The following is a 174,226-nucleotide window of genomic DNA, read 5'->3' on the forward strand; positions in this document are numbered from 1 at the left end:
CCAGAACCGCCGCTGGGACAACGACTTCCTGACCCTGCGCACACTGCTCGCCCAGGGCGCGCTGGGCGACGTGTGGCGCTTCGAGTCCCGCTTCGAGCGGTGGCGCCCCCAGCCCAAGGGCGGCTGGCGCGAGTCGGGCGACCCCGAAGAGATCGGAGGTCTCCTCTACGACCTCGGCAGCCACGTGGTGGACCAGGCCCTGGTCCTCTTCGGTCCCGCGACCCAGGTCTACGCCGAGTCGGACATCCGCCGCCCGGGCGCGCAGGCGGACGACGACACGTTCATCGCCCTCACGCACGCCGGCGGCGTCCGCTCCCACCTGTACGTCTCCGCGACGACCGCCCAACTCGGCCCGCGCTTCCGGGTGCTGGGCTCCCGGGCGGGCTACGTCAAGTACGGCCTCGATCCTCAGGAGGCGGCCCTGCGGGAGGGCCGGCGGCCCGGCACGGCGGCCCGGTGGGGCGCGGAGGCCGAGGAGTTGTGGGGCCGGGTCGGCGCCGGGGAGTCCCCGCTCACCGGCGGCGGCCGCCGCGAACCGACGCTCCCCGGGGACTACCCCGCGTACTATGCGGCCGTGGCCAGGGCTCTCGTCGACGGCGGCGCCAACCCGGTGACCGCCCTCGACGCGGCCGCCGCCCTCGACGTCCTGGAGGCGGCCCGCCGCTCGGCCCGCGACGGAGTGGCGGTGACGCTGTGACGCACCAGGAGATCACACCCAAGTTCCAGCCGGAGATCACCCCCTCCGTGGAGGAACTGGAGGCGCAGGAACGCCGTCTGGTCTTCAGCCGCTTCACCTTCGAGGACGCCTGGGCCCTCGGCTCGCTCCTGGTGGAGCTGGCCCTGGAGCGGCAGGCGCCGCTCGCCATCGACATCCACCGCGCCGGACAGCAGCTCTTCCACGCCGCGCTGCCGGGCTCGACGCCCGACAACGACGCCTGGATCGCCCGCAAGCGCCGGGTCGTCGAGCGCTACGGCTCGGCCTCCTACCTGGTCGGCGCCCGCTTCCGCGCCAAGGGCACCACCTTCGAGGACTCCTCCCGCCTGGACCCCGACACCTACGCGGCCCACGGCGGCTCGTTCCCGATCAGCGTGGAGGGCGTGGGCGTCGTCGGCGCGGTGACGGTCAGCGGCCTGCCCCAACTCCAGGACCACCGCTTCGTGGTGGAGGCCCTTGAGGAGTTCCTGAACAAGCGGTAGTACGGCGTCCCGAAGGGGCGTGGGGAACCGCGCGACGCGCCACCACGAACACGCGGCCGCCACCGAGGCGCAGTCCCCCACCCCCTCAGGCGTCCTTCAGTTCCTGCCGCTGCCGCCCGAGCCCCTCGATCTCCAGCTCGACGACGTCCCCGGCCCGCAGATACGGCTTCGGCTCGGGCTGCCCCATCGCCACGCCCGCGGGCGTACCGGTGTTGATGACGTCCCCGGGGTACAGCGTCATGAACCGGCTGACGTAGCGCACCACTTCCGCCACCGGGAAGATCTGCTCCGCGGTCGTGCCGTTCTGCTTGAGCTCGCCGTTGACCCACAGCCTCAGGGGCAGGTTCTGCGGATCGGCGACCTCGTCCGCCGTCACCAGCCACGGGCCGAGCGGGTTGAACGTCTCGCAGTTCTTGCCCTTGTCCCAGGTGCCGCCGCGCTCGATCTGGAACTCGCGCTCGGACACGTCGTGCGCCACCGCGTACCCGGCGACATGCGCGAGCGCCTCCTCGGCCGACTCCACGTACCGCGCCGTACGCCCGATCACGACCGCCAGCTCGACCTCCCAGTCGGTCTTCGACGATCCCCGGGGCACCAGCACCGTGTCGTTCGGCCCGACCACGGTGTCCGCGGCCTTGAAGAAGATCACCGGCTCGGCGGGCGGCTCGGCGCCGGTCTCGCGCGCGTGGTCGTGGTAGTTCAGCCCGATGCACACGACCTTGCCGATCCGCCCGAGCGGCGGCCCGACGCGCAGCCCGGCCGCGTCCAGCGCGGGCAGCTCACCGCTCTCGGCGGCCGTACGGACGCGCTGGAGCGCCGCGGTGTCGGCGAGCAGCGCTCCGTCGATGTCCGGGACGACACCGGAGAGGTCCCGCAGCACCCCTTCCGCGTCGAGCAGCGCGGGCTTCTCCGCTCCCGCCGTACCGACTCGCAGCAGCTTCATGATCACAGTCTCCCTCGATCGCGGGCGCCCGACCGATGGGTGCAGCCATCGGAGGACTGGTCGATCCTCCAAGCTGGGAGTCCAGTCCGCAATACCCGGTTCACGGACTGGACCGTAACCGCGCGTCCTAGCGGTGGAGGACGGCCCGTTCGGCCGCGCTCCACGTCGTGCTCGTCACCACGTACAGTGCGGCCGCCAGCGGTACGACGGCCACCGTGACGAGCGTGAAGAAGGACAGGTAGGGCGCGATCTTCCCGATGGCCGCGGCGCCGGGGACCTGCTCCGGGAGGGCGACGCCGTCGGCGGTCGCGGGGGCCGCCGTGGTCCTCCTCACCCGCAGGAAGGTGAACGCCGCGACCGCCGCGACGACCGCGAACAGCCCGAGGTACACGAGCCCGGCCGGCCCGAACGGCCCGCCGCCCGCCAGCGCGTCCGCCCAGCGCCCGCCGAGGGGCGCGGCGAACAGCCGGTGGTCGAGGAGGCCGTTGCGCTCCCCGCCGACCGTGGTGTTCGAGAACAGGTGGTACAGCAGGAAGAACGCGGGCAGCTGGAGCAGCCCGGGCAGGCACCCGGACAGCGGCGACACCTTCTCCTCGGCGTGCAGGGCGAGCAGGGCCTGCTGGAACTTCTGCGGATCGTTCTTGTGCCGGGCGCGCAGCTCGGCGATCTGCGGCTGCAGCGCGGTGCGGGCCTTCTGCCCGCGGGCGGCCGCCCGGGACAGGGGATGGACGAGGAGCCGTACGAGAGCGGTGAACAGGACGATCGCGGCGGCCGCCGCGGTGGCGCCGAACAGCGGCTGGATGAGATCGGCGAGTTGCTCGACGAGATGCGCGAAAGCCGGGAAAACGGACATGGATGAGCCCTCCGAGGGTCATGCCGGAACGGGTGACGGCGGCATGACGACCACGCGAAGGCACCGGGCCGGGGGATACGAGCCGGGCCGTGTGCCCTACGCGACGGTCGCCGGAAGGGCGCGTCCAGGGGCTCGGGGGCGGGTGCGGCCCCGCGCGTCGGGGTCGCGTTGCGGCAGGAAGGCCGTACGGCGATCGCGGTCGCGCAGGGCGGTACGCACGCGTGTGGGCGGCACCACGGGAACGCAGCGCGCGGCGAGCAGGGCGCAGACGGCGAGCGCGGACCCGGCCGCGGCCGTCGCGGCGAGCGCGACGGTGGCCGTGAGGCTGCCGGTGTCGGCGAGCAGGACGGCCTGGAGGACGAGGAGCAGCAGCACGACGGCGGGACGCGGGAAAATCCGGGCCGACTGCGGCATCCGGCTGCGGATCACGGCCGCTCCCCCTTTCCCCCGCGCACGGGTCCTGCTCCCGGTTATACAGGATCCGTCGCGGCCGGCCGCTCGACGGGGGCCTTCGCGGGGGCCTCCACGGGGGCCTCGATGAGGGCCTCGATGGGGTCCAGCAGGCGCTTGGGCCTGAGCAGCGCCCGGCTGACCGGATCCGCCGGGTCCGCTTCGAGTCCGGGTCCCGGTTCCATGAGGACGTCCTCGACGGGTACGACGGCTGCGCACAGGGGGCATTCGCCGTACGACCCCAGTTCGGTGCCGCAGTCCGCGTGCCGGAAGGTGCGCAGCTTGGTCTCGCCGAAGTGCTCGCGGCCCCACAGGCCGAGCGAACGCAGCGTGGGCCACAGGGCGATGCCGCGCTCGGTGATCACGTACTCGTCCCGCGGCGGCGCCTCCTGGTAGCGCCGCTTCTCCAGGATGCCCTCCGTGGTCAGCGTCTGGAGGCGGGCGGCGAGGACCGCCCGCGGGATGCCGAGGTGGACGAGGAAGTCGTTGTAGCGCCGCACGCCGTAGAGGGCGTCGCGGATGACCAGCAGCGTCCAGCGCTCGCCGACGACCTCCAGCGCGCGGGCGATCGAGCACTGCTGTGTCGCGTAGTCCTTGCCCAATGCCATGCCGTCCACTGTAACCATTTTCCCCGGCCTTGGTTCAATGACTGAACCGAGCGTGTATCGTGGCGGGCATGGCTAGGTTCAATGAACGAACCCTCACTGAGGGCGAGGCGTCCACCGCACCCGCGGCACCCCGTGCACAGACCGCGCAGGCGTCCGCGCACCCCCGGGCGACCCTCGCCCTGACCAGCGCGGCCACCGCCGTCACGCTGATGACGTACACCGCGCCGATGGTGACGCTCCCCGACACGGCGGCCGCCCTGCACACCCCGGTCTCCGCCCAGGCCTGGCTCCTCAACGGCACTCCGCTCGGCCTGGCCGCGCTCCTCCTGGTCGCCGGCAGCCTCGCCGACGACTACGGCCGCCGCCGCATCTTCCTGGCCGGCACGCTCACCCTCGGCATCACCACGGCCCTCGGCGCCCTGGCCTCCTCCACCTGGCTGTTCACGCTGGCCCGTATCGCGCAGGGCGCGGCGAGCGCGGCGATCCTGGCCAGCAGTCTGGGCCTGATCGTGCACGCCTTCCCCACACCACGCGGCCGGCTGCAGGCGACCGGCGTGTGGGGAGCGTTCGTCAGCGGCGGCATCGCGGTGGGCCCGCTCGTGGCCGGCGCGTTCTCCGACTGGCGGGCGGCCTACGGCGTGCTGGGCGCGGCGGCGCTGCTCGTGGCCGCCCTCGGCACCCGCAGGCTCACGGAGTCCCGTTCGCCGCGGGGCGGGCGCCCCGACGCGGTGGGCGCCGTCACCTTCGGCCTGGCCCTGGTCGCGCTGGTCGCCGCCCTGACCCTGGGCCGGGACGGCTGGCTGCGCCCGCAGGTGGGCCTGCTGCTCCTGGCGACGGTGGTCCTCCTGGCGGTCTTCGCCCTCGTGGAGCGCCGCACGGCCACGCCGATGATCGACCTCGGCCTGCTCCGCCACTCCCGCTTCCTGGCCTCGTCCGCGGGCGGCCTGTTCACGGGCCTCGCGGTGATCGGCATGTTCAGCTTCCTGCCGGCCCTGCTCCAGCAGACGCTCGGCCTGTCCGCGATGGACACCGCCTGGCTGTTCCTCCTCTGGTCCGGCCTGTCCTTCACGGTCGCCCTGCAGGCCAAGCGCCTGGCCGGGCGCGTCCCGCCCCGCCACCAGCTGGCCGTCGGCTTCGCCCTCCACGCGGCCGGTGTCCTCACCATGCTCGGCGCCCTGGACGCCCACTCCTGGCCCCGTCTCCTGCCCGGCCTCCTCATCGCCGGAACCGGCAGCGGCCTCCTCAACGCCGCGCTCCCGCTCCTCGCGGTCGAGTCGGTGCCCGCGGCCCGTGCCGCCATGGGCTCGGGCGCCCAGCAGACCTTCCGCTACATCGGCTCCTGCGCGGGCGTGGCCCTGACGATCGCGATCGCGACGTCGTCGGGTGGCGGCCTGGCGCACGGCGCGGACATCGCGATGACGGTGTCGGCGGGCCTGGCGGCCGTGGCGGCGGGTGCTGTGCTGGTGCTGCGGGAACGGGGCTGAGCGGCCGGGCGAGCGGGCGTCCGGCCCGAACGGCCACCGCGGCACGCACGGAGTCGCGGAGGCCGGAGGCGCGGAGGCCGGCCGGCCTCCGTACGCTCACGACCGAGGCCGCATCGACACCAGCTTGCCCCACACCACCAGCCGGTAGCGCGAGGTGTACTCCGGCGTGCACGTCGTCAGCGTGATGTAGTGGCCCGGCTCGTCGTACCCGTAGCGCGGGTCGACGAGCGAGCGCGGAATCGGGCGTACGACGCCGACGTCGCGGGACGAGGTCTGCGGCAGGGTCGTGTCGACGGCGTACGTGTACGTCGCGCTCCTGGTCTCCACCCGCACGACGTCCTTCGGCCGCAGCCGGTTGATGTGGCGGAAGGGCTCGCCGTGGGTGTTGCGGTGGCCCGCGAGGGCGAAGTTGCCCGCCTGACCCGGCTGCTGGGTGCCGCGGTAGTGGCCGACGTACCCCTTGTTCAGGACGTTCGGCTTGCTGACGCCCTCGGCGACGGGGACGCGGAGGCCGAGGCGGGGGATGGTGAGGACCGCGTACGCCTGCGACCGGGCGGGGCGGGACTGCCGTGCCGCCGCGGGCCGCCGAGAGCCGGAGCCGGTGCCCGTCTGCCGCTCGGACGAGGACGAGGACGCGGGCGACGAGGACGGCGCCGGCGCGGCGGACGCGTCACCCCCGGACCCACCCGAACCCCACTGCCGCTCCAGCGACTCCACCTTCCGCTCGGCGCCCTGCCGCGCCTCCCGGTTCGTCCACCACAGCTGCTGCACGACCAGGAGCAGGAGGACGACGCCCGCGGTGACGAGGAGCTCGCCCCCCGTCCACCACACCCGCCGGCGCCGGGCCAGCCGCCGCCTGCTGCTGTGCTGCACGACCGGAACGCGCATCCGTACGCCTCCTCCACCAGGCCGCCCGCACGATAAGGGCAGCGCCTCAAAGTCACCAGGCAAGTCACCAGGGCCGTACCCGTCGCGGCCGGCGCGGCCCGCGTGTCCGAGACTTCGTACATAGGTTTTAGAAAGCCCTGTCGGAACCCTCGACAACCCACGCGCCACACCCGATGCTTCCTCGTGGCACGAGCGGCGCGACCGACGCAACCGGCACGACCGGCACGACTGTCATGAACGGCACGACTGTCATGAACACGACCATTGTCATGAACGGGACCTGCAGCGAAGCGGAGAAGCCATGATCCGACGCAGAACCCTGCTCACCGCGGCGGGCGGCACCCTCCTCGGCAGCGCCCTGGCCACCGGAACCGCACGCGCGGACGCCACGATCTCGGTCGACCCCGGCACGTCGTACGGCACGTGGGAGGGCTGGGGCACCTCCCTCGCCTGGTGGGCCAACGTCTTCGGCGCCCGGGACGACTTCGCCGACATCTTCTTCACCACCAAGTCGACGACGTACAACGGCACTTCGCTGCCGGGCCTCGGCCTGAACATCGCCCGCTACAACCTCGGCGCGTGCAGCTCGAACAGCGTGAACGGCGAGAGCATGGTCGCCTCCCCCAACATCCCCGCCTTCAAGCAGATCGAGGGCTACTGGCAGGACTGGAACAACGAGGACCCCACCTCCTCGGCCTGGAAGTGGACGGCGGACGCCACCCAGCGCGCGATGCTGACGAAGGTGGTGGCCCGCGGCGCCACCACCGAGCTCTTCGCCAACTCCCCCATGTGGTGGATGTGCCTGAACCACAACCCGTCCGGCGCCGCCGGCGGCGGCAACAACCTCCAGTCCTGGAACTACCGCCAGCACGCCTCCCACCTCGCCGCGGTGGCCCTCTACGCCAGGAACAACTGGGGCGTGGACTTCGCGACGGTGGAGGCGTTCAACGAGCCCTCGTCCTCGTGGTGGACGGCGACCGGCACCCAGGAGGGCTGCCACATGGACGCCACCGTCCAGTCGGCCGTACTCCCCCATCTGCGCAGCGAGTTGGACAAGCGCGGCCTGACGGGCACGGAGATCTCGGCCTCCGACGAGACCAGCTACGACCTGGCCCGCACGACGTGGGGCTCCTTCTCCTCCACCACCAAGGGCTACGTCGACCGCGTCAACGTCCACGGCTACCAGGGCTCGGGCGGCCGTAGGGACCTGCTCTACACCGACGTCGTCACAACAGCCGGCAAGGCCCTGTGGAACTCCGAGACCGGCGACAACGACGGCACGGGCATCACGCTCGCCGGCAACCTCCTCTACGACTTCCGCTGGCTGCACCCCACCGCATGGGTCTACTGGCAGGTGATGGACCCGTCCTCGAACTGGGCGATGATCGCCTACGACGCGAACACGCTGCAGCCGGGCGCCATCACGACGAAGTACTACGTCATGGCCCAGTTCAGCCGCCACATCCGCCCCGGTATGAAGATCCTCGACACGGGCGTGAGCTACGCGGTGGCGGCCCACGACGCGAGCGCGAAGCGGCTGGTGATCGTGGCGGCCAACACCTCGTCCTCCGCGCAGACGTTCACCTTCGACCTCGGCGGCTTCGCCACGGTGAACGGCGGTTCGGGCGGGCTGGTGCCGCGCTGGACCACGGTGACGACGGGCGGGGACCGGTACAAGGCGTACTCGGACACCCGCCTGAGCGGGAGGACGGTCGCGGTGCCGTTCGCGGCGAAGTCGGTGCAGACCCTCCAGATCGACGGGGTCGTGATCTGACATCGGCACCGCAGCGGAGTCCGTGCGCGGCACCGGTGCGCCCGGTGGCGCACGGACACCCGCCGGGCTGGTCGCCCTCGCCCTCGGCGGGTTCGGGATCGGCCTCACCGAGTTCGTGATCGCCGGGCTGCTCCGCTCCACGTGGGAGCGGCCCTCGTCCTGGCGGGCCTGGTCACGATGGGCCTCACGGCGAGGGACGCGAGACGAACGGGAGCTCATGAAAGGCGACGCACGGGGGCCGGGTGGCGGGCGGACTGGTGACCAGCACCTGCCTCTTCTTTGTCACTGATCGGCAGTACGGTTTCCCTCATGCGCCCCGACACGCCAGCCGAGAACGCTGACCACACCGCCGAAGCGGCCCGCCTGGAGCGGACCGCGGGCCTGTACCCCGAGGACGCCGAGGCCCTGCTGCTCCAGGCCGCGGCCCACCTGGAGCTGGCCGGCGACCGCCCGGCCGCGACCACGCTCTACGACCGCCTGCTGTCCTCCACGGACGGCCTGGACAAGCCCTCCCTGGTACGGGCCCTGAAGGCCTCGAACCTGTGGGAGTACGGCCACGAGGCCGAGGCCCGCGCCATCATCGACGGCGTCCGCGCGGCGGCCCCGAGGGACCCGGCGCCCTGGGTGATCGTGGCGGAGGCGCTGGAGTCGCACGACGAGCTGGAGGCGGCGCAGGAGACGTTCACGCAGGGGGCGACCCTCCTGCTCTCGGACGTGCCCGAGCCGCCGTACGCCACCCACCCGCTCCTCTTCGGCCGCCATCGCGTACGGCGCATGCTGGGCGCGGAGCACGACGACTGGGACATCCTGGCCGACACCCTCCACACGGCCCCGGTCCCCCTGGACGAACTCCACGACCCCAAACGGGTCTGGTCCCTGGGCTCCGACAACCCCCAGGAACTGGCAGCGGAGATCTCCCGCCTGCAGGCCGAACTCGGCGCCTACCGCGAGGCGTTGTCCCGCCCGTTCCCGGTGGCGGTGCTCCACTGGCCGGCGCCGGAACTGGCCGAACTGGTGGAGGCGTACCCGTCCCTGTCGGCCGAGTACCCCTCCCACGAGGAACACCTCGCGACGATAGAAGCGTCCCTCCGGGAACTGGCGGCCTCCGGCACCCCCAACCTGGGCATCGTCACGGGCACGGTCCCGTCGTACGAGGCCTTCGCGGCCTCGGAGGCGACTTCCCCGGCGAACATGGACCTCCTCCCCCAGTACGCGACGACACTGGCGGCACGAGGACGCGCCGAGGAATGGCCGCCGCAGCGGGGAGCGGAGTGCTGGTGCGGGTCGGGACGGGCGTATGAGGGATGCCACGGGTCATAGCCACCACACCGGAACGGGCACCCCACTCACCACGCGGCCACCGCCCCACTCGGCGAAGGCCGCTGAGCCGTCCCGGCGTGCCCCGAGCCGCCGACGCGCCCCTGACTCCGGCCACCGGCTGAACCGAGGTACTCCCCCACCAACCTGGCTCCGCCTCCCCGGGCCGCCCGCTCGCCTCTCCCTCGTGCCGGAGCGGCCCGGATCAGGGGTCGGCCACAGGCTGATCACCGAAGGCGACGCGCAGCGCCGTTGACGCGGGCCACGGAGACACGACACGGCGAAAGAGGGGGCGGCCGACGGTCGCCACAGCGGGCGACGGCGCCGGAAGGACGCCGGCACAATGCCCATGTGCCAGACGCAGTCCCCTCCTCCGCAGCCGTTTCCGCCCGGATGAGCCGTCAAGGTAGACGTGACACGGCTCCCGAGATCGCGGTCCGACGACTCCTGCATGCCTCAGGGCTGCGTTACAGGGTCAACGTGCCGGTACCCGACGCACGTCGCCGTACGATCGACATCGTTTTCGGCAAGATCAAGCTTGCAGTCTTCATGGACGGCTGCTTCTGGCACGGCTGCCCCGAGCACGCGACCCAGCCGAAGGCGAATGCGGAATGGTGGCGAGCAAAGCTGGACAAGAACATGGCCCGTGACCGCGAGACGACCGACAAGTTGCGCGCCGCCGGCTGGACGGTGCTGAGGTTCTGGGAGCACGAATCCCCCGAGGAGGTGGCCCGCCAGATCACCGACGCGGTGACGGAACGGCGATCACCGCACCAAGAGCGCTGATGCGGGACGCAACACCCGACCCCGATCGCCCGAGCAGCCCGCACCTTGCCGGCCGAAGCGTATCTTCCGTACAAAATTCGCAACCTGATCGAAGTCGCGTATGATCGTTGCTCACGATCCCTGTATCTACACCGATCCCGCCCAATAGTGTGTAGACGTCATAGGCAATGGCGTGCCAGCTCTCGCCCGGGCCCTGTGCCGTTCACGGATCCATCCACGGAGTCGGCAAGCCCTGCGCGTCGGCCGGCCCGGCGAGCGGGAACGGGGAACGGGCGAATCTCATGTCCGACGCATTCGACGGTATGTACGAAACGTTCAAGGCGCTCTTGGAGGGGTTCCCCCCGTCGGAAGCGGTCAAGCGCCTGGAACAGCTCGGCGTCAGTCCTGACATCGTCGAACGCATTCGTGAACGGCACGAGCAGCAGACCATACGCATCAAGGAGATGGACGAACCGCACGCGGTGGTCCTGGACAACCGCGACACCTGGTACACGGGACCGCAACCCAAGGACAAATGCTGGCCGGCAGTCGTCGACCTGCTACGTATGGACGGCTGGCCCCAGGACCCCGCGATCAGCAGCCTCGACGACTCCTCCACTCGCGTCGTGTCGCTGCTGAACCATCCAAAAGAGAAGGCATTCTCCACCCGAGGCCTGGTCGTCGGCCATGTCCAGTCCGGCAAGACGACCAACTTCACCTCGGTCATCGCCAAGGCCGCCGACCGCGGATACAAGCTGTTCATCGTGCTCGCGGGCATTCACAACGGCCTGCGACGCCAGACTCAGGCACGCCTGGTGCAGCAGCTCATTGAGCCGAACCCCTCCATGTGGTCCCAACTGACCGGCCTGGAAAAGGACTTCACCCCGCAGGAAAACCCGGCCTCGTACTTCGGGAAGAGCAACAAGACGCGTGTGCTGTGTGTGGTGAAGAAGAACGCGACAGTGCTGCGCAAACTCGCCCGGTGGCTGGAGAAGGCGTCCGACTACCTGGAGGACTGTCCCACTCTGATCATCGACGACGAGGCCGACCAGGCCACCGTGGCAACGAAGTCGATCAACCCGCTGATCCTCGACATCATGGGCTCGCTGCCGAAGTGCGCCTATGTCGGTTACACAGCCTCGCCGTTCGCGAACCTGCTGATAGATCCGAGCGCCAAGGACCTCTATCCCGAGCACTTCGTGGTCAACCTTCCCAAGCCGCAGGGACACTTCGGCACCGAGGTTCTCTTCGGGCGCTACGCGCTCGACGGCGAAGATCCCGAGCAGGTGGACGACGGCTACGACATGATCAGGTCGGTGCCGGACGAGGACGTACCGCTCGTACGCCCCGCAACACGAGCCGACGTGGAGGGGTTCGAACCCGTCATCACCGACACCCTTCGTCAAGCCATCGAGTATTTCTGGCTGGTCACGGCGGCAAGGCGCGTCCGCGGCACGGGCAACCCGCACAGCACGATGCTGATACACACGAGTGTCAACACGGCCGTGCACAACAGCTTCGGAAGGCCCCTGAGGCACCTGCGCGACAAGGCGATACAGTCCCTGGCCGATCCCCAGTTCCTCTCCCGCCTGCACAACTTGTGGGAGCAGGAAACCGCGCGGGTCCCGGCCCAGGACTTCGGTGAGACGAAGGTGCCGTTCGATGAGCTGCTGTCCGAGCTGCGGGGAGTTCTGCACAGCTGCCGCGTCATCATGGACAACTCCAGCAGCGAGGACCGTCTCGACTACGAGAACGGTCCGGTCGTGGCAATCGCCGTGGGCGGCAACACCCTTTCGCGAGGTCTGACCCTCGAAGGGTTGTCGGTCAGCTACTTCGTCCGAGCTGTCTCTGCCTACGACACGCTCTTGCAGATGGGGCGCTGGTTCGGTTTCCGAGGAGGCTACGCCGACCTGCCTCGTATCTGGATGACCGACGAGTTGGCCGAGTGGTTCCGTCATCTCGCCACGGTCGAGACCGAGATGCGTCGGGACGTCGACATCTACATGACCGAGGACGAGACGCCGCTCACCTTCGCAGTGCGCCTGCGCACCCATCCGGCACTCCGAGTGACCGCGGCCGCAAAGATGCGCGGTGCTGTCAAAGCAGCGGCTTCCTACGGTGGCAAGCGGATCCAGACTCGCTACTTCCACACCAACGCCGGCTGGCTGCGCGACAACATGGACGCGGCGCGCACTCTGGTGAACGCGTCCGTCGCGAGCACGGCAAGGGTGGAGGAACGACCCGCAGACGGCCGGTACGTCTTCCGAGACGTACCGCATGACGTGGTCATCACCTTCCTCGAAACGTACAGGTTCCATGAGAAGTCTCCGGAGAACGACGCCGCACTGATCGTCGGATACATTCGAAAGCGCGTTGCAGCGGCAAGGTCCCTGAAGCGATGGAACATTGCGATCGTCGGTAATCCCCGCGGCAGCGGGAAGGACTTCGCATTTGCTTCCAACGTGGCCGTGGGACTCAATGCGCGTGCCCGTCTCGCGGTGACCAATCCCGACCCGGACTTCGCGGACATCAAGACCCTGATGAGCCGCCGCGACGCCGCGGTGGATCTGGACGGTGACACGGCGAAGCTGAATGAACAAGGCATCAAGGATCTGCGTCGCGACAAGCTTCCCGACACAGGCCTCCTCGTCCTGTATCCCATCGACAAGGTGTCCGAGCCGAGCCCGGCGAAGAAGCTGCGTGCACCGCTGAACGCCGATGATCACGTGATCGGCGTCGGTCTCGTCTTCCCAGAACCATGGGATGTCGACAGCACGGTCGACTACGTCTCCGCCGACCTGTCCAACGTACGAATCGAGGACGAGGACTACAGCCTCCTCGACAGCGAGGACGTATGAGCAAGGAAGCGCTTCGTAAGCTCGTCGAGGAGCGATGGACCGCGCTCGCTGCCGAGGAGGTCTCAGGCGAACGACGGCTGAGAATTTCGGAGTTGTCCGCCTCTGGCGGAGGCGAACCGTTGGCCTTGGCCGCCGACCACGAAGGACACCGCCATCTGCTGGTGCCGATTGATCCTCATCGCAAGGTCCGTCGCGGCACGGACGGGCCCGTGCTGCGTCTGTACAAGCGGGCTCTGGAGGACGACGAGACCTACCAGACGTACGCCGATCTCGCCTGCCTTCACTCCGATTTCGCTGATCTGTTCGCGGAGCTGTGCGTGGACGTGTTGTCCGCGGCGGCAGCCCTCCCTCACAACCCTGTCAAGGCGTTGTACCAAGTTCTCGATCGGTGGAAGGCTCTTTTCCGAATACAAGGAGCCCCACTGGGGCCTGAACAACTTGCCGGTCTCTTCGGCGAGTTGTCGGTGCTCCACCGGCTGCTCGGACTGGATTCCAGTGCACACCGCCTATGGCGGGGTCCTGAGGGTTACCGCCATGACTTCACGGCCGGCACCATCGCCGTCGAAGTCAAAGCGGCCACCGTCGACGAAGGGCGGAGACCGCGGATCCACGGACTCGACCAGCTGGAGGCGCCCGAGGGCGGAACTCTCTGCCTGGCCTGGTTCCGCCTGCAACGGGCGACAGGGAACAATGCCGGTACCTCCGTCGTGGATTTGGTCAAGCAGGCTTCTCGACTTTGCGACGACGAAGCTGCGCTGCTCGATCTCCTCGCAGCCGTCGGCTATCGCTCGCAGGACTCCGAGTTCTACAGGGACGCGCGCTTCACGGTCGGTGAGGAGCGGTGGTATCGCGTCGGCCCGAGTTTCCCCCGACTCACGGGCCAGGCACTCACCGAGGCCGGCGTTGCCGTCTCGGTTCTGGACGTCGAGTACACCATCGACCTCTCCGGTGAGACGCCCGCTCCTCTGCCGTCCGGCCAGGTGCCGCAATTGATCGAGCGCATGATCCGGGAGTCTGCATGACCGAGCCACGGTGGTTCTCCCAGCCCTATCCGCCGGAGGGTGCGAGCGCGGCCGAAGGTATTCGAAACCAACTCGGGCGTCCGGAACTCGACCTGCTCACCATCCTGGTACGCGAATCCGCTCAGAACAGCTGGGACGCCCGCCTCTCGGGGGCCTCCTCCCCGGTGGACTACCGCATCGACATGTGGACGGTCGGTCCGGCCCACACAGGCGCATGGCGAGAGCTTCTGCTCGGCGGCGCACCTGCGGGCGCGGAGAACTTCCCTTTGCGTGACACCCTGCGGAACGGCCCGGTCCGGGTCCTGGCCGTGACCGATCGCGGCACCCGAGGGCTCGGGGGCCCCACGCGTGCCGACGACGCGGTAGGGCCGGAGCGAGACTTCGTTTCCTTCATCCGCAACATAGGCGAGCCTCGGGACACCGAACTCGGCGGAGGCACCTACGGCTTCGGCAAGGGCATCTTCTATCTGCTGTCCAAGGCCGGAACCGTCCTTGTCCACTCCCGCTGCCGTACCTCGGTGGGAGGGCACGAGACGCGACTCATCGGTTGCACCCTGTGGAAGAGCTACGTTGCCGATGAAACAGGAGTAGATCGCCGCTACACCGGCCGGCACTGGTGGGGTGACACATCGGGCGAGGTCGTCGAGCCCCTGGTCGGACGTGAGGCGGAGACCGCCGCTCAGCGTCTGGGGCTCAGGCCCTTCGGCCCGAACGAAACCGGCACAACCGTAGTCGTCATTGATCCGGACCTCGATGAACTCCCGCCGTCCGAGGCGGCCCACTACCTGGCGGAGACCATCGCCTGGCATCTCTGGCCGAAGATGATTTCGGACGACGGCGAACAACCCGCCATGCGATTCCGCGTGGTCTGTGACGGTGTCGAGCACCCCGTGCCCAATCCTCGGGAGACCCGTCCTCTCAACATGTTCGTCGCGGCCTACGAGTCGATGAACAGCCCGGATGGCAACGACCTGCACTGCCTGAGACCCAAGCGCCTTCTCGGGCGTCTCGGGCTCGTGAAGCGAATCATGCCATCGTTGGATCCGACACACGCCTCGCGCATGCTCGACATCGAGGACATCGTGCATCACGTGTGTCTGATGCGACCGGCAGAACTTGTCGTCACATACCATCCCGGACCGAAGCCCCCCAGTGTGAACCAGGGCTACGCCGGCGTGTTCCGGGCCGACGAATCGATGGACGAGGTCTACGCGAAGGCCGAGCCGCCCACGCACGACGCGTGGAACCCTCAATCCCTCGTGAGGCCTGAGAGCACCTTCGTCCTGACAACGTTCCGCCGCATCCACGACGCGCTGGACGATCTGCTCTCTCTCGGGGGTGGTGCCCGCCCCGGAGCCCGCAACATCGCTCTGGGAGCGGCCAGTTCGCTCTTCTCCGGGTTGGTCGGCGGCGCGTGGGGAATCGGTGGAGCCACGGACTATGCCAAGCCCGGCAGCACTGCCACGCGCGCGAACAGGGGCGACGCCGAGGGTGTCGCAACACGCTCGGTGCGTGGTCGTCCGCTTCCGACGCCCGTATCGTCCGCCTCGGAACAATCAACCGTAGGCGGATCGGCCGGCTGGAATGGCATCGGTTCCGGCGTCGAGTCGCTCCCCGACGCGTCCGGAGCGGGTGCACCACGTCGACGTCCTCGGGTGCAGTACATCGGCGAGCCCTATTACGACGATCGTGGCAACGACTCCGTGCTCGTCCAGGACTTCCGACTGCCCGTGCCAGGTCCGCAGCGGGTCCACATCGATCTGGCAGTCACTCTTCCCGGTACCGGTGGACGGGAGACCGATCCACCCATCGGGGCAAGCATGCCCGTACTGATCGGATGGGAGGACGACGCCGGTCGCCTGCATGGGTCCGAGCCGTGGGTGATCGAGGGCGGTGAAGCCGTCTGGAGAGCCCTGGTCAGGCCGGCCCCGGACACCATGACCGAGATCGGTATCAAGGTGGAGGCGGTGAAGGCATCGTGACGCGGCGTGTACTGCCCTACCGGATACCCTCCGAGGACGTCGTCACCACCGAGTCCTGGTTGCTGGTGACCCCGGACGGCAATGTCGACCTGCCCGAAGCCCTGCCGGACTGGGACTACCAGATGGACCTGCATCTCCGTAGAACCGTCCGTGTCGACCTGGACCGAGCAAGAACGCAAAGCGGTCTGCCGCCCGACACGGCCCTCGTACTCGCAGCAGTGTGGACCGCCACAGGATCCAACCTGAGCGGACCGGCTGAGCACGTCCGTCTGACCGCGAGCGGCACGTGCGCCGTGGAACTCGAGGTTCGCCTGCGGGGCGCTGATCTGGGTGGTCTGCTCATGCTCGACACGGCCCTCGTCCTGGCCGAGCGCAGGAGCGACGCACGCCCATCGTCTCCACGCCGAGCAGGCTCTGTGCTGTGGAGCGACCGGGAGCTTCTGCGCCTCCAAGGCGACGCACCACAGTTCCCGATGGCTGTGATCGATTTCGCGCTGACCTCGTTTCCCGATCACGCGGCCTGGCACCTGCAGATCAGCGGCAGCCTGGAGAGTGCGACGATGGGGTCCCTCCTCCTTCTTGTCAACGAGAAGAACACGGTCACCGCCACCGCGTTCGAGAACGCGGGCAAACCGCGGCCCGTCGACCGGATCGTGCTCTCCGCGGTGTACGCGGACGCCGCTCGGCTCATGGTCGAACACGCCTTGAGCAACGACGACTTCGACGAGGACTCCGACTACCCCGAGGGCTCGCTGGGTGCAACCATGCTGAGCCTGTTCACCCAGCTCTTTCCAGGACAGCCGATCGCCGACGTCCGCCTCCGGCAACGACAGTCACCAGCCTTGTTCGGCTCGGATCTGCAGGCGGCGGTCAAGATCTTCGAGGTGTCCTGATGAGCTTCCTCTACCCCCGGTTGTTGGCCGAACAGGCAAGACCACTCTTCGAGGAGTACGGGGGACTCTACGTCGCAGATTTGACGAGTCGTGTGGCCACGTCCCACGCCTCCGCGGTGTACGTGGCCACCGGAGGTGATCGCATCTCCTCGGCCCAACTCCAAGAACTGCGCGCGGGAGTCGTCGACCTCGCCAAACAGGCCGGCTTCCCTGACGACTCCGATCGCGTTCGCAATGCCGACTTCGATCTTCGGCTCGCAGCTCTGTTGCACGCCGAGACGGGCATGGTGCCCGCCGAGGCCGCCTCACGGGACGTCTGGGCCTTCCTCGCACTGGTCCTGCTGCCCGATGTCGCCTACTGGCGGTACCCCAAGCCGCCCAAGGACCGCGTCCTCGCAACGGACCTCACCCGGCACGTCTTCGGCCGGTTGTGGTGGCGAGCCCAACTGATCCATTCCTCCGACGCCCCGGAACCGTACGGTGCCCTCACGATCTTGGGCGAAGCCGCGTTCGATCAGATCTATGCCCGCCGGGCAGCGTTGGGCGGAAGCCCGCACATGGTCCGTGCCATCCTCCGTGTCTGGAAGGACCTCGATCTCTCCGGCCTGAACGAGCGCGAGACACTGCGTGACTTCCTCAAGAGACTGTTGCGACTCGCCCCCTTCGTGCTGTTCGACGGCATCGAGGAACACGCCCTGGATCAAGAATTGCGCGCGGTGGCCGAGGAGTCCGTCGACGCACAGCGATCGACGTCCAAATCGACGTCACTCGCGGGGCAGAAGTCGACGTCCAAGCCGCTTCCCGTGGACACGCCCGAATCGCCTCGATTCCGATCGGTGGAGATCTGCGCCGGGGCCGGGGCACAGGCGCTCGGACTGGAGAAGGCGGGTTTCGACCCGGTTCTCCTCATCGACAGCAAGGCCGATGCCTGCTTCACCATCGACCTGAACCGACCCGAGTGGGACGTGATCTGCATGGATGTAGCTCAGTTCCGTCCCAGTGAGCGCCCGGAAATTCTTGGCGTCGACCTGGTCAGCGGTGGGCTGCCCCGCGTGAAGTCACCTGCAAGCGCGGGGCGCACGGAGGACAGGGAGGAACGCGGCGTACTCAGAGCCGCGATTGCGTTGGTGCGCGCCGTCGGCCCGAGAGCCGTGCTCCTGGAGAACGTACCGGATCTGGTCGAGAGCCCGGACTTCGCGTCCGACCGCGCGTGGATAGAGACCGAGCTCAGGGATTCCGGTTACAACTGGAGCTGGCGCGTCCTGAACGCCGCGAACTACGGCGTGCCGCAGAACCGCAGCAGTGGCTTCCTTGTCGCCCTGCAAGAGCCCTACTTCTCTCGATTCTCCTGGCCCGAGCCACACGTGTTGCCGCCTCCGACGGTCGGCAAGGTGCTTGGCCCCTCCATGTCGGCGCTCGGGTGGCCCGGCGTCGAGCGTTGGATCAAGGGCGCGGACCGGATCGCTCCTGCGCTAGTCGGCGGCTCCGACCGTCGCGGAGGTGCTGATCTAGGTCCCACAGGCACCAAGAATGCGTGGGCCACGCTCGGTGTCAACGGCAACAGCCTCGGTGACGCTCCCCCTGGGCCAGACTTCCCCGCGGACGGGCAACCCAAGCTGACGGTGGAGCAGGCTGCTCTGGTCCAGGCGATCCCTCAAGAATGGAGCTTCTTCGGTGGCAAGACGTCCAGGTACCGTCAGATCGGTCACGCCATGCCCCCGCCCCTGGCCACTGCTGTCGGTCGAGCCGTCGCGGCCGCTCTGCGCGGCTAAGATCTCTTCATGAGCACGCCCCGCCCCCTCACCCCCGAGCCCATCACGGTCCTTGATCTTTTTTCTGGATGCGGTGGCTTCACCCAGGGGTTCCACGAGTTTCGCCCGAAGGGGGCGGAGGACGGCGGCCCTGTCTTCCGCAGCGTCGCGGCCGTCGAGCACGATCGCGCCGCCGCAGCCACGTACGCGGTTAATTTCGGAGGCAAATCGGAGAACGGGCTTCCACCGGCACGTGTCCACCTCGAAGACATCGAGGACTGGAAGCCCACGGAAGAAGCCCTCCACGCGGACGTGGTGGTCGGGGGACCTCCCTGCCAGGGTTTTTCGGCTCTCAACCGACACAAAAAGGGCGCTGAACGCAATCGCCTCTGGGAAGAGTACGTTCGCATCGTCGGGAAGATCCGACCCAAAGTATTCGTCATCGAAAACGTTGATCGCTTCCTCAAGTCGGACGAGTTCATCAACCTTCTGAGCGAAGTGAAAGAGGGTGGTGGACTTTCCGAGTACCGGTTGATCGATCCTCCTGGCCACCGACCCGGCGAAGCAGACGAGGAAAAGCACAGGCGCTACCTCCTCAACGCGGCCAACTACGGCGCAGTTCAGGCGCGTCGGCGAGCGATCGTCATCGGCGTCCGCAAGGACATCGACACCGATCGCACGATGGCGTACCCGGATACAACGCATCGCCGGCGCCCCAAAGCCGGCGCCGCATTCCCACTCGAACCGCTCGACGGATTCACCGGCCCGGACGTGGGGTCGCCGTACTGGCGAGCCGTCGACGCCATATTCGACGAATCCGCACAGCTCCAACTTCGAGGAACTGAACTCCCCGACACCAAAGAATACGTCCCGGACGTGGATGCCCTGATTCCCGGTATTTTCACGACCGCCGATCTCCACTTCGGCAGGAACCCCGAGTCACTCTCGATCGCCCGATACAAGGCAATCCCCAAGGGTGGCAACCGCAAGGATCTGAGCGGTAAGTGGTACACGGTGGACAAGGACGGCGAGATTCGAATCTTCGAGACCTCACAGCCTTCCGGAGTGAAGACACCCGTCAGGTACCTCTCGACGGAGAGCTGGGACAACCACAACACGGGCACCGGCGACGTCATGGGTCGACTCCGGCTGGGCGAGCCGTCTGTCACGATCCGAACCGAGTTCTTCAAACCGGAGAAGGGTCGATACCTCCACCCCACGGCGGCTCGTCCGATCACGCATTACGAGGCTGCGCGTATCCAGGGCTTCCCGATCGACTTCCGCTGGTGCGGCTCGAAGACCGACATCGCCCGACAGATCGGCAACGCGGTCCCCATCCCCCTCGGGACTGCCATTGCCTCCGCGATCCATGCCTACTTGCGCGACTGACCCGGCTCCCGTTCGACGCTCGGGGGACCCCGTAGTCTTCCCGAAGTGATTGAGACCATCGTCCTCGACGTCGGCGAGACCATCACCCGCGACGACCGCTACTGGCACTCGTGGGCGGACTGGCTCGGCATCCCCCGCCATACCCTCTCCGCCCTGGTGGGTGCTGTGGTCGCTCTGGGGCGCGACAATGCCGACGCCGTACGCCTCGCTCGGCCGGGAATCGACCTCGCCGCCGAATACCATGCCCGCGAGGCAGCCGGTCGGGGGGAATTCCTCGACGAGACGGATCTGTACGAAGACGTCCGTCCGGCTCTGTCCGGACTGCGCAAACTCGGCATCCGGGTCATCGTCGCCGGAAACCAGACATCGCGTGCAGGCGAGCTGTTGAGAGGGCTCGACCTCCCGGTCGATCTCGTCGTCACATCCGGCGACTGGGGCGTGGCCAAGCCGCACGCGGAATTCTTCGAGCGTGTTCTTGAGGTGGCACAGGCCGCGCCTCGGGAGACGGTGTACGTCGGCGACCACCCTGCCAACGACGTCTTCCCGGCTAAGGCCGCCGGCCTACGTACCGCGCACATCCGACGCGGACCGTGGGGTCATCTGTGGGCGAACGACCTGGAGTTGGAGGCGGCGACCGACTGGCGGATCGACAGCCTCACTCAGCTCACCACGATCGTCGCGACCTGACAGCAGCCGGCAGGACCGACGGCCCTCAGGTCGAGCAGACCTAGCCCCGCACGAACACTCCACGTACCGACTCGGGTACGTTTCGGAGTGGACGCCTGGAACGGGAGTCGGTATGCCTGCAGAAGCACACGGTGGAGTCGGAAAGCGGATCGCCTACTACCGCAGCGTCATGCGCCCGAAGCTGACGCAGCGGCAATTCGCCGACGCCGCCAATGTCGCACTCGGCACGGTCCGGAAGATCGAACGAGGTGAGCGCGGCGTCACCGATGCGACGCTCGATGTGTTCGCCGCCGTGCTCGGCGTCGACCCGAGCCGCCTCTGTGCAGACCGCGGCCCCGCGCACACCCGAGTGAGGGAGGCGATGCCCGCGCTCTCCGCGGCGATCGCCCTGTACGACGTCCCTTGTGATGGTCCGACACGCCCCCTCGACCAGCTACGAGCTGCCGTCTCCGAGGTCGCACGTCGGCGGCTTGCCGCTCAATACACACGGATCGTCCACCAGCTTCCCGACCTGCTGCTTGAGCTGGCGCGCGCCTATCACGGAGCCTCTGCGGAAAACAAGCGTGAACTGGCCGCGCTCCTGGCCACGGCCTACCGCGCAGCGGACGCGGTCGCCTTCAAGTTCGGGGCCCTCGACCTCTCCGCCCGCTTGGTGGAACTGATGCGTTGGGCCGCACGTGATGCGGACGATCCGCTGCTCGACGCGTCCGTCGCCTACGTACGGACAGAGACATTCTTCGCGGCGTGCGCCCACGACGCCGGACTACGCGCCCTTGAGCATGCCATCGACTCGGCACCCGTCCCCGATACGGAATCCGCCGTAGCGGCGAGAGGAACCCTGCACATGAGAGCTGCCGTCATCGCCGGCCGCGCGCGGAATGCGGCGGTTTCCGAGACGCATCTCGACGAAGCTCGAAGGCTCGCGGACCAAGTGCCCGAAGCCGTCTATCACGGCACGGCGTTCGGGCCCGACTCGGTACGTATCCACGAGGTGTCCGTCGCCGTGAGCTTGGGCAACGACCACGTGGGCCGTGCTCTCACTGCGGCACGCGGTTGGACGCCACCGTCCGATCTACCGGCAGAACGGCGCTCCGGGTTCCATATCGAACTGGCCAGGGCCCAGCTGTGGTCCGGACTCGCGGGCCATGCCTTCGAATCCCTTGAAGTCGCCCGTCACATCGCCCCGCAGCACACGCGGGAGCACCCGTGGGTCCGTGAAGACGCAGCCACGTTGAGGCGGTTGAAGCGTTCCGACTCGGAAGCACTGACGAACTTCGCGGAGTGGTGCGCCGCCACCTGACAGACAGCGCTCGGGGTACCCCTGACCGGGGTACTTGTGCCTCTTGCGCAGCCTCACCATCTCTCTCACGCGTTGGGACCAGTAGATGGGAACGGGGATGTCTGAAGCAATCCCGCTCGCGTTCGTCCTCATCGAGGATTGCGTGAGCATCGCTCGGCAGCACGACATGACCTCCGAACACCGATTCCAGGCGGTCGCATGAACGCCGTGTCACGGGCCCAACTGCTATGGGTGCCCCCCGAGGGCACCATCTGGCACGTCGAGGCAGGGACCCACTTCGACGCCGTACGCGTCGGCCGAATCATGGCTGTCGCGGCGCTCGCCCTGCTCGAAGGCAAGTCAGGGGCCGTGATCTGCGACCCGTGGAGCCGTATCCACTACTTCCTGGCCGAGCCGTCCTCGACGTCCGGTTGGAACGTGCCCGGGACAACCCCCTGCGGGCTCTCGACCTATGTGGTCGTTCCGCCGCTCAACACCCCTGAATCGGCACTGCATTGGGCTGTACGGCCCTCCCAGGATCGTCCGTTCACTCCGGTGTACCGGCTACGCGAAGCCCTCTCGGCGGCTGTGGACGCGCAGCACGGCAACCGAGCGGAGGACTCCTGATGAGTGCCGAGGCGGCCGCCGCAACCGTCGATGCTTTCGACGTCCTTGCCGATCACTGTCTCGCCTGCCACGGCTGCCGAGCCACGCCCGACCGGAAGTGCGGCGAAGCGCAGCAGCTGTACCGGGTCTGGAAAACGCTGTGGAAGGAGCACCACCACGGTGATCTGCGGGAAGTGTGACCGGGAGATTCAGGTCGGTGAAGAGTACGACCTGCACGACAAGGTGTCGGCGTCGGGCGGCGGCATCACGATCCACCTGCACAAGCAATGCCCGTCGAAGACCCTCGGCGTATGCGTCGGGGCACCGTCCGGATCTCACCAAGAAGGCTCCGGCCGGCGGGCACCGACCCGAATTCCATGTGCTGATGACGGCGAGATTGCGCTGCCGAACCCCTGCGCGGGGGCTGAGGCCAAGGTGGACAGCGGTGGGAGCCCTTCCAAAGTCCTGGCAGCTGAGAGTGGCTGAGCGCGCCTTCGCCACTGCCGGCCCATGAGGCCGCTTCTGGTCCCGTTGTCGGCAACGCACCGAAGGCCGCCCGGCGTGGCCGACGATGGCGGTTGCGGGGCTGGGCGGCCCGGGGGTGGGGACGGTGGGACGGGGTGTGCGGTGGTCGGCCGGGGGACGGATGTCGGGCCGTGGACTGCCGGTGCACGTGCGGGGTCCTCAGGCGTGCTGCCCCCACTGCCCCCGGTGGATGACCTCCCCCGCGCTTCGTCGGCGTTCCGCGACTCGCGCGCCCTGCGGGGGTGCGTCGTCGGCGCGGTGGCCGACCGTGATCCCGCCGATGGGGGCGTACTCGTCCGGCACCCCGAACTCCTCGCGGAACGGCTGGAGATGCTCCGGCATGATGCCGAAGAAGCAGGCGCCGAGGCCCTCGTCGACGGCGGTCAGGAGCATCAGCAGGGCCGCCATGCCGGTGTCGATGTGCCAGTACGGGGCCGGCCAGCGGGCCTCGGCGCGGTCCTCCCAGCCCTTGTCCGGTTCGGCGTAGCGCTCCAGGTAGGCGGCCTTGTGGGCGAGGGGGACGACGACCAGTGGAGCGTCCTGCATGGTCGGGGTCTTCTCGACCCGGGTGGGGACGAACGGCCAGAAGCGGGCACGGTCGGCGGGGTCGGTCAGGGCGAGGAACGCCCAGCCCTGGGAGAAGCCGGCCGAGGGCGCCCGGAGCGCCGAGGCGAGGACGCGCTCGATCACCTCGGGGGCGAGGGGCTTGTCGGAGTAGTGCCGGATCATGCGGCGTCGACGTACGACCTCGGAGAATTCCATGTCGGCCGATCTTGCCACTGGCTCCTGTGCCCGCAACGGCAGTTGCGTCGTTTTTCGTTGCTCCGCAGCCTCTCCGCCGAGCCGTCTGCCTGCCCGGCGCAACATCCATCGTGGGACTTGCGCGTGTTCAGTACGGCTGCCTGGACTTCCGCGTGAGGGCACATTCGTCCTGCCGTTTGCTACGGCGTCTCGTTCAGGCGTTGCAGGAGGTCCAGGAGGGTTGCTCGGTCCCGTTCGGGGAGGGGGGCGAAGTGCTCCGCCAGGACCTCGTACGCCACCTTGTGGCCCGCCTCCAGGGTGCGTTCGCCCGCCGGGGTCAGGTGGTGTTCGATGCGGCGGCCGTGGCCGGGGCGGCGTTCGATCAGGCCCTGGGCGGTGAGGCGGCCCGCCAGGGTGCCGAAGGCCTGTTCCGTCTGGAAGGTGGCCGCGGCCAGGTCGCGCGCCGACGCCCCCGGGGTGCGGCCGATCGCGCGCAGGGCGTCCCACTGGGCGAGGGTCGTGCCGATCGCCGTCAACGCACTGTCCAGGGCGCGATGTTGGCGGTACTGGGTCTGCTTGACCGCGCGGCCGAGGAGTTGCAGGTCGGCGGTGGCGTCAGGGTGCATGGGGTCAGCTTAGCCTGAAACTAAGCTAGCTTATATAAGCATGTTTAGTTAGAGTGGCCGGCATGCCTACAGATCACACCTCGCAGGTGTACGCCGACCTGCCCCTCACCCTGTCCGAGGCCGGTTCCGGGACCGGCCGCCGACCCGTACTCGTGCTGCACGGCGGTGGCGGGGCCGCCACCGTCGCGGGAATCGCCCGGCATCTGGCCCCCGCCGCCCACACGTTGGTGCCGGTCCATCCCGGTTGGGACGGCACGCCACGGCCCGAGTGGCTCACCGGTGTCGACGACCTCGCCCTCGCGTATCTGCATCTGCTCCAGGACCGGGGGCTGGAGGACGTCCTCGTCGTCGGGTCCTCGCTCGGGGGGTGGATCGCCGCCGAGATGGCCGTACGGGACGGTGGGCGGCGGATCAGCGGGCTGGTGCTCGTCGACGCCGTCGGTGTGCGGGTGGCGGGCGAGCCGATCGCGGACTACTTCGCGCTGGAGCCCCGTGCGGCGTTCGAGTTGTCGTGGCACGAGCCGGATCGGTACTACGTCGATCCCGCCACGCTGCCCGCCGATCAACTCGCCGTGCGGCAGGCCAACATGGCGACCATGCGGGTTCTCGCCGGGGAGCCGTACATGCACGATCCGAAGTTGCTGCGGCGGCTGGGGCGGGTGCGGGTGCCCGCGCTGTTGATCTGGGGGGAGAGCGATCGGATCGTGACTCCCGCGTACGGGGCCGGCTACGCCGGGGCGTTCGCGGACGGACGGCTGGAGGTGGTGCCCAAGGCCGGGCATCTTCCGCAGATCGAGCAGCCGGAGGTCACGTTCGGGCTCATCGACGAGCACCTGCGGTGGACCGGTGGGGGCGGCGGTGTCGGTTGACGGCCGTGGCGCCGGTGGGGGCGGGCCGGCGTGAGGGCCACCCCTGCCTCCGGGGCGGTGCGAGGGGGGATTAGCCTCGGAGCGGATCCGTCGTATCGGTAGGAGGCAGGCATGGCCAGGATTCCCAGTGCGGCGGTGGCCGCGGGTGGGCTTGTCGGTGGGTACGGCGTTGCTCGCTGGACCAGGAAGCGGGAGCTGGGTGGCTTCGTGCTGGCCGTGGCCGGGGCCACGGCGGCTTCACAGTGGCGGGAGCGGGCCGGTGGGGTGGCTGCGGGGGCGTTGAGCGCGGGGTATGTGGCCGCGTTCGGGGCGTCGCATCCTCTGGCCAAGAAGGTGGGGGCGTGGCCTGCGGTGTTCGGGGTGGCCGGGGCGATGGCGCTGGCCGCTTGGGCGGTGGCTGACCGGCACGCGTGAGGTTTTTTGGGGGGGCCGCCGCTCGCTGCGGTGTGCGGACGGGGCGCCGGGTGAGATACCGCCCGCTGCCGTGCACAGGCCGGGTGCCCGACCCGGCGCCCGGCGAGATGCCGCCCGCTGCCATGCACAGGCAAGCTGCCCGTCCCGGCGCGGGTGAGGTGCCCCCCCCACCACCACCGCAGTGCACAGGCAAGGTGCTGAGCCCGGCGCCGACGTTGGTGCCGCCCGCGCCCACCCGTGCCGCCCCAGGCGGCCTGAAGGCCCGCAGACCCGCAGACCCGCAGACCCGCAGACCCGCAGACCCGCAGACCCGCAGGCCCGCAGGCCCGCAGGCCCGCAGGCCCGCCCACAGGATCGCAGGCCCGCAAGCCCGCAGGCTGTGCAAGCAAGCTCCCGCCGCCGCCCCCCTACGCCGTAGCCGGCCTGGAGCCCGGCTCGCTGCGCCCCTTCCCCCGGAGGGAACTCGCGGCCGCCGTCAGCGGCCTGGCGATGTCCTCCAGGGAGCGGCGTTCGGCCTTCACGGCGAGGAACGCCGCCACCAGGCCCGCCGCGCACATCAGGGACGCGCCGATCTCGAAGGCCAGGACCGTGTCGCCCACCTTGCCCGTGCCGGTCAGGTCCGCGAAGAGCAGGGGGCCGCTGATGCCGCCGGCCGCCGTGCCGAGGGCGTAGAAGAAGGCGATGGACATCGCCCGGGTCTCCATGGGGAAGACCTCGGAGACCGTCAGGTAGGCGCTGGACGCGCCGGCCGACGCGAAGAACAGGACCGCGCACCAGCAGGCCGTCATCGTCGTGGCGGTCAGCGATCCCCGGTCGAACAGCCAGGCCGTGCCGAACAGCAGCAGGCCCGAGAGCAGATACGTACCGGAGATCATCACCCGTCGCCCGACCGTGTCGAACAGCTTGCCCAGCAGCAGCGGGCCGCAGAAGTTGCCGACCGCGATGACCGCGAAGTAGTAGCCGGTGTTGCCGCTCGGCACGTCGAAGAAGGTGGTCAGGATCGCGCCGAAGCCGAAGGTGATCGCGTTGTAGAGGAACGCCTGGCCGATGAAGAGCGAGAAGCCGAGGACCGAGCGCCTGCGGTAGTCGGCGAACAGCGTGCGGGCGATCTCCAGGAAGCTGACGCTGCGCCGCTGGTGGATGGTGATCTCGCCCTCGGGCCGTGTCAGCGGCTCGTCCGCGTCCGCCGCCACCCGTTCCTCGATCGAGGTGACGATCTCCTCGGCCTCCCGGTCCCTGCCGTGGATCAGCAGCCAGCGCGGGCTCTCCGGGACGTGCCGCCGCACCAGGAGGATGACCGCCGCGAGGACGGCGCCCAGGGCGAACGTCAGCCGCCAGCCCACGTCCTTCGGGAAGACGCCGGTGTTCAGCGCCACGATCGACAGCAGCGAACCGCCGACCGCGCCCAGCCAGAAGCTGCCGTTGATGATCAGGTCGACGCGGCCGCGGTACTTGGCGGGGATCAGCTCGTCGATCGCGGAGTTGATCGCCGCGTACTCACCGCCGATGCCGAAGCCGGTCAGGAAGCGGAAGGTGAAGAACCACCAGGGCGAGAAGGAGATCGCGGTGAGCGCGGTGGCGGCCAGATAGACCGCCAGCGTGATCATGAACAGCCTCTTGCGGCCCCATTTGTCGGTCAGCCGGCCCCAGAACAGCGCGCCCACGCAGGCGCCGGCCACATACAGCGCGGCCGCGATCCCGGTGATCTGGCCCGAGCTGATCGGCAGACCGCTGCCGGCCTCCGAGAGGCGGCCGGCGATGTTGCCGACGACCGTGACCTCCAGGCCGTCGAGGATCCACACGGTGCCGAGACCGATGACGATCGTCCAGTGCCAGCCCGACCACGGCAGGCGGTCCAGACGGGCGGGAATGTTCGTGGTGATGGTACGGCCGCCGGCGGCCTCGGCTGTTGTCATGGGCTCCCTCCTCGGCGAGTGGAACCCGGGTCGGGTGCCCGCGGAAGGCGGGATTACGCCCCCAGTGCCCGCGACACCGTGTAGATGAGCAGGCCCGCCAGCGAACCGACCACCGTGCCGTTGATCCGGATGAACTGCAGATCGCGGCCGATGTGCGCCTCGATCTTCTTCGTCGTGTGCTCCGCGTCCCAGCCCGCCACGGTGTCCGTGATGAGGGAGGTGATCTCCGTGCGGTAGGTGGTGACGACGTACACCGCGGCGCCCTCCACCCAGTGGTCCACCTTCTCCTGGAGCCTGGGATCGACGGCCATCCGCGCCCCCAGCGACAGCAGCGAGGCCCGCACGCGCAGCCGCAGCTCACTGCGCTCGTCCTCGGCCGCCGAGACGATCATCGAGCGTACGGAGGTCCACGCGGAGGCGATCAGGTCCTGGACCTCGCCACGGCCCAGCACCTCGCCCTTCAGCCGCTCCACCCGCGTCCGCGTGTCCGTGTCGGACTGGAGGTCGGAGGCGAAGTCCCCGAGGAAGCGGTCCAGGGCGCCCCGGGCCGGGTGGGAGGGCATGTCGCGCATCTCGGTGACGAAGCGCAGCAGCTCTCGGTAGACCCGCTCGCCGACCTTCTTGTCGACGAAACGCGGGGTCCAGCCGGGGGCGCCGCCCTGAACGGCGTTCATGATCTCGGTGTCGTGCCAGACCAGCCAGTCGTGGGCCCGCGTGACGACCAGGTCGACGACCCGCCGGTGGCCGCCGTCGGCGACGATCTTCTCCAGCATCTTCCCGATGCCGGGCGCGATCTCCTGGGCGTCGGCGCGCCGGGTGATCGCCTCGCCGACCACCGCCTGGACGTCCGAGTCGCGCAGCACGGTCAGCGCGCCCCGCAGGGCGGCCGACAGCTCGGCCGTGACCCGGTCCGCGTGCTCGGGTTCCGCGAGCCAGGCGCCGAGCCGGCTGCCGATGCCGACGGCACGCAGCCGGCGACGTACGACGTCCTCGGAGAGGAAGTTCTCGCCGACGAACTCGCCCAGGGAGACGCCCAGCTGGTCCTTCTTGGTCGGGATGATCGCCGTGTGCGGGATGGGCAGGCCGAGGGGACGGCGGAAGAGCGCGGTGACGGCGAACCAGTCGGCGAGCGCGCCGACCATGCCTGCCTCGGCGGCCGCGGCGACATAGCCCGCCCAGGCGCCGGCGCCGGAGTTCTCCGCCCACTTGGCGAGGACGTACACCAGCGCCACGAACAGCAGCAGCCCGATCGCGGTGAGCTTCATCCGGCGCACCCCGCGCTGCTTCTCCTGGTCGGCGGCGCTGAAGGTCGTCATCGCGCGTGCGGCCGCGGCGGGGACCTTCTGCTGGCCCGCCGCGGCCGGGCGGGCACCCTCGCCGAGGGCACGCTCACCCGCTTCTTCACGATCCGTACGTTCCATTCGCTCCACCCGTTCGTGATCCCCTGCACACATTGTCCCTTCCTGACCGACTCCCGGAACGGAACGAGAGTTCCCGGCGTCTGTCCGGGCGGGGAGGTGCGACCTCAACTCCGGTGGCCCACAGGGGGTCCGGTGCGCCTCGCCCTCACCCCATGACGCATCATGGGGTGATCACACCGGAGCCTCGGGCTCCCACTCGTCCGAGGAGACCCGCACCGCATGACCAGGCGTCACGGTTATGCCCTGCTGTCCGCGATCGTCGCCGTGATCGTGGGCCTTTCGGCCGCCATCTACCTCGGTGCCGCGGCCGACGGCACAAGCAACGGCAGCACCCTCGCCGGGGGCCGCTCCCCGCGCAACTCCGCCGCCCCCGCCTCCACCGGCATCTGGGTCGGCGCCTGGTCGGCGTCCCCGGCGGGGGCCGAGCCCGGCACCGAGACCGGCGGCATGGCGGGACGCTCGGTGCGCAACGTCGTGCACGCGAGCGTGGGAGGTACGAGTGCCCGCGTCACGCTGTCCAATCTCTACGGCCAGTCGCCGCTGACCGTCACCCACGCCTCGATCGCGCTGGCCGCCACCTCCGGCACCGCGGCGGCGAACGCCGGCACCATGCGGCGGCTGACGTTCGGCGGCAGCACCGCGGTCGTCATACCGCCCGGCCGGCAGATGCTGAGCGACGCGGTCCGCATCGCCCTCCCGCAGGGCAGCGACGTGCTGGTCACCACCTACTCCCCCAGCTCGTCGGGCCCGGTCACCTACCACCCGCACGCCCGCCAGATCTCCTACCTCGCGGCCGGCGACCGGACCGAGGACGTGACCGGCGGCGGGTACACCGAGCAGACGCCGTTCTGGCGCTACCTCACCGCGCTGGACGTGCTGAGCAACGAGTCGGACGGCACCGTGGTCGCCTTCGGCGACTCCCTCACCGACGGCATAACCTCCGGCCTCGGCGCCAACCACCGCTGGCCGGACTTCCTTTCGCGGCGGCTGCGCTCCGCGATCGGCTCCGGCCAGGACCTGCCGCGCTACAGCGTCGTCAACCAGGGCATCAGCGGCAACCAGGTCCTCGCCGACGGGCTGGGCCGCCCCGCCGACAACCCCAGCGGCCTGCTGCGCTTCTCCCGCGACGCGCTCTCCCGGACGAACGTCAAGGTGGTCGTCGTGGACCTCGGCGTCAACGACATCCTGCGCAACCCGCGGCTCGCCGACCCCGGCAAGATCGTCGGCGGTCTGCGCACCCTGGTCCGCGAGGCCCACGCCCGCGGCGTCAAGGTCGTCGGCGCGACCCTGATGCCCTTCCGGGGGCACCGCGGCTACACCCCGGCCCGCGAGGCGGTACGCCGGCAGATCAACGCGGAGATCCGCTCGGGCCGGGTCTACGACGCCGTGGTCGACTTCGACAAGGCGCTGCGCGACCCGTACGACCCGCGCAGGCTCCGCTCCGACTACGACTCGGGCGACCACCTCCACCCGAGCGACCGGGGCTACGCGAAGATGGCCGACGTCTTCGACCTGGACGACCTCAAGGGCGCGGCGCCGGCCGAACTCTAGGGCGTGCGGGGCGGTCGATCAGTCGCCGAAGTGGCGCCGGTGGCGCTCCTCGCGGCGTTCCCGGTGCCGCTCGCGCCGCTCATCGAGCCGCTCCCGGCGCTCCTCGTGCCGGTCGCGCCGCAGATCCCGGTGGCCCTCCAGCATCCTGCGGTGCGCGTCGTGCCCGTCCTCGCCGTGGTCCTCCTCCAGCTCCCGCGGGGAGGCCTTGCGATCCAGCTTCTGCTGGCGGCGCTCCTCCTTCAGGCGGCGCCGCTCCTCCCTGGTCACCTTGCGCTCCACGCCGACGCCGCCCCAGAAGGCGAAGCCGTTCACGATCACCCGCGGCGCGCCGGGCTCCCCGGGCACGCCGGACTCCCGGTGGTCGAACCCGCCCATGATCCCGATGCCGCGGACGACGACCTCGACGCCGGGCGGCACGATGACGTTCACCCCGCCCATGATCGCGACGCAGGTGATCTCGACCTCGCCGTCGGCGAAGTTCGCCTCGCGCAGGTCGAGCTCGCCGCCGCCCATGAAGGTGAAGCAGGTGAACCGCTTGGGCACGGTCCAGCGACCCCTGCGCTCGAACCCGGACATCACGGCGACCGCCCAGGTCGAGGACCCCTCGCCGCCGACGATCCGCCCGGCCCAACTTCCGCTCGCCACCGGCTCCTTGGTGAGCGAGGTGGGCGGCGGCGCGACCTCGCCGACGGGCAGGTCGCGGGTGATCGGCGCCAGCTCGCCGTACGTCCGGGCCTGGTAGGTGGCCTCCAGCCGCTCCTCGAACTCCGCCATGTCGAGACGGCCCTCCGCCAAGGCGTCCCGCAGGACCTCGGCGACTCGCTCACGGTCGGCGTCGGATGCCCGGATTTCGGGGACTGCGGCGTCATCGGTCATGGACAGCAGCCTACGAGTTCACCCGGCCGGAGGCTACGAGACCGCTCTCTCCGTCCGCCCCGGATCGGCCTTCTCCGCCCGCCCCGGATCCGTGCCCGCGTACATCCTGGCGATCACGTCCTCGATGTCCGGTTCCCGCACCGAGAGGTCCGCCAGCGGATACTCCGCCGCGATCCGGGCGACCAGCGCGGCCGCCGACTGCCCGGCCGGGAAGGCCAGCCACTGCCGCGGCCCCTCCGCCTTCACCACCCGCGCGGGCGCCGCGTCGATCGGCGCCAGCTCCCGCTCCAGGTCCACCACCAGGATCCGCTCGCTCTCCCCCACCTCGTGCAGGCCGGCGAGCGGGCCGTCGTACATCAGCCGTCCGTGGTCGATGACCATCACGCGCGAGCACAGCTGCTCGATGTCCTGGAGATCGTGGGTGGTGAGCAGGACGGTCGTGCCCTGCTCGGCGTTCAACTGCCGCAGGAATCCCCGCACCTTGGCCTTCGAGATCACGTCCAGGCCGATCGTCGGCTCGTCGAGGTAGAGCACCTCCGGGTCGTGCAGCAGCGCCGCCGCGATGTCCCCGCGCATCCGCTGCCCGAGGGAGAGCTGCCTGACCGGGACGTCCAGCAGATCGGCCAGTTCGAGGAGTTCGACGCAGCGGTCGAGGTTCTCCCGGTAACGGGCGTCCGGGATGCGGTACATGCGGTGCATCAGCCGGTAGGAGTCGATCATCGGCAGGTCCCACCACAGCGTCGTACGCTGCCCGAACACCACCCCGATGCGGTGCGCGAGCCGCAACCGCTCGCGCGAGGGGTCGATGCCCGCCACCCGCAGCCGGCCGCCGCTCGGCGTGAGGATGCCGGTGAGCATCTTGATCGTCGTCGACTTGCCGGCGCCGTTCGGCCCGATGTAGCCGACCATCTCACCGCGCGCGACGGTGAAGGACAGGGAGTCGACGGCCCGCACCTCGCGCCGCTCCCGTTTCATGAATCCGGTCCTGCGGCGCACGTCGAAGACCTTCTCGACGCGGTCGAGTTCGATCAGCGCCCGCTCTGTCACGCTCAACTCCCCGTACTCCGATACGACCCCAGGCCGGCCCGCCATGCCAGGCCGGCCGCCGCACAGCACGACAGCGCCACCAGGGGCGGCGCGAAGGCCGCCCACGAGGGCAGCTCCAGCGGGTACGGCCGCCCCAGCACGAAGCAGGCCGGCACCCAGTTCACGAAGGCGAGGGGCAGCAGATACGTCACCCCGCGCACGAAGTCCTTGCCGAACACCGCCGGCGGGTACTGCAGCAGCGTGGTGCCGCCGTAGGTGAAGGCGTTCTGCACCTCGGCCGCGTCCTGCGCGAGGATCTGGAAGGCCGCGCCCGCCACGAACACCGCGCAGAAGATCAGCGCGCCCGCGGCCAGCGTCACCGGCACCAGCAGCACCTTCGCCACGCTCCAGCCGACGTCGACCGACGCCAGCGCCCAGCCCAGCACCAGCGTGCCCTGGACGATCCGGCCCAGGCGGCGCAGCGCGAAGCGGTCCGCGCCGATCTGGGCGAGGACCGGCGCGGGCCGCACCAGCAGGGTGTCGAAGGAGCCGTCGCGGATCCGGGCGCCCAGCACGTCCATCGAGCCGAGCACCAGGTCCGCGATGCCGAACGACGTCACCGAGAGTCCGTACAGGAAGGCGATCTCGGGCAGCGTCCAGCCGCCGAGCGAGTGGACCTGCGAGAACATCAGCAGGATGCCGATGAAGTCCAGGCCCGTCACCAGCAGGTTGCCGCACACCGTGACCAGGAAGGACGTGCGGTAGGTCATGGAGGAGCGCACCCACATCCCGGCGATCAGCCGGTAGGCCCGCACCCCCTCCGTCAGGCGCTTCGCCTCAGCCACCCTGCACCACCACCCGCCGTGTCGCCGCCGACTGCATCAGCCGCCCCGCGGCCAGCAGCACCACCGCCCACACCGCCTGGAAGGCGTACGCCCGCACGGGGTCGGTCTCGCCCATCAGCACATCGGCCGGCATCTGGAGCTGCGCCGCCCACGGCAGCGCGCGGACGATCTCGCCGAGGGCTCCGGGGAAGGCGTTCAGCGGCAGCACCATGCCCGAGAAGAAGACGCCGGTGATCATCAGGACCTGGCTCACGCCCATGCCGTCCAGCAGCCAGAAGACGCTCAGAGCGGCCAGATAGCGGATGCCGAAGCTGACCACCATCGCCAGGACGAGGGTCACCAGGAACGCCGCCCAGGTGGTGACGTCACGCGGCAGGGCCATCGGGAAGAACAGCGCGCCGAACGTGAAAGGGATCACGCCGCGCCCCAGCATCTGGAACACCGAGCGCCCCAGGTCCCCTGCCAGCCACCACAGTTGGAGGTCGGCGGGCCGGTACAGGTCGACCGCGATCTCCCCGGTGCGGATGCGGTCCATCAGGTCCTTCTCGAACCCGCCGCCCTGCAGGGCGAGCGTCGCGTACAGGCACTGGCCGAGCCACACGTAGGTGACCGCCTGCGCCTGGTCGTACCCTCCGAGGTGCGGCTTCTCCTGCCACAGCGCCAGATACGTGTAGACGAGGATGAGTCCGAAGACGGTGTTGGTGAACACCCCCGCGGCCGTGGCCGCCCGATACGTCGCATACCGCCTGAAGCCGCCTGCCGCGACGGCCACGTACAACCGTCCCGAGCCCACGTCGGTCAACCTCCCGGACCTCTCGACACCGAAGCGCAGGAGCCTAGTCCGCCCGCAGTGACGCACGCCACGCATTTTCGGGGGCGGACGCGTGCCGCGATCCGGGAACGGAACGCATGGTGCGAGAGTCTTCAAGAGGGGGCGCAGAAGGCGTACGAGGGCGTACAGGAACGTACGACGCGAAACAGGAGTTCGGTACACGACATGAGCGACGAGCCGCAGCCGCAACAGCCTGTCCAGGGCTGGGCACCGAGAGAGCCGCAGGCGGCCGAGGCCGCCGGCCCGGGGGGCGGGGACGGCAGGCCGAAGCGCCCGAGGAGGACGGGCTGGCGGCGGCTGATCCCGACCTGGCGCATGGTGCTCGGCACCTTCGTCATCGGCGTCCTGTTGCTGATCGGCCTGTTCTACCTCGGCTACTCGCTGGTCAAGATCCCCCCGGCCAACGCCCTCGCCATGAAGCAGGCCAACGTCTACCTCTACGCGGACGGCTCACAGATCGCCCGCGACGGAGACGTCAACCGGGAGAACGTCTCGCTCGCACAGGTCTCCAAATCCGCCCAGCACGCCGTGCTGGCCGCCGAGGACCGCGACTTCTACACCGAGTCCGCGGTCGACCCCAAGGCGATGGTGCGCGCCGCCTGGAACACCGCCACCGGCAAGGGCAGGCAGTCCGGCTCGACGATCACCCAGCAGTACGTCAAGAACTACTACCTCGGCCAGGAACAGACCGTCACCCGCAAGGTGAAGGAGTTCTTCATCTCGATCAAGCTGGACCGGGAGAAGTCCAAGGACGAGATCCTCCAGGGCTACCTCAACACCAGCTACTTCGGCCGCAACGCGTACGGCATCCAGGCCGCCGCCCAGGCCTACTACGGCCAGGACGCCACCGATCTCGACCCGGCCCACGCGGCCTACCTCGCCGCGCTGGTCAACGCGCCCAGCGAGTACGACGTCGTCGCGCACCCCGAGAACAAGGCCTCGGCGGTGGCCCGCTGGAACTACGTCCTGGACGGCATGGTCAAGAAGGGCTGGCTGACCGGGACGGAGCGGGCCGGCCTGACGTTCCCGACGCCGAAGCAGCAGACCGCCTCCACCGGCATGTCCGGGCAGCGCGGCTACATCGTCAACGCCGTCAAGGACTACCTCGCCAAGAACAAGGTCGTCACCGCCGACGAACTCGACCGCGGCGGCTACCGCATCACCACCACCCTGCAGCGGAGCAAGCAGAACGCCTTCGTGAAGGCGGTCGACGACAAGGTGATGTCGAAGCTCGACAAGAAGAACAACAAGGTCGACACCTACGTCCGCGCGGGCGGCGCCTCCGTCGACCCGAAGACCGGCAAGATCGTCGCGATCTACGGCGGCATCGACTACGTCAAGCAGTACACCAACGGCGCGACCCGCGAGGACTTCCAGGTCGGCTCCACCTTCAAGCCGTTCGTGTTCGCCTCGGCCGTCCAGAACCACTCCGAGACCCAGGACGGCGAGACCATCACGCCGAACACCTACTACGACGGCACCGACAAGCGCCCCGTCGAGGGCTGGAGCGGCAGCTACGCACCCGCCAACGAGGACGACCACTCCTACGGCGACATCACCGTGCGCACCGCCACCGACAAGTCCGTCAACGCGGTGTACGCGCAGATGGCCGTGGACGTCGGCTCCGAGAAGGTGAAGCAGACGGCGATCGCCCTCGGCATCCCCTCCGACACCCCGGAGCTGACCCCCACCCCGTCGATCGCGCTCGGTGTCTCCCGGGCCAGCGTGCTGGACATGGCGGAGGCGTACGCGACGCTCGCCAACCACGGTGAGCGCGGCACGTACACGATGATCGACTCGATCACCAAGGACGGCAAGGACGTCGTCGACCTGCCCACGCCGCAGACCGGCCGGGCCGTCAGCCGCGAGGCCGCCGACACCACCACCTCGATCCTGCAGAGCGTCGTCGACAACGGCACCGCGACCGCCGCCCAGGCCGCCGACCGCCCCGCCGCCGGCAAGACCGGCACCGCGGAGGAGGACACGGCCGCCCTGTTCGCCGGCTACACCCCCGACCTCGCGACCGTCGTCTCGGTGATGGGCCAGGACCCGGTGACGGCCCATCACAAGTCGCTGTACGGCGCGATGGGCCTGGACCGCGTCAACGGCGGCGGCCCGCCCGCCGAGATCTGGGCGCAGTACACCCGCGACGCCCTGAAGGGGAAGCCGACGACGGACTTCGACCTCCAGCTCCAGGCGGGCGCCGAGGAGACCGCACCGCCCGCCGCCACCACCGAGCCGCCGCAGCAGCCGGACACGGGCGGCCAGGACAACGGCGGCACGACCGTCAGCCCGACGCCCACCACGGGCGGCACCACCGACGGTGCCACCACCGGCGGCCGGACGCCCGCCACGGGCGGCGCCGTCGCCGGCACCGACACCGGCGGCACGACGAACGGCGGCACCACGGGCGACGGCGGGACGACCACCACCGGCGGCACGGCCGACGGCGGCACCACGGACGGCGGGACGACGGGCGACACCACCGGCAACACGACGGACGGCGGCGGCACCACGACCGGCACCGACACCGGCACCACGACGGCGGGCCCGGGCACGCAGGCGGCCCGCACACGGACGCGTCAGTGACCCGAGGCCGCCTTCAGCCCCACGCCGGCGGCCGGCAGCAGGAGGGTCCTTGCGGCGTACGGCAGGAGCAGCATGCCGGCGGCGATCTCAGCGCCGGTGAACACGACGAAAAGGGCTGGTGACGACGGTCACCAGCCCTTCGGCCGCTTCCTCCCGGACGCGCTACAGGTACAGGCCCGTCGTGTCCTCGGAGCCCTCGAACCGGTCGGCGGCCACGGCGTGCAGATCGCGCTCGCGCATGAGCACGTACGCCACGCCCCGGACCTCCACCTCGGCCCGGTCCTCCGGGTCGAACAGGACCCGGTCGCCGGGCTCCACGGTCCGTACGTTCTGCCCGACGGCGACGACCTCGGCCCAGGCCAGGCGGCGCCCGACCGCGGCGGTGGCGGGAATCAGGATGCCCCCGCCGGACCGGCGCTCCCCCTCACCCGTCTCCTGCCGCACGAGAACCCGGTCGTGCAGCATCCGGATGGGCAGCTTGTCGTGCTGCGGGGTGCTGTGCTCGTTTCTGTTGGCGCTCACACCCTGAACCTACCTGTCCGCGCTCACTTCCGGCGCCGCCGGGTGCCGAGAGCGAGCAGACCCACGAGTCCGACGGCGACGACGGCGACCGGCACGATCCGCTCCAGCCGGGGCGCGCCCTCCTCGTCGACGAACTGGGCCCTGACGTCGCTCACGACCTTGTTGACCCCGACGTAGGCGCGACCCAGCGTGTGATCGATGTTGGAGACGACCTTGGCCTTGGCGTCCCCGACGATCGTCTTCGGGTGCACCCGCACCCCGATCTCGTCGAGGGTCTCGGCCAGCACTGCGCGGCGGCTCTTGATGTCCGCCTCGATCTGCGCCGGGGTTCTGGTGTCCGACGTGTCCGCCACCGTAGGGCCTCCGAAGTCAGCTGGTACGTGGTGCCGCTTGTTCTGGACAGTCTGTCAGTTCCGCCCGCGCCTGCACTGTCAGGACCCCCGGTTACGCTAGCCCGATGAGCGAGCGACTCCAGCCCGGGGACGTGGCCCCCGACTTCACCCTCCCCGACGCCGACGGCACCGAGGTGTCCCTGGCGGCCCACAAGGGCCGCAAGGTCATCGTCTACTTCTACCCCGCGGCCCTGACGCCGGGCTGCACCAAGCAGGCCTGCGACTTCACGGACAACCTGCAGCTGCTGGCGGGCGCCGGCTACGACGTCATCGGCATCTCGCCCGACAAGCCGGAGAAGCTGGCCAAGTTCCGCGAGAAGGAGTCCCTGAAGGTCACACTCCTGGCCGACCCGGAGAAGACCGTCACCGAGGCCTACGGCGCCTACGGCGAGAAGAAGAACTACGGCAAGACGTACATGGGCGTCATCCGCTCCACGGTGATCGTGGACGAGGAGGGCAAGGTCGAACGGGCCCTCTACAACGTCCGGGCGACCGGCCACGTGGCGAAGATCATCAAGGATCTGGGGATCTGAGCACCCCTTTGCCCCTGGCGAGCGGCCCGTACCGAGGTGATGGTACGGGCCGTTCTGCGTTTCCGGCATGACCGTCCGATGAGCGGTTCGTTCCTTCGCAGGAGACACCTGCGCGGGAAGATGGCTGAGGCCGGCGTGGAGTGCCCCGGCCGGACGGACACCTGCGCGAATCGATCTCGCCTCAAACCGGCTTCCCGCTGACCGGTAGAGTGGGCGGCGCTGCGGGCCCGTACCCCAGCTGGCCAGAGGGCGCCGGTTTAGGTCCGGTGTGTCGTGGGTTCGAGTCCCACCGGGCCCACCCCGTGAAGGGCGCCGTGCCACCCGGCGGGGCGCCCTTCGGTAGTCAGCCCAGCAGCTCCCGCACCGCCGGTACGAGCGCGCGGAACGCCTTGCCACGGTGGCTGATCGCGTTCTTCTCCTGGGGGGTCAGCTGCGCGCAGGTGCGGCTGTCGCCGTCCGGCTGGAGGACGGGGTCGTAGCCGAACCCGCCCGTGCCCTCGGGGCTGTGGCGCAGCACGCCGCGCAGCCGGCCCTCCACCACCCGCTCGGTGCCGTCCGGGAGTGCGAGTGCGGCCGCGCACGCGAAGTGCGCCGCGCGGTGCTCGTCCGCGATGTCCGACAGCTGGGCCAGCAGCAGATCGAGGTTGGCCTGGTCGTCGCCGTGCCGGCCGGCCCAGCGGGCGGAGAAGATGCCGGGCGCGCCGTTCAGCACGTCGACGCAGAGGCCGGAGTCGTCGGAGACGGCGGGCAGGCCCGTCGCCTGTGCCAGGGCGTGCGCCTTCAGCAGCGCGTTCTCCGCGAAGGTGACGCCGGTTTCCTTGACGTCGGGGATGTCGGGGTAGGCGTCCGCCCCCACCAGCTCGTGGTTCAGGCCTGCGTCGGCGAGGATCGCCCTGAGTTCGGTGATTTTTCCGGCGTTGCGGGTGGCGAGGATCAAGCGCGTCATGAGGGCCAGTATTCCGGTTGGGCCGGCCCGCCTCCCGCGCGCCCGTCGCCTACGAGGTGCACACCTTCGTCAGTTCGCCGGCCGCGTCCGTGACCGGGCTGATGTCCGGCGTGTTGTCGCCGTTCCGGACCGCCGTACGGACGTCGGCGACGGCCTTGTCCAGGTCGTCGACCGCCTTGTTGACGTCGGCGTTGTCGGTCCTGTCGCCGATCTTGCCGAGGTTCTTGTCGATGGAGGCGAGGGAGTCGTCGAGCCGGCTCGGGTCGTTGGAGGCGTTCTCCACGGCCTGCTGGAGTTCGGTGACGCTGTCGGCGATGGTGTCGGCGGTCTGGACGCAGTCCAGCGCCTTGTCGACGGCGTCGCAGCCGGTGGCGAGCGACACGGTCAGCCCGGCGGCGGCCAGTGCCGCGACGGCGATACGGCGGCCTCGGCTCACGGCCATGACTGCGGTCCCTCCTGTCTCCAGGCCCCGGTGAGGCCCCCCGTTACCGGTCGGGCGCACGGTGGTGTGCCGTGCGCCCGCATCCGTAGGGACGCGGGGGCGGGCGGCGGGGTTGCCCCCGGCCGCCGCTCGCCTTGGCGCGCCCTTTACCTTTCCAGGACGGTACCAAGTGCCTTCTGCTGAAGGGCAGCGAGTTCCGCGCAGCCGGAAACCGCCAGATCCAGCAGGGAGTTGAGCTCGTCGCGGGCGAACGGCTCGGCCTCCGCGGTGCCCTGCACCTCGACGAAGCGTCCGTCGCCGGTGCAGACGACGTTCATGTCGGTCTCGGCGCGGACGTCCTCCTCGTAGCAGAGGTCCAGCAGCGGGACGGTGCCGACGATGCCGACCGAGACCGCCGAGACGGTGCCGGTGAGGGGCTGGCGGCCGGCCTTGACCAGCTTCCTGCCCTGGGCCCAGGCGACGGCGTCGGCGAGGGCCACGTAGGCGCCGGTGATGGCGGCCGTGCGGGTGCCGCCGTCCGCCTGGAGCACGTCGCAGTCGAGGACGACGGTGTTCTCGCCGAGCGCCTTGTAGTCGACGACGGCGCGCAGGGAGCGGCCGATGAGGCGGCTGATCTCGTGGGTGCGGCCGCCGATCCTGCCCCTGACGGACTCGCGGTCGCCGCGGGTGTTGGTGGCGCGGGGCAGCATGGCGTACTCGGCGGTGACCCAGCCTTCGCCGCTGCCCTTGCGCCAGCGGGGGACGCCCTCCGTGACGGAGGCCGTGCAGAGGACCTTGGTGTCGCCGAAGGAGACGAGGACCGAGCCCTCGGCGTGCTTGCTCCAGCCGCGCTCGATGCTGACCGGGCGGAGTTGTCGGGGGGTGCGACCGTCGATTCGAGACATGACGACGAGCCTAGTCGCAGAAAGGGGAAGGGCTTCCACCGACGGAGAGGGCCCCTCCCGCCGGGAGGGGCCCTCTCCGTGCGCCGGTCCTGGCGGACCGGCGGCTCACATCATGTCCTCGATCTCCCCGGCGATGGGGTCCGCGTCGGTGCCGATGACGACCTGGATCGCGGTGCCCATCTTGACGACACCGTGCGCGCCCGCGGCCTTCAGGGCGGCCTCGTCCACCTTGGAGGCGTCGAGGACCTCGGTCCGCAGGCGCGTGATGCAGCCCTCCACCTCTTCGATGTTCTCGATGCCGCCGAGCCCGGCAACGATCTTCTCAGCCTTGCTGGCCATGACGTCTCCTCACGCACAGTTGGCCCAACTTCACGAGCGACGGCGCCGTGCGTACCCAAAGATGGCGTCACAGCATCCCAATCGTCGTAACTGGTCTACACCACCTCGCAGGCGGTCGCCAACTCATGAGTGCCGACACCGAGATTCCCCCAGCCCGTCGCCGGTGGCAATCGGCCTTCCAGGGCCTGCAGAAGATGGGCCGCAGCCTCCAGCTCCCGATCGCGGTACTGCCGGCGGCGGGCATCCTCAACCGGCTCGGCCAGCCCGACGTGTTCGGGGACGACGGGCTGGGCTGGACGAACGTCTCCAAGGTCATGGCGGGCGCGGGCGGGGCGCTGCTCGACGGCCAGCTCGGGCTGCCGCTGCTGTTCTGCGTGGGCGTGGCCATCGGCATGGCGAAGAAGTCCGACGGCTCGACCGCGCTGGCGGCGGTGGCGGGATTCCTCGTCTACTTCAACGTGCTGCGCCAGTTCCCCGAGGACTGCCCGAGCGGCACGAAGGCGGTGCCCGGGGTGGGCTGCCAGGCGGCCGACGCGACGGTCAGCGCCTTCACCTATCAGAACCCGGGCGTCTTCGGCGGCATCGTGATGGGCCTGCTGGCCGCGTTCTTCTGGGCCCGCTACCACCGTACGAAGCTGGTGGACTGGCTCGGCTTCTTCAACGGCCGCCGGCTGGTGCCGATCATCATGGCGTTCGTGGCGATCGCCTTCGCGGCGCTGTGCCTGTGGGTGTGGCCGCCGATCGGTGACGGGCTGGAGAGCTTCAGCAACTGGATGAGCGACCTGGGCGCCCGGGGCGCGGGCGTGTTCGGCGTCGCCAACCGGGCACTGCTGGTGGTGGGTCTGCACCAGTTCCTCAACGTGCCCATCTGGTTCCAGTTCGGCAGCTTCACCAAGCCGGACGGGACCGTGGTGCACGGTGACATCAACATGTTCCTGGCGGGCGACCCGAACGCGGGCCAGTTCACCTCGGGCTTCTTCCCGATCATGATGTTCGCCCTGCCGGCGGCCGCGCTCGCCATCACCCACTGCGCCCGGCCGCACCGCCGCAAGGAGATCGGCGGCCTGATGCTGTCGGTGGCCCTGACGTCCTTCGTCACCGGCATCACGGAACCGATCGAGTACTCCTTCCTGTTCGTCGCCCCGGTCCTCTACGCGATCCACGCCCTGCTGACCGGTGTCTCGATGGCGGTCACCTGGGGCCTCGGCGTCCACGACGGCTTCAGCTTCTCGGCCGGCCTCATCGACTACGTCATCAACTGGAACCTGGCGACGAAACCGTGGGGGATCATCCCGATCGGGCTGTGCTTCGCCGCCGTCTACTACGCGATCTTCCGTTTCGCCATCACGGCGTTCGACCTGAAGACGCCCGGCCGGGAGCCGGACGAGGAGCGCGAGGACGTGACGAAAGCCTGACGGCCCCGACCCAGTCGGCCCCCGGACCCGCCGGTCCGGGGGCTTCGTCCTGCGACAGCGCGTAGCGCTCCGGTAACAGGAATCGCGGGTTCCTTTATGCGGACCTCATCTGCTACAACAGGTCTACACCACTGAGTGGTGTAGACCACCACCCCGGAGGAAGTATATGAGCACCGCCACCGCGCCAACGGCGGCCCCCACGAAGAAGTGGGGATCGGGCCTGTTCCAGGGCCTGCAGAAGGTTGGCCGCAGCCTCCAGCTCCCGATCGCCGTGCTGCCGGCGGCGGGCATCCTGCTGCGACTCGGCCAGCAGGACATCCACGACAAGCTGAACCTGCCCGACAAGGTCACGGCGGTGTTCGCCACGGCTGGTGGCGCGATCTTCGACAACCTGCCGATGCTGTTCTGCATCGGCGTCGCGATCGGCTTCGCCAAGAAGTCGGACGGCTCGACGGCGCTCGCGGCGCTCGTCGGCTTCCTGGTCTACAGCAACGTCCTCAAGGCGTTCCCGGTCACCGAGGCCAAGGTCATGAAGGGCGCGGACATAGCCGCGACCTACAACAACCCCGGTGTGCTCGGCGGCATCCTGATGGGCCTGCTGTCCGCGGTGCTGTGGCAGCGCTACCACCGCAAGAAGCTGGTGGACTGGCTCGGCTTCTTCAACGGCCGCCGGCTGGTGCCGATCATCATGGCGTTCGTCGGCACGGCCATGGGTGTCTTCTTCGGCCTGGTCTGGAAGCCGATCGGTGAGGGCATCTCGCACTTCGGCGAGTGGATCACCGGCCTCGGGGCGCTCGGCGCCGGCCTGTTCGGCCTGATCAACCGCGCGCTGATCCCGGTCGGCATGCACCAGTTCGTGAACTCGGTCTCCTGGTTCCAGATCGGCGACTTCAAGAACTCGGCCGGCCAGGTCGTGCACGGCGACCTCACCCGGTTCTTCGCCGGTGACCCGACCGCCGGACAGTTCATGTCGGGCTTCTTCCCGATCATGATGTTCGGTCTGCCGGCCGCCGCGCTCGCCATCGCCCACTCCGCCCGCCCCGAGCGCCGCAAGGCCGTGATGGGCATGATGATCTCGCTCGCGCTGACCTCCTTCGTCACCGGTGTCACCGAGCCGATCGAGTTCTCGTTCATGTTCATCGCCCCGCTGCTGTACGCGATCCACGCGGTGCTGACGGCCCTGTCGATGGCGATCACCTGGGCGCTGGGCGTGCACGCGGGCTTCACCTTCTCGGCGGGCTTCATCGACTACGCGCTGAACTGGAACCTCGCCACCAAGCCCTGGCTGATCATCCCGATCGGTCTCGTCTTCGGCGCGGTCTACTACGGCCTGTTCCGCTTCGCCATCACCCGGTTCAACCTCCCCACCCCGGGCCGCGAGCCCGACGAGGAGGTCGAGGACCTCACCAAGGCGTGAGTCCCCCTCGCAGGTCATGACGTAGGCCCCGGCACCGAGAAGGTGCCGGGGCCTTCGGGCGCGGAGCGTCAGATCTCGTACGCGCGCCGCGGCGCCGCCAGTTCCACCGGCCCGGTGAAGACGTCGCGGGCGTCCCGGAGGTTGGCCTGGGGGTCGGTCCACGGGGGGATGTGGGTGAGGACCAGGCGGCGCGCGCCGGCGCGGGCCGCCGTCTCACCCGCCTCGCGGCCGTTGAGGTGCAGGTCCGGGATGTTCTCCTTGCCGTGCGTGAAGGCCGCCTCGCACAGGAACAGGTCGGCGTCGCGGGCGAGTTCCTCCAGTGCGGGGCTGATCCCGGTGTCGCCGGAGTACGTCAGGGTCGACCCGCCGTGCTCGATCCGGATGCCGTACGCCTCCACCGGATGGGCCACGCGCTCCGTGTGCACGGTGAACGGGCCGATCTCGAAGGTGGACGGCTTGACCGTGTGGAAGTCGAAGACCTCGCTCATGGAGGAGGCGGTGGGGGTGTCGGCGTACGCCGTGGTCAGGCGGTGCTCGGTGCCCTCGGGACCGTAGACCGGGATCGGGTCGCAGCGGCCGCCGTCGTGGCGGTAGTAGCGCGCCACGAAGTAGGCGCACATGTCGATGCAGTGGTCGGCGTGCAGATGGCTGAGGAAGATCGCGTCGAGGTCGTAAAGACCGCAGTGGCGCTGCAGCTCGCCAAGGGCACCGTTGCCCATGTCGAGGAGCAGCCGGAAGCCGTCGGCCTCTACGAGGTAGCTCGAGCAGGCCGATTCCGCGGACGGGAACGACCCCGAGCAACCGACGACGGTGAGCTTCATGGAGCAGAAACCTCCGCGGGCGGGAACTTTTTCTGGCGGGAGACGGGGGTCGTGCGGTCCGTCGAGCGTAAGGCGCAAAACGCCCGGTCGCTCCTCCGGCAAGGGCTGTTGTGGGCGAACTCACCTGTGGTGTCACCGGTTCGGCTGGAACCGGGGCCGGGCGGGCGCCGGGGAGCGAGCACGGGTTCGACAGAGGGCGCGCGGCGCTCATCGCGCGCCGGTACCGTCTCCGTATGGACACGTCATGGTGGCTCGCGCTCGCCGCGGTGGTGCTGCTCGCGCTGGTCGCCACGCTCGTCGACGGCTGGGGACGGGGACGGCGGCCCGCGGGACGCCGGACACGGCCGCCGGGCCGGCCCGGCGGGCGGCCGCGTTCACGGCCGCGGCCCGCGGAGATCTGGTGGGCGAACGTGCCCTACGAGGACGGACCCGGCGCGAAGGACCGGCCCTGTCTGGTGCTGGTGGTGCACGGGGAACGGGCGACCGTCGCGAAGATCACCAGCAGGTACCACGACGAACGGTCCGGGGTGATCCCGCTGCCCCCGGGCGCGGTGGGCGACGCGCAGGGGCGTGCCAGTTTCCTGGAGACCGACGAGCTGCGTGAGGTGCCGGTGTGGGAGTTCCGCCGGCGGGTGGGTGTGGTGGACCCGGTCCTGTGGGACCAGGTCCGTCACCTGGCGACGTAGGACGGCGGGGGCGCGGGAGGGCCTACGCCCAGAGCTGGCCGTGCAGCGTCTCGATCGCTTCCTCCGTGGTCGCCGCCGTGTAGACGCCCGTCGACAGGTACTTCCAGCCGCCGTCGGCCACGAGGAACACGATGTCCGCGCTCTCGCCCGCCTTCAGCGCCTTGTTGCCGACGCCGATCGCCGCGTGCAGGGCCGCGCCGGTGGAGACGCCCGCGAAGATGCCCTCCTGCTGCAGCAGTTCACGGGTGCGGGTGACCGCGTCCGCGGAGCCGACCGAGAAGCGGGTGGTGAGGACGGAGGCGTCGTAGAGCTCGGGGACGAAGCCCTCGTCGAGGTTGCGCAGGCCGTAGACCAGGTCGTCGTAGCGCGGTTCGGCGGCGACGATCCTGACGTCCGGCTTGTGCTCGCGCAGGTAGCGGCCGACGCCCATGAGGGTGCCGGTGGTGCCGAGGCCCGCGACGAAGTGGGTGATGGAGGGGAGGTCGGCGAGGATCTCCGGGCCGGTGCTCGCGTAGTGCGCGCCCGCGTTGTCGAGGTTGCCGTACTGGTAGAGCATCACCCAGTCCGGGTGCTCCGCGGAGAGCTCCTTGGCGACCCGCACGGCGGTGTTGGAACCGCCCGCGGCCGGGCTGGAGATGATCTCGGCGCCCCACATGCCGAGCAGGTCCCGGCGCTCCTGCGAGGTGTTCTCGGGCATCACGCACACCATGCGGTAGGCCTTGAGCTTCGCGGCCATGGCGAGGGAGATGCCGGTGTTGCCGGAGGTCGGCTCCAGGATGGTGCAGCCCGGGGTCAGCCGGCCGTCCTTCTCGGCCTGCTCGATCATGTGCAGGGCGGGACGGTCCTTGACCGAGCCGGTGGGGTTGCGGTCCTCCAGCTTGGCCCAGATCCGGACGTCGGCGGACGGCGACAGCCGCGGCAGGCGCACCAGAGGGGTGTTGCCCACCGCGGCCAGCGGGGAGTCGTAACGCATCCGGGATCAGGCCATGCCGCCGGCCACGGCCGGCAGGATCGTGACGTTGTCGCCGTCGGCGACCTTGGTGTTGATGCCGTCGAGGAAGCGGACGTCCTCGTCGTTCAGGTAGACGTTGACGAAGCGGCGCAGCTCGCCGTTGTCCACGATGCGGGCCTGGATGCCCGTGTGCCGGGACTCGAGGTCGGTGAAGAGCGCGGCGAGGGTGTCCCCGTTGCCCTCCACCGCCTTCCGGCCCTCGGTGTAGGTGCGGAGGATGGTCGGGATACGGACCTCGATGGCCATGACTGCGGGCTCCTGTCGGTGATTACGTCGGGTCTGTGGGCGCGCGGCGGCGCAGTGTGCGGGGTGGTACGTCGGTGCCGCGGCTCACGGCCGTACGGCGGCAGGGCAGCGTCAACAGATGGCGCTGGCAAGCCTGCACAGGTCGACGTGCAGCCGCGCCACGAGCAGCATGCCCGGCGTCTTCTCGCTCACGTCGTTCAGAACCATGGGGTCATCGTATCGATTCCCGGTCGGCCGCCCGGAGTGTGATCTCAGATGGCGGACGATTTTCATCCAGTGTTCGAGATCAGTATGCCTCCACCACCGTGACCTCCTCCTCCGTGACCTCGCCCTCCATGATCCGGAACGAGCGGAACTGGAAGTCGCCCAGGCCGTCGGTGTCGGCGGTGGAGACCAGCACGTAGTGGGCGCCCGGCTCGTTGGCGTAGGAGATGTCCGTGCGCGAGGGGTAGGCCTCGGTCGCGGTGTGCGAGTGGTAGACGATCACCGGCTCCTCGTCGCGGTCGTCCATCTCGCGGTAGAGCTTGAGCAGGTCGCCGGAGTCGAACTCGTAGAACGTGGGCGACATCGCGGCGTTCAGCATCGGGATGAAGCGCTCGGGGCGGTCGGAGCCCGCCGGGCCCGCGACGACGCCGCACGCCTCGTCGGGGTGGTCCTTGCGCGCGTGCGCGACGATCTGGTCGACGAGGGCCTGGGTGATGGTCAGCATGTGCGCCAGGATATGCAGAAGGGCCGTCCCGTACCGAGGCGTGGTACGGGACGGCCCGAATGCCGGACGCCGTGAGCGGTGCCGCGGCGGACGCCACGAGTGTCCGCCGTGGCCGGCGTCCCGCGGTGGAGGCACGGGGGCGGGTGTCAGCCCACCTTCTCCAGCGCCGGCTCGCGCCGCTGTGTCACTTCCGGGTTGCGGCCCTTCAGCACCGCCCAGCCGATGCCGAGGGCGGCCGCCCAGCCGGCCATCACGTACAGGCAGACACGGGAGTCGGCGTCGTAGGCGATCAGGCCGGTGACGAAGAGCAGGAACACGATGGCGATGTACGAGCACACCGCGCCGCCCGGGGCCGGGAAGGACGAGGCGGGCAGCCGGCCCGCCTCGACCGCGCGGCGGTAGCGGACATGGCTGACCAGGATCATCAGCCAGGTCCAGATGCCGGCCGCGGTGGCCACCGAGGTGACGTAGCCGAAGGCCTTCTCCGGGACCACGTAGTTCAGGACCACGCCGATGCCCATGAAGAGCACCGACACGGTGATGCCGAGCGCCGGGGTCCTGGAGGCCGACAGCTTCCGGAAGGCCCTCGGGGCCTCGCCGTTGTCGGCCAGCGTGCGCAGCATGCGGCCCGTGGAGTACATCCCGGAGTTGCAGGAGGACAGGGCCGCGGTCAGCACGACGAAGTTGACGAGGCCCGCGCCGGCCGGGATGCCGATCACCGCGAACGCCTTCACGAAGGGGCTGACGCCCGCCGCGAACTCGGTCCACTTCACCACGCACAGGATGACGGTGAGGGCGCCGACGTAGAACAGCGCGATGCGCCAGGGAAGGGTGTTGATCGCCTTGGGGAGGGTCTTCTCCGGGTTCTCGGACTCACCGGCCGTGACACCGACCAGCTCGACGGCGAGGTAGGCGAACATGACGCCCTGGAGCGTCATCAGGGACGATCCGACGCCCTTGGGGAAGAAGCCGTCGAACTGCCAGAGGTTGGCGACGGAGGCGGTGCCACCGGCGGCGCTGAAGCCGAAGGTGAGCACGCCCAGGCCGATGACGATCATGCCGATCAGCGCCGTGACCTTGACCATCGAGAACCAGAACTCCAGCTCGCCGAAGAGCTTCACGGAGATCAGGTTGACGCCGAAGAGCACCACCAGGAAGACCAGGGCGGTGACCCACTGCGGGACGGACGGGAACCAGTAGTTGACGTAGATGGCGGCGGCCGTCAGCTCGGCCATGCCCGTCACCACCCACATCAGCCAGTACGTCCAGGCGGTGAAGTAGCCGAAGAACGGGCCGAGGAACTCGCGGGAGTACTCCGCGAAGGAGCCCGACACCGGGCGGTACAGGAGCAGCTCGCCGAGCGCCCGCATGATGAAGAAGATGATCACGCCCGCGAGGGCGTACATGAAGATGAGGCTGGGACCGGCCTTGGCGATGTTCGCCCCGGCTCCCAGGAAGAGGCCGACGCCGACGGCGCCGCCGATGGCGATCATCTGGACCTGGCGGCTGCCGAGTCCGCGCTCGTATCCCTCTTCGGCCCGCTGCGGGGCCTCCTCGTGCTCGACCTGGGCGGAGGTCATGTGTGGTGCGCCTTTCTCCATGCCGACCCGGGCCTCTCGTCGGCCTCGGATCGGGTCTCGATCCCCCCGGATTGCTGGAGCTGGGCGGGTTTCGCGGACCCGCCCGTGCCTGGCCGGCGATCCGCCGGCTCGGTGGCGCACCCGGCCGAACATGGGTGGTGTTCGCCGGGCGGTCGTGAAGATCTATCACGGCCGCACCGAGGATCACCGCTGTGACATGTGGCGCAGGGCACAGGAAGAAGCGGACAAAGGCCGCCGGGCGGAGCATAGGAGGCCGCCGCGGTGACGTGATCGTTATCCGGATTTGAGCGTCCTCTGAGCGAACGCCGGACCGCCGCGAATGAGGGATCGCGGCAGGTCAGGGCGGTGCGAGGGAGCGCGAGCAGCGCGGCGGGTCAGGACATCAGCGTCGAGACGAGCGTCTCCTGGAGGCCGCCCAGCCACAGGTACGCCATCACCATCGGCTTGCGCGGGTCCTCGTCGGGGAGCCGGTAGAGGAGGTCGGTGTCGTCCTCGTCGGTGATCTCCAGCCGGGAGCCGATCGCCAGGCGCAGGTCGTTGAGGGAGCTCAGCCACTGCCGGGACTCCTCGGCCGAGAGCGTGAGGACCGCCCCGCCGTCGGCCGCCGGGGTCAGCGCGTCCAGGGAGCGGACGACCGCGAGCGCGTTCTCGCGCTTGCCGGCCCGCAGGTCGTTCTCGGTGTAGCGGCGGAACTCGGCGGAGTACGCCCGCTGTTCCTCCGCGTCCTGCGGACGGGCGGGCGGGCCCTCCGGATCGGTGTAGGCGTCCGGGAACAGGCGCCGCAGCACCGGGTCGGCGGGAGGCTCGCTGGGGCCCTCGGCGAAGAGCTCGGCCAGCGGGTCGTCGGGCGCGTCCTCACCGGGGCCCGGCCCGACGAGCTCCAGGAGCTGCACGGCCAGCGACCGGATGATGGAGATCTCGACGTCGTCGAGGGCGACGGCCGCGCCGCCGCCGGGGAGCGGTTCGAAGTGTCCTGGCATGGAGTGGGTTCGCTACTTCCGGTCCTGCTGGAGGGTGGCCCACAGACCGTAACCGTGCATGGCCTGCACGTCGCGTTCCATCTCCTCGCGAGAGCCGCTGGAGACGACCGCCCGGCCCTTGTGGTGGACGTCGAGCATGAGCTTGGTGGCCTTGTCCTTGGAGTAGCCGAAGTACGTCTGGAAGACGTACGTCACGTAGCTCATGAGGTTGACCGGGTCGTTGTGGACGATCGTGACCCAGGGGACGTCCGGCTCGGGTACGGCGGAGACCTCCTCCGCCGATTCGGTCCGTTCGATCTCAAGGGGAGCGGGTGACGTCACACTGCCCATGCTGCCATGGCCCCCACAAATCGTCACACTGACGCGAAGTGCGGTAGCATCTGTTGCCATGAACACAGCGGACCTAGGGCTGCCGGTGGACGTTCCCTCGACGGCGCTCTTCACGGATCAGTACGAGCTCACGATGCTGCAGGCCGCCCTCAGGGCCGGGACCGCCGAGCGGCGCAGCGTCTTCGAGGTCTTCACCCGGCGGCTGCCCGACGGGCGGCGCTACGGCGTGGTGGCGGGCACCGGACGCGTCCTGGACGCCGTGGAGAACTTCCGCTTCGACGCGGGCGTCCTCGGCTTCCTCCAGGAGCGGCACATCGTCGACGAGGCGACGCTCGAATGGCTGGCCGGCTACCGGTTCGGCGGCGACGTGTGGGGATACCCCGAGGGCGAGGTGTACTTCCCCGGGTCGCCGATCATGCGCGTCGAGGGCTCGTTCGCCGAGTGCGTGCTGCTGGAGACCGTGATCCTGTCGATCCTCAACCACGACTCCGCGATCGCCGCGGCCGCCTCCCGGATGTCCTCGGCCGCGGGCGCCCGCCCGCTGATCGAGATGGGCGCCCGCCGCACCCACGAGCTGGCCGCCGTCGCCGCCTCGCGTGCCGCCTACATCGGCGGGTTCGCCTCCACCTCCGACCTGGCGGCCGGCTTCCGGTACGGCATCCCGACCGTCGGCACCTCCGCGCACGCCTTCACGCTGCTGCACGACCACGAGCGGGACGCCTTCCAGGCCCAGGTCGACTCGCTCGGCCGGGGCACCACCCTGCTCGTGGACACCTACGACGTGGCCGAGGCCGTCCGCACGGCCGTGGAGGTCGCGGGGCCCGAGCTGGGCGCCGTACGCATCGACTCCGGCGATCTGCTGCTGGTCGCGCACCGGGTGCGCCAGCAGCTGGACGAGCTGGGCGCCACCGAGACGAAGATCATCGTCACCTCGGACCTGGACGAGTACGCCATCGCCTCGCTGGCGGCGGCGCCGGTGGACGCGTACGGCGTCGGCACCCAGCTGGTGACCGGTTCCGGGCACCCGACGGCCTCGATGGTCTACAAGCTGGTGGCCCGCGCGGAGTCCGACGCCCCGCAGGCACCGCTGGTGCCGGTGGCCAAGAAGTCCAGCGGGGGCAAGACCTCCGTCGGCGGCCGCAAGTGGGCCGCGCGGCGACTGGACGCGGAGGGGGTCGCGCAGGCCGAGGTCGTGGGCACGGGCGGCGTGCCGGCCGAGCTCGCCGAGCGGCAGCTGCTGATCGAGCTGATCAAGGGCGGTGACGTGGTCTTCCGCGAGCCGCTGGATGTCGTACGCGAGCGGCACGTGACCGCGCTGGCCGGCCTGCCGCTCTCCGCGACCCAGCTCTCCCGGGGGGAAGCCGTGATCCCGACGGAGTACGTGACCCGCGGCTCGGGTAGCTGACAGCCAGTGACCGAAGGGGGGTGGCCGGGCGGGCAACCCCCCGCGCCCTCTCCCGCACCGCCCACGAAGTCTCTAGGCTCGAACCTCACACACAGTCGAAGGACACCCGCATGCGCCGCGCCTTGATCGTCGTCGACGTCCAGAACGACTTCTGCGAGGGGGGCAGCCTCGCCGTGGCCGGCGGTGCCGACGTGGCCGCCGCCGTGACCGAGCTGATCGGGCAGGCGGCCGGCTCCGGCTACCAGCACGTGGTGGCCACCCGCGACCACCACATCGCCCCCGGCGGCCACTTCGCCGACAACCCCGACTTCGTCCGCTCCTGGCCCGCGCACTGCGTCGCGGGCACCGAGGGGGTCGGCTTCCACCCGAACTTCGCGCCCGCCGTCGTCTCCGGGGCGATCGACGCCGTCTTCGACAAGGGGGCGTACGCGGCGGCCTACAGCGGCTTCGAGGGGGCCGACGAGAACGGCGTCAAGCTGGCCGACTGGCTGCGCGCCCGGGACGTCACCGAGGTGGACGTCGTCGGGATCGCCACCGACCACTGCGTGCGCGCCACCGCGCTGGACGGGGTGCGGGAGGGCTTCCGTACCCAGGTCCTGCTGGAGCTGACCGCCGGGGTGGCCGCGGAGACCACCGAGCGGGCGCTGGAGGAGATGCGCGAGGCGGGCGTGGAGCTCACCGGGAAGCCCGTCGTCGCCTAGGGCGTGTGGCGAAAGTGGCGTCGTCCGCCCGCCGGGCGGGACTTTCGCAACACGCCCCAGGGGGTGTCCGACCCTTCCCGCCCTGGCGTCACCTGGCGCCTGTCGCGTCCCAGGAACGGGCCGGGGCCCCCTGGAGGCCGGCCGCCCGGGCGGGGGCCGTGGGGCGGCGCAGGAGGGCTCTGATGGGGTGCCACAGCTCCTGGGGGAGCTCGGGTCCGGGCCCGACACCGTTGTCAGGGGCCGTTCGCCATATCAGGCCGTCGGGATGGTGCAGGACCGCGGTGATCTCGTCCGGGGTGGGCGGGGCGGCGTTGCCGCGCAGATAGACCGCCCGCATGCCGAGGTTGCGCAGCCTGGTCAGGGCGCGCGCCCGGTTGCGGGCGTGGACGAGGACACGGACGCTGTCCGTGCCGTCGGCGGTGGGTCTGGGCAGGTTCAGAGCCACCACGACGCTGCCGGTCGGCAGCTTGCAGAAACCTCCTGCGGCCATGCAGGTCACTCCCCCGTGCGAGTCGGTGTCAATAAGCGAAGCACAGGACGCACCTAAACACGATCGGCGGCAACCCGCCAGGGGGTTGCCGCCGATACGCCTCTGACCTGCGGAGATACCGATTACCTCACCGCGGGGCCGACCTCGACCTTGATCGTCGAGCCGTTCCAGGCCTCGTGGACGATCTTGATCTTCGTGTTGGTGTCAGTGACCTTGACGCCGCCGGTCGGGTTCGACGCGTCGTAGTAGGTGCTGGCGTGGTCGTTGAAGACCGGCACCCCGAACGACCACTTGATCTTGGTGGCCACGTCCGCCTTGTGCAGCGTCATGCCCTCGGTCGGGTACCAGCTGAACGGCGAGTCGTAGGCCTGGATGCGGTTGCGCATCACCGTGCCGTCGGACCACTTGAGCGCCTTCGGGTGCGAGTCGACCGGCAGGATCAGGCCCGTGCCCGCGTGCTGGCTGGTGTTGTTGTCCTGCTGGGAGGTGTCCCACTTCCAGATCAACAGGCCGTTCTGGTACGGGAAGTGCTCCACCCAGTCCGGACGGGTCGTCGAGAAGCCGAAGTTGTACGGGCCGGTCTTCAGGGTCTTGTCGTACGACACGTACTGGCGGTTCTCGGCGATGTAGTACTGCTTGTAGTCCTTGGTGAAGGACGCGCCGACCCGGGAGAAGCCGTTCGCGGTCCAAGCGGCGTCCGCGGCCTCGGCGTTGTCGGAGAAGACCGTCGCGCCGTCCGCGGTCACGGTGATCTCGTCGGCCGCGAAGCCCTTCTGCGCCACGCCGCCGTCGGTCTGGTAGCGGAAGCGCAGCTGGACCTTCTGGCCCGCGTAGGCGTCCAGCGGGTACGACAGCTTCTTGTACGCGTCCACCGTGCCGGTCAGGGCGGGCTTGTCGCTGCCGTCGCGCGGGATGGCCTGGCCGTCCACCGTGCCGTCCAGAGCGGTCCAGTTGGCGCCGCCGTCCGTGGACACCTCGGTGTAGAGGTAGTCGTAGCCCGCCTCGATGTCGTACCAGCCGTCCAGCGTGAGGGTGGCCGACGCCCTGCCGGTCAGGTCGACCTCACGGGTCAGCGTGTTCTTCAGGTCGTCGCCGCTGCCGCTCCACCACTGGGTCGAGCCCTGCGCGGGGGTGACGACCTCCGTGGTGACCGCCTTGTCGGGCAGCGAGACGACCAGGCCCTGCTTGTTCTTCGTGTTGTACTCGGCCACGCCCAGCGTCTGCTTCGACTTCTTGCCGGCCGTCGCCGTGCCGTAGTTGAGCCAGCCGAGCTGGAGCTTGTCCCAGGCGTTCATGTCGCCCGGCAGGTCGCCGATGGCCTGCTTGCCGGTGCCGAGCCAGGAGCCGGAGGACATCAGGGTCCAGAAACCGGTGGAGTTGTCCCCGCCGCTGGTGTCGTACTCGTCCGGCAGGCCGAGGTCGTGGCCGTACTCGTGGGCGTAGACGCCGAGTCCGCCGTTCTCCGGCTGCATCGTGTAGTCGCCGACCCAGATGCCGGTGTCGCCGACCTGGGTGCCGCCGAGCTTGTTGTCCTCGGGGCCGGTGGAGCCGGCGTCGGTGCCGAAGGCGTACCAGCGGTGGGCCCAGATCGCGTCGGTGCCCTGGGCGCCGCCGCCGGCGGACTCGTCCTCGCCGGCGTGCACGATCTGGAAGTGGTCGACGTAGCCGTCCGGCTCGTTGAAGTTGCCGTCGCCGTCGTAGTCGTAGCGGTCCCACTGGTCGTACTGGGCGAGGTCCGCCTTGATGGCGGCGTCCGACTTGCCGGCCGCCTTCTGGTCGGCGACCCACGCGGTCAGGCCGTCGCGCACCAGGTTCCAGACGCTGGAGCAGGTGGTGGCGCCGCAGGCGTTGTTGCCGTAACGGGCCTCGTTGTAGGGGACCTTGACCCAGTCGGTGACCTCGCCGTCGACCGAGTAGCGGCCCGAGGACTGCTTCTCGTAGTACTTCTTCAGCGACTCGGTGTTCTTGCCGGTGCCGAAGTAGAGGTCCTGGAAGTGCTTCTGGTTGTAGTCGGCCTGCCAGGCCGTGGAGTTGTCCTCGGTCCGGTCGGGCTCGGCTATCTCGTTGTGCGCGGGGCCGGCCGTGCCGCCGTACTTCGGGTCCGTCTGGTCGCCGAACTCCACCAGGATGGTGAAGATCTTGTCGGTCTTCTCCCGGCCCAGTTCGACGTACTTGCTGTCGCCCTTCCTGCTCTTGAGCTGGACGACCTGCGAACCGTGCCGGTCCTTGACCTGGGTCCGGCCGGATATGACCTCGTTCAGCGCCTCCTGACGCTGTGCCTGCTGCGTCTTGGAGAGCGGGCCGTCGAGGTTGTGTTCCTGCATCTTCCCGACCGCCGCCGGGTCGTGGCGGTCGACTGAGGCGGTCTTGGCCGGTTCGGCGGCCTGCGCCATGGAGAACGTCGAGAAGGTGGCGGTCGCCGCCGCGAGCGCGACCCCGATCGCGGTCGCTCTGAACGTCCAAGGTCTATGGGTCACTTGAGTTCCTCTTGGTCAAGGTGGCCAGTCAAGTGACGCAATTTGACTAGAGTTCGGTAAGAAAAGACAGACCTTGACTTGAACAGGACAACTGCACTATGCGGAAGGGTGGTCCGCTTTACGGACGCCCCGACCGGCGCGTTCAGCCGTCCACGTGGTGGACGCCATGACTCCGTGCGCCCCCTGTGCACCGGCACTGTTGGTTAGGTCACGCTTACTGTTCGTTCCGCTCGGGCACACACGCGATTAGAGTCGGTTGGCGGACAGCCTTGAAAACGGCGGAAAGCCAGGCCGACACCCCCGTGGACCCCCACTTCCGAGGACACGATTGCCATGCCTCGTCCGACGCCCGCCCAGCTCGTCTACGGTTTGTGCACCGTGATCTTCTCGACGCTCGCCATGCTGCTGCTGTCGCAGACGAGTTCGGGCGTGGGGATCGCCGTCATCGCCGTCGCCGCACTCGCCCTCGGCCTCCTGGTCGCCATGACCGTGCCCCTGCCCAGGTCCAGGGTCGTCGCGGTGGAGCAGCCGGCCGAGCAGGAGACGCCCGTACCGGCCGCGGTCGGCACGGCGGCGTCCCGGCCGGTCCACGAACGCGCCGCGTCCTGAGGCCGCCCCGGCCGGAGTTGCCGCGCGCCCGCGTCAACGGGTGCTGACCACCACCGTCTTGGCGGCCTTGTCGTGCAGGCCCTGCTTGTAGGGCCGGTCGAAGAAGCTCCAGCCGCCCGAGATCGCGGTCCAGATGCAGGCGCAGCAGAAGGCGAAGGGGAGCCACAGCACGGCCGCGCGGGCCATCGAGGTCTGCACGGACGGCGTGGAGCCGTCGTTGAGGTTGGCCACCCGCATGTTCAGCCACTTCTTGCCGAGCGTCTGCCCCGTCCTGCTGATCAGGTACGTGTCGTAGGCCATGTAGAGGACGGCGGCGACGACGGACTGCGCGAAGGACTTGCCGTACTCGATCTTGTTGCCGTTCACGGTGTACTCGTGCACGCCCATCGGCCAGGTGAGCAGCCAGACGACGACGCCGACCAGGATCAGGTCGACGATCCGGGCCAGCGTGCGCCTGCCGCTGTCGGCGAGCGGGGGCATGCCGGCGAGCGGGTCGTTGGGGTAGGCGCCGCCGCCGTGGGGGTCACCGGCGGCGTAGGGACCGCCGTAGGGCGGCGGCTGGCCGCCCGGTGGCGGCTGCCCGCCGCCTCCCGGGGCGTCGTACGGTGAACCCGGCCCCTGGCCTGGCGGGGGCTGCTTCCTGAACGGATCGTCGTCCGGCGGCTGTCCGGAGCCCGGGGGCGGTTCGGTGCTCATGGCCCGAGTGCACCGCGAACCTCCGCCCCCCGCATCCGGCAAACGGCCGTCCGGAGTACCGAATCAGCTGATGCGTACGCCGTACGCGGTCATCCCGCGACGAACGTACCCGCCGCCTTGTCGTGCCAGCACTGATGCCAGGGGCGGTCGACGAGGCACCAGGCGACGCCCACGACACCCACCACCAGCAGCCCCGGCACGCTGTACACCAGCCAGCGGCGCAGCGCCGCGCCGAACGACGGGGGCTCGTGTCCCTCGATGTCGCGCACCTGGAGCCCGAGCAGCTTCTTGCCGAGGGTGCGGCCCCATCGGGCGGTCGGCAGCGCCTCGTAGAGGACGCCGAAGAGGAGCAGCACGGCGAGCACGGCGCCCAGGTACACCGAGGTCGTGCCGTCCACCAGCCAGACCGTCACGGTCCGGCCGGAGAGCTTGGCCGCGTCGATCTTCCCGTCGACGTGGTCGAGCGCCCTGGTGCCCAGCGGAACCGCGGCCACGGCGGTGACGCCGGCGAGGACGGCGGTGTCCAGCAGCCGGGCGGCCAGCCGCCTGCCGAGGGACGCGGGACGGGCCGCCGACTGCCGGCGGGCGGCGGCCGTGAAGACGTCCTCGACGGGCGGCTTCCAGGGGGCGACCGGCTGCTCCTCCTCGGCGCCCGCGAGCCGGTGCACCTGCTGCGCCCAGGAGGACTGACCGCCGCCGGGACCGCTGGTCAGGGGAGCCGGGGCCGGCTGCCCCGAGGGCGCCGGAGCGGCCGGCGGCCGGCCGGCCGCGGCGGGCCGGGCACCGCCGGGCTGCGGCGGAACGGTCGGGGAGGCCTGCTGGGAGCCGGGGAATGCGGGCTGCGCGGGCGGGGCGGCGGGGGCCTGCGCACCGGCGGCCCGCTCGGCCGCCGCCCTGCCCGCGCCGAAACCGGGCTTCTGCGCGTCCGCCGTCTGCGCCCCGCCCTGCGCTCCCGTGCGCGGGGCCACCGCGCGGAAGGTCATGGTGCCCTCGTCGCCCGCGGGGCCGCCGGGGCCGGGGATGCCGGGGGCGTCCGTGCCCCTGGTTCCCGCGGCCCCCGTCCCCGCGGACGGCGCGGCCGGCCGGCGGAAGACGAACGTGCCGCCCGAGTCCACGTCACCGGCGTCCTGCCCGGCCGGCGGGATGGTGGCCGTGCCGTCCGTGCGCGCGGCCTGGCCGTCCGGCCGGGACGGAGGCGCGGCGGGCACGCGCGGGTCGGCGGCCGGCGGGGAGCCCCACGACACCCGGCGGTCCTGGTCACCGCCGAAGCCGGACTGGCGGGCGGCGTCGGCGCCCCAGGCGGAGGCGGGTTCGGGACGGGCGCCGTGCTGGGCCTCGGCCGGGGTGGGTCCGGGCTCGGGGTCCTCGTCGAAGAAGTGCGGTCCCGTCTCCTCCACCGGAGCCGGGTGCGCACCGGGCGGCGGCGCGAGCGACTCGCCGTCGGCCGGCGCCGGACGGCTGGTGCCCGGTACCCAGGCCGCGCCGTTCCAGTACCGGACATATCCAGGAATGGACGGATCGGGGTAGTACCCCTCGCGGGGCCTGTGGTCACCGGGGGCCGGGGTTGGGGCACTCATGTCCGTCGTCCCGTATCTGCTCGGGGGTGAATATGGGGGGTCCACATCTACCAGACCCGCTGCTCCCCCACCGCCGGTCCCGCCGGACCCGCCCCTTTCCGGGCAAGCCCGTGCAGGGCCTTCACAGACCCGGAGAAAAAAGTTCCCGCGACCCGCGTAATGATCCGGCGGCCTCCCGCTCTCTCCTCGTACGGGCCCACCGCGCGGCCCGTACACCTGCCCGAGAGAGGAACCGCACGCCATGCACTACACCGTGGTGGAACGCGAGCTGGAACTCAGACTGATCCTGTCCCCGGGGCGCAGCGTCCCGGTCCCGGCCCGGCTGAGCTACCGCACCGACGACCCGTACGCCGTCCATGTCGCCTTCCACGTCAACTCCGAGAGCCCCGTGTTCTGGACGTTCTCCCGCGACCTGCTGGTGGAGGGGGTGTTCCGGCCGTGCGGGCACGGGGACGTGCGGGTGTGGCCGGCCAAGTCGGACGGCCGCAGCGTCGTCCTGATGGCGCTGAGTTCACCCGACGGTGACGCCCTGCTGGAGGCACCCGCCGCCCAGGTCTCGGCCTGGCTGGAGCGGACGCTGCGGGTGGTGCCCCCGGGGACTGAGGGCGAGCAGCTGGGGATCGACGACGCGCTCGATCAGCTGCTCGCCCAGTGACCCCGGCGGGGCCGGATCAGAACAGCTTGCCCGGGTTCAGGATGTCCAGCGGATCGAAGACCCGCTTGATCTGCCGCTGCATCTCCACCCCCACCGGGCCGATCTCGCGCGCCAGCCACTCCTTCTTCAGGACGCCCACGCCGTGCTCGCCGGTGATCGTGCCGCCGAGCTCCAGACCGAGGGCCATGATCTCGTCGAAGGACTCGCGGGCGCGCCGGGACTCGTCGGGGTCGGCCGCGTCGAAGCAGACGGTCGGGTGCGTGTTGCCGTCGCCCGCGTGCGCGACGACCCCGATGGTCAGCTGGTACTTCTCGGCGATCCGCTCGGTGCCCTCGAGCATGTCGCCGAGCCTGGACCGGGGCACGCACACGTCGTCGATCATCGTGGTGCCGCTGACGGCCTCCAGCGCGGTGAGCGACAACCGCCGTGCCTGCAGCAGCAGTTCGGACTCGGCGAAGTCGTCGGCGGGGACGACCTGGGTGGCGCCCGCCGCTCGGCACAGCTCGCCGACGGCGGCGAGGTCGGCGCCCGGGTCGGGGGTGTCGAAGGCGGCCAGCAGCAGGGCCTCGGTGGTCTCCGGCAGGCCCATCTGCGCCATGTCGTTGACCGCCTTGACCGTCGTACGGTCCATCAGCTCCAGCAGGGACGGCACATGGCCGCCCGCCATGATCCGGCACACCGCGTCGCAAGCGGCCGCCCCCGAGGCGAACTCGGCCGCCAGCACCAGCTGCTGCGGCGGCTGCGGCCTGAGCGCCAGGACCGCCCGTACGACGATGCCGAGCGAGCCCTCGGAACCGACGAAGAGGCGGGTGAGGTCGTAGCCGGCGACGCCCTTGGCCGTACGGCGTCCGGTGGACATCAGCCGCCCGTCGGCCAGCACCACCTCCAGGCCGAGCACGTACTCGGCGGTGACCCCGTACTTCACGCAGCACAGGCCGCCCGAGGCCGTTCCGATGTTGCCGCCGATGGTGCACATCTCCCAGCTGGAGGGGTCCGGCGGGTAGTACAGGCCGTGCTCTCCGACCGCGCGGGAGAGGGCGGCGTTGACGACGCCCGGCTCGACCACGGCGATGCGGTCGACCGGGTTGATCTCGAGGATCCTGTCCATCTTCGTCAGCGACAGCACGATGCAGCCGTCGGAGGCGTTGGCGCCGCCCGACAGGCCGGTCCGGGCGCCCTGCGGCACGACCGGCACCCGCAGTGCGGTGGCGACGCGCATGACGTGCTGCACCTGCTCGGCCGTGCGCGGCAGCACGACCACGGCCGGAGCGCCGGCCGGGCAGAAGCTGGCCATGTCGTTGGCGTAGGAGACCGTGACGTCCGGGTCGGTCAGGACGGCCTCGGCGGGCAGACCGGCCAGGAGCCGGTCGACGAGGTTTCCGTTCACTGCTGTGTCCTCATCGCGACGCGCTTGGATACGGCTCATGATCACAGGTTCGCACCCGGGGCCATCGGTGTGAACCCCGTCTACGGCACTGGACGTATGCCGGGATGTGCTCGTCGTACTGACGCACAGTGATCGCCATGGAGAAGCAAGCGGAGACCGCCGGGCGGGCGCGGGGCGGAAGAGGCCGGCGGGCGCTGGTCGCCGCGGTCATGGGGTGTGCCGTGCTGGGCGGCGCGCTGGCGCTGTGGCCCTGGCAGCGGTCCGCCGTGCGCCCGCCGCTCGCCCCGGCGCCGGGCGCACAGGCGCTGACGGCGGTCACCGCGGGCGTGCCGGCCGCGCTGCCCGGGCTGGCGACGCTGATCGGCGAGCGCGAGGCCCTGCTGCGCACGCATCCCGGGGACGCGCGGTCGTGGGCGGTGCTCGGGGCGGCCTACGTCGAGCAGGGGCGGCGCACGGCGGACGCCGGGAACTACCCCCGGGCCGAGAAGGCCCTGCGCACCTCGCTGAACGTGCGGCCGCAGAAGAACGCGGCCGCGCTGGACGGCCTGGCGGCCCTGGCGAACGCCCGAAGGGACTTCCGCACGGCGCGGGCCTGGGGCGAGGCGTCGCTGAAACTCGACGCCGGGCGCTGGACGGCTTATCCGCCGCTGATCGACGCCTACACCGGGCTCGGCGACTACAAGGCGGCCAAGCGGACGCTGGACCGGCTGCTGGAGCTGCAGGGCGGGGCGGCCGTGCAGGGGGTCGCCGCGGCCGTCTACCGCGACCGGGGCTACCGCGAGGACGCGGCGGCCGCCCTCTCGGACGCGGCGGCGGCCGCGGCCCAGCCCGCCGAGCAGGCGGCGTATCTGGAGCGGGCCGGACAGCTGGCCTGGGAGCGCGGTGATCCGGCCGAGGCCCTCAGGCTCTTCCAGGCGGCGGTGCGTCTCGACCCGGACCAGCGGGCGGCACAGGCCGGGCAGGGGCGGACACTGGCCGCGCTGGGCCGCACCACGGAGGCGCTGAACGCCTACCGGGTGGCGCTCGACAAGCAGCCGTGTCCCCGGTACGCGCTGGAACTGGGCGAGCTGTACGAGTCGCTCGGGCTGGCGCAGGCGGCCCGGGTGGAGTACGACCTGCTGCGCACCCGGGCGGCGCACGACGCCGCGGGCGGGATGGACGACGAGCTGGTGCTCGGGATCTTCGAGGCCGACCACGGCGACGCGCGGACCGCCGTGCGCCGGCTGCGCGCGGAGTGGCAGCGGCAGCCGGGGATCGAGGTGGCCGACGCGCTGGGGTGGGCGCTGCACCGGGCCGGTGACGACAAGCAGGCGCTGAAGTACGCCACGATCGCGACGGACCGGGCGCATGGGGGCGGTGTCCGCAGCGCCCCGTACTCCTACCACCGGGGCATGATCGAGCGGGGGCTGGATCTGACCGCGCCCGCACGGCGCCACCTTCAGGAGGCGCTGCGGATCAACCCGTACTTCTCGCCGCTCGCCGTGCCGCCGGCCAGGCGGGCGCTCGCGGCGCTCGGCGAACCGCCCGACGAGCCGGTTCCCACGGGCACGCCGGGCCGGGACGACGAGGACGGCAAGGCCCACCGGCAGCCCCGTTGAGTCAGAGCGCGGCGGTGCCGATCAGGGCGTTGCGGGTGACGAGGGCGGCCAGTTGCTCCTCCGCCAGGCCGTCCGTGCCCCCGGGGCGGCGCGGCAGGACCATGTAGCGGGTCTCGGCGCTGGAGTCCCACACCGTGATCTCCGTGCCCGCGGGCAGCTCGACGCCGAACTCGGCCAGCACGGCCCGGGGTTCGCGCACCACGCGGGAGCGGTAGGCCTCGGACTTGTACCAGCTCGGGGACGGGCCGAGCAGCCGCAGCGGATAGCAGGAGCAGAGGGTGCAGACGATGACGTTGTGCGTCGTCTCCGTGTTCTCGACCACCCTCAGGCGCTGGTAGGAGCCCTCCATGAAGCCGAGTTCGCGCACGGCCGCGGTGCCGTCCGCCAGCAGCCGCGCCCTGAACCGCGCGTCGGTCCACGCCCGGGCGACGACCCGCGCGCCGTTCGCGGGCGACGCCCCGGACAGCGAGGCGTCGATGATCTCGTCCAGCCGGGCGCCGGAGAGCACCCCCTTCTCCTCCAGGAGCGTCTCCAGCCGCCGCACCCGCCGCGCGATCGTCGCGTCCCCGTGGTCACCGCTCATCGGCCGCATCCTCTTCGTACGCTTCGAGATAGCTTTCCCACAGATCCAGTACGACGTGGTGGTCGCCCTCGCCCCACAGGTCGCGGGCCGCGAACCGGACCGCGTAGATCTGCTCGACCGGCGCGTCCCCGCGGCCCTGTGCGCTGACGTCGGCGAGTTCGGCCGGGCCCTCCGGCTCGACGACGACGCCCCGCTTGCCGCGGGCGTAGCGCGGCAGACGGGTGTGGTGCGGCGGGTCGTGGCGGTAGGTGCGCACGGGCGTGCCCGGCGCGAAGCGGTCAGTCATCGAGCTCACCCGGCTCGATCACGCCCTTGCGCTCCAGCAGGGTGCGCACCGCGAGGAACCAGCGCTCGTAGTAGGACGTCGACAGATACCGGGCCGGCGGCATCGACTCGATCGCGTCCCGGAACTCGTCGGTGTTGAAGATCCCCTGGGCGCGCAGGGCGTTGACGAGGCCGACCACGCGCGCCTCCCAGTCCGCGTGGAAGGGTTCCGCGTCGTCCCGGATGTCGATCGCGCCGAAGCCCTGGAAGCCGCCCACGTCGTTGATCCTGGCCATGCGGCAAGCCTACGGCCGGGCCGCCGCCACGTCGTCCTTGACGAGGATCGAGAAACGGCGCGCCCCCACCGCCCCCGACGCCAGGCCGAAGTACACCTTCGCGTCCGCGCCGCCGCGCACCGCCACGCCCTCCGGTTCGCGGTGGCTGAGCTGGTACCCGGCCACGGTGCGCTCCTGCTGGAGGAGTTCGCCGCCGGGCAGCGAGATGCTGGAGAGGTAGGCGTTGCCGCGCCCCGCCGCCGGATTGGTCCGCGCGTCGTAGGCCGAGCCCGCGATCTGGTAGATGACGTCGCCGTGCAGGGCGTATCCCTGGAACGGGACCGCCGGGTCGGGGTGCGCGCCCACCTGGGCGACGTCCGCGACCGGGTCGCCGTAGTGGCCGGCCACGAAGGCGTCCAGGTCCCAGACGCGGTAGCGCGGAGTGTTGGCCCGGTCCCGGTAGCGGACGGCGATGCGCTGCGACGTCGTGCACACCGACGGCTGGTTGTTGATCGAGTCGGGCACCGGGTGGCGGACGGCGACCTGCGAACGGGTGCGCACGGCGCCGTTCTTGAAGTGGAAGCGGGCGACGCCCTGGCCGAAGCCGTTCGCGGCGTCGGCCTCGGTCCAGATCCAGGTGCCGGCGTCCTTGGCGTCGTGCTGGACGCCGATGCTGACGCCGTGGCCGAACCGCCTGAGATACATGTGGCCGAGCAGCCTGCCCTCGTGGTCCAGCTGGTTGAGGCACAGGTCGCCGGCGGCGTGACCGGTGGCCGTGACCTGAAGGACGTAGAGGCGCTTGGCCGGCTCGTCGAAGGCGAACGACTGGAGCACCGTGGGCTCCTTGAGCGTGGCCTTCCGCCAGAGCCAGCGCTCGGACGGTACGGCGAGGTCGATAGCAGCGGACACCGCTCCCCCACGGTCCTGTGGAGGCCCTCGCGGCATCCACAGGACATGACGTTGTCAAGGTCCCTTCACCGCCCGCAAGCTCTGCGGGCTCACGGGTTCCGCACCGGCCTCACAGGTTGCCGCGCTTCTCCTGCTCCCGCTCGATCGCCTCGAACAGGGCCTTGAAGTTGCCCTTGCCGAAGCCCATCGAGCCGTGCCGCTCGATGATCTCGAAGAAGACCGTCGGCCGGTCCTGGACCGGCTTGGTGAAGATCTGCAGCAGGTAGCCGTCCTCGTCGCGGTCGGCCAGGATCTTCAGCTCGCGCAGCGTCTCGACGGGCACACGGGTGTCGCCGACCCACTCGCCGAGGGTGTCGTAGTAGGAGTCGGGGGTGTTGAGGAACTCCACGCCGGCCGCGCGCATCGTGCGGACCGTCTGCACGATGTCGCCGGTGTTGAGCGCGATGTGCTGCACGCCCGCGCCGCCGTAGAACTCCAGGTACTCGTCGATCTGGGACTTCTTCTTGGCGACGGCGGGCTCGTTGATCGGGAACTTCACCTTGAGCGTGCCGTCGGCGACCACCTTCGACATCAGCGCGCTGTACTCGGTGGCGATGTCGTCCCCCACGAACTCCTTCATGTTCGTGAAGCCCATGACCTTGTTGTAGAAGCCGACCCACTCGTTCATCCTCCCGAGCTCGACGTTGCCGACGCAGTGGTCGACCGCCTGGAAGGTGCGCTGGGCGGGCGGCTCGACGATCGGCCGCGCGGCGACGAAGCCCGGGAGGTAGGGGCCGTCGTAGCCGGAGCGCTCGACGAGGGTGTGGCGGGTCTCGCCGTAGGTGGCGATCGCGGCGAGGACGACCGTGCCGTGCTCGTCCTTCATCTCGTACGGCTCGGCCACCGAGCGGGCGCCGTGCTCGATCGCGTAGGTGTAGGCGGCCCGGGCGTCCGGGACCTCGATGGCGAGGTCGACGACGCCGTCGCCGTGCTCGGCCACGTGCTGCGCCAGGAAGTGGCCCCAGGTGGTGGCGGGCTTGATCACCGAGGTGAACACGAAACGGGCGGAGCCGTTCTCCAGGACGTAGCTCGCGGTCTCGCGGCTGCCGTTCTCCGGTCCGGAGTAGGCGACCAGCTGCATGCCGAAGGCGCTGGAGTAGTAGTGCGCCGCCTGCTTGGCGTTGCCCACGGCGAAGACGACCGCGTCCATTCCCTTGACCGGGAAGGGGTCGGCCTGCCGGGCGGTGTCGGGAGTGTGGTGTGTGGTCTGCGTCATGACGGCAGCCTGGCCTCCGTACGCAAGGTGCGCAATAGTTTGCGAAATCGCTGGGCAATCTGCTCAGGCAAAGGCGCGTATTCGCGGCCTTTCTGTACAGGATGACCACTCGATCGGGAGGCTGATGTGGCGATCGACCAGCTGGACGGCCGGATCATCGTGCTGCTGGCACGGGAGCCGCGGATCGGGGTGCTGGAGATGTCCCGGCGGCTCGGAGTGGCGCGCGGGACGGTGCAGGCCCGGCTGGACCGGCTTCAGTCGAATGGCGTCATCCGCGGCTTCGGCCCCCAGGTGGATCCGGCCGCTCTCGGATACCCGGTCACGGCCTTCGCCACCCTGCAGATCCGGCAGGGCCAAGGGCCGGACGTACGCGCCCACTTGGCGACCGTGCCCGAGGTGCTGGAACTGCACACCACCACCGGCAGCGGGGACATGCTGTGCCGCCTGGTGGCCCGCTCCAACGCCGATCTCCAGCGGGTCATCGACCGGGTTGTCGGTTTTGATGGCATTGTTCGGGCAGCCACCGCCATCGTCATGGAAAATCCCGTGCCGCTGCGGATCATCCCGCTGGTGGAGCAGGCGGCGGAGGAACCGGAGCGGACCTAGCCGATCCTGGGGTGAGCGCACGTGAGCTTCTGGGAGTACCTGAGCAGCCGTCACCAGCAGTTGCTCGCGGACGCCTACCAGCACGCCAGCGCCGTCTTCCAGTGCATGGTCGTGGCGACCGTCCTCGGCGTGCTGATCGGGATCGTCACCTACCGCACCGAGTGGGCCGCGAGCCTCGCGACCGTGACCACCTCGACCCTGCTGACCATCCCGTCGCTCGCCATGATCGGCCTGCTCATCCCGCTCGTGGGCCTGGGTGTCGCGCCCACGGTCATCGCGCTGACCCTGTACGGGCTGCTGCCCATCGTGCGCAACGCGATCGTCGGGCTGCGCGGGGTCGACGCCTCCCTGGTGGACGCGGCGCGGGGCATCGGGATGTCGCGGCCGGCGCGGCTGGTGCGCATCGAGCTGCCGCTGGCCTGGCCGCCGATCCTGACCGGCATCCGGATCTCCACGCAGATGCTGATGGGCATCGCCGCGATCGCCGCCTACGCCTCCGGGCCCGGCCTCGGCAACGAGATCTTCCGCGGCATCGGCTCCCTGGGCAGCAAGAACGCTCTCAACCAGGTCCTCGCGGGCACGCTGGGGATCGTCATCCTCGCGCTGCTGTTCGACGCCGCCTACGTCCTGATCGGACGGCTGACCATCTCTAGGGGGATCCGTGCCTGACACCTCTGCCGGCCAGACCGCCACCGGGGCGACGATCGAGCTCGACAACCTCTCCAAGCAGTACCCGGGCAACCCCGCGCCCGCGGTCGACAACGTCTCCATGGAGATCAAGGCGGGCGAGATCGTCATCCTCGTCGGCCCGTCCGGCTGCGGGAAGTCGACGACCCTGAAGATGATCAACCGGCTGATCGAGCCGACCGGCGGCCGCATCCGCATCGGCGGCGAGGACGTCACCGACATGGACCCGGTGAAGCTGCGCCGCAAGATCGGCTACGCCATCCAGTCGGCCGGGTTGTTCCCGCACATGACCGTCGCCCAGAACATCGCCCTGGTGCCGAAGATGATCGGCTGGCCGAAGGCCCGTACCAAGGCGCGGGTGGAGGAGCTGCTGGACCTCGTCGGCCTCGACCCGGGCGAGTTCCACGGGCGCTACCCGCGCCAGCTGTCGGGCGGCCAGCAGCAGCGCGTGGGCGTGGCGCGGGCGCTGTCCGCCGATCCGCCGGTACTGCTGATGGACGAGCCCTTCGGCGCGGTCGACCCGATCACCCGCGACCACCTCCAGGACGAGCTGATCCGGCTCCAGCACGAGCTGCACAAGACGATCGTGTTCGTCACGCACGACTTCGACGAGGCCATCAAGCTCGGCGACCGGATCGCCGTCCTGCGCGAGCGCTCGCACATCGCCCAGTTCGACACCCCGGAGGCCATCCTCACCAACCCGGCCGACGACTTCGTGTCCGGGTTCGTGGGCGCGGGAGCGGCCCTCAAGCGGCTGAACCTCACCCGCGTACGGGACGTCGAGATCACCGACTACCCGACCGTCACCCTCGACGACCCGCTCCAGGAGATCTTCAACCGGCTCCGCGGCAGCGGCACCAACGAGATCCTGCTCCTCGACAAGCGCCGCCGCCCCTACAAGTGGCTCAGGCGCGGCGACCTGATGCGCGCCCGCGGCTCGCTCGCCCGGGCGGGCACGCTGGTCAGCGACACGGTGACCCGGGACGCGACCCTGCGCGACGCGCTGGAGGCCGTGCTGACCGACAACGCCGGACGCGTCGCGGTCACCGGACGGCGCGGCGCCTACGAGGGCGTCGTCGACATGGAGACCCTGATGAACTCCGTGCACGAACTGCTGGAGGCCGACCGGCTCGAGGCACTGGAGCACCAGCACGAGCTGGAGGAGACGCGCTCCGCCCAGACCCACGCCGAGCAGGAGGGCCCCGGAGGGGTGGTGAAGGCGTGACCACCCCCGAGCTGGACGAACCGGAGGCGCGGGAGGAGGCCGGCACACAGGCGCCGCCTCCCCCGGAGCGACCGAAGGCGCGCATCAGCCTGCGGAAGCTGACCTTCCTGCCCACGGTGATCGTCGCCGTCCTGCTCGCCACCTGGTTGTGGTTCCGGCAGGCCGACCTCGACCCGATCTCCGAGAACGCCCTCTCCAACGGCCAGGTCTCCAAGGCCCTGTGGCAGTCCGTCAAGCTGACCGTGGTCTCCACGTTCTTCGTGCTGATCATCGCGATCCCGCTGGGCATCCTGCTCACCCGCAAGGCCTTCCGGAAGGCGACCCCGGTGGCCATGACGATCGCCAACATGGGCCAGGCGACCCCGGCGCTCGGCCTGCTGGCGCTGCTGGTGATCTGGCTCGGCACCGGCACGAAGGCGGCATTGATCGGCATCATCGTCTACGCGATCCTGCCCGTGCTGTCCAACACCATCACCGGCCTCAAGGCCAACGACCCGACGCTGCTGGAGGCGGCCCGCGGCATCGGCATGTCCGCGCTCGACGTGCTGAACAGGGTCGAACTCCCGCTGGCCGTACCGCTGATCCTCGCCGGTGTCCGTACGGCCCTGGTGCTGAACGTCGGCACCTCGACCCTGGCCACCTTCGGCGGGGGCGGCGGCCTCGGGGTGCTGATCACCACCGGCATCACCAACCAGCGCATGCCGGTGCTGATGCTGGGCTCCATCCTCACCGTCGCCCTGGCGCTGCTGGTCGACTGGCTGGCCTCACTGGCCGAACTCCTGCTGCGGCCGCGCGGGCTGGAGGTGGAGGCATGAGACGCTCCACGGGCCGCCTGCTGCTGGCCGGGGTGCTGGTGGCCGCGTCCGGCTGCGGGCTGCAGAGCGGCTCCCCCATGACCGACTCGGTGCGGCCCGGCACGATCGGCAGGGGCGAGCCCCTCAAGGGCGCCCATCTGACCGTCACCTCCAAGGAGTTCACCGAGCAGCTGATCCTCGGCGCGATCATGGGCATCGCCTTCCAGGCGGCCGGCGCCGACGTCCTGGACCGCACCGGCATCCAGGGGTCCATCGGCTCCCGGGAGGCGGTCAAGTCCGGGGACGCGGACGCCGACTACGAGTACACGGGCACGGCCTGGATCACCTACCTCGGCAACAGCAGGCCCATCCCCGACCCGCAGAAGCAGTGGGAGGCCGTCCGCGCCGCCGACCTGAAGAACGGCGTGACCTGGCTGCCGCCGTCCAAGCTCGACAACACCTACGCGCTGGCCATGAACCGGGCCAACTACCAGAAGTACCGCACGAAGACGCTGTCCGACGTGGCCGCGCTGGCCAAGAAGGACCCCGGTGCCGTGACCCTCTGCGTGGAGGGCGAGTTCGCCAACCGCGCGGACGGGCTGCCGGGCATGGAGAAGGCGTACGGGATGAGCATCCCGGCGAAGAACATCACGCAGATGGACACCGGGATCATCTACACCCAGGTGGCGAAGGGGAAGTGCACCTACGGCGAGGTGTTCACCACCGACGGGCGCATCAAGTCGATGAACCTCGTGGTGATGGAGGACGACAAGAGCTTCTTCCCCAACTACAACGTCGCGCCGATGATCAACACGAAGACGCTGAAGAAGTGGCCGGCGATCGCCCAGGTCCTCGACCCCGTCACGAAGAAGCTCGACAACGACGTCGCGCAGACGCTCAACGCGAAGGTCGACGTCGACGGGCAGGACCCGCACCAGGTGGCCCTGGACTGGATGGAGCAGGAAGGGCTGGTGAAGTCCGGCTGAGCCGGCCGTTCGGCAGGGCCGGCCGTTCGGCAGGAGGGCCGTTCGACAGGAGGGCCGTTCGACAGGAGGGCCGTTCAGCAGGAGGGGACGGAGCCCTTGCCCGTCTCCAGGGAGACGAGGGCGTTCACCGCGCCGTCCAGCGTCTTCACCGGGATCAGGCGCAGCCCCTTCGGCAGCTCGGACTTGGCGTCGGAGCACTCCGCCTTCGGCACCAGGAACACCGTCGCCCCGTCCCGGCGCGCCGCCTGCGTCTTCAGCGCCACCCCGCCGACGGCGCCCACCGTCCCGTCGTCGCTGATGGTGCCCGTACCGGCGACGGTACGGCCGCCGGTGAGGTCGCCGCCGCTGCCGTTGCCGTCCAGCTTGTCGACGATGCCGAGCGTGAACAGCAGCCCGGCGCTCGGACCGCCCACGTCCGCCAGTTTCAGCGTGACCTTGATCTTGTCGGAGCCGAGGTGCAGATAGTCCAGCGCGGCCTGCGTCGCCGCGTCCTGCGACTCCTTCATCTGGGCGCGGTTGTGCTCCTCGATCTGCTGGGTGGTGTCACCGCTCGGATAGACCGAGTCGCGCGGCAGGACGGCCCGGTCGGTGGCGAACCAGGCGCTGACCACGTCCCCCAGCGACACATGTGTGTCCGGGCTGGTCGCCTCGATCGTCGTCATCCGCAGCTGCCCGCTGGTCGCGCGGGTCTTCGCGCCCGAGATCGTGATCACCGGGGTGCCCGCGTTCTTCCCGAGCACGTTCGCCGTCATACCGGGCTGCGCCAGCGAGAACGGCAGCGGCGCGAACACCGCCGTGGCGATCAGGGCCACGACGGGCAGCGCGTATACGGCGAGGGCCTGGGGGCGTGTGAGGCGTGAGAGCACGGGATCAATCTAACGTGACGGCGACATCCGGCCAGGTGCCGGTCTACTCCCGTACAGTCTCGCCGCCGGACGGCCCTTCGGGGGAGCTGCCGGACCGGCCCGAGCCCCTCCCCCGGAACGCGGGGCCGCGACCGGCCGCGGGACACCCGCAGACGGCGTGCGGCCGAGCGCGGCCGGCTGACGGCCGAACCGCGCCGGCCCCGCGGCCGAACCGCCGGCAGGGTGCTAGCGCAGGGCCTCCGCGACTTCCTTCGCGGCGTCGACCACCCGGGGGCCCACCCGTTCGGGCACCGCGTCGGCGAGCATCACCACGCCGACGCTGCCCTCGACCCCCGTGACGCCCAAGAGCGGCGCGGCCGCCCCGCTGGCGCCCGCCTCCAGCTCCCCGTGCGTGAGGGTGTAGCCCGGCTCCTCCACCGGCCTGGCCCGCGCGGCGAGGATCGCCTTGCCCGCGGCCCCCCGATCGAGTGGATGCCGGAACCCGGCCCGGTAGGCCACGTGGTAGTCGGTCCAGGTCGGCTCGACGACGGCCACGGCCAGTGCTTCCGCGCCGTCGACGAGCGTGAGATGCGCGGTCGCCCCGATGTCCTCGGCCAGCGACCGAAGCGCCGGCAGAGCGGCCTCCCGCACCAGTGGATGCACCTGGCGGCCCAGTCGCAGCACGCCGAGTCCCACCCGGGCACGGCCGCCCAAGTCCCTTCGTACAAGGGCATGTTGTTCGAGCGTGGCGAGCAACCGGTACACCACGGTCCGGTTCACGCCCAGTCGATGGGAAAGCTCGGTGACGGTCAACCCGTGGTCCGTGTCGGCCAGCAGCTTGAGGACACGCAGTCCCCGGTCGAGCGTCTGAGAGGTCTCCGCGGTCACGACGCCCACTCCTCCAAGTGGTGAGGTCGGCGGACCTCCACGCGGCGGTGCGTCACCGAGTCCCGTCAGTGACGCGCACAGAGGCCGCCGATCGGCCGGCGGCCCGGCCTGTACCGAGCCGCGTCGCTTCACGGCTGCGCTCCGCGGCGGCTCTGCCACGGGGCGTTTGCGTAGCGGGACAGTAGCGAAATGAGTTCGCTCAGCGGAAGGCTCCGTCCAGAATCCGGGCACCGGTAGGGACGGACTACGTCCGTATGTCGTGATTCGTACAGGGCGCAACAAGCGGCTGCACCAGGATCCTGCGCCCCCCTGACCAGGCGTGCGCCGGGTCAGCGCATCCGCGTCGCCCACTCCTGCACCTTGGCGATCCGCTGCCTCAGCTGCCCCGCCGTGGCCTCGGCGCTCGGCGGTCCGCCGCAGGTGCGCCGCAGCTCGGTGTGGATGACCCCGTGCGGCTTGCCGCTCTGGTGGACGTACGCGCCGACCATCGTGTTGAGCTGCTTGCGGAGCTCCATCATCTCCCTGTGCGAGACGACGGGCCGGCGCTCGGCGGGCAGTTCGAGCAGGTCGGCCTCCGCGTCCGGCTTCTTGCGGCTGTGCGCGATCTGCCGCGCCTGCCGCTTCTGCAGCAGCAACTGCACCTGGTCGGGTTCCAGCAGCCCGGGAATCCCGAGGTAGTCCTGTTCCTCCTCGCTCCCCGGGTGGGCCTGCATGCCGAACTCGGCGCCGTCGTAGAGCACCCGGTCGAAGACGGCCTCGGACTCCAGCGCCTCGAAGGCGAACTGCTCCTGCTCGCCGGTGTCCTCGTCCTGCTCCTTGTTCGCCTCCTCCATCTCCTGCTCGGACTCGGCGTACGGGTCCTCCTCGCCCTCCTTCTTCGGCCTGTCGAGGGCGTGGTCGCGCTCGACCTCCATCTCGTTGGCGAAGGTGAGCAGGTCGGGGACGGTGGGGAGGAAGACCGAGGCGGTCTCGCCGCGGCGCCTGGAGCGTACGAAGCGGCCGACGGCCTGGGCGAAGAAGAGGGGCGTGGAGATGGTGGTGGCGTAGACGCCGACCGCGAGCCGGGGCACGTCGACGCCCTCCGACACCATCCGGACCGCGACCATCCACCGGTCGTGACTGCCGCTGAAGTCGTCGATCCGCTTGGACGCGCCGGCGTCGTCGGACAGGACGAGGGTCGCCCTGTCGCCGGTGATCTCGCGGATGAGCTTGGCGTAGGCGCGGGCGGAGTCCTGGTCGGAGGCGATGACCAGGGCACCGGCGTCCGGGATGCCCTTGCGGACCTCGGTCAGCCGCTGGTCGGCGGCGCGCAGCACGCTGGGCATCCACTCGCCGCGCGGGTCGAGCGCGGTGCGCCAGGCCTGGCTGACGGCGTCCTTGGTCATCGGCTCGCCCAGCCGGGCGGCGATCTCGTCGCCGGCCTTGGTGCGCCAGCGCATGTTGCCGCTGTAGGAGAGGAAGATGACGGGGCGCACGACCCCGTCGGTCAGCGCGCTGCCGTAGCCGTACGTGTAGTCGGCGGCGGAGCGCCGGATGCCGTCGTTGCCCTCCTCGTACGCGACGAAGGGGATGGGGTTCGTGTCGGAGCGGAACGGCGTGCCGGTGAGCGCGAGCCGCCGCGTGGCCGGCTCGAACGCTTCGAGGCAGGCCTCGCCCCAGGACTTGCTGTCACCGGCGTGGTGGATCTCGTCGAGGATGACGAGGGTCTTGCGCTGTTCCACGCGGTTGCGGTGCAGCATGGGCCGCACGCCGACGCCGGCGTAGGTGACGGCGACGCCCTGGTAGTCCTTGCCGAGGGGCCCGGCGCTGTACTCGGGGTCGAGCTTGATCCCTATCCGCGCCGCCGCGTCCGCCCACTGCTTCTTCAGGTGCTCGGTCGGCGCGACCACGGTCACCTGCTGCACGACATGGTGGTGCAGCAGCCAGGAGGCGAGGGTCAGCGCGAAGGTCGTCTTCCCGGCGCCGGGGGTCGCGACCGCGAGGAAGTCACGCGGCTGCTCCTGGATGTACGTGTCCATCGCCCCCTGCTGCCAGGCACGCAGCTTGCCGGCGGTGCCCCAGGGGGCGCGGCCGGGGAAGGCGGGAGAGAGATGGTGGGAGTGCGAGGCAGAGCTGGCAGACATAGGCGTGGGCCCGGAGGGCCCTCCGTTGAGGGTGGTGGCGGGCGACGGGCGGGCAGTAGTCACGGTCTCCGGGGATATGGGGTCGGGCGGCTCGTTACGACGAGAGTTCTCCCGGCCACGGGGGCTCTCGCTCACGGGGTCTGTCGGCTACGTATGACAACCGGGCCACCCTACCGGCGGCTCCCACCGCCCACGCCCGGACGGGGCCGGACCGGACCGGGGTGCGACATACTTCACACCACGACGCCCCGTCATCGACGGTGTACGGCCGACCCGTTGCGGCCCTGCGCGGGTCTTGAGCCCCGCACCTTGCCCAACCTATCGATATTCGATAGATTTCCATCGCAACTCGATGGAATGGAGAGTCATGGGGACGCTGGCTGTGCGTGCGCTGCGCGCCGTGCTCGTGGTGGTGTTCGCCGGCACCGTGTTCGTGCAGGCGGGAATGGTCTGGGCGCTGGCCGGCGGGAAGGACCCGGAGGACGGGTCGCTGCCGCTGACCTCGCTGCGGGTGATCACGATCCTGGGCATGGCCTGCGCCCAGGTCGCGCTGGTCTGTGTCTGGCGGCTGGTGACGATGGTGCGGCGCGCAACCGTGTTCTCCCACGACGCCTTCCGCTACGTGAACGGGGTGATCGGCGCGATCGTGGGCGCCGCCCTGGTCTGGTTCGCGGTCACGGCCGTCAACGCGCCGGGCCAGCGGGACGATCCGGGCGTCACCGTCATCATGGCCGGGATCGGCGTGGCCGTCCTGGGGGTCGCGCTCATCGTGCTCGTGCTGCGGATGCTGCTCGCCCAGGCCGTCGCGCGCGATGTCGAGGCGGCGCGGATGCAGGCCGAGTTGGACGAGGTGATCTGATGCCGATCGCCGTCGACATCGACGTGATGCTGGCCAAGCGGAAGATGTCCGTGGGCGAGCTCGCGGACCGCGTCGGGATCACGCCCGCCAACCTGGCGGTCCTCAAGAACGGCCGCGCCAAGGCCGTGCGCTTCGCCACGCTCGCCGCCCTCTGCGAGGTGCTCGAGTGCCAGCCCGGCGATCTGCTGCGCTGGGAGGCCGACGGCACCGCGGCCGGATGACGCGCTCCGGGGCGTGAGCCGCCCCCGTCACCGCACCCCGCACCCCTCGTCCACGAGCGCCCTCGTCCAGGAGCGGGGGGCCGGGGGCGCCGCCATGGCGGTCGGGCCGGCCGACGACCGCGTGCGGATCACCGTCAGGGCCGGCTGGTCGTGGGCGTCGGTGCTCCGCCCGCCCGGCAGGTTCGTGTCCACGGCCTCCTCGCGGTGCAGGAGCCAGAGGGTGCAGGCCAGCGTGGAGACGTCCCTGTTGACCGGGAACAGGGCGGCATCGGGCTCGCTCCAGTTGAGGACCTCGCCCGTCTCGCCGTCGACGACCAGGCTGTCGCCCTCGGCGACACGGCCGAGCCGGATCAGGTGCGAGGCCCGGCGCGGCAGCCGGGTGGGGTCGAGGCCGTCGGGGTCCTGGTGGGCGTAGTGCTCGGCCAGCGTCGGCAGGGGTGCGTCCGTGTCGAGGCCGAGGAGGGTGGCGTCCTCGGGCAGCCCCGTCTCGCGCAGGAAGCGGCGGGTCGGCTCGTGGGTGAGGGTCGCGGGGAAGTCGACGTCCTCGAAGCGCCACATCCTGCCGGGGCCGAACTCCCGGTCCAGCAACCGGGCGGGAAGGTCCAGGGCGAGCCCGGAGGCGGCGCCCGGGCCCGGCACCGGTGCGAGCGGACGGATCAGTGCGGCCGCCTTCCACAACGGCGGGACCTCGGCGTCGGCGCCCGCCTCGAAGACCGCCAGCAGCCGGCGGGCCGCCTCCGCCGCCGCCTTCGGGCCGCAGCGGCCGGCGTAGGAGGCGAGCCGGGCCCGCAGTCCGGCCAGTGCGTCCGCGGCCGTGGCGAACCGCACCAGCGTCCTGAGCGACGGGGCGAGGGGCCGGCGGTGCATCAGGTCCGGGCGGTCGTACAGGAAGTACGCCGTCGTCACCGCGCCCGTCGCGCCGAGCAGCACCGGCTCCCCCGTGGCGCCCCGCGGATCGAGCGGCGCGCCGACGACCAGTCGGTCCCGCAGCTTCGCCGTCGGGCGTCCGCCGGGGTCGCCCGTGGAGGCCCCGGCCGTCCGCAGACCCTCCCTGCACCGCTCCTCGAAGGAGAGCAGGTGGCAGCCGGCCGGCAGTCCGGGCCCCGCCGGCCGGCGGCGCGTCGGCCCGTGCGTGACGTACGGATCGAGCTGGTCACCGCTCAGGGTGATCGCCGTCATGGCGGCACCGGTCGTGCTCATCGCGTCCCCCGCATGTGCTTGCCCACAGTCCCCGTGCGGGGCGCGGCCGGGCGCGCGTCATGACGCCGTACGACCCGGGCAGCCGTCCCCACTGCCCGGAACATTACGCCTCGCCACTGACAACGCTCCCGGATCACAGGACGCCGGCGCCGCCCCGTCCGTTCCCGCCCGGCACGGATCACCGGCACCGCCGCACGGCCCTGGAGCGCGTTTCGAACGACACCCCCTAGGTGAAGTACACGCCGCCCAGCACGACGGCCAGCGCCGCCACCATGAACACCAGGAACCAGATCAGCAACTTGCCGATGCCGGGCGGGGGTTCGTAGCGGGGCTCCTCGGGGCCGGGTCCGGCGTCCGGGTCGGTCATCGGTCCGTCACCACCGCTGCCTGGGGCCTTATCGGGAGGCGGTTGACCGGGCGTCCGGTGGCGGCGCGTACCGCGGAGGCGACCGCCGCCGGGGAGGTGACCACCGGCACCGCGCTCACCGCCTTCGCGCCGAAGGGGGCCACCACGTCACGCTCCTCCACGAGCTTGACGATCCGGATGTCCGGTGCGTCCAGGGCCGTCGGGAGGGCATAGCCGGTGAGGTCCGGGTGGCGGATCAGCCCGCGCGCGGTGCGCAGGTTCTCCGTCAGCGCGATGCCCACGCCCTGGGTGACGCCGGCCTCGATACGGGCGGCCAGCTGGGCCGGGTTGAGCACCCGGCCGACGTCCTGCGCGAGCGCCAGCTCCACGACCCGTACCGAGCCGAGTTCGATGTCCACGTCCACCACCGCGCGGATCGCGCAGAAGGACATGCCCACGAACGCGTCGCCCTGGCCGGCCTCGTTCAGCGGCTCGGTGGGGTGCGGGCGGCACTGGGCGGTCGCCCACAGCTCCTTGCCGTCCATCGCCTCGGTGACGGTGGTCGACAGCACGCCGTCGTACGACGTGATCTTGCCGTCGGTGATCTGCAGCAGCTCCGTCGACATGCCGAACTTGTGGGCGAGGGGCTGCAGGAGCTGGGTGCGGACCATCTTCGCCGCGCGCTCCACCGCCCCGCCCGACACCCAGGTGTGACGGCCGCGGCAGCCCGCGCCGGCCGGCGGCTGGTCGGTGTCGACGGGCGCGACGTGCACCTCGTCGATGCCGAGGGTCTCCTGGACGATCTGGCGGGCCAGCGTGGTGAATCCCTGGCCGGTCTCGACGGCCGCGCAGAGCACGGTCGCCACACCGTCCTGGACCTTGACCGTCGCCGTGGAGACCTCGTCGGCGCCCTCCGTGCCGAGCATGTGCACCATGCCCAGGCCGTAGCCCACGCCCCGGCGCACCGCGCCCGGTTCACCCGCGCCCTCGGGGCCGCCCGGCAGCAGCCACTCGTCCTCGGGAGTGTCCTTGGGCAGCGGTGGCAGCGGGAAGTCCCGTACCGCCTGGAGGAGTTCGGCGACCGGCGCCGGGCAGGTCACCGTCTGTCCCGTCGGCAGGACGTCCCCGGTCGCCATGGCGTTGCGCAGGCGCAGGTCCGCCGGATCGACGCCCAGCTTCTTGGCCAGCTTGTCCATCTGCGCCTCGTAGGCGGCGCAGACCTGCATCGCGCCCTCTCCGCGCACATGGCCGGAGGGCGGGTTGTTGGTGCGTACGGCCCAGCCCTCGATGAAGGCGTTCGGCACGACGTAGGGACCGCAGGCGAAGGCCACGGCGGCGGCCAGGGCCTCGGCGGAGGTGTCGGCGTAGGCGCCCGCGTCGAGCAGGATCTGCGCCTCGACCTTCACCAGCCTGCCCTCGGCGTCGGCGTGGTGGCGGTAGCGCAGGAGCGTCGGATGCCGGTGGGTGTGGCCGAGGAAGGACTCCTCGCGCGTCGCGGTGAGCTTCACCGGGCAGCCCGTCCTGAGCGCGAGCAGGCCGAGCGGGAGCTGGAAGCCCCGGTCCTCGCGGTCGGCGGTCGCGCCCGGCACACCGGTGACCACGATCTTCACGCGCTCGGGTTCCAGGCCGTAGCAGGCGGCGGCGGTGTCGCGGTCGGCGTGCGGGTCGGTGGAGGCCAGGTACAGCTCCACGCCGCCGTCGGGGCGGGGCACGGCGAGGCCGGCCTCGGCACCGATGGGGGCCGGGTCCTGGCGGCCGATGCGGTACTGGCCCTCGACGACGACGTCGCCGGCCGCGTCGGGGTCGCCGTGGCGCAGCGGGATGTGCCGGATCAGGTTGCCGTCCGGGTGCAGCGGCTCGGCCTCGAAGGCCTGCTCGGGGTCGGTCACCGGGTCGAGCACCTCGTACTCGACGATGACGGCCGCGGCGGCCATCCGCGCGGTGTCGGGGTGGTCGGCGGCGACGGCGGCGATGGGCTCGCCGTGGTGGCGCACCACCTCGGAGGCGAACACGGGCCGGTCGGCGCTGCCGCGGCCGTACCGCGCCTCGCCCGGCACGTCCTCGTGCGTGACGACGGCCCGTACGCCGGGCATCTCGCGCGCGTGGGTGGTGTCGATGGAGACGATGCGCGCGTGCGGGTGCGGGGAGCGCAGCACGGCGGCCCACAGCAGCCCCTCGGCCCACAGGTCGGCCGCGTACGGGAACGTGCCCTCGGTCTTGGCGCGGGTGTCCGCGGCCGGCAGGGAGGCACCGAGGCCGTGCGGCAGCGACTCGGGGGCGGGTACCGGCTCCGTCGCGGCGTTCGCCGTCACGGTCTCGTTGCTCACGCCTGGCCTCCGTCCTGGCCGTACGGCTGGTCATGCGGTCCCGGCGCCGCCTCGGCACCGGGTGACTCGAACGCCGACGCGTTGACGCCGCCGGCTCCCGGGCCCGCCTGGTGAGGGATACGGGCCTCCTCGCCGTCCTGTTCGGCGGAGTCGCCCGCGGACAGCGTCTCGCGTTCGGCGACGACCTCCTGGACGGCTTCCACCACGCCGCGGTAGCCGGAGCAGCGGCACAGGTTGCCGCACAGCGCCTGGCGGGTCTCCAGCCGGGTGGGCGCCGGGTTGCCCTCCAGCAGGTCGTGCACGGTCATCGCCATGCCGGGCACGCAGAAGCCGCACTGCACCGCGCCGCACCGGGCGAGCGCGCGCTGCACGTCGGAGGGCTGCCCGTCGACGGCGAGCCCCTCGACCGTACGGACCTCGCTGCCGGCGGCGGTCACGGCGGGGACCAGGCAGGAGGCCACGAGCCGCCCGTCGACCTGCACGTTGCACGCCCCGCACTCGCCCTGCGAGCAGCCGTCCTTGGCACCCGCGAGACCCAGCCGCTCGCGCAGCACGTACAGCAGCGACTCGCCGATCCAGGCGTCCGAGACGGGGCGCTCCACGTCGTTGACGCGCAGCACGTAGGAGGCGAGGGGGTGCTCCTCGCCGGGGAACGGCGGCGGCGCCTCGACCTCGGCGTCCGGCGCGCCGGCGGGCCGCGGTCCTGCCGAACTGCCGTCGGACTCGGGCGCGTTGGGGGCGGCCGGCGCGGAAACGGCGTCCGCCGGGGGCTCCGCGCGCCGCTCCACGGCCTCCTCAGGCGCCTCCACGGGCCTCTGGGCGGCCTCGTCCGTCCCCGGGGCCTCACCGGCCCCACCGGGCCCGCGCGGGTCCTGTGCGGCGGTCCGGGCGGCCTCGGCGGGCGTCTCGGCGTGGGGGCCGTCGGGGGGCGCGTCCGCGTAGGGACCGCCGGTGTGCGGGCGGGCGTGGTCCTCGGCGGCCCGCGCCCGGGACTGCCCGGCGGTGTGCGCCGGCACGCCGTCCGCCTCGCGCGCGGCCGGGTCCGGCTCGGCGGGGCCGGGGGGCCGCGGCGCGCGCTCCTCGGGGCGGCCGCCGGGGTGCGCCGCGGGGCGCTCGTAGGGGTGGCCGGCGTCCGCGGGAGGCTCGGCGGGCGCGTGCGCCTGCCCGGACCCCTCGTCGTGCGGGGCCTGCTCCTCGGACTGCGGCGGGGCCCACTGCTGTCCCGTGCCGTCCGTCGCCCAGGGGGCCGCGGCGCCGCCGGGAAGCGTGGCGGGCGGTGTGCCGCCCCACTGCTGCACCAGGGACGATGTCGTGAACTCGCCCGATTCGTCCGGAAGGTCGCCTCCGGCGACGGGGATCGACCACTGCCCGGTCACGTCGTGGCCGGGGGCGGACCCCGCCCCGGGGCCCGCGGGTTCCTCGAAGTTCCACTGCTGGGTGGCCGCGGGGTTGTACGAGAACCGGTCGTCCGCGCCCTCCTGCGGGGCCGCGTTCGGGTCGGGCCACCGGGCACCGTCGGCGGGCGCCCCCCAGGCGCCGGCGGCGTTCGGGCCGGCCTCCGCGGCCGGCTCCGGGTCGGGCGTTATGGGCGGCGGTACGTAGCCGTGGCCGGGCGCGGCGAGCGGGCTGCCCTCGGCGGCCAGCAGGGCGTCGATACCGCCCTCCGGGAGTTTCACGAAGGCGGTGGCGCCGTCGTCGTAGTCGCCCTGGGGCAGCGGGTCCCAGCGGCCGCCGCTGCGGGGCGTGCCCTCTCCGTGCTGGTCGTCGCTCACGACAGCGCCCTCCCCAGTGCTCGTCGGGCCAGCGCGGCGACGGTGCGCCGCAGGTGCAGTACGGCGGGCGGAAGCGGCTGGACGGTGCCGTCCGCCTCGGGGACGGAGTCGGGGATGCAGGCCGCGGCGACGTACTCCCCGAAGGCGTTCAGCGCGTCCGGCACGATCGTGCGGCCGTTGTCCCAGTCGATGAGCCGGGCGACCCACTGCTCGGCGTCCAGGGGCCTGAGCGGCATCGGCGCTATGGCGCCGACGGCGCACCGCACTCCGCGCCGGGCGGGATCGAGGACGAGCGCGACGGAGGCGACCGCGCGCCCCGGGCCGGTCCGGCCGGTCGCCTTCAGGAAGACCTGCGGCGCGTGCAGCAGGGGCACGCGCACGTACCCGATGAGTTCGCCGCCGCGCAGCATGTCCACACCGGCCAGCAGGTGGGAGACCGGGAGCTCTCGGCGGGCTCCGCCCGGGCCCGCGATGATCAGGGTCGCCTCCAGGGCGGCCAGCACCGGCAGGGCGTCCCCGGTGGGGGCGGCCGAGGCGATGTTGCCGCCCAGGGTGCCCGCGTTGCGGATCTGCGGGGGACCCGCCGCGCGCGCGGCGGCGGCGAGCGCCGGGATCAGGGCGGCGAAGTCGGGGCGGCCCATGCGCGCGTGCGTGAGCCCGGCGCCCAGCAGGGCGTGCCCGTCCTGGTACTGCCAGCCGCGGATCTCGCTGATCCTGCCGAGCCCGACCAGCGCGGACGGCCGGAGCTGGCCGGAGTTGACGGCGGCCATGAGATCGGTGCCGCCGGCCACCGGCACGGCGGTGGGCACGGCGGTGAGCGCCGCCACGGCCTCGTCGAGCGTCGTGGGCAGCGTGACGGCCTGCGCCGCCTGCGGTGCGTGCGTGGTCAAACCGGCTGCCCCTTCCCGCTGCCCCACCTGGTCCCACCTGTGCTGCCGTACGGTACGTGCTGACAGGGCGGACGTGGCAACTCTGGCACATCTTCGCAAGGGCCGAAGACAGGGGTCCACTAGGAGGCATTCGCCCACCTCACCTGCGGGATGGACCGTTTTCGCCCAGCATCACCGATGCGTTCCGATTGGCACTCTTCGGTGATGCTTACGACGATTTTGCCTCACGTGTTCGGGGGCGGGCCTACCTGTTCGGGGGCGCTCCCTCGATGGGCCGCCCGAGCACGCCGGGGCGCCGCTGCCACGGCAGCGGGCCGGCCGGCCGCCGGTAGCCCACTCCCAGGGCGTCAAGTCGCCGGTAGTGCGCGGACATCCGCCGCTCGAAGCCGGCGAAGTCCCGCTCGGCCGGGGCGGGCAGGTCGCTCCAGGCCACCTCCGCGAAGGCGGCGAGCCTCGGGTACGTCTGGTAGTCCACGCGCCCCTGGTCCTCCATCACCTCGGTCCACACGTTGGCCTGTGTGCCGAGCACATGACGGGCCTCGTCCTCGGTGAGCTGCGCGGGCACCGGCTCGAACCGGTAGACGTCCTCCAGGGTGCGGACGAAGCCGATCGGCACCGGCTCCTCCTCGCCCGCCGCCTGACGGTGGTCCAGATACACGTACTGTTCGGGGCACATGACGACGTCGTGGCCCGCCCGCGCGGCGGCGACCCCGCCCGCGTACCCCCGCCACGAGGACACGGCCGCGCCCTTCGCGAGCCCGCCCTCGATGATTTCGTCCCAGCCGATGAGCCTGCGCCCGCGCGCGCTCAGCCATGTGTCGAAGTGCCCGACGAACCAGGACTGCAACGCGTCCTCGTCCCTCAGCCCGAGTTCCTCGATACGGGCCTGCGCGGCCGGGGACCGGCGCCACTGGTCCTTGCGGCATTCGTCGCCGCCCACGTGGACGAACTCCGAGGGGAACAACTCCAGCACTTCCTCGAACACCCCCTCGTAGAAGCGCAGGGTGTTGTCGGTGGGAGCGAGTACGTTGGCGGAGATCCCCCAGGTGTCCCAGACCGGGAGGGCGGTGGTGTCGACGACGTCGGTGTTGCCGAGTTCGGGATACGCGGCGATGGCGGCCTGCGAGTGTCCCGGTACGTCGATTTCGGGGACGACGGTGATATGCCGCTCGGCGGCGTAGGCGACGATCTCGCGGATGTCGTCCTGGGTGTAGAAGCCGCCGTGCGGCTTGTCCTCCCACAGCGGTGAGGCGCGGTGGCCGAATTTGGTGCGCGCCCGCCAGGAGCCGGTCTCCGTCAGCTTCGGATACCGCCGGATCTCGACGCGCCAGCCCTGGTCGTCCGTCAAGTGGAAGTGGAGGACGTTGAGTTTGTGCGCGGCCATCAGGTCGAGCTGGCGCAGGATGCCTTCCTTGGGCATGAAGTGCCGGGCCACGTCGAGCAGGAGACCGCGCCAGCGGAAGCGCGGCGCGTCGCGGATGCCGACCGCGGGCACGTCCCACCTCCGCCTCGAGGTGACCGGGGCCCGGCGGAAGGCGTCGGGGCCCAGGAGCTGGCGGAAGGTCTGGGCGGCGTAGAACAGCCCGGCCTCGCCGGCGCCCCGAAGACGGATCAGGCGCTCGTCGACGACCAGGTCGTAGGCCTCCGGGCCGTCGGCCTCCTGCGGGTCGATGCGCAGCACGACGCGGCTCGCGCCGTCGGTGTGGGGCCGCAGCGGCAGCCCGGTCGCGGCGCCGACGGTGGCCCGCAGCCACTGCGCGACCCGCTCGGTGCCGGGGCCCGCGTCGACCTCCGTCCCGGCGTCGAGGACGTGGCCCACGCCCCCGCCGGGCAGAGCTTCCGCGATGCCGCTCGGCGCGGGAACCAGTTCCGTCTCTGAAGTCACGTCAGTCCTTTACCGCTCCGCCCAGTCCGGAGACCAGCCGTCGCTGTACGAGTACGAAGAACACCAGCACCGGAATCGTCATCACCGTGGAGGCGGCCATGACCCCTCCCCAGTCCGGGTCGTCCGGTTTGTAGAACACCAGCAACGCCATCGGCAGGGTCGACTGCGAAGTGTCGCTGATGATGAAGGACTTGGCGTAGAGGAAGTCGTTCCAGGCGGAGATGAAGGAGAACACGCTCGTGGCCACGAGCCCCGGCAGCACGAGCGGGAAAAGGATCTGCCACAGAAATCGCGCGCGGCTCGCGCCGTCGATGTACGCGGCCTCCTCCAATGCCTCCGGGACCGCCTTCACAAACCCCCGCAGCATCCAGATCGCGAACGGCAGCGAGAAGGCGATGTGCGGCAGGATCAGCGAGCCGAGTGTGTTCAGCAGACCGAAGTCCCGCATCTGGAAGAACAAGGGGATGGTGAGCGCCTCCACCGGCACCATCTGGGCCACCAGAAACATGATCAGCAAGGTGGTCCGGAAGCGGAAGCGGAATCGGGTCACGGCGGTCGCGGCGAGAAAGGCGATGAGCGCCGATACGAGGACGACACTGCCCGCCACCACCAGGCTGTTGACGAAATACCGGCCGAAATCCTGCTGCCCGAACACCCGCCGGAAGGAATCCAGGGACGGCGCCGTGGTCCACGGCCGCGGCTCGGTCGACTCGATCTCCCCGGCCGGCTTGAAGGCGCTGAGGACCATCCAGTACAGCGGGAAGGCGACGACGGCCGCGATCAGCAGCGCCGACACCTCCGCCGCGAGCCGCCCCGGGCGCCGCACACGCGCGTGCGGAAGATTCACAGCTCCTCCCCCTGGCGGCGCAGCAGCCGCAGGTAGACCAGCGTCACGGCGAGCAGGATCAGCAGCATCACCACGCCGATCGCCGAGCCCAGGCTGTACTGCGAGGACGCGAACGCCTGCTGGTAGGCGTAGACGTTCAGGACCAGGTTCTGGCCCGCGATGCCGCCGCCGCCCGTCATGACGTAGATCTGCGTGAAGACCTTGAAGTCCCAGATGACCGACTGGATGGTGACGACGGTCAGGATCGGGCGCAGCATCGGCGCGAGCACCGAGCGCCAGATGCGCCACTGCGAGGCGCCGTCGAGCGCGGCGGCCTCCAGCACCTCGGCCGGTACGGCGCGGATGCCGGCGTAGACGGTGACCATCACGAACGGGAAGGAGCACCAGACCACTTCGAGCAGGACGAGCAGGAAGGCGCTCAGCCGCCCGTAGGTCCACGAGTGGTCGCCGAGCCCCAGAACGCGGTCGACCGGCCCGAAGTCGGGGTCGAAGAGGAACAGCCAGACCGTCGAACCCGTCACGGCCGGGGTCGCCCACGCGCCCAGCGCGGCCAGCATCAGCGCCAGCCGGGGCAGCGCCCGCACCCGGGTGAGGAGCACCGCGAGCGCGCACCCGACGGCGAGCGTCGACACCACGCAGGCCGCCGCGAACAGCACGGTGGCCAGCAGCACACGCCAGAACTCGCCGTCGGAGAACAGCCGCGCGTAGTTCCCGAACCCCTCGAAGGTGGTCGGCTCGCCGCCGCTGACCTGAGCCTGGGTGTAGTGGAAGAACGAGATCAGCCCGAGCTGGTAGATCGGGTAGAGCAGCAGCCCACCGAGGACGGCAAGCGCCGGCGCCAGATAGAGCCAGGGGACAGCCCCGCCCCCCGAGGGGCGCGGGGAAGCGCGCGGCCGGCCACCGGCGACCCGCACCCGCCGACGCTCGGCGACCCCCGGGCCGGCAGGCGCCGTCATCCGGCGGAGCCGAACGCGTCGTTCATCTTCTTCGCCGCCTCCTCGGCGGCGGCGCCCACGTCCTTCTTCCCGCTGATGACCTCCTGCAGCATCGTCGGCAGGACCTGCTGGGAGTCGATCTGGGACCACCCCGCCGAGGCCGGCACGAACTTGGTCCCGGCGGACAGGGTCTGCGCGAAGGGCTTCACGTACGGATGCTCCGCGGCCACCCGCGCACGGACGTCCCCGAACGTCGGCAGGAAGCCCATCGCGCCGAACATCGCGGCCTGCGTCTTCTTCGAGGTGAGCTGTTCCATCAGGTCGACGGCGAGGGTGCGGTGGGAGGTGCTCTTGAGCACGCCGATGTTGTTGCCGCCCGCGAAGGCGGGCGCGATCGACCCGGCCTTCACCCCCGGCAGCGGCACGACCGCGTACCTGCCCTTGACCTTGCCGGCCTCGACGGCGGCGTGGCTGAAGTCGCCGCCGATCGCCATGCCCGCCTTGCCGGCCGCGAAGGCGGTGACCGTGTCGTTGCCGCCCATGCCCGCGCACTTGGCCGCGGGGCAGTTGGTGTCGCCGAAGAGCGAGGTGTACGCCTTGATGCCCTTGCGCGCGGCCGGGCTGTCGATGGCGGAGGCGTACGAACCGCCCTTGCCGGTGGCGAGTTCGCCGCCGTTGGCCCAGACGAAGGGCATCGCGCCGTAGGTGTACGCGCCGCCGACGGCGATGCCGTAGAGAGCGGGCCTCGCGGCGTGGATCCGGCGGGCCGCGGAGGCCAGTTCGTCCATGGTCCTCGGTGGCCGCAGCCCCAGCTGCTCGAAGACGTCCGTGCGGTAGTACAGGGCGCGGACGCCGACGTAGTACGGCGAGCCGTACATCCTGCCGTCGACGGTGACGGACGTCTTCGCGGTGGGGTCGGTGTCCTTGGACTCGCTCCACCTGCCGAACGCGTCGGTGACGTCGAGGAGTCCGCCGTCCTTCACGTAGCCGGCCGTGTCGGTGTTGCCGAACTCCATCACGTCGGGGGCCGACTTCGGGTCGTTGAAGGCGGCTTTGACGCGCTGGGCCCGGGTGTCGACCGGGATGTACTCGACATGGACCTCGGTGCCCCGGTGGGCCTTCTCGAAGGCGGCCACCACCGAGTCGACGGCCTTCTGCTTCGGCTCGTTGCCGACCTCCTGGAAGAGCCAGACCCGCAGCGTGCCGGTCTTCTCGTCCTTCTCGGAGGAGGAGTTGGAGGACGTCTGGGGGGCACAGGCGGTGACGGCCAGGGCCGTGAGCAGGACGGCGAGACGCGGGGACAGCTTCATGGAGTGACCCTCCGGGCAGGCGTTGCAACATATGCAATGACGGTTTCGCTCTGCACAACACAACGGAGGCTAGGGATCACATGAACATGACCACAAGAGGTCTCAACCACTTCGTGACCGGCCGACGCACCCTCTGCAACGCCGGGCAGCACAAAGGCCCCCGAAGCGCGTCACAACGCGCCCGAGGGCCTCGCGGCTCTCAGGAGGGAGCGAGCAGGACTACTTGTCGCCGCCCTTGCCCTTGTCGTCGCCACCGCCGGCGCCCATGGACTCGTAGATCTCCTTGCACATGGGGCACACGGGGTACTTCTTCGGATCACGGCCGGGCACCCACACCTTGCCGCACAGCGCCACGACGGGGGTCCCGTCGAGGGCGCTCGCCATGATCTTGTCCTTCTGGACGTAGTGGGCGAAGCGCTCGTGGTCGCCGTCGCCGTGGGACACCTGTGGCGTCGGCTCAACGAGGGTCCCCGTACCAGTCCCGCGCTCGGGCTCAAGAGTGCTCATAAGTGCCAAGGGTACTGAAGGTCACCCGGATCAGTTGAGCGATGGGTCGTCCGGGTACGTGGCCACCATCGCGAGCTCGTTGCGCTGACGGCGCAGGACCTCGCGCCAGAGTCTTTCCGGCGACGGGGACGAGACGTCGCCGGGCTCCGACTCGACGACGTACCACGCCCCCTCGACCAGCTCGTCCTCCAGCTGGCCGGGTCCCCAGCCCGCGTATCCGGCGAAGATCCGCAGGGAGCCGAGGGCCGAGGCGAGCAGTTCCGGCGGTGCCTCCAGGTCGACCAGTCCGATCGCGCCGTGCACCCTGCGCCAGCCCAGCGGCGCTCCGTCCGCGCTCGCCCCGCCGGGGATGACCGCCACCCCCAGCGCCGAGTCCAGGGAGACCGGGCCGCCCTGGAAGACGACGCCCGGCTCACCGGCGAGGTCCGCCCAGCCCTCCAGAATGTCCCCGACGTCCACCGGGGTCGGGCGGTTGAGGACGACACCGAGGGAGCCCTCCTCGTCGTGGTCGAGAAGGAGCACCACCGCACGGTCGAAGTTCGGGTCCGCCAGGGCGGGCGTTGCCACGAGCAACCGCCCTGTGAGCGAGGACACCTCGGTCATGGCAGACATGATCCCGCATCTTGCCGGGGCTCGGGGAGGCAATGCGGGTAAGAAGGGTGACGGCAGCCATGAAGGGGAGGAGCGGCCTGGTAAGGCCACGGTCGAGGGGGGTGGCGGGAGACGGGTGGGCGGAATGAGGCATGCCCGGCGCACAATGGGGCTCGGTGACCCCATGTGCCCGGCCAGGAGCGGTTCGTGTTGTGACGAAGCTATGACGTAGCTGGGCGGGCCTTGGGCTTACAGAAGGGGGGTGGGCGGCGATTACCCTTTCCCTTCCGGCCCTGTCCCACTCATCGGAACGCGAGATACATGACCGTCAACGGCTCTGACGATGTACTGCTTGTCCACGGCGGAACCCCGCTGGAGGGCGAGATCCGTGTCCGCGGTGCGAAGAACCTCGTACCGAAGGCCATGGTCGCCGCCCTGCTGGGCAGTGAACCGAGTCGGCTGCGCAACGTTCCGGACATCCGAGACGTTCGTGTCGTACGCGGACTCCTGCAGCTGCACGGTGTGACGGTCCGTCCGGGTGAGGAGCCGGGCGAGCTGGTGATGGACCCGACGCACGTCGAGAGCGCCAATGTGGCTGACATCGATGCCCACGCGGGCTCGAGCCGCATCCCGATCCTCTTCTGCGGACCGCTGCTGCACCGCCTCGGGCACGCGTTCATCCCGGGCCTCGGCGGCTGCGACATCGGCGGCCGGCCCATCGACTTCCACTTCGACGTGCTGCGGCAGTTCGGCGCGCGGATCGAGAAGCGGGCGGACGGCCAGTACCTGGAGGCGCCGCAGCGGCTGCGCGGCACGAAGATCCGGCTGCCGTACCCGTCCGTCGGCGCGACCGAGCAGGTGCTGCTCACCGCGGTGCTGGCCGAAGGTGTCACGGAGCTCTCGAACGCGGCCGTGGAGCCGGAGATCGAGGACCTGATCTGCGTCCTGCAGAAGATGGGCGCCATCATCGCGATGGACACCGACCGCACGATCCGGGTCACCGGCGTGGACAAACTGGGCGGTTACACCCACCGTGCCCTCTCCGACCGCCTGGAGGCCGCCTCGTGGGCGTCCGCCGCGCTCGCGACCGAGGGCAACATCTACGTCCGCGGGGCCCAGCAGCGCTCGATGATGACGTTCCTCAACACCTACCGGAAGGTGGGTGGCGCCTTCGAGATCGACGACCAGGGCATCCGGTTCTGGCACCCCGGCGGCCAGTTGAAGTCCATCGCGCTGGAGACGGACGTGCACCCGGGCTTCCAGACGGACTGGCAGCAGCCGCTGGTGGTCGCCCTCACGCAGGCGACGGGCCTGTCCATCATCCACGAGACGGTCTACGAGTCCCGTCTCGGCTTCACCTCCGCGCTCAACCAGATGGGTGCGCACATCCAGCTGTACCGGGAGTGCCTGGGCGGCTCCGACTGCCGCTTCGGCCAGCGCAACTTCCTGCACTCGGCCGTCGTCTCGGGTCCCACCAAGCTCCAGGGCGCCGACCTGGTCATCCCCGACCTGCGCGGCGGCTTCTCGTACCTCATCGCCGCCCTCGCGGCCCAGGGCACCTCCCGGGTCCACGGCATCGAGCTCATCAACCGCGGCTACGAGAACTTCATGGAGAAGCTGGTCGAGCTCGGTGCGAAGGTCGAACTCCCGGGCAAGGCGCTCGGCTGAGCGACACGCTCCCGCCTACGCCGATGGGACGGCCCCCCGGAGTCCGGGTGGCCGTCCCATCGGCATGTGCTGCGCCGCCCCGAAGGGGGCGCGGGGAACTGCGCCGGAGGCGGAGCGCCTACTTGCCCTTCGCGGCTTCCTTGAGCTTGCTGCCCGCGGAGACCTTCACGCTGTAGCCGGCCGGGATCTGGATCGGGTCGCCGGTCTGCGGGTTGCGGGCGGTGCGAGCGGCACGGTGGGTGCGCTCGAAGGTCAGGAAGCCAGGGATGGTGACCTTCTCGTCGCCCTTGGCGACGATCTCGCCGACGGTCTCGGCGAACGCGGCCAGCACGGCGTCGGCGTCCTTGCGGGTCACCTCGGCGCGGTCGGCCAGCGCGGCCACCAGCTCACTGCGGTTCATGTTGTTACTCCCGTGTTCTTCTTGCCGTTGAGGCGTGCCACGCGGCGGAGCCGCGAGTGGGCACGGTGAAGCCGATGCTGCCAGGGTCCTCGGTGACGCCCCGGACCCGGGTCCGACGTCAGACCCTCGCGCCCAGAGACGCATCCTGCCCCCACCTGCGGCGCGAAAGCCAATCCGGCACCCGCAGGAGTCGTGAGAACACCCTTGGGAGTCACACGAAAAGAGGGCTTGAGCCTGGCCGACACGATAAACGGCGATCGGCGGGCCCTGGTTCCACGACGCGCCGGTGCAAGGCCTTGCCGTGGCGATACTCACAACCCGCGCACATCCGCGCCGCCGCCGCGGTCACACCCCCGTCGCGGCCTTCGCGGCGTCCCGCACCGCACCGGCCACCGCGCCCGCGACCTTGTCGTTGAAGACGCTCGGGATGATGTAGTTCGGGTTCAGCTCGTCCTCGGTCACCACGTCCGCGAGCGCGGTTGCGGCCGCGAGCATCATGTCGGTGTTGACCGTGCGGGACTGCGCGTCCAGCAGGCCGCGGAAGACACCCGGGAAGACCAGCACGTTGTTGATCTGGTTGGGGAAGTCGGAGCGGCCGGTGGCCACAACCGCCGCCGTCTGACGGGCGATTGCCGGGTCCACCTCCGGGTCGGGGTTCGCGAGCGCGAACACGACGGCGCCGTCCGCCATGGCGGCCACGTCGTCGCCGTCCAGCACGTTCGGGGCCGAGACGCCGATGAACACGTCGGCGCCGCGCACCGCTTCCTTCAGCGTGCCGCTGAGGCCCTCGGGGTTGGTGTTGTCGGCGATCCAGCGCAGCGGCGAGTCGGCCGGGGCGGCGCGCAGGTCCTCCCGGCCGGCGTGCACGACGCCGTGGATGTCGGCCACGACGGCGTTCTTCACGCCCGCGGCGAGCAGCAGCTTCAGGATGGCCGTACCGGCCGCGCCGGCACCGGACATGACGACCCGGATGTTCTCGATCGCCTTGTCCGTGACGCGCAGCGCGTTCGTCAGGGCGGCGAGGACGACGATGGCGGTGCCGTGCTGGTCGTCGTGGAAGACCGGGATGTCCAGGGCCTCACGCAGCCGCGCCTCGATCTCGAAGCAGCGCGGCGCGGAGATGTCCTCCAGGTTGATGCCGGCGAAGCCCGGGGCGATCGCCTTGACGATCTCGACGATCGCGTCGGAGTCCTGGGTGTCCAGGCAGAGGGGCCAGGCGTCGATGCCGGCGAACCGCTTGAAGAGGGCGGCCTTGCCCTCCATGACCGGCAGCGCGGCCTTCGGTCCGATGTTGCCCAGGCCCAGCACCGCCGAGCCGTCCGTCACGACCGCAACGGAGTTGCGCTTGATGGTCAGACGGCGGGCGTCCTCGGGGTTCTCCGCGATCGCCATGCACACGCGGGCCACACCGGGCGTGTAGACCATGGACAGGTCGTCACGGTTGCGGATGGGGTGCTTCGACGCCATCTCGATCTTGCCGCCGAGGTGCATCAGGAACGTACGGTCCGACACCTTGCCGAGGGTGACGCCCTCGATGCCGCGCAGCTGCTGGACGATCTCCTCGGCGTGGGCCGTGGAACTGGCCGCGATCGTGACGTCGATACGGAGCTTCTCGTGGCCGGAGGCGGTCACGTCGAGGCCGGTCACCGAGCCTCCGTGGGACTCCACGGCGGTGGTGATCTGGGAGACCGCGGTGCCGCTCGCGGGCACCTCCAACCGGACCGTGATCGAGTAGGAGACGCTGGGCGCCGTTGCCATGGCCGACTTCCTCTGCTTTTACCGTGACGCTGGATATGCCGTCCGATGGTCGCACCTACTGTCGAGTAGGCGTTAGTCACCCCGGATTGCGAACGTTTTGTTCACGACGGGAAGAGGCCCGCGTCACGTCGTGACGCGGGCCTCCCGCAGTTCGAGTGGCACCGACCCGCCATGCTCGCCTCGCGGCAAGTGGTCGCTCGTAGCGACGAAGGTTGGGCCCGGGGGCTTGGATCGAGCCGGTGCCACACCCAGGCTAACAAACAGATCCCGTAGGGCCATTCCCGTGCCGGGAGTTCATCCGGTTCTCATCAATCGCGCAGCAGGTCGGGCACGCCGTCCGCGTCCGGCTGGTCCCGTTCTCCCGACACCACCGTCAGCTGCTGGGTCGCGCGGGTGAGCGCGACGTAGAGCACCCGCAGGCCGGCCGGGGACTCGTCCGCGATCTCCGCCGGGGAGACGACGACCGTCGCGTCGTACTCCAGGCCCTTCGCCTCCAGGCTGCCGAGGGCCACCACCCGGTCGTCGAGCCCGGCGAGCCAGCGGGCGGCCTCCTCCCGGCGCTGCATGGCGACCACGACGCCGACGGTGCCGTCGACGCGGTCGAGGAGCCGGGCGGCCTCCTGGCGGACGGTCCGGGCGAGGGATGTCTCCACGACCGTGAAGCGGGGGCGGACACCCGTGGACCGCACGGCCGCCGGGGACTCGGCGCCCGGCATGGCGAGAGCCAGCACCTTGGCGGCCAGCTCGGCGATCTCGGCCGGGTTGCGGTAGTTCACCGTCAGCTGGAAGCGGCGGCGGGGGCGGGTGCCGAGGGCCTCGTCGCGGGCCTCGGCCGCCTCGTCTACGTCGGACCAGGAGGACTGGGCCGGGTCGCCGACGACCGTCCAGGTGGCGTGCCGGCCGCGGCGGCCGACCATGCGCCACTGCATCGGCGTGAGGTCCTGGGCCTCGTCGACGATGACGTGCGCGTACTCGGTGCGCTCCTGCGCCAGCCGCTCGGCCCGCTCGCGCTGCGACTCCTCGCGGACCGGCATCAGTTCCTCCAGGCCGGTGAGCTGCTCCAGCGGGTCCAGCTCGCGTCTGCGCCTCGGGCGGGCCGGGACGCCGAGGATCGCCTGGAGCTCGTCGAGCAGGGCGATGTCGTGCACCGAGTGGCCCTCGCGCCGGAGCGAGCGGGCGACGCGGCGGACCTCACCGGGGTTCAGGATCCGGCGGGCCCAGCGGCCCAGGCGCCGCTCGTCGGCCATCGCCCGCAGCACCGCCGCGGGGGTCAGCTCGGGCCACCAGGCGTCCAGGAACTCGACGAAGGGGTCCTCGGAGGAGACGTCCTCGTCGAAGGAGGAGCGCAGTTCGGCGGCGAGTTCCGGGTCGGTGTGCCGGGCGGCCGCCCCCGACTGCTCCCACAGGGCGTCGAGCAGCAGCTTGCGGGCGCGCGGGCGCAGCAGGTTCACCGGCGCGGTGCCGCCGAGGGCGGCGCGGCGGACCCGTTCCAGCGCCTCCGGCTCCAGCTCCAGGCGGCGCCCGAAGGCGACCACGCGCAGCCGCTGCGGCACGCCGTCGGCCTCCAGCGCTCCCCGCGCCGCCTTCCGCAGCACCTTGAGCATGCGGTACGAGCCCTTGGCGCGGGCGGTGGAGGGGGAGTCGTAGAGCGTGGCCTCGGCGCCGTCGACGAGCGAGCCGATCGCGCGGATGGCGACCTGGCCCTCCTCGCCGAGGGAGGGCAGGACGCCCTCGGTGTACGCGACCAGCAGCGGGGTCGGGGAGACGATGAGGATGCCGCCCGCGTAGCGGCGCCGGTCCTGGTAGAGCAGGTAGGCGGCGCGGTGCAGGGCGACGGCCGTCTTGCCGGTGCCGGGGCCGCCCTCGACATGGGTGACGGAGGCGGCGGGGGCGCGGATGACCAGGTCCTGCTCGGCCTGGATGGAGGCAACGATGTCCCGCATGGTGTGGCTGCGGGCCTGGCCGAGCGCGGCCATCAGGGCGCCGTCGCCGATCACGGCCAGCTCGTCGCCGCCCAGGAAGGCCTTGAGCTCGGGGCGCATCAGGTCGTCCTCGACGCCGAGGACCCTGCGGCCCTTGGAGCGGATGACACGGCGGCGCACGACCCGGCCGGGGTCGACGGGGGTGGAGCGGTAGAAGGGGGCGGCCGCGGGCGCCCGCCAGTCGATGACGAGCGGCGCGTACTCGGAGTCGAGGACGCCGATCCGGCCGATGTGCAGGGTCTCGGCGATGTCGGCCGTGCCGTCCTCGCGCACGGCGCCCTCGGCGGGTTCCACCGCGGTGTAGGCGCCGTCGGGCCCCTTCTTGCCGTCCTTGCCGAGCAGCAGGTCGATCCGGCCGAAGAGGAAGTCCTCGAACTCGTTGTTCAGCCGGTTGAGGTGGACGCCGGCGCGGAAGACCTGGGCGTCCCGCTCGGCGAGGGCGCCGGGCGTGCCGACCTGGCCGCGCTGGGCCGCGTCGTTCATCAGGAACTCGGCTTCGTGGATCTTCTCCTCGAGGCGTCGGTACACCCGGTCCAGGTGCTCCTGTTCGACGCTGATCTCCCGGTCGCGACGAGAGTCGTGATCCGAGCCGACCGCGGTTTCCTGCTGAGCCTGAGCGGCCACCGGGCCCCCTTCTGACGTGCTGGGCAGCCGTCAACCGTACGCGAAGGGGACCCGGCAAAGCTACGTAGGCTACGCGTCGATCTGCACGAGCTTCTTGCCGTCGAAGGTCATGACCTCGAAGTGGTCGATCTCGTTGGGCTGGAAGGCGGCGCCGCCCTGGGCGTAGAGGGGCAGCTTGGCCTCGGGCGCCTTGGCGTTCGGGATGCCGTAGCCCCACTTCGGGACGGACCAGGAGGACATCGTCTCGCGCTCGCCGTTCTTGCCGACGGCGATGAGCGAGCACTTCAGCGGGCCCTTGACGTTGCTGAGCTCGACGACGCCCCAGGTGCCCCAGTCCTTCTTCTCCATCGCCACGGTCGCCTTGACCTTGGTGGAGGTGTCGGTCGCCGTCACCTTGTCGGAGATGGTGCCGAACGCCGCCTTGGCGCCTGCCGCCAGCGGGGTGGCCTGGGTGCCGGAGTCGTTGCCGCCGCTCGCCGCCATGACCGTCAGCGGTCCGCCGATGATCAGCGCGGCCGCGGCCGCCACGAGGTAGAAGCTCTTGCGGCGCTTGCGCGCCCGGCGCTCGGATACCTCGTCGACGAGCTTCTCCGCGAGCCGTGGGCCGGGCCGCGCGGAGAGCGACTCGCCGATCGCGGGCGAGCCGGTACCCGGCAGGTCCGCGAGCGCGGCCAGCATGGGCTCCATCCCGGCCAGCTCGTCGAGCTGCTGGGCGCACCATTCGCAGGTGGCGAGGTGTGCCTCGAAGGCCGTGGCCTCGGCGTCGTCCAGGATGCCGAGAGCGTAGGCGCCGACCGTTTCGTGCTCGCTCGGGCCCGGAGATCCCATCATGGAGCCAGACATACCCGAACCACCTGTGCCGAATCCCTGGTTACCCCCGTAAACACTCATCACGCCGTCACCCCCCGCTCCTCCAGTGCCAGCTTCATCGACCGCAGGGCGTAGAACACCCGAGACCGCACCGTGCCACTGGGGATGCCCAGCGTCTCAGCCGCCTCATTGACGGTACGCCCCTTGAAATACGTCTCGACGAGCACCTCCCGGTGGGCCGGGGTCAGGTCGTCCAGCGCGTCCGACAGCGTCATCAACCACAGCGCCTTGTCGATCTCGTCCTCCGCGGGGATGACCTCCAGCGGCGACGGATCGACCTCCTGCGGCCGGGCCTGCCGGCTGCGGTGGCCGTCGATGACGATGCGGCGCGCGACCGTCACCAGCCAGGGGCGTACCGATCCGGTCGCTCGATTGAGCTGACCGGCGTTCTTCCAGGCACGGATTAGCGTCTCCTGAACCACGTCCTCGGCGCGTTGCCGGTCTCCGGCCACGAGCCGGAGGACGTACGCAAGGAGAGGTCCGGCGTGCTCTCGATACAGGGCACGCATCAGCTCCTCATCTGGTTCCGAGGGCTGGGACATGCGATGTCGGGCCCTCGATCCACGTTCATTGGCCACGACGGAATCCTTGCGCACGCCCACCTCCGATGTCCGGGGGTTCCCCCAGCCGGTCGCTCGCCCACACGTACGCAAGCGGACCGCGGCCTGTTCAAAGTGGGGTGACAGTTTTCTGCGGCGTGACGTGACGAGGGGGACATGCGACCACATTCCCCCCGCGCGATCTTTACATTTCCGTCACACTGGCAAGATCCGGGCCGGTGCCGATGTCACGCCTGAGGCAAACGGTGTGTAATCGAAATCACTTCGACCAGCGTCACACAGAAATGCCACAGAAGCGGCATACAGGGCATCACGCTCGCGCCAGAGCGGCCCTCCGGCGGTGCCGGGCCACTCTCTCGCGGTTCCCGCAGACCTCACTGGAGCACCAGCGCCTCCTGCGTCCCCGGGACGAATCCACGTAGACGATCGGGCAGTTGTCGCCCTCGCACTGCCGCAGACCGGCCCGCGCGACGGGGTCGGTGAGCAGTTCCACGACGTCCCGGGCGATCGCCCCGAGCAGCTGCGCGCACTCGGGCGGCGCGTCCAGCTCCCGTACGAGGGAGCCGTCCTGGGCGCGTACGGCCCGCGGGGCGGGCGGGGCGACCCGGGCGGCCTCGTTGACCCGGGCGAGTGCGATGTCGCAGGCGGGGCGGCGTTCGGCCCCGAGCCGGGCGCGGATCAACTCGCCCACGTGTCCGCGCAGTTCGCGGAAGCCCACCAGCCAGGACGTGTCCGCGTGGACCAGCGGTGTGCCGGGCGGGGCGAGGCCGGCCGCGGTGATCCAGGCCCGCAGCACCTCGAGGGAGTCGAACCGTTCCTCGGGATGGGTGGTCGCGAGCAGGTCCAGGCAGATCCGCCCGGCGTCGAACCGCAACTCGTACGCGACCGTGGCCGTACCCAGTGCCATGTGCCTGTCACCGCCTGGCTAGGGGACCCGAGAGGAGGGGAGAACCGATCCCTCTACAGTGCATGCCCGTTCGCGCGGCCGGAACCCCTCGTACGGGCGGCCGGTGGACGGCCGCTTATGCGGGTGCGCGTCTCGGCGATGTCCCGGGCCGGGCGCCGTCCGTTGACTGGGGACCATGACAACCCACAGCAGGAGCACGGGACTCGTACTGGGGGCGGCCACGGTCGCCATGGGCCTGATCGCCGGGGTCTACTACATCTTCGCGTGCTGCGTGATGCCGGCCCTGGCCCGCAGCGACGACCGGGTCTACGTCGAGGTGATGCGCGACATCAACGACGTGATCCAGAACCCGGTCTTCCTCCTCGGCTTCCTGGGCGCACCGCTGCTGACGGCGGTGTCGGCCTGGCAGCTGCGGGGCCTGCCCCACCGCCGGTGGGTGTGGGCGGGACTCGCGGCCTGCGCCCTGGGCCTGCTGACCACCCTCGCCGTCAGCATCCCCCTCAACGACGCCCTGGCCCGCACGGCCGACCCGGCCGCGGCCCGTGCGCACTTCGAGGACCCGTGGGTGGCGTGGAACGTGGTGCGGGCGGTGCTGTCCACGGCGGCGCTGGGGTGCCTGGCGCGGGCGCTGTTCCTCCACGGCCGGGTGACGCGCGGGGCCGCGCGGCACCGGCCGGACACGGTCGGCGTCTCCGGCATGTGAGGACGGGTCCGTTCAGGCCGCGGCGGGGGTCCGGGGGCCACGCGCCCGAGCGGCGCCGGCACCGGGCGCCTTCCTCAGGCGTCCGCGTACTTCGCGTCGGCCGCCGGATCCAGCGCCAGCCGGTAGCCCCGCTTCACCACCGTCTGGATCAGCTTCGGAGCCCCGAGCGCCGTCCGCAACCGGGCCATCGCGGTCTCCACCGCGTGCTCGTCGCGCCCGGCACCGGGAAGCGCCCGCAGCAGTTCCGACCGCGCCACCACCCAGCCCGGCCGCCGCGACAGCGCCCGCAGCAGCGACATCCCCGCCGGCGGCACCGGCTTGAGCGCGCCGTCGACGAGGACCGCGTGGCCGCGGATCTCCATCCGGTGCCCGGCGACGGGCAGCGCGCGGGCCCGCCCCGGCAGCTCCTGGCAGAGCAGCTGCACCAGGGGCCCGAGCCGGAACCGCTCGGGCTGGACCGTGTCGATGCCGTGGGCCTGCAGCGGCAGCGCGGTCACCGGACCCACGCAGGCCGGCAGCACGTCGTGGTGGAGGGCACCGAGCAGCTCGGCCGTCAGCCCGCGCTGCCCGGCCCGGTCCAGCAGGGACACGGCGGCGGGCGCGCTGGTGAAGGTCAGGGCGTCCAGACCGCGCGAGACGGCGGCGTCCAGCAGCCGGTCCACCGGCCCGAGGTCCTCCGGCGGCATCCACCGGTACACCGGCACGCCGACGACCTCCGCTCCCCCGGCCCGCAGCGACTCCACGAACCCGGGCAGCGGCTCGCCGTGCAGCTGCACGGCGACCCGGCGCCCCTCGACGCCCTCCTCCAGCAGCCGGTCCAGCACCTCGGCCATGGACTCGCTCGACGGCGACCAGTCCTCCGTCAGCCCGGCGGCCCGGATCGCGCCCTTGACCTTGGGGCCGCGCGCGAGCAGCTCGACCTCGCGCAGCCGTGCGAGCAGCGCCTCGCCGAGCCCCCAGCCCTCGGCGGCCTCGACCCACCCCCGGAAACCGATGGCGGTGGTGGCCACGACCACGTCCGGTGCCTGGTCGAGCAGGTCCTTGGTCGCCGCGAGCAGTTCGCTGTCGTCGGCGAGCGGAACGATGCGCAGGGCGGGCGCGTGCAGGACGGCGGCTCCCCGTCGCTGCAGCAGCGCGCCCAGCTCGTCGGCCCGGCGCGCGGCCGTCACACCGACCGTGAAGCCGGACAGCGGCCCGTGCCGGCCGGTGTCGGGTTGCTGCTGTTCCTCGTACATGGCTCTCGTCCCGAAGAGTCGTCGTACCTGCAGTACGGCGGTACTGCCTGCATGCCGATCGAGCCTGTCAACGGTCCGTGACAGGCTCGGTTCGGCTCGATGTCACCGGTGTTACGTCACACCTCGGCATAGCTGAGCTGCGGCTTCGCCTCTGCGGCGGCTGCGGCCGCGCTCTGCGTGGCCGTCCTTCGAAGGTATACGGTCCAGGTCACCACGAAGCAGAGGGCGTAGTACGCGAGGAAGGCGACGAAGGCGCCCGTGCCGGAGCCGTAGGACAGGAACGACTGGCGGAAGGCCAGGTTGATGCCGACGCCGCCGAGCGCGCCGGCCGCGCCGATGAGCCCCATCGAGGCTCCGGAGAGCCGGCGGCCGTACTTGACCGCTTCCTCGCCCCGCAGCCCCCTGGCGAGGGCCTTGTTCTGGAAGATGCCGGGGATCATCTTGAACGTGGAGCCGTTGCCGATGCCGGTCAGCGAGAACAGGACCACGAAGGCGCCCACGAACAGGGGCAGCGACTTCTGCATGCTGGCGACGACCAGGACGGCGGTGGCGGCGCCCATGGCGACGTAGTTGTAGAGGGTGATCCGCACGCCGCCGTACTTGTCGGCGAGCCAGCCGCCCACGGGCCGGATCAGCGAGCCGAGCAGCGGGCCGATGAACGTGAGGTAGGTGGCCTGCAGCGGGGTACGGCCGAACTGGTTGGTCAGCACCTGCCCGAAGGCGAAGCTGTAGCCGATGAAGGAGCCGAACGTCCCGACGTAGAGGACGGACATGATCCAGGTGTGGCCGTCCTTCGCGGCGTCCCTGGCGGCGCCGGTGTCGTTCTTGACGTTCTCGATGTTGTCCATGAAGAGCGCGGCGAGCACGGCGGCGACGACGATCAGCGGGATGTAGATCCCGAGCAGCACCCGCGGACCGCCGCTCGCACCGATCACGGCGAGGGCCACCAGCTGGATCGTCGCCACACCCACGTTGCCGCCGCCGGCGTTGAGCCCGAGGGCCCAGCCCTTCTTCTTCAGCGGGAAGAAGGCGTTGATGTTGGTCATGGAGGAGGCGAAGTTGCCGCCGCCGATGCCGGCCAGCAGGCCGATCCACAGGAAGGTGGCGAAGGAGGTGCCCGGTTCCATGACGACGAACGCGGCCACGCTCGGCACGAGCAGCAGGCCGGCCGAGATGACCGTCCAGTTCCGCCCGCCGAAGACGGCGACGGCGAAGGTGTAGGGAACGCGCACGACGGAGCCGACCAGGGCCACCATGGAGGTCAGCAGGAACTTGTCCGCCGGGGTCAGCCCGTACTCCGGGCCCATGAAGAGCACCAGCACGGACCACAGGGTCCAGATCGAGAATCCGATGTGCTCGGAGAGAACGGAGAAGAGGAGATTGCGTCGCGCGATCTTCTCTCCGGTCTCCTTCCAGAAGGTCTCGTCCTCGGGATCCCACTGCTGAATCCAGCGGCCAGCGGCTTTCATGGCGCCTCCACGTGCTCCGGGGTGATGTCCCGAAGTTAGGGAGACAGAGTTTCCGCGCTGTGGCACCGGGTGACCGGAAGGGAACGTTGCTCTCACCCCGCGGGGAAGCGGGATGAGAGGTACCGCGCCCGTACGTTACGGACAGCTCTCAGCGCGGGGGCGAGCACCCGTCGGGGTTCTGCCGGGGACGGGGCTGCTGCGGGGCGTACGGGCCGGGGGCCGGGGCGTACGGGCCGTAGGCGGCCTGCGGCCGACCGTAGGGCGGGGCCGGCTGCTGGGGATGTCCGTACGGCTGCTGCTGGGGCGGCGGGCCGTACGGCCCGTACGCGAAGGGGTTGCCCTGGCCCGGCAGCGCCGTCCCCGGCAGCCCGCCCGGTGCCTGCGTTCCCGGCGGCAGATACCGCTGCCGGCCGGTCTCGTCCGTGACCGGCACGAAGCCGGCGGCCTGGAGCCGGCGGGCGAACGTGGCGTTGCGCTTGCGGGTCACGAGCAGGCCGACGCCGAAGACCCCCATGAGGAGGATCCAGACGATGCCCGCCACCACCAGGTCGACGGCCTCGCCACCCGCCCGCACCGCGCCGATCGCGCAGGCGGCGGTGACGCCCAGCGCCCCGTACCCCATCCGCTTCTCGGCGCTCTTGCCGGTGAGGTCGAACTGGATTCGGGCCTTGAGGAGTTCGAGCGCGTCGGGAACGAGCGGCGGCAGGGACACCCCGTCCCCGGCGTTCGGATACTGCGCCCAGTTCTGCGCCGCCCGAGCCCGCGCCCGCGGGCTCGGGTCGGGCACGATCAGCATCCTCAGCTGGTTGTTGCGGGAGCCGGAGTGCCGGGCGTCCATGTACTCGTAGCCGAACTGCTGGGCGACGAAGGCGAGCCGCGACAGCTTCTTCACGGACGCCATCGGGCTGGTGAGTTCGACGGGCTCGCCGCCCGCCATCAACCGCAGCATCTTCTGGACCTGGCGCTTGCTCATCGCTCCTGCTCCCCCGTGGACACGCCGTTCACTTCAGCAACCGGAGCAGTCTCCCACGGGGTGGCGCGGGCGCGGCAGCGCGGGGCCGTGCGCTCGACCCGGCCGTGACCGCTCAGGCCTTGTGCCGGCTCACCCCCCGCTTCGCGCCGTTCGGCCACAGCCGGGGACTCCGCTTCGCCGCGAGGTCCTCGATCCAGCCGAAGGAGACGATCGCCAGGCCGATGAGCGGCCAGACGAGGACGAACATCCAGAGCGTGTAGGTGGAGTCGAGGGTCGCGGAGGCCCGCTCGCCCTGCATGAAGGGGAGGCTGTAGGCCCGGTCGATGATCGGGACGGTGGCCATGATCAGCAGGTTGTGCCAGAGGTAGATGGTGACGGCCCGGTTGTTGGCCAGGGTCACCAGCTTGTCCCACCTGGCGAGGCGGCCCGGGAGCTGCTGCCAGGACGGCGAGTACTGGAGCAGGATCACGACGAAGCCGAAGGACCAGGCCGCCTGGGCCAGCGGGATGTCGTTGAGGTCCCAGCCGTCGGGGCCCAGATGGCCCGAGGCCCACCACAGGCCGAAGGCCATCACCAGCGACGCGCAGGAGACGGCCACATAGCGCGGGACGCGCTGGAGCACGCCCTCGTGGTGGGCGAAGCCCAGCACCCAGCAGCCGCCGTAGACGGTGAAGTCGGTGACCGCGTTGCCGGTCTCGCCCGGGATGGACACCAGGCCCGTGCCGACGACCGCCGTCAGGGCCAGCGGGGCCAGCAGCGTCGCCCAGGGCACCCGGCGGAACGCCCACAGCAGCAGGGGCGAGGCGACCACGAACCACAGGTACGCCCGCAGGTACCACAGCGGGCCGCACGCCTGCACCGCCCAGGTGTTCTCCAGCAGACCCGACTCGGACCCGAGGTGGCCGGGGTAGGGCGGGGCGCCGATCGGCACGATGTAGGTGAAGAGGTCGACGATGCCCCAGGTACCGCCGGTGTCCGGGTCCTTCACCGGGTTGTAGCCGCCGGCGAACATCATCGCCAGCACCACCGCGCTGAACGCCCACAGCGGCGGCAGCAGCCTGCGCAGCCTGCCCCGGATCACGCTCATCGCCGGGCGGCTGAGCGAGCGCGCCATCAGCGAGCCCGCGAGGGCGAACATCACGCCCATGGAGGGGAACAGCACCGACAGCCAGGCCCAGCCGAACAGGTGGTAGACGACCACGCGGACCAGCGCGATCGAGCGCAGCAGGTCGAGGTAGCGGTCGCGGCCCGCCTTCTTCGGCGCCGGCGCGGCCGCGGGCTGCGGCGCGGGCGCCTGGGGCCGCGGGACCGGCCGCTGCTGCGGGACACCGTACGACGGCGTCGACTCCGGGGTCCCGGTCGTGTATCCGTGGGTCATGCCACGGGCCTCCGATCACTGCTGCGCGTCCGCTGGGAGGGCACCGGGCCGCCGGGAGCCTCCACGACCCCCGTGCGCCGCAGCTTCTGCCAGCGCAGACGGCCTCCGGTGAGCGCCGTGATCCAGGACTGGAGCAGCACGACGTACATGAGCTGGCGGTAGAGGATCTGCTGCAACGGCAGCGAGATGAGATGGGTCATGCGTTCGCGGTCGAGGCGGAAGGCGTACGCCGCGCAGACCGCCTGCACGGCCAGCACCCCGAGCCACGCCACGATCGTCTTCTGCGTGGGGCCGAACACGATGCCGTACAGCAGGAAGATGTCGATGAGGGGCGCGAGCAGCGGTGCCACGACCATGAACATCGCGACCAGGGGCAGTCCGACGCGTCCGAAGCGGCCCGAGGGGCCCTTCTCCACGATCGCGCGGCGGTGCTTCCAGATCGCCTGCATGGTGCCGTACGACCAGCGGTAGCGCTGTGACCACAGCTGCTGGACCGTCTCCGGCGCCTCCGTCCAGGCCCGCGCGTTCTCGGCGTAGACGACGCGCCAGCCGTCGCGGTGCATGGCCATGGTGATGTCGGTGTCCTCGGCGAGCGTGTCGTCGCTCATGCCGCCGACCCGCTCCAGCGCCGAGCGCCGGAAGGCGCCGACCGCGCCGGGGATCGTCGGCATGCAGCGCAGGACGTCGTACATCCGGCGGTCGAGGTTGAAGCCCATCACGTACTCGATGTGCTGCCAGGCGCCGATCATCGAGTCGCGGTTGCCGACCTTGGCGTTGCCGGCCACCGCGCCGACCTTCGGGTCGCCGAAGGGCTGCACCAGCTCCCGTACGGTGGCCGGTTCGAAGACGGTGTCGCCGTCCATCATCACGATGATGTCGTGACTGGCGTTGGCCAGGCCGCGGTTGAGGGCGGCCGGCTTGCCCGCGTTGAGCTGGCGCACGACCCGCACGTTCGGCAGGCCCATCGCCTCCACGATGCGCGCCGTGCCGTCGCCGGAGCCGTCGTCGACGACGATCACCTCGATGGGGTGCTCACTCGCCATCAGTGAACGCACCGTGTTCTCGATGCACTTGGCCTCGTTGTACGCCGGCACCAGCACCGTCACCGGTTCGGTGACCGGCGGCCCCCAGCGGAAGCCCTTGCGGCGCACCCGGCGGGCGTGCGCCCCGGACAGCAGGAGCATCAGCACGAAGCGGCCGATGACCGTGGCGCCGACGATCGCGAGGGCGACGACCATCACGCCGGTGATGTCGTCCGAGGCCCGGACCAGGAAGATCCACGCCTTGCCCTTCCACAGGTCGAGACCGGTGACCGGGGTCAGCGCGCTGGGGGCGTCGAGCGCCTCGGTGAGGTTGTCGAACGTGTAGCCCTTCTCCTGCATCTCGGGCAGGAACTTGTCGAGGGCCTCGACGGTCTGGTGGCGGTCGCCGCCGGAGTCGTGCATCAGCACGATGGCGCCCTTGCCGCCGTGCGGGGTGGCGTTTTCGATGATCTGGTCGACGCCCGGCTTCTGCCAGTCCTCACTGTCGGTGTTGTTGACGACGGTGAGGTAGCCCTTGCTGCCGATGTACTGCGTCACCGGCCAGGACTTGTTGTCCATGGCGTCGGCGAAGGACGAGTAGGGCGGCCGGAAGAGCGAGCTGCGGATGCCGGCCGCGCCCGCGAGCGCGAGCTGGTTCTGCGAGAGCTCCCAGTCGATGCGGCTCTTGGACTGGTAGGAGAGGTCGGGGTGGTCGAAGGTGTGCAGGCCGACCTCGTGGCCCTCCTCCACCATGCGCTTGACCAGCTCGGGGTGTTGCGAGGTCATCGTGCCGGTGACGAAGAAGACCGCGTGGGCGTGGTGCTTCTTCAGCACGTCCAGGACCTTGGGGGTCCAGGTCGGGTCGGGGCCGTCGTCGAAGGTGAGCACCATGTGGTGGGCCGGCACCTTCAGGCTGGTGGTGCGGCCGCTGCGGGTGTCGATGACCGGGCCGCCGTCCAGGATCTTCTCCGGGACCTTGCCGGTGGCGGCCTCCGGCCGGATGCGGTGGTCGGCGAGGATCTCGCTGTGCACGTAGCCGCGCAGCATCAGCATCGCCACCAGGGCGACGAGGAGCAGCATGGGGAGGAGCAGGCGCATGGGCAGGCGGCGACGCGGAGAGCCGCCACGGGCGTTGGTCACGGGCCCGTGACGGCGGGTGCGGGATGCCATCAGAGGGTGGTCTCCGGGGATGGTGCGGACGAGGCGAGAGGCGTGGCCGAAGCGAGAGACGTGGCCGAGGCCTCGACGACCGGCGAGGGGCTGACGGCGCCGTTGGCGACCGGGGCGTTGCCGCCCGAACCGTCGACCGGGGTCTCGGTGGGCGCGACGGTGCTCTCGGTCGGGGTCGGGGCCGGCGCGGTCGTCTTCGTCGGGGCGGCCGACGTCGACGGCTTCGGGTCGGCCAGCCCGGACGTCGGCTTGGTGGTGGAAGTGCTCGGCTTCGCGTCGGGAGCGGTGGACGCGCCCGGCTTGGCGGTGCCGGCGGACGCCACGGGAGCCACACCGCTCGCGCCCGGCGTCGGCGTCGTACCGGCGCCGGCGGTCGGCGCCGAACCGGCCGACGGACCGCCGGTGCCGGAGGGCACCGCCGACTCCGTGGGCAGCGAGGTGGGCTGGACCTGGCCGGCCGGCTTGTCGTCCTTCTGGCCGGGCACCGGCAGCCAGGGCGCGTCGGAGCTGCCGGAGAGCAGCGTGGCGACGATGACCACGGCGTAGACCGCGCAGGCGATGCCGACGGCCATGCCCAGGCGCCGGAAGCGGCGGCTGCGGCGGCCCGACTCGTCGACGAAGACCGGCCCGTCGGAGCTGTCGGAACCGCCGCCCGGTTCACCGGCGGCCGTGCGCAGGCGCGAGTCCTGCAGGCTCACGGCGTCGAGCTGGACGGTCACCTCGTGGGGATCGTGCGCGTGGGCACTCTCGCCCACCGGCTCCCAGGGATCACGCAGTCCGGCGGCCCGGTCGTGCTCGGCCGCGCCGTACCCGGCCACGGCTCTGGAGCCGCCGGACAGCACCTCGGTGCTGTCGGTCGGCCGCTGGGTCCTGCCGGGATCGGCGCCGTCCCTCGGGCCCGGGCCGGCGAAGTCCCCACGAGAGACTCCGCTCGTCCCGCTGTCCGGAAACGACTGGGCGGCGGCCTTGCCGTCGGCTTCCCCCGAGGTCGGAACGGCCTGGGCCCCTGATGCAGGCTCGGGCCAGTCCAGTTGGGCGTCTTTCCGCCACTTTTTCACGTGCACGCACATCCCCCCACGGGACAGTTCCGGGTGCGCATGCGACCCGAGCACATGTCTACCGAACTCAGCCCCCACTGAGTTCGAGCGCCCCCTCTACCACAACGAGCTCGGAGGAAGAATGTAGCGCACCGGCAGGTCCCGTGTCGGCCACGTGTCAATAACTGGGATGTCTCATGACAACATCGGTGGCCGAAAACCACCCATCAGGGGGCACCTGAAGCCAGTCCTCCGCGGCCGACAATTCGCGCGCCGCTCGTCGAAGCACCTCGAATCCTGGGTGCACCAGGCCCTTCCGCCACACAAGCGACACGGGGGACAAGGGCACCGGATGCACCAGAGGGCGCGTGACCGTGCCGGGCATGGCCGGAAAGTCCACCACGGCGAGAATCGGGTTCCCCGACTTGGCCATGATCCGCTGGAACTCCTCGTCCCCGACGGCCAGCGGAAGGGGTGGCGCGACGTCGATGCCACGGCCGTCGAAGAGGCGGCGCGCCAGGTCGGTCCACTCCGCCGTCCGCGGGTTCCCGGCCCCCGCGTACACCGTCTCCCCCGCGAGCGCGGCGACCGGGACCGTCTCCCGTGAGGCCAGCCGGTGGTCCCCGGGCAGCACGACCGCCATCGGCTCGTACCGCACGAGCTGGTGCTCCAGCCCGGCCCGCAGCGCCGGGTCGAGGCCCGCGAAGCGTCCGAAGGACGCGTCCAGCCGCCCCGCGAGCAGCTCGCCCGCGGCGCCCGTCAGCCCGCTCTCGTAGCGGGCCATCAACTCCTGTTCGGGAGCGAGTTCACGGGCCCGGTGCAGCACACGGCGCGCGGTCGCCTGGCCCCGGTAGTTGAGGTCGACCAGCAGCGGCCGCGCCTGCCCGAAGGCGGCGAGCAGCGCGTCCTGCGCGTCCAGCACCCGCCGCGCGTACGGCAGCAGCCGCTCGCCGTCGGCGGTCAGCGCCACCTGCCGGGTGGAGCGCACGAACAGATCGGTGCCGAGCTCCCGCTCCAGCCGCCGCACGTCCCGGCTCAGCGCCTGCTGGGCGACGTAGAGCCGGGCGGCGGCACGGGTGAAGTGCAGTTCCTCGGCGACGGTGAGGAAGGCGCGCAGGAGACGGGGGTCGAGGTGACCGGACGCGGGCATCCGGCGAACTTACAACAGGAGTGCGTCAATCGGTGCGCGGAAGGTGTTGGACCCCTTGATCGGGGGCGCGCGACGGTGGTGGCCATGCCGCAGCCCACACCCCGCGACGACCTGCTGTTCACCGTCACCGCCGACACCCTCGTCGCCGTCGACCTCCGTCCCCGTGCCGGACACCGCCCGCCCGGTCCGTATCGCCGCCTCCTCGGTGTCCCCGGTGCCCGCGCCTTCACCGCCGGCGGCCTCCTGGCCCGTCTGCCCATGGGCATGTTCAGCGTCAGCGCGGTCGTGATGATCGCCGGGGCGCGCGGCTCGTACGCGCTCGCCGGTGCCGTCACCGCGACCGGCCTGGCGGCGACCGCGCTGGTGGCGCCGTGGACCGCGCGGCTCGTCGACCGGCACGGCCAGGCGCGGATCGCCGTACCGGCGACGGCCCTCGCCGTGCTCGGCTCGCTCGCCCTGGCCCTGTGCGTGCACCTGCACGCCCCCGTCTGGACCCTGTTCGCCTCGTACGCCGCCACCGCCACGACCCCGAACACCGGTGGCATGTCCCGCGCCCGCTGGGCCCATCTGCTGGCGGGCGACGACCGCGCGCTGCACACCGCGAACTCCTTCGAACAGGCCACCGACGAGCTGTGCTTCATGCTCGGCCCGGTGCTCGCGGCCTTCCTGTGCGGCACGTTCTTCCCGGAGGCGGGCACGCTGGCCGGAGCGGTGCTGCTGCTGAGCGGCATGCTGCTGTTCGCGGCACAACGCTCGACCGAGCCGCCGGCCCGGCCGCCCGTCCGTGCCCGGTCCCCCTTCCGGGCCCCCGGCATGCCGCCGCTGCTCGCCGTCTGCCTCGCGACCGGCGGGGTGTTCGGCGCCATGGAGGTCGTCACGATCGCCTTCGCGGACGCGCAGGGGCACCGCTCGGCGGCGGGCGCCGTGCTCGCGCTGCAGGCGGCGGGCTCGTGCGTGGCGGGGCTGCTGTTCGGCGCGCTGCCGCCGGCCGCGCCCGCGTCCGCCCGGCTGCCCTGGTGCCTCGCGGCGCTGACGGCCCTGCTGGCCCTCCCCCTCCTCGCCGCCTCCCTCACCGGTTCGCTCCCGCTGCTCGCGGGCTCGCTGCTCCTCGCCAGCATGGCGACCGCCCCGGCCATGGTCACGACCATGACGCTGGTGCAGCGGCGCACCCCCGAGGGCCGGCTGAACGAGGGCATGACGCTCGCCGTGACGGGCCTGCTCGGAGGCATCGCCTGCGGCTCGGCGACCGGTGGCTGGACGGTCGACCACATGTCGCCGGCGGCCGGGTTCGGGGTGCCCGCGACGGCGGCGGCGGTGGCGCTGATGATCTCCCTCGCCCTCCGGACGCCCACAGATCCGTACAGGATTTCCCGTCCGATGCATTGACGGGCCCGCGGAGCCCACCTACCTTCCCGTCGAAGCGCTTCGACGTCACGCATCGAATCGATTCGACACGAGGGCAGGATCGCCGCGTGGCGCACTGATACCTGTCCGGCTCTCCTGGAGGCAGGGATGTTGACGGCACGAAGGCGTGTGATGACGATCACGGCCGCGATCCTGGGCGGATCGCTGGTCATGGCGGGCTGCGGCGGCTCGGACGGAGGCTCGTCCTCCGACGCCAAGACGCTCAGGCTCTGGCACTACGAAGGCCCCGACAGCGCGATGGGCGTGGCCTGGAAAGAGGCGATCAAGGAGTTCGAGGCGCAGCATCCGGGCGTGAAGGTGAAGTTCGAGGAGAAGGGCTTCGAACAGATCCAGAAGACCGCGCCCATGATCCTCAACTCCTCGGACGCGCCCGACATCATGGAGTACAACAAGGGCAACGCGACCGCGGGCCAGCTCGCCAAGCAGGGCCTGCTGACCGACCTGTCCGCCGAGGTGGCCAAGCGGGGCTGGGACAAGAAACTCAGCGCGGGCGTGGCCACGACCAGCCGGTACGACGCGAACGGGGTCATGGGCTCCGGCAAGTGGTACGGCGTGCCCAACTACGCCGAGTACACGATGGTCTACTACAACAAGGACCTCTTCAAGAAGTACGGCATCGCCGAGCCGAAGACGTTCGCGCAGCTCACGGCCGCCATGGACGCCTTCGTCAAGAAGGGCGTCACCCCGCTCGCCAACGCCGGCGCCGAGTACCTGGCGCAGCAGTACCTGTACCAGCTCGCCCTCTCCAAGGCCGACCGCTCCTGGGTCGACAGCTACGAGCTGTACAAGGGGAAGACGGACTTCCATGACGCGGCCTGGACGTACGGCGCGACCACCTTCGCGGACTGGGTGAAGAAGGGCTACATCAGCAGGAAGTCGACCAGCACCAAGGCGGAGGACGCGGGTGTGTCCTTCATCCAGGGCAAGGCGCCGATCCTGTTCTCCGGCAGCTGGTGGTACGGCCGCTTCCAGTCGGAGGCGAAGTTCGACTGGGACTCCACCCTGTGGCCCGGCTCGAACCTGACCCCGGGCTCCGGCGGCAACCTCTGGGTGGTCCCGAAGAACGCCAAAAACAAGGAGCTCGCCTACGACTTCATCGACATCACCATGTCGAAGAAGATCCAGAACCTGCTCGGCAACAAGGGCGGCATCCCGGTCGCGGCCGACACCGCCGCCATCACCGACCCGAAGTCCAAGGAGCTGATCTCCCACTTCAACACCGTCAGCGACCGGGACGGGCTCGCCTTCTACCCGGACTGGCCGGTCAACGGTTTCTACGACGTCCTGGTCTCCGAGACGCAGAAGCTGATGACGGGCAGCGAGAAGCCGGACGCGTATCTCGACGCCCTCCAGCAGGCCTACGACAAGGGCGTGCCGAAGCAATGACGGTGACCGTCGAACGGGGCGCGCGGGCCGTCGGCAAGCAGCCGGCCGCCGGCCCGCACCGCCCCCGTGGCCGCGACTCCTACGCCCTCTTCCTGCTGCCCGGCGTCCTCGCGTTCCTGGTGGTCGTCATCGTCCCGTTCCTGATGAACACGGGCGTGAGCTTCACCGAGTGGCAGGGCATCGGCAGCCCGAGGTGGACGGGGCTCGCCAACTACCGCGCGCTGATGGACGACACGGAGTTCTGGGCCTCCTTCCGGCACAGCCTGTTCATGGTCGTCGCCATGGCGGCCGTGCCGACGATGATCGGCCTGGTGCTGGCCGCCGCCCTGTTCGACTACGTCGGCAAGCACTTCGGGTCCCGGTGGGCCGCGGTGCTGCGCGCCTGCTTCTACCTCCCGCAGGTGCTGCCGATCGCGGTCGCGGGCATCGTCTGGAGCTGGATCCTCGCGCCGGACAACGGCTCGCTCAACGAACTGCTCAAGGCGGTGGGGCTGGGGTCCTGGCAGCAGGACTGGCTCGGCGACCCGGACATCGCGCTCTACAGCGTCATGGGCGTGATGGTCTGGGTGCAGATCGGCTTCCCGCTGGTCGTCTTCATGGCCGGCCTGCAGCGCGTGGACCCGCAGCTGTACGAGGCGGCCGAGCTGGACGGCGCCGGCTGGTGGCGCCGCTTCTGGCACATCACGCTGCCGCAGATCCGCCCGGAGATCTACGTCGTCCTGACCTGGTGCACCATCGCCGCGCTCAAGGTGTTCGGCGCGGTGTACGTCCTGACCAAGGGCGGCCCGGGCGGCGCCACCGACGTGCCCTCCTACTTCTCCTTCTCCACCTTCTTCGAGAAGACCCAGGTCGGCTACGGCGCCGCGATCTCCACGATCCTCACCGTGATCATCCTGGCCCTCTCCCTGGTCCTGCTCAGACTCCAGACCCGCAGCGAGGAAGGGGACCGCGCATGACGACCGCCCTGCGCCGCTACCCGGTGCTGATCGCCCTGTGCATCGCTGCCCTCTTCATGGTCGTGCCGTTCCTGATCGTCGCGGTCAACGCGGTGAAGTCGCCCACCGAGTACTCGCAGAACGGCCCGCTGAGCCTGCCCGACGGGCTCTACCTGGACGGCCTCAAGGACTTCTGGCAGCGGGTCGACTACGGCCAGAAGCTGGTCAACTCCGTGCTGATCAGCGGCTCGGTGGCCGTCCTCGCGGCCGTCCTGTCGGTCCTCAACGCGTACGCCATCGGCATCGGACGGATCAAGGGCCGCACCTGGGTCCTGGCCTTCTTCGTCCTCGCCAACATGCTCCCCCAGGAGGCGCTGGTCTACCCGATCTACTACCTGAGCAAGCAAGTCGGTCTGTACGACACGAGGTTGAGCGTGATCATCGTCTTCACGGTGATCCAGGCGGCGTTCGGCACGTACCTGCTCTCGTCCGTCCTGGGCCAGTTCCCCCGGGAGATCATCGAGGCGGCCAGGATCGACGGGGCGAACAAGTGGCAGGTGCTGTGGCGGATCGTCGTCCCCGTCAGCCGGCCCACCATCGGCGTGCTGCTGGTCTTCTTCTTCATCTGGACCTGGAACGAGTTCCTGCTCCCCCTGGTCATGCTGATCTCCAACGACAACCAGACGGTGTCGGTGGCGCTCGGCGTCCTCCAGGGCCAGCGCCTGATGGACGCGACGATGACCAACGCGGCGGCCCTGCTCGGCGTCCTCCCCGCGATCGTCTTCTTCCTCGTCTTCCAGCGGACCCTCACCCGCGGCATCGCCGTGGGTGCCGTCAAGTAAGGACTGGCCACGTGAAGTTCTCCGATGGTTACTGGCTGCTGCGCGAGGGCGTCACCGCGGCCCACCCGGTCGAGGTCCTCGACGTCGAGGCACGGGACGGCACGCTGGAGATCCACGCGCCGACGCAGCCCATCCGGCACCGCGGCGACCTGCTGAAAGGACCGGTCGTGACGATCAGCGCGAGCGCTCCGATGCCCGACGTCATCGGGGTCACCTTCACCCACTTCGACGGCGAGCAGCCACGCGGACCCGAATTCGAGCTCACGGGCGAGGAGTTCTCGCCGCACGTCTCCTACGACGAGGAGCACGCGACCCTCACCTCCGGAGCGCTGTCGCTGCGGCTGGCCCGCACCGGTGTCTGGCACCTGGACTTCCTCGCGCACGGCAGGGTCCTGACCTCCAGCGGCCCCAAGGGCATGGGCATCATGCGGGACTCCGCCACCGGGGCCCACTACCTGCGCGAACAGCTCGGTCTGACGGTGGGCACCTCCGTCTACGGCCTCGGCGAGCGCTTCGGCCCGCTGGTCAAGAACGGCCAGGTCGTCGACATCTGGAACGCCGACGGCGGCACGGCCACCGAACAGGCCTACAAGAACGTCCCGTTCTATCTGACGGACGCGGGCTACGGCGTCTTCGTCGACCACCCCGGCAAGGTCTCCTTCGAGGTCGGCTCCGAGGCGGTGTCCCGGGTGCAGTTCAGCGCCGAGACGCAGGAGCTGACGTACTACGTGGTCTACGGACCGAGCCCGAAGGAGATCCTGCGCAAGTACACGGCCCTGACCGGCCGCCCGGCCCTGCCTCCGGCCTGGTCCCTGGGCCTGTGGCTGTCGACGTCCTTCACCACCTCGTACGACGAGGAGACCGTGACGTCCTTCATCGAGGGCATGCGCGAGCGTGAACTGCCCCTGTCCGTCTTCCACTTCGACTGCTTCTGGATGCGCGAGTTCAACTGGTGCGACTTCCGGTGGGACCCGCGGGTGTTCCCCGACCCGGAGGGCATGCTGGCCCGGCTGAAGGAGCGCGGCCTGCGCATCTGCGTGTGGATCAACCCCTACATCGCCCAGCGCTCCCCGCTGTTCGCGGAGGGCAAGGCACTCGGGCACCTGCTGCGGCGGCCGGACGGGAGCGTCTGGCAGTGGGACATGTGGCAGCCGGGCATGGCGCTGGTCGACTTCACCAGCCCGGCCGCCCGCGACTGGTACGCGGCCAAGCTGGAGGCGCTGCTCGCCCAGGGCGTCGACTGCTTCAAGACCGACTTCGGCGAGCGGGTGCCGGTCGACGTGGCGTGGTCCGACGGCGCCGACCCGGAGCGGATGCACAACTACTACACCTACCTCTACAACCGCACCGTCTTCGACGTGCTGCGCAAGCACCGCGGCGAGGGCGAGGCCGTGCTCTTCGCCCGGTCGGCGACCAGCGGCAGCCAGCGGTTCCCCGTGCACTGGGGCGGGGACTGCGAGGCGACCTACGAGTCGATGGCCGAGTCGCTGCGCGGCGGGCTCTCGCTGGGCCTGTCCGGCTTCGGCTACTGGAGCCACGACATCGGCGGCTTCGAGGGCACCCCGACGCCGGCGCTGTTCAAGCGCTGGATCGCCTTCGGCCTGCTGTCCTCGCACAGCCGGCTGCACGGCAGCTCCTCGTACCGGGTGCCGTGGCTCTTCGACGAGGAGTCGGTGGACGTGCTGCGCCTGTTCACCCGGCTCAAGCTGCGGCTGATGCCCTATCTGTACGAGTCCGCGCGCACCGCCCACGCCGAGGGCCTGCCGATGATGCGGGCGATGGTGCTGGAGTTCCCGGACGACCCCGCGTGCGCCCATCTGGAACGGCAGTACATGCTCGGCCCGGACCTGCTGGTCGCGCCGGTCTTCGACGACGAGGGGGACGTCTCCTACTACGTGCCCGAGGGCACCTGGACCCACTACCTGAGCGGGCGGACGGTGACCGGACCGCGCTGGGTGCGCGAGCGGCACGGGTTCCTGAGCGTGCCACTGCTGGTCAGGCCGGGCGCCGTGATCCCGGTGGGCGCGGTGCAGGACCGGCCCGACTACGACTTCGCGGACGGCGTGACGCTGCGGGCCTACGGACTGGAGCGGGGCGCACAGGTGACGGTCGAGGTGGACGGCGTGACCTTCACCGTCGTCCGCGAAGGGGACACGCTGCGGGCCTCGTGCGGCGACCCGGCGGCGGCGTGGGCCCTGGCGGCCGGGGAGCGGACGGCGCGGGCGCGGCCGGGCACCGGATTCCTCTCCCTGGAGCTGGACCGATGGTGAAGATCACCGACGTGGCGCGGCACGCCGGGGTCTCCGCCAGCACGGTCTCCTACGCGCTCAGCGGCAAACGCCCGATCTCCGAGGAGACCCGCCGGCGGGTGACCGAGGCCATCAGCGAGCTGGGCTACCGGCCGCACGCGGGCGCCCGGGCGCTGGCCAGCAGCCGCTCGAACGTCCTGGCGCTCGTGGTCCCCCTGCGCGCGGGCATCCATGTGCCGGTCGTGATGCAGTTCGCGGTGTCGGTGGTGACCACGGCGCGCCGCTACGACCACGACGTCCTGCTGCTCACCCAGGAGGAGGGCGACGACGGCCTGCGCCGGGTCGCCGACACGGCCCTGGTGGACGCGCTGATCGTGATGGACGTCCAGCTGCACGATGCCCGGCTGGGTCTGCTGCGCTCGCTGGAGAGGCCGTCGGTGATGATCGGCTTCCCGGCCGACGCCACCGGTCTCACCTGCATCGACCTGGACTTCATGGCGGCCGGTGAGGCGTGCGTGGAGCATCTGGCGCGGCTCGGGCACCGGACGGTGGCGCTGGTCGGCTCGCCGCCGGAGGTGTACCTGCGGCAGACCGCGTTCGCACAGCGGGTGGTGCAGGGCTTCACCGCCGCGGCGGACCGCAGCGGGCTGGCCTCCTCGGTGCACCCGTGCGAGGCCTCGCCCGCGGCCGCCCGTCAGGTGGCCGAGCAACTGCTGCGCGAGCAGCCCGCGTTGACCGGGGTCGTCGTCCACAACGAGCCGGTCGTGGAACCGCTGATCGACGCCTTCGAGCAGCTGGGCCTGCGTGTGCCCGGCGATCTGTCCGTCGCCGCGATCTGCCCGGACGAGCTCGCCGAGTCCGTCCGGGTCCCGGTCACCTCCGTGGCCCTGCCCTCGGCCGAGGTGGGCGAGCGGGCGGTGCGGCTGCTGATGAAGAAGCTGGGCGGCGGCGCCGTCCCCGAGGCCACGCTGCTGCCGCCGAGGCTGACGGAGCGGGCGAGCACGGCGCCGCGTCCGCTCGCGTGAGACGACGAAGGCCCGGTGGTCTGGGACCACCGGGCCTTCAACATGAGGAGTGGAGATGGCGGGAATCGAACCCGCGTCCAACGGTGCGGAATCAGGGCTTCTCCGTGTGCAGTTCGCTGTGATTTTCTCGGCCCCGGCGATCACGCGAACAAGTCGCCGACGGGCCCAGTCACTGTTTGATTTCCCTTTTCACCCCGTGACCGGGATCAAGGTTTAGTTCCCTAGCTGATGCCAGGATCCGGGTCGGGAACAGCCCCGGGCTGACACTTCGCAAGTCGCTACTTAGGCAGCGAGGGCGAAGGAATCGCGCTTGGTGTTGGCGATTATTTTTTGCGACATATGGTTTACGAGATCATTGCCGCTTCCTCGACACGCTTCCCCTGCTTCGACATCCGCTGTCGAAACCGATCATCCCCATGTTGTGTTTTCAATGCGTGCACCCTCCCTCGGGGGTGCGCTTCCATCGTACGTGAACAGCGCACGCGGATGCCACCGTATTCCCTGCGGCTAGTCGCCCCGCTGCCTGCGCCTCGCCGCCGCGATCGCGCGGTCCGACTCCCGCCGGTCCTGCTGCTCGCGCAGGGTCTGGCGCTTGTCGTACTCCTTCTTGCCTCGCGCCAGCGCGATCTCGGCCTTCGCCCGGCCGTCCTTGAAGTACAGGGCGAGGGGCACGATCGTGTGGCCCGTCTCCTGGGTCTTGGCCGCCAGCTTGTCGATCTCCTCGCGGTGCAGGAGCAGCTTGCGCTTGCGGCGCGCGGAGTGGTTGGTCCAGCTGCCCTGGTGGTACTCGGGGATGTGGGCGTTGTGCAGCCACGCCTCGCCCCGGTCGATCTGGACGAAGCCGTCGGTCAGCGAGGTCCGGCCCTCACGCAGCGACTTGACCTCCGTACCGGTCAGGACCAGACCGGCCTCGTAGGTGTCGATGATGGCGTAGTCGTGGCGGGCCTTCTTGTTCTGGGCGACGATCTTGCGCTTGCCGCCCTTCTCGCCGTCCCTGGACCTGGCGCCGCCCCCGCCCTTCTTGGGCTGGGACTCCTTGGGTACGTACATTCCCTTGCTCATAGTGCCGTCCATTTTCGCACTACGAAGGGGGGTGCGGACCAGCCGTTAATCGGAGTCGCCCACCCCGGCGAGCACGGTCTCGGCCCGGTCGAGGGCCTTCTGGCCCTGCGCGGTGACGTCGAGGTCGGGTGTGATGCCGTGACCGTCGACGCTGCGGCCGGAGGGGGTGCGGTAGTGCCCGACGGTCAGCTCGGCGACGGAGCCGCCCGGAAGCCTGCTCGGCATCTGCACCGAGCCCTTGCCGAAGGTGCGGGAGCCCACGACGACCGCCCGTCCGCGGTCCTGCAGGGCGCCGGTCAGCAGTTCGGCCGCGCTCATCGTCCCGCCGTCGACGAGCGCGACCAGCGGTCTGGTGGTGTCGCCGCCGGGGTCGGCGTGCAGCGCCTGCTGTTCGCCGTTGACGTCGTAGGTGGCGACGAGGCCGCCGTCCAGGAAGGCGGAGGCGGTGGTCACCGCCTCGGTGACCAGGCCGCCCGAGTTGCCGCGCAGGTCGAGGATGATCCCGGCGCCGGCCGGGACCTGCCGGACGGCGGCGCGCACGAGGTCGCCGGAGCCCTTGGTGAACGCGGCTATCTTGATGACGGTGACCCCGTCGGCCAGCTTGCGGACGCTGACCGAGTCCGTGGACAGCAGGGCCCGGTGCACCGTCTCGGTCCACGCGCGCGTGCCGCGCTCGAGGCCGAGCCGGACCGCCGTGCCGGCGGGCGCGTCCTGGGGGTCGCCGCGCAGCAGGGAGACGACCTCGGTGACCGGCCGTCCGTCGGCCTTCTCACCGTCGATGCTGCGCAGCCGGTCGCCCGCGCGGATCCCGGCCGCCGCCGCGGGCGAGCCGGAGGCCACCTTGGTCACCTCGATCCGGCCGTCCCGCTCGCGCCGCGCCCACAGGCCGACGCCGGTGTACTGGCCGTCGAGGGCCTCCTGGAACTCCTCGTAGTCCCCTTGGGAGTAGACGGCGCCCCAGCGGTCCCCGCTGCGGCTGACCGCGCGCTCGGCGGCCTCCATCGGGGACTTGCCGTCGGCCATGGCCTCCTGGGCCGCCCTGGCCACGTCCTCGTGATGACCGGCGGGGACGGCCGAACGCGCCTCGCCCGCCGCGGTCTTCCGGCCGCTCTCGGGGAACGATCCGGTCGCGGCGCCGGCGACCAGCACACTCGCGAAGACCAATGTCAGGGCGGCCCCGCGGCGGAAACGGCGGGGCTGGGCCAACAGGTCACGACCTGACATGCCGGTGAGTCTAGGACAACGCGAAGGGCCGTACGGCCGGTTGACCGTACGGCCCTCTTGGCATGTGTCACACCTTCAGGTACTTGCGCAACGCGAAGAATGCGGCAAGCGCGGGCATGAGCAGACTGGTGGCCAGGATGAGCGGCAACTTCGTCAGCACGGCGTCCCAGCCGATGAAGTTGATCAGATTCAGCTTGTGGGACAGGTCCAGGCCGTGGTCGATGATGAAATACCGGGCGACCACCAGGAATCCGCAGGCGACACCGCCTCCGATGAGCCCGGCGACCGCCGCCTCCATGATGAACGGCGCCTGGATGTAGAAGCCCGAGGCGCCCACCAGGCGCATGATCCCGGTCTCGCGCCGCCGGCTGAACGCCGAGACGCGCACGGTGTTGACGATCAGCATCAGCGCGACGACGAGCATCAGCGCCATGACCGCGCGCGCGGCCCAGTTCATGCCGTTCAGCAGCCCGAAGAGGTTGTCGAGGATGCCCTTCTGGTCCTGCACGGACTGCACGCCGTCGCGCCCGTCGAAGGCGGTCGCGATGACCTGGTACTTCTGCGGGTCCTTCAGCTTGATCCGGTACGACTCCTGCATCTGGTCCGGCGTGAGGGAGCTGGCCAGCGGGGAGTCGCCGAACTGCTGCTTGTAGTGCTTGTAGGCCTCGTCCTGCGACTCGTACGTCACCTTCTGCACGACCGAGGACATCTTGCCCAGGTCGGACATGATGTCCTTCTTCTGGTCCTCGGTGACCGCGCCCTTGGCGCAGTGGGGATCGGACTCGGCGTCGCTCTTGTTGCAGAGGAAGATCGAGACGTTGACCTTGTCGTACCAGTAGCCCTTCATCGTGCTGACCTGGTCGCTCATCAGGAGCGACCCGCCGAACAGGGCGAGCGACAGGGCGACGGAGACGATCACCGCGAAGGTCATCGTCAGGTTGCGGCGGAGACCGACACCGATCTCGGAGACTACGAACTGGGCGCGCATGGCGTCTTCTTCAGGCCTTTCCGTGAACGGTCGCGGTCAGTGCTGGTAGCCGTAGACGCCGCGCGCCTGGTCGCGGACGAGGCGGCCCTTCTCCAGCTCGATGACGCGCTTGCGCATCTGGTCCACGATGTTCTGGTCGTGCGTCGCCATCACCACGGTGGTGCCGGTCCGGTTGATCCGGTCGAGCAGCTTCATGATGCCGACGGAGGTCTGCGGGTCGAGGTTTCCGGTGGGCTCGTCGCAGATGAGCAGCTTGGGCCGGTTGACGAACGCCCGCGCGATGGCCACACGCTGCTGCTCACCGCCCGACAGCTCGCCGGGCATGCGCTCGTCCTTGCCGCCGAGCCCGACGAGGTCGAGCACCTGCGGCACGGACTTGCGGATCTCGCCGCGCGACTTGCCGATCACCTCCTGCGCGAAGGCGACGTTCTCGCCGACCGTCTTGTTGGGCAGGAGCCGGAAGTCCTGGAACACGGTCCCCAGCTGGCGGCGCATCTGCGGCACCTTCCAGTTGGACAGGCGCGCGAGATCCTTGCCCAGGACGTGCACCTGCCCGTGACTGGCCCGCTCCTCGCGGAGGATCAGCCGCAGGAAGGTGGACTTCCCGGAGCCGGAGGACCCCACGAGGAACACGAACTCGCCCTTCTCCACTTCCAGGGAGACATCCCTGAGTGCGGGGCGGGTCTGCTTGGGGTAGACCTTGGAGACGTTGTCGAATCGGATCACGGATGCACCACGGGTCGCCGGGGGTAGGTGAGCGTGACCATACGCGAGTCGGGTGCACGACCGCAGGCGCCGGTGAGGGTTGCAGGGGGCTTGTGCGTTTTTGTACCGCCGGGCACTTCCTCGGCCACCGTGCGGCGGCCCACCCAGGAGCCCCCTGCGGGCGACCCCCGCGCACCCTCCGGAGGAACCTGGCACAGTAGAGAGGGGAACGTTCGGCGAACCCCGAGCGTTCTTCCCGTGGAAGCAATGTCAAGGAGGGCGAGCGCATGACGTACGACCGGCTGGTGTGCGCTAACTGCGCGGCGCCCGTGAGCGAGGGCCGGTGCCCCGTGTGCCGTGCGAACCGCGAGCGGCTGCAGCAGCAGAACTTCTTCGCGGGGCTCAACCCCATGGCGCTGATCGCACTGCTCGCGGTGCTGATCGCGGCGGTGGCGCTGCTGGCGCACCAGACCGCCTAGAGCGCGGCACCGAGACCTACAGACGCCCGAGGGGCCCGGAGCGGTGCACGCTCCGGGCCCCTCGTCGTACGTCGTCGCGCACATTCCGTGCGCGGGCGGCTACCGTCAGGCAGCCGCGCCGCCGCGGCCGCCCATGAGGCGCGGCAGCACCCGGAAGCCGACGCCGCCGGCGATCATCGTCGCGGCACCGACCAGCAGGAACGCGGTCTGACCGGCACCGGTCTCGGCGAGCTGGGCGCCGTTGTCGTTCTGCCCCTGGGCCGAGGCGTCCGAGCCGGTGTCGGTGAGCGCCGAGGAGCCCTGGTCCTGGGCGGAGTTGTCGTTGCTGCCACCTTCGGGGCTCGTGCCGCCGGTGCTCGAACCGCCGGACGTGGAGTGGCCGCCGCCGGTGCTGCCACCGCCGGTCGTGCTGCCACCGGTCGTGTCACCGCCGGTCGTGCTGCCGCCGGTGGTGGTGTCGCCGCCCGTGGTGTCACCACCGGTGGTGGTGCCGCCGGTCGTGTCACCACCCGTGGTGTCACCGCCGGTCGTGTCACCACCCGTGGTGTCGCCACCGGTCGTGTCACCACCGTTGCTGTTGCCACCGGTCGTGTCTCCGCCCGTGGTGTCGCCGCCGGTCGTGTCACCACCGTTGCTGTTGCCGCCGGTCGTGTCTCCGCCCGTGGTGTCACCGCCGGTCGTGTCACCACCGGTCGTGTCACCACCGTTGCTGTTGCCACCGCTCGTGTCGCAGTCCGGGGAGGTCACGATGTCGCACGGGTCACCGTCGCCGTCTCCGGTGGAGAGGTTCACGCCGACGTTGACGGGACCCGCGTTCAGGCCGACGTCGATACCGGCGGCGGAAGCCGCACCGGCGGCGGTCAGCGAAGCACCCGCGGCGATCACGGCACCCGCGGCGATCCGTGCGGCACGGATCCGCGTCTTCTTGGTCATGTGGTTGCTACCCCCAGTAGCTGAATCGTCAGTTGGGCGGCGCCCGGGGCCGTGATCGACGGAGGCAGCTTGCCGTAGTGAAAGTCCCCCGGTTCACATGCGCCCCAGAAATACGCATGCCGCGCTTCACCCTTCCCACTTTTCAAGGAAGCGTCAAGGCCGTTGCGTACGCAATGTCCAGGTGCGTCCCGTTCCCGGGGACTTGGAAGACGTGAGTGTGATGTAAAACCCAGACATACGGCAACTGCCGCCCGATGGGCGGCAGTTGCCTTGTCGACAAACGTACTTCTTCCGCCTACTTCTCCTGCTGCTTGCGCCAGCGAATTCCGGCCTCGAGGAAGCCGTCGATCTCACCGTTGAACACGGCCTCGGGGTTGCCGACCTCGAACTCCGTCCGCAGGTCCTTGACCATCTGGTACGGGTGCAGGACGTACGAACGCATCTGGTTGCCCCAGGAGTTGCCGCCGTCGCCCTTGAGCGCGTCCATCTTGGCCTGCTCCTCCTGGCGGCGCCGCTCGAGCAGCTTGGCCTGGAGGACGTTCATCGCGGTGGCCTTGTTCTGGATCTGCGACCGCTCGTTCTGGCAGGAGACGACGATGCCGGTGGGGATGTGGGTCAGGCGCACCGCGGAGTCGGTGGTGTTCACGCCCTGGCCGCCGGGGCCGGAGGAGCGGTAGACGTCCACGCGCAGCTCGGACTCGTCGATCTCGATGTGGTCGGTCTGCTCGACCACGGGCAGCACCTCGACACCCGCGAAGGAGGTCTGCCGGCGGCCCTGGTTGTCGAAGGGCGAGATGCGCACCAGACGGTGGGTGCCCTGCTCGACGGAGAGCGTGCCGTAGGCGTACGGAACCTGCACGGCGAAGGTGGTCGACTTGATGCCGGCCTCCTCCGCGTACGACGTCTCGTAGACCTCGGTCTTGTAGCCCTTCTGCTCCGCCCAGCGCAGGTACATCCGCTGGAGCTTCTCGGCGAAGTCGGCGGCGTCGACGCCGCCCGCCTCGGCCCGGATGTTGACGACCGCCTCGCGGGAGTCGTACTCACCGCTCAGCAGGGTCCGGACCTCCATCTCGTCCAGCGCCTTGCGGACGGCGGCGAGCTCGGACTCGGCCTCGGCACGGGTGTCCGGGTCGTCCTCCTCCTCGGCCATCTCGAAGAGCACGGCGAGATCGTCGATCCGCCCCCGCAGCGCCTCGGCCTTCCTGACCTCGGCCTGCAGATGGCTCAGCTTGCTGGTGATCTTCTGCGCCTCGTCCGGGTTGTCCCACAGGGACGGCGCGGCCGCCTGCTCCTCGAGCACGGCGATGTCTGCCCTCAGCCTGTCGAGGTCCAGAACGGCCTCGATCGACTCCATGGTCGAGGAGAGGGACTTGAGCTCTTCGGATACGTCGACGACTGCCACGCCCTCCAGCGTAACGGCTCCGTCGGACAAGCAGCGCCGGGCCGCTGCGCCGGGCCCCGTCCGGCACCGGACGGACCGGGAGCACCGGCCCTCGCCCGCGGGATCAGGGCGACGCCGGTGCCGAGCTGTTCCCGTCCCCGGGGGTCGCCCCCGCGTCGTCCCCCGACGTCGCCAGCCATGTGCCCACGCCCGCTGCCGCCGCCAGGAGCAGGGCCGCCACGCCCAGGGTCAGGCGGCGGCGCCGGGTGACGGCGCGGTGGCGGGCCGAGCCGGGTCTCGGCGCCCCGCTCGCCCGGGGTGCGCGGGCCGTGCCGCGGGCACCGCCCGCGAGCTCGTCGGGGGCCGGCACCCGCATCGAGGTGTGGGTGTCCCGGTTGGAGTCGGCCGGTTTCGCGCCCGGCACCAGGGGTACGGCGCCCCGCCGCACCCGCTCGCGGGTGGCCGCGGCGGGCTCCCCGGCCGGCGCCGGCGGCTCCTGCGCCGGATCGGTGTCCGGCTCGTCCACGTCCAGCGGCGGCATCCCCTCGACCAGAGGCAGCAGCTCGCGCAGCCGGCCGGCCAGCTCGGAGGCCCGCAGCCGCGAGGCGGGCGCCTTGGCCAGGCACTGCACGAGGAGCTGCCAGAGCTCGTCCGGGATCCCGGGCAGCGGGACGACGGTCTCGGTGACGTGCCGCCGCAGTACGGCACCGGGATGCCCGCCGCCGAACGGCGTGAAGCCCGCCAGCAGCTCGTACAGGACGGTCGCGAGGGCGTAGATGTCGACGGCCGCGCGCGGGGGCAGGCCCTCCACGATCTCCGGCGCCAGATAGTCGGGCGTACCGATGATCTTCGTCGCGCGGGTGCGCCGCGGGGAGTCGATCAGCTTGGCGACACCGAAGTCGGTCAGCAGCGCCGGGTGCGAGCCGCCCGGGCCCAGCGGGCCCTGCATGTCCAGCAGCACGTTCTCCGGCTTCACGTCCCGGTGCACGACCCCCGCCGCGTGGGCGGCCGCGAGCCCGTCGGCGACGTCGGCGACGATCGCCACCGCCGCCGCGGGCGCGAGCCGCCGCTCGCGGTCGAGGCGGGTGCGCAGATCGGTGCCGCGCACGAGGTCCATGACCAGCGCGAGGTCGTTGCCGTCCACCACGAGGTCGCGGACGGAGACGACGTTCGGGTGGTCCAGGCCGAGCAGCGCCGTGCGCTCCTGGACGAAGCGGCCGACGAGTTCCTGGTCGGACGCGAGATCCTCACGCAGCAGCTTGACGGCGACGGGCCCCTCGGGTCCCTCACCCAGCCACACCGTGCCGGCGCTGCCCCGACCGAGGATCTGGTTCGCGGTGTACCGGCTGCCGATCTTCCGTGCCAAGACTGCTCCTACCGACGCGTGTTAATCGCTAAAACTACGCGTCCGAGGAGCCAACCTTCACCGCCGAGACCGAAATCACCCACCAGGTGTCGACAAATCACCAAGCCTGGCCGTCAGTTGCCGCCGCTGCCCCCGACCAGGTCGCCCAGTTTCCCGATCCAGCCGGTCATCGTGTGGAACATGTCGGTCAGCTGCTGCCAGTAGCTCTTGGTCGTCCCGATCCACTGCTGGAGCGGGCTGAATTCCCAGACCAGCCAGCCCGCGACGAACAGGATGACGATCGTGAACAGGCAGCCCTTGAGGCAGCCGAGCCCGGGGATCTTCATCGGGTTGGCACTGCGCTGCCGCGGCGGTCGCGGCTCGCGCGCGGGCTGCTGCGGCGGCGCGTACCGCTGGGGCTGGGGCTGCTGGTGCTGCGGGGCGTACCGCTGCTGTTGTTGTTGCTGCTGCTGCTGCTGCGGGTAGCCGTAGCCCTGAGGCGGCCGCTGCTGCTGGCGCTGCTGCTGTTGCGGGCGGGCGACCTGCCGCTGGGGGCGGCGGCGCAGCGGGTCCTCGTTCGGGTCGAGGTACTGCTGGACCTGGGTCTGCTCGTTGCGGTCGCGGGCGGCGCGCAGCTGGTTCTGCCAGGGGTGCGGCTGCTCGGGCTGCTGCCCCGGCCGGCCCTGGGGCATCGGCGGCATGACGGCGGTCGGGTCGGCCGCCCCGGTGTTCGGCAGGACGGCGGTGGGATCGGCGGCGCCGGCCGGGCCGCCGGTGTGCGGCAGGAAGGCGGTCGCGGCGTTCGGGTCGTAGGACCCCGCGCCGTGCGGCAGCATCTGGGTGGGGTCTGCCGAGCCGGGGACGGCGGCGGGGGCCGGGTCCGGGGCCAGCAGGGCGGCGACGCCCTCCGCGGCGGCGATCTGCGCGGAGTTCGCGTGCACCCCGACGCCCTCGGAGACCACGCGCAGGCCGCGCGCGAGGTTCTCGGCACTGGGCCGCTCGTCGGGGTTCTTGCTCAGGCAGCGCTCGATGACGGTCCACAGCGGGTCGGGAACCGTGGAGGGGCGGCGCGGCTCGGCGCTCAGGTGCTGGTGCAGGACCTCCAGGGCGGAGCTGCCGGCGAACGGCGGACGACCGGTGACCAGCTCGTACATCAGGATGCCGGCGCCGTAGATGTCGACGGCGGAGGTCTGCGGACGGCCCTCCGCGCTCTCCGGCGCGACGTACGCGGGCGTGCCCACGAACTCCTGCGTGCGGGTCAGGCCCGGGGAGTCGGCCAGCCGGGCGATGCCGAAGTCGGTGAGCATCGGGTGCATCCGGCCGGCGTCCTGCTTGAGCAGGACGTTGGCCGGCTTCAGGTCGCGGTGGACGACGCCGTCGGCGTGGCTGGCCGCGAGCGCGTCGGCGATCTGGGCGGTGAGCAGGGCGGCCGCCACGGGCGTGAAGGGGCCGTTCTCGCGCAGGTAGCGGTGCAGGTCAGGGCCGTCGACGAGGTCCATGACCAGCGCCAGCAGGTCGCCCTCGACCACCAGGTCGCGCACGCGGACGATGTTCGGGTGGGTCAGCCGGAGCAGGACGGAGCGCTCCCGCAGGAACCGCATCACGATGTCGGGATCGCTCGCGAGCTCTTCCTTGAGGACCTTGATCGCGACGGTCTCGCCGGGCTGCCCGGGCACGGCGGCCTCGGCCCCCGCGGTCTCCCGCTGGCGGGCCCGCCAGACGGTGCCCGTGGCGCCGCGACCGAGCGGCTCCTCGAGCAGGTACTTGCTGCCTACCGGCCGCACGTCATGTGCTCCCTGCTGCTTGCTTACCGTTCCGACCCACTGTAGTGCCGCCGGGTACGGCGGCGACCTGTCGTCGTCCCCTGCGTCTTACGTACACATCCCGGGACATGTTCGAAGGAAAGACGCTCGACTCGGTCCGCCGGTTGCCCTGAGTGGACGTGACCGATCTCAAGCGGTCCCGGCCAGGTCACCTGTCAGGCACTTTTGCGGGCAGAGCCGACCAATCAAGATCACCTTTGCCCGAGCGGTGGGCGCGTTGTCAGTGCCAGGTGCGAGGATGCCTGGAGTACTGGCCGATGTGCTCGTGTGGGGTGGGATCTTGCTGGGACCTCGCCCGCGCCCGCGCAGAAGGGACCGCTGACGGCGATGCAGATCCGGCTGACCGTCGTAGACCCGCTGGGCCCGCCCGACCGGGCGCGGGGCCGCACCGCGAGCTGCGACGTGCTGGTCACGGCGCCCGCCGGCACGGCCCTGTCCGCGGTGGCCTCGGGACTGGCCTCGGCGGTCGCGGGTGACACGGGCGCCGCCCCGCCCGAGCGGACCCGCGACTCCGGCGGCCCGGTGGTGCTGTACGCGGGCGCGGAGCGCCTGGACGACCGGCGCTGCACCCTGGGCGAGCCGCCGCTGATCGACGGCGCCGTGCTCTGCCTGGGCGCACCGGCCGAGCCCGAGCCGCACCCCGAGCTGGACGACGCCCCGACCCAGCTGCACGTCATCGCGGGCCCGGACGCGGGCGGCGTCCACCTCCTGCACGGCGGCGAGATCCGCATCGGCCGCTCCGCCGACGCCGACGTCCCGCTCGACGACCCGGACGTCTCTCGGCTGCACTGCGCCGTCACGGTCGCGGCCGACGGCCAGGTCTCGGTCGCCGACCTCGACTCCACGAACGGCTCGACCCTGGACGGCACCCGGCTGGGCACCCGCCGGGTGCGCTTCGCACCGGGCGCGCTGCTGCGCATCGGGGAGTCGGCGCTGCGGGTCGCCCCGGCCGGGGGCCCCGGCGCGCGCGTCCCGACCGTCCCGGACGGCGAGGGCCAGATGCGTGTGCGGCCCGGCGAGGAGATCCCCGCCGGCACGGCGCCCCGGGGCGGCCCCCCCCCCCCCCCGGGCGGGCCCCCCCCCCCCGCCCCCCGCCCCCCCCCCCCGCCCCCCCCGGGCCGCCCCGCCCCCCCCCCCCCCCCCCCCCCGCGGGGGGGGCGGCCCCCCCCCCCCCCCCCCCCCCCCCCCCCCCCCCGGCCCCCCCCCCCCCCCCCCCCCGGGGGGGCCCCCCCCCCCCCGCGGGCCCCGGGGGCGGGTCACCAGGCGAAGGCCTCGCCGTCCAGGCGCTTGTCGATGCAGTAGGTGCGGAAGGCCTCGGCCTTGGCGACGATCGCGTCGTCGCCGGTGCGCCGCGCGGCCTGCACGTACCAGTCGAACGCGGCGGCGGCGTGCGCGTGCCGGGCGAAGTGCAGCGCGGCGAAGCGGCGGAAGTCCGCCCGCATGCTGCGCCGGGTCAGGGCGGTGCCGCCGATGAGGTGCTCCAGCTCCGCCGCGGTCGGCGCGGGCCGCTGGACCAGGTGGACCGGCTCGGTGGCGGGGACGTCGCCGCGGATCGCGACGGGCTCCTCGGCGCCGGCGAAGTCCAGGCACAGCGAGAGCCGGGTGACCTTTCCGGCGGTCAGCGCGGAGTGCGGCACCGTCGAGTGGATCCGCCACACCTCGCCGCGGCGCAGGTGGTAGACGGTGTCGTTCTCGGACAGCAGGGACTCCTCGCTGGTGCGCAGCGGGATCTGCAGCCGGGTGCCGGCCTCGCCCCATTCGAGGAAGTCCACGTGCGGGGTGATGATCGCGTCGTGGGCGCGGAAGACGCGCACCCACTGCAGCCGCTGCAGCGGGAAGTGCCCGGTCACCAGGGACATGATGCCCGGCAGCCGCTTGCCCAGCTCGGTCAGTGCCAGGCCGCCGTCGTGCGGGCGGAAGGAGGTGTCGGATTCCGCGCCGCTGCCGTTGGCCAGCACATGCGCCGACCACGACCCGAAGGTGAAGGCGTCGTATTTCCCGTCGTACTCGTGACCGTCCAGGACGGCGAATTCGTCCTCCAGGTCGTAGGAGTCGATGGGCAGCACCGCGAGCCGCTGTGACTTGAGCACAAAAATCCCCCTCCAGCGCATGATGGTTGGCGTGATGATCCGCGGAAAAAGAATGCGGGCGTTCCTCGACGTCACCATATTTGTGCCGAGTTGCGAAAGACAATGAGACAACTCCGGGTGCCCGCCGCACGGAGGGAAAGCACGGCCGGGCGCGGCCGGCCGGCCCGGCCGCGGCCCATACTGCGGTGGCCGGCCGGCCCCGGGCTGTCCTGTCGGCGGGACAGCCCGGTGCCCGCCGGTGTGTGCGCGGCGGTCATCCCTTGCCGCGGCTTTCCGGGGCCAACTACGTTGGCGTCGCGATGGCCACGGCCCTTCGACGGCCCGGCAGCCGATCCGGCCGCATTCCGGCACCCGCGCGCACCCGCCGGTGAACGGAGCACTTTCACGCGTTCTTCCCGAGACGGGAACACCGCTGCTTTCACCCGACGGCGGGTCGGCCGCCCACCGGACATGTCCCGCCCGGCGGGACGGCACACACGCAAGGCCAACGGCGTGGGCGGGCATTCCCGCCCGACCAGGGAAGGAAAAGGGGCTGGCGATGGAATCGAAACGACAGGCCGCGCCGCCGAGCGCGCCGGCATCGCTCGTGCGGGAAGTCGCGGCGCTGTGGGGGGAATGCCTCGGCGGCCCCGACGTCGGCCCGGCCGACGACTTCTTCGCGCTCGGCGGCAATTCGCTGGCCGGCATCAAAATCATCGAGCGGGTGGCGCAGACCTACGGCGTCAAGCTGTCCGTGCGCGACTTCTACCTCGCGCAGACCCCGACCCGCGTCGCCGAGCTGATCGAGCAGGGCAGGGCCGCCGCGTGAGGCTGACGCCGGGCCCCCCGCGCGACGTCGACCTCGACCGCGTCGACCTGTTCGACCTGGACCTGTACAGCGCGGGCGACCCGCACCCGATCTGGGACGTGATGCGGGAGCGGGCCCCCCTGCACCACCAGGTCCTGCCCGACGGGCGCCAGTTCTGGTCGGTGACCCGCTACGAGGACGTGCGCCGGGTGCTCGGCGACCACCGGCAGTTCACCTCCGAACGCGGCACCGTCCCCACCCACCTGGGCACCGACGACGCCGCCGCGGGCGTGCTGATGACCTCCACCGACCCGCCCCGGCACACCGAGGTGCGCCGGCCGCTCAACGCCAGGCTCACCGCCCGGGCCGTGCGGTCCTGGGAGGACTCGATCCGCGCCACCGTCCGGCACTTCCTGCAACCCGCCCTGGACGGGGAGGTGTTCGACCTGGCCGAGCAGGCTCTGCTGCTGCCCGCCATGGTCACCGGCCCGCTGCTGGGCATCCCGGCCAGGGACTGGGCCGACCTCGTCCAGCTGACCGCCATGGTCACCGCCCCGTGCGACCCGCACTTCCTGGTCGGCAACGAGGACGCCACCCTGGCCATCTCCCACCACGAACTGCTCACCTACGTCCGCGACTGGGCCACCGCGCGGCGCGCCGGCGGCGGGGGCGTGGACGACAGCCTGCTGCACCACCTGATGAGCGTGCGCCCCGGCGGCGCCCCGCTCAGCGACGAGGAGATCGCCCTCGACGGCTACAGCATCCTGCTGGGCGCCAACGTCACCACCCCGCACACCGTCTCGGGCACCGTGCAGGCCCTGATGGAGCGGCCCGAGCAGTTCGCCAAGGCCCAGGCCGACCCGACCCTGATCCCCGACCTGGTCGAGGAGGGGCTGCGCTGGACCTCGGCCGCCTGCAACTTCATGCGCTACGCCGTCGACGACGTCGACATCGCCGGCGGCACCGTCCCGGCCGGCGGCGCGGTCGTCGCCTGGATCGGGTCGGCCAACCGGGACGCCACCCAGTTCCCCGACCCGCACACCTTCGACCTCACCCGCGCCGGCGCCAAACGGCACGGCGCGTTCGGCTTCGGCCCGCACTTCTGCATCGGGGCGCCGCTGGCCCGGATGACCCTGCGGATCTTCTTCGAGGAACTGCTCGGGCAGTGCGCGTCGATCGAGCCCGCCGGCGAACCGCAGCACCTGCGCTCCTACTTCATCGCCGGCCTGACCCATCTGCCCGTCACCGTCCAGAAACGGCCCACGCCATGACCACCGGCCCCACCACCCTCTCGCCGTGGCTGGTGCGCCCGCCGGCCGCCGCATCCCGCGCCCGGCTGTTCTGCTTCCCCTTCGCCGGCTCCGGCGCGTCCGCCTTCAGCGCCTGGCCGGCCGACCTGGACGGCGTCGAGGTCTGCCCGGTGCAGTTCCCCGGCCGCGAGAACCGGCTGGGCCACCCCCACTACGGCAGCTACGAACACCTCGCCGACGAACTGGCCGAGCACCTGGCGCCGCTGCTGGACCGGCCGTTCGCGTTCTTCGCGCACTGCGCGGGCGCCCTGCCCGCCTACGAGACCGTGCTGCGCCTGGCCGCGCGGAACCTGCCCGCCCCCGCCTGCCTGGTCGTCTCCGGCCAGGCCGCCCCGCACGACGCCGCCCGCGACCGGATGCTCACCCTGACCGAACCCGAACTGCGCGCCGAGATCGAGACGTTCGTACGCGGCCGGGGCATCGAACCCCGCCCCGACATGATCGACCTCGGCCTCCTGGTGCTGCAGCGCGACCACGCCGCGGCCACCGCCTACCGGCGCACCGAACCGGCCCGCGTCGACTGCCCCGTCGACGTCGTGCACTGGCAGGACGACCCCGACGTCACCCTCGCCGACCTGCAGGGCTGGCGCCACTACGCGGACCCGGTCGAGTTCCGGGTGATCGAGGGCGGCCACTACGCCTTCATGGACGCCCCCGACGCGCTGCGCAAGCTGCTGACCCGCCGGCTGTGACCCCCCGGCCCCCGCCGGCCCCGTCGCCCGCCCCGCCCGCACCGGCCGCCCCGGTCGACCGCCCGTCCGCCCCGTCCGCCCCGCCCGCACCCCGGAAGGACCACCCATGCGTGGCACCGCCACCCCCGACGTCGCCGTCATCGGCATGTCGTGCCGCTTTCCCGGTGTGCCCGGCCCGGCCGCGTTCTGGCAGCTGCTGCTCGACGGCGGCACGACCATCGCCACCTTCCCCGGGCGGCGGGCGGCCGACGCGCACTCCCGCTACCGCGCTCACCCGGACGCCGCCACCCTGGGCGCGGGCTCGTTCTTCGAGACCGTCGACGCCTTCGACGCCGCTTTCTTCGACACCCCCGCCGGCGAGGCGGCCGCCATGGACCCCGTGCAGCGGCTGGGACTGGAACTGGCCTGGGAGGCCCTCGAGGACGCCGGCCTGCCCGCGCCCGCGCTCGCCGGCCGGGACATCGACGTCCTGGTCGGCGCCGCCCCCTCCGGCTACGACCTGCTGCGCCTGCGCACCGGCAGCGACACGGACGACCACTACGCCGCCCTCGGTTCCAGCGGCGCCCTCATCGCCAACCGCATCGCGCACCTGCTCGACGTGCGGGGGATGAGCCTGTGCACGGACTCCGGGCAGTCCTCCTCCCTGGTGGCGCTGGCGCTGGCCTGCGACCGCATCCGCGCCGGCGCCACCGACATGGCGCTCGCCGGCGGCGTGCACCTGATCGCCGACCCGGAGGCCGGCGCCGGCCTGGCCAACCTCGGCGCCCTGTCCCCGGACGGCCGCTGCCACCCCTTCGACGCCCGCGCGGGCGGCTTCATCCGCGGCGAGGGCGGCGCGTTCGTCCTGCTCAAACGCCTCGACCAGGCCGTCGCCGACGACGACCACATCTACGCCGTGGTACGCGGCTGGGGCGTGACCGGCGCCGGCCGGTCCTCCCGGATGCCCGACCCCAGCCCCACCGGGCAGGCCGCCGCGGTGCTGACCGCCCTGCGCCGCGCGGACATCGCCTTCGACACCGTCGACTACGTCGAGGCCCACGGCACCGGCACCCGGCGGGGCGATCCGGCCGAAGCGGCCGGCCTGCGCGAGGTGTTCACCCGGGCCGGCCGCGGCCGCCCGCTGACCCTCGGCTCGGTGAAGGCCAACGTCGGCCACCTGGAACCGGCCGCCGGCATCACCGGCTTCGTCAAGGCCGCCCTGTGCGTGGCGCGCGCCCACCTCGTGCCCACCCCCGGCTTCCGCACCCCCAACCCCGCCATCCCCCGCTTCCACGACGACTTCGAGGTCCTCGACACGGCCCGCCCCTGGCCCGCCGCTCCCGGCCGGCCGCGGCGCGCCGGGGTGTCCTCGATCGGCATGGGCGGCACTCACGCCCACGTCGTCCTCGAACAGGCCCCCCCGCCGCGGCCGGCGGCCCAACGGCCCGGCCCGGCAGGGGAGTCGAGCCCGGTGGAGCGGGCCGGGCTGGTGCCGTGGCTGCTCTCGGCCCGCTCCCCGGCCGCCCTGGCCGCGCAGGCGGCACGGCTGCGGGAGACCGTGGCCGGCGACCCGCGGCTGCCGCTGACCGGCGTCGGGCAGGCGCTGGCGGCCACCCGCACCACCTTCGAACACCGCGCGGTGGTCCTGGCCGAGGACCGCGCCCAGGCCCTGGCCGGCCTGGAGACGCTGGCGGCCGGCCACCGCACGGCCCGCGTCCTGCGCGGCGCCGCCGCCCCGGCGCCGGGCCCGGTCGTGTTCGTCTTCCCCGGCCAGGGCTCGCAGTGGCCGGACATGGGCCGCCGCCTGTACGCGCAGTCGCCGGTGTTCGCCCGCGCCGTCGACGACTGCGACCGGGCCCTCGCGCCGTGGCTGGACTGGTCGGTCGCCGACCTGGTGCGCGGCGCGCCGTCGGCGCCCTCGCTGGAGGACGGCGACGGAGTGGTCCAGCCCGCCCTGTTCGCGGTGATGGTGTCCCTGGCCCGGCTGTGGAACTCCCTGGGCGTGGTGCCCGACGCGGTCGTCGGCCACTCGCAGGGCGAGATCGCCGCCGCGTGCGCGGCGGGCGCGCTGTCCCTGCAGGACGCGGCCCGCGTGGTCGCCCTGCGCAGCCGGGCCCTGGCCGCCCTGGCGGGCCGGGGCGGCCTCAGCGCGGTTGCCGCCCCCCTGAGCTGGGTCGAACAGCGCCTCGCCGGCTTCAGCGGCCGGCTGTCGGTGGGCGCGGTCAACGGACCGGCCTCCGTGGTCGTCTCCGGCGACCTGCAGGCGCTGGAGGAGTTCGCCGCCCTGGCCGCCGCCGAACAGGTGCGGGTGCGCCGGGTCCGCATCGACTACGCCTCCCACTCCCACCAGGTCGAGGACATCCGCGCACAGGTGCTCGAGGCCGCCGCGGGCATCACCCCCCGCCGCACGCCGGTCGAGTTCCACTCCACGGTCACCGCCGGCCGGCTCGACCCCCGCGCCCTGGACGCCGCCTACTGGTACCGCAACCTGCGCTCGACGGTCCGCTTCGGCGAGGTCGTCGACCGCCTGATGCGCGAGCGCGGCGGCGTGTTCGTCGAGATCAGCCCGCACCCCGTGCTGCAGGTGGCGATGGAGGAGGCCGCCGACACCCTGGCGAGCCCGCCCCCGGTGATCGCCACCCTCACCCGGCACGACGGCGGCCTGGGCCGGGTCCTGACCTCCCTGGCCGCCCTGCACGTGCACGGCGTGCCCGCCGACTGGCCGGCCCTCTTCCCGCCCGGCCGCCCGGAGCGCGTCCCCCTGCCCACCTACCCCTTCCAGCGCCGCCGCCACTGGCTGACCGCCGCCGATGCCGGCCCGGCCGCAGACACCCCCGACACCCCCGACACGCCGGCCGCGGAACTGGACTCACCGTCCGCGGCCCTCACCCTGGTCTGCGCGCAGACCGCGGCCCTGCTGACCGGCAAGGGCGCCACGCTCGGCGCGGCGGACCTGGTCGCGCGGGCGGCGCAGACCTTCAAATCGCTGGGCTTCGACTCCGCGACGGCGGTCGAGCTGCGCAACCGGCTGGGCGCGGCGACCGGAGTGCGGCTGCCGGCCACCGTCGCCTTCACCTACCCCACCCCCCGGCAGCTCGCCGACCGCCTCTTCGCCCTCCTCACCCCCCAGACACCACCCCCGCCCGCCCCGCCCGCCCCGCCCGCCCCGCCCGCCCCGCCGGAGCCGGCGGCGGTCGCAGCGGCCCCGGACGGCGGCAGCGACGACGACCTCTACGCCCTGATCGAGCGCGGATACGTCTAGCCCGCCCCGCAGCCAACCCGCGCAGTACGCGCACCCGTTGTTCGAACCGACCGTAGAGGGAGGCCCCCGGTGGAGGACGTCGACAAGCTCCGTTCCTACTTGCGCCGCGCCGTCGGCGACGCGCAGGAGCTGCGCGAGCGGGTGCGCGAGCTGGAGGAGGCCGCCCGCGAACCCATCGCCGTCGTGGGCGTCGGCTGCCGCTTCCCGGGCGGCGCCGCCACCCCCGAGGCCCTGTGGTCGCTGGTCGCCGGCGAGGCGGACGCGATGGGCGACTTCCCCACCGACCGCGGCTGGGACCTGACCGGCCTGTACGACCCCGACCCCGAGGCGCACGGCAAGACCTACACCCGCACCGGCGGCTTCCTGCCCGAACTGCCCGACTTCGACGCGCCGTTCTTCGGCATCAGCCCGCGCGAGGCGCTGGCCATGGACCCGCAGCAGCGGCTGATGCTGGAGACCTCCTGGGAGGCCCTGGAGCGGGCCGGCATCGACCCCACCGCCCTGCGCGCCACCCCGACCGGCGTGTTCACCGGCCTCTACGGCGTCGACTACGGCCCCCGGATGGGCGGCGGCGCCGGCGGCGAGACCGAGGGCTTCGCCCTGACCGGCGGCTACCTCAGCGTCGCCTCCGGCCGGGTGGCCTACGTGCTGGGCCTCAACGGCCCGGCCATCTCCACCGACACCGCCTGCTCGGCCTCGCTGGTCGCCGTCCACCAGGCCGTCCGCTCGCTGCGCTCCGGCGAGTGCACGCTGGCCCTGGCCGGCGGCGTGTCCGCGCTGCCCACCCCGGGCATGTTCGTGGAACTGGCCCGCCAGCGCGGCCTTGCCGCGGACGGCCGCTGCAAGGCGTTCGCGGACGCCGCCGACGGCACCGGCTTCTCCGAGGGCGCGGGCGTCCTGGTCCTGGAACGCCTCTCGGACGCGCGCCGCAACCACCGCCGCGTCTGGGCCGTCATCCGCGGCTCCGCCATCAACCAGGACGGCGCCTCCAACGGCCTGACCGCCCCCAACGCGCTGGCCCAGCAGCAGGTCATCACCGCCGCCCTCGCCGACGCCGGCCTCACCCCCGCCGACGTCGACGCGGTCGAGGCGCACGGCACCGGCACCCGCCTCGGCGACCCGATGGAGGCCGAGGCCCTGCTGGCCACCTACGGACAGCACCGCGAGAGCCAACCGCCTTTGTGGCTGGGCTCGCTGAAGTCGAACATCGGCCACACCCAGGCCGCCGCCGGGGTCGGCGGCATCATCAAGATGATCATGGCGATGCGGCACGGCACCCTGCCCCGCACCCTGCACGTCGACCGCCCCTCCCGGCACGTCGACTGGGAGGCAGGGGCCGTCGAACTGCTCACCGAGGCAAGGGAGTGGACCACCACGGAGGGCCGACCGCGGCGCGCCGGGATCTCCGCGTTCGGCATCAGCGGCACCAACGCCCACCTCATCCTCGAACAGGCCCCCACCACCCCCGCGGATACACCCGCCGACCGTCCCGCCGGCACCCCCGCAGACACGCCCGAGCCCGCCGGGCCGGCGCCGGACGGGCCCGGGCGGGTGCTGCCCTGGGTGCTGTCGGCCCGCTCCGCGCCGGCGCTGACGGCGCAGGCCGCACGGCTGCACCGGCTGGTGACCGCCCACCCCGAACTGCCGCCCGCCGACGTGGGCCAGGCCCTGGTGACCCGGCGCTCCCTGTTCGAGCACCGCCAGGTCGTCATCGGCGCCGACCGCGAAGGCCTCCTGGCCCAGCTGGCCGCCGTCGCCGCCGGGCAGGAGACCGGCCCGGCCGGCCCGGTCTCCGGCCTGGCCCGGCCGGTCGGCAAGACCGTGTTCGTCTTCCCCGGCCAGGGCGGCCAGTGGGCCGCCATGGGACGGGAGCTGTGGGAGACCTCCCCCGTCTTCGCCGAGCGGCTGCAAGCCTGCGCCACCGCGCTCGAGCCCTGGGTGCCCTGGTCGCTGATCGACACCGTGTGCGGGGGAGCGGGGGCCGCGGACCTGGAGGACATCGACGTCGTCCAGCCGGTGCTGTGGGCCGTGATGGTCGCGCTGGCCGAGGTGTGGCGCTCGCTGGGGGTGCGCCCCGACGTGGTGATCGGCCACTCCCAGGGCGAGATCGCCGCCGCCCACGTCGCGGGCGCCCTCACCCTGGAGGACGCCGCCAAGATCGTGGCCCTGCGCTCGAGGCTGCTGGCCACCGTCGCCGGGCAGGGCAGCATGGCCGGCCTCCTGCTGCCCGAACAGCGCGTGCGCGACCTGATCGCCGGCCGGGAGGACCAGGTCGGGATCGCCGCCGTCAACGGCGCCACCTCCACCACGATCTCCGGCGCCACCGCGGCCGTCGAGGAACTGGTCGCCGCCTGCCAGGCCGACGGCGCCCGCGCCCGGCTGATCAAGTCCAGCGTGCCGGGCCACTCCCCGCTCATGGACCAGTTCGAGGACCGCCTCACCGGCGAACTGGGCCCCATCACCCCCAAGCCCACCCCGGTGGCGATCTACTCCACCGTCACCGGCGACCTGATCGACCCCCTCGCCCTCGAGGCCGCCTACTGGTTCCAGAACCTGCGCCGGCCGGTGCAGTTCGCCGCCGCCATGCGCCGCCTGATCGAACGCGAACCGCACAGCACGGTCGTCGAACTCGGCCCGCACCCGCTGCTGGTGATGAACATCCAGGAGATGTTCGACGCCACCCCCGGCGCCACCGGCGTCGTGGTGGGCTCGCTGCGCCGCGACGAGGGCGGCCTGGCCCGGCTGTACCGGTCGGCGGCCGAGGCCTTCGTCGCCGGCACCCCGGTGTCCTGGCAGACGGCGTTCGACGGCGCCGACGGCCGCCGGGTGGACCTGCCCACCTACCCCTTCCAGCGCCGCCGCTACTGGCTGAACACCCCCGCCGAGACCACCGGCACCGCCGCCGGCTGCGACCACCCGCTGCTCGACACCGCCCTCGACCTGCCCGCCGCGGGCACCCACCCCGGCCTGGCCGGCAGCGGCCGCCTCTCCCTGGAGCGCCACCCCTGGCTGGCCGGCCACGTCGTGCACGGCGCCGTCCTGGTCCCGGCCGGCGTGCTGGCCGAACTCGCCGTGTGGGCCGCGCACCGCACCGGCCACGACACGGTCGGCGAACTCACCCTGCACACCCCGCTGGTGCTCTCCCGCACCGCCGAACGCGAGCTGCGCGTCACCGCCGACGCCGGACACGGCCTCGGCGTGCACTCCCGCGGCGCCGGCGACACCGCGTGGACCTGCCACGCCACCGCCACCCTCACCACCACCGGCACACCGGCCCGGCAGGACGAGCCGACCGCCTGGCCGCCCGCCGGCGCGAGCCCCGTGCCCGCCGAGGACACCCGCAGCCGCCTGGCCGCCCTCGGCCTCACCCCGGACCCGCTGCTGCGCGGCCTCACCCAGCTGTGGCGCCAGGACGAGACGCTCTACGCCGAAGTGGCCCTGCCCGCCGACGACACCCCCGGCCCCCACGGCTTCCGCCTCCACCCGGCCCTCCTGCACACCGCCCTGCTGCCCGCCCTCACCCGCGCCGAGGGCGCCCTGCCGGCCCGCTTCACCGGCCTGCACCTGAAGGCCGCCCGGCCCACCGCGCTGCGCGTCCGCCTGGCCCCCGCGGGCGGGGACACCGTGGCGGTGACCCTCGCCGACCCCAACGGCACCCCGGTGGGCGGCATCGCCGCGCTGACCGTGCGGCCCGCGGACGCCGCGGAACTGACCGGGCTGAGCTTCGACCACCAGGACGCCCTGTTCGCGGTGGACTGGCAGCCCACGGCGCCCACCCCCGCCCCGCCCACCGCCCCCTACGCCCTCCTCACCACCCGCCCCGACACCCCCGGCACGCCCCGGATGGCCGGGGACCCGGGCGCGACGCCCTTCGCCGACCTCGCCCAACTCGCCGCGTCCGCGGGGGAGATACCCCCGCTCGTCCTCGCCCCCCTCACCCCCGGTGCGGGGGAGGTGCCGGCCGCCGTCGAGGACACCCTGCACCGGGTGCTGCGGCTGATGCAGGACTGGCTCGCCCAGCCGCGGTTCGCCGCCTCCCGCCTGGTGCTCGTGACCCGGGACGCGTGCGCCGACGGCCAGGTGCCTCGCCCCGACCCCGCGGCGGCCGCCGTATGGGGCTTCGTACGGGCCGCGCAGACCGAGAACCCGGGCCGCTTCACGCTCCTGGACACCGACCACCACCCCGCCTCGCAGGCCGTGCTGGCGGCCACGGCCGCCACCGGCGAGGCCCAGCTGAAGATCAGGGCCGGCACGGTGAGCACCCCCGCCCTGGTCCCCGCCCCGGCACCGGCCGCCGCCGGCCCCGGCGCGCTGGGCACCGGTTCGGTCCTCATCACCGGCGGCACCAGCGGCCTGGGCGCGATGCTGGCCCGCCACCTCGTCGCCCGGCACGGCGTGCGCAGCCTCGTCCTGAGCAGCCGCCGCGGCCCCGCCGCCCCGGCCGCGGCCGCGCTGCGCGAGGAACTGACCGCGGCCGGCGCCCACGTCGAGATCGTCGCCTGCGACGTCACCCGCCGCGCGGCCGTCGCCGACCTGCTGGCCGCCGTACCGGCCGCGCACCCGCTGACCGCCGTCGTGCACTGCGCCGGCGCCCTCGACGACGGCGTCGTCGAAGCACTCACCGCCGACCGCGTGGACGCCGTCCTCGCCCCGAAGGTGCGCGGCGCCTGGCACCTGCACGAGCTGACCCGGACGCTGAACCTGTCCGCGTTCGTGCTGTTCTCCTCGGTCGCGAGCGTCCTGGGCACCGCCGGCCAGGCCAACTACGCCGCCGCCAACGCCTTCCTCAACCACCTCGCCGAGACCCGCCGCGCCGACCACCTGCCCGCCCGCGCCCTGTGCTTCGGCTTCTGGGCCGAGCGCAGCGAGATGAGCGCCGCCCTCAGCGACACGGACGTGGCGCGCATGCAGCGCCAGGGCGTGCAGCCGCTGACCTCGCAGGAAGGCCTCGCCCTCTTCGACGCCGCACTGCGCGCTCCCGAGAGCACACCGGTGCTGGTGCCGGTGCGGCTGCACCCGGCGGCCCTGACCGGGCAGCCCGGCGCGATGGTCTCCCCGCTGCTGCGCGCCCTCGCCCCGCCGCCCGCCGAGGACGGCGGGGACGGCGGGGACGGCGGGGAGGCCGGCGGGCAGCCGGCCACCGCCTCCCTGGCCCAGCAGCTGCGCGCACTGCCCGCCCAGGAGGCGCAGGCGCTGCTGCTGGACGCCGTACGGGCGCAGACCGCGCTCGTGCTGGGGCACCCCGACACCGAACGGGTCACCCCCGCCGAGACGTTCAGGAAACTCGGCATCGACTCGCTGACGGCCCTGGAACTGCGCAACAAGCTGGCCGCGGTGACCGGTCTGAAGCTGCCCGCCACGCTCGTCTTCGACCACCCCAGCCCCGCCGCCCTGGCCCAGTTCCTGGCCGCGGCCCTCACCCCCGACCCCGGCACACCGGCCGCCCCCGGGGCCGCCGCGCTGGTCCGGGAGATCGAGGAGCTGGGCGCCCGGCTGCAGGACGCCCTGCCGGCGCTGGCCGCCCAGGAGCGCACCGCCCTCACCACGCTGCTGGGCGACCTGCAGGCCCGTATCCGTTCGACCGCGAGCGCCGCGGAGACCGGCCTCGCCGACCAGATCAGTTCGGCCTCGGCGGGAGAACTCCTCGCGCTGCTGGACCAAGAGCTCGGCTAGGGGAGAGCGATGACACAGGACACCAACGCCGAGGTCCTCGACTACCTGAGGCGCACCTCGATCGAGCTGGTCGAGACCCGCAGGCGGCTCAAGGAGCTCACCGACGCCGCCGCCGAACCGATCGCCGTCGTCGGCGTCGCCTGCCGCTACCCCGGCGGGGCCGGCTCCCCCGAACAGCTGTGGGAGCTGGTGCGTTCGGGCGCGGACGTCATCTCCGACTTCCCCGCCGACCGCCACTGGGACCTGCCCTACGACCCGGACCCCGAGCGGCCCGGCACCTGCTCCACCCGCTCGGGCGGATTCCTCTACGACGCCGGCGACTTCGACGCCGACTTCTTCGGCATCAGCCCGCGCGAGGCGCTGTCCGCCGACCCGCAGCAGCGGCTGCTGCTGGAAACCTCCTGGGAGTCCCTGGAGCGGGCCGGCATCGACCCCGAGACGCTGCGCGGCAGCGACACCGGCGTCTTCGCCGGCCTGGCCTACTTCGGCTACGGCAACCACTTCTTCACCCCCGAGGCCGTCTCCGGCTACGCACAGGTCGGTTCGCTGCTGAGCGTGGCCTCCGGCCGCGTCGCCTACACGCTCGGCCTTCAGGGCCCGGCCGTCTCCACCGAGACCGCCTGCTCCTCCTCGCTGGTGGCCGTCCACCAGGCGGTGCGGTCGCTGCGCTCCGGCGAGTGCACGCTCGCCCTGGCCGGCGGGGTCACCGTGGTGGGAATGCCGCAGGTGTTCCGGGAGATGTCCCGCCAGCGGGGCCTCGCCGCGGACGGCCGCTGCAAGGCGTTCGCGGACGCCGCCGACGGCACCGGCTTCTCCGAGGGCGTCGGCGTCCTGGTCCTGGAACGCCTCTCCGACGCGCGCCGCAACCACCGCCGCGTCTGGGCCGTCATCCGCGGCTCGGCCATCAACCAGGACGGCGCCTCCAACGGCCTGACCGCCCCCAGCGGCCCCGCCCAGCAGCGGGTGATCCGGGCCGCGCTGGCCGACGCAGGCCTGCAGCCGGACGAGGTGGACGCGGTGGAGGCGCACGGCACCGGCACCACGCTGGGCGACCCCATCGAGGCATCGGCCCTGCTGGCCACCTACGGCCGCCACCGCGAGAACCAACCGCCTTTGTGGCTGGGCTCGCTGAAGTCGAACATCGGCCACACCCAGGCCGCCGCCGGGGTCGGCGGCATCATCAAGATGATCATGGCGATGCGGCACGGCACCCTGCCCCGCACCCTGCACGTCGACCGCCCCTCCCGGCACGTCGACTGGGAATCCGGGGCCGTCGAACTGCTCACCGAGGCAAGGGAGTGGACCACCACGGAGGGCCGGCCGCGGCGCGCCGGGATCTCCGCGTTCGGGGTCAGCGGCACCAACGCCCACGTGATCCTGGAACAGGCCCCCGACACGCCCGTACCGGACCCGGCCGGCGAGACCCCCGACACGCCCGCGCAGGACCCGGCCCCCGAGGCGTCCGAGGCGTTCGTACAGCCTCCTGAGGCGTCCGGGCGGCCGGCCGGCGGACCGGTGCCGTGGCCGCTGTCGGCCCGCTCCGAGCAGGCGCTGCGGGCGCAGGCAAAGAAGCTGCACGCCTTCGCCGCCGCCCAGCCCGGCCCCGACCTCGCCGACCTCGCCGACCTCGCCGACATCGGCTGGTCGCTGGCCGCGACCCGGACCCGCTTCGAGCACCGTGCGGTGGTCCTGGGCCAGGACCGGGACGAACTGCTGGCCGCGCTCGCCGCGTTGAGCGAGGGCGGCGAGCACCCCGGGCTGGTGCGGGACACGGCCGGGCCGCCGGGCGCACCGGTCTACCTCTTCCCCGGCCAGGGCTCGCCGTGGGCCGGGGTGGCCCGCCCGCTGTACGACACCTACCCGCTGTTCGCGCGGAGCCTGGACGAGACCTGCGCACGCTTCGACGCGCACCTGCCGTTCGCGCTCAGGCCGCTGCTGCTGGCCGAGGGGCCCGCGCAGCCCGCGCACGCCGACCGCACGGACATCGCGCAGCCGGCGCTGTTCGCCCTGCAGGTCGCCCTGTACCGGCTGCTGGCCCGCTACGGTCCCGCGCCCGGCCACCTGATCGGCCACTCCGTCGGCGAGATCGCCGCCGCGCACGTGGCCGGGGTCCTCGACCTGGACACCGCCACCCGGCTCGTCGCCGCCCGCGGCCGCATCATGCAGACGGTCACCGAGCCCGGCGCCATGCTCGCCGTCCGCGCCCCGGAGGCGGCCCTGAGCCCGCTGCTGGCCGGCTACGACCGCGTCGGCATCGCCGCCGTCAACGGCCCCGAGTCGGTGGTCGTGTCGGGCCTGCGCGAGCAGGTCCACGCCGTGCGCGACCGGCTGGCCGCCGACGGCGTCTCGGCCAAACTCCTGCCGGTCGCCCACGCCTTCCACTCCCCGCTGATGGACCCGATCCTGGCGGAGTTCACCCAGGCCCTGGGCAGCCTGCCGGCGGGCCGGACGACGGTCCCGATCCTCTCCACCCGGCTGGGCCGCGAGGTCGGCGCCGAGGAACTGGCCTCGCCCGCCTACTGGGTGCGCCACGTGCGCGAACCGGTGCGCTTTTCCGACGCGGTGCAGTGCGCCCGCGCGGCCGGCGCGCAGCTCTTCCTCGAGGTGGGGCCGGGCGCCACCCTCACCGGCATCACCGGCGAGGCGTTCGCCGCCGAGGGCGCCGACGACGCCCTGGTGCTCTCCGCCTCCCGGCGCGACCGCGGCGGCCCGCAGGCCCTGATCACGGCGCTGGCCCGCCTGCACACCCGGGGCGCGCACGTCGACTTCGACGCCCTGTTCGGCCCCCGCCACCGGGTGGACCTGCCCACCTACGCCTTCCAGCGCCGGCGCTACTGGCTCGACTGGCGGGCCGGGGCCGATGCGGCGGACGTCGCCGGCGCCGGCCTGTCCGCGGCCCGGCACCCGCTGCTGGGCGCCGTGGTGGACCACCCCGGCAGCGACGAGGTCGTCGTCAGCGGCCTGTGGTCCCTGCGCCGGCACGGCTGGCTGGCCGACCACGCCGTGTTCGGCGAGGTCGTCGTCCCCGCCACGGCCTACCTGGAGGTGGCACTGGCGGTGGGCGGGCAGCTGGGCTGCACCACGGTGGAGGAACTCACCCTGGAGGTCCCGCTGATCCTGCCCGAGACGGGCGAGGTGCGCCTGCGCCTGGTGGCCGGCGCCGCCGACGAACGGGGCCGCCGCTCCCTGGACGTGTACGCCCGGCCCGGTCAGGACGAAAACGAGACCGGGGACGGGGCCGGGGAGGAGGCGGGCTGGACCCGCCACGCCATGGGCACCCTCGCCCCCGACACCTCCGACACCTCCGACAGCTCCAACACCGCCGACAGCTCTGGCGCTTCCGGCGCCGCCGCGCAGGACGCGCTCGCCGTCTGGCCGCCGGCCGGCGCCCGGCCACTCGACATCGGCACGCTCTACGACTCCTTCGCCGACGCGGGCTTCGACTACGGCCCCGCCTTCCGCGGGCTGCGCGAGGTCTGGCAGCGGGGTACGGACCTGTACGCCCTGGCCACCCTCCCGGATGCTGCCAAGGACGCGGCCGGCGACGCCTTCGCCCTGCACCCGGCGCTGCTGGACACCGTCCTGCACGCGGCGATCGCCGGCGGCGTCGTCGATGTCACCGGCGAGCAGGGCCGGATGCCCTTCGCCTGGTCCGGTGTGCGCCTGCGCGGACACGGCGGCCCCACCGTGCGGGTGCGCCTGGCCCCGGCGGGCGAGGACGGGGTGGCGCTGGACGTCGCCGACGAGCACGGCCGGCCGCTCGCCTCCGTCGCCGCCCTCGCCTTCCGCCCGGCCAGCGCCGCGCAGGTGCACGCCGCCCGCGGCGGGCAGCGCCGGCCCCTGTACGAGGTGCGGTGGCGCCCGGCCCCGGACGGCCGCACGGCCGCCGATCGGGGGCCGTTGACGGTGCTGGGCGCGGCCGGCGGCCTGGCCGCCCGGCTGACCGGCGCGGGCGTGCGCCCGGCGGTGCACGCCGGCCTGGACGAGGTGCTCGCCGCACCGGCCCCCCGCCATCTGCTGGTCTGCCCGGACGATCTCACCGATCTCACCGATCTCACCGACGGCGCCGATGGTGCCGATGGTGCCGATGGTGCCGGGGTGCTGCTGGAGGCGGTCGCCGGCGCCGGCCGGCACGTCCTTCGCCTGGTGCAGCGCTTCCTCGCCGAGGAGGCGCTGGCCGGGTCCACGCTGGTGGTGCTCACCCGTCACGCCGTCGACACCGGCACCGGCACCGGCACCGGTGATGGTGCCGGCGTGCGGAGCCTGCCCGGCGCGTCCGTGTGGGGCCTGGTCCGCTCCGCCCAGACCGAACACCCGGGCCGTTTCCGGCTGGTGGACACCGACGACACCCCCGCCTCGCTGGCCGCGCTCGCCGACGTCCTCGCCCTGGACGAGGCCCAGCTGGCGCTGCGCGACGGCGTCCCCCTCGTGCCGCGGCTGGCCGCCGCCGTCCCCGACGCCCAGCGGCTGCCGGCCCCGGCCGGCGCCCACCGGCTGGGCATCCCCCGCAAGGGGACGCTGGAGAACCTGACCTGGGTGGCCTGCCCCGAGGTGGACGCCCCGCTGGCCGCCGGCCAGGTCCGTATCGCCGTGCAGGCCGCGGGCCTCAACTTCCGTGACATCACGATCGCGTTGGGCCTGGTGGGCCGTACCGCCATCGACGCCGGCCTGGGCAGCGAGGGCGCCGGTGTGGTCCTGGAGGTCGCCGACGACGTCACCGGCCTGGCGCCGGGCGACCGGGTCACCGGCATCTTCTCCGGCGCCTTCGGCCGCACCGCGGTCGCGGACCACCGCATGCTGGTGCCCGTCCCCGACGGCTGGAGCTACGCGCAGGCGGCGTCGGTGCCGTGCGCCTTCCTGACCGCCTACCACGGCCTGTTCACCGTGGGGCGGCTGACGAAGGGCCAGCGTGTCCTCGTCCACGCCGCGGCCGGCGGCGTCGGCATGGCCGCGGTGCAGCTGGCCCGGCACGCCGGCGCCGAGGTCTACGCCACCGCGAGCGAGGCCAAGTGGCCCGTGCTGCGCGCCCTGGGCATCGACGACGACCATCTGGCGTCCTCCCGCGACCTGGGCTTCGCCGGGAAGTTCCGCAAGACCTCCGGCGACCGCGGCGTGGACGTGGTGCTCAACTCCCTGGCGCACAAGTTCGTCGACGCCTCGCTGACCCTGCTGCCCGGCGGCGGCCGCTTCGTGGAGATGGGCAAGACCGACATCCGCGACCCGCAGCAGATCGCCGCCGCGCATCCCGGCGTCGCCTACGAGGCCTTCGACCTCTACGCGGCCGGCCCCGAGGCGATCGGTGAGATGTTCCGGGCCGTCATGCGGCTGTTCGCCGACGGGCGGCTGCGGCTGAGCCCGATCGCGCTGCGCGACATCCGCGACGCGCGCCGCGCCTTCCGCGAGATGAGCCAGGGCCGTCACGTCGGCAAGCTGGTTCTCGACGTGGGCGGCGGCTTCGGCGGCGGCACCGTCCTGGTCACCGGCGGCACCGGGGGAGTGGGCTCGCTGGTGGCCCGCCACCTCGTCGCCGCGCACGGCGTGCGCAGCCTGCTGCTGGCCAGCCGCAGCGGGCCGGCCGCCGACGGTGCCGACGCGCTGGTCGCCGACCTGCGGGCCGCGGGCGCGCGGGTCGAGGTGGCCGCCTGCGACGTCGCCGACCGGGCCCAACTGGCAGGCCTGCTGGCCGGGCTGGACGGCCGCGATCCGCTGACCGCCGTCGTGCACGCCGCCGGCGTGCTGGCCGATGCCACCGTGGAGTCGCTGACCGGGGCGGACCTCGACCGGGTGCTGGCCGCGAAGGCCGGCGGCGCCCTGGCCCTGCACGAGCTGACCCGCACCCGGCCGCTGTCGGCGTTCGTGGTCTTCTCCGCCCTGGCCGGCACCCTCGGCAACGCCGGGCAGGCCAACTACGCCGCCGCCAACGCCCTGGTGGACGGCCTGGCGGCGCGGCGCGGCGCCGCCGGACTGCCCGGCACCTCGCTGTGCTGGGGCTGGTGGGAGCAGGGCAGCGGCATGACCGGCGGCCTGGAGCAGGCCGACCTGTCCCGGCTGCGGCGCATGGGCATCGCCGCGATGCCCACGGCCGAGGCCCTGGACCTGTTCGACGCGGGCTGCGCGAGCGGCCGGGCGGTCCTGGTCCCGGCCCGGCTGGACCTGGCCGCGCTGCGCGGCCAGGGCGGCGGCCCCCCGCCGCCGCTGCTGCGCGACCTGGTCGACGGCGGCCGCCCCGGCCGCACCCGGGCCGCCCGCACCGCCACCGCGGGCACTGCGGGCGGCCCGGGCGGCCTGGTGGCCGACCTCGCCGCCCTGCCCGCGGCGCAGGCCCGCACGGCCACCCTGGAGTGGGTGCGCGACCAGGTCGCCGTCGTCCTGGGCCACACCTCCGGCGCGGGCGTCGACGTCGACCAGGCCTTCGCCCAGCTCGGCTTCGACTCGCTGGTCGCGGTCGAACTGTGCAACCGGCTGGCCGCCGCGACCGGACTGCGCCTGGCCTCCACCCTCGTCTTCAGCTACCCCACCCTGCGCGAACTGAGCGAGCACCTGTACGGGCTGCTGCGCCCCGCCGACGGCCCCCCGGCCGCCGAGGACGACGGGGCCGCGGCCGAGGAGGAGGCGGCGATCCGGCAGGCGCTGGCGAGCGTGCCGATCGCCGGCCTGCGCGAGGCGGGCGTCCTGGACGTCATCCTCGCGTGCGCCGCGGCCGCCGGCCCCGCCGCCCCGGCGGATGCGGGGGCGGGGGCGGGGGCGGGTGACGGCGAGGAACTGTCCGACCTGGACCTGGAAGCCCTGGTCGACCTGGCTCTGGACGAGAAGAGGTAGAAGCGATGACCGACTCCGCACAACGCACGGCGGAGGGCGCGGAGCGGGTCCAGCGGGCGCTGCGCACCCTGCTGGAGGAACGCGACCGGCTGCGGCGGGAGAACGACGCCCTCAGGGCCGGCCGCGGCGAGCCGATCGCCGTGGTGGCCATGGCCTGCCGCTACCCCGGCGGCGTCAGCACGCCCGAACAGCTGTGGGACGTGGTGCGCGAGGGCCGCGACGTCGTCGGCGACTTCCCCGCCGACCGCGGCTGGCGCGACGTCTACGACCCCGACCCCGACACCCCCGGCCACGCCTACACCCGCCAGGGCGGCTTCCTGGCCGACGCGGCGGGCTGGGACGCGGAGTTCTTCTCCACCAGCCCGCGCGAGGCGCTGGCCGTCGACCCGCACCACCGGCTGCTGCTGGAGACGTCGTGGGAGGCCTTCGAACGGGCCGGCATCGTGCCCGCCGACGTCCGCGGCAGCGAGGTCGGCGTGTTCACCGGGGTGAGTTCCTCGGAGTACGGCTGGCGCTTTTTGGAGGGCGGCCAGAAGGATCTGGAGGGCTATCTCCTCCACGGCAGCGCGCTGAGCGTCGCCTCCGGCCGGGTCGCCTACGAACTGGGCCTGACCGGGCCGGCCGTGTCGGTGGACACCGCCTGCTCCTCCTCGCTGGTGGCCCTGCACCTGGCGGTGCGGTCGCTGCGCGCGGGCGAGTCCTCCCTGGCGCTGGCGGGCGGGGCGCTGGTGATGGCGACGCCCGCGATGTTCGTGGAGTTCTCCCGGCAGGCGGCCCTGTCGCCCGACGGCCGCTGCAAGGCCTTCGCCGACGGCGCGAACGGCACCGGCTGGGCGGAGGGGGTGGGCGTGCTGCTGCTGGAGCGGCTGTCCGACGCCCGCCGCAACCACCACCCGGTGCTGGCCGTGGTGCGCGGCAGCGCCGTCAACCAGGACGGCGCCAGCAACGGGCTGACCGCCCCCAACGGCCGCGCCCAGGAGAAGGTGATCCGCAAGGCGCTGGCGGATGCGGGCGTCTCGCCCGCCGAGGTCGACCTGCTGGAGGCGCACGGCACCGGCACCGTGCTGGGCGACCCCATCGAGGCGTGCGCCCTGCTGGCCACCTACGGCCAGGACCGGCCCGCGGACCGGCCGCTGTGGCTGGGCTCGCTGAAGTCGAACCTGGGCCACGCCCAGGCCGCCGCCGGCGTCGGTGGCGTCATCAAGGCCGTGATGGCCATGCGCCACGGCCACCTGCCCCAGACCCTGCACGTCGAGGCGCCCTCGCACCACGTGGACTGGACGGCCGGCCGGATCGAACTCCTCACCCGGGGCCGCGAGTGGAATCCGGTGTCCGGCCCGCGCCGGGCCGGGGTGTCCTCCTTCGGCGTCAGCGGCACCAACGCCCACGTCATCCTCGAACAAGCCCCCCAGGACCAGGACCACAACCTCGACCAGGACCACAACCTCGACCACGGCCAGGAGCCGGGCCACGGCCAGGAGCCGGGCCAGGGCCAGGGCCAGGAGCCGGGGGAGCCGGGTGCGGGTGTGGTCGGCGGGCTGGTGCCGTGGGTGGTGTCCGGCCGTACCGCCCAGGCCTTGCGCCAGCAGGCGGCCAGGCTGCACGACGCCGCCGCCGCGGACGCGGGCCTGGACCTCGCCGCCACCGGCTTCTCGCTGGCCGCCACCCGCACCCGCTTCGAGCACCGCGCCGTGGTCCTGGGCCGCGACCGCGGCGAACTCCTCGCCGGCCTCGCCTCGTTGAGCGCCGGCGGCGAGTCCGCCGCCGTGGTGAGCGGCACGGCCGGCCCGCTGGGCGGCGTCGTCTTCATGTTCCCCGGCCAGGGCTCGCAGTGGGCCGGCATGGGCCGCGAACTGTACGCGGCCTTCCCGGTCTTCGCGCGGAGCATCGACGCGTGCGCGCACGCGCTGGCCGAGTGGGTCGACTGGTCGCTGCTGGACGTGATCCACGGCGTGGAGGGCGCCCCCACCTACGACCGGGTGGACGTCGTACAGCCCGCCCTGTTCTCGGTGATGGTGTCCCTGGCCGCGCTGTGGCGCTCCTGGGGCGTGGAGCCGGCCGCGGTGATCGGCCACAGCCAGGGCGAGATCGCCGCCGCCCATGTGTGCGGGGCGCTGTCGCTGCGGGACGCCACCCGGGTCGTGGCGCTGCGCAGCAAGGCGCTGGTGGACCTGAACGGGCACGGCGGGATGGCGTCGGTGGCCCAGTCCGAGCAGGCCGTCGAGGACTACCTGGCCCGCTCCGGCGACCGGGTGAGCGTGGCCGTGGTCAACGGGCCCCGCTCGGTGGTGGTCTCCGGCGAGCCGGACGCCCTGGACGCGTTCGTCGCCGGGATGAACGCCGACGGCGTCCAGGCCCGCCGTATCAAGGTCGACTACGCCTCCCACTCCCACTACGTGACCCGGGTCCGCGACGACGTCGTCGGCCCCCTCGCCGGCATCGCCCCGCGCACCGGCGAGCTGCCGTTCTACTCGACCCTGCACGGCGAGGTCATCGACACCGCACGGCTGGACGCCGGCTACTGGTACGACAACCTGCGCCAGAAGGTCCGCTTCGAGACGTCCGCCGGGCGCCTGGCCGCCGACGGCTTCCGGGTGTTCGTCGAGATGAGCCCGCACCCGGTGCTGACCGTGCCGGTGCAGGACATCGTCGAGGACCTCGACCGGGCGCTGGTGCTGTCCTCGGCGCGGCGCGGCCGCGGCGAGACCGAGGCCGTGCTCACCTCGCTGGCCGCCCTGCACACCGCCGGCGGGCCGGCCGACCTCGGCGCCCTGTTCACCACCCGCCGCCGGGTGGACCTGCCCACCTACGCCTTCCAGCGCCGCCGCTACTGGCTCAGCTCCGCGCCCGCCCCCACCGCGGCCGCCGCGGCCGCGCAGGCGCCCGATGAACCGGCCGGCACGGAGGCGCTCGTGCCGCTGTCCGAACGGGTCGGCGCCCTGGCCCCCGACGACGCACGGGCCCTGGTCCTGGACCACGTCCTGGAACGGGTGGCGGTCGTCCTCGGGCATCCCTCGAGCGCCTCCATCGACCCGGACGGCGAATTCATGAAGATCGGCTTCGACTCGATGCTCTCCTCGGAACTGAGCAAACGCCTGACCGCGTCGACCGGCCACAAGCTCCGGGCCAACCTGGTGCTGCGCCACCCGTCGCCGCGTCAGGTCGCCGGCCATCTGGTGTCCCTGATGACCCCGGCCGGCCCGTCCTGACCGCCCGCCCCTCCCTCCGCCGCGGGCCCGCCGTCCCGCGGCGGGAATGTCCCGCCGGCGGGACGGCGCAAGCCCCGACCGGGCCCGTCCCGCCGGGAGTCGACTTGTCTTGAACGGCTGATCCACCCCCCGGACGATGAGGGGTGATGCGTGTTCTTCCTCCGGTGTTCCGGCCTGTTTCCTCAAGGGGTTGATCTGTGTGCCTTCGTTCGGTGCGTCGTCCGCGCACAAAGGCATGTGGCGGGCGCAGGAAATGGCTCCCGACACACCGAACCACGCGCTGACCCTGTGGGACGTGGCCGGTGACCTGGACACGTCCGTCATGACGTCCGCGTTCCTGCACGTGATGGGCGAGGCGGAGGTGCTGCGCGTCACCTTCGCCGACGACGGCGGCCAACTGCGCCTGACCCCCCGCGAACTGGGGGACTGGCAGCCCTTCCTGCTCGACCTCAGCGCCGAGGCCGACCCCGAGCAGGCGGCCCGCGAGGAGCTCGCCGAGCTGGTGCGCCGCCCCTTCGACCTCGGCCGCGACCTGCTGTTCCGCCTCGGCGTGGTGCGACTGGCCGCGGACCGCTTCCTGCTGGTGATCGCCTACCACCACCTCATCTCCGACGGGTTCGGCGCCGGCGGCCTGCTCTCCAAGCGGCTCGCCGAGGTCTACACCGCGCTGCTGCACGGCCGGCCGGTGCCGCCGCTGGCGCACCCCTGGGACGCCGAGTCGTTCGCCACCGAGGCCACCCAGTACCTCACCTCCGAGCAGTTCACCGAGGACAGCGCGTTCTGGCGCGGCTACCTGACCCAGGCGCCGCCGCCCGCCCAGGTGCCGCGCGTCGCCCTGTCCGACGCCCAGCGCTCCGCCCTGTCCGAGCCGCTCGGCAGCGCGGACCGCTGGTCGGAGGTGGCCGAGACCATCGGCATGGTCAGCCGCACGCTGACCGTGCCCCGCGCCGAGGCGGCCGGCTGGACGCGCACCGCGAACGCCATGGGCGTATGGATGTCGCAGCTGCTGACCGCGGCCACCGCGGTGTACCTGCGCCACCGCTGCGACCGCCCGGAGTTCCTGCTGTCGCTGGCCGTGGGCAACCGGGTCGGCGTCGCCGCCCGCACCCCCGGCCTCGCGGTCAACGTGGTGCCGGTGCGGGCGGCCGTCGACCTCAACGCCACCTTCACCGAGATCACCGAGGCCCTCGTCGACGAGACGTACGACCTGTTCGACCACACCGCCTGCCACTACTCCGACATCCAGCGCGCGGCCGGCACCGTGCTCAGCGGCCGCGGCAGCTACGGCGCCGTCGTCAACGTCGTCGAGTTCGCCGACCAGCTGCACTTCGGCGACAGCCCGGCCCGCTACTTCGGCGCCACCACCGGCACCTTCGAGGAACTGTCCATCGGCGTCTACACCGACGGCAGCCCCGACAGCGACCTCTACATCCGCCTGGACGCCCCCGCCCGCCTCTACCACCGGGCCGAACTGCGCTTCATCGGCGAGGAGCTGATCGCCTGCGTCCGGGCCCTGCTGGCCGGCGCGGCGCAGCCGGTGGGCGCGCTGGACGTGCTCGGCGGCGCCGAACGCAGCCAGGTCCTCAAGGCCGCCCGCGGCGCGGACGTCCCCCTCGAGGGCCTGACGGTGCCGCAGCTGTTCGCCCGGCAGGCCGCACGCACCCCCGACGCCGTCGCCCTCGTCTGCGGCGAGACCACCCTCTCCTACCGGCAGCTGGACGAGCGCTCCGACCGCCTGGCCGCCGCCCTGCGCACCCACGGGGTGGGACCGGAGTCGGTGGTGGCGGTGGCGCTGCCCCGCTCGGCGGACCTGGCGCTCGCCCTGCTGGGGGTGGTGAAGGCGGGCGGGGCCTACCTGCCCCTGGACCCGGCCTGCGCGCCCGCGCAGATGAGCGCGCAGGCCGCCCGGGCGGGGGCCCGCGCCCTGCTCACCGGCGCGGCGACGGCCGGCCTGCTCGCCCCGCACCCAAACGTCCCGGCCCTCGTGCCCGGCGACCTCACCGCCCCCGCCCCCGGCGCCCCCGCCCCCGGCGCCCCGGCCCCCGGCGCGGCGCGGGTGCGGGCGGACAACCTGCTGGCCGTGCTGCCCCCCGCCCCGGCCGCCGCCCCGGGCCAGCCGGTCGGGCTCACCCACCGCAACCTGGAGCGGCTCGTCGCGGACGGCCACTGGCAGGACGCCCACCGCGCCACCGTGCTGTGGCACACCCCGCCCGCCTCCGACGCCCTCGCCCTGGAGGTGTGGGTGCCGCTGCTGCACGGCGGCCGCGTCGTGGTCGCCGCCCCCGGGGAGCTCACCGCCGACACCCTGGCCCAGGCCCGCGCCGCGCACGACCTGACCACCGTCTGGCTGCCCGCCGCCCTGTTCGCGACGATCGCGGCCCAGCGTCCCGCCGCCCTGGCCGGGCTGCGCGAGGTGTTCACCGGCGGCGACCGCGTCCCGGCCGCCGCGCTGCGCCGGGTGCGGGAGGCCTGCCCCGACCTGAGCATCGTCAACGGCCACGGCCCCACCGAGGCAGCCGTGTTCGCCGCCTGCCACCGCCTGGCCGCCGGTGAACCGGTCCGCCACCCGGGCACCGTCGGCCGCCCCCTGGACAACACCGCCCTGCACGTCCTGGGCCCGGGCCTGGCCCCGGTGCCGGTCGGCGTGAGCGGCGAACTGTACGTGGCCGGGCCCGGCGCGGTGGCCCGCGGCTACCCCGGACACCCCGCGGCGACCGCCGAACGCTTCGTGCCCTGCCCGTTCGGCCCGCCCGGCACGGTCATGTTCCGCACCGGGGACCGGGTGCGCCGGGGCACCGAGGGCCGCCTGGAGTACCTGGCCCGCGCCGACGCCGAACTCGACGTGCGCGGCGTGCGGGTGGAGCCGGCCGAGGTCGAGGAGGTCCTCGCCGAGCACACCGCCCTCGCCCAGGCGGCCGTGACCGTCCGCACCGACGGCTCGGGCCAGCAGCGCCTGGTGGCCTACGTGGTGCCCGCCGCCGGACACACCGTCGGCGCCGACGAGCTGCGCCGCTTCGCCGCGGGCTGGCTGCCCGAGCCGCTGGTCCCGTCGGTCTTCACCGTCCTGGAGCGGCTGCCGGTGACCGCGGCCGGCCGGGTGGACCGCACCGCCCTGCCCGAGCCGCACGCCGCCGAGGACACCTACCGGGCCCCGCGCAACGACACCGAACGCGTCCTGGCCGCGGCCTTCGCCGACGTCCTCGAACTGGACCGGGTCGGCATCGACGAGGACTTCTTCGACCTCGGCGGCAACTCGCTGCGGGCCATCCGCCTGGTCGGCCTGATCCGGGCCCAGCTGCAGCAGGAGGTCTCCATCCGCCGGCTGTTCGCGGCGCGCACCGTCATCGGCCTGTCGGACATGTGGCAGGACCTCGGCCAGTCCCGCAGGCCCAGCCTGCGCCGGCGCACCCGGCAGGGCGCGGTCCTGTGACCTGCCGTCCCTGAACCCCGCCCGCCGCCCGGCGCGCCGACGCCTCAGCGGCGGGCACGGCCGGCCCCGGCCCGCCAGGCACTGCAAAGGAGAAGGCACAACCATGGATTCCTTGACAGAGGCCCTGCTGTCCGGGGCCGGCCCCGAGGAGATCGGGCGGCACGAGCTGCCCCCCACCTACCAGGCCGCGCACCTGCTCGCCGCCGAGACCGGCATGTTCGACGGCGTCGCGGACAAGGACGTGCGCAAGTCGCTGCACGTCGGCCCGGTGCCGATGCCCGACCTCGCCCCCGACGAGGTCGTCGTCGCCGTCATGGCCAGCTCCATCAACTACAACACCGTCTGGTCGGCGACGTTCGAGCCGGTGCCCACCTTCGACTTCCTCGCCCGCCACGCCCGCCAGGGCGGCTTCGCCGCCCGCCACGCCCTGCCGCACCAGGTGGTGGGCTCCGACGCGGCCGGCATCGTCGTGCGCACCGGCGCCGGGGTGCGGCACTGGAAGAGCGGCGACCACGTCGTCGCCAGCTGCGTCCAGGTCGACGAGCAGGAACCGGCCACCCACGCCGACGCCATGCTCGGCACCGGCCAGCGGATCTGGGGCTACGAGACCAACTTCGGCGGCCTGGCCCACTACGCGGTCGTCCGCGCCGGCCAGCTGCTGCCCAAACCCGCCCACCTGACCTGGGAGGAGGCGGCCGGCATCCTGCTGACCGCGGCCACCTCCTACCGGATGCTGGTCGGCGCCAACGGCGCCCGCATCAAACAGGGCGACATCGTGCTGATCTGGGGCGCCACCGGCGGCCTGGGCGCCTTCGCGGTGCAGATGGTCAAGAACGCCGGCGGCATCCCCGTCGGCGTGGTCGGCTCCGCCGCCAAGGCCGCGCTGCTGCACCGCCTGGGCTGCGACGTCGTCATCGACCGCAGCGAGATCGGCATGGGCGGCGACCAGGCACCCACCCCCGAACGCACCATCGAACTGGGCAAGCGGCTGGGGCGGGAGATCCGCCGCCAGGTCGGCGAGGACCCGCACGTCGTCTTCGACTACGTCGGCCGGGCCACCTTCGGCATCTCCGTGTTCGTCGTCCGCAAGGGCGGCACCGTCGTCACCTGCGGCTCCAGCACCGGCTACGACCACCACTTCGACAACCGCTACCTGTGGATGAACCTCAAGCGCATCCTCGGCAGCCACGCCGCCAACCTGCAGGAACAGGCCGAGTGCAACCGGCTGTTCCAGCTCGGCCACCTGGTCCCGGTGCTGTCCGCGCTCTACCCGCTCACGGAGGTCGGCGAGGCCGCCCGGCTGGTGCAGAACAACCGGCACACCGGCAAGGTCGGCGTACTGTGCCTGGCCCCCGAGGAAGGCCTCGGCGTCACCGACCCCGCCCTGCGCGAGAAGATCGGCGCCGCCCGCCTCAACCCCCTGCGCACCCCCGCCCGCGCGGAGGTGGCCTGAGATGGGCATCGGCATCCTGGCCACCGGCTCCTACCTGCCCAAGCACGAGGTCGGCAACGACGAGATCGCCCAACGCGTCGGCGTCGGCGCGGACTGGATCGAACGCAAGACGCAGATCCGCTCCCGCCGCTACGCCGCCGACCACGAGGCCACCTCCGACCTCGCCGTGAAGGCCGCCGGACACGCCCTGGACCAAGCCCGGCTGACGGCCCATCAGATCGATCACATCATCGTCTCCACCTCCACCGGCGACTTCCCGCAGCCGCCCACCTCCTACCTGGTCCAGCACCACCTGGGCGCCTACGGCGCGGCCTGCCTCGACGTCAACGTCGTGTGCAGCGGCTTCGTCTACGCCCTGGCCCTCGCCCACAGCCTGGTGACCGTGAACCCCGCCGCCCGGATCCTGGTCGTCGGCGCCGACGTGTACTCGCGGATCCTGGACTTCACCGACCGCAGGACGGCCGTCCTGTTCGCCGACGGCGCCGGCGCCGCCGTCGTCGGCGCCGTCCCCGAGCCGTACGGGATCATCGCCACCGACCTCGCCAGCCGCGGCGACGCCCACCACCTGATCCGGGTCGAGGCCGGCGGCAGCCGCAGACCGGCCTCCGCCGCCACCGTCGCCCGGGGCGAGCACTACTTCCGGATGGACGGCCGCGGCGTACGCGACTTCGTCACCGAACACGTCCCGCCCGCCCTGCGCGCCCTCGCCGCGAAAGCCGGCGTCGACCTCGCGGACGTCGACCACTTCGTGCCGCACCAGGCCAACGGCGTGATGCTCGCCGACGTCGTCGAACGCGCCGGCCTGAGCGGCGCGCACACCCACCGCACCCTGATCCGCTACGGCAACGTCGGCAGCGCCTCGGTACCGGTCGCCCTCGACGAGGCCCACCGCACCGGCGCCCTCGCCCCCGGCGACCTGGTGCTGCTCGCCGGATTCGGCGGCGGCATGTCGATCGGAGCGACACTTCTGACCTGGGGAGCCACCGCATGACCACCACCACGACCCCGGCGACCTCGTCCGATCCCGCAGCCGGCACGGCCGCCACGGCCGGCATCGAACGGGTGGGCGTCGTCGGCAGCGGCATCATGGGCACCGGCATCGCCGAACTGTGCGCCAGGTCCGGCCTGGACGTCCGCGTCGCCGTCTTCTCCGACGCCTCCCTGCACCGCGCCCCGCAGAAACTGGCCGCCGGCCTCGAACGCGGCGTCAGCCGCGGCAAACTCACCCCCGCCGCACGCGACGCCGCCCTGGAGCACGTCTCCTTCACCCGCGACCTCGGCGAACTCGCCGACCGCCAGCTGGTGATCGAGGCCGCCAAGGAGGACCTGCAGCTCAAACTCGACCTGTTCGCCGTCCTGGACAAGAGCGTCGAGGACGATGACGCGATCCTGGCGACCAACACCTCCTCCCTGCCCGTCGCCCGGCTGGCCGCCGCCACCCGCCGCCCCGCCCAGGTACTGGGCCTGCACTTCTTCAACCCGGTGCCGGTGCTGCCGCTGGTCGAACTCGTCCCCGGCGTCCGCACCGACGCGCAAGTCACCGCCCGCGCCCTGGCCTTCGTCCGCGACACCCTGGGCAAGCAGCCCATCACCACCCCGGACCGGGCCGGCTTCCTCGTCAACGCGCTGCTGTTCCCCTACCTGCTCTCCGCCATCCGCATGGTCGAATCCGGCCTGGCCACCGCCGAGGTCGTCGACCAGGGCATGAGGCAGGGCTGCTCGCACCCGATGGGCCCGCTCCAACTCGCCGACCTCATCGGCCTGGACACCACCGTCTCCATCGCCCAGGCCATGTACGAGGAGTTCAAACAGCCCCTGTACGCACCCCCCTCCCTGCTCCTGCGCATGGTCGAAGGCGGCCTGCTGGGCCGCAAGTCCGGCCGCGGCTTCTACACCTACGCCTGAACCCCCGCCGCGCCGCGCAAGGGGGCCCGGTCACCGCCGACGGCGACCGGGCCCCCGTACGCGCGCCGCCGATCAGGTGGCGGACGCCCCGGTGAGCACCCCCTCGCCGAGCAGATCCCCGGTGACGGCCGCGGCCACCGCGTCGAGCTGGTCGAAGAGGTAGAAGTGGCCGCCGGGGAACACCTGCACGGTGAAGTCGCCGCTGGTGTGCGCCTGCCAGGTGTCCGCGTCCTCGACGCTCATCATCGGGTCGCTGTCCCCGGTCAGCGCGGTCACCGGCGTGGCCAGCGGCGCACCCCCCTGCCACCGGTAGGTGCCCAGCGCCCGGTAGTCGGCGCGCAGCGCGGGCAGCACCAGTTCCAGCAGGTCGGGGTCCTCGAGCATGGCCTGGTCGGTGCCGCCCAGCCGGCGCACGTCGGCCAGCACGTCACTGTCGTCGAACAGGTGGTAGGGCACCCGGCCGGTGGCCGGCCCGCCCCGCCCGGACAGGAACAGCCGCCGCGGCTGCGGCAGTTCACCCCGGCCGGCGAGGACCCGGGCCGTCTCGAACGCCAGCAGCGCACCCATGCTGTGCCCGAACAGCGCGTACGGCCGCCCCGGGGCCGCGGCGATCTCACCGGCCAGCTCGGCGGCCACGGCCTCCACCAGCGGGGCCACCGCGGTGAACGGCTCCTCGTGGTAGCGGTCCTGGCGCCCCGGGTACTGCACGCACAGCACGTCGAAGCCGGCGGGCAGCCGCTGCGCCAGGTCCTTGAACGCCGTCGCGGAGCCGCCCGCGTGCGGGAAGCACACGAGCCGCGGCCCGTGGCCCGCGGCCGGGGTGAAGCGTCGAAACCACGTGCTGGTCACTTCGGTTGTCCCTTCGTGGGGACCGGCCGGCCCCACGTCAGGGTCGGGCCGGCCGGCCGATCGGTGCACGCACCCGGACCTGCCTACCGGCAGGTCCGCGTATACGGGGATGTACGGGCTCTCAGCCCCGCCGGGCGGGACCGCACCAGGCGGCCAGGGCGGCCTTCAGGGCGGCGGTGTCCGGCGCCCGGTCCGGGTCGGCCGCCCAGGCGACATGGCCGTCGGGCCGGATCAGCAGCGCGGCGGGAGCGGGGATGTCACCGACCGCCGGGACGGGCCACACCTCGTCCTCGCTGCGCGCCCCGACCACCTCCACCCGGTCCGCCCACCCGGCGGCGGCCGCCGCCGGCGCGGGGTCGCCCCGCAGGTCGAGCAGGACCGGCCGCGCGGCGTGCAGCAGCTCGTGGACGCCGACGACGCCCCCGGCCGACTTCACATCGGCGTCCGGGACCCGCCGCCCGGTCAGCGGATGCTCCCCGTCGAGCGGGTAGCGGATGTCCAGCCCGGTCAGCAGGTGGCGCAGGTACTGGTTGACGTCGTCGAAGACCATCAGGGAGCTGAACACCTCACGCAGCGCGTCGGTCTGCGGGCCCGGCCGCACCAGCGCCGACTGCGCCCGGGTGTTGTGCAGCACCCGCTCCGCGACCGGATGCCGCTCGGCGTGGTAGCTGTCCAGCAGGCTCTCGGGCGCCCGGCCGCACACCACCGAGCCCAGTTTCCAGCCCAGGTTGACCGCGTCCTGCACCCCCATGTTCAGCCCCTGCCCGCCCGCCGGGAAGTGGATGTGCGCGGCGTCGCCGGCCAGCAGCACCCGGCCCGCGCGGTACCGGTCGGCCTGCCGCGCGGCGTCGTTGAACCGCGACACCCACCGCGGGTTGCGCATCCCGAAGTCGCTGCCCGCGACCCGCACCAGCGACTGCCGCAGCCGCTCGAAGGTGACCGGCTCGTCGCGGCCCGCGACCCGGTCGAACTCGGAGGTGATCACCCGGTGCCAGCCCGGCTCGAACGCGATCGCCGAGTAGTCGCCGACCGGGGTGCGCCGCACCCACACGTAGTCCTCGGGCAGCTCGGGCAGTTCGACGTCACCGACCAGCGCGGTCATCGTCGCCTCGGTACCGGGGAAGCCGATGCCCGCCAGCTTGCGCACCGTGCTGCGCCCGCCGTCGCAGCCCACCAGATAGCGCCCGCGCAGCGCCTCGGGCGCCGCGCCGTCCGCGCCGGCCAGCTCCACCGTCACACCGTCCTCGTCCTGGCGGATGCCGCGCACCTCGCAGGAGCGGCGCACCGTGACGCCCAGTTCACCGGCCCACTCCTCCAGCAGCCGCTCGACGGCGGACTGCAGGATCATCAGCGGGTAGGGGTGGCGGGACTCGGACTCGTCGAAGTCGAGGTAGAGGCCGGAGAAGTGGCCCACCGGCTGCGGTTCGCCCTCCGCCAGGAAGCGGTCCAGGATGCCGCGCTGGTCGAGGATCTCCAGGGTGCGGGAGTGGATGCCGCCCGCCCTCGACTCGCCGGAGCGCCGCGGCAGCCGTTCGGCCACCACCACCTCGGCGCCCGCCAGCCGCAGTTCGCAGGCGAGCATCAGGCCCGTGGGCCCGGCGCCCGCGATCACCACATCCGTGTCCGTGCCGGTGTCTCGCACGCCCGCCCCCTCCGTCCGCGGCGTCCGCGCCGCGCCTGATACGCCGTCACGCTCACGCTCACGTACGGCAGGCGGGCGCTTCAAGACACCTCGGCACCTGAACGGGGCATCCCGGCACCGGACTTGCGCGCCGTCCCGCCGGCGGGACAGGCGGCGGGCGGGACGCGGCCGGGGGAGCGGGGCGGGCGGTGCAGACCTGTGGCCCCGCCGGAGCGTTCTCCGGCGGGGCCAGGATGCCCGTGAGGCCGGCCGCGCGCAGGGCGGGTGGGGTCAGGCGGCGTCGAGGGCGCCGGTGATCTTGCGGGTCATGGCGTCCAGGGCCGGGCCCGGGCCGCCCTTGCCGGCGCCGGCCGCGGCCTCGACGGCGACCAGCACGGTGCTGCGGAAGTTGTCCGCCTCCCCGGGCGCCTGCTTCCTCAGCAGTGCGACCGAGGCGGTCAGCGCGGGCAGCACCCGGTCGGCGAGCTCGGCCGCCGACTTGCCGCCCAGGTCGCCGACCGGGGAGGACCTCTCCGCCAGCACGTGCCCGACCAGACCGGTCGCGGAGGTCAGCGCGATGCTGCCCTGGGTGGCCACCTTGTGCGGCGAGGCGGCACCGGCGGCCGCCGACATCAGGGAGACCGCACCGTAGGCGGCGGTGCGCAGGGTGGTCTTGTCCTGGTCGCTGAGGGTGACGGACATGGGGGGCTCCTAGAGAAAAGAGGGTGTCGTACGCCGTGGTCGGCGCCGCTCCGATTCCGTGACTCCAGCATGGCACATCTGTGACGCCATGGCGAGCCATTCATGGCATCAAGTTCGCGCCAATGGTGCCACGGGGTGACGTAAAACTGTGAAGTGCCAGCTCAGAAGCGGTAGTTCACTGGTGTCATCGCGGCCGGATGCGGGCCCGGGGCGGTGTGGGGGGTGGACGCAGGGGTGGCCCGCCGGGGTCCTCGGGGGATGGTGGGGACGCCGGCGGGCGGTTTTGCGCTCCGCCGGGGCTCATGACCGTGCACGTCGGAGCTCACGGTCCGCAAGCGTTCCACCCCGCGCTCGGGGCCCGCTCGCGCCGCGGTGGAGATCGCGGTGGAGATGCGGCGGGCCGCGGCGCCCGCGTCATGCGGGACTCGAACCGGCTTCGAGTGCCGTGACGGACGCTGGCCGACGGCCGTCGCCACCGATGGCCCATCACCTCGGCCGCAAGGGGGACACCCATGACCGTCCTGGACGACACGCCGGTCGCTCAGCAGCGGGGCACGGTCGCCGAACTCGAGGCCGTACGGGACGCCATGCGCCAGGGCCCCGGCGCCGGGGCCACCGAGGCGCAGCACGCCAAGGGCAAGCTCACCGCCCGCGAGCGGCTCGCCCTGCTCTTCGACGACGGCCGCTTCACCGAGGTCGAGGGGCTGCGCCGGCACCGGGCGAGCGGGTTCGGCCTGGAGGACCGGCGCCCCTACACCGACGGCGTGGTCACCGGCTGGGGCCGGGTCTTCGGACGCACCGCCTTCGCCTACGCCCACGACTTCCGGATCTTCGGCGGCTCCCTCGGCGAGGCGCACGCCGAGAAGATCCACAAGATCATGGACATGGCCGCCACGGCCGGGGCCCCGCTGATCGGCCTGTGCGACGGGGCCGGGGCGCGCATCCAGGAGGGCGTGAGCGCGCTCGCCGGATACGGCGGGATCTTCCAGCGCAACGTCCGCAACTCCGGGGTCATCCCGCAGATCAGCGTCATGCTGGGCCCGTGCGCGGGCGGCGCGGCCTACAGCCCCGCACTGACCGACTTCGTGTTCATGGTGCGCGGCACCGCGCAGATGTTCATCACCGGCCCGGACGTGGTCGAGACGGTCACCGGGGAGCGGATCGGCCACGACGAACTGGGCGGCGCGGACGCCCACACCCGCCGCTCCGGGGTGGCCCACTTCGCCTACGACGACGAGGAGAGCTGCCTGGCCGACGTCCGCTACCTGCTGTCGTTCCTGCCCGCCAACAACCGGGACCTGCCGCCGGCCGAGCCCTGCACCGACCGGCCCGACCGGCTCACCCCGGCCCTGCTCGACCTGGTGCCCGCGGACGAGAAACACTCCTACGACGTGCGCGCGGTCATCGAGGAGGTGGCCGACGACGGCGAGTTCTTCGAGGTGCACGAGGCATGGGCGCCCAACGTGGTGTGCGCGCTGGCCCGCCTGGACGGCCAGGCCGTCGGCGTCGTCGCCAACCAGCCCGCCGTGCTCGCCGGCGTCCTCGACCTCGAGGGCAGCCAGAAGGCGGCCCGCTTCGTGCAGTTCTGCGACGCCTTCAACATCCCGCTGGTGACCCTGGTGGACGTGCCCGGCTTCCTGCCCGGCGTCGGCCAGGAGCACGGCGGCATCATCCGCCACGGCGCGAAACTCCTCTACGCCTACTGCAACGCCACCGTCCCCCGCATCCAGCTGATCCTGCGCAAGGCCTACGGCGGCGCCTACATCGTCATGGACTCACGCTCCATCGGCTCCGACCTCTCCCTGGCCTGGCCCGGCAACGAGATCGCCGTGATGGGCGCGGAGGGCGCCGCGAACGTCGTCTTCCGCCGCGAGATCGCCGCCGCCGCCGACCCCGACGCCGCCCGCCGCCAGTACATCAAGGAGTACCGCGACCAGCTCATGCACCCCTACCACGCCGCCGAGCGCGGCCTGGTCGACGACGTCATCGACCCCGCCCAGACCCGCATCCGGCTGATCGACGCCCTGGCGATGCTGCGCACCAAGTACGTCGACCGGCCCTCCCGCAAACACGGCAACCAGCCTCATTGACATCCTCGCCCACCTGAAGGAGGACGATTCCCGTCTGTCACACCGTTGTCGGGTGCGGCTCCGGGTGGGTTCCTGTTTCTTCGCGCTGTGCCGGGACAGGTCCCGGTCTTACTCGCGCTCCGCAGGCTGTCACGGCCAGTCCGGCCGTCTTGGCGACGTTGACCGCCGCATTGATGTCCCGGTCAAGGACGGTCCCGCACTCGTTGCACGTCCAGGTGCGGACGTGGAGGGGTTTGGGGCCGTCCTTGATGCCGCAGGCCGAGCAGATCTGAGAGGTCGGCTCGAAGCGGCCGATGCGCATGAAGGTGCGCCCATACCGGCTGGCCTTGTATTCGAGCATGGTCACGAATTGGGACCATCCTGCGTCGTGCACGGACTTGGCCAGGCGTGTGCGGGCGAGTCCCCTGACCGCCAGGTCTTCCACCGCGATGGCTTGGTTTTCGCGGATCAGCTTGGTGGAGAGCTGGTGGTGGAATTCTCGCCTCGCGTCGGTGACCCGTGCGTGAGCGCGGGCGACCTTGATGCGGGCCTTGTTCCTGTTGTTGCTGCCCTGGTCCTTGCGGGACAAAGAGCGCTGAGCCTTCTTGAGCTGTTTCTCGGCCCGGCGCAGGAAGCGCGGACTGTCGATCTTTGTGCCGTCGGAGAGGACGGCGAAGTGCCCGAGGCCCAGGTCTATGCCTACCTCGGGCGTGACCGGCGTCAGGACTTCTTCCGGGCCGGTCTCCACGACGAAGGAAGCGAAGTACCTGCCCGCACTGTCCTTGATCACGGTCACGGTGGACGGTGTGGACGGCAGGGTGCGTGACCACTTCACTGGCACGTCGCCGACCTTGGGAAGCCGCAGCTTCCCGCCGGGGGTGATCTTCCATCCGGCGTTCGCGGTGAAGCGGATCGCCTGCCGGGTGTCCCGCTTGGACTTGAAGCGGGGCGGTCCCGTCTTCGGGCGTCTGCCGTTGAGGCCGTCGAAGAAGTTCCGGTAGGCGGTGGCCAGGTCCCGAAGGGACTGCTGGAGGATCACCGACGACACCTCAGCCAGCCAGGCCCGCTCGGGCGTCCTCTTCGCGGCCGTGAGCCGCTTGGACAGCTCAGCGGAGGTGACGAACGGCAGCCCGGCCGTGCGGGCGTCCTCACGGACGCGAAGCGCGTCGTTGAAGGCCACCCGTACGCATCCGAACGCCCTGGCCAGCGCGGAGCGCTGAGGACCGTTCGGGTACAGACGGAACCCGTACCTGAGCTGCATAGCGATCACCATACGTACTTGGTTCATGTCGCCTTGCTGGAACCCGAACCCCGATGTGCGTACGGGCCGTCATGTCGTCTACAACCTGTATGTCCATTTGGTTTTCGTCACGAAGTACCGGCGCAAGGCGATGACGGACGCCATGCTGACGCGCTGCGAGGAGATCATGCGGGAGGTGTGCGCGGACTTCGAGGCCGAGCTGAAGCAGTTCAGCGGCGAGGAGGATCACGTACACCTGCTCGTGCACTACCCGCCCAAGGCCCAGCTCTCCAAGCTGGTCAACTCCCTCAAGGGCGTATTGGCCCGTCTGTTACGCAAGGAGTACGACGCGCGCATGTACGCCGGTACCTGTGGGGTGGTCACTTCTGGTCCGGCTCGTACTTCGCCGGAAGCGATGGCCTTCCCCCCGGCGTAAACGCCGGAGCACTGGCCAAGATCAAAGGTAGAAGCACAGCCGGGGCCGGGTCAGGAGGGCGCGCCGGGGGCGTCCTCCGTTCCCGCGCCCGGCCCGGCGACCGCGAACCGGCCGCCGCCGGCACGCCACGGCACCTGCCGCAGGCCCCGGCGCAGGCACAGCAGCCGATACCGGCAACGGCGCCGCACGAGCCGGAGGAGCGGGGCGTGCGCCCCGGGGGTCGTCGCACGACGGGACATGGCTCTCCAGACGGTTGCCGCCCGGTGCTCGCAGGCGGGCGAGGGGACGCCGGTGTCCGAGCCACCATGAACGCTCCCGCACGAGAAGCGCTCGAAGAGCGATGGAGGCCCAACCGGCCCCGGAGCCAGGGAGATTGACCGGCGCGCCGGCCTCCCGTACGGGTGTCGTACACGGCGAAACGCGCTCGGGACCGCGGGCCGCGGAGGGCCTCTCGGCCCATCCTCGACCGGGAAACGAGCGCCACGGCGCATAGATGAAGAGTCGAGCCGGCCATGCCGGGTAGGCCGCGATCCCGAACAGGAGCCGGATCAGCATGAGCAGCAATCCGAGCCAGCGCACCGGGGCATCCGCCGTCGCACTCGACGATGCCTTCCACGTCTTCGACACCACGCTGCGCGACGGCGCGCAGCGCGAGGGCATCAACCTCACCGTGGCGGACAAGCTGGCCATCGCACGGCACCTGGACGACTTCGGCGTGGGCTTCATCGAGGGCGGCTGGCCCGGCGCCAACCCGCGCGACACCGAGTTCTTCGCCCGCGCCCGCAAGGAGATCGACTTCCGGCACGCGCGCCTGGTCGCCTTCGGCGCCACCCGCCGCCCCGGCGCCAGGGCCGCCGACGACCTCCAGGTCAAGGCGCTCCTGGACGCGGGCGCCGACGTGATCACCCTGGTCGCCAAGTCGCACGACCGGCACGTCGAACTCGCGCTGCGCACCACCCTGGAGGAGAACCTGGAGATGGTCCGCGACACCGTCTCCCATCTGGTCGCCCACGGACGGCGGGTGTTCGTGGACTGCGAGCACTTCTTCGACGGCCACCGCGCCAACCCCGCCTACGCCCGCGCCGTCGTACGCGCCGCGCACGAGGCGGGCGCCAGTGTCGTCGTCCTGTGCGACACCAACGGCGGCATGCTGCCCGCGCAGGTGCAGACGGTCGTGGCCGAGGTGCTGGCCGACACCGGGGCCCGGCTCGGCATCCACGCCCAGGACGACACCGGCTGCGCGGTCGCCAACACCCTCGCCGCCGTCGACGCCGGCGCCACCCACGTCCAGTGCACCGCCAACGGCTACGGCGAGCGCGTCGGCAACGCCAACCTCTTCCCCGTCGTCGCCGCCCTGGAGCTCAAGTACGACCGGCGGGTGCTGCCCGAGGGCGCGCTGCGCGAGATGACCCGGATCTCGCACGCCATCGCCGAGGTCGTCAACCTCACCCCCGCCACCCACCAGCCCTACGTCGGCGTCTCGGCCTTCGCCCACAAGGCCGGCCTGCACGCCTCCGCCATCAAGGTCGACCCCGACCTCTACCAGCACATCGACCCCGAACTGGTCGGCAACCGGCTGCGGATGCTCGTCTCCGACATGGCCGGCCGCGCCTCCATCGAGCTCAAGGGCAGGGAACTCGGCGTCGACCTGGGCGGCGACCGCGAACTGGTCGGCCGCGTCGTCGAGCGGGTCAAGGAACGCGAACTCAGGGGCTACACCTACGAGGCCGCCGACGCCAGCTTCGAACTGCTGCTGCGCGAGGAGGCCGAGGGCCGCGCCCGCCGCTACTTCCGCATCGAGTCCCGCCGCGCCATCGTCGAGGACCGCCCCGACGGCAGCCACGCCAACGAGGCCACGGTCAAGCTGTGGGCCAAGGGCGAGCGGATCGTCGCCGCGGCCGAGGGCAACGGCCCCATCAACGCCCTGGACCGCGCCCTGCGCGGCGCGCTGGAGGGCATCTACCCCCAGCTCGCCCGGCTCGGAATGACCGACTACAAGGTGCGCATCCTGGCGGGCACGCACGGCACGCAGTCCGCGACCCGCGTGCTGATCTCCACCACCGACGGCCAGGACGAGTGGTCCACGGTCGGCGTCGCGGAGAACGTCATCGCCGCCTCCTGGCAGGCCCTGGAGGAGGCCTACACCTACGGCCTGCTGCGGGCCGGCGTCGAGCCGGTCGAGTAGCGGGCGGGGCGGGCGGCGCGAGGGCGGCGTTCCCCCGGCTTCCCTCCGCGCCGCCGCTGCTCCCGCCCTGACCCCGGATGACGCCAGGCGGCACCGCCCGGCGCCACATGGCGCCATTCCCGGCTCCCGGCAGCGCCCGGACGGCCACGGCGACACGGCGAACCGGGTCGCCTTTTCCGCGTTCATGCAGGTAGAAGAGGTGGCGAGAGTCTTCACCTACCCGCGGCGCCATCCCTGCTTGCGCATGGTGCCATTGTGGTGCAATGATGGCGTCATGGATCTCACGCCGTATGTCGACACCCTCCGCCGCGAACTCGCGGTGGCCGCCGAGGCCGGCGGCGACGACGCCCGCGAGCTGGCCGAGCGGCTCACCGCCCCGCTGGAGTCGGCGACCCGTCTGACCCTGCTCAACGTGCTCTCCGCCGCGATGGACGAGATCACCCGCGAGCTCGCCCCCGGTTCGGTGGACGTACGGCTGCGCGGGCTCGACCCCGACTTCGTGGTGACACCGCCGCCCACCGACAGCGGCAGCGCCGCGCAGCCGCCGGAGCCCGCCGACGTGCTCAGGGCCCCGCTGCCCGCCGACGGCGACGACAGCGGCACCGCCCGCGTCAACCTGCGTCTGCCGGCCCACCTCAAGGCGCGCGCCGAGGAGGCCGCCGGCCGTGAGGGCCTGTCGGTCAACGCCTGGCTGGTGCGCGCCGTGTCGGCCGCGGTCGACGGCACCGCCCGGCCGCGGACGCCGGAGAAGACCCAGGCCGTCGGCCAGAGCTTCACGGGCTGGGTGCGCTGACCGCGCCCCCCGCCCGCACCACCACGTCACCCACACCACGTCCCACCTGCGGGGACGGTCCAAGGACCCATGAGGACGGTACAGCCATGCCTGTTTTCGACACCCCCGAACCCATCGCGGTCACCGCCCGCGTGGAGGCCGGTTCCATCCAGTTCACCGCGAGCGAGCGCACCGACACCATCGCCGAGGTGCGGCCCCGCGACCCGCGGAAGGACCAGGACGTCCGCACCGCCGAGCAGACCGAAGTCTCCTTCGCGGGCGGGGTGCTGACCGTGCGCACCCCCAAGCAGCGCTACCTGCTGGGGCGCACCGGCACCGTCGACGTGACGGTCGAGCTGCCCGCCGGCTCACGCATCGACATGACCGGCGCCTGGGCCCAGGTGCTCGGCGAGGGCCGGCTCGGCGAGGTCCGGGTGAAGACCTCCTCCGGCGACGTCCGCCTCGATGCCACCGGGCCGCTGCAGCTGACCGCCTCGCACGGCTCGATCACCGTCGACCGCGTCGAGGGCATGGCCGAGATCACCACCAGCTCCGGCAGCATGCGCGTCGGCCTCGTCGACGGGCCGGCCGTGCTGAAGAACTCGCACGGCACCACGACCGTCGCCGCCGCGATCGGCGAGCTGCGGGTGAGCGGCGCCAACGGCGACATCGACATCGCCCGCGCCGAGGGCTCGGTCACCGCCACCACCGCCCACGGCACCCTGCGCGTCGCCGAAGTCGCCCGCGGCGCCGTGCAGTTGGAGACCTCCTACGGCGCCATCGAGGTCGGCGTCCGCGAGGGCACCGCCGCCTGGCTCGACGTCAGCGCGGGCTCCGGCCAGGTGCGCAACACGCTCACCGCCTCCCAGAGCCCCGAGAAGAACGAGGAGACCGTCAACATCCGCGCCCGCACCCGGCACGGCAACATCGACATCCGCCGCGCCAAGCCCTGACCCTCCGGGTCCTCGGCCGCCGGCCCCGGTCCAGGCCCCTCGCCCGCCAGCCTCGCCCGGCCGGCCCCACCCCCCGAGGACCGGGGGCCCGCGCACCCGCCGGCCGCGGCGGTTCACCCCTTCCCGGGGCGGGGCCTGGCCGCTCACCCGGTCCGGCGCCAGGGCCGCCGCCCCGCTCCCCGGGCCGCTCGCCCGTAGACCGTGGCGCTCACCCCGCCACCGCAGCACGGCCGTTCGCACCGAATGCACGGCCGCCGCCCCCGCCCCCACCGCACCCGCGTCACCCACTTCACCCGCGTCGCCTCAACCCCGAAAGGGAGGCCGCCATGCCTTCTTCTGTCATGCCCACGTCCACACAGGCGGGCGGGCGCCCGCAGCCGCCCGCCGCCGTCTCCGCCACCGCTCTGCGCAAGTCCTACGGCGACAAGACCGTGCTCGACGGCATCGACCTGCACATCCCGGCCGGCTCCGTGTTCGCGCTGCTCGGCCCGAACGGCGCCGGCAAGACCACCACCGTGCAGATCCTGTCCACCCTCATCTGCGCCGATGACGCCTCCGGCCCGATCCGCGTCGGCGGCCACGACCTCGCCGCCGACCCCCAGGCCGTACGCGCCGCGATCGGCGTCACCGGGCAGTTCTCCGCCGTCGACGGCCTGATCACCGGCGAGGAGAACATGCTCCTCATGGCGGACCTGCACCACCTCTCCCGGAGCGAAGGACGCCGCGTGGCGGCCGAGTTGCTGGAACGCTTCGACCTCACCGAGGCCGCGGACAAGCCCGCCTCCACCTACTCCGGCGGCATGAAGCGCCGCCTCGACATCGCCATGACCCTGGTCGGCAGCCCGCGGATCATCTTCCTCGACGAACCGACCACCGGCCTGGACCCCCGCTCCCGGCACACCATGTGGGGCATCATCCGCGAACTGGTCACCGACGGCGTCACCGTCTTCCTCACCACCCAGTACCTGGAGGAGGCCGACGAACTCGCCGACCGCATCGCCGTCCTCAACGCCGGCCGCATCGCCGCCGAGGGCAGCGCCGAGGAGCTCAAGCGGCTCATCCCGGGCGGCCACGTCCGGCTGCGCTTCACCGACCCCGCCGCCTACCGCTCCGCCGCCGCCGCACTCGGCGGAGCCGGCCACGACGACGAGGCCCTCGCCCTGCAGCTGCCCAGCGACGGCAGCCAGCGCGAACTGCGCTCCATCCTCGACCGGCTGGAGACGGCCGGCATCGAGGCGGACGAACTGACCGTGCACACCCCCGACCTCGACGACGTGTTCTTCGCCCTGACCGCCACCACCGACACCGCCACTGACACCGCCGCCGGCTCCACCGCCACCACCGCTCCCGACCCGGCCAAGGAGGCCCTGCGATGAGCTCCCTCTCCCTCGCCGTGCGCGACTCGTCCACCATGCTGCGCCGCAACCTGCTGCACGCCCGCCGCTACCCCTCCCTGACCCTGAACCTGCTGCTGACGCCCGTCATGCTGCTGCTGCTCTTCGTCTACATCTTCGGCAACGCGATGAGCGCGGGCCTGGGCGCCGGCGCCGACCGCGCCGACTACATCGCCTACCTCGTGCCGGGACTGCTGCTGATGACGGTCGGCTCCACCACGATCGGCACCGCGGTCTCCGTCTCCAACGACATGACCGAGGGCATCATCGCCCGCTTCCGCACCATGGCCATCCACCGCGGCTCGGTCATCATCGGGCATGTCGTCGGCAGCGTGCTGCAGTGCGTGCTGAGCGTGGTCCTGGTCGGCGCGGTCGCCGTGGCGATCGGCTTCCGCTCCACCGACGCCACCGTCCTGGAATGGGCGGCCGCCTTCGGCCTGATCACCCTGTTCGCCCTCGCGCTGACCTGGATCGCGGTCGGCATGGGCCTGGTCAGCCCGAGCGCGGAGGCCGCCAGCAACAACGCGATGCCGCTGATCTTCCTCCCGCTCATCTCCAGCACCTTCGTGCCGCTGCACTCCATGCCGGGCTGGTTCCAGCCGATCGCCGAGTACCAGCCCTTCACGCCCGCCATCGAGACCCTGCGCGGCCTCCTGCTGGGCACCGCGATCGGCCACAACGGCTGGCTCGCCCTGGCCTGGTGCGCGGGCCTGGCCGTCCTCGGCTACGTCTGGTCGGCCGCGAAGTTCGACTGATCCTTGCAGGCAATCCCGCGGCTTCAGCCATGGGGAGGAGTTGCGCCGCGTCGCGGCGACGTGGAGCGTCACCGTCCCTCTTCCCGGCGGAGGCCGGGAAGAGGGACGGACGCGGCCGGGTCTCGCCGAAGCCACGTTCCGGCACCTGATGCGGGTGGCCATCGCCGTGCGCGAGGGGGCGATCTCCTCCTCGACGCTGCTGAAGCGGCTGCGCTCCGGGCCGCGGAAGAACGCCACCTGCACCGCGTTCCGCGGCCGGCCGCGTCATCTGCACCGTACAGCTGCTGCGCAACCTCTCGGACGCGCCGCTGCGTGGACTGCCACAGGGCGATGTGGTCGCGCATCTTGCCGCGCGCCGGGCATCGGGTCCTCGACCAGCGCCCCCACACAGGGCCGAAGATCGAGCAAGATGGAGCCATGGCATCCGAAGCGGCTGAGCACGTTCTGAGCATGGAGGATCTGCGCGAGGTCACAGCTTTCGCCAAGGCGTGTGCGCAAGAGGCGCTTGAGATCTTCGAGGCCGAGCGGCCGCAGGACGCGCGGCCTCGCCACGCGCTCGCCACGGCAGGGGAGTTCGCCAGGGGCGGCAAGCGCGGTAAAGCGCTGCGCGATGCGGCTTGGGCGGCGCTCAAGGCAGCGAAGGAAGCCCAGCCGGCCGCAGCGGAGGCGGCGCGCGCTGCGATGGCGGCGGCGGGCGCCGCCTACTTGCATCCGCTGCCGAACGCCAACCAGGTCAAGCACATTCTCGGGTCGGCTGCGCACGCGGCTAGGGCGGCCGAGCTGGCCGGTGGCGACCAGGCCGTCGGCGACGAACGTGTCACGAAGGCCGTGCGCCACGCGACCCCGGCCCTGGTCGACGTGCTCAAGCGATATCCGGTTGCATCGGCCGGCGGCGGACGCGTTGGCGAACTGACCCGCCTGTTGGACGCGGCCCTTCGCCGCTGAGCCTCCATCGGTGCGCCCTTGCTTCCGCTGGGCCCAGATCCGACGAACGCCAGAGGGGCTGCGGCATGGACTGTCACAGGGCGATGTGCCCGCGCATCTTGCCGCGCGCGCCCGGCATCGGGTCATCGAGCGTGAAGCCGGGAGTGGGGAACTGTTCGGCGATCCCGGACGGGGTGAGAGCGGCGGTGACAGGAATCTCCCAGCGGTTTCCACCAGGAACCCAGGTCCCCTTCGGGTCCACGCCGCGGATGCGCCTGACGAACCCGTCGACCACGTACGCCATCGCCTTCACGCGGGGGCGCTTGCGATCCGCCTGCGGCCAGATCTTGCGGTCCGCGTCGAACTGGGCCCCTGCTGCTGAACGTACTGCGGGGGCCGGGGTGCAGGAGCAGGTGGCCGCCCTGGCCGAACGGCTTCCTGCCGCAGGGCGCTTCGATCAGTTCATCGAGATCGGTGACCGCCGGGTGCGCCTCGGGTTCGGTCGGGAACCTGCTGGGAGCTTCGCTGCCCCTTGGGCGTGGGGGATGTGGAGTGATCTGGAACGCGGATCGTCTCGCCAAAGACGCGTGTGTGGTGCTGGGGTACACCCCAAGTAGGCGCCGTGCTGCCCTACGCGGCCCCGCCCGTCGGCCCCTCCCACCCCAAGACGGCGTACCCCGGCGGTCATGCGGGCGTACGCCGCTTCGCTCGTCAGCTGCCGCATGGTCCACGGCCGGCCGAGTCGCGCTCACCCAGGGACGACCAGTCCGCGCTCGCGCAGCTTCGGCAGGCAGATCTCCAGGCATGCCTCGACCGAGGCGGCATCGGTGCGTACGAGCAGGTCCTCGTGGAAGGGGAGGCCGTTCGCGACGAAGGTCCACGGCCTGACTCCGTCACGCATGCGTTCCGCATCGGCCTTGAACAGCACCGTGACGCCCTGCTCGGCCAGCGCCTCCATGACGCGCACCACGTCGGCCACCACTGCCTCCACCTGTCCGGATCGGTGGGTCACGTTACCCGCGCCCGCACGCTCCGGCTCGACGGCCCGGCAACGTGAGGTGGCTCAGCCGAGGAGGTCCAGCACCCGGCGCCAGGTCGGTTCGCCCGCGCCCGGGTCGTGGTCGGGAAGACCGCGGTCGGTGGAGAAGTGGCCGGAGCCCGGGTAGCGGAAGACCTTCAGGGCGACGCCCCGGGCCCGGGCCGCCCGGCGGAGTGCGGCGACGCGCTCGGGCGGAGCGAAGTCGTCCGGATCGGCGGCGTGCAACTGCACCCCGAGACCGGGGCGCACGGATGCGGGCAGTTCTGCAGGAACGAAATGAGCGGCGGGGAAAGTTGGGCTCGGTGGTCATGAGTCAAAGTGGTTCGCAGGCGGCGGCATTCTTTTGAGACGTTCGCCGGGGCCAAGTGGTCTGGTTCGTCCGCGATGACGACGGAAGCCCAACTTCCCTCTCCGTGGACGGCACGCGAAGTCTTCCCTTCTGGTCGACCTCGGCCCGCGCCCAGAGGGCAGCGAAGATCTGGGGGCATGGGCTACGCGTTGAATCCATGCCCTTGGACACCTGGCGCGATCGCGAACTGCCCGATGTCGCCCGAGACGGACTCATGATCGGCATCAACTGGAGTCAGCTGGGTGACGTTGTTGCGGTTGCCGCCGGTCAGGGTGGCGGCGAGCGGGATGCCGGTGGCGTCGGTGATCAGACATCCGATGGGGTTAAGCGGTCAGGCTGCGGCAGTGAGTAAGGGCTCGGGTCGGGATGGGAAAGCGATGGTTTCGTCGTAGTGGATTTGCTGGTCGAGGCAGTGGTGCAGGCACCCGATCATGCGGTTGAAGAGATTTCGCAAGGCTGAGATGTGCCGGTCGCCGGTGGTGCGCCTGCGGTCGTAGTGAGCCATGACGCCATCCAGCCGCGGCACGCCTACAGGCTCTGGCGGGCCTGCCGCATCCTGCGCAGCAGGTCCTGCTGGTCGCGTACCAGTTGGTCGATGCGCGCCTGCAGCCGCGCCAGCTCCGCCGCCAACTCGGCCGCACCGGGCGGCCGCCCGGCCGCGGGGGAGTGGGCGTGGGTGAGGACGGCCTCCATGCGGCAGCGCAGGGCCGGGCCCGGTTCGATGCCGAGGGTGGTGACCAGGTGGCGGCGGGCGCGTTCGTAGACGCCGAGGGCCTCGGCCTGCCGGCCGCACCGGTACAGGGCGGCCATCAGCAGGTCGTAGAAGCGTTCCCGCAGCGGGTGGTCGCAGGTCAGCCGTTCCAGGTCGCTGGTGATCTCGGTGTGCCGGCCGCAGTTCAGGCTCGCCTCGTACAGGGCCTCCAGGGTGGTCAGGCGCAGTTCCTCCAGCCGGTCCGCCTCGGCCGTGCACAGCGGGCCGTGGCAGCTGTCCTGGAGGGCGGCGCCGTGCCACAACGACAGGGCGCGGCCGAGGAGTTCGACGGCGTGGCGGGGGTCGTGGGGGACGGCGGCGCGGCCCTGTGCGGACAGCTGGGTGAAGCGCTGCACGTCGGTGGAGGCGGGGCCGAGGGCGAGGAGGTATCCGGTGGGCAGGGTGCTGATCCACTCGTGGCCGCCGGGGGAGGGCAGCAGCCGGCGCAGCCGGGCGACGTGGGACTGCAGGGCGTTGGGCGCGTTGGCCGGGGGCCGTTCGCCCCACAGCTCCTCCACCAGCCGCTCGGCGGGCAGGCGCCGGCCGGCGTGGACGACCAGGGTGGCGAGCAGGGCGCGCTGTTTGGGCCCGGAGGGCATGATGCCCGCCCCGGTCACCGGGTCGTGCACGGCCACCGGGCCGAGCAGCCGGAACTCGGCCGACCCGCCGCCCACCGGGGCCGGGGCCGGGGCGGTGAGGCCGAGGACGCTCATCAGGCCGCCCCGGACGGGGCCCGGGCCAGGAGCAGGGCGCGGCGTACGTCGTCCTGGATCCGCGCGGCGACCTGGCTCAGGTGGTCGTGGAAGTAGAAGTGGCCGCCGTCGAAGAGGTGCCGGCCCAGAAAGTGCGCGCTGGTGCCGGCCCAGCCGTCCAGGCGGTGCGGGGGTGCCACGTGGTCGTGGGTGCCGCCGAACACCGACAGCGGCACCGGCAGCGGCGCGGTCAGCGGCGGCGTGCGCCAGCTCTCGCTCAGGTGCAGGTCGGCCCGGATGACCGGCCGGAACAGCTCCCACAGCTCCTCGTGCTCCAGCACCGAGGACGAGGTGCCGCCCATCGAGATCAGCTCGCGGCGCAGGTCGTCGTCGGAGAGCAGGTAGCGGCGTGCCGGGTCGCCCTCGGGGTGCAGCGTGCCGCGGGCGGACACACCGAGCCAGACCGGCGGGGTGCGGCCCGACTCGACGAGCCGGCGGGTCAGTTCGTAGGCGACCATCCCGCCCATGCTGTGCCCGAAGAACGCGAAACGGCCCGTCAGCCGGTCCTCCAGCTCGGTCAGGAAGTACGCGAGCAGAGCGCCCGTGTCGCGCAGCGCGGGACGTTCGTCGCGGGGGCCGCGGCCCGGCGCGTCGGGGATCTGCACGTCCCAGCCGGCCGGGAAGGCGGACGGCCAGTCGCGGTACATCAGATGCGAACCACCGGAGTGGTGGAAGACGAACAGGCGCAGCTGAGGCTCTTCGGCCTTCGGCATGGCGACTCCAGGAGCGAGACGCCCCGGCAGCCGGCCCGGCGGCCTGGTCCCGGAGCGGAGGGGGCAGGTGGACGATAGCCGGACGGCGGCCGGGCCGGCCGCCGTCTCAAGTCGTTCTCGACGTCCTCTGCAGGCGTTCTCGAGGTGCGGGGACGCCCGTCAGGCCATGACCCAGGGGGCCGGGCCGCGCGTCGCGGGACCGGACGGGGCCGGGGACGGGCCGGCGTCCCAGGCCGGCTGCAGCGCGCCGGAGACGATGCCCCACAGCTGACCTGCCGTCAGGGCGCGTACGGGCACGGTGACCTGGCCGGCGAGGCTGACGCCGTAGGCGGCCTCCAGGGCGCTGACGATGCCGATGAGGGCCATGGAGTCCAGCCCGTAGGCCTCCATCGGCACGTCGGCGGCGGGTGCCTTGTCCCTGCCCAGGGCGGGCAGGCCCTGGCGGAGGATGGCCTCGAACCTCGCGTTCCACGGAGTCTGGCCCATGGGCGGACTTCCTTCCTGCTGCCGGTACGGTCGACGGCCGCGCAGACGCCTGCGGGCCGTTGCCACCGTGCCCGCCCCCGCTCGAGCGGCCGTCGACCGCCGTTCGAACCCGCCCGGCACGCCCGCCGCGGGGGCGCCCGTGACGGCCGTACCGCTCGGGGCCGCGGGGGAACGCGCCGCCGGTCCCGGCCGAGGCGGGCGCCGCCGGCCCGGGATGCGGGCATCATCGACACCCCCGGAACGCATCCGGACGCATCCGGGCCGGCGGCGGGAGACGGAAGACCATGACGAACGCGGACCCGATGGACCGGCAGCCGGTCCACGACGACTACGAGCGCGCCCGGAGCACCTTCCACCGGCTCCTGGAGCAGGCCACCGACGCCGACCTCGCCCGGCGCACCGACGGCACCCGCTGGACCAACAAGCAGCTGCTGTGGCACATGCTCTTCGGCTACATGATCGTGCTGCGGCTGCTGTTCCTGGTCCGCGTCTTCGGGCGCCTGCCCGACGGGGCCGGCCGGTGGTTCGCCCGGCTGCTGAACGCCGCGACGGTCCCGTTCGACCTCGTCAACTACCTCGGGCCGGTCGGCGCCGCCAAGGTCTACGGACCGCGACGGATGGCCGCCAGGTTCGACCGCGTCACCGGCCGGCTCGACCGCAGGCTCGCGGCCGAGTCCGAGGCCGCGCTCGGGCGCGGCATGCACTACCCGGTCCGCTGGGACCCCTTCTTCCAGGACTTCATGACGCTCGCCGACCTCTACCGCTACCCGACCCAGCACTTCGACTTCCACCACCGCCAGCTCACCCTGGACGAGGAGGACTGACACCCCCGCCGCACGGCCCCGCACGGCGTGCGCAGGTCAGGCGGCGGGGCAGAGCACGGCGGGGGAGCCGACGAGCGCAGCTGCGGGGGCGAGTGCGGGGCCGGGCACGGGGGAGGGGGCGGGCACCGGCGCGGGGGCCGCGGCCTGGGCGCGGCCGCGGCCGCGGGCGAAGACCACCACGCGCAGCACCGCGAACCGGGCGACACCGGCGAGGGCCGAGGCGCCCAGGTAGACGGCCTGCTCGAGCACCGCGCCGGGGGCCGCGACCAGCAGCTCCAGGACGGCCATCGCCGCGCAGGTCACCGCGTACGCGGCCGCCGCGGACCCGGCCGACTGGGCGTGCTGGCGCCAGGTGGCGTGCCCGCCCGCGCCGAAGGTGAAGCGGGCGTGCAGCTCGGTGGCCAGGACGGTGGACACCACGGTGACCACGGCGTTGGCCAGCACCCAGGGCATCCAGGCGGCGGCGGCCGCCACGGCGAAGCTGGAGGCGAGCCCCACGCCGCCGCCGCAGAGCACGAAGCGGGCGAACGCGGCGACGGCACCGTCCGCCGTCCGCCGCTGGTTCCGTGCTGTCTCCATGCCCCGCCCCTTTAGTGATGGCCCCGCTCTCGATGGCATCACTATGGCACACGATGTGTGTCACGTGTAGTCCTTATCGGTGTCGCCGGTGCCGTCCATGGCTCAGTGGCGGGGGAGGGGTCATGAAAGGTGCAGGCCGGACCGTCAATACCGGGACGCAGGAAGGCTGTTGGGGATCCGGCCGTGCTGTGGCGCAAAACCGTCCCTGGCTCGGAAGGGGGGTCGTTGACCTGCCGTTCCGCGCGGGTTTGCCGGGCGGTGGTCCTCACGTCGCGACAGCTTGACGGAAAATGGCTCGCTATGGTGCCACTCGTGTGCCATGCTGGAGTCACGGAATCGGAGCGGTGCCGACAAGGCGTACGTCACCCCTCTCTTCACCCCATCTCTGTTCAGGAGTCCTCCATGTCTGTGACCCTCAGCGACCAGGACAAGACCACCCTGCGTACCGCCGCCTACGGTGCGGTCTCCCTGATGTCGGCGGCCGCCGGTGCCGCCTCGCCGCACAAGGTGGCCACCCAGGGCAGCATCGCGCTGACCTC

Annotated in this window: 149 protein-coding genes, 1 tRNA gene, 1 other RNA gene and 5 pseudogenes (1 of these 156 running past the window's edge); 69 read left to right on the top strand and 87 right to left on the bottom strand. The window is 71.8% G+C overall.

All coding sequences use genetic code 11. The annotated features are described in order from the left end of the window. Nucleotides 1-697 carry the 3' portion of a Gfo/Idh/MocA family oxidoreductase gene (locus tag ACIRPX_RS04035; protein ID WP_404187872.1) on the top strand. 386 nt of this gene lie to the left of the window's left edge, so 697 of the gene's 1,083 nt are visible here — the last part of the coding sequence; its start codon lies off the left edge, out of view; its stop codon occupies nucleotides 695-697. Further along, nucleotides 694-1,197, top strand: coding sequence for a heme-degrading domain-containing protein (locus tag ACIRPX_RS04040; protein WP_404187876.1), 504 nt, complete (start codon nucleotides 694-696; stop codon nucleotides 1,195-1,197). Before ACIRPX_RS04035 ends, ACIRPX_RS04040 begins: the two co-directional genes overlap by 4 nt. A gap of 85 nt (nucleotides 1,198-1,282) precedes the next feature. On the opposite strand, the gene ACIRPX_RS04045 is transcribed toward ACIRPX_RS04040, so the two are convergent. From ACIRPX_RS04045 to ACIRPX_RS04060, 4 genes are all read right to left on the bottom strand, one after another. Then, on the bottom strand, nucleotides 1,283-2,140 hold the full coding sequence (locus ACIRPX_RS04045; protein ID WP_404187879.1) for a fumarylacetoacetate hydrolase family protein: 858 nt from the start codon (nucleotides 2,138-2,140) through the stop codon (nucleotides 1,283-1,285). Between the two features lie 127 nt (nucleotides 2,141-2,267). Next, nucleotides 2,268-2,993 (bottom strand): YidC/Oxa1 family membrane protein insertase, encoded by a 726-nt coding sequence (locus ACIRPX_RS04050; RefSeq protein ID WP_404187882.1) that lies wholly within the window; start codon nucleotides 2,991-2,993, stop codon nucleotides 2,268-2,270. A 96-nt stretch (nucleotides 2,994-3,089) separates the two neighbouring features. Beyond that, on the bottom strand, nucleotides 3,090-3,407 hold the full coding sequence (locus tag ACIRPX_RS04055) for a DUF6412 domain-containing protein (protein WP_404188266.1): 318 nt from the start codon (nucleotides 3,405-3,407) through the stop codon (nucleotides 3,090-3,092). Between the two features lie 56 nt (nucleotides 3,408-3,463). Beyond that, nucleotides 3,464-4,051, bottom strand: a complete 588-nt coding sequence (locus ACIRPX_RS04060) for a winged helix-turn-helix transcriptional regulator (RefSeq protein WP_404187885.1) — start codon at nucleotides 4,049-4,051, stop codon at nucleotides 3,464-3,466. A 68-nt stretch (nucleotides 4,052-4,119) separates the two neighbouring features. On the opposite strand from ACIRPX_RS04060, the gene ACIRPX_RS04065 reads away from it, so the two are divergent. Then, the gene (locus ACIRPX_RS04065) at nucleotides 4,120-5,535 is read left to right on the top strand and encodes an MFS transporter (RefSeq protein WP_404187887.1); all 1,416 of its coding nucleotides are present in this window, start codon (nucleotides 4,120-4,122) and stop codon (nucleotides 5,533-5,535) included. A gap of 96 nt (nucleotides 5,536-5,631) precedes the next feature. On the opposite strand, the gene ACIRPX_RS04070 is transcribed toward ACIRPX_RS04065, so the two are convergent. Then, nucleotides 5,632-6,423 carry a class E sortase gene (locus tag ACIRPX_RS04070; protein ID WP_404187890.1) on the bottom strand — a complete coding sequence of 264 codons (792 nt, stop codon included), beginning with the start codon at nucleotides 6,421-6,423 and terminating at the stop codon, nucleotides 5,632-5,634. Between the two features lie 301 nt (nucleotides 6,424-6,724). Between ACIRPX_RS04070 and ACIRPX_RS04075 the strand changes: the two genes are divergently transcribed. The 13 genes from ACIRPX_RS04075 to ACIRPX_RS04135 all read left to right on the top strand — a co-directional run bounded on the left by ACIRPX_RS04075 (nucleotide 6,725) and on the right by ACIRPX_RS04135 (nucleotide 22,946). Further along, nucleotides 6,725-8,197 carry a beta-1,6-galactanase gene (locus ACIRPX_RS04075; RefSeq protein ID WP_404187892.1) on the top strand — a complete coding sequence of 491 codons (1,473 nt, stop codon included), beginning with the start codon at nucleotides 6,725-6,727 and terminating at the stop codon, nucleotides 8,195-8,197. A gap of 309 nt (nucleotides 8,198-8,506) precedes the next feature. Further along, nucleotides 8,507-9,517: an SEC-C domain-containing protein gene (locus tag ACIRPX_RS04080; protein ID WP_404187895.1), complete on the top strand. Its 1,011-nt coding sequence runs from the start codon at nucleotides 8,507-8,509 to the stop codon at nucleotides 9,515-9,517. Between the two features lie 390 nt (nucleotides 9,518-9,907). Continuing rightward, nucleotides 9,908-10,300: a very short patch repair endonuclease gene (locus tag ACIRPX_RS04085; protein ID WP_404188268.1), complete on the top strand. Its 393-nt coding sequence runs from the start codon at nucleotides 9,908-9,910 to the stop codon at nucleotides 10,298-10,300. 281 nt (nucleotides 10,301-10,581) lie between these two features. Beyond that, nucleotides 10,582-13,137: a Z1 domain-containing protein gene (locus ACIRPX_RS04090; protein WP_404187898.1), complete on the top strand. Its 2,556-nt coding sequence runs from the start codon at nucleotides 10,582-10,584 to the stop codon at nucleotides 13,135-13,137. Then, nucleotides 13,134-14,159 carry a PD-(D/E)XK motif protein gene (locus ACIRPX_RS04095; protein ID WP_404187901.1) on the top strand — a complete coding sequence of 342 codons (1,026 nt, stop codon included), beginning with the start codon at nucleotides 13,134-13,136 and terminating at the stop codon, nucleotides 14,157-14,159. The genes ACIRPX_RS04090 and ACIRPX_RS04095 overlap by 4 nt, the downstream gene beginning before the upstream one ends. Continuing rightward, on the top strand, nucleotides 14,156-16,141 hold the full coding sequence (locus tag ACIRPX_RS04100; RefSeq protein ID WP_404187904.1) for a hypothetical protein: 1,986 nt from the start codon (nucleotides 14,156-14,158) through the stop codon (nucleotides 16,139-16,141). Before ACIRPX_RS04095 ends, ACIRPX_RS04100 begins: the two co-directional genes overlap by 4 nt. Continuing rightward, nucleotides 16,138-17,034 carry a hypothetical protein gene (locus tag ACIRPX_RS04105; RefSeq protein WP_404187906.1) on the top strand — a complete coding sequence of 299 codons (897 nt, stop codon included), beginning with the start codon at nucleotides 16,138-16,140 and terminating at the stop codon, nucleotides 17,032-17,034. The genes ACIRPX_RS04100 and ACIRPX_RS04105 overlap by 4 nt, the downstream gene beginning before the upstream one ends. Then, entirely contained in the window at nucleotides 17,034-18,806 is a 1,773-nt protein-coding gene (locus ACIRPX_RS04110) for a DUF6339 family protein (protein WP_404187909.1), read from the top strand. The genes ACIRPX_RS04105 and ACIRPX_RS04110 overlap by 1 nt, the downstream gene beginning before the upstream one ends. Nucleotides 18,807-18,815: 9 nt before the next feature. Next, a complete protein-coding gene (locus ACIRPX_RS04115) occupies nucleotides 18,816-20,174 on the top strand; it encodes a DNA cytosine methyltransferase (protein WP_404187912.1) in 1,359 nt (452 codons plus the stop codon). A gap of 45 nt (nucleotides 20,175-20,219) precedes the next feature. Beyond that, on the top strand, nucleotides 20,220-20,861 hold the full coding sequence (locus ACIRPX_RS04120) for an HAD family hydrolase (protein ID WP_404187915.1): 642 nt from the start codon (nucleotides 20,220-20,222) through the stop codon (nucleotides 20,859-20,861). A gap of 112 nt (nucleotides 20,862-20,973) precedes the next feature. Next, nucleotides 20,974-22,161 (top strand): helix-turn-helix domain-containing protein, encoded by a 1,188-nt coding sequence (locus ACIRPX_RS04125; RefSeq protein ID WP_404187918.1) that lies wholly within the window; start codon nucleotides 20,974-20,976, stop codon nucleotides 22,159-22,161. A 198-nt stretch (nucleotides 22,162-22,359) separates the two neighbouring features. Then, on the top strand, nucleotides 22,360-22,767 hold the full coding sequence (locus ACIRPX_RS04130) for a hypothetical protein (protein ID WP_404187921.1): 408 nt from the start codon (nucleotides 22,360-22,362) through the stop codon (nucleotides 22,765-22,767). Then, nucleotides 22,767-22,946, top strand: coding sequence for a hypothetical protein (locus ACIRPX_RS04135; RefSeq protein ID WP_404187923.1), 180 nt, complete (start codon nucleotides 22,767-22,769; stop codon nucleotides 22,944-22,946). Before ACIRPX_RS04130 ends, ACIRPX_RS04135 begins: the two co-directional genes overlap by 1 nt. 484 nt (nucleotides 22,947-23,430) lie before the next feature. Here the strand turns inward: ACIRPX_RS04135 and ACIRPX_RS04140 are convergent, their stop codons facing one another. Both ACIRPX_RS04140 and ACIRPX_RS04145 read right to left on the bottom strand, forming a co-directional pair. Continuing rightward, the gene (locus ACIRPX_RS04140) at nucleotides 23,431-24,033 is read right to left on the bottom strand and encodes a nitroreductase family protein (protein ID WP_404187926.1); all 603 of its coding nucleotides are present in this window, start codon (nucleotides 24,031-24,033) and stop codon (nucleotides 23,431-23,433) included. A 179-nt stretch (nucleotides 24,034-24,212) separates the two neighbouring features. After that, nucleotides 24,213-24,638, bottom strand: coding sequence for a MarR family winged helix-turn-helix transcriptional regulator (locus ACIRPX_RS04145; RefSeq protein ID WP_404187929.1), 426 nt, complete (start codon nucleotides 24,636-24,638; stop codon nucleotides 24,213-24,215). A 62-nt stretch (nucleotides 24,639-24,700) separates the two neighbouring features. On the opposite strand from ACIRPX_RS04145, the gene ACIRPX_RS04150 reads away from it, so the two are divergent. Beyond that, the gene (locus ACIRPX_RS04150; RefSeq protein ID WP_404187932.1) at nucleotides 24,701-25,507 is read left to right on the top strand and encodes an alpha/beta fold hydrolase; all 807 of its coding nucleotides are present in this window, start codon (nucleotides 24,701-24,703) and stop codon (nucleotides 25,505-25,507) included. 111 nt (nucleotides 25,508-25,618) lie between these two features. Next, on the top strand, nucleotides 25,619-25,921 hold the full coding sequence (locus tag ACIRPX_RS04155) for a hypothetical protein (RefSeq protein WP_404187934.1): 303 nt from the start codon (nucleotides 25,619-25,621) through the stop codon (nucleotides 25,919-25,921). Between the two features lie 407 nt (nucleotides 25,922-26,328). On the opposite strand, the gene ACIRPX_RS04160 is transcribed toward ACIRPX_RS04155, so the two are convergent. Continuing rightward, nucleotides 26,329-27,837: an MFS transporter gene (locus ACIRPX_RS04160; protein WP_404187937.1), complete on the bottom strand. Its 1,509-nt coding sequence runs from the start codon at nucleotides 27,835-27,837 to the stop codon at nucleotides 26,329-26,331. A 53-nt stretch (nucleotides 27,838-27,890) separates the two neighbouring features. After that, entirely contained in the window at nucleotides 27,891-29,258 is a 1,368-nt protein-coding gene (locus ACIRPX_RS04165) for a DUF445 domain-containing protein (protein ID WP_404187940.1), read from the bottom strand. Between the two features lie 219 nt (nucleotides 29,259-29,477). On the opposite strand from ACIRPX_RS04165, the gene ACIRPX_RS04170 reads away from it, so the two are divergent. Then, nucleotides 29,478-30,809, top strand: coding sequence for an SGNH/GDSL hydrolase family protein (locus tag ACIRPX_RS04170; RefSeq protein ID WP_404187943.1), 1,332 nt, complete (start codon nucleotides 29,478-29,480; stop codon nucleotides 30,807-30,809). An 18-nt stretch (nucleotides 30,810-30,827) separates the two neighbouring features. On the opposite strand, the gene ACIRPX_RS04175 is transcribed toward ACIRPX_RS04170, so the two are convergent. Genes ACIRPX_RS04175 through ACIRPX_RS04190 form a run of 4 tightly spaced genes read right to left on the bottom strand, consistent with a single transcriptional unit; the run spans nucleotide 30,828 to nucleotide 34,349 of the window. Further along, a complete protein-coding gene (locus ACIRPX_RS04175) occupies nucleotides 30,828-31,685 on the bottom strand; it encodes a DUF1707 domain-containing protein (RefSeq protein WP_404187946.1) in 858 nt (285 codons plus the stop codon). A gap of 33 nt (nucleotides 31,686-31,718) precedes the next feature. Then, a complete protein-coding gene (locus tag ACIRPX_RS04180) occupies nucleotides 31,719-32,777 on the bottom strand; it encodes an ATP-binding cassette domain-containing protein (protein WP_404187949.1) in 1,059 nt (352 codons plus the stop codon). After that, the gene (locus tag ACIRPX_RS04185) at nucleotides 32,735-33,556 is read right to left on the bottom strand and encodes an ABC transporter permease (RefSeq protein ID WP_404187952.1); all 822 of its coding nucleotides are present in this window, start codon (nucleotides 33,554-33,556) and stop codon (nucleotides 32,735-32,737) included. The genes ACIRPX_RS04180 and ACIRPX_RS04185 overlap by 43 nt, the downstream gene beginning before the upstream one ends. Continuing rightward, nucleotides 33,549-34,349, bottom strand: coding sequence for an ABC transporter permease (locus tag ACIRPX_RS04190; RefSeq protein ID WP_404188270.1), 801 nt, complete (start codon nucleotides 34,347-34,349; stop codon nucleotides 33,549-33,551). Before ACIRPX_RS04190 ends, ACIRPX_RS04185 begins: the two co-directional genes overlap by 8 nt. 204 nt (nucleotides 34,350-34,553) lie before the next feature. Between ACIRPX_RS04190 and ACIRPX_RS04195 the strand changes: the two genes are divergently transcribed. After that, a complete protein-coding gene (locus ACIRPX_RS04195; protein ID WP_404187954.1) occupies nucleotides 34,554-36,977 on the top strand; it encodes a transglycosylase domain-containing protein in 2,424 nt (807 codons plus the stop codon). A 162-nt stretch (nucleotides 36,978-37,139) separates the two neighbouring features. Here the strand turns inward: ACIRPX_RS04195 and ACIRPX_RS04200 are convergent, their stop codons facing one another. Beyond that, nucleotides 37,140-37,499 carry a GroES family chaperonin gene (locus tag ACIRPX_RS04200; RefSeq protein WP_384249971.1) on the bottom strand — a complete coding sequence of 120 codons (360 nt, stop codon included), beginning with the start codon at nucleotides 37,497-37,499 and terminating at the stop codon, nucleotides 37,140-37,142. Nucleotides 37,500-37,522: 23 nt separating this feature from the next. Beyond that, nucleotides 37,523-37,852: a DUF3618 domain-containing protein gene (locus ACIRPX_RS04205; RefSeq protein ID WP_404187957.1), complete on the bottom strand. Its 330-nt coding sequence runs from the start codon at nucleotides 37,850-37,852 to the stop codon at nucleotides 37,523-37,525. Nucleotides 37,853-37,956: 104 nt separating this feature from the next. On the opposite strand from ACIRPX_RS04205, the gene bcp reads away from it, so the two are divergent. Together bcp and ACIRPX_RS04215 are read left to right on the top strand one after the other, a co-directional pair. Continuing rightward, entirely contained in the window at nucleotides 37,957-38,424 is a 468-nt protein-coding gene (bcp, locus tag ACIRPX_RS04210) for a thioredoxin-dependent thiol peroxidase (protein WP_404187960.1), read from the top strand. Nucleotides 38,425-38,647: 223 nt separating this feature from the next. Then, nucleotides 38,648-38,722: transfer RNA gene (locus ACIRPX_RS04215), tRNA-Leu, on the top strand. 45 nt (nucleotides 38,723-38,767) lie between these two features. On the opposite strand, the gene rdgB is transcribed toward ACIRPX_RS04215, so the two are convergent. From rdgB to ACIRPX_RS04235, 4 genes are all read right to left on the bottom strand, one after another. After that, on the bottom strand, nucleotides 38,768-39,370 hold the full coding sequence (rdgB, locus tag ACIRPX_RS04220; RefSeq protein WP_404187962.1) for an RdgB/HAM1 family non-canonical purine NTP pyrophosphatase: 603 nt from the start codon (nucleotides 39,368-39,370) through the stop codon (nucleotides 38,768-38,770). Between the two features lie 49 nt (nucleotides 39,371-39,419). Continuing rightward, complete coding sequence (locus tag ACIRPX_RS04225) at nucleotides 39,420-39,812, bottom strand: hypothetical protein (RefSeq protein WP_404187964.1); 393 nt, start codon at nucleotides 39,810-39,812, stop codon at nucleotides 39,420-39,422. Nucleotides 39,813-39,958: 146 nt separating this feature from the next. Next, a complete protein-coding gene (rph, locus tag ACIRPX_RS04230; protein ID WP_404187966.1) occupies nucleotides 39,959-40,696 on the bottom strand; it encodes a ribonuclease PH in 738 nt (245 codons plus the stop codon). Nucleotides 40,697-40,801: 105 nt separating this feature from the next. Continuing rightward, nucleotides 40,802-41,035 carry a glucose PTS transporter subunit EIIB gene (locus ACIRPX_RS04235; RefSeq protein ID WP_404187969.1) on the bottom strand — a complete coding sequence of 78 codons (234 nt, stop codon included), beginning with the start codon at nucleotides 41,033-41,035 and terminating at the stop codon, nucleotides 40,802-40,804. Nucleotides 41,036-41,160: 125 nt separating this feature from the next. Here ACIRPX_RS04235 and ACIRPX_RS04240 point away from each other — a divergent pair, with 125 nt between their 5' ends. Further along, nucleotides 41,161-42,450 carry a PTS transporter subunit EIIC gene (locus ACIRPX_RS04240; protein ID WP_404187972.1) on the top strand — a complete coding sequence of 430 codons (1,290 nt, stop codon included), beginning with the start codon at nucleotides 41,161-41,163 and terminating at the stop codon, nucleotides 42,448-42,450. A gap of 166 nt (nucleotides 42,451-42,616) precedes the next feature. Next, nucleotides 42,617-43,867, top strand: a complete 1,251-nt coding sequence (locus ACIRPX_RS04245) for a PTS transporter subunit EIIC (RefSeq protein WP_404187975.1) — start codon at nucleotides 42,617-42,619, stop codon at nucleotides 43,865-43,867. A gap of 68 nt (nucleotides 43,868-43,935) precedes the next feature. Here the strand turns inward: ACIRPX_RS04245 and ACIRPX_RS04250 are convergent, their stop codons facing one another. Beyond that, nucleotides 43,936-44,688: an MBL fold metallo-hydrolase gene (locus tag ACIRPX_RS04250; RefSeq protein ID WP_404187977.1), complete on the bottom strand. Its 753-nt coding sequence runs from the start codon at nucleotides 44,686-44,688 to the stop codon at nucleotides 43,936-43,938. Between the two features lie 233 nt (nucleotides 44,689-44,921). Here ACIRPX_RS04250 and ACIRPX_RS04255 point away from each other — a divergent pair, with 233 nt between their 5' ends. Then, nucleotides 44,922-45,374: a type II toxin-antitoxin system PemK/MazF family toxin gene (locus tag ACIRPX_RS04255; protein WP_404187980.1), complete on the top strand. Its 453-nt coding sequence runs from the start codon at nucleotides 44,922-44,924 to the stop codon at nucleotides 45,372-45,374. Nucleotides 45,375-45,396: 22 nt separating this feature from the next. Here the strand turns inward: ACIRPX_RS04255 and ACIRPX_RS04260 are convergent, their stop codons facing one another. The 7 genes from ACIRPX_RS04260 to clpS all read right to left on the bottom strand — a co-directional run bounded on the left by ACIRPX_RS04260 (nucleotide 45,397) and on the right by clpS (nucleotide 50,252). Further along, nucleotides 45,397-46,347, bottom strand: a complete 951-nt coding sequence (locus ACIRPX_RS04260; protein WP_404187983.1) for a PLP-dependent cysteine synthase family protein — start codon at nucleotides 46,345-46,347, stop codon at nucleotides 45,397-45,399. A 6-nt stretch (nucleotides 46,348-46,353) separates the two neighbouring features. Beyond that, a complete protein-coding gene (locus ACIRPX_RS04265; protein WP_404187985.1) occupies nucleotides 46,354-46,632 on the bottom strand; it encodes a MoaD/ThiS family protein in 279 nt (92 codons plus the stop codon). A gap of 111 nt (nucleotides 46,633-46,743) precedes the next feature. Beyond that, nucleotides 46,744-46,839 (bottom strand): putative leader peptide, encoded by a 96-nt coding sequence (locus ACIRPX_RS04270; protein WP_317633465.1) that lies wholly within the window; start codon nucleotides 46,837-46,839, stop codon nucleotides 46,744-46,746. Nucleotides 46,840-46,918: 79 nt separating this feature from the next. After that, the gene (locus ACIRPX_RS04275; RefSeq protein WP_404187987.1) at nucleotides 46,919-47,341 is read right to left on the bottom strand and encodes a Mov34/MPN/PAD-1 family protein; all 423 of its coding nucleotides are present in this window, start codon (nucleotides 47,339-47,341) and stop codon (nucleotides 46,919-46,921) included. Nucleotides 47,342-47,487: 146 nt separating this feature from the next. Further along, a complete protein-coding gene (locus ACIRPX_RS04280; protein WP_404187989.1) occupies nucleotides 47,488-48,921 on the bottom strand; it encodes an amino acid permease in 1,434 nt (477 codons plus the stop codon). 395 nt (nucleotides 48,922-49,316) lie between these two features. Further along, nucleotides 49,317-49,922, bottom strand: coding sequence for a DUF2017 domain-containing protein (locus ACIRPX_RS04285; protein ID WP_404187991.1), 606 nt, complete (start codon nucleotides 49,920-49,922; stop codon nucleotides 49,317-49,319). A 12-nt stretch (nucleotides 49,923-49,934) separates the two neighbouring features. Then, nucleotides 49,935-50,252 carry an ATP-dependent Clp protease adapter ClpS gene (clpS, locus tag ACIRPX_RS04290; protein ID WP_393866148.1) on the bottom strand — a complete coding sequence of 106 codons (318 nt, stop codon included), beginning with the start codon at nucleotides 50,250-50,252 and terminating at the stop codon, nucleotides 49,935-49,937. A 58-nt stretch (nucleotides 50,253-50,310) separates the two neighbouring features. Between clpS and ACIRPX_RS04295 the strand changes: the two genes are divergently transcribed. Further along, on the top strand, nucleotides 50,311-51,657 hold the full coding sequence (locus ACIRPX_RS04295; protein WP_404187994.1) for a nicotinate phosphoribosyltransferase: 1,347 nt from the start codon (nucleotides 50,311-50,313) through the stop codon (nucleotides 51,655-51,657). Between the two features lie 110 nt (nucleotides 51,658-51,767). Next, complete coding sequence (locus ACIRPX_RS04300; protein ID WP_404187997.1) at nucleotides 51,768-52,358, top strand: isochorismatase family protein; 591 nt, start codon at nucleotides 51,768-51,770, stop codon at nucleotides 52,356-52,358. A 154-nt stretch (nucleotides 52,359-52,512) separates the two neighbouring features. Here the strand turns inward: ACIRPX_RS04300 and ACIRPX_RS04305 are convergent. Together ACIRPX_RS04305 and ACIRPX_RS04310 are read right to left on the bottom strand one after the other, a co-directional pair. Beyond that, nucleotides 52,513-52,848 (bottom strand): annotated as a pseudogene (locus ACIRPX_RS04305) (hypothetical protein); the annotation flags it as partial. A 122-nt stretch (nucleotides 52,849-52,970) separates the two neighbouring features. After that, complete coding sequence (locus ACIRPX_RS04310; protein WP_404188000.1) at nucleotides 52,971-55,325, bottom strand: immune inhibitor A domain-containing protein; 2,355 nt, start codon at nucleotides 55,323-55,325, stop codon at nucleotides 52,971-52,973. Between the two features lie 333 nt (nucleotides 55,326-55,658). Between ACIRPX_RS04310 and ACIRPX_RS04315 the strand changes: the two genes are divergently transcribed. Beyond that, on the top strand, nucleotides 55,659-55,934 hold the full coding sequence (locus tag ACIRPX_RS04315) for a hypothetical protein (protein ID WP_404188003.1): 276 nt from the start codon (nucleotides 55,659-55,661) through the stop codon (nucleotides 55,932-55,934). A 33-nt stretch (nucleotides 55,935-55,967) separates the two neighbouring features. On the opposite strand, the gene ACIRPX_RS04320 is transcribed toward ACIRPX_RS04315, so the two are convergent. Together ACIRPX_RS04320 and ACIRPX_RS04325 are read right to left on the bottom strand one after the other, a co-directional pair. Continuing rightward, nucleotides 55,968-56,630: an RDD family protein gene (locus ACIRPX_RS04320; RefSeq protein ID WP_404188006.1), complete on the bottom strand. Its 663-nt coding sequence runs from the start codon at nucleotides 56,628-56,630 to the stop codon at nucleotides 55,968-55,970. A gap of 89 nt (nucleotides 56,631-56,719) precedes the next feature. Further along, nucleotides 56,720-58,207, bottom strand: a complete 1,488-nt coding sequence (locus ACIRPX_RS04325; RefSeq protein WP_404188008.1) for an RDD family protein — start codon at nucleotides 58,205-58,207, stop codon at nucleotides 56,720-56,722. A gap of 241 nt (nucleotides 58,208-58,448) precedes the next feature. Between ACIRPX_RS04325 and ACIRPX_RS04330 the strand changes: the two genes are divergently transcribed. Further along, the gene (locus ACIRPX_RS04330) at nucleotides 58,449-58,862 is read left to right on the top strand and encodes an SsgA family sporulation/cell division regulator (protein WP_404188010.1); all 414 of its coding nucleotides are present in this window, start codon (nucleotides 58,449-58,451) and stop codon (nucleotides 58,860-58,862) included. Between the two features lie 16 nt (nucleotides 58,863-58,878). Here ACIRPX_RS04330 and ACIRPX_RS04335 read toward each other — a convergent pair whose 3' ends face one another. After that, nucleotides 58,879-60,294 carry an FAD-binding oxidoreductase gene (locus ACIRPX_RS04335; RefSeq protein WP_404188013.1) on the bottom strand — a complete coding sequence of 472 codons (1,416 nt, stop codon included), beginning with the start codon at nucleotides 60,292-60,294 and terminating at the stop codon, nucleotides 58,879-58,881. A gap of 92 nt (nucleotides 60,295-60,386) precedes the next feature. Between ACIRPX_RS04335 and ACIRPX_RS04340 the strand changes: the two genes are divergently transcribed. Next, complete coding sequence (locus ACIRPX_RS04340; protein ID WP_404188015.1) at nucleotides 60,387-61,847, top strand: tetratricopeptide repeat protein; 1,461 nt, start codon at nucleotides 60,387-60,389, stop codon at nucleotides 61,845-61,847. A gap of 1 nt (nucleotide 61,848) precedes the next feature. Here ACIRPX_RS04340 and nthA read toward each other — a convergent pair whose 3' ends face one another. The 5 genes from nthA to hppD form a co-directional block, all read right to left on the bottom strand. Next, nucleotides 61,849-62,430, bottom strand: a complete 582-nt coding sequence (gene nthA, locus ACIRPX_RS04345) for a nitrile hydratase subunit alpha (protein ID WP_404188018.1) — start codon at nucleotides 62,428-62,430, stop codon at nucleotides 61,849-61,851. Further along, the gene (locus tag ACIRPX_RS04350) at nucleotides 62,420-62,716 is read right to left on the bottom strand and encodes an SH3-like domain-containing protein (RefSeq protein WP_404188020.1); all 297 of its coding nucleotides are present in this window, start codon (nucleotides 62,714-62,716) and stop codon (nucleotides 62,420-62,422) included. Before ACIRPX_RS04350 ends, nthA begins: the two co-directional genes overlap by 11 nt. After that, a complete protein-coding gene (locus ACIRPX_RS04355; protein ID WP_404188023.1) occupies nucleotides 62,709-62,990 on the bottom strand; it encodes a hypothetical protein in 282 nt (93 codons plus the stop codon). Before ACIRPX_RS04355 ends, ACIRPX_RS04350 begins: the two co-directional genes overlap by 8 nt. A gap of 9 nt (nucleotides 62,991-62,999) precedes the next feature. Then, nucleotides 63,000-63,878 carry a Teichoic acid biosynthesis protein C (Precursor) gene (locus ACIRPX_RS04360; RefSeq protein WP_404188026.1) on the bottom strand — a complete coding sequence of 293 codons (879 nt, stop codon included), beginning with the start codon at nucleotides 63,876-63,878 and terminating at the stop codon, nucleotides 63,000-63,002. A 109-nt stretch (nucleotides 63,879-63,987) separates the two neighbouring features. After that, on the bottom strand, nucleotides 63,988-65,133 hold the full coding sequence (gene hppD, locus ACIRPX_RS04365; RefSeq protein WP_404188028.1) for a 4-hydroxyphenylpyruvate dioxygenase: 1,146 nt from the start codon (nucleotides 65,131-65,133) through the stop codon (nucleotides 63,988-63,990). Between the two features lie 126 nt (nucleotides 65,134-65,259). Here hppD and ACIRPX_RS04370 point away from each other — a divergent pair, with 126 nt between their 5' ends. The 5 genes from ACIRPX_RS04370 to ACIRPX_RS04390 are packed head-to-tail and all read left to right on the top strand — an operon-like array spanning nucleotide 65,260 to nucleotide 69,431. Beyond that, nucleotides 65,260-65,739, top strand: coding sequence for an Lrp/AsnC family transcriptional regulator (locus tag ACIRPX_RS04370; protein WP_384250063.1), 480 nt, complete (start codon nucleotides 65,260-65,262; stop codon nucleotides 65,737-65,739). A 21-nt stretch (nucleotides 65,740-65,760) separates the two neighbouring features. After that, on the top strand, nucleotides 65,761-66,408 hold the full coding sequence (locus ACIRPX_RS04375; RefSeq protein WP_404188030.1) for an ABC transporter permease: 648 nt from the start codon (nucleotides 65,761-65,763) through the stop codon (nucleotides 66,406-66,408). Further along, on the top strand, nucleotides 66,401-67,651 hold the full coding sequence (locus tag ACIRPX_RS04380; protein ID WP_404188033.1) for a betaine/proline/choline family ABC transporter ATP-binding protein: 1,251 nt from the start codon (nucleotides 66,401-66,403) through the stop codon (nucleotides 67,649-67,651). The genes ACIRPX_RS04375 and ACIRPX_RS04380 overlap by 8 nt, the downstream gene beginning before the upstream one ends. Beyond that, nucleotides 67,648-68,466 carry an ABC transporter permease gene (locus ACIRPX_RS04385; protein WP_404188036.1) on the top strand — a complete coding sequence of 273 codons (819 nt, stop codon included), beginning with the start codon at nucleotides 67,648-67,650 and terminating at the stop codon, nucleotides 68,464-68,466. The genes ACIRPX_RS04380 and ACIRPX_RS04385 overlap by 4 nt, the downstream gene beginning before the upstream one ends. Next, nucleotides 68,463-69,431, top strand: coding sequence for a glycine betaine ABC transporter substrate-binding protein (locus ACIRPX_RS04390; RefSeq protein WP_404188038.1), 969 nt, complete (start codon nucleotides 68,463-68,465; stop codon nucleotides 69,429-69,431). The genes ACIRPX_RS04385 and ACIRPX_RS04390 overlap by 4 nt, the downstream gene beginning before the upstream one ends. A 74-nt stretch (nucleotides 69,432-69,505) precedes the next feature. On the opposite strand, the gene ACIRPX_RS04395 is transcribed toward ACIRPX_RS04390, so the two are convergent. The 3 genes from ACIRPX_RS04395 to ACIRPX_RS04405 form a co-directional block, all read right to left on the bottom strand. Continuing rightward, on the bottom strand, nucleotides 69,506-70,297 hold the full coding sequence (locus ACIRPX_RS04395) for a PDZ domain-containing protein (RefSeq protein ID WP_404188041.1): 792 nt from the start codon (nucleotides 70,295-70,297) through the stop codon (nucleotides 69,506-69,508). A gap of 225 nt (nucleotides 70,298-70,522) precedes the next feature. After that, the gene (locus ACIRPX_RS04400; RefSeq protein WP_404188044.1) at nucleotides 70,523-71,164 is read right to left on the bottom strand and encodes an IclR family transcriptional regulator; all 642 of its coding nucleotides are present in this window, start codon (nucleotides 71,162-71,164) and stop codon (nucleotides 70,523-70,525) included. A gap of 329 nt (nucleotides 71,165-71,493) precedes the next feature. Further along, nucleotides 71,494-73,287 carry a DEAD/DEAH box helicase gene (locus ACIRPX_RS04405; RefSeq protein WP_404188047.1) on the bottom strand — a complete coding sequence of 598 codons (1,794 nt, stop codon included), beginning with the start codon at nucleotides 73,285-73,287 and terminating at the stop codon, nucleotides 71,494-71,496. A 367-nt stretch (nucleotides 73,288-73,654) separates the two neighbouring features. Between ACIRPX_RS04405 and ACIRPX_RS04410 the strand changes: the two genes are divergently transcribed. After that, a complete protein-coding gene (locus ACIRPX_RS04410) occupies nucleotides 73,655-74,146 on the top strand; it encodes a DUF2975 domain-containing protein (RefSeq protein ID WP_404188049.1) in 492 nt (163 codons plus the stop codon). After that, nucleotides 74,146-74,367: a helix-turn-helix domain-containing protein gene (locus tag ACIRPX_RS04415; RefSeq protein ID WP_404188051.1), complete on the top strand. Its 222-nt coding sequence runs from the start codon at nucleotides 74,146-74,148 to the stop codon at nucleotides 74,365-74,367. Before ACIRPX_RS04410 ends, ACIRPX_RS04415 begins: the two co-directional genes overlap by 1 nt. Before the next feature lie 27 nt (nucleotides 74,368-74,394). On the opposite strand, the gene ACIRPX_RS04420 is transcribed toward ACIRPX_RS04415, so the two are convergent. From ACIRPX_RS04420 to ACIRPX_RS04470, 11 genes are all read right to left on the bottom strand, one after another. After that, nucleotides 74,395-75,567 carry an SUKH-4 family immunity protein gene (locus ACIRPX_RS04420; RefSeq protein ID WP_404188054.1) on the bottom strand — a complete coding sequence of 391 codons (1,173 nt, stop codon included), beginning with the start codon at nucleotides 75,565-75,567 and terminating at the stop codon, nucleotides 74,395-74,397. 226 nt (nucleotides 75,568-75,793) lie between these two features. Next, nucleotides 75,794-75,934 (bottom strand): hypothetical protein, encoded by a 141-nt coding sequence (locus ACIRPX_RS04425; RefSeq protein ID WP_404188057.1) that lies wholly within the window; start codon nucleotides 75,932-75,934, stop codon nucleotides 75,794-75,796. Continuing rightward, nucleotides 75,931-78,240: a xanthine dehydrogenase family protein molybdopterin-binding subunit gene (locus ACIRPX_RS04430; protein WP_404188060.1), complete on the bottom strand. Its 2,310-nt coding sequence runs from the start codon at nucleotides 78,238-78,240 to the stop codon at nucleotides 75,931-75,933. Before ACIRPX_RS04430 ends, ACIRPX_RS04425 begins: the two co-directional genes overlap by 4 nt. Further along, nucleotides 78,237-80,012 carry a 2Fe-2S iron-sulfur cluster-binding protein gene (locus ACIRPX_RS04435; protein WP_404188062.1) on the bottom strand — a complete coding sequence of 592 codons (1,776 nt, stop codon included), beginning with the start codon at nucleotides 80,010-80,012 and terminating at the stop codon, nucleotides 78,237-78,239. Before ACIRPX_RS04435 ends, ACIRPX_RS04430 begins: the two co-directional genes overlap by 4 nt. Continuing rightward, nucleotides 80,009-80,902, bottom strand: a complete 894-nt coding sequence (locus tag ACIRPX_RS04440) for an FAD binding domain-containing protein (protein ID WP_404188065.1) — start codon at nucleotides 80,900-80,902, stop codon at nucleotides 80,009-80,011. Before ACIRPX_RS04440 ends, ACIRPX_RS04435 begins: the two co-directional genes overlap by 4 nt. A gap of 244 nt (nucleotides 80,903-81,146) precedes the next feature. Beyond that, nucleotides 81,147-82,787 carry a beta-N-acetylhexosaminidase gene (locus ACIRPX_RS04445; protein ID WP_404188068.1) on the bottom strand — a complete coding sequence of 547 codons (1,641 nt, stop codon included), beginning with the start codon at nucleotides 82,785-82,787 and terminating at the stop codon, nucleotides 81,147-81,149. A gap of 1 nt (nucleotide 82,788) precedes the next feature. Then, nucleotides 82,789-83,634, bottom strand: a complete 846-nt coding sequence (locus tag ACIRPX_RS04450) for a carbohydrate ABC transporter permease (RefSeq protein WP_404188071.1) — start codon at nucleotides 83,632-83,634, stop codon at nucleotides 82,789-82,791. After that, a complete protein-coding gene (locus tag ACIRPX_RS04455) occupies nucleotides 83,631-84,590 on the bottom strand; it encodes a carbohydrate ABC transporter permease (RefSeq protein WP_404188073.1) in 960 nt (319 codons plus the stop codon). The genes ACIRPX_RS04450 and ACIRPX_RS04455 overlap by 4 nt, the downstream gene beginning before the upstream one ends. Beyond that, nucleotides 84,587-85,879 carry an extracellular solute-binding protein gene (locus tag ACIRPX_RS04460; RefSeq protein ID WP_404188076.1) on the bottom strand — a complete coding sequence of 431 codons (1,293 nt, stop codon included), beginning with the start codon at nucleotides 85,877-85,879 and terminating at the stop codon, nucleotides 84,587-84,589. Before ACIRPX_RS04460 ends, ACIRPX_RS04455 begins: the two co-directional genes overlap by 4 nt. A gap of 219 nt (nucleotides 85,880-86,098) precedes the next feature. Further along, the gene (locus ACIRPX_RS04465; RefSeq protein WP_384250112.1) at nucleotides 86,099-86,386 is read right to left on the bottom strand and encodes a DUF3039 domain-containing protein; all 288 of its coding nucleotides are present in this window, start codon (nucleotides 86,384-86,386) and stop codon (nucleotides 86,099-86,101) included. 30 nt (nucleotides 86,387-86,416) lie between these two features. Further along, nucleotides 86,417-86,989: a YqgE/AlgH family protein gene (locus ACIRPX_RS04470; RefSeq protein WP_384250304.1), complete on the bottom strand. Its 573-nt coding sequence runs from the start codon at nucleotides 86,987-86,989 to the stop codon at nucleotides 86,417-86,419. Nucleotides 86,990-87,298: 309 nt separating this feature from the next. On the opposite strand from ACIRPX_RS04470, the gene murA reads away from it, so the two are divergent. Further along, nucleotides 87,299-88,645, top strand: coding sequence for a UDP-N-acetylglucosamine 1-carboxyvinyltransferase (gene murA / locus ACIRPX_RS04475; protein WP_404188080.1), 1,347 nt, complete (start codon nucleotides 87,299-87,301; stop codon nucleotides 88,643-88,645). A 118-nt stretch (nucleotides 88,646-88,763) separates the two neighbouring features. Here murA and ACIRPX_RS04480 read toward each other — a convergent pair whose 3' ends face one another. The 6 genes from ACIRPX_RS04480 to ACIRPX_RS04505 form a co-directional block, all read right to left on the bottom strand. Continuing rightward, nucleotides 88,764-89,045: an HU family DNA-binding protein gene (locus ACIRPX_RS04480; RefSeq protein ID WP_007382399.1), complete on the bottom strand. Its 282-nt coding sequence runs from the start codon at nucleotides 89,043-89,045 to the stop codon at nucleotides 88,764-88,766. 345 nt (nucleotides 89,046-89,390) lie between these two features. After that, nucleotides 89,391-90,803 (bottom strand): NAD-dependent malic enzyme, encoded by a 1,413-nt coding sequence (locus ACIRPX_RS04485; RefSeq protein ID WP_404188083.1) that lies wholly within the window; start codon nucleotides 90,801-90,803, stop codon nucleotides 89,391-89,393. 308 nt (nucleotides 90,804-91,111) lie between these two features. Beyond that, a complete protein-coding gene (locus ACIRPX_RS04490) occupies nucleotides 91,112-93,409 on the bottom strand; it encodes a HelD family protein (protein WP_404188086.1) in 2,298 nt (765 codons plus the stop codon). Nucleotides 93,410-93,478: 69 nt separating this feature from the next. Then, nucleotides 93,479-94,300 carry an anti-sigma factor family protein gene (locus ACIRPX_RS04495; RefSeq protein ID WP_404188089.1) on the bottom strand — a complete coding sequence of 274 codons (822 nt, stop codon included), beginning with the start codon at nucleotides 94,298-94,300 and terminating at the stop codon, nucleotides 93,479-93,481. Then, nucleotides 94,300-94,821 carry a sigma-70 family RNA polymerase sigma factor gene (locus ACIRPX_RS04500; RefSeq protein ID WP_010039908.1) on the bottom strand — a complete coding sequence of 174 codons (522 nt, stop codon included), beginning with the start codon at nucleotides 94,819-94,821 and terminating at the stop codon, nucleotides 94,300-94,302. Before ACIRPX_RS04500 ends, ACIRPX_RS04495 begins: the two co-directional genes overlap by 1 nt. Nucleotides 94,822-95,149: 328 nt before the next feature. Further along, on the bottom strand, nucleotides 95,150-95,746 hold the full coding sequence (locus tag ACIRPX_RS04505) for a CGNR zinc finger domain-containing protein (RefSeq protein WP_404188091.1): 597 nt from the start codon (nucleotides 95,744-95,746) through the stop codon (nucleotides 95,150-95,152). A 175-nt stretch (nucleotides 95,747-95,921) separates the two neighbouring features. Between ACIRPX_RS04505 and ACIRPX_RS04510 the strand changes: the two genes are divergently transcribed. Continuing rightward, nucleotides 95,922-96,449 (top strand): DUF1772 domain-containing protein, encoded by a 528-nt coding sequence (locus tag ACIRPX_RS04510; protein WP_404188094.1) that lies wholly within the window; start codon nucleotides 95,922-95,924, stop codon nucleotides 96,447-96,449. A gap of 74 nt (nucleotides 96,450-96,523) precedes the next feature. Here the strand turns inward: ACIRPX_RS04510 and ACIRPX_RS04515 are convergent, their stop codons facing one another. From ACIRPX_RS04515 to ACIRPX_RS04545, 7 genes are all read right to left on the bottom strand, one after another. Continuing rightward, entirely contained in the window at nucleotides 96,524-97,684 is a 1,161-nt protein-coding gene (locus ACIRPX_RS04515; RefSeq protein ID WP_404188096.1) for a uroporphyrinogen-III synthase, read from the bottom strand. Nucleotides 97,685-97,800: 116 nt separating this feature from the next. Beyond that, the gene (locus tag ACIRPX_RS04520; RefSeq protein WP_404188099.1) at nucleotides 97,801-99,153 is read right to left on the bottom strand and encodes a nitrate/nitrite transporter; all 1,353 of its coding nucleotides are present in this window, start codon (nucleotides 99,151-99,153) and stop codon (nucleotides 97,801-97,803) included. 148 nt (nucleotides 99,154-99,301) lie between these two features. After that, nucleotides 99,302-100,126 carry a hypothetical protein gene (locus ACIRPX_RS04525; protein WP_404188102.1) on the bottom strand — a complete coding sequence of 275 codons (825 nt, stop codon included), beginning with the start codon at nucleotides 100,124-100,126 and terminating at the stop codon, nucleotides 99,302-99,304. Nucleotides 100,127-100,238: 112 nt separating this feature from the next. Beyond that, nucleotides 100,239-101,504, bottom strand: coding sequence for an acyltransferase (locus tag ACIRPX_RS04530; RefSeq protein ID WP_404188105.1), 1,266 nt, complete (start codon nucleotides 101,502-101,504; stop codon nucleotides 100,239-100,241). Beyond that, on the bottom strand, nucleotides 101,501-103,696 hold the full coding sequence (locus tag ACIRPX_RS04535; RefSeq protein WP_404188108.1) for a glycosyltransferase: 2,196 nt from the start codon (nucleotides 103,694-103,696) through the stop codon (nucleotides 101,501-101,503). Before ACIRPX_RS04535 ends, ACIRPX_RS04530 begins: the two co-directional genes overlap by 4 nt. After that, entirely contained in the window at nucleotides 103,696-104,754 is a 1,059-nt protein-coding gene (locus ACIRPX_RS04540) for a hypothetical protein (protein ID WP_404188111.1), read from the bottom strand. The genes ACIRPX_RS04535 and ACIRPX_RS04540 overlap by 1 nt, the downstream gene beginning before the upstream one ends. Nucleotides 104,755-104,911: 157 nt before the next feature. Continuing rightward, nucleotides 104,912-105,883 (bottom strand): LysR family transcriptional regulator, encoded by a 972-nt coding sequence (locus ACIRPX_RS04545; RefSeq protein ID WP_404188114.1) that lies wholly within the window; start codon nucleotides 105,881-105,883, stop codon nucleotides 104,912-104,914. A gap of 84 nt (nucleotides 105,884-105,967) precedes the next feature. On the opposite strand from ACIRPX_RS04545, the gene ACIRPX_RS04550 reads away from it, so the two are divergent. From ACIRPX_RS04550 to ACIRPX_RS04575, 6 genes are all read left to right on the top strand, one after another. Next, on the top strand, nucleotides 105,968-107,269 hold the full coding sequence (locus ACIRPX_RS04550; RefSeq protein ID WP_404188117.1) for an MFS transporter: 1,302 nt from the start codon (nucleotides 105,968-105,970) through the stop codon (nucleotides 107,267-107,269). 126 nt (nucleotides 107,270-107,395) lie between these two features. After that, a complete protein-coding gene (locus tag ACIRPX_RS04555; protein WP_404188120.1) occupies nucleotides 107,396-108,694 on the top strand; it encodes an ABC transporter substrate-binding protein in 1,299 nt (432 codons plus the stop codon). Next, a complete protein-coding gene (locus ACIRPX_RS04560; protein ID WP_404188122.1) occupies nucleotides 108,691-109,650 on the top strand; it encodes a carbohydrate ABC transporter permease in 960 nt (319 codons plus the stop codon). Before ACIRPX_RS04555 ends, ACIRPX_RS04560 begins: the two co-directional genes overlap by 4 nt. Next, the gene (locus ACIRPX_RS04565) at nucleotides 109,647-110,471 is read left to right on the top strand and encodes a carbohydrate ABC transporter permease (protein WP_404188125.1); all 825 of its coding nucleotides are present in this window, start codon (nucleotides 109,647-109,649) and stop codon (nucleotides 110,469-110,471) included. Before ACIRPX_RS04560 ends, ACIRPX_RS04565 begins: the two co-directional genes overlap by 4 nt. Nucleotides 110,472-110,482: 11 nt before the next feature. Then, nucleotides 110,483-112,741 carry an alpha-xylosidase gene (gene yicI, locus ACIRPX_RS04570; protein ID WP_404188128.1) on the top strand — a complete coding sequence of 753 codons (2,259 nt, stop codon included), beginning with the start codon at nucleotides 110,483-110,485 and terminating at the stop codon, nucleotides 112,739-112,741. Beyond that, nucleotides 112,735-113,745: a LacI family DNA-binding transcriptional regulator gene (locus ACIRPX_RS04575; protein ID WP_404188131.1), complete on the top strand. Its 1,011-nt coding sequence runs from the start codon at nucleotides 112,735-112,737 to the stop codon at nucleotides 113,743-113,745. The genes yicI and ACIRPX_RS04575 overlap by 7 nt, the downstream gene beginning before the upstream one ends. Nucleotides 113,746-113,792: 47 nt before the next feature. Here the strand turns inward: ACIRPX_RS04575 and ssrA are convergent. From ssrA to ftsE, 5 genes are all read right to left on the bottom strand, one after another. Further along, nucleotides 113,793-114,161: a transfer-messenger RNA gene (ssrA, locus tag ACIRPX_RS04580) on the bottom strand. Nucleotides 114,162-114,252: 91 nt separating this feature from the next. Then, entirely contained in the window at nucleotides 114,253-114,795 is a 543-nt protein-coding gene (gene smpB / locus ACIRPX_RS04585; protein WP_404188273.1) for an SsrA-binding protein SmpB, read from the bottom strand. A gap of 57 nt (nucleotides 114,796-114,852) precedes the next feature. Beyond that, a complete protein-coding gene (locus ACIRPX_RS04590; protein ID WP_404188134.1) occupies nucleotides 114,853-116,031 on the bottom strand; it encodes a S41 family peptidase in 1,179 nt (392 codons plus the stop codon). 67 nt (nucleotides 116,032-116,098) lie between these two features. After that, nucleotides 116,099-117,019, bottom strand: a complete 921-nt coding sequence (gene ftsX / locus ACIRPX_RS04595) for a permease-like cell division protein FtsX (RefSeq protein WP_404188137.1) — start codon at nucleotides 117,017-117,019, stop codon at nucleotides 116,099-116,101. 36 nt (nucleotides 117,020-117,055) lie between these two features. After that, nucleotides 117,056-117,745: a cell division ATP-binding protein FtsE gene (gene ftsE, locus ACIRPX_RS04600; protein WP_404188140.1), complete on the bottom strand. Its 690-nt coding sequence runs from the start codon at nucleotides 117,743-117,745 to the stop codon at nucleotides 117,056-117,058. Nucleotides 117,746-118,011: 266 nt separating this feature from the next. Between ftsE and ACIRPX_RS04605 the strand changes: the two genes are divergently transcribed. Then, nucleotides 118,012-118,203: a hypothetical protein gene (locus ACIRPX_RS04605; RefSeq protein WP_393866212.1), complete on the top strand. Its 192-nt coding sequence runs from the start codon at nucleotides 118,012-118,014 to the stop codon at nucleotides 118,201-118,203. 105 nt (nucleotides 118,204-118,308) lie between these two features. Here ACIRPX_RS04605 and ACIRPX_RS04610 read toward each other — a convergent pair whose 3' ends face one another. The 4 genes from ACIRPX_RS04610 to ACIRPX_RS04625 form a co-directional block, all read right to left on the bottom strand. Further along, on the bottom strand, nucleotides 118,309-119,136 hold the full coding sequence (locus ACIRPX_RS04610) for a hypothetical protein (protein ID WP_404188143.1): 828 nt from the start codon (nucleotides 119,134-119,136) through the stop codon (nucleotides 118,309-118,311). 295 nt (nucleotides 119,137-119,431) lie between these two features. After that, nucleotides 119,432-120,538 (bottom strand): peptide chain release factor 2, encoded by a 1,107-nt coding sequence (gene prfB / locus ACIRPX_RS04615; protein WP_404188146.1) that lies wholly within the window; start codon nucleotides 120,536-120,538, stop codon nucleotides 119,432-119,434. Nucleotides 120,539-120,641: 103 nt separating this feature from the next. Next, nucleotides 120,642-121,883 (bottom strand): serine/threonine-protein kinase, encoded by a 1,242-nt coding sequence (locus ACIRPX_RS04620; protein ID WP_404188149.1) that lies wholly within the window; start codon nucleotides 121,881-121,883, stop codon nucleotides 120,642-120,644. A gap of 113 nt (nucleotides 121,884-121,996) precedes the next feature. Further along, nucleotides 121,997-123,646, bottom strand: a complete 1,650-nt coding sequence (locus ACIRPX_RS04625) for a serine/threonine-protein kinase (RefSeq protein ID WP_404188152.1) — start codon at nucleotides 123,644-123,646, stop codon at nucleotides 121,997-121,999. A 366-nt stretch (nucleotides 123,647-124,012) separates the two neighbouring features. Here ACIRPX_RS04625 and ACIRPX_RS04630 point away from each other — a divergent pair, with 366 nt between their 5' ends. Next, entirely contained in the window at nucleotides 124,013-124,987 is a 975-nt protein-coding gene (locus ACIRPX_RS04630) for an FHA domain-containing protein (RefSeq protein ID WP_404188155.1), read from the top strand. On the opposite strand, the gene ACIRPX_RS04635 is transcribed toward ACIRPX_RS04630, so the two are convergent. After that, nucleotides 124,942-125,775 carry a putative nonproteinogenic amino acid hydroxylase gene (locus ACIRPX_RS04635; protein WP_404188158.1) on the bottom strand — a complete coding sequence of 278 codons (834 nt, stop codon included), beginning with the start codon at nucleotides 125,773-125,775 and terminating at the stop codon, nucleotides 124,942-124,944. The genes ACIRPX_RS04630 and ACIRPX_RS04635 overlap by 46 nt on opposite strands. A 538-nt stretch (nucleotides 125,776-126,313) precedes the next feature. Between ACIRPX_RS04635 and ACIRPX_RS04640 the strand changes: the two genes are divergently transcribed. From ACIRPX_RS04640 to ACIRPX_RS04690, 11 genes and pseudogenes are all read left to right on the top strand, one after another. Next, nucleotides 126,314-126,583 (top strand): phosphopantetheine-binding protein, encoded by a 270-nt coding sequence (locus tag ACIRPX_RS04640; protein WP_404188161.1) that lies wholly within the window; start codon nucleotides 126,314-126,316, stop codon nucleotides 126,581-126,583. Continuing rightward, complete coding sequence (locus ACIRPX_RS04645; protein ID WP_404188164.1) at nucleotides 126,580-127,833, top strand: cytochrome P450; 1,254 nt, start codon at nucleotides 126,580-126,582, stop codon at nucleotides 127,831-127,833. The genes ACIRPX_RS04640 and ACIRPX_RS04645 overlap by 4 nt, the downstream gene beginning before the upstream one ends. Then, on the top strand, nucleotides 127,830-128,564 hold the full coding sequence (locus ACIRPX_RS04650; protein WP_404188167.1) for a thioesterase II family protein: 735 nt from the start codon (nucleotides 127,830-127,832) through the stop codon (nucleotides 128,562-128,564). Before ACIRPX_RS04645 ends, ACIRPX_RS04650 begins: the two co-directional genes overlap by 4 nt. Before the next feature lie 106 nt (nucleotides 128,565-128,670). Further along, entirely contained in the window at nucleotides 128,671-131,805 is a 3,135-nt protein-coding gene (locus ACIRPX_RS04655) for a type I polyketide synthase (RefSeq protein WP_404188170.1), read from the top strand. A gap of 114 nt (nucleotides 131,806-131,919) precedes the next feature. Beyond that, nucleotides 131,920-137,478, top strand: a pseudogene (locus ACIRPX_RS04660) (SDR family NAD(P)-dependent oxidoreductase); the annotation flags it as partial. A gap of 66 nt (nucleotides 137,479-137,544) precedes the next feature. Next, nucleotides 137,545-144,297 carry a type I polyketide synthase gene (locus ACIRPX_RS04665; RefSeq protein WP_404188276.1) on the top strand — a complete coding sequence of 2,251 codons (6,753 nt, stop codon included), beginning with the start codon at nucleotides 137,545-137,547 and terminating at the stop codon, nucleotides 144,295-144,297. Between the two features lie 5 nt (nucleotides 144,298-144,302). Further along, a complete protein-coding gene (locus tag ACIRPX_RS04670; RefSeq protein WP_404188173.1) occupies nucleotides 144,303-147,506 on the top strand; it encodes a type I polyketide synthase in 3,204 nt (1,067 codons plus the stop codon). 136 nt (nucleotides 147,507-147,642) lie between these two features. Next, the gene (locus ACIRPX_RS04675; protein WP_404188176.1) at nucleotides 147,643-150,936 is read left to right on the top strand and encodes an AMP-binding protein; all 3,294 of its coding nucleotides are present in this window, start codon (nucleotides 147,643-147,645) and stop codon (nucleotides 150,934-150,936) included. A gap of 103 nt (nucleotides 150,937-151,039) precedes the next feature. Then, complete coding sequence (ccrA, locus tag ACIRPX_RS04680) at nucleotides 151,040-152,389, top strand: crotonyl-CoA carboxylase/reductase (RefSeq protein WP_404188179.1); 1,350 nt, start codon at nucleotides 151,040-151,042, stop codon at nucleotides 152,387-152,389. Between the two features lies 1 nt (nucleotide 152,390). Beyond that, nucleotides 152,391-153,380 carry a 3-oxoacyl-ACP synthase III family protein gene (locus tag ACIRPX_RS04685; protein WP_404188182.1) on the top strand — a complete coding sequence of 330 codons (990 nt, stop codon included), beginning with the start codon at nucleotides 152,391-152,393 and terminating at the stop codon, nucleotides 153,378-153,380. Beyond that, entirely contained in the window at nucleotides 153,377-154,294 is a 918-nt protein-coding gene (locus ACIRPX_RS04690) for a 3-hydroxybutyryl-CoA dehydrogenase (protein ID WP_404188184.1), read from the top strand. The genes ACIRPX_RS04685 and ACIRPX_RS04690 overlap by 4 nt, the downstream gene beginning before the upstream one ends. 72 nt (nucleotides 154,295-154,366) lie before the next feature. Here the strand turns inward: ACIRPX_RS04690 and ACIRPX_RS04695 are convergent, their stop codons facing one another. The 3 genes from ACIRPX_RS04695 to ACIRPX_RS04705 form a co-directional block, all read right to left on the bottom strand. Next, nucleotides 154,367-155,143: a thioesterase II family protein gene (locus ACIRPX_RS04695; protein WP_404188187.1), complete on the bottom strand. Its 777-nt coding sequence runs from the start codon at nucleotides 155,141-155,143 to the stop codon at nucleotides 154,367-154,369. A gap of 121 nt (nucleotides 155,144-155,264) precedes the next feature. Beyond that, on the bottom strand, nucleotides 155,265-156,785 hold the full coding sequence (locus ACIRPX_RS04700) for an FAD-dependent monooxygenase (protein WP_404188189.1): 1,521 nt from the start codon (nucleotides 156,783-156,785) through the stop codon (nucleotides 155,265-155,267). Nucleotides 156,786-157,055: 270 nt separating this feature from the next. Continuing rightward, a complete protein-coding gene (locus tag ACIRPX_RS04705; protein ID WP_404188192.1) occupies nucleotides 157,056-157,466 on the bottom strand; it encodes a hypothetical protein in 411 nt (136 codons plus the stop codon). A gap of 512 nt (nucleotides 157,467-157,978) precedes the next feature. Between ACIRPX_RS04705 and ACIRPX_RS04710 the strand changes: the two genes are divergently transcribed. Next, nucleotides 157,979-159,556: an acyl-CoA carboxylase subunit beta gene (locus tag ACIRPX_RS04710; RefSeq protein ID WP_404188196.1), complete on the top strand. Its 1,578-nt coding sequence runs from the start codon at nucleotides 157,979-157,981 to the stop codon at nucleotides 159,554-159,556. 37 nt (nucleotides 159,557-159,593) lie between these two features. Here the strand turns inward: ACIRPX_RS04710 and ACIRPX_RS04715 are convergent, their stop codons facing one another. Continuing rightward, nucleotides 159,594-160,796: an RNA-guided endonuclease InsQ/TnpB family protein gene (locus ACIRPX_RS04715; protein WP_404188198.1), complete on the bottom strand. Its 1,203-nt coding sequence runs from the start codon at nucleotides 160,794-160,796 to the stop codon at nucleotides 159,594-159,596. A gap of 25 nt (nucleotides 160,797-160,821) precedes the next feature. On the opposite strand from ACIRPX_RS04715, the pseudogene tnpA reads away from it, so the two are divergent. From tnpA to ACIRPX_RS04755, 8 genes and pseudogenes are all read left to right on the top strand, one after another. Next, nucleotides 160,822-161,189: pseudogene (tnpA, locus tag ACIRPX_RS04720) on the top strand (IS200/IS605 family transposase); the annotation flags it as partial. Nucleotides 161,190-161,764: 575 nt separating this feature from the next. Next, the gene (gene cimA / locus ACIRPX_RS04725) at nucleotides 161,765-163,396 is read left to right on the top strand and encodes a citramalate synthase (protein ID WP_404188201.1); all 1,632 of its coding nucleotides are present in this window, start codon (nucleotides 161,765-161,767) and stop codon (nucleotides 163,394-163,396) included. 274 nt (nucleotides 163,397-163,670) lie between these two features. Beyond that, nucleotides 163,671-164,189, top strand: coding sequence for a hypothetical protein (locus ACIRPX_RS04730; protein ID WP_404188204.1), 519 nt, complete (start codon nucleotides 163,671-163,673; stop codon nucleotides 164,187-164,189). Between the two features lie 86 nt (nucleotides 164,190-164,275). Beyond that, a complete protein-coding gene (locus tag ACIRPX_RS04735; RefSeq protein ID WP_404188207.1) occupies nucleotides 164,276-165,121 on the top strand; it encodes a DUF4097 family beta strand repeat-containing protein in 846 nt (281 codons plus the stop codon). Nucleotides 165,122-165,447: 326 nt separating this feature from the next. Then, nucleotides 165,448-166,497, top strand: a complete 1,050-nt coding sequence (locus tag ACIRPX_RS04740) for an ATP-binding cassette domain-containing protein (RefSeq protein WP_404188209.1) — start codon at nucleotides 165,448-165,450, stop codon at nucleotides 166,495-166,497. Beyond that, complete coding sequence (locus ACIRPX_RS04745) at nucleotides 166,494-167,270, top strand: ABC transporter permease (protein ID WP_404188211.1); 777 nt, start codon at nucleotides 166,494-166,496, stop codon at nucleotides 167,268-167,270. The genes ACIRPX_RS04740 and ACIRPX_RS04745 overlap by 4 nt, the downstream gene beginning before the upstream one ends. Nucleotides 167,271-167,310: 40 nt before the next feature. Beyond that, nucleotides 167,311-167,718 (top strand): Tn3 family transposase, encoded by a 408-nt coding sequence (locus ACIRPX_RS04750; protein WP_404188214.1) that lies wholly within the window; start codon nucleotides 167,311-167,313, stop codon nucleotides 167,716-167,718. Beyond that, the gene (locus ACIRPX_RS04755; protein ID WP_404188216.1) at nucleotides 167,688-168,215 is read left to right on the top strand and encodes a putative immunity protein; all 528 of its coding nucleotides are present in this window, start codon (nucleotides 167,688-167,690) and stop codon (nucleotides 168,213-168,215) included. The genes ACIRPX_RS04750 and ACIRPX_RS04755 overlap by 31 nt, the downstream gene beginning before the upstream one ends. Nucleotides 168,216-168,288: 73 nt before the next feature. Here ACIRPX_RS04755 and ACIRPX_RS04760 read toward each other — a convergent pair whose 3' ends face one another. From ACIRPX_RS04760 to ACIRPX_RS04770, 3 genes are all read right to left on the bottom strand, one after another. Beyond that, complete coding sequence (locus ACIRPX_RS04760; protein WP_404188219.1) at nucleotides 168,289-168,498, bottom strand: hypothetical protein; 210 nt, start codon at nucleotides 168,496-168,498, stop codon at nucleotides 168,289-168,291. A 444-nt stretch (nucleotides 168,499-168,942) separates the two neighbouring features. After that, the gene (locus ACIRPX_RS04765; protein ID WP_404188221.1) at nucleotides 168,943-169,206 is read right to left on the bottom strand and encodes a hypothetical protein; all 264 of its coding nucleotides are present in this window, start codon (nucleotides 169,204-169,206) and stop codon (nucleotides 168,943-168,945) included. Between the two features lie 51 nt (nucleotides 169,207-169,257). Continuing rightward, complete coding sequence (locus ACIRPX_RS04770) at nucleotides 169,258-169,464, bottom strand: dienelactone hydrolase family protein (protein WP_404188223.1); 207 nt, start codon at nucleotides 169,462-169,464, stop codon at nucleotides 169,258-169,260. A gap of 134 nt (nucleotides 169,465-169,598) precedes the next feature. Here ACIRPX_RS04770 and ACIRPX_RS04775 point away from each other — a divergent pair. Then, a pseudogene (locus ACIRPX_RS04775) lies at nucleotides 169,599-169,781 on the top strand (DUF2750 domain-containing protein); the annotation flags it as partial. A gap of 21 nt (nucleotides 169,782-169,802) precedes the next feature. Here ACIRPX_RS04775 and ACIRPX_RS04780 read toward each other — a convergent pair. From ACIRPX_RS04780 to ACIRPX_RS04800, 5 genes and pseudogenes are all read right to left on the bottom strand, one after another. Beyond that, nucleotides 169,803-169,892 (bottom strand): annotated as a pseudogene (locus ACIRPX_RS04780) (IS5/IS1182 family transposase); the annotation flags it as partial. A gap of 21 nt (nucleotides 169,893-169,913) precedes the next feature. Continuing rightward, nucleotides 169,914-170,087 carry a hypothetical protein gene (locus ACIRPX_RS04785; protein ID WP_404188279.1) on the bottom strand — a complete coding sequence of 58 codons (174 nt, stop codon included), beginning with the start codon at nucleotides 170,085-170,087 and terminating at the stop codon, nucleotides 169,914-169,916. A gap of 23 nt (nucleotides 170,088-170,110) precedes the next feature. Next, nucleotides 170,111-171,046, bottom strand: a complete 936-nt coding sequence (locus tag ACIRPX_RS04790; RefSeq protein ID WP_404188226.1) for a BTAD domain-containing putative transcriptional regulator — start codon at nucleotides 171,044-171,046, stop codon at nucleotides 170,111-170,113. Then, a complete protein-coding gene (locus ACIRPX_RS04795) occupies nucleotides 171,046-171,798 on the bottom strand; it encodes a thioesterase II family protein (RefSeq protein ID WP_404188229.1) in 753 nt (250 codons plus the stop codon). The genes ACIRPX_RS04790 and ACIRPX_RS04795 overlap by 1 nt, the downstream gene beginning before the upstream one ends. Nucleotides 171,799-171,957: 159 nt before the next feature. Further along, entirely contained in the window at nucleotides 171,958-172,284 is a 327-nt protein-coding gene (locus tag ACIRPX_RS04800) for an acyl carrier protein (RefSeq protein ID WP_404188232.1), read from the bottom strand. A 284-nt stretch (nucleotides 172,285-172,568) separates the two neighbouring features. On the opposite strand from ACIRPX_RS04800, the gene ACIRPX_RS04805 reads away from it, so the two are divergent. Further along, the gene (locus tag ACIRPX_RS04805; protein ID WP_404188235.1) at nucleotides 172,569-173,108 is read left to right on the top strand and encodes a DinB family protein; all 540 of its coding nucleotides are present in this window, start codon (nucleotides 172,569-172,571) and stop codon (nucleotides 173,106-173,108) included. A gap of 36 nt (nucleotides 173,109-173,144) precedes the next feature. On the opposite strand, the gene ACIRPX_RS04810 is transcribed toward ACIRPX_RS04805, so the two are convergent. After that, nucleotides 173,145-173,687 carry a hypothetical protein gene (locus tag ACIRPX_RS04810; protein WP_404188239.1) on the bottom strand — a complete coding sequence of 181 codons (543 nt, stop codon included), beginning with the start codon at nucleotides 173,685-173,687 and terminating at the stop codon, nucleotides 173,145-173,147. Nucleotides 173,688-174,226 lie beyond the last annotated feature (539 nt).

The sequence above is a fragment of the Streptomyces sp. NPDC101225 genome (assembly GCF_044767585.1).
Lineage (GTDB): Bacteria > Actinomycetota > Actinomycetes > Streptomycetales > Streptomycetaceae > Streptomyces.

Excerpts from the sequence above, each read along its gene's own strand:
- ACIRPX_RS04425 (WP_404188057.1), bottom strand. The coding sequence starts at position 75,934 with ATGACCGACCCGGACGCCGGACCCGGCCCCGAGGAGCCCCGCTACGAA.
- ACIRPX_RS04260 (WP_404187983.1), bottom strand. The coding sequence starts at position 46,347 with ATGCGTTACGACTCCCCGCTGGCCGCGGTGGGCAACACCCCTCTGGTG.
- ACIRPX_RS04785 (WP_404188279.1), bottom strand. The coding sequence starts at position 170,087 with ATGGCTCACTACGACCGCAGGCGCACCACCGGCGACCGGCACATCTCA.
- ACIRPX_RS04055 (WP_404188266.1), bottom strand. The coding sequence starts at position 3,407 with ATGCCGCAGTCGGCCCGGATTTTCCCGCGTCCCGCCGTCGTGCTGCTG.
- ACIRPX_RS04575 (WP_404188131.1), top strand. The coding sequence starts at position 112,735 with ATGGTGAAGATCACCGACGTGGCGCGGCACGCCGGGGTCTCCGCCAGC.
- ACIRPX_RS04740 (WP_404188209.1), top strand. The coding sequence starts at position 165,448 with ATGCCTTCTTCTGTCATGCCCACGTCCACACAGGCGGGCGGGCGCCCG.
- hppD (WP_404188028.1), bottom strand. The coding sequence starts at position 65,133 with ATGACGCAGACCACACACCACACTCCCGACACCGCCCGGCAGGCCGAC.
- ACIRPX_RS04535 (WP_404188108.1), bottom strand. The coding sequence starts at position 103,696 with ATGGCATCCCGCACCCGCCGTCACGGGCCCGTGACCAACGCCCGTGGC.
- ACIRPX_RS04545 (WP_404188114.1), bottom strand. The coding sequence starts at position 105,883 with ATGCCCGCGTCCGGTCACCTCGACCCCCGTCTCCTGCGCGCCTTCCTC.
- ACIRPX_RS04715 (WP_404188198.1), bottom strand. The coding sequence starts at position 160,796 with ATGCAGCTCAGGTACGGGTTCCGTCTGTACCCGAACGGTCCTCAGCGC.
- smpB (WP_404188273.1), bottom strand. The coding sequence starts at position 114,795 with ATGTACGTACCCAAGGAGTCCCAGCCCAAGAAGGGCGGGGGCGGCGCC.
- ACIRPX_RS04075 (WP_404187892.1), top strand. The coding sequence starts at position 6,725 with ATGATCCGACGCAGAACCCTGCTCACCGCGGCGGGCGGCACCCTCCTC.
- ACIRPX_RS04340 (WP_404188015.1), top strand. The coding sequence starts at position 60,387 with ATGGAGAAGCAAGCGGAGACCGCCGGGCGGGCGCGGGGCGGAAGAGGC.
- ACIRPX_RS04350 (WP_404188020.1), bottom strand. The coding sequence starts at position 62,716 with ATGACTGACCGCTTCGCGCCGGGCACGCCCGTGCGCACCTACCGCCAC.
- ACIRPX_RS04455 (WP_404188073.1), bottom strand. The coding sequence starts at position 84,590 with ATGACGGCGCCTGCCGGCCCGGGGGTCGCCGAGCGTCGGCGGGTGCGG.
- ACIRPX_RS04630 (WP_404188155.1), top strand. The coding sequence starts at position 124,013 with ATGCAGATCCGGCTGACCGTCGTAGACCCGCTGGGCCCGCCCGACCGG.
- ACIRPX_RS04050 (WP_404187882.1), bottom strand. The coding sequence starts at position 2,993 with ATGTCCGTTTTCCCGGCTTTCGCGCATCTCGTCGAGCAACTCGCCGAT.
- ACIRPX_RS04565 (WP_404188125.1), top strand. The coding sequence starts at position 109,647 with ATGACGACCGCCCTGCGCCGCTACCCGGTGCTGATCGCCCTGTGCATC.
- ACIRPX_RS04060 (WP_404187885.1), bottom strand. The coding sequence starts at position 4,051 with ATGGCATTGGGCAAGGACTACGCGACACAGCAGTGCTCGATCGCCCGC.
- ACIRPX_RS04555 (WP_404188120.1), top strand. The coding sequence starts at position 107,396 with ATGTTGACGGCACGAAGGCGTGTGATGACGATCACGGCCGCGATCCTG.
- ACIRPX_RS04560 (WP_404188122.1), top strand. The coding sequence starts at position 108,691 with ATGACGGTGACCGTCGAACGGGGCGCGCGGGCCGTCGGCAAGCAGCCG.
- ACIRPX_RS04045 (WP_404187879.1), bottom strand. The coding sequence starts at position 2,140 with ATGAAGCTGCTGCGAGTCGGTACGGCGGGAGCGGAGAAGCCCGCGCTG.
- ACIRPX_RS04650 (WP_404188167.1), top strand. The coding sequence starts at position 127,830 with ATGACCACCGGCCCCACCACCCTCTCGCCGTGGCTGGTGCGCCCGCCG.
- ACIRPX_RS04735 (WP_404188207.1), top strand. The coding sequence starts at position 164,276 with ATGCCTGTTTTCGACACCCCCGAACCCATCGCGGTCACCGCCCGCGTG.
- bcp (WP_404187960.1), top strand. The coding sequence starts at position 37,957 with ATGAGCGAGCGACTCCAGCCCGGGGACGTGGCCCCCGACTTCACCCTC.
- rdgB (WP_404187962.1), bottom strand. The coding sequence starts at position 39,370 with ATGACGCGCTTGATCCTCGCCACCCGCAACGCCGGAAAAATCACCGAA.
- ACIRPX_RS04235 (WP_404187969.1), bottom strand. The coding sequence starts at position 41,035 with ATGGCCAGCAAGGCTGAGAAGATCGTTGCCGGGCTCGGCGGCATCGAG.
- ACIRPX_RS04130 (WP_404187921.1), top strand. The coding sequence starts at position 22,360 with ATGAACGCCGTGTCACGGGCCCAACTGCTATGGGTGCCCCCCGAGGGC.
- clpS (WP_393866148.1), bottom strand. The coding sequence starts at position 50,252 with ATGGGCAGTGTGACGTCACCCGCTCCCCTTGAGATCGAACGGACCGAA.
- ACIRPX_RS04295 (WP_404187994.1), top strand. The coding sequence starts at position 50,311 with ATGAACACAGCGGACCTAGGGCTGCCGGTGGACGTTCCCTCGACGGCG.
- ACIRPX_RS04420 (WP_404188054.1), bottom strand. The coding sequence starts at position 75,567 with ATGAGCACGACCGGTGCCGCCATGACGGCGATCACCCTGAGCGGTGAC.
- ACIRPX_RS04145 (WP_404187929.1), bottom strand. The coding sequence starts at position 24,638 with ATGCACCCTGACGCCACCGCCGACCTGCAACTCCTCGGCCGCGCGGTC.
- murA (WP_404188080.1), top strand. The coding sequence starts at position 87,299 with ATGACCGTCAACGGCTCTGACGATGTACTGCTTGTCCACGGCGGAACC.
- ACIRPX_RS04685 (WP_404188182.1), top strand. The coding sequence starts at position 152,391 with ATGGGCATCGGCATCCTGGCCACCGGCTCCTACCTGCCCAAGCACGAG.
- ACIRPX_RS04795 (WP_404188229.1), bottom strand. The coding sequence starts at position 171,798 with ATGCCGAAGGCCGAAGAGCCTCAGCTGCGCCTGTTCGTCTTCCACCAC.
- ACIRPX_RS04405 (WP_404188047.1), bottom strand. The coding sequence starts at position 73,287 with ATGTCTGCCAGCTCTGCCTCGCACTCCCACCATCTCTCTCCCGCCTTC.
- ACIRPX_RS04115 (WP_404187912.1), top strand. The coding sequence starts at position 18,816 with ATGAGCACGCCCCGCCCCCTCACCCCCGAGCCCATCACGGTCCTTGAT.
- ACIRPX_RS04285 (WP_404187991.1), bottom strand. The coding sequence starts at position 49,922 with ATGCCAGGACACTTCGAACCGCTCCCCGGCGGCGGCGCGGCCGTCGCC.
- ACIRPX_RS04390 (WP_404188038.1), top strand. The coding sequence starts at position 68,463 with ATGAGACGCTCCACGGGCCGCCTGCTGCTGGCCGGGGTGCTGGTGGCC.
- ACIRPX_RS04730 (WP_404188204.1), top strand. The coding sequence starts at position 163,671 with ATGGATCTCACGCCGTATGTCGACACCCTCCGCCGCGAACTCGCGGTG.
- ACIRPX_RS04110 (WP_404187909.1), top strand. The coding sequence starts at position 17,034 with ATGAGCTTCCTCTACCCCCGGTTGTTGGCCGAACAGGCAAGACCACTC.
- ftsX (WP_404188137.1), bottom strand. The coding sequence starts at position 117,019 with ATGCGCGCCCAGTTCGTAGTCTCCGAGATCGGTGTCGGTCTCCGCCGC.
- ACIRPX_RS04275 (WP_404187987.1), bottom strand. The coding sequence starts at position 47,341 with ATGCTGACCATCACCCAGGCCCTCGTCGACCAGATCGTCGCGCACGCG.
- ACIRPX_RS04195 (WP_404187954.1), top strand. The coding sequence starts at position 34,554 with ATGAGCGACGAGCCGCAGCCGCAACAGCCTGTCCAGGGCTGGGCACCG.
- ACIRPX_RS04515 (WP_404188096.1), bottom strand. The coding sequence starts at position 97,684 with ATGTACGAGGAACAGCAGCAACCCGACACCGGCCGGCACGGGCCGCTG.
- ACIRPX_RS04080 (WP_404187895.1), top strand. The coding sequence starts at position 8,507 with ATGCGCCCCGACACGCCAGCCGAGAACGCTGACCACACCGCCGAAGCG.
- ACIRPX_RS04745 (WP_404188211.1), top strand. The coding sequence starts at position 166,494 with ATGAGCTCCCTCTCCCTCGCCGTGCGCGACTCGTCCACCATGCTGCGC.
- ACIRPX_RS04065 (WP_404187887.1), top strand. The coding sequence starts at position 4,120 with ATGGCTAGGTTCAATGAACGAACCCTCACTGAGGGCGAGGCGTCCACC.
- ACIRPX_RS04255 (WP_404187980.1), top strand. The coding sequence starts at position 44,922 with ATGGACACGTCATGGTGGCTCGCGCTCGCCGCGGTGGTGCTGCTCGCG.
- ACIRPX_RS04410 (WP_404188049.1), top strand. The coding sequence starts at position 73,655 with ATGGGGACGCTGGCTGTGCGTGCGCTGCGCGCCGTGCTCGTGGTGGTG.
- cimA (WP_404188201.1), top strand. The coding sequence starts at position 161,765 with ATGAGCAGCAATCCGAGCCAGCGCACCGGGGCATCCGCCGTCGCACTC.
- ACIRPX_RS04790 (WP_404188226.1), bottom strand. The coding sequence starts at position 171,046 with ATGAGCGTCCTCGGCCTCACCGCCCCGGCCCCGGCCCCGGTGGGCGGC.
- ACIRPX_RS04605 (WP_393866212.1), top strand. The coding sequence starts at position 118,012 with ATGACGTACGACCGGCTGGTGTGCGCTAACTGCGCGGCGCCCGTGAGC.
- ACIRPX_RS04465 (WP_384250112.1), bottom strand. The coding sequence starts at position 86,386 with ATGAGCACTCTTGAGCCCGAGCGCGGGACTGGTACGGGGACCCTCGTT.
- ACIRPX_RS04175 (WP_404187946.1), bottom strand. The coding sequence starts at position 31,685 with ATGACCGATGACGCCGCAGTCCCCGAAATCCGGGCATCCGACGCCGAC.
- ACIRPX_RS04330 (WP_404188010.1), top strand. The coding sequence starts at position 58,449 with ATGCACTACACCGTGGTGGAACGCGAGCTGGAACTCAGACTGATCCTG.
- ACIRPX_RS04495 (WP_404188089.1), bottom strand. The coding sequence starts at position 94,300 with ATGAGTGTTTACGGGGGTAACCAGGGATTCGGCACAGGTGGTTCGGGT.
- ACIRPX_RS04170 (WP_404187943.1), top strand. The coding sequence starts at position 29,478 with ATGACCAGGCGTCACGGTTATGCCCTGCTGTCCGCGATCGTCGCCGTG.
- ACIRPX_RS04640 (WP_404188161.1), top strand. The coding sequence starts at position 126,314 with ATGGAATCGAAACGACAGGCCGCGCCGCCGAGCGCGCCGGCATCGCTC.
- ACIRPX_RS04300 (WP_404187997.1), top strand. The coding sequence starts at position 51,768 with ATGCGCCGCGCCTTGATCGTCGTCGACGTCCAGAACGACTTCTGCGAG.
- ACIRPX_RS04810 (WP_404188239.1), bottom strand. The coding sequence starts at position 173,687 with ATGGAGACAGCACGGAACCAGCGGCGGACGGCGGACGGTGCCGTCGCC.
- ACIRPX_RS04240 (WP_404187972.1), top strand. The coding sequence starts at position 41,161 with ATGAGTGCCGACACCGAGATTCCCCCAGCCCGTCGCCGGTGGCAATCG.
- ACIRPX_RS04135 (WP_404187923.1), top strand. The coding sequence starts at position 22,767 with ATGAGTGCCGAGGCGGCCGCCGCAACCGTCGATGCTTTCGACGTCCTT.
- ACIRPX_RS04470 (WP_384250304.1), bottom strand. The coding sequence starts at position 86,989 with ATGACCGAGGTGTCCTCGCTCACAGGGCGGTTGCTCGTGGCAACGCCC.
- ACIRPX_RS04250 (WP_404187977.1), bottom strand. The coding sequence starts at position 44,688 with ATGAAGCTCACCGTCGTCGGTTGCTCGGGGTCGTTCCCGTCCGCGGAA.
- ACIRPX_RS04480 (WP_007382399.1), bottom strand. The coding sequence starts at position 89,045 with ATGAACCGCAGTGAGCTGGTGGCCGCGCTGGCCGACCGCGCCGAGGTG.
- ACIRPX_RS04520 (WP_404188099.1), bottom strand. The coding sequence starts at position 99,153 with ATGAAAGCCGCTGGCCGCTGGATTCAGCAGTGGGATCCCGAGGACGAG.
- ACIRPX_RS04500 (WP_010039908.1), bottom strand. The coding sequence starts at position 94,821 with ATGTCCCAGCCCTCGGAACCAGATGAGGAGCTGATGCGTGCCCTGTAT.
- ACIRPX_RS04655 (WP_404188170.1), top strand. The coding sequence starts at position 128,671 with ATGCGTGGCACCGCCACCCCCGACGTCGCCGTCATCGGCATGTCGTGC.
- nthA (WP_404188018.1), bottom strand. The coding sequence starts at position 62,430 with ATGAGCGGTGACCACGGGGACGCGACGATCGCGCGGCGGGTGCGGCGG.
- ACIRPX_RS04800 (WP_404188232.1), bottom strand. The coding sequence starts at position 172,284 with ATGGGCCAGACTCCGTGGAACGCGAGGTTCGAGGCCATCCTCCGCCAG.
- ACIRPX_RS04805 (WP_404188235.1), top strand. The coding sequence starts at position 172,569 with ATGACGAACGCGGACCCGATGGACCGGCAGCCGGTCCACGACGACTAC.
- ACIRPX_RS04690 (WP_404188184.1), top strand. The coding sequence starts at position 153,377 with ATGACCACCACCACGACCCCGGCGACCTCGTCCGATCCCGCAGCCGGC.
- ACIRPX_RS04530 (WP_404188105.1), bottom strand. The coding sequence starts at position 101,504 with ATGACCCACGGATACACGACCGGGACCCCGGAGTCGACGCCGTCGTAC.
- ACIRPX_RS04710 (WP_404188196.1), top strand. The coding sequence starts at position 157,979 with ATGACCGTCCTGGACGACACGCCGGTCGCTCAGCAGCGGGGCACGGTC.
- ACIRPX_RS04590 (WP_404188134.1), bottom strand. The coding sequence starts at position 116,031 with ATGTCAGGTCGTGACCTGTTGGCCCAGCCCCGCCGTTTCCGCCGCGGG.
- ACIRPX_RS04100 (WP_404187904.1), top strand. The coding sequence starts at position 14,156 with ATGACCGAGCCACGGTGGTTCTCCCAGCCCTATCCGCCGGAGGGTGCG.
- ACIRPX_RS04245 (WP_404187975.1), top strand. The coding sequence starts at position 42,617 with ATGAGCACCGCCACCGCGCCAACGGCGGCCCCCACGAAGAAGTGGGGA.
- ACIRPX_RS04505 (WP_404188091.1), bottom strand. The coding sequence starts at position 95,746 with ATGGCACTGGGTACGGCCACGGTCGCGTACGAGTTGCGGTTCGACGCC.
- ACIRPX_RS04705 (WP_404188192.1), bottom strand. The coding sequence starts at position 157,466 with ATGTCCGTCACCCTCAGCGACCAGGACAAGACCACCCTGCGCACCGCC.
- ACIRPX_RS04755 (WP_404188216.1), top strand. The coding sequence starts at position 167,688 with ATGGCATCCGAAGCGGCTGAGCACGTTCTGAGCATGGAGGATCTGCGC.
- ACIRPX_RS04415 (WP_404188051.1), top strand. The coding sequence starts at position 74,146 with ATGCCGATCGCCGTCGACATCGACGTGATGCTGGCCAAGCGGAAGATG.
- ACIRPX_RS04510 (WP_404188094.1), top strand. The coding sequence starts at position 95,922 with ATGACAACCCACAGCAGGAGCACGGGACTCGTACTGGGGGCGGCCACG.
- ACIRPX_RS04670 (WP_404188173.1), top strand. The coding sequence starts at position 144,303 with ATGACCGACTCCGCACAACGCACGGCGGAGGGCGCGGAGCGGGTCCAG.
- ACIRPX_RS04525 (WP_404188102.1), bottom strand. The coding sequence starts at position 100,126 with ATGAGCAAGCGCCAGGTCCAGAAGATGCTGCGGTTGATGGCGGGCGGC.
- ACIRPX_RS04140 (WP_404187926.1), bottom strand. The coding sequence starts at position 24,033 with ATGGAATTCTCCGAGGTCGTACGTCGACGCCGCATGATCCGGCACTAC.
- ACIRPX_RS04180 (WP_404187949.1), bottom strand. The coding sequence starts at position 32,777 with ATGGCGGGCCGGCCTGGGGTCGTATCGGAGTACGGGGAGTTGAGCGTG.
- ACIRPX_RS04265 (WP_404187985.1), bottom strand. The coding sequence starts at position 46,632 with ATGGCCATCGAGGTCCGTATCCCGACCATCCTCCGCACCTACACCGAG.
- ACIRPX_RS04280 (WP_404187989.1), bottom strand. The coding sequence starts at position 48,921 with ATGACCTCCGCCCAGGTCGAGCACGAGGAGGCCCCGCAGCGGGCCGAA.
- ACIRPX_RS04355 (WP_404188023.1), bottom strand. The coding sequence starts at position 62,990 with ATGGCCAGGATCAACGACGTGGGCGGCTTCCAGGGCTTCGGCGCGATC.
- rph (WP_404187966.1), bottom strand. The coding sequence starts at position 40,696 with ATGTCTCGAATCGACGGTCGCACCCCCCGACAACTCCGCCCGGTCAGC.
- ACIRPX_RS04675 (WP_404188176.1), top strand. The coding sequence starts at position 147,643 with ATGAGGGGTGATGCGTGTTCTTCCTCCGGTGTTCCGGCCTGTTTCCTC.
- ACIRPX_RS04095 (WP_404187901.1), top strand. The coding sequence starts at position 13,134 with ATGAGCAAGGAAGCGCTTCGTAAGCTCGTCGAGGAGCGATGGACCGCG.
- ccrA (WP_404188179.1), top strand. The coding sequence starts at position 151,040 with ATGGATTCCTTGACAGAGGCCCTGCTGTCCGGGGCCGGCCCCGAGGAG.
- ACIRPX_RS04320 (WP_404188006.1), bottom strand. The coding sequence starts at position 56,630 with ATGAGCACCGAACCGCCCCCGGGCTCCGGACAGCCGCCGGACGACGAT.
- ACIRPX_RS04070 (WP_404187890.1), bottom strand. The coding sequence starts at position 6,423 with ATGCGCGTTCCGGTCGTGCAGCACAGCAGCAGGCGGCGGCTGGCCCGG.
- ACIRPX_RS04460 (WP_404188076.1), bottom strand. The coding sequence starts at position 85,879 with ATGAAGCTGTCCCCGCGTCTCGCCGTCCTGCTCACGGCCCTGGCCGTC.
- ACIRPX_RS04325 (WP_404188008.1), bottom strand. The coding sequence starts at position 58,207 with ATGAGTGCCCCAACCCCGGCCCCCGGTGACCACAGGCCCCGCGAGGGG.
- ACIRPX_RS04085 (WP_404188268.1), top strand. The coding sequence starts at position 9,908 with ATGAGCCGTCAAGGTAGACGTGACACGGCTCCCGAGATCGCGGTCCGA.
- ACIRPX_RS04160 (WP_404187937.1), bottom strand. The coding sequence starts at position 27,837 with ATGACAACAGCCGAGGCCGCCGGCGGCCGTACCATCACCACGAACATT.
- ACIRPX_RS04610 (WP_404188143.1), bottom strand. The coding sequence starts at position 119,136 with ATGACCAAGAAGACGCGGATCCGTGCCGCACGGATCGCCGCGGGTGCC.
- ACIRPX_RS04090 (WP_404187898.1), top strand. The coding sequence starts at position 10,582 with ATGTCCGACGCATTCGACGGTATGTACGAAACGTTCAAGGCGCTCTTG.
- ACIRPX_RS04225 (WP_404187964.1), bottom strand. The coding sequence starts at position 39,812 with ATGGCCGTGAGCCGAGGCCGCCGTATCGCCGTCGCGGCACTGGCCGCC.
- ACIRPX_RS04760 (WP_404188219.1), bottom strand. The coding sequence starts at position 168,498 with ATGGCGTACGTGGTCGACGGGTTCGTCAGGCGCATCCGCGGCGTGGAC.
- ACIRPX_RS04485 (WP_404188083.1), bottom strand. The coding sequence starts at position 90,803 with ATGGCAACGGCGCCCAGCGTCTCCTACTCGATCACGGTCCGGTTGGAG.
- ACIRPX_RS04150 (WP_404187932.1), top strand. The coding sequence starts at position 24,701 with ATGCCTACAGATCACACCTCGCAGGTGTACGCCGACCTGCCCCTCACC.
- ACIRPX_RS04270 (WP_317633465.1), bottom strand. The coding sequence starts at position 46,839 with ATGGTTCTGAACGACGTGAGCGAGAAGACGCCGGGCATGCTGCTCGTG.
- ACIRPX_RS04315 (WP_404188003.1), top strand. The coding sequence starts at position 55,659 with ATGCCTCGTCCGACGCCCGCCCAGCTCGTCTACGGTTTGTGCACCGTG.
- ACIRPX_RS04550 (WP_404188117.1), top strand. The coding sequence starts at position 105,968 with ATGCCGCAGCCCACACCCCGCGACGACCTGCTGTTCACCGTCACCGCC.
- ACIRPX_RS04125 (WP_404187918.1), top strand. The coding sequence starts at position 20,974 with ATGCCTGCAGAAGCACACGGTGGAGTCGGAAAGCGGATCGCCTACTAC.
- ACIRPX_RS04155 (WP_404187934.1), top strand. The coding sequence starts at position 25,619 with ATGGCCAGGATTCCCAGTGCGGCGGTGGCCGCGGGTGGGCTTGTCGGT.
- ACIRPX_RS04165 (WP_404187940.1), bottom strand. The coding sequence starts at position 29,258 with ATGGAACGTACGGATCGTGAAGAAGCGGGTGAGCGTGCCCTCGGCGAG.